This window comes from Paraburkholderia edwinii, assembly GCF_019428685.1.
Classification (GTDB): Bacteria; Pseudomonadota; Gammaproteobacteria; order Burkholderiales; family Burkholderiaceae; genus Paraburkholderia; species Paraburkholderia edwinii.
Genome location: NZ_CP080095.1, coordinates 3335062 through 3563844 on the forward strand (window position 1 = coordinate 3335062; position 228783 = coordinate 3563844).

Annotated in this window: 198 protein-coding genes, 3 tRNA genes, 1 other RNA gene, 3 pseudogenes and 1 riboswitch (2 of these 206 cut by a window edge); of the genes and pseudogenes, 88 read left to right on the forward strand and 117 right to left on the reverse strand. The window is 63.8% G+C overall.

The features are described from left to right. Window positions 1-232 carry the start of an isopenicillin N synthase family dioxygenase gene (locus tag KZJ38_RS14700; protein ID WP_246641481.1) on the reverse strand. 833 nt of this gene lie to the left of the window's left edge, so 232 of the gene's 1065 nt are visible here — the first part of the coding sequence; the start codon lies at window positions 230-232; its stop codon lies off the left edge, out of view. Beyond that, entirely contained in the window at window positions 214-1080 is an 867-nt protein-coding gene (locus KZJ38_RS14705; protein WP_219796701.1) for a sugar phosphate isomerase/epimerase family protein, read from the reverse strand. Before KZJ38_RS14705 ends, KZJ38_RS14700 begins: the two co-directional genes overlap by 19 nt. 82 nt (window positions 1081-1162) lie before the next feature. On the opposite strand from KZJ38_RS14705, the gene KZJ38_RS14710 reads away from it, so the two are divergent. Both KZJ38_RS14710 and KZJ38_RS14715 read left to right on the forward strand, forming a co-directional pair. Then, the gene (locus KZJ38_RS14710) at window positions 1163-1612 is read left to right on the forward strand and encodes a helix-turn-helix domain-containing protein (protein WP_246641482.1); all 450 of its coding nucleotides are present in this window, start codon (window positions 1163-1165) and stop codon (window positions 1610-1612) included. Between the two features lie 109 nt (window positions 1613-1721). Continuing rightward, window positions 1722-1853: riboswitch (guanidine-I (ykkC/yxkD leader) on the forward strand. 159 nt (window positions 1854-2012) lie between these two features. After that, window positions 2013-3041 carry an ABC transporter substrate-binding protein gene (locus KZJ38_RS14715; RefSeq protein WP_219796703.1) on the forward strand — a complete coding sequence of 343 codons (1029 nt, stop codon included), beginning with the start codon at window positions 2013-2015 and terminating at the stop codon, window positions 3039-3041. Window positions 3042-3118: 77 nt separating this feature from the next. Here the strand turns inward: KZJ38_RS14715 and KZJ38_RS14720 are convergent, their stop codons facing one another. From KZJ38_RS14720 to KZJ38_RS14820, 20 genes are all read right to left on the reverse strand, one after another. After that, window positions 3119-6226 carry a bifunctional diguanylate cyclase/phosphodiesterase gene (locus KZJ38_RS14720; protein ID WP_219796705.1) on the reverse strand — a complete coding sequence of 1036 codons (3108 nt, stop codon included), beginning with the start codon at window positions 6224-6226 and terminating at the stop codon, window positions 3119-3121. Next, window positions 6223-7008 carry a substrate-binding periplasmic protein gene (locus KZJ38_RS14725; RefSeq protein WP_219800351.1) on the reverse strand — a complete coding sequence of 262 codons (786 nt, stop codon included), beginning with the start codon at window positions 7006-7008 and terminating at the stop codon, window positions 6223-6225. The genes KZJ38_RS14720 and KZJ38_RS14725 overlap by 4 nt, the downstream gene beginning before the upstream one ends. Before the next feature lie 442 nt (window positions 7009-7450). Then, complete coding sequence (locus KZJ38_RS14730) at window positions 7451-8599, reverse strand: alpha/beta fold hydrolase (protein WP_219796707.1); 1149 nt, start codon at window positions 8597-8599, stop codon at window positions 7451-7453. 192 nt (window positions 8600-8791) lie between these two features. Next, a complete protein-coding gene (locus KZJ38_RS14735) occupies window positions 8792-10414 on the reverse strand; it encodes an AAA family ATPase (RefSeq protein WP_219796709.1) in 1623 nt (540 codons plus the stop codon). 108 nt (window positions 10415-10522) lie between these two features. Next, complete coding sequence (locus KZJ38_RS14740; RefSeq protein ID WP_219796711.1) at window positions 10523-11212, reverse strand: alpha/beta hydrolase; 690 nt, start codon at window positions 11210-11212, stop codon at window positions 10523-10525. A 270-nt stretch (window positions 11213-11482) separates the two neighbouring features. Then, window positions 11483-11559: transfer RNA gene (locus tag KZJ38_RS14745), tRNA-Pro, on the reverse strand. Between the two features lie 79 nt (window positions 11560-11638). Next, complete coding sequence (locus KZJ38_RS14750; protein ID WP_219796713.1) at window positions 11639-12037, reverse strand: MerR family transcriptional regulator; 399 nt, start codon at window positions 12035-12037, stop codon at window positions 11639-11641. A gap of 69 nt (window positions 12038-12106) precedes the next feature. After that, the gene (locus KZJ38_RS14755; RefSeq protein ID WP_219796715.1) at window positions 12107-12517 is read right to left on the reverse strand and encodes an integration host factor subunit alpha; all 411 of its coding nucleotides are present in this window, start codon (window positions 12515-12517) and stop codon (window positions 12107-12109) included. 105 nt (window positions 12518-12622) lie between these two features. Beyond that, a complete protein-coding gene (pheT, locus tag KZJ38_RS14760) occupies window positions 12623-15064 on the reverse strand; it encodes a phenylalanine--tRNA ligase subunit beta (protein ID WP_219796717.1) in 2442 nt (813 codons plus the stop codon). Window positions 15065-15245: 181 nt separating this feature from the next. Continuing rightward, the gene (gene pheS / locus KZJ38_RS14765) at window positions 15246-16259 is read right to left on the reverse strand and encodes a phenylalanine--tRNA ligase subunit alpha (RefSeq protein ID WP_219796719.1); all 1014 of its coding nucleotides are present in this window, start codon (window positions 16257-16259) and stop codon (window positions 15246-15248) included. Window positions 16260-16448: 189 nt separating this feature from the next. Beyond that, complete coding sequence (gene rplT, locus KZJ38_RS14770) at window positions 16449-16808, reverse strand: 50S ribosomal protein L20 (RefSeq protein ID WP_006052502.1); 360 nt, start codon at window positions 16806-16808, stop codon at window positions 16449-16451. A gap of 29 nt (window positions 16809-16837) precedes the next feature. Continuing rightward, window positions 16838-17035, reverse strand: coding sequence for a 50S ribosomal protein L35 (gene rpmI / locus KZJ38_RS14775; RefSeq protein ID WP_175114101.1), 198 nt, complete (start codon window positions 17033-17035; stop codon window positions 16838-16840). Between the two features lie 328 nt (window positions 17036-17363). Continuing rightward, on the reverse strand, window positions 17364-17888 hold the full coding sequence (infC, locus tag KZJ38_RS14780; RefSeq protein ID WP_219800352.1) for a translation initiation factor IF-3: 525 nt from the start codon (window positions 17886-17888) through the stop codon (window positions 17364-17366). Between the two features lie 49 nt (window positions 17889-17937). Further along, on the reverse strand, window positions 17938-19845 hold the full coding sequence (gene thrS, locus KZJ38_RS14785; protein ID WP_219796721.1) for a threonine--tRNA ligase: 1908 nt from the start codon (window positions 19843-19845) through the stop codon (window positions 17938-17940). 314 nt (window positions 19846-20159) lie between these two features. Then, window positions 20160-20236: transfer RNA gene (locus KZJ38_RS14790), tRNA-Val, on the reverse strand. Window positions 20237-20468: 232 nt separating this feature from the next. After that, window positions 20469-22829 (reverse strand): RelA/SpoT family protein, encoded by a 2361-nt coding sequence (locus KZJ38_RS36545; RefSeq protein ID WP_246641483.1) that lies wholly within the window; start codon window positions 22827-22829, stop codon window positions 20469-20471. 185 nt (window positions 22830-23014) lie between these two features. Further along, a complete protein-coding gene (locus KZJ38_RS14805; RefSeq protein ID WP_219796723.1) occupies window positions 23015-23368 on the reverse strand; it encodes a RidA family protein in 354 nt (117 codons plus the stop codon). 129 nt (window positions 23369-23497) lie between these two features. Then, the gene (locus tag KZJ38_RS14810; RefSeq protein WP_219796724.1) at window positions 23498-24469 is read right to left on the reverse strand and encodes an alpha/beta fold hydrolase; all 972 of its coding nucleotides are present in this window, start codon (window positions 24467-24469) and stop codon (window positions 23498-23500) included. Window positions 24470-24672: 203 nt separating this feature from the next. Further along, window positions 24673-25314, reverse strand: a complete 642-nt coding sequence (locus tag KZJ38_RS14815) for a CoA transferase subunit B (RefSeq protein WP_219796726.1) — start codon at window positions 25312-25314, stop codon at window positions 24673-24675. A gap of 2 nt (window positions 25315-25316) precedes the next feature. Then, complete coding sequence (locus tag KZJ38_RS14820) at window positions 25317-26021, reverse strand: CoA transferase subunit A (RefSeq protein ID WP_219796728.1); 705 nt, start codon at window positions 26019-26021, stop codon at window positions 25317-25319. A gap of 313 nt (window positions 26022-26334) precedes the next feature. Between KZJ38_RS14820 and KZJ38_RS14825 the strand changes: the two genes are divergently transcribed. Then, window positions 26335-26880, forward strand: coding sequence for a LuxR C-terminal-related transcriptional regulator (locus KZJ38_RS14825; RefSeq protein WP_219796730.1), 546 nt, complete (start codon window positions 26335-26337; stop codon window positions 26878-26880). Between the two features lie 141 nt (window positions 26881-27021). Here the strand turns inward: KZJ38_RS14825 and KZJ38_RS14830 are convergent, their stop codons facing one another. After that, window positions 27022-27456 (reverse strand): acyl-CoA thioesterase, encoded by a 435-nt coding sequence (locus KZJ38_RS14830; protein ID WP_219796732.1) that lies wholly within the window; start codon window positions 27454-27456, stop codon window positions 27022-27024. Between the two features lie 89 nt (window positions 27457-27545). Further along, window positions 27546-28325 carry an SDR family oxidoreductase gene (locus KZJ38_RS14835; RefSeq protein WP_219796734.1) on the reverse strand — a complete coding sequence of 260 codons (780 nt, stop codon included), beginning with the start codon at window positions 28323-28325 and terminating at the stop codon, window positions 27546-27548. A gap of 120 nt (window positions 28326-28445) precedes the next feature. Between KZJ38_RS14835 and KZJ38_RS14840 the strand changes: the two genes are divergently transcribed. Further along, window positions 28446-30119 (forward strand): electron transfer flavoprotein-ubiquinone oxidoreductase, encoded by a 1674-nt coding sequence (locus tag KZJ38_RS14840; RefSeq protein WP_219796736.1) that lies wholly within the window; start codon window positions 28446-28448, stop codon window positions 30117-30119. A gap of 120 nt (window positions 30120-30239) precedes the next feature. On the opposite strand, the gene KZJ38_RS14845 is transcribed toward KZJ38_RS14840, so the two are convergent. The 4 genes from KZJ38_RS14845 to KZJ38_RS14860 all read right to left on the reverse strand — a co-directional run bounded on the left by KZJ38_RS14845 (window position 30240) and on the right by KZJ38_RS14860 (window position 35906). Continuing rightward, a complete protein-coding gene (locus KZJ38_RS14845) occupies window positions 30240-31787 on the reverse strand; it encodes a tetratricopeptide repeat protein (protein WP_219796738.1) in 1548 nt (515 codons plus the stop codon). Between the two features lie 110 nt (window positions 31788-31897). Further along, window positions 31898-32998 (reverse strand): chorismate synthase, encoded by a 1101-nt coding sequence (gene aroC, locus KZJ38_RS14850; protein WP_219796740.1) that lies wholly within the window; start codon window positions 32996-32998, stop codon window positions 31898-31900. A gap of 84 nt (window positions 32999-33082) precedes the next feature. Continuing rightward, window positions 33083-35020: an MFS transporter gene (locus tag KZJ38_RS14855; protein WP_219796742.1), complete on the reverse strand. Its 1938-nt coding sequence runs from the start codon at window positions 35018-35020 to the stop codon at window positions 33083-33085. A gap of 433 nt (window positions 35021-35453) precedes the next feature. Continuing rightward, on the reverse strand, window positions 35454-35906 hold the full coding sequence (locus KZJ38_RS14860; RefSeq protein ID WP_219796743.1) for a CBS domain-containing protein: 453 nt from the start codon (window positions 35904-35906) through the stop codon (window positions 35454-35456). Between the two features lie 223 nt (window positions 35907-36129). On the opposite strand from KZJ38_RS14860, the gene KZJ38_RS14865 reads away from it, so the two are divergent. The 3 genes from KZJ38_RS14865 to KZJ38_RS14875 all read left to right on the forward strand — a co-directional run bounded on the left by KZJ38_RS14865 (window position 36130) and on the right by KZJ38_RS14875 (window position 38867). Continuing rightward, the gene (locus KZJ38_RS14865; protein ID WP_246641484.1) at window positions 36130-37581 is read left to right on the forward strand and encodes an O-acetylhomoserine aminocarboxypropyltransferase; all 1452 of its coding nucleotides are present in this window, start codon (window positions 36130-36132) and stop codon (window positions 37579-37581) included. Then, window positions 37578-38414 carry an alpha/beta fold hydrolase gene (locus tag KZJ38_RS14870; protein ID WP_219796745.1) on the forward strand — a complete coding sequence of 279 codons (837 nt, stop codon included), beginning with the start codon at window positions 37578-37580 and terminating at the stop codon, window positions 38412-38414. Before KZJ38_RS14865 ends, KZJ38_RS14870 begins: the two co-directional genes overlap by 4 nt. A gap of 126 nt (window positions 38415-38540) precedes the next feature. After that, window positions 38541-38867, forward strand: a complete 327-nt coding sequence (locus KZJ38_RS14875) for an Mpo1-like protein (protein ID WP_219796747.1) — start codon at window positions 38541-38543, stop codon at window positions 38865-38867. A 138-nt stretch (window positions 38868-39005) separates the two neighbouring features. Here KZJ38_RS14875 and KZJ38_RS14880 read toward each other — a convergent pair whose 3' ends face one another. Continuing rightward, window positions 39006-40364, reverse strand: coding sequence for a YihY family inner membrane protein (locus KZJ38_RS14880; RefSeq protein ID WP_219796749.1), 1359 nt, complete (start codon window positions 40362-40364; stop codon window positions 39006-39008). A gap of 109 nt (window positions 40365-40473) precedes the next feature. On the opposite strand from KZJ38_RS14880, the gene wrbA reads away from it, so the two are divergent. The 3 genes from wrbA (at window position 40474) to KZJ38_RS14895 (ending at window position 42468) form a co-directional block, all read left to right on the forward strand. Next, window positions 40474-41076, forward strand: coding sequence for an NAD(P)H:quinone oxidoreductase (gene wrbA, locus KZJ38_RS14885; RefSeq protein WP_219796750.1), 603 nt, complete (start codon window positions 40474-40476; stop codon window positions 41074-41076). A gap of 38 nt (window positions 41077-41114) precedes the next feature. Then, complete coding sequence (locus KZJ38_RS14890) at window positions 41115-41522, forward strand: DUF2069 domain-containing protein (RefSeq protein ID WP_219796752.1); 408 nt, start codon at window positions 41115-41117, stop codon at window positions 41520-41522. A gap of 124 nt (window positions 41523-41646) precedes the next feature. Then, window positions 41647-42468, forward strand: a complete 822-nt coding sequence (locus tag KZJ38_RS14895) for a metallophosphoesterase (protein WP_219796754.1) — start codon at window positions 41647-41649, stop codon at window positions 42466-42468. An 18-nt stretch (window positions 42469-42486) separates the two neighbouring features. Here the strand turns inward: KZJ38_RS14895 and KZJ38_RS14900 are convergent, their stop codons facing one another. Continuing rightward, a complete protein-coding gene (locus KZJ38_RS14900; RefSeq protein ID WP_219796755.1) occupies window positions 42487-42648 on the reverse strand; it encodes a hypothetical protein in 162 nt (53 codons plus the stop codon). A 234-nt stretch (window positions 42649-42882) separates the two neighbouring features. Next, entirely contained in the window at window positions 42883-43821 is a 939-nt protein-coding gene (locus KZJ38_RS14905) for a LysR family transcriptional regulator (protein ID WP_219796757.1), read from the reverse strand. 160 nt (window positions 43822-43981) lie between these two features. Between KZJ38_RS14905 and KZJ38_RS14910 the strand changes: the two genes are divergently transcribed. Genes KZJ38_RS14910 through KZJ38_RS14925 form a run of 4 tightly spaced genes read left to right on the forward strand, consistent with a single transcriptional unit; the run spans window position 43982 to window position 48862 of the window. Continuing rightward, on the forward strand, window positions 43982-45562 hold the full coding sequence (locus KZJ38_RS14910) for an efflux transporter outer membrane subunit (protein WP_219796759.1): 1581 nt from the start codon (window positions 43982-43984) through the stop codon (window positions 45560-45562). Between the two features lie 17 nt (window positions 45563-45579). Then, entirely contained in the window at window positions 45580-47787 is a 2208-nt protein-coding gene (locus KZJ38_RS14915) for an FUSC family protein (protein WP_219796761.1), read from the forward strand. Continuing rightward, window positions 47777-47977 carry a DUF1656 domain-containing protein gene (locus KZJ38_RS14920; RefSeq protein ID WP_219796764.1) on the forward strand — a complete coding sequence of 67 codons (201 nt, stop codon included), beginning with the start codon at window positions 47777-47779 and terminating at the stop codon, window positions 47975-47977. Before KZJ38_RS14915 ends, KZJ38_RS14920 begins: the two co-directional genes overlap by 11 nt. A 12-nt stretch (window positions 47978-47989) precedes the next feature. After that, the gene (locus KZJ38_RS14925; protein ID WP_219796766.1) at window positions 47990-48862 is read left to right on the forward strand and encodes an efflux RND transporter periplasmic adaptor subunit; all 873 of its coding nucleotides are present in this window, start codon (window positions 47990-47992) and stop codon (window positions 48860-48862) included. 72 nt (window positions 48863-48934) lie between these two features. On the opposite strand, the gene KZJ38_RS14930 is transcribed toward KZJ38_RS14925, so the two are convergent. The 3 genes from KZJ38_RS14930 to purT form a co-directional block, all read right to left on the reverse strand. After that, the gene (locus KZJ38_RS14930; protein WP_219796768.1) at window positions 48935-50404 is read right to left on the reverse strand and encodes a DEAD/DEAH box helicase; all 1470 of its coding nucleotides are present in this window, start codon (window positions 50402-50404) and stop codon (window positions 48935-48937) included. Window positions 50405-50996: 592 nt separating this feature from the next. Next, window positions 50997-51395, reverse strand: a complete 399-nt coding sequence (locus KZJ38_RS14935) for an MliC family protein (RefSeq protein WP_219796770.1) — start codon at window positions 51393-51395, stop codon at window positions 50997-50999. 91 nt (window positions 51396-51486) lie between these two features. After that, window positions 51487-52701, reverse strand: coding sequence for a formate-dependent phosphoribosylglycinamide formyltransferase (gene purT / locus KZJ38_RS14940; RefSeq protein WP_219796772.1), 1215 nt, complete (start codon window positions 52699-52701; stop codon window positions 51487-51489). A gap of 404 nt (window positions 52702-53105) precedes the next feature. On the opposite strand from purT, the gene KZJ38_RS14945 reads away from it, so the two are divergent. The 3 genes and pseudogenes from KZJ38_RS14945 (at window position 53106) to KZJ38_RS37145 (ending at window position 57821) form a co-directional block, all read left to right on the forward strand. Beyond that, window positions 53106-53612 carry an META domain-containing protein gene (locus tag KZJ38_RS14945; RefSeq protein WP_246641775.1) on the forward strand — a complete coding sequence of 169 codons (507 nt, stop codon included), beginning with the start codon at window positions 53106-53108 and terminating at the stop codon, window positions 53610-53612. Window positions 53613-53705: 93 nt separating this feature from the next. After that, window positions 53706-57558 (forward strand): annotated as a pseudogene (locus KZJ38_RS14950) (DNA translocase FtsK); the annotation flags it as partial. A 98-nt stretch (window positions 57559-57656) separates the two neighbouring features. Further along, window positions 57657-57821, forward strand: coding sequence for a DNA translocase FtsK (locus KZJ38_RS37145; protein ID WP_425518359.1), 165 nt, complete (start codon window positions 57657-57659; stop codon window positions 57819-57821). A 72-nt stretch (window positions 57822-57893) separates the two neighbouring features. On the opposite strand, the gene KZJ38_RS14955 is transcribed toward KZJ38_RS37145, so the two are convergent. Both KZJ38_RS14955 and KZJ38_RS14960 read right to left on the reverse strand, forming a co-directional pair. Continuing rightward, the gene (locus KZJ38_RS14955; protein ID WP_219796778.1) at window positions 57894-58463 is read right to left on the reverse strand and encodes an antimicrobial peptide resistance and lipid A acylation PagP; all 570 of its coding nucleotides are present in this window, start codon (window positions 58461-58463) and stop codon (window positions 57894-57896) included. A 107-nt stretch (window positions 58464-58570) separates the two neighbouring features. Next, window positions 58571-59728 (reverse strand): lactonase family protein, encoded by a 1158-nt coding sequence (locus KZJ38_RS14960; RefSeq protein WP_246641485.1) that lies wholly within the window; start codon window positions 59726-59728, stop codon window positions 58571-58573. A gap of 361 nt (window positions 59729-60089) precedes the next feature. Between KZJ38_RS14960 and KZJ38_RS14965 the strand changes: the two genes are divergently transcribed. Next, window positions 60090-60230 carry a DUF3096 domain-containing protein gene (locus KZJ38_RS14965; RefSeq protein ID WP_175113261.1) on the forward strand — a complete coding sequence of 47 codons (141 nt, stop codon included), beginning with the start codon at window positions 60090-60092 and terminating at the stop codon, window positions 60228-60230. A 232-nt stretch (window positions 60231-60462) separates the two neighbouring features. On the opposite strand, the gene KZJ38_RS14970 is transcribed toward KZJ38_RS14965, so the two are convergent. Beyond that, on the reverse strand, window positions 60463-60708 hold the full coding sequence (locus KZJ38_RS14970) for a hypothetical protein (protein ID WP_219796781.1): 246 nt from the start codon (window positions 60706-60708) through the stop codon (window positions 60463-60465). Window positions 60709-60993: 285 nt separating this feature from the next. On the opposite strand from KZJ38_RS14970, the gene KZJ38_RS14975 reads away from it, so the two are divergent. Continuing rightward, window positions 60994-62862: a glycoside hydrolase family 15 protein gene (locus KZJ38_RS14975; protein ID WP_219796783.1), complete on the forward strand. Its 1869-nt coding sequence runs from the start codon at window positions 60994-60996 to the stop codon at window positions 62860-62862. 194 nt (window positions 62863-63056) lie between these two features. Then, window positions 63057-64334 carry a polyhydroxyalkanoate depolymerase gene (locus KZJ38_RS14980; RefSeq protein ID WP_219796785.1) on the forward strand — a complete coding sequence of 426 codons (1278 nt, stop codon included), beginning with the start codon at window positions 63057-63059 and terminating at the stop codon, window positions 64332-64334. Window positions 64335-64448: 114 nt separating this feature from the next. On the opposite strand, the gene KZJ38_RS14985 is transcribed toward KZJ38_RS14980, so the two are convergent. Continuing rightward, entirely contained in the window at window positions 64449-65081 is a 633-nt protein-coding gene (locus KZJ38_RS14985) for a TetR/AcrR family transcriptional regulator (RefSeq protein ID WP_219796787.1), read from the reverse strand. Window positions 65082-65421: 340 nt separating this feature from the next. Between KZJ38_RS14985 and rsxB the strand changes: the two genes are divergently transcribed. From rsxB to KZJ38_RS15000, 3 genes are all read left to right on the forward strand, one after another. Beyond that, window positions 65422-66516 carry an electron transport complex subunit RsxB gene (rsxB, locus tag KZJ38_RS14990; RefSeq protein WP_425518360.1) on the forward strand — a complete coding sequence of 365 codons (1095 nt, stop codon included), beginning with the start codon at window positions 65422-65424 and terminating at the stop codon, window positions 66514-66516. 18 nt (window positions 66517-66534) lie between these two features. Continuing rightward, entirely contained in the window at window positions 66535-67179 is a 645-nt protein-coding gene (nth, locus tag KZJ38_RS14995) for an endonuclease III (RefSeq protein WP_219796791.1), read from the forward strand. A 328-nt stretch (window positions 67180-67507) separates the two neighbouring features. Further along, entirely contained in the window at window positions 67508-67942 is a 435-nt protein-coding gene (locus KZJ38_RS15000; RefSeq protein WP_219800353.1) for a DUF1841 family protein, read from the forward strand. Window positions 67943-68084: 142 nt separating this feature from the next. On the opposite strand, the gene KZJ38_RS15005 is transcribed toward KZJ38_RS15000, so the two are convergent. Both KZJ38_RS15005 and KZJ38_RS15010 read right to left on the reverse strand, forming a co-directional pair. Further along, entirely contained in the window at window positions 68085-68471 is a 387-nt protein-coding gene (locus KZJ38_RS15005) for a c-type cytochrome (RefSeq protein WP_219796793.1), read from the reverse strand. Between the two features lie 73 nt (window positions 68472-68544). After that, window positions 68545-68913: a c-type cytochrome gene (locus tag KZJ38_RS15010; protein ID WP_219796795.1), complete on the reverse strand. Its 369-nt coding sequence runs from the start codon at window positions 68911-68913 to the stop codon at window positions 68545-68547. A 552-nt stretch (window positions 68914-69465) separates the two neighbouring features. On the opposite strand from KZJ38_RS15010, the gene KZJ38_RS15015 reads away from it, so the two are divergent. From KZJ38_RS15015 to KZJ38_RS15035, 5 genes are all read left to right on the forward strand, one after another. Further along, on the forward strand, window positions 69466-70308 hold the full coding sequence (locus KZJ38_RS15015; protein ID WP_219796797.1) for an AAA family ATPase: 843 nt from the start codon (window positions 69466-69468) through the stop codon (window positions 70306-70308). Window positions 70309-70339: 31 nt separating this feature from the next. Next, window positions 70340-71515, forward strand: coding sequence for a vWA domain-containing protein (locus KZJ38_RS15020; protein ID WP_219796798.1), 1176 nt, complete (start codon window positions 70340-70342; stop codon window positions 71513-71515). A 149-nt stretch (window positions 71516-71664) separates the two neighbouring features. Next, window positions 71665-72888, forward strand: a complete 1224-nt coding sequence (locus KZJ38_RS15025; protein WP_219796800.1) for a benzoate/H(+) symporter BenE family transporter — start codon at window positions 71665-71667, stop codon at window positions 72886-72888. 457 nt (window positions 72889-73345) lie between these two features. Continuing rightward, window positions 73346-74299 carry a transaldolase gene (gene tal / locus KZJ38_RS15030; protein WP_219796802.1) on the forward strand — a complete coding sequence of 318 codons (954 nt, stop codon included), beginning with the start codon at window positions 73346-73348 and terminating at the stop codon, window positions 74297-74299. 329 nt (window positions 74300-74628) lie between these two features. Beyond that, complete coding sequence (locus KZJ38_RS15035; protein WP_219796803.1) at window positions 74629-75060, forward strand: VOC family protein; 432 nt, start codon at window positions 74629-74631, stop codon at window positions 75058-75060. Between the two features lie 115 nt (window positions 75061-75175). On the opposite strand, the gene KZJ38_RS15040 is transcribed toward KZJ38_RS15035, so the two are convergent. From KZJ38_RS15040 to KZJ38_RS15090, 11 genes are all read right to left on the reverse strand, one after another. Then, entirely contained in the window at window positions 75176-76339 is a 1164-nt protein-coding gene (locus KZJ38_RS15040) for an FUSC family protein (RefSeq protein ID WP_219796805.1), read from the reverse strand. Window positions 76340-76576: 237 nt separating this feature from the next. After that, window positions 76577-77929 carry a c-type cytochrome gene (locus KZJ38_RS15045; RefSeq protein WP_219796807.1) on the reverse strand — a complete coding sequence of 451 codons (1353 nt, stop codon included), beginning with the start codon at window positions 77927-77929 and terminating at the stop codon, window positions 76577-76579. Next, a complete protein-coding gene (locus tag KZJ38_RS15050; RefSeq protein WP_219796809.1) occupies window positions 77926-79695 on the reverse strand; it encodes a GMC family oxidoreductase in 1770 nt (589 codons plus the stop codon). The genes KZJ38_RS15045 and KZJ38_RS15050 overlap by 4 nt, the downstream gene beginning before the upstream one ends. Window positions 79696-79697: 2 nt before the next feature. Beyond that, window positions 79698-80447, reverse strand: coding sequence for a gluconate 2-dehydrogenase subunit 3 family protein (locus tag KZJ38_RS15055; RefSeq protein WP_219800354.1), 750 nt, complete (start codon window positions 80445-80447; stop codon window positions 79698-79700). A gap of 163 nt (window positions 80448-80610) precedes the next feature. Continuing rightward, window positions 80611-82410, reverse strand: a complete 1800-nt coding sequence (locus tag KZJ38_RS36900; RefSeq protein WP_219796811.1) for a methyl-accepting chemotaxis protein — start codon at window positions 82408-82410, stop codon at window positions 80611-80613. Between the two features lie 289 nt (window positions 82411-82699). Continuing rightward, window positions 82700-84250 carry a monocarboxylate uptake permease MctP gene (mctP, locus tag KZJ38_RS15065; protein WP_219796812.1) on the reverse strand — a complete coding sequence of 517 codons (1551 nt, stop codon included), beginning with the start codon at window positions 84248-84250 and terminating at the stop codon, window positions 82700-82702. Next, window positions 84247-84444: a DUF3311 domain-containing protein gene (locus tag KZJ38_RS15070; protein WP_219800355.1), complete on the reverse strand. Its 198-nt coding sequence runs from the start codon at window positions 84442-84444 to the stop codon at window positions 84247-84249. The genes mctP and KZJ38_RS15070 overlap by 4 nt, the downstream gene beginning before the upstream one ends. 516 nt (window positions 84445-84960) lie before the next feature. Next, window positions 84961-85878, reverse strand: a complete 918-nt coding sequence (locus KZJ38_RS15075; protein WP_219796814.1) for a class I SAM-dependent methyltransferase — start codon at window positions 85876-85878, stop codon at window positions 84961-84963. A gap of 30 nt (window positions 85879-85908) precedes the next feature. After that, entirely contained in the window at window positions 85909-86418 is a 510-nt protein-coding gene (locus tag KZJ38_RS15080) for a DNA-deoxyinosine glycosylase (protein ID WP_219796816.1), read from the reverse strand. 18 nt (window positions 86419-86436) lie between these two features. Next, a complete protein-coding gene (locus tag KZJ38_RS15085; RefSeq protein ID WP_219796818.1) occupies window positions 86437-87168 on the reverse strand; it encodes a chorismate--pyruvate lyase family protein in 732 nt (243 codons plus the stop codon). 56 nt (window positions 87169-87224) lie between these two features. After that, the gene (locus tag KZJ38_RS15090) at window positions 87225-89102 is read right to left on the reverse strand and encodes a glycosyltransferase family 9 protein (RefSeq protein WP_219796823.1); all 1878 of its coding nucleotides are present in this window, start codon (window positions 89100-89102) and stop codon (window positions 87225-87227) included. Window positions 89103-89315: 213 nt separating this feature from the next. On the opposite strand from KZJ38_RS15090, the gene KZJ38_RS15095 reads away from it, so the two are divergent. Next, complete coding sequence (locus KZJ38_RS15095) at window positions 89316-89582, forward strand: hypothetical protein (protein ID WP_219796825.1); 267 nt, start codon at window positions 89316-89318, stop codon at window positions 89580-89582. A 153-nt stretch (window positions 89583-89735) separates the two neighbouring features. On the opposite strand, the gene htpG is transcribed toward KZJ38_RS15095, so the two are convergent. Beyond that, a complete protein-coding gene (gene htpG, locus KZJ38_RS15100) occupies window positions 89736-91646 on the reverse strand; it encodes a molecular chaperone HtpG (protein ID WP_219796826.1) in 1911 nt (636 codons plus the stop codon). Window positions 91647-91940: 294 nt separating this feature from the next. Then, a complete protein-coding gene (locus KZJ38_RS15105; RefSeq protein WP_219796828.1) occupies window positions 91941-93395 on the reverse strand; it encodes an aminotransferase-like domain-containing protein in 1455 nt (484 codons plus the stop codon). Between the two features lie 335 nt (window positions 93396-93730). Here KZJ38_RS15105 and KZJ38_RS15110 point away from each other — a divergent pair, with 335 nt between their 5' ends. From KZJ38_RS15110 to KZJ38_RS15140, 7 genes are all read left to right on the forward strand, one after another. Further along, window positions 93731-94417 (forward strand): VOC family protein, encoded by a 687-nt coding sequence (locus KZJ38_RS15110; protein ID WP_219796830.1) that lies wholly within the window; start codon window positions 93731-93733, stop codon window positions 94415-94417. 16 nt (window positions 94418-94433) lie between these two features. After that, window positions 94434-95342, forward strand: a complete 909-nt coding sequence (locus KZJ38_RS15115; protein WP_219796832.1) for a DMT family transporter — start codon at window positions 94434-94436, stop codon at window positions 95340-95342. 144 nt (window positions 95343-95486) lie between these two features. Beyond that, on the forward strand, window positions 95487-96704 hold the full coding sequence (locus KZJ38_RS15120; protein ID WP_219796833.1) for an aminotransferase-like domain-containing protein: 1218 nt from the start codon (window positions 95487-95489) through the stop codon (window positions 96702-96704). A gap of 67 nt (window positions 96705-96771) precedes the next feature. Beyond that, complete coding sequence (locus tag KZJ38_RS15125; protein WP_219796835.1) at window positions 96772-97236, forward strand: RidA family protein; 465 nt, start codon at window positions 96772-96774, stop codon at window positions 97234-97236. A 121-nt stretch (window positions 97237-97357) separates the two neighbouring features. Beyond that, the gene (locus tag KZJ38_RS15130) at window positions 97358-98293 is read left to right on the forward strand and encodes a PhzF family phenazine biosynthesis protein (protein WP_219796837.1); all 936 of its coding nucleotides are present in this window, start codon (window positions 97358-97360) and stop codon (window positions 98291-98293) included. Between the two features lie 633 nt (window positions 98294-98926). After that, window positions 98927-101296, forward strand: coding sequence for a bifunctional diguanylate cyclase/phosphodiesterase (locus tag KZJ38_RS15135; RefSeq protein ID WP_219796839.1), 2370 nt, complete (start codon window positions 98927-98929; stop codon window positions 101294-101296). Window positions 101297-101512: 216 nt separating this feature from the next. Beyond that, window positions 101513-102850, forward strand: coding sequence for a hypothetical protein (locus tag KZJ38_RS15140; RefSeq protein ID WP_219796840.1), 1338 nt, complete (start codon window positions 101513-101515; stop codon window positions 102848-102850). Window positions 102851-102861: 11 nt separating this feature from the next. On the opposite strand, the gene KZJ38_RS15145 is transcribed toward KZJ38_RS15140, so the two are convergent. The 5 genes from KZJ38_RS15145 to KZJ38_RS15165 all read right to left on the reverse strand — a co-directional run bounded on the left by KZJ38_RS15145 (window position 102862) and on the right by KZJ38_RS15165 (window position 111076). Beyond that, window positions 102862-103320 (reverse strand): CopD family protein, encoded by a 459-nt coding sequence (locus tag KZJ38_RS15145; protein ID WP_219796842.1) that lies wholly within the window; start codon window positions 103318-103320, stop codon window positions 102862-102864. Window positions 103321-103684: 364 nt separating this feature from the next. After that, window positions 103685-106012 (reverse strand): DNA topoisomerase IV subunit A, encoded by a 2328-nt coding sequence (parC, locus tag KZJ38_RS15150; RefSeq protein ID WP_219796844.1) that lies wholly within the window; start codon window positions 106010-106012, stop codon window positions 103685-103687. Between the two features lie 75 nt (window positions 106013-106087). Then, window positions 106088-108079, reverse strand: coding sequence for a DNA topoisomerase IV subunit B (locus KZJ38_RS15155; protein ID WP_219796845.1), 1992 nt, complete (start codon window positions 108077-108079; stop codon window positions 106088-106090). A 339-nt stretch (window positions 108080-108418) separates the two neighbouring features. Continuing rightward, window positions 108419-110344: an ATP-binding cassette domain-containing protein gene (locus KZJ38_RS15160; protein WP_219796847.1), complete on the reverse strand. Its 1926-nt coding sequence runs from the start codon at window positions 110342-110344 to the stop codon at window positions 108419-108421. A 330-nt stretch (window positions 110345-110674) separates the two neighbouring features. Beyond that, on the reverse strand, window positions 110675-111076 hold the full coding sequence (locus tag KZJ38_RS15165; RefSeq protein ID WP_219796849.1) for a DUF4399 domain-containing protein: 402 nt from the start codon (window positions 111074-111076) through the stop codon (window positions 110675-110677). Between the two features lie 230 nt (window positions 111077-111306). On the opposite strand from KZJ38_RS15165, the gene KZJ38_RS15170 reads away from it, so the two are divergent. After that, window positions 111307-111504, forward strand: a complete 198-nt coding sequence (locus KZJ38_RS15170; protein WP_219800356.1) for a rubredoxin — start codon at window positions 111307-111309, stop codon at window positions 111502-111504. 143 nt (window positions 111505-111647) lie between these two features. Beyond that, a tRNA-Arg gene (locus tag KZJ38_RS15175) sits at window positions 111648-111722 on the forward strand. A gap of 16 nt (window positions 111723-111738) precedes the next feature. On the opposite strand, the gene KZJ38_RS15180 is transcribed toward KZJ38_RS15175, so the two are convergent. Both KZJ38_RS15180 and KZJ38_RS15185 read right to left on the reverse strand, forming a co-directional pair. Continuing rightward, entirely contained in the window at window positions 111739-112044 is a 306-nt protein-coding gene (locus KZJ38_RS15180) for a hypothetical protein (protein ID WP_219796850.1), read from the reverse strand. 449 nt (window positions 112045-112493) lie between these two features. Then, on the reverse strand, window positions 112494-112799 hold the full coding sequence (locus tag KZJ38_RS15185) for a DUF4148 domain-containing protein (RefSeq protein ID WP_219796852.1): 306 nt from the start codon (window positions 112797-112799) through the stop codon (window positions 112494-112496). Window positions 112800-112976: 177 nt separating this feature from the next. On the opposite strand from KZJ38_RS15185, the gene KZJ38_RS15190 reads away from it, so the two are divergent. Continuing rightward, window positions 112977-113237: a hypothetical protein gene (locus tag KZJ38_RS15190; protein ID WP_246641486.1), complete on the forward strand. Its 261-nt coding sequence runs from the start codon at window positions 112977-112979 to the stop codon at window positions 113235-113237. A 33-nt stretch (window positions 113238-113270) separates the two neighbouring features. On the opposite strand, the gene KZJ38_RS15195 is transcribed toward KZJ38_RS15190, so the two are convergent. From KZJ38_RS15195 to KZJ38_RS15205, 3 genes are all read right to left on the reverse strand, one after another. Next, window positions 113271-114041: a YoaK family protein gene (locus tag KZJ38_RS15195; protein WP_219796854.1), complete on the reverse strand. Its 771-nt coding sequence runs from the start codon at window positions 114039-114041 to the stop codon at window positions 113271-113273. Window positions 114042-114396: 355 nt separating this feature from the next. Then, window positions 114397-114729, reverse strand: coding sequence for a DUF4148 domain-containing protein (locus KZJ38_RS15200; RefSeq protein WP_219796856.1), 333 nt, complete (start codon window positions 114727-114729; stop codon window positions 114397-114399). Between the two features lie 282 nt (window positions 114730-115011). Then, complete coding sequence (locus KZJ38_RS15205) at window positions 115012-115182, reverse strand: hypothetical protein (protein WP_219796858.1); 171 nt, start codon at window positions 115180-115182, stop codon at window positions 115012-115014. A gap of 388 nt (window positions 115183-115570) precedes the next feature. Here KZJ38_RS15205 and KZJ38_RS15210 point away from each other — a divergent pair, with 388 nt between their 5' ends. The 5 genes and pseudogenes from KZJ38_RS15210 (at window position 115571) to KZJ38_RS15230 (ending at window position 120425) form a co-directional block, all read left to right on the forward strand. Further along, window positions 115571-115972 (forward strand): hypothetical protein, encoded by a 402-nt coding sequence (locus tag KZJ38_RS15210; RefSeq protein ID WP_219796860.1) that lies wholly within the window; start codon window positions 115571-115573, stop codon window positions 115970-115972. Window positions 115973-116130: 158 nt separating this feature from the next. Continuing rightward, a pseudogene (gene dcm / locus KZJ38_RS15215) lies at window positions 116131-117459 on the forward strand (DNA (cytosine-5-)-methyltransferase); the annotation flags it as partial. Between the two features lie 111 nt (window positions 117460-117570). Then, a complete protein-coding gene (locus KZJ38_RS15220; protein ID WP_219796863.1) occupies window positions 117571-118017 on the forward strand; it encodes a very short patch repair endonuclease in 447 nt (148 codons plus the stop codon). Window positions 118018-118252: 235 nt separating this feature from the next. Continuing rightward, window positions 118253-118753, forward strand: a complete 501-nt coding sequence (locus KZJ38_RS15225; RefSeq protein ID WP_219796864.1) for a YbhB/YbcL family Raf kinase inhibitor-like protein — start codon at window positions 118253-118255, stop codon at window positions 118751-118753. A gap of 226 nt (window positions 118754-118979) precedes the next feature. After that, a complete protein-coding gene (locus KZJ38_RS15230; RefSeq protein ID WP_219796866.1) occupies window positions 118980-120425 on the forward strand; it encodes an MFS transporter in 1446 nt (481 codons plus the stop codon). 261 nt (window positions 120426-120686) lie between these two features. On the opposite strand, the gene otsA is transcribed toward KZJ38_RS15230, so the two are convergent. The 6 genes from otsA to KZJ38_RS15260 all read right to left on the reverse strand — a co-directional run bounded on the left by otsA (window position 120687) and on the right by KZJ38_RS15260 (window position 125579). Then, complete coding sequence (gene otsA, locus KZJ38_RS15235) at window positions 120687-122108, reverse strand: alpha,alpha-trehalose-phosphate synthase (UDP-forming) (protein WP_219796868.1); 1422 nt, start codon at window positions 122106-122108, stop codon at window positions 120687-120689. 188 nt (window positions 122109-122296) lie between these two features. Next, window positions 122297-122509 (reverse strand): hypothetical protein, encoded by a 213-nt coding sequence (locus KZJ38_RS15240; protein WP_219796870.1) that lies wholly within the window; start codon window positions 122507-122509, stop codon window positions 122297-122299. A gap of 161 nt (window positions 122510-122670) precedes the next feature. After that, complete coding sequence (locus KZJ38_RS15245) at window positions 122671-122979, reverse strand: hypothetical protein (RefSeq protein WP_219800559.1); 309 nt, start codon at window positions 122977-122979, stop codon at window positions 122671-122673. Between the two features lie 165 nt (window positions 122980-123144). Further along, window positions 123145-124551 carry a sigma-54-dependent transcriptional regulator gene (locus KZJ38_RS15250; RefSeq protein ID WP_219796871.1) on the reverse strand — a complete coding sequence of 469 codons (1407 nt, stop codon included), beginning with the start codon at window positions 124549-124551 and terminating at the stop codon, window positions 123145-123147. Between the two features lie 384 nt (window positions 124552-124935). Beyond that, the gene (locus KZJ38_RS15255; protein ID WP_219796873.1) at window positions 124936-125196 is read right to left on the reverse strand and encodes a hypothetical protein; all 261 of its coding nucleotides are present in this window, start codon (window positions 125194-125196) and stop codon (window positions 124936-124938) included. 65 nt (window positions 125197-125261) lie between these two features. Further along, complete coding sequence (locus KZJ38_RS15260; RefSeq protein WP_219796875.1) at window positions 125262-125579, reverse strand: ElaB/YgaM/YqjD family protein; 318 nt, start codon at window positions 125577-125579, stop codon at window positions 125262-125264. 455 nt (window positions 125580-126034) lie between these two features. Between KZJ38_RS15260 and KZJ38_RS15265 the strand changes: the two genes are divergently transcribed. The 3 genes from KZJ38_RS15265 to KZJ38_RS15275 all read left to right on the forward strand — a co-directional run bounded on the left by KZJ38_RS15265 (window position 126035) and on the right by KZJ38_RS15275 (window position 128597). Further along, window positions 126035-127096 (forward strand): sigma-54 interaction domain-containing protein, encoded by a 1062-nt coding sequence (locus KZJ38_RS15265; RefSeq protein WP_219796877.1) that lies wholly within the window; start codon window positions 126035-126037, stop codon window positions 127094-127096. Between the two features lie 227 nt (window positions 127097-127323). After that, window positions 127324-127884 (forward strand): hypothetical protein, encoded by a 561-nt coding sequence (locus tag KZJ38_RS15270; RefSeq protein WP_219796878.1) that lies wholly within the window; start codon window positions 127324-127326, stop codon window positions 127882-127884. Window positions 127885-128051: 167 nt separating this feature from the next. Further along, window positions 128052-128597 carry a hypothetical protein gene (locus tag KZJ38_RS15275; protein WP_219800359.1) on the forward strand — a complete coding sequence of 182 codons (546 nt, stop codon included), beginning with the start codon at window positions 128052-128054 and terminating at the stop codon, window positions 128595-128597. A gap of 192 nt (window positions 128598-128789) precedes the next feature. Here KZJ38_RS15275 and KZJ38_RS15280 read toward each other — a convergent pair whose 3' ends face one another. The 3 genes from KZJ38_RS15280 to KZJ38_RS15290 are packed head-to-tail and all read right to left on the reverse strand — an operon-like array spanning window position 128790 to window position 132044. Further along, window positions 128790-130130, reverse strand: a complete 1341-nt coding sequence (locus KZJ38_RS15280) for an ABC transporter ATP-binding protein (protein ID WP_219796880.1) — start codon at window positions 130128-130130, stop codon at window positions 128790-128792. A 22-nt stretch (window positions 130131-130152) separates the two neighbouring features. After that, a complete protein-coding gene (locus KZJ38_RS15285) occupies window positions 130153-131907 on the reverse strand; it encodes an ABC transporter permease (protein WP_219796881.1) in 1755 nt (584 codons plus the stop codon). Further along, complete coding sequence (locus KZJ38_RS15290) at window positions 131907-132044, reverse strand: hypothetical protein (protein ID WP_219796883.1); 138 nt, start codon at window positions 132042-132044, stop codon at window positions 131907-131909. The genes KZJ38_RS15285 and KZJ38_RS15290 overlap by 1 nt, the downstream gene beginning before the upstream one ends. A 451-nt stretch (window positions 132045-132495) precedes the next feature. Between KZJ38_RS15290 and KZJ38_RS15295 the strand changes: the two genes are divergently transcribed. Beyond that, window positions 132496-134175, forward strand: coding sequence for a sensor domain-containing diguanylate cyclase (locus KZJ38_RS15295; protein ID WP_219796885.1), 1680 nt, complete (start codon window positions 132496-132498; stop codon window positions 134173-134175). 255 nt (window positions 134176-134430) lie between these two features. Continuing rightward, window positions 134431-134697 carry a double-stranded DNA-specific endonuclease gene (locus tag KZJ38_RS15300; protein ID WP_219796886.1) on the forward strand — a complete coding sequence of 89 codons (267 nt, stop codon included), beginning with the start codon at window positions 134431-134433 and terminating at the stop codon, window positions 134695-134697. Between the two features lie 68 nt (window positions 134698-134765). Here the strand turns inward: KZJ38_RS15300 and KZJ38_RS15305 are convergent, their stop codons facing one another. Both KZJ38_RS15305 and KZJ38_RS15310 read right to left on the reverse strand, forming a co-directional pair. Then, window positions 134766-136082, reverse strand: a complete 1317-nt coding sequence (locus KZJ38_RS15305; RefSeq protein WP_219796888.1) for an ATP-binding protein — start codon at window positions 136080-136082, stop codon at window positions 134766-134768. Then, on the reverse strand, window positions 136066-136791 hold the full coding sequence (locus KZJ38_RS15310) for a response regulator (RefSeq protein ID WP_075156578.1): 726 nt from the start codon (window positions 136789-136791) through the stop codon (window positions 136066-136068). Before KZJ38_RS15310 ends, KZJ38_RS15305 begins: the two co-directional genes overlap by 17 nt. 216 nt (window positions 136792-137007) lie before the next feature. Here KZJ38_RS15310 and KZJ38_RS15315 point away from each other — a divergent pair, with 216 nt between their 5' ends. From KZJ38_RS15315 to KZJ38_RS15340, 6 genes are all read left to right on the forward strand, one after another. Then, window positions 137008-137547 (forward strand): Spy/CpxP family protein refolding chaperone, encoded by a 540-nt coding sequence (locus KZJ38_RS15315; RefSeq protein WP_219796890.1) that lies wholly within the window; start codon window positions 137008-137010, stop codon window positions 137545-137547. Window positions 137548-138129: 582 nt separating this feature from the next. After that, window positions 138130-138351: a hypothetical protein gene (locus KZJ38_RS15320; RefSeq protein ID WP_219796892.1), complete on the forward strand. Its 222-nt coding sequence runs from the start codon at window positions 138130-138132 to the stop codon at window positions 138349-138351. Between the two features lie 207 nt (window positions 138352-138558). Next, window positions 138559-139248 (forward strand): ABC transporter permease, encoded by a 690-nt coding sequence (locus KZJ38_RS15325; protein WP_219796893.1) that lies wholly within the window; start codon window positions 138559-138561, stop codon window positions 139246-139248. Next, window positions 139245-139958: an ABC transporter permease gene (locus tag KZJ38_RS15330; protein ID WP_219796895.1), complete on the forward strand. Its 714-nt coding sequence runs from the start codon at window positions 139245-139247 to the stop codon at window positions 139956-139958. The genes KZJ38_RS15325 and KZJ38_RS15330 overlap by 4 nt, the downstream gene beginning before the upstream one ends. A gap of 49 nt (window positions 139959-140007) precedes the next feature. Continuing rightward, window positions 140008-140787, forward strand: a complete 780-nt coding sequence (locus tag KZJ38_RS15335) for an ABC transporter ATP-binding protein (RefSeq protein ID WP_281425778.1) — start codon at window positions 140008-140010, stop codon at window positions 140785-140787. A gap of 609 nt (window positions 140788-141396) precedes the next feature. After that, window positions 141397-142545, forward strand: a complete 1149-nt coding sequence (locus KZJ38_RS15340) for a porin (protein ID WP_219796897.1) — start codon at window positions 141397-141399, stop codon at window positions 142543-142545. 294 nt (window positions 142546-142839) lie between these two features. On the opposite strand, the gene glnK is transcribed toward KZJ38_RS15340, so the two are convergent. Both glnK and KZJ38_RS15350 read right to left on the reverse strand, forming a co-directional pair. Continuing rightward, a complete protein-coding gene (gene glnK, locus KZJ38_RS15345; protein WP_008342452.1) occupies window positions 142840-143178 on the reverse strand; it encodes a P-II family nitrogen regulator in 339 nt (112 codons plus the stop codon). Between the two features lie 164 nt (window positions 143179-143342). Then, a complete protein-coding gene (locus tag KZJ38_RS15350; protein WP_219796899.1) occupies window positions 143343-145031 on the reverse strand; it encodes an NAD+ synthase in 1689 nt (562 codons plus the stop codon). A 64-nt stretch (window positions 145032-145095) separates the two neighbouring features. Between KZJ38_RS15350 and KZJ38_RS15355 the strand changes: the two genes are divergently transcribed. Further along, window positions 145096-146274 (forward strand): GNAT family N-acetyltransferase, encoded by a 1179-nt coding sequence (locus KZJ38_RS15355; protein ID WP_219796901.1) that lies wholly within the window; start codon window positions 145096-145098, stop codon window positions 146272-146274. A gap of 9 nt (window positions 146275-146283) precedes the next feature. Then, window positions 146284-146637 carry a GIY-YIG nuclease family protein gene (locus tag KZJ38_RS15360; RefSeq protein WP_219796903.1) on the forward strand — a complete coding sequence of 118 codons (354 nt, stop codon included), beginning with the start codon at window positions 146284-146286 and terminating at the stop codon, window positions 146635-146637. Between the two features lie 75 nt (window positions 146638-146712). On the opposite strand, the gene ppa is transcribed toward KZJ38_RS15360, so the two are convergent. Continuing rightward, window positions 146713-147240, reverse strand: coding sequence for an inorganic diphosphatase (gene ppa / locus KZJ38_RS15365; RefSeq protein ID WP_219796905.1), 528 nt, complete (start codon window positions 147238-147240; stop codon window positions 146713-146715). 441 nt (window positions 147241-147681) lie between these two features. Here ppa and KZJ38_RS15370 point away from each other — a divergent pair, with 441 nt between their 5' ends. From KZJ38_RS15370 to KZJ38_RS15380, 3 genes are all read left to right on the forward strand, one after another. Continuing rightward, window positions 147682-149121: an aldehyde dehydrogenase family protein gene (locus KZJ38_RS15370; RefSeq protein WP_219796906.1), complete on the forward strand. Its 1440-nt coding sequence runs from the start codon at window positions 147682-147684 to the stop codon at window positions 149119-149121. A 144-nt stretch (window positions 149122-149265) separates the two neighbouring features. Further along, window positions 149266-150024 (forward strand): SDR family oxidoreductase, encoded by a 759-nt coding sequence (locus KZJ38_RS15375; RefSeq protein WP_219796908.1) that lies wholly within the window; start codon window positions 149266-149268, stop codon window positions 150022-150024. 101 nt (window positions 150025-150125) lie between these two features. Next, window positions 150126-151445 carry an MFS transporter gene (locus KZJ38_RS15380; RefSeq protein WP_219796910.1) on the forward strand — a complete coding sequence of 440 codons (1320 nt, stop codon included), beginning with the start codon at window positions 150126-150128 and terminating at the stop codon, window positions 151443-151445. Window positions 151446-151573: 128 nt separating this feature from the next. Here the strand turns inward: KZJ38_RS15380 and KZJ38_RS15385 are convergent, their stop codons facing one another. From KZJ38_RS15385 to hemC, 3 genes are read right to left on the reverse strand one after another with little or no spacing between them, the layout of a single operon-like run. Beyond that, window positions 151574-152764, reverse strand: a complete 1191-nt coding sequence (locus tag KZJ38_RS15385; RefSeq protein ID WP_219796911.1) for a heme biosynthesis protein HemY — start codon at window positions 152762-152764, stop codon at window positions 151574-151576. Between the two features lie 2 nt (window positions 152765-152766). Beyond that, entirely contained in the window at window positions 152767-154869 is a 2103-nt protein-coding gene (hemDX, locus tag KZJ38_RS15390) for a fused uroporphyrinogen-III synthase HemD/membrane protein HemX (RefSeq protein ID WP_219796913.1), read from the reverse strand. Continuing rightward, window positions 154869-155852, reverse strand: a complete 984-nt coding sequence (gene hemC, locus KZJ38_RS15395) for a hydroxymethylbilane synthase (protein ID WP_219796915.1) — start codon at window positions 155850-155852, stop codon at window positions 154869-154871. Before hemC ends, hemDX begins: the two co-directional genes overlap by 1 nt. Before the next feature lie 402 nt (window positions 155853-156254). Between hemC and ppc the strand changes: the two genes are divergently transcribed. Next, the gene (gene ppc, locus KZJ38_RS15400; protein ID WP_219796917.1) at window positions 156255-159566 is read left to right on the forward strand and encodes a phosphoenolpyruvate carboxylase; all 3312 of its coding nucleotides are present in this window, start codon (window positions 156255-156257) and stop codon (window positions 159564-159566) included. A gap of 68 nt (window positions 159567-159634) precedes the next feature. Here the strand turns inward: ppc and KZJ38_RS15405 are convergent, their stop codons facing one another. Next, entirely contained in the window at window positions 159635-160387 is a 753-nt protein-coding gene (locus tag KZJ38_RS15405; RefSeq protein ID WP_219796919.1) for a class I SAM-dependent methyltransferase, read from the reverse strand. A gap of 213 nt (window positions 160388-160600) precedes the next feature. On the opposite strand from KZJ38_RS15405, the gene KZJ38_RS15410 reads away from it, so the two are divergent. After that, a complete protein-coding gene (locus KZJ38_RS15410; protein WP_219796921.1) occupies window positions 160601-161437 on the forward strand; it encodes a helix-turn-helix transcriptional regulator in 837 nt (278 codons plus the stop codon). A 222-nt stretch (window positions 161438-161659) separates the two neighbouring features. Next, complete coding sequence (gene argH, locus KZJ38_RS15415) at window positions 161660-163066, forward strand: argininosuccinate lyase (protein ID WP_219796923.1); 1407 nt, start codon at window positions 161660-161662, stop codon at window positions 163064-163066. Window positions 163067-163111: 45 nt separating this feature from the next. On the opposite strand, the gene KZJ38_RS15420 is transcribed toward argH, so the two are convergent. The 5 genes from KZJ38_RS15420 to apbC form a co-directional block, all read right to left on the reverse strand. Beyond that, the gene (locus tag KZJ38_RS15420; RefSeq protein WP_425518361.1) at window positions 163112-163798 is read right to left on the reverse strand and encodes a lysozyme inhibitor LprI family protein; all 687 of its coding nucleotides are present in this window, start codon (window positions 163796-163798) and stop codon (window positions 163112-163114) included. 131 nt (window positions 163799-163929) lie between these two features. After that, window positions 163930-166218, reverse strand: coding sequence for an arginine/lysine/ornithine decarboxylase (locus tag KZJ38_RS15425; protein ID WP_219796926.1), 2289 nt, complete (start codon window positions 166216-166218; stop codon window positions 163930-163932). 90 nt (window positions 166219-166308) lie between these two features. Continuing rightward, on the reverse strand, window positions 166309-166878 hold the full coding sequence (dcd, locus tag KZJ38_RS15430) for a dCTP deaminase (RefSeq protein ID WP_219796928.1): 570 nt from the start codon (window positions 166876-166878) through the stop codon (window positions 166309-166311). 257 nt (window positions 166879-167135) lie between these two features. Next, window positions 167136-167681 (reverse strand): superoxide dismutase family protein, encoded by a 546-nt coding sequence (locus KZJ38_RS15435; RefSeq protein WP_219796930.1) that lies wholly within the window; start codon window positions 167679-167681, stop codon window positions 167136-167138. A gap of 200 nt (window positions 167682-167881) precedes the next feature. Continuing rightward, window positions 167882-168970, reverse strand: coding sequence for an iron-sulfur cluster carrier protein ApbC (gene apbC / locus KZJ38_RS15440; protein WP_219796932.1), 1089 nt, complete (start codon window positions 168968-168970; stop codon window positions 167882-167884). Window positions 168971-169320: 350 nt separating this feature from the next. Here apbC and KZJ38_RS15445 point away from each other — a divergent pair, with 350 nt between their 5' ends. Then, a complete protein-coding gene (locus tag KZJ38_RS15445; protein WP_219796934.1) occupies window positions 169321-169983 on the forward strand; it encodes a YiaD family glycine zipper/OmpA-like lipoprotein in 663 nt (220 codons plus the stop codon). A gap of 517 nt (window positions 169984-170500) precedes the next feature. On the opposite strand, the gene KZJ38_RS15450 is transcribed toward KZJ38_RS15445, so the two are convergent. After that, a complete protein-coding gene (locus KZJ38_RS15450) occupies window positions 170501-171277 on the reverse strand; it encodes a hypothetical protein (RefSeq protein ID WP_219796935.1) in 777 nt (258 codons plus the stop codon). Window positions 171278-171735: 458 nt separating this feature from the next. Between KZJ38_RS15450 and metG the strand changes: the two genes are divergently transcribed. Beyond that, the gene (gene metG / locus KZJ38_RS15455; protein WP_425518362.1) at window positions 171736-173928 is read left to right on the forward strand and encodes a methionine--tRNA ligase; all 2193 of its coding nucleotides are present in this window, start codon (window positions 171736-171738) and stop codon (window positions 173926-173928) included. 76 nt (window positions 173929-174004) lie between these two features. On the opposite strand, the gene KZJ38_RS15460 is transcribed toward metG, so the two are convergent. The 3 genes from KZJ38_RS15460 to KZJ38_RS15475 all read right to left on the reverse strand — a co-directional run bounded on the left by KZJ38_RS15460 (window position 174005) and on the right by KZJ38_RS15475 (window position 181979). Continuing rightward, window positions 174005-175036 carry a D-cysteine desulfhydrase family protein gene (locus KZJ38_RS15460; protein WP_219796939.1) on the reverse strand — a complete coding sequence of 344 codons (1032 nt, stop codon included), beginning with the start codon at window positions 175034-175036 and terminating at the stop codon, window positions 174005-174007. A 166-nt stretch (window positions 175037-175202) separates the two neighbouring features. After that, window positions 175203-180221: a translocation/assembly module TamB domain-containing protein gene (locus tag KZJ38_RS36560; protein WP_246641488.1), complete on the reverse strand. Its 5019-nt coding sequence runs from the start codon at window positions 180219-180221 to the stop codon at window positions 175203-175205. A 30-nt stretch (window positions 180222-180251) separates the two neighbouring features. After that, a complete protein-coding gene (locus tag KZJ38_RS15475) occupies window positions 180252-181979 on the reverse strand; it encodes an autotransporter assembly complex protein TamA (RefSeq protein WP_425518363.1) in 1728 nt (575 codons plus the stop codon). A 673-nt stretch (window positions 181980-182652) separates the two neighbouring features. On the opposite strand from KZJ38_RS15475, the gene KZJ38_RS15480 reads away from it, so the two are divergent. The 4 genes from KZJ38_RS15480 (at window position 182653) to panD (ending at window position 185286) form a co-directional block, all read left to right on the forward strand. Next, the gene (locus KZJ38_RS15480; protein ID WP_219796941.1) at window positions 182653-182838 is read left to right on the forward strand and encodes a DUF3460 family protein; all 186 of its coding nucleotides are present in this window, start codon (window positions 182653-182655) and stop codon (window positions 182836-182838) included. A 2-nt stretch (window positions 182839-182840) separates the two neighbouring features. Next, window positions 182841-183782: a segregation and condensation protein A gene (locus KZJ38_RS15485; RefSeq protein ID WP_425518253.1), complete on the forward strand. Its 942-nt coding sequence runs from the start codon at window positions 182841-182843 to the stop codon at window positions 183780-183782. A 237-nt stretch (window positions 183783-184019) separates the two neighbouring features. Further along, window positions 184020-184853, forward strand: coding sequence for a pantoate--beta-alanine ligase (gene panC / locus KZJ38_RS15490; RefSeq protein ID WP_219796943.1), 834 nt, complete (start codon window positions 184020-184022; stop codon window positions 184851-184853). Window positions 184854-184899: 46 nt separating this feature from the next. After that, a complete protein-coding gene (panD, locus tag KZJ38_RS15495) occupies window positions 184900-185286 on the forward strand; it encodes an aspartate 1-decarboxylase (protein WP_075156543.1) in 387 nt (128 codons plus the stop codon). Window positions 185287-185349: 63 nt separating this feature from the next. On the opposite strand, the gene KZJ38_RS15500 is transcribed toward panD, so the two are convergent. After that, the gene (locus KZJ38_RS15500; RefSeq protein WP_219796945.1) at window positions 185350-185985 is read right to left on the reverse strand and encodes a ParA family protein; all 636 of its coding nucleotides are present in this window, start codon (window positions 185983-185985) and stop codon (window positions 185350-185352) included. A gap of 188 nt (window positions 185986-186173) precedes the next feature. Here KZJ38_RS15500 and KZJ38_RS15505 point away from each other — a divergent pair, with 188 nt between their 5' ends. Continuing rightward, window positions 186174-186590 carry a PaaI family thioesterase gene (locus tag KZJ38_RS15505; protein WP_219796947.1) on the forward strand — a complete coding sequence of 139 codons (417 nt, stop codon included), beginning with the start codon at window positions 186174-186176 and terminating at the stop codon, window positions 186588-186590. Between the two features lie 5 nt (window positions 186591-186595). Here the strand turns inward: KZJ38_RS15505 and KZJ38_RS15510 are convergent, their stop codons facing one another. Both KZJ38_RS15510 and KZJ38_RS15515 read right to left on the reverse strand, forming a co-directional pair. After that, entirely contained in the window at window positions 186596-187048 is a 453-nt protein-coding gene (locus KZJ38_RS15510) for a DoxX family protein (protein ID WP_219796948.1), read from the reverse strand. 141 nt (window positions 187049-187189) lie between these two features. Next, complete coding sequence (locus KZJ38_RS15515; RefSeq protein ID WP_219796950.1) at window positions 187190-188797, reverse strand: cobyric acid synthase; 1608 nt, start codon at window positions 188795-188797, stop codon at window positions 187190-187192. Window positions 188798-188925: 128 nt separating this feature from the next. On the opposite strand from KZJ38_RS15515, the pseudogene cobU reads away from it, so the two are divergent. The 4 genes and pseudogenes from cobU to KZJ38_RS15535 all read left to right on the forward strand — a co-directional run. After that, window positions 188926-189465, forward strand: a pseudogene (gene cobU / locus KZJ38_RS15520) (bifunctional adenosylcobinamide kinase/adenosylcobinamide-phosphate guanylyltransferase); the annotation flags it as partial. A gap of 96 nt (window positions 189466-189561) precedes the next feature. Then, window positions 189562-190500: an adenosylcobinamide-phosphate synthase CbiB gene (gene cbiB, locus KZJ38_RS15525; RefSeq protein ID WP_219796953.1), complete on the forward strand. Its 939-nt coding sequence runs from the start codon at window positions 189562-189564 to the stop codon at window positions 190498-190500. A 145-nt stretch (window positions 190501-190645) separates the two neighbouring features. Beyond that, window positions 190646-191683, forward strand: a complete 1038-nt coding sequence (gene cobD / locus KZJ38_RS15530; protein WP_219796955.1) for a threonine-phosphate decarboxylase CobD — start codon at window positions 190646-190648, stop codon at window positions 191681-191683. Next, complete coding sequence (locus KZJ38_RS15535; protein ID WP_246641780.1) at window positions 191664-192665, forward strand: cobalamin-binding protein; 1002 nt, start codon at window positions 191664-191666, stop codon at window positions 192663-192665. The genes cobD and KZJ38_RS15535 overlap by 20 nt, the downstream gene beginning before the upstream one ends. A 100-nt stretch (window positions 192666-192765) precedes the next feature. Here KZJ38_RS15535 and cobC read toward each other — a convergent pair whose 3' ends face one another. The 6 genes from cobC to KZJ38_RS15565 all read right to left on the reverse strand — a co-directional run bounded on the left by cobC (window position 192766) and on the right by KZJ38_RS15565 (window position 197819). Then, window positions 192766-193356, reverse strand: coding sequence for an alpha-ribazole phosphatase (gene cobC / locus KZJ38_RS15540; protein ID WP_219796956.1), 591 nt, complete (start codon window positions 193354-193356; stop codon window positions 192766-192768). Beyond that, window positions 193341-194099 (reverse strand): adenosylcobinamide-GDP ribazoletransferase, encoded by a 759-nt coding sequence (locus tag KZJ38_RS15545; protein ID WP_219796958.1) that lies wholly within the window; start codon window positions 194097-194099, stop codon window positions 193341-193343. The genes cobC and KZJ38_RS15545 overlap by 16 nt, the downstream gene beginning before the upstream one ends. 204 nt (window positions 194100-194303) lie before the next feature. After that, window positions 194304-195356, reverse strand: a complete 1053-nt coding sequence (cobT, locus tag KZJ38_RS15550) for a nicotinate-nucleotide--dimethylbenzimidazole phosphoribosyltransferase (RefSeq protein ID WP_219796960.1) — start codon at window positions 195354-195356, stop codon at window positions 194304-194306. Window positions 195357-195376: 20 nt separating this feature from the next. Further along, window positions 195377-196354 carry an ABC transporter ATP-binding protein gene (locus KZJ38_RS15555; RefSeq protein WP_219800366.1) on the reverse strand — a complete coding sequence of 326 codons (978 nt, stop codon included), beginning with the start codon at window positions 196352-196354 and terminating at the stop codon, window positions 195377-195379. Next, entirely contained in the window at window positions 196354-197367 is a 1014-nt protein-coding gene (locus KZJ38_RS15560) for a FecCD family ABC transporter permease (RefSeq protein WP_219796961.1), read from the reverse strand. The genes KZJ38_RS15555 and KZJ38_RS15560 overlap by 1 nt, the downstream gene beginning before the upstream one ends. Window positions 197368-197414: 47 nt before the next feature. Continuing rightward, a complete protein-coding gene (locus KZJ38_RS15565; protein WP_219796963.1) occupies window positions 197415-197819 on the reverse strand; it encodes a hypothetical protein in 405 nt (134 codons plus the stop codon). A gap of 186 nt (window positions 197820-198005) precedes the next feature. Between KZJ38_RS15565 and KZJ38_RS15570 the strand changes: the two genes are divergently transcribed. The 5 genes from KZJ38_RS15570 (at window position 198006) to KZJ38_RS15590 (ending at window position 200388) form a co-directional block, all read left to right on the forward strand. Beyond that, window positions 198006-198368 (forward strand): ATPase, encoded by a 363-nt coding sequence (locus KZJ38_RS15570; protein WP_219796965.1) that lies wholly within the window; start codon window positions 198006-198008, stop codon window positions 198366-198368. After that, entirely contained in the window at window positions 198365-198679 is a 315-nt protein-coding gene (locus KZJ38_RS15575; protein ID WP_219796967.1) for a cell division protein ZapA, read from the forward strand. Before KZJ38_RS15570 ends, KZJ38_RS15575 begins: the two co-directional genes overlap by 4 nt. A 73-nt stretch (window positions 198680-198752) precedes the next feature. Beyond that, a non-coding RNA gene (gene ssrS, locus KZJ38_RS15580) (6S RNA) lies at window positions 198753-198934 on the forward strand. A gap of 96 nt (window positions 198935-199030) precedes the next feature. Next, window positions 199031-199501, forward strand: coding sequence for an EVE domain-containing protein (locus tag KZJ38_RS15585; RefSeq protein WP_219796969.1), 471 nt, complete (start codon window positions 199031-199033; stop codon window positions 199499-199501). 152 nt (window positions 199502-199653) lie between these two features. Next, window positions 199654-200388, forward strand: a complete 735-nt coding sequence (locus tag KZJ38_RS15590; protein WP_219796971.1) for an SIMPL domain-containing protein — start codon at window positions 199654-199656, stop codon at window positions 200386-200388. Window positions 200389-200579: 191 nt separating this feature from the next. Here the strand turns inward: KZJ38_RS15590 and lgt are convergent, their stop codons facing one another. Both lgt and KZJ38_RS15600 read right to left on the reverse strand, forming a co-directional pair. Then, on the reverse strand, window positions 200580-201485 hold the full coding sequence (gene lgt / locus KZJ38_RS15595) for a prolipoprotein diacylglyceryl transferase (protein WP_219800367.1): 906 nt from the start codon (window positions 201483-201485) through the stop codon (window positions 200580-200582). Between the two features lie 7 nt (window positions 201486-201492). Continuing rightward, complete coding sequence (locus KZJ38_RS15600) at window positions 201493-202620, reverse strand: LysR family transcriptional regulator (RefSeq protein ID WP_219796972.1); 1128 nt, start codon at window positions 202618-202620, stop codon at window positions 201493-201495. A 188-nt stretch (window positions 202621-202808) separates the two neighbouring features. On the opposite strand from KZJ38_RS15600, the gene ilvD reads away from it, so the two are divergent. Both ilvD and KZJ38_RS15610 read left to right on the forward strand, forming a co-directional pair. Further along, window positions 202809-204482 carry a dihydroxy-acid dehydratase gene (gene ilvD / locus KZJ38_RS15605; protein WP_219796974.1) on the forward strand — a complete coding sequence of 558 codons (1674 nt, stop codon included), beginning with the start codon at window positions 202809-202811 and terminating at the stop codon, window positions 204480-204482. 185 nt (window positions 204483-204667) lie between these two features. Beyond that, entirely contained in the window at window positions 204668-205006 is a 339-nt protein-coding gene (locus KZJ38_RS15610) for a c-type cytochrome (RefSeq protein ID WP_219796976.1), read from the forward strand. An 80-nt stretch (window positions 205007-205086) separates the two neighbouring features. Here KZJ38_RS15610 and KZJ38_RS15615 read toward each other — a convergent pair whose 3' ends face one another. From KZJ38_RS15615 to KZJ38_RS15625, 3 genes are all read right to left on the reverse strand, one after another. Continuing rightward, the gene (locus tag KZJ38_RS15615) at window positions 205087-205653 is read right to left on the reverse strand and encodes a DUF2486 family protein (RefSeq protein WP_219796978.1); all 567 of its coding nucleotides are present in this window, start codon (window positions 205651-205653) and stop codon (window positions 205087-205089) included. 211 nt (window positions 205654-205864) lie between these two features. Further along, window positions 205865-206281, reverse strand: coding sequence for a DNA polymerase III subunit chi (locus KZJ38_RS15620; protein WP_219796980.1), 417 nt, complete (start codon window positions 206279-206281; stop codon window positions 205865-205867). 10 nt (window positions 206282-206291) lie between these two features. Beyond that, window positions 206292-207803 carry a leucyl aminopeptidase gene (locus tag KZJ38_RS15625; protein WP_219796982.1) on the reverse strand — a complete coding sequence of 504 codons (1512 nt, stop codon included), beginning with the start codon at window positions 207801-207803 and terminating at the stop codon, window positions 206292-206294. A gap of 134 nt (window positions 207804-207937) precedes the next feature. Here KZJ38_RS15625 and lptF point away from each other — a divergent pair, with 134 nt between their 5' ends. The 4 genes from lptF (at window position 207938) to KZJ38_RS15645 (ending at window position 211991) form a co-directional block, all read left to right on the forward strand. Continuing rightward, window positions 207938-209062, forward strand: coding sequence for an LPS export ABC transporter permease LptF (lptF, locus tag KZJ38_RS15630; protein ID WP_219796984.1), 1125 nt, complete (start codon window positions 207938-207940; stop codon window positions 209060-209062). Between the two features lie 3 nt (window positions 209063-209065). Then, a complete protein-coding gene (lptG, locus tag KZJ38_RS15635; protein ID WP_219796986.1) occupies window positions 209066-210214 on the forward strand; it encodes an LPS export ABC transporter permease LptG in 1149 nt (382 codons plus the stop codon). A gap of 99 nt (window positions 210215-210313) precedes the next feature. Further along, window positions 210314-210709, forward strand: coding sequence for a sirohydrochlorin chelatase (locus KZJ38_RS15640; protein ID WP_246641489.1), 396 nt, complete (start codon window positions 210314-210316; stop codon window positions 210707-210709). Between the two features lie 190 nt (window positions 210710-210899). Then, on the forward strand, window positions 210900-211991 hold the full coding sequence (locus KZJ38_RS15645; RefSeq protein ID WP_246641490.1) for an AraC family transcriptional regulator: 1092 nt from the start codon (window positions 210900-210902) through the stop codon (window positions 211989-211991). Between the two features lie 77 nt (window positions 211992-212068). Here the strand turns inward: KZJ38_RS15645 and KZJ38_RS15650 are convergent, their stop codons facing one another. The 5 genes from KZJ38_RS15650 to KZJ38_RS15670 all read right to left on the reverse strand — a co-directional run bounded on the left by KZJ38_RS15650 (window position 212069) and on the right by KZJ38_RS15670 (window position 216898). Beyond that, window positions 212069-212857, reverse strand: coding sequence for an alpha/beta fold hydrolase (locus KZJ38_RS15650; RefSeq protein ID WP_219796988.1), 789 nt, complete (start codon window positions 212855-212857; stop codon window positions 212069-212071). A gap of 205 nt (window positions 212858-213062) precedes the next feature. Continuing rightward, complete coding sequence (locus KZJ38_RS15655; protein WP_246641491.1) at window positions 213063-214103, reverse strand: AraC family transcriptional regulator; 1041 nt, start codon at window positions 214101-214103, stop codon at window positions 213063-213065. A 278-nt stretch (window positions 214104-214381) separates the two neighbouring features. Beyond that, window positions 214382-214945 carry a carboxymuconolactone decarboxylase family protein gene (locus KZJ38_RS15660; RefSeq protein WP_219796990.1) on the reverse strand — a complete coding sequence of 188 codons (564 nt, stop codon included), beginning with the start codon at window positions 214943-214945 and terminating at the stop codon, window positions 214382-214384. 39 nt (window positions 214946-214984) lie between these two features. Continuing rightward, window positions 214985-215299 (reverse strand): DUF4148 domain-containing protein, encoded by a 315-nt coding sequence (locus KZJ38_RS15665; protein ID WP_425518364.1) that lies wholly within the window; start codon window positions 215297-215299, stop codon window positions 214985-214987. A 678-nt stretch (window positions 215300-215977) separates the two neighbouring features. Further along, window positions 215978-216898: an alpha/beta fold hydrolase gene (locus KZJ38_RS15670; RefSeq protein WP_219796993.1), complete on the reverse strand. Its 921-nt coding sequence runs from the start codon at window positions 216896-216898 to the stop codon at window positions 215978-215980. A gap of 627 nt (window positions 216899-217525) precedes the next feature. On the opposite strand from KZJ38_RS15670, the gene KZJ38_RS15675 reads away from it, so the two are divergent. Both KZJ38_RS15675 and KZJ38_RS15680 read left to right on the forward strand, forming a co-directional pair. After that, the gene (locus KZJ38_RS15675; protein WP_219796995.1) at window positions 217526-218521 is read left to right on the forward strand and encodes an aldo/keto reductase; all 996 of its coding nucleotides are present in this window, start codon (window positions 217526-217528) and stop codon (window positions 218519-218521) included. A gap of 481 nt (window positions 218522-219002) precedes the next feature. Beyond that, window positions 219003-219860, forward strand: a complete 858-nt coding sequence (locus KZJ38_RS15680) for an AraC family transcriptional regulator (protein ID WP_219796997.1) — start codon at window positions 219003-219005, stop codon at window positions 219858-219860. A 29-nt stretch (window positions 219861-219889) separates the two neighbouring features. On the opposite strand, the gene KZJ38_RS15685 is transcribed toward KZJ38_RS15680, so the two are convergent. Next, on the reverse strand, window positions 219890-221641 hold the full coding sequence (locus KZJ38_RS15685; RefSeq protein WP_219796999.1) for a flavin-containing monooxygenase: 1752 nt from the start codon (window positions 221639-221641) through the stop codon (window positions 219890-219892). Between the two features lie 139 nt (window positions 221642-221780). Next, the gene (locus KZJ38_RS15690) at window positions 221781-222740 is read right to left on the reverse strand and encodes an AraC family transcriptional regulator (RefSeq protein ID WP_219797001.1); all 960 of its coding nucleotides are present in this window, start codon (window positions 222738-222740) and stop codon (window positions 221781-221783) included. Between the two features lie 85 nt (window positions 222741-222825). On the opposite strand from KZJ38_RS15690, the gene KZJ38_RS15695 reads away from it, so the two are divergent. Then, entirely contained in the window at window positions 222826-223131 is a 306-nt protein-coding gene (locus tag KZJ38_RS15695) for a carboxymuconolactone decarboxylase family protein (protein ID WP_219797002.1), read from the forward strand. Window positions 223132-223257: 126 nt separating this feature from the next. Here KZJ38_RS15695 and cobA read toward each other — a convergent pair whose 3' ends face one another. From cobA to KZJ38_RS15725, 6 genes are all read right to left on the reverse strand, one after another. After that, complete coding sequence (gene cobA, locus KZJ38_RS15700; RefSeq protein WP_219797004.1) at window positions 223258-224052, reverse strand: uroporphyrinogen-III C-methyltransferase; 795 nt, start codon at window positions 224050-224052, stop codon at window positions 223258-223260. Between the two features lie 100 nt (window positions 224053-224152). Continuing rightward, window positions 224153-225466, reverse strand: coding sequence for a sulfate adenylyltransferase subunit 1 (locus KZJ38_RS15705; RefSeq protein WP_219797006.1), 1314 nt, complete (start codon window positions 225464-225466; stop codon window positions 224153-224155). Between the two features lie 21 nt (window positions 225467-225487). Further along, a complete protein-coding gene (cysD, locus tag KZJ38_RS15710) occupies window positions 225488-226450 on the reverse strand; it encodes a sulfate adenylyltransferase subunit CysD (protein ID WP_219797008.1) in 963 nt (320 codons plus the stop codon). A 115-nt stretch (window positions 226451-226565) separates the two neighbouring features. Continuing rightward, window positions 226566-227306 (reverse strand): phosphoadenylyl-sulfate reductase, encoded by a 741-nt coding sequence (locus KZJ38_RS15715; protein ID WP_219797010.1) that lies wholly within the window; start codon window positions 227304-227306, stop codon window positions 226566-226568. Further along, window positions 227303-227854, reverse strand: a complete 552-nt coding sequence (locus tag KZJ38_RS15720; protein ID WP_219797011.1) for a DUF934 domain-containing protein — start codon at window positions 227852-227854, stop codon at window positions 227303-227305. The genes KZJ38_RS15715 and KZJ38_RS15720 overlap by 4 nt, the downstream gene beginning before the upstream one ends. Before the next feature lie 24 nt (window positions 227855-227878). After that, a protein-coding gene (locus KZJ38_RS15725) for a nitrite/sulfite reductase (protein ID WP_219797013.1) crosses the window boundary here: on the reverse strand, window positions 227879-228783 show its 3' portion. 775 nt of this gene lie beyond the right edge of the window; 905 of the gene's 1680 nt are visible here — the last part of the coding sequence; its start codon lies off the right edge, out of view; the stop codon is at window positions 227879-227881.

The following is a 228783-nucleotide window of genomic DNA, read 5'->3' on the forward strand; positions in this document are numbered from 1 at the left end:
GCGCGGCGAAGAACCGCTGCGCGTGTTCGACCAACGCAGTCTGCAGGGTGTGGTCGACCCGATGGTTCGTGACATAGAAGAAGCCCGCATCGCGGGCCGCGCGATCGAGCGAGCGGGCCGTGGCCAGCCGCTCGTGCACATCCTCGCTGTACAAACCGCCAACGTCGACGATCGGCAAGGCGCCGAAACCCGTATGCGTGCGAATCATCGAAATCACCGTGTCGTCAGGCATGCGTTGTGTTGCGCGAGAAAGTCCGCGAAATGGCTTCGCTCCTCGCGGCCCATCCACGTATTGATTTCCCAGAGATCGGCCACCGGTGCGCCCGTAAACGGCAAGGTATGCAGATAGCCGTCGGGGCCGAACTCGGGCGTCATGGTCGTTTCAGCGTAGCCGTTGGCAAGTTGCGCGCTCCACAGCAGTTCCCAGATACGCCGGTGCGACGCGAGGCAGTCCGCGTACTCGGGCGCGGCCGGATGCGGCACCTGCGGACCTTGCGGATAACCGACGCGCCCGTGCACGTGGTGGGCATGCGGCGCGAGTTCGACAAGCGTGTCCCACTCGCTATCGAGCAGCCGTTCGCAGACGACCGCCCAATGACTGAAGTCGCAAGTCAGCTTCAGTTGCGGCACCGCGCGCACGACATCGCGCGTGATCCATGGATTGAAGAATGAGCGGCCACGGTGCGTTTCGAAGCTGCAGGGCACACCATGCTTTGCTTCGAGTTCGAGCGCGCGCGCGAAGAAATCGATTTGCACCGGCGCGGACCACGCATCGCAGCCGGCGATCACATTGCAAAAGCGCGGCCGTAATGGCTTTGCCCAGATCAGCTTCGCCTCGAGATCGCGCAAATGGTCGACGGGCGTCGCGCTGCGCTCGGGTACATAGCTGCCGGCGGTGGTGATCTCCGCGATAAAGTCGAGCCCTTCGTCGGCAATCGCGCGCGCAAAGCGATTGCGCTCAGCTTCGCCGGCCGGCACCTGCGCCTCGATACCGTCGAACTTCGCCGCTCTCACCAGGGCGCCCGCTTCGTGCGGGCCGCCGGTGAATCCCCAGAACGTCTTGAACAGCGCGAAACGCATCGTCGTCCTTTTTATGTGCAAAATTGCATGCAATACTACATGTTAAACACGACGCGTCAAAAAACATTTCCCGTGTTATCGCGTGCCTTGGCGGCACGCCCGTTTTGCGGGCCTGTTCGCACGTAAACTGTGCACGTCTCCTTGTGCTGGTGAATCGATGAAGAAAAAAATAGCCCGGGCCAAAGCGCAGGCCGTCGCTCGCGCCATCCTCGACATGGACTTCGAATGGTCCACGCAATTCGGCGAGCTGGGGCTCGCCGACCTGAATTACAGCGATCTCTTCTGCCAGATGTGGGCCGACCCGCAGGAGCAGTTCGCGAAAACCGCGCTTTACGATTTCATGCCTGGCGTAAGCCGCCGGACGGCAGTCCGTTATGTGCAGCAGCTGATCGATGCGGGCTGGCTAACCGAAACGAGCGCGGCGCATGATCGCCGCATCAAGCATGTGCGCCTGGCCTCGGCGATCGAGGAACGGCTCGAGCAGTTCCTTGCATTTGTCCATCAGCGCTTCTCTACGCTCGATCGATCGTAAGCGGCGCGTCGCGACATCGTTTCGGCGGCTGCCGCGAACGCGCACATGCAGGTACCGCCTGGCATGCTTCTGGCTTCGCGCAACACCCGAGAGGTGCGGCACCGTCGCATCTTAGGGATGCTAGGGTTCCGGTTCGTCATGCGAACGTCTGGTCCGAGAGCAGCCCGGTGCGCCGGTGAAGCGAACCCGCAGTCAATGCTTCGCAGGCCGCACTACACGGCGGGACAAAAGCCCGGGAGATCCGCGATGGCGACGATAACGGCCGCCGTCGTGCCTCTCCGTGGCCGGTCCCATGCAATGCAGGAAACCGGTCATGACGCCGGCACGCGCACCGAAGCTTGTGTGCGCCGCTTGCGCGATTCATTTCGATAACACTTCACCCGGTCTCCTGGAGCACACAATGAAAGCATTCGAATACGCACGCGCTCAACTTCTCGCGTCCCGTACGCTGCGGCGCGGCCTTGCCGGCGCGGCCGCCGCCTTCGCAGTCGGCCTGACGTCGGCGTCGGCGCAGGCAGCCGCGCCGCTGAAAATCGGTTACAGCGACTGGCCTGGCTGGGTGCTGTTCCAGGTCGCGATCGACAAGGGCTGGTTCAAGCAGGAAAACGTCGACGTCGATTTCGAGTGGTTCGATTACTCGGCGTCGCTCGATGCATTCGCGGCGGGCAAGCTTGACGGCGTCGGCGCGACGAACGGCGACGCGCTCGTCACCGGCGCAAGCGGTGCGAAGAACGTGATGATCCTGCTGACCGACTATTCGAGCGGCAACGACATGATCGTCGCGAAGCCGTCGACGAAAACGGTCGAGGCGTTGAAAGGCAAGAAGGTCGGCGTCGAGGTCGGGCTCGTCGATCACCTGCTGCTCGATACGGCGCTCGCGAAACACGGCATGAAAGAGTCGGACCTGACGCTCGTCAACGCGAAGACCAACGAATTGCCGCAAGTGCTCGCGTCATCGCAAGACATCGCGGCTGTCGGCGCATGGCAGCCGAATGCCGGCGAAGCGTTGAAACGCGTGCCGGGCGCGCGTCCGATCTTCACGTCGGCGGACGCGCCGGGGCTCATCTATGACGCGATCACCGTCAATCCGGCGAGCCTCGCGTCGCGCAAGGCGGACTGGGCCAAAGTGATCAAGGTCTGGTACCGCTGCGTGGCCTACGTGAACGACCCGAAGACGCAGGCGGATGCGGTGAAGATCATGTCGGCGCGCGTCGGCCTCGCGCCCGCGCAATACCTGCCCTTGCTGAAGGGCACGCATCTGCTCGATGCGGCGGCGGCGAAGAAGGCGTTCGTCAAGGGCGACGGCCTCGATTCGATCTACGGATCGAGCGCGAACGCGGACAAATTCAACGTGCGCAATGCGGTGTACAAGCAGCCGCAGGATGTGAATGCGTATATCGATCCGGCGCTGACGAACGCGGCGCAATGATGATTCACGCAGGCTGACGCGAACCGATATCCCACCGAAGCTGGGAAGCGGCTGCAGACCATCGCTGCCCTTCCCCATCAAGCCATCGGCTGCGCGTCGAAACTGCCCGCAAACGCCTCGAACCCTTCAACCGGCAACGGGCGGCAGAAGTAATAGCCCTGATACGCATGACACCCGGCGCCCGCGAGAAAATCGCGCTGCGCTTCGGTCTCGACGCCTTCGGCGATCACGCCAAGACCAAGGCTCTGCGCCAGCGCGACGATCGTCCGCGCGATCACCGCATCGTTCGAATCGACGAGGATGTCGCGCACAAACGAGCGGTCGATCTTCAACTGATCGAGCGGCAAGCGCTTCAGATACGACAGCGACGAATAGCCGATGCCGAAGTCGTCGAGCGAGAATACCACGCCTTCGGCCTTTAACGCCGCCATCTTCTCGATGATGTCCTGCACGTTGTCGACGAGCACGCTCTCGGTCAATTCGAGCTTGAGGCGGTGCGGATTCGCACCGGTGCGATCGAGCACGGCGAGCACCCGTTCGACGAAGCGCGGTTCGCGGAACTGCTGCGCGCTGACGTTCACTGCAATGGTCAGGTGCGCCATGCCGGGCTGCGTGGCCCATTGCGCGAGCTGCAGGCATGCGGTTTCGAGCACCTTGTCGCCGAGCGCGAGAATCAGCCCCGTCTCTTCGGCAAGCGGAATGAAGTCGGCCGGCGCGACGATGCCACGCTCCGGATGCTGCCAGCGCACGAGCGCTTCGGCGCCGGTCACGCGGTCGCCGTCGCTGACCTGCGCCTGGTAGTGGACGAGGAACTGGTCTTCGTCGATCGCGCGGCGCAACGCCGCCTCGAGCGCCGCGCGTTCGACCACCACCGTCTGCATCGCCGGGTCGAAGAAGCACATCGCGTTGCGGCCGCGCTCCTTGCACTTGTACATCGCGAGGTCGGCCTGCTTCAGCAGTTCGTCGATCGACGCCTCGTGCCCCTGGAACACGGTCGCGCCGATGCTCGCGCTGGTCCGGTAGTCGACGCCTTCGAGCTGATACGCCTCGCCGAGCACCGAAAGGATCAGTTCGGCAACCGCCTCGGTCTGGCTCGCGGCCTCGCCGCGCTCGGCGCTCAGGCTGCCGAGCACGACCACGAATTCATCGCCGCCGACGCGCGCCACCGTGTCGCCCTCGCGCGCGCAGCCCGACAGGCGCTCGGCGACCTGCTGCAGCAGCAGATCGCCCTTGTCGTGGCCGAGCGTGTCGTTCAGCGTCTTGAAGTTGTCGAGGTCGAGAAAGAGCAGCGCGCCGCACGTGCCGGTCTGCGCGCTGACCGCGATGGCCTGCCTCAGCCGGTCCCATAGCAGTCGGCGGTTCGGCAGCCGCGTGAGCGCGTCGAAGAACGCGAGCTCCTTGATCCGCTCTTCGGCGATCTTGCGTTCGGTGATGTCGTGATGCGTGCCGACATAATGCGTGACCGCGCCGTTGTCGCCGGTCACCGCGGTGATGGTCAGCCATTTCGGGTAGATGTCGCCGTTCTTGCGGCGATCCCAGATCTCGCCCTGCCAGCCGCCGTCGCGATGAATGGTGTCCCACATCTCGCGATAGAACGCCTTGTCGTGCCGTCCCGATTGCAGGATGCGCGGCGTGCGGCGCACGACTTCCTCGGCCGTGTAACCGGTGCATTCGGTAAAGGCCGAGTTCACGCGCAGGATCGTGCCGTCCGCGTCGGTCACCATCATGCCTTCGAGCGATTCGAATGCGACCGCGGCGATGCGCAGTTCTTCTTCGAAGCGCTTGCGCTCGGTGATGTCGCGGCCGCTCATGCGAAAGCCGGTGAGCAGGCCCTTCGCGTCGTAGATCGGCACCCACGACACCGACAGCCAGATCAGCGACCCATCCTTGCGGAGGCAACGAAATTCGAGGTCGCCGCCGCGCAACCCCTGGCGTCCTTTGAGCAGCTCCGGCGCGACGCGCGGCATGTCTTCCGGATGAATCAGCGTGCCGGCGAAGTCGTGCATCGCCATACATTCGTCGACGCTGTAGCCCGTGTATTCCTTGACCGACGGGTTGATCCAGCGCGGTTTGCCGTCCGGGCCCCACCACACTTCGAGGTTGACCGTGCAGTCGGCGATCGCGCGGAACTTCTCTTCGCTTTCGCGCAGTTCGCGCGTCATTGTCGAGGCAAGCCGCATCGCGCGGCTACGGCCCGTCACCATGATCCATGCGAGCAGCGCGAGCAGCACCGAGAGGCCGCCGCCCGTGCCCGCGATGAGCCATTCGGCGTTGCGGCCGAAGCGCTTCATGAAGCGGTCCTGCGCGGAAAGCGATAGCGTCCAGTCGTGCCCGTCGACGACCAGATACTCGTGCGCCGAGAGGTCCGAGGGCGCGTGTTGCGTCTGCTGATCCGACGAGCGGTACAGCAGCGTCGCGGCCGACGGTTCGACGCCGTCGTAAATCGCCAGCGACAGGCCGGGCGGCTCCTCGCCGTAAAGGCTCGCCACCACGTCATGCATGCGGAATGCCGCATAGACCCAACCGAGCAGATGCGCGCGGCGTTCGGCAACCGTGTCGAGCGGCTGGCCTTGCTGATACACGGGCAGATACATGACAAAGCCCGGCGCACTCTGCTTGCCGAAATCCGAGGCGAGCGTGACCTTGCCCGAGATCGTCGCGAGCCCGGAATCGCGTGCTTTTTCCATCGCGTCGCGGCGCACGGGGCTTGCCCATGAATCGAAGCCGATCACGGTGCGCTTGCTGTCGGTAAACGGCAGGCGCTCGATGATCGGCGCATAACTGTCGCGCCGGCCCTCGGGCATGACCGCGTAGTCGACGCCGGCGGCGCGGCGCATCATCGCCAGATGGCCGGACAGGTCGGCCTGCGGAACCCATTCAATGAGCCCGATCGCCTGCATCCCGGCCAGGTTCGCATCGGTATTGACCGCGCTCACATACTCGCGAAAGCGGTCGCGATCGAGCGTGTTGGTCGCCACGAAAAGACCCTGCACGCCGCGCAGCATCTGCTCATACGACGCCATGCGCTGTTCGATGCGGCTGACGGCGTCGCCGAGCGCGTACGTGAACTGCGAACGCAATTCGTGCTGCGAAGCATGGCGCTCGTGGTCCCACACCGTCCACGTCAGCATCAACGCGGAGCACAGGATGACGAGCGGAATCAGGATGAGGCGCGCCCGGTTCACGGCGGCGGCGTCTGGAAATCGACCATGGAGTCGGCCAGGTCGGGTTTGAAGTATTTGCGGAAAATCCGCCGCACGGTGCCGTCGGCGCGCATCGCGTCAACGAGCGCGCGCCATTTTTTGCGCTGCTCCGCCGACAGCGCCTTCTTCGACATGATGAGGCCGTGCGGCACAGCCGGATCGTTGAATTCGATGATGGTCGTCACGTCGCGAATTTTCTTCTCGTCGATCACCGGATAGTCGAACGGCTCGATAATCATGCCCTGGATGCGCTTCAGCAGCAGCGCCTGATACAGCGGATCGAGCCCACCCGCCAGGCTAACACGGTTTTCGGCGCTTAGCGTATCGACGAGATGGTTTGCCGAGTCGCTATAGCGAAAGCTGCGGATCACGCCGAGCTGGAAGCGGTCGTCGTGCTCGAAGTCGGACAGTGCATGAATGCCGGCGTCCTTGCGCACGAGCAGATAGTACTTGTCGCTGAAGTACCACGCGAACGATGCGTACTGATTGCGCTCGTCGTTGGTGATGCCGGACAGGCTGAAGTCGAGCGCGCCCGATTCGATCAGCTTCCAGATACGCGCGCGCGACATCAGGCTCACGCGGATCTCGCAGCCGCTGCGGCGCGCGAGTTCGTCAGCGAAATCCTTGTCGATGCCGGAATCGGTATCGAGCGAATAGAGCAGCCCGTGGTCGTGCAGTGCAAGCGTAAACGGACGCGTGCAGTCGGGGCCGCCGGCGGCGCGGGCGTCGCCGATGCAAAGCGCGAGAAGCAGACTGAGAAGCAGACTGAGAAGCGGGCTGCGAAGCGGGCTGAGAAGCGGGCTGAGAAGCGGGCTAGCTAGGACTTGCCGTATCACTGGGCCTCCGGCGCGGGAAATCGGTCAGATACCGCGATTGTGTGGACGCTTGATGACGGCTCTGCGGGCGGCCGCGCGGGCCGCTTTGCAGGCCGCTTTGCACGCATAAGCTGTCAGTCACTGCACATCTTCGACGGATCTAGAGTAGAGCCGGCTCGCGTGGTCGGTCTCCCGCGATTATGCGAAAAGTTGTTCGGACACACGAAACAGGCGGATGCACTTCGGTGCGCACTTGAAGGCCGCCGTCGATCCGTGGTTCATTCGCCGTTTCCTCGCGCCGTTTCGTGTTAACGGCAAGCGTTCGCAAATCCTGAAGAGCCGTTCCTCTAATTCACCGTGGACGGCGCGCGGTTGCGCCGTCCACGCGCGCTCAGCCGGGATGCTGTTGCGCGGCGGCGACCTTGGTCAGGAAGGCGCCGATTTCGCGATTCTGGAAATCGACCTCCGGTTGCGTGACGCCGGCCGCCGAAAAATGACCGGATGGCCAGCGCGGCTCGATCGACTCGAATTGCGCGCCATGCACATAGCGCGCGACTTCAAGTGCCTCCGGCTCCGGATTCAGCAGATCGCCGACGCCCGCCAGCACCAGCATGCGCGCGCGGATCGAGCGCAGCGCCTGATGATAGTCGCCGTTGAAGCCCGGCGTCGTGCCGAGATCGTGTGCGTCGTAGGCCCAAGTCTGGTAGATCCAGTTGCGCGCGTCGAAGTTTTTCCAGCTGCTGTCCTGCGTCTTGCGCAGCCACTGCGCGGCTTCGTTCTGCCCGGGGCCGTTATGTGCGGCGCCGTCGTCCGGCGTGGTGTTCTTCATCAGCTCGGGCGTGCGCGTGATCAGCGCGAGCGTGCCGGCCCACAGCCGCATCCCCTTCTCCGGCTCGGTTCCCTGCCGGTAATGGCCGTCGTCCCATGCCGGGTCGCTCATGATTTCCTGGCGCGTCAGCTCGAGCACCGTCTTCGTCCAGGGCGGCGTGCGGCCAAGCGGCACGATCGGCACCAGCGCATCCATCATGTCCGGATGGCTCACGCCCCATTGCAGCGTCTGCATACCGCCCATCGATGCGCCCACGACTGCGAACAGATGCGTCACGCCGAACTTGCCGGTCACGAGCCGGTACTGCGACTCGACCATGTCGCGGATCGCGAAGCGCGGAAACGCCATGCCGGGCTGCTTCACGCTATTCGACGGCGAGGTGCTGAGGCCGTTGCCGATCGCGTCGGTCGTGATGATGAAGTAGCGGTTCGTGTCGAGCGCTTTGCCCGGTCCGATCAGATAGTCGAGACGGTGGTGCGTGCCGCCGATCGCGGTCACCATCAGAATCGCGTTCGATTTGTCCGCGTTGAGCGTGCCGTAGGTTTCATATGAGATCGAGAAGTCGTCGATCGACTGCCCGCTTTCCAGCGGCAAATCGCCTTCCGCATAGCTGCCGGCCTGGCCGCCGGGCGGCTGCGGCATCTGTGCGTGCGCAGTGCCGGCAAGGCCGGCGATGATGGCGAATGCAAATAGCTGGCGGGTGAAGCGCATGCAAGTGTCTCCGTTCCTGTTTGGTGTTTGACATCGATGTCAGACAGTCGAAAGCCGTCGTGGCGACGGCCTCGCGGATTGTCCCATTCGATGCGATTGTCTGCAGGACGGCGGGCAATGCGTGGTGGTGCGGCGGTGCAGTGCAGTGCGGTTGGGGTGACGTGCGATATGTCTCGCGGGCGTTGCGCGTGCTTACGGATGTCCGCGGAACAGCGCGCACAGACGAAAGACGTCTTCGCTCATCGGCAGCTGTTTCGCCTTGCAGTAGCGTGTTGCGAGCTTCAGCAGTTCCTTGATGTCGCGGCCGCTTGCTTTCGGATATCGAACCGTCAGTTCTTCGATCAGCGCGTCGTCAAGCCCGGCGCCGAACTGCTCGGCCAGCAGTTTCCATAGTAGCCTGGCATCGGCTTTCGACGGTATTTCATAGTGGATCGTCGCGATGCAACGCGACAGGATCGCATCGTCGACATCGCCGATGCGGTTGGTCGTCATGAACATCAGGCCGTTGAAGTACTCGAGCGTGCGCAGGAACTCGGCGACGATCGCGTTGTGCTCGAGATCGTTGTCACGACGGCGGATATACACGTCGGCTTCGTCGAGCAACAGGATCGCATCCCAGCGCATCGCGCGGCGCAGCACGCCGGTCAGCGCCGCGCCGACCGATGCGGCCGTCGTGCCGAGCTGCCCCGAATGCACGCGGTACAGCGGCTTGCCGACCACCTCCGAATAGATTTCGGCCGTCAGCGTTTTGCCAAGACCCGGCGAGCCCTGACACAGAATGGTCGTGCCGCCCGACTTGCCCGCGACGAAATCCTGCACGAGCACGTTGAGGTCCGAGGTCAGGATATCGATCAGATCGCGATGGTCGCCGGGCAGCACAAGCTTGTCGCGCAGCTCGGGCTGATAGCGATAGACGCTCAGATGCTGCACGTGCGCCCAGATGTTCTTGTGCCATTCGAGGTGGAACAGGTGCACGTAGCAATGCAGCGGAATTCTGTCGAAGCCGCTTTCGATGCCGGCATTGCGCCAGAAGCTCGGGTCGCAGGTCATCTCGAAGCGGCGTTCGAGCGGCTCTTCATCGTTGACACACTTCGCCGTCACGCCATCGACGATTCGCGCGAGTTCGGGCGTCCCTTTCGCGTCCATCGTGAAGACCGCCTTGGTCACGAGAAACTGCTTGCCGAAGCGGCGCTGGTACTGCAGGAAACGCTGCGCGTGCTGCTCGTATTCGCGCTTGAACTCCGGGCATTCCTTGTAGAAGCCGAACTCGGCGAGCAGTTCGGGAATCGTGCGGTCGACGATGTCGCTGCGGTTCAGCATCAACGACGTCGTCATGCCGGAGCGGCGCTTGCTGTAGTCGGTTTGCTCCGAGTTGGCAGACTGCATCGTGTTCGCGACCATATCGACGACCACGTACGGGTTGCCCTGCTCCGGCTCGACGTAACGCATGCGATGCACGAGCCAGGGCAAGAGTATGCCGTCCTTGTTGCGGCGGTAGAGCCACCCGTCGATCGCGTCGCGCGACAGATACGCGATGAGGCCCGGCACCAGCTGATCGAGCGACGGAATCAGGCGCGCCTGCGGCGCGTTGTGGATGCCGTCGAGCGCGAGCATCTGGAACATCAGGCCGCGGTCGTCCTGCGTCTTGCTCAGCATGTACAGCGAATTCAGCGACTGCGCATCGAAGAGCTTGCTCGACACGATCATGTTGCCGTGACAGATACCGTGCGCTTCCAGTTGCTTCGCAAGCGGCGAGCTCGTTCCAATCATGCCGAGCAGCGGATGAATCAGCGATTCCGGTATTTCAAAGTCCATTCGTGTGTCTCCCGATCGCGAGCGTGTGTGCGGATGCGCGTGTTTCTGCACGCTCGGGATCGCTGGTTGTCATTGCGCTTGTTGCTTTGACTGTTGCTTTGACTGTTGCTACGCGTGTTGCTTCAGAAAGAACTCTACCGCGCGTTCGACGACCGGCGGCTGAATTGCATGCAGTCCGTTGAACTCGACGTATTCGACGTCGTAGCCCGCAGCCTTGAGCTTCGCCGCATTCGCGCGGCCGCTCGTGGCGATCGGCAACTGTTCGTCTTCGAGACCGTGCGCGATAAACACTTTGGGCGTCCCCTCCTGGATGAAGATCGAGAAGAAGCCGCCCGAAAACGCGATCACGTGACTCGCGATATCGCCGTTCGTGACGCCGATCGACAGCGCGTAGCTTGCGCCGTCCGAAAAACCCGCGAAGGCCAGATGGCGACGGTCAACCCGGTAACGCGAAGTGACCTCCGTCAGCGCCTGATGCAGACGCTCGAGGTCCGGGCCATTGCCGCCGATCACGAGGTCCCACGTCGGATAAGTCGAATGCGGGGCAAGCACGAGAAAACCATGTTGCTGCGCGTGGAGTTCGATGAAGGGCAGCACCTTCTCCGGAAAGCCGCCAGCGCCATGGAACATGACGAAGAGCGGCACGGGGTCGCTGATTTCGCTCAGGCTGTCGGGGACGAAGAGCACGGCGTCGCGGTCTTCGACGAGACCAAGGCGGTGGCGCCCCGGCGGCAATGGGCCTTTGAACGGCTCAGCGGGCGTGAACGACAAACGGCCGAGCAACGACGGATCGAGCATGGTGGACCTGAACAGGGACAGACCTGATATATGATATATCACGCATTGCGGAGATGGGGTGAAAAGCGGTGGGAGTTGGTGTTTACGCCAAGGCCTGATGTGCTTATAGAAGCGAAGTGGCTGGCGCTTGACATCGCTGTCCAAGATCGATGTTGGGTCGCGACGGGATCGCGTGCGCGAGGTTTCTGCGATGCGATAGAGTCGCGCACGCAGAAACAAAAGCACAAACAAAAACCCGCGTCAGTGATTCACTGACGCGGGTTCGATATCTGGTCGGGGCGAGAGGATTTGAACCTCCGACCACCTGCACCCCATGCAGGTACGCTACCAGGCTGCGCTACGCCCCGAAAGCTGGCAAGTATAACAGACACTCCGCGCGCTGAGCATCATTCCGGTACTTCATATCGACATCGTCAAACGCGATGCTCAATGTCCAAGCAGATCGATCACGTGCAGCAACTCCTTGCGCAACTGATCGACATCGACCGTCGCCATCGACTGCGTGACGACCGGCGCCTCAGCCTCTTCACGTTCCTCCGCTTCGCGTTGCGCGCCGCCATGCGAATCGAGGCGATTGCGCGCGCCGTTGATCGTGAAGCCCTGCTCGTACAGCAACTCGCGAATCCGGCGAATCAGCAGCACTTCATGATGCTGGTAGTACCGGCGATTGCCCCGCCGCTTGACCGGCCGCAACTGCGTGAACTCCTGCTCCCAGTAACGCAGCACATGCGGCTTCACGCCGCACAGTTCGCTCACTTCGCCAATCGTGAAATAGCGCTTGGCGGGAATCGGAGGCAAGACGACTTTTTCGATCGTCGCTGTCATCGTCAGTTAGCCGTCTTGGTGGGTTGCGCGGGAACGCGCGCGTCTCGATTATTATCGATCGCCTATCGATCAGCGCGTCAGACTGGCCTCGGCGCCGTTTTCAACGATCGCCTTCAGCTTCTGGCTTGCATGAAACGTGACGACGCGGCGCGCGGCAATGGGAATCGCCTCGCCGGTCTTCGGATTCCGGCCGGGACGCTGCGGCTTGTCGCGCAGCTGAAAATTGCCGAAGCCCGACAGCTTCACGCTGTCGCCGCCTTCGAGCGCGTCGCGGATCACTTCGAAGAACGCTTCGACCATGTCCTTCGCTTCGCGCTTGTTGAGCCCGACATTGTCGAACAGCAACTCGGCAAGTTCGGCCTTCGTCAGCGTCGGCGTTTCGCCCGACGCGCCGGCAGATGATGTCGGGATATCGCGAATCATGGCGCTACGTTGCGCCGTAAGAAGGGCTTCGAAATCACTCGAGTTCATTTCATTCATATCTATCAAATGGCGCGCAAACTGAAACGGAGAGTGCGGGAACAACCGGAGGAACAACCAAAGAAACAACCCGGGAGGCCACCGCAATAACCCCCTCCCTGCGGGTTATCCACGCAACCGTGCGCCATATGCTCGAGCCAGACGATCCACCAGGGTTTGAATGGCCAGATCGACCGTTTCGTCCTGAAGGGTTCCCCCAGTATCTTGCAAGGTCACACGGAACGCAAGGCTTTTCTCGTGGGCTGCCAGCCCACCGGAAGTACTTGATTTTGGACGAAATTCATCGAAAAGTGCAACCCTCTGAACGGTCTTGCAAGCGTCGTCGGAAAGGGCCGTTTGCATCGTGTCGAGCAGCGCCTGAACTTCGATTTTCTGGTCGACCACGACCGCGATATCGCGCCTCACGGGCGGAAATTTCGAGACTTCGGTCGGGCTCGGCAGCTCGCGCCGCATCAAGGCTTCGGCCTCGATCTCGAACAGCATCGGTGCATGCGGCAAGTCGTATTTCTGCATCCAGCGCGGATGCAGTTCGCCGATCCAGCCGACCGCGCGTCCGTCGAGCTCGATGCGCGCGCTGCGGCCCGGATGCAGCGCCGGGTGCTCCGCCTTCACGAAGCGCGCCACCGATGCGAGCGCCGGGCTCAGCAGCGCCTCGACGTCGCCTTTCATATCGAAGAAGTCGACCGCGCGCGTGGCCACGCCCCACTGCTCTTCGCACACCGGACCATAGGCAAGCGCGCCCAGCATCTTCGGTTGCGCGAAGCCTTCGACGGTCATCTCGCCCGCTGCAATCTTGGGGTCATGCAGAAACACGCGGCCCGCTTCGAACACGCGGATGCGATCCGCGCGACGGTTCAGGTTATGGCGCAGCACGTTGATGAGGCTGCCGAAGAGCGTGGTACGCATCACCGACAGCTGGCTCGCGATCGGATTGACGAGTCGCACCGGATTGCTGTTGCCCGCGAAATCCTGCTCCCACTCGGCGTCGACGAAGCTGAAGTTGATCGTCTCCGCATAATCGCGCGCGGCAAGCGCGTGGCGCAGCGCATGGATCGAGCGGCGCGTTTCGTTGGTCGCGCGCATTTCGCTCTTCGCAACCGGCGGACGCGCGGGAATCTTTTCGAAGCCGTAGATGCGCGCGACTTCCTCGATCAGGTCTTCTTCAATTTCGATATCGAAGCGATACGGCGGCGGCATCACCGAGAACGTATCGCCATCGCGCTGATAGTCGAGGCCGAGGCGGGTAAAGATATCCGCGATCTCGTCGGCGCCGATCGCGATGCCGATAATTCGCTGCGCACGCGCGACGCGCATCTTCACCGGCGCACGCGTCGGCACATTGACGGTCTGATCGTCGATCGGGCCGGCCTGTCCGCCGCAGATGTCGAGAATCAGCTGCGTGATGCGCTCGATGTGCTCGACTGTCGTCGAGTAGTCGACACCGCGCTCGAAACGATGGCCGGCGTCGGTCGAGAAGTTGTAGCGGCGCGAGCGGCCGCGAATGCTATCGGGCCACCAGAACGCCGCTTCAAGATAAATGTTCGTCGTATCGAGCGTGACCGACGTGCTGTCGCCGCCCATGATGCCCGCGAGACTTTCGATATGGCGATCGTCGGCAATCACGCCGACCGTTTCGTCCACTTCGACGGTGTTGCCGTTGAGCAGCTTCAGCGACTCGCCGCGCTTGCCCCAGCGCACGTCCATCGAACCGTGAATCTTGTCGAGATCGAACACGTGCGACGGACGGCCGAGTTCAAGCATCACGTAGTTCGAGATATCGACGAGCGCCGAAATGCTGCGCTGGCCCGAACGTTCGAGACGCTCGACCATCCATTGCGGCGACTTCGCGCGCGCGTTCACGCCGCGAATCACGCGGCCCGAGAAACGGCCGCACAGGTCGGGCGCGGAAATCTTCACGGGCAGCGTTTCGTTCAGCGCAACCGGCGCCGGCTTGATGTCGACCGGTTTGAGCGGCGCGCCGGTAATCGCAGCGGTCTCGCGCGCAATGCCGAATACCGACAGACAGTCCGCCTTGTTCGGCGTCAGTTTGACTTCGAAAATCGTATCGTCGAGCTTCAGCGTCTCTCGGATGTCCTGGCCGATCGGCGTATCTTCAGGCAGGATCAGAAGACCGCTGTGGTCTTCCGAAAGCTTCAGCTCGCGTGCCGAACACAGCATGCCCTGACTCTCGACGCCGCGCAGCTTCGACAGCTTGATCGCGAAAGGCGCGCCGCCCTCTTCGGCCGGCGGCAGTTGCGCGCCGACCAGCGCGACCGGCACCTTGATGCCCGGCGACACATTCGGCGCACCGCACACGATGTTCAGCGTCGCACCGGTGCCCGCGTCGACCTGGCAGACGTTGAGCTTATCCGCGTCCGGGTGCTTGACCACCTCGAGCACGCGGCCGACGACGATCTTCGATGTCGGCGGCGCGACCGGCCGCAGATCTTCGACTTCGAGACCTGCCATCGTCAGCGCGTGCGACAGCTGCGCGGTCGTCAGTTGCGGATCGACGAAGGTTCTGAGCCAGGATTCCGGAAATTGCATGGTTCTGTACGTTCTATACGGGTTGAGTCAACGTCCGGCGAGCGCGAGCGGGTGCTGCGACGATGCACCTCATGCGCTCGCACCGCGCGGCGACGACACGGCTTGCGACTTCGCTGCGCCGATTCGCGTCAGACTGTGCATCAGACTGCGCGTCGTTCGCGGCGAGCCGCACACGGCAACATCACGCGAACTGCCGCAAAAAGCGCAGATCGCCTTCAAAGAAGAGACGCAGATCCTGCACACCATAGCGCAGCATCGTCAGACGCTCGAGGCCGCTGCCGAAGGCGAAGCCGATGTAACGCTCCGGGTCGAGGCCCATGTTGCGCACGACGGTCGGATGAACCTGGCCCGAGCCTGAAATCTCAAGCCAGCGGCCCGCGTTCTTGCCGTGCTCGAACATCATGTCGATCTCGGCGGACGGCTCGGTGAACGGGAAGTACGACGGACGGAAGCGCACCTGAATATCGTCGCGCTCGAAGAATTTCTTGAGGAAGTCGCTGTAAACGCCCTTCAGATCCGCAAAGCTGATGTTCTCTTCGATCCACAGGCCTTCGACCTGGTTGAACATCGGCGAATGCGTTGCGTCGCTGTCGACGCGGTACGTGCGGCCCGGCACGATCACCTTGATGGGCGGCGTATGCGTGCGCGCGTAGCGGACCTGCATCGGGCTCGTATGCGTGCGCAGCAGCAGCGGACGGCCGTCGGCATCTTTGCCGTCGACGTAAAACGTGTCTTGCATCGAACGCGCCGGATGGTTTTCCGGGCTGTTCAGTGCGGTGAAGTTGAACCAGTCGGTTTCGATTTCCGGGCCGTCGGCGACGTCGAAGCCGATCGAGCCGAAGATCTGTTCGACGCGTTCCCAGGTTTGCATCACGGGATGCAGGCTGCCTGCCGCAAGACCGCGACCCGGCAAGGTCACGTCGATCGCCTCGGCAGCGAGACGCTGGTTCAGCAGCACATCGGCGAGCGCCTGGCGACGCGAGGTTAGGGCCGCTTCAACCTGCTGTTTCGCGACGTTGATGCGCGCGCCCTCAGTTTTGCGCGCTTCGGGATCGAGCTTGCCCAGCCCCTTCAGCAGTTCGGTGAGCGCGCCCGATTTGCCGAGAAAACGCGCCTTCTCGTTTTCAAGCGTGGTGACGTCGGTGGCGTGTTCGAAAGCGCTTTGCGCATCGGCAACGATTTGATCCAGGTCCATTGATCCCATCTTTTCAACGTCAGTGTTCAATTGAAGCAAAATCGGCTCGACCAACAAAAAAGGGGCTCGGTGAGGAGCCCCGTTTTTGTTGCAGCGTCACCGGAAACCGGGTGTTCGCTGCAACGAACCTTGCTTACCGGGCGCCTGCTTCTGACGCCGGTGGTGCACCGGACGGTGCACCCGGCACGATCAGGCTGCAACGGCGGCTTTCACCTGCTGAACGATCGCGGCAAAAGCAGCCTTGTCGAACACAGCCATGTCGGCCAGCACCTTGCGGTCGAGTTCGATCGAAGCCTTCTTCAGGCCGTTGATGAACACGCTGTACGTCATGTCGTGCTGACGCACCGCCGCGTTGATACGCGTGATCCACAATGCGCGGAACACACGCTTCTTGTTGCGGCGATCGCGGTACGCGTACTGGCCTGCACGCATCACCGCCTGCTTGGCGATGCGGTAGACGTTATTGCGACGGCCGCGATAACCCTTGGCCAGCTTGATGATCTTCTTGTGACGGGCCCGTGCGGTAACCCCACGTTTGACTCGAGGCATGTTTCGCTCCTATGAGTATCGGTTAAGGGTTACGCGAACGGCAGCATTGCGCGCACGGAGTCCATGTTGGTCTCATGAACAGACGTGGAACCGCGCAGATGACGCTTGTTCTTCGTGGTCTTCTTGGTCAGGATGTGGCGCTTGAAGGCTTGACCGCGCTTGACGGTCCCGCCCGGACGCACCTTGAAGCGCTTTGCAGCGCTCTTCTTCGTCTTCATCTTAGGCATGACGAACTACTCCATTATTTGATGGATATGGGTGTGCGGTTGGCCTTGACGGCCCTTCACCCGCCCTTCGAAACCCAGTCCACTTGGTATGCAGACGGCCGACGCTATGACGATGCGGCCACTGCTTTTCAGACAAAACGCCCGCATGACTGCAGTGCGGGCGCCGTTCCGAAACTTTGCCGGGCTTCGCCGCGTTCCTGCTACGACGAAGCACCGTTCGATTCCAACAGCTGCTGACCAGCCGCCCATTCCGCCGCGGCTTGACTGCGAGAGTTACCTGGGAACGCCGCACCCGGCGATCACAGCACGCATCGAACGACGCGTGAGCTTACTTCTTTTTCTTCGGGGCCAACACCATGATCATCTGGCGCCCTTCCATCTTCGGCATCTGCTCGACCTGACCGACTTCGTCAAGGTCGGTGCGCAGCCGCTCGAGCATGCGCATACCGATTTCCTGGTGAGCCATTTCGCGGCCACGGAAACGCAACGTGATTTTCGTCTTGTCGCCGTCTTCGAGGAAGCGAACGAGATTGCGGAGCTTGACGTTGTAATCGCCATCATCGGTACCCGGGCGGAATTTGACTTCCTTGACCTGGATGACCTTCTGCTTCAGCTTGGCTTCGTGTTGCTTCTTCGCTTCCTGGTACTTGAACTTGCCGTAGTCCATCAGCCGGCAAACCGGCGGAACGGCCTGCGGGGCAATTTCAACCAGATCTACGTCCTGCTGCTCCGACATACGGAACGCGTCAGCAAGTTTGACGATGCCAAGCGGTTCATTGTCGACTCCGACCAGGCGCACCTCAGGTGCAGAAATTTCACCGTTGATGCGATGCGACGACTTATCAGTAGCGATGTTACGTTTCCTCTAAAAATTGAAAAAAACGAGCCGCGCTGCCAGGTGGTTACTGGAACGTCTGGATTTCCTGACGCAGACGCTCGCTGAAGGCATCGACGGGCATGACACCCAGATCGACACCGCCACGGGCACGCACGGCTACCGTTTGTGCATCACGCTCCTTGTCGCCGACGACCAGCAGGTACGGGACCTTTTGCAGCGTGTGCTCGCGTATTTTATAGCTTATTTTCTCGTTGCGCAAATCGGCCTCGACTCTAACCCCTTGTTTTTGCAACGAATGGGCAAGATTTTTCGCATATTCGGACTGACTTTCTGCGATATTCATTACCACGACTTGCAAAGGCGCAAGCCACGCGGGCATCGCACCAGCATGGTGCTCGATCAGAATGCCGAGGAAACGCTCCATTGATCCGACGATTGCCCGGTGCAGCATGATGGGCCTCCGACGGCTGTTGTCTTCGGCAACGAATTCGGCGCCGAGCCGCTCCGGCAGCACCATATCGAGCTGCAGCGTGCCGCACTGCCACGACCGGCCCAGCGCGTCCTTGATGTGGTACTCGACCTTCGGGCCGTAAAACGCACCCTCGCCCGGCAGTTCTTCCCACTGCACGTTGCACGCGCGCAGCGCCTCGCGCAAACCTTCTTCCGCGCGGTCCCACGTTTCGTCCGTACCGGCGCGCGCATCCGGACGCAGCGACAGCTTGATCTCGACCTGATCGAAGCCGAAATCCTGATAGACGCTCATCGCGAGCGTGTTGAACGCGATCGATTCGCTGATGAACTGATCTTGCGTACAGAAAATATGCGCGTCGTCCTGGACGAAGCCGCGCACGCGCATCAACCCATGCAACGCGCCCGATGCCTCGTTCCGATGGCACGAACCGAATTCGGCGAAACGCAACGGCAGATCGCGGTACGAGCGCAGGCCGTGATTGAACACCTGCACATGGCCCGGACAGTTCATCGGCTTGATCGCGTAGTCGCGCTTTTCCGACTCCGTCGTGAACATGTTTTCGCGGTAGTTCTGCCAGTGGCCCGACGCTTCCCAGAGCGAGCGGTCCATGATCATCGGCGTCTTGATCTCGAGATAGCCGGCATCGTTCACGCGGCGGCGCATGTACTGCTCGACCTGCTGCCACAGCGTCCAGCCGCGCGGATGCCAGAACACCATACCCGGCGACTCGTCCTGCATGTGGAACAGGTCGAGCTGTTTGCCGAGCTTGCGGTGGTCGCGCTTTTCCGCTTCTTCCAGCATATGCAGGTACGCGTCCTGGTCTTCTTTCTTCGTCCAGGCCGTGCCGTAAATACGCTGCAACTGCTCGTTCTTCGCATCGCCGCGCCAGTAAGCGCCCGCGAGCTTCATGAGCTTGAAGACTTTCAGCTTGCCCGTGGACGGTACGTGCGGCCCGCGGCACAGATCCGTGAAGCCGCCGTGCGAGTAGAGCTTGATCTCTTCGCTTGCCGGAATCGATTCGATGATCTCGGCCTTGTATTTCTCGCCGATACTCTTGAAGTATTCGACCGCTTCATCGCGCGACACGACGCGACGCGACACCGGCTCGTCTTTCTTCGCGAGTTCCTGCATGCGCCGCTCGATCTTCTCGAGATCTTCGGGCGTAAACGGACGGCTATACGCGAAGTCGTAGTAGAAGCCGTTGTCGATGACCGGGCCAATCGTGACTTGCGCCTCGGGAAACAGATCCTTGACCGCGTACGCAAGCAAGTGCGCCGTCGAGTGACGGATGATGTCGAGGCCGTCCGCGTCTTTGTCCGTGACGATCGCGAGCGACGCATCGTGGTCGATCAACGCGGACGTATCGACGAGTTCGCCGTCGAGCTTGCCACCCAGCGCAGCCTTCGCCAGACCCGGACCGATCGACGCCGCGACTTCGGCGACCGTCACGGGGTGATCGTACTGTCGAACTGAACCATCTGGCAGACGTATCGAGACCATTGTTTTCTCCGTGATGCCGACCGGCCGGCGGCGGCAGCAACAACTCGTTTAAAAACGACCGTGACAAAAAACGGGATAAAAAAAATGCGGCCCCGCTTTCGAGGGGCCGCATTCACTTTCCAGCAAATCGCAAGGGCGATATGGCGAACAGGATCCTCGACTAGCGTCGCTCCGAAGTAGTTTCGGTAAACGTTCGCGGTGTCATAACCATGCTCGCTATATTGGCGCGAACTTGGTTCGCGCCGCTTGCAGATTGATGAAACAACGATGACTGCAAAACCCGCACTGCAGTTCACCGATGCTTCGATTTTCGTTGGTAGGCTCGATTGGACTCGAACCAACGACCCCCACCATGTCAAGGTGGTGCTCTAACCAGCTGAGCTACGAGCCTGAAGAAGACGAGATTATATGGAGCACTCAGAGTGTTGGCAAGTATTTTTATGCGTCGGCATCAAAAATTCAGGTCATTTTTGCGCGATCAAAGAATGCGCAGAGAACGCGTGGAAACTGCCCGCAAAATACGCAGAAACGCACGCGCTTCAGTTTGCACTTCAGCTCGCACTTCAGTTCGCGATTCACTTCGCGCTACACGCGCGCTTTGCCCCGCGCCACCACCCCGCCCCTCACCCCTTGCGCGCAGCGCGCACCACACCCGTCACTTCGCCAAGCAGCGTGCACGCGCGCTGAATCTGCGATGCGCTCGACACCTCGACCGTGAACAGCATGTAAGCCGCGTTACGGCGCGATTGCGTCTTCACGCCAATCACATTCATCTTCTCGCGCGCGAATACTTCGGAGATATCGCGCAGCAAGCCTTGCCGGTCGCTCGCTTCGATGGCGAGGTCGACCGGATAGACGGACTGCCCGCGCCCGCTCATCACATCGGCGGACCATGTAGTCTGCAGCACGCGTTCCGGCGCGCGCGTCGCCATCCGCACAAACGTCGGGCAGTCGCTGCGATGAACCGACATGCCTTTGCCGCGCGTGACGAAGCCGGCGATATCGTCGGGCGGCGCGGGCCGGCAGCAGCGCGCCAACTGCGTGAGCAACGCATCGACGCCGACCACGAGCACCCCCGTCGACGCACCGTGCGCGACGCTCGCGCCGCTGCTGCGCTTTTCGAACTGCTCGGGCGCTTCGACTTCCGGTTCGGCAGGCGGCGCATCGTGCAACGCCTGTTCGACCAGGCGCAGGCTGAACTCTTCCTTGGCGACCGCCGCATACAGTTCTTCGGGCGCCTTGAAGCCGAGCTTCGCCGCAAGCTGATCGAGATTGACCGACGTCTTGCCTTCGCGCTGCAACGTCTTTTCGACGAGCGCGCGTCCGTTCGCAACGTTTTCCTGCGAATCGACCGCGTTGAACCATGCGCGCACTTTCTGCCGCGCCCGGCTGCTGCGCAAGTAGCCAAGTTGCGGATTCAGCCAGTCGCGCGACGGTCCGCCCTCTTTCACCGCGACGATTTCGACAGTCTGTCCGTTTTGCAGCGAGGTGTTGAGCGGCACCATCGCGCCGTCGACGCGCGCGCCGCGGCAGCGATGCCCGAGGTCGCTATGCAGGTGATACGCGAAATCGAGCGGCGTCGAGCCGTGCGGCAACGGAATCACGCGTGCTTGCGGCGTGAGTGTGTAGATATGGTCGTCGTCGAACGTCGCATCGCGCAAATGACGCCACGGCTGACGCGCGGCGTCCGCTTCATCATGCGCGCCACGCTGGTGGTGATGCGCACCGCCGTGAGCGCCAACACCGTCAGCGTCATCGCTTTCGCCGTCACGCCCATCGTCATGCGCGCCGCTCGCGTCGCCGCCCTGCTCGCGCTCCGACACGTCCTCTTTCCAGGCCAGCAGCTGCCGCAGCCACGCGATCTTCTCGTCGTACGATCCGCTCGCGCTGAACTGTCCGCCGTAGCCGCGCGCGCCCGCTTCCTTGTAGCGCCAGTGCGCGGCCACGCCGTATTCGGCGAACTGATGCATTTCCTGCGTGCGGATCTGCACTTCGAACGCGCGGCCGTCGTCGCCGATCACGACCGTATGCAGCGACTTGTAGCCGTTCGGCTTCGGCCGCGAGATGTAGTCGTCGAACTCGCGCGGCACCGGTTGCCACAAGTTGTGCACGATGCCGAGCACGGTGTAGCAATCCTTGATGTCCGGCACGATCACTCGAAATGCGCGCACGTCGTAGAGCTCGGAGAAATCGAGATCCTTGCCGCGCATCTTGCGCCAGATGCTGTAGATGTGTTTCGGCCGGCCGCTGACCTCGGCGCGGATATGCGCGGCCGCGAGTTCGCGCTCGAGCCGCGCGATCGCGCCGGAAATATAGGTTTCGCGTTCGACGCGTTTCTCGTCGAGCAGCTTCGCGATGCGCTTGTAGGTGACCGGTTCCTCGAAGCGGAACGCGAGATCTTCGAGCTCCCACTTCAGTTGCCAGATGCCGAGGCGGTTCGCGAGCGGCGCGTAGACGTCAAGCGTCTCGCGCGCAACGTCCGCCGACGGCGCGAGTTTCGCGGCCGCGTAGTAGCGCAGCGATTGCAGCCGCGACGCGAGGCGGATCAGCACGACGCGGATGTCCTGCGCGAACGCGAGCAGCATCTTGCGCAGCGCTTCGACCTGCGCACGGCGCGCGGCCTGCGCTTCGCGGCCGCCGGTGTCGGGCTGCGCGCTCTGCGCGGCGGCGCGCAAGCTCACCGTGCCCAGACGCAGCAGCTTGCGCACATCGCCCACCAGTCGCGCGACTTCCTCGCCGAACTTCTCGGCAATCACGCGCCCCGGATCTTCGAGATGCGGCGTCAGACCGAACAGCGCCGCCGCCAGCACCGCCGGCGGATCGACGTTGAGCGTGCGCATGATCGCGACGGTGCCCGCCGCGTGATCGGCGAGCAACTCTCCCGTCGACAGCCGCACGTCGCCCGCATGCTCGCGCACGAACGCGAGCGCATCGTCGAACGATGGCAGGGAGGCGGGAGCGGAAGTCGAGGTTTCGGTATTCATGATGCGACGGCCCACGGCGTAGCGCAGGCGGGAAAAGCAAGCCGCGGAGGCAAATGCGCCAGCAAGCAGATTGGCGACTGCGGCGTTAGCAGGCTCAGGCTTGCAACTGCGCGGTCGGCAACGGCTCAATCCAACCGCGCCCAACCGCAACAACACCCGCCCCAGCGGCTATAAAACAACGAATATCAGCTACGCTGCGCAGCCACCACCACGATTTCAACGAGGCATTTCGGGTTCGCGAGTTTCGCTTCGACGGTCGCGCGCGGCGGCGTCGCGCCTTGCGCGACCCACTCGTCCCACACCGCGTTCATGCCGGCGAAATGCGCCATATCGGTGATGAAAATCTGCACCGACAGCAGATGCGACTTGTCGCTGTTCACTTCGGCAAGCAGACGGTCGACGTGACCGAGCACTTCGCGCGTCTGGCCGCCGATATCCTGATCGGTGTCTTCGGCGATCTGGCCGGCCAGATACACGGTGCCGTTATGCACGGCGATTTCCGAAAGGCGCTTGCCGACGTGATGACGAATGACTGCCATGAGAGTTCCTGATGGTTGAGTGGTGGTAATGGCCGCAATCGGCGCCGACAACCTGCGCAATACGAAACGCCACTGCAGACGCCAGGACGGACGCAACTGCGAGGCGCGCCCGCGCGGCACGACCCTCTATTATGACGCGTCGGCGGACTCGCCCGTGAAGAAGCGGCGCGCCAGTGCAATCTGGTCGGGCGTGAGAAACGCCGGCGCATGCCCCACGCCGTCGATTTCCACGCTCGATACGTTGTGCCCGACCTCGACCATCTTCGCGACCGTCTCGTGCGACAGCAGATCCGATTGCGCGCCGCGCACGACGAGCACGGGCCCTGCGATCGCCGCGAACGATTTCCATAGCGCCGCTTCGCCGGCTGCCGCTATTTCCGGCGTCATCGCCGCAAACGGCTGCGCGATACGCGGGTCGTAGCGGAATTGCCATGCACCGTCCCGTTCATGCAAAAGCGGGGTGTTGATCTCGCGCCATTCGTCGGCAGTGAGCGGCCCGAACGATTCAGCGAGCAGCGCCGCATGCTCGATGCCTTCCTGCAGTGTCGCGAAGCGCGGCGCTTTGCCCAGATAGGTGCCGATCCGCGTCAAGGCGTCCGGTTCGATATGCGGACCGACATCGTTGACAAGCAGTTTGTGGATCGGCGAATCTTTCAGACCCGCGAGCCCCATGCCGATCAGGCCGCCCATCGAGGTGCCGAACCAGTCGACCGTCTCCACTTCGAGACGCGCGATCAACGTGACCATATCGGCGACATATTGCGGCACCGCGTAAAAGTTCGGGTTCTCGAGCCATGACGACAGCCCGCGGCCAACCACATCCGGGCACACGACGCGATGCGTCGCCGCCATCGCGGCGGCAAAGCGGTCGAAGTCGCGGCCGCTGCGCGTGAGGCCGTGCACGCAGACGATCACACGCGGGTTATGCGGATCGCCCCATTCCGTGTACGCGACGCGATGCAAACCGGCCGGACTCAGACACTGCACGTAGCGCTGGCGCGGCGACGAGAGGCTGGACGCCGTACTGACGCTGGCGGTGCCAGGTGAGCTGGATAACGAGCTGGACAAAGCCGTGGACAGTTCGGCGCGCACGTCGGTCATCGCAATTCCCTCCTTTTCGGACGAAATAAAGTCGGAACGGTTCCGTCGATTGTAGCCGCTTCGTTTTGGACCGCCTTGTCGATGCACGACACACGCTCCCCTCTAAAAGCGACCTCCAAAAGCGGCGCCCAAAAACAAAACGGGCGTGACTTCCGCCACGCCCGTTTCCACGATCGGAATGCGACCGATCGATGCACGCGCGCTCAGCGCACCGCGCTCACATCAAGCGGCGCGCCGGTCTTCGCCTTGATCTCGTCGACGCTTACGCCCGGCGCCAGTTCGACCAGCTTCAGGCCCTTATCGGTCACGTCGATCACGCCGAGATCGGTGATGATCCGGTCCACCACGCCGACGCCCGTCAGCGGCAGCGTGCACGCTTCGAGAATCTTGTGCTGGTCGCCCTTCGCGACATGCTCCATCAGCACGATGACGCGCTTCACGCCCGCCACCAGATCCATCGCGCCGCCCATGCCCTTGATCATCTTGCCCGGGATCATCCAGTTCGCGAGATCGCCGGTCTTGCTGATCTGCATCGCGCCCAGAATGGCGAGATTGATGTGGCCGCCGCGAATCATCGCGAACGAATCCGCCGACGAGAAAATCGACGAGCCCGGCATGGTCGTTACCGTCTGCTTGCCGGCGTTGATCATGTCCGCGTCGACTTCGTCTTCGGTCGGAAACGGACCGATACCGAGCAGACCGTTTTCCGATTGCAGCCACACTTCGATACCGGCCGGCACGTGATTCGCGACCAGCGTCGGCAAGCCGATGCCGAGGTTCACGTAGAAGCCGTCCTGCAATTCCTTCGCCGCACGCGCGGCCATTTCGTCACGATTCCAGGCCATGGTTACTCTCCTTTCGCGCGGGTCACACGTTGTTCGATGCGTTTTTCCGGATGCGCATTGAGCACCAGACGCTGCACGAAAATGCCCGGCGTATGGATCGCGTCCGGATCGAGCTCGCCGACTTCGACGATCTCTTCCACTTCCGCGACCGTGACGCGTCCCGCCATCGCGCACATCGGATTGAAGTTGCGCGCGGTGCGGCGATAGATAAGGTTGCCCGACTTGTCCGCCTTCCACGCCTTGACGAGGCCGACGTCCGCGGTCAGCGAGTGTTCGAGCACGTAGTGGTTCTCGCCGAACTGACGCGTTTCCTTCCCTTCCGCGATCACGGTGCCGAAACCGGTATTCGTGAAGAACGCCGGGATACCCGCGCCGCCCGCGCGCAGTTTTTCGGCGAGCGTGCCTTGCGGCGTGAATTCGAGCTCAAGTTCGCCGGCCAGAAACTGGCGCTCGAACTCCTTGTTCTCGCCGACATACGACGAGATCATTTTCTTGATCTGGCGCGTTTCGAGCAGCAGGCCGAGACCGAAGCCGTCGACGCCCGCGTTGTTGCTGATGCACGTAATGCCCTTCACGCCCGAGTCGCGCAGCGACGCGATCAGTGCTTCAGGAATGCCGCACAGGCCGAAACCGCCGACGGCAAACGTCTGCCCGTCCTTGACGATGTCCTTGAGCGCTTCGGCGGCGCTCGGATAGACCTTGTTCATCAATATGTCCCTTCCTTGAATGGAAATCCAGAATCGGCCGATGCGTTTCGACATGCGGCAACACGCACCCGGCGATCCGATCGACGTGCATCGGGCAGCGCCCGAAACGTCATTCTAGTCACTGGCAGCAAGCGGTGTACAAACCGGCCGAACATCCGTGTGCGGCCGAAGCCGAATGGCCGGAAACGGCCAGGAACGGCCGGAACATCACACACCGCGCGCCGCTGCGACTTGCGTTGTCGTGCCGAAAGGGTACGACGCGCGGGCATTGCGGCACAATACGCAAAAATACATAAGTATTCGCACCGCATTCATGGCCGCCCTGGATTACCAAACCGCGTTCCACCTCGCGCCGATCGGCCTCGTGCTGTCGCGCGCACGGATTATCGAAGACTGCAATGACGAACTCGCGTCGATTTTCGGCTGTCAGCGCGAGGCGCTGATCGGCCAGTCGTTTCAGGTGCTGTACCCGTCAGCCGATGAATTCGAGCGGATCGGCGAGCGCATTCCGCCGATCATGACCGCGCAAGGCAGCTATGCCGACGACCGCATCATGAAGCGCGCCAATGGCGAGCTGTTCTGGTGTCATGTGACAGGCCGCTCGCTCAGGCGCGCCGATCCGCATGCGGCGGGCGTATGGACTTTCGAAGACCTGAGCGCGACGCGGCGGGTCGCTGTCGAACTGACGCCGCGCGAACGCGAGATCGCCGCGCAGCTCGTGACCGGCAAGACCAGTAAGCAGATCGGCAGGATTCTCGATATCAGCCCGCGCACCGTCGATGTGTACCGCGCGCGGCTGATGCGCAAGTACGATACGGGCAACGCGACCGAACTGCTGCAGCGGTTACTGGGGCATTAAACTGATGAGCGCCGATCAGCGCTAATTAGCGCAGCGCGCTGATCGATGCGGCGCGATTGTGCGAATGAACAGGAAAACAAGCGGGAAACAAGCAAGCGAGAAACAGGCGCGAAAAAAGCTTGAGGTGACCGCAATGACCTGTCAAGCCGCCGCCGGCACAAGCGGCGCATTCTCGATCGCCGCGCGCAGCTTGTCGGGCATCGGCACCGACTTCCCGGCCTTGTAGTTGACCCACACGCAGCGCGCGCCGCCGCGTGCATAGACGGTATGCGGATCGTCAGCGCGGGTGAGCACGAAGCCCGTATCGAAGCTGCTGCGTCCCGGCGTGCCCACCGACATCTTGCCGATCACATCGCCCGGATATTGCAGCTGTTTCAGAAATTCCATCGACGCATTGACGATAACCGGCCCTTCAACATCCGCGGCCCCCGTCGCCACGCCGACATGCTCGAGCCAGCTCATCCGCAGCTGCTCCATATAGCGAAAATAGACCGTGTTGTTCACATGGCCAAACGCGTCCATGTCGCCCCAACGGATCGGCAGCGACATTTCGAATACTGCGTGGTAATCGTTCATCGAAATCTTCCGGATAAAGCGGACGCAAACCGCGACGTTCCGATCATCGCGGTTGCATGAGGCGCATAGCGGCGCCGAAACGAAATGCCTTACGACAGGCCGAAACCGTCGTCCGCGGCGATGACCGCGCCGTTGATGAACTGCGATTCGTCGGCGGCCAGCATCAGCAGCAGACCGTCGAGATCTTCGGGCTTGCCGACGCGATGGCGCGGCAGCATCGCGATCAGCTTCTGGCCTTGCTCGGTCGACCAGTGATGATGGTTCATCTCGGTTTCGATATAGCCCGGGCAGATCGCGTTCACGTTGATGCCGTGCCGGCCCCACTCCTGCGCCATGGCTTTGGTCATATGCACGACCGCCGCCTTGCTCATCGCGTACAGGCCGATTTGCGGAATCACGCGCAGACCCGCCATCGACGCGATATTGATGATGCGATAAGGCGGCTTGCCGCCGCTGCCCGCGCCGCGCATGATCATCCGCTTGGCGACTTCCTGCGCGACGAAAAACGCGCCGCGCGTGTTCGTGTCGAACACATATTCGAAGTCAGCCGGCGTCACTTCCGCCAGACGCTGCGTGGTCGAGACGCCGGAATTATTGACGAGAATATCGATGGTGCCGGCTTCGGTTTCGGCATGCGCGACGGCGGCCTTGATGCTTTGATAGTCGGTGACGTCAAGCGAGACGACGTGCGCCGCGCCGCCGGACGCTTCGATTTCGGCGCGCAATTCCTTCAGGCGCTCGACGCGGCGGCTCGCCAGCACGACTTTCGCGCCGGCCTGCGACAACACTTGTGCGAACCGCTTGCCAAGCCCAGTGGACGCGCCGGTGATTAGCGCGACCTTGCCTTCCAGATTGATCGAACGGCCCATTGTGGTTTTCCTGAATAATAATACGATCGTGCTAATAAGAGTGCATTCGGTTGCAGCGTCGGAACCGTTCGCCCACAATACGATCCCGAAAAAAGTATTCTAACGGTAAGAGGAGTTTCAATGACCCCCGCAAGTCTCATCGAGCAATACGGTCCGCGCGAGTCGATGGAATACGACGTCGTGATCGTCGGCGGCGGGCCAGCCGGGCTTGCCGCGGCGATCCGTCTCAAGCAGCGCGCGCAGGAAAAAGGCGTGGAAATCGGCGTCTGCGTGCTCGAAAAGGGATCGGAGATCGGGGCTCATATCCTGTCGGGCGCGGTGATGGACCCGCGCGCCATCTCGGAGCTGATTCCGGACTGGAAGGAAAAAGGCGCGCCGCTTACCGTCGAAGTGACCGAAGACCGCTTCCTGTTCCTCTCCGAGACCAAAGCGACCTCGGTGCCGAACTGGGCGCTGCCGGACAACTTCAAGAATCATGGCAATTATGTGATCAGTCTGGCCAACGTCACGCGCTGGCTCGGACAACAGGCCGAGGCGCTCGGCGTCGAGATCTTCCCGGGTTTCCCGGCAGCCGAGGTGCTGTATGGCGACGAAGGCTCGGTCAAAGGCGTCGTGACCGGCAATATGGGCATCGGCAAGGACGGCGAGCCGACCGAAAATTTCCAGCTCGGCATGGAGCTGCACGCGAAATACACGCTCTTTTGCGAAGGCGCGCGCGGGCACCTCGGGCGGCAACTGCAGGACACATTCAGGCTGCGCGACGGCGCCGACCCGCAGGTCTACGGAATCGGCATCAAGGAACTGTGGGAAATCGATCCGGCGAAGCACAAGCCCGGCCTCGTGATCCACACGGCGGGCTGGCCGCTCGATACCGAAACGTACGGCGGCTCGTTCCTCTATCACATCGACAATAACCAGGTGATGGTCGGCTTTGTCGTCGGGCTCGGCTATACGAATCCGTATCTGTCGCCGTTCGAGGAGTTCCAGCGCTACAAGACGCATCCGTCGATTCGCGCGTTCCTCGAAGGCGGCAAGCGCGTGTCGTACGGTGCGCGCGCAATCACCGCGGGCGGACTGGTATCGCTGCCGAAGCTCGTGTTTCCGGGCGGCGCGCTGGTGGGCGACGATGCGGGCTTTCTGAACGCGTCGCGCATCAAGGGCAGCCATGCGGCGATCAAGTCCGGCATGATGGCCGCCGATGCCGCGTTCGATGCACTGCAGGCGGGACGTCAGGCTGACGAGCTGACCGCCTATCCGGACGCGTTCAAGCAATCGTGGCTGCACGGCGAACTGCATCGCGCGCGTAATTTCAAGCAGTGGATGAGCAAGGGGCTTTATCTCGGCACGTTGATGGTCGGCATCGAGCAGAAGGTGTTGGGCGGTAATGTACCGTGGACGCTGCATCATCAGCACTCGGACCACGAGACGCTGAAGCCCGCGTCCGAATGCAAGCCGATCGATTATCCGAAGCCCGATGGCAAGCTCACGTTCGACCGGCTCTCTTCGGTGTTTATCTCGAACACGAATCACGAGGAAAATCAGCCCGCACACCTGACGCTGAAAGATCCGTCAGTGCCGGTCAATGTCAACTTCAGGACGTATGCCGGACCCGAGGGCCGATACTGCCCCGCGGCAGTCTATGAGTTCGTGAAAAGCGACGACGGCAACGAGCGCCTCGTGATCAATGCGCAGAACTGCGTGCACTGCAAGACCTGCGATATCAAGGACCCGACGCAGAATATCGTGTGGGTCACGCCCGAAGGCGGTGGCGGGCCGAACTATCCGAACATGTGATGGGCGGCGGAGGCGTTGCTGCGGTGATGGACTATCCGTGTTGCGCGACAGCCGCCGCGGCTAACGCTTCGACGAGCAATGCACGCCGTTGCTGCGATGCTTCGCTGCAGCGGTGATGCGCTATCCGCGTGGCGCGGCCGCGGCAGCCAACGCTTCGACTCGCGCTTTAACCCGCTCGATCACCGGCGCCCAGGCGCCCACCGACGGCTGACGATAGAGCTCGATCGAGCCATACCACGGCGTGCCTTGCGTCTCATTGCCCCAGAACCACGCCGATACGTGATCGATCATCAGGCAAGTCGGCACGCCGAGCGCGCCGGCCAGATGCGCGGGGCCACTGTCGATCGTCACGACGAGGTCGAGATTCATCAGCAGCGCGGCGACGTCGTCGAAGCCCGCACCGAAACGCGCGGTGGGGTCGACAATATTCACACCGTGCGCGCGCCATTGCGCAACGGCCGCCTCGCGTCCCGGCGACAAAGCAAACCATGTGACTCCCGGCACGGCAAGCAGCGCTTCGAGCTGCTCGATGGGCACTGAACGACGCGCATCGCGCACGTGCGCAGGGTTGCCGTTCCAGACGATACCGACGCGGAGCTGGCGGTTTTGCTGGGCGTCTTGTTGACCGCCTTGTTGACTGCTGCTTGGTTGACCGCCGCCTGGCTGACCGTTCGTTGCAACCGCAACGACATACGCTTGCCATGCTTCGACACGCGCCGGATCGGCGCTCAGATACGGTTGCGACCAACCCGCTGCATCATGAACGCCGAGATACAGCGGCAAGCTCATCAAGCCGCAATGGAAATCGGGATGCGTATCGAGGCTCGTTTCGACCTTGACGTCCGCCGGCAGCATGCGCTCGAACAGCGCGCGCAGCGGTCCGTCGTGGCCGAAGATCACGCGGCCGCCTTCGTCGCGCGCGCGTTGCGCGAGACGCGGCAGAAAGCGCGCCGCCCAGAGGCAATCGCCATGCCCCTGCTCGCCATAGACGATCAGCGTCTTGCCCGCGAGCGGTTCGCCGCGCCAGTGCGGGCTGATCGCGGCAAGCGCCTGCTGCGCGTTGTCGATGCCATCGTCGAAAGCGAGACGCGCCTCGTAATACGGCCACGCCTGCGCGAAGCGGCCCGCGCGAATTTCAAGCTCCGCGAGATCGAATTGTGCATGCGGACTGTCCGGCGACAGTTCGAGCACCCGGTGCAACAGCGCTTCCGCTTCGGCAAAACGACCCTGCTCCTTGATACACAACGCGAGCTTGTGCAGCACCACAGGATTATTCGGCGCGACGCGTGCCGCTTCCAGCAGCAAGCGCTGCGCTTCGTTGAAATCGTCGCGTTGCTGCATGGCGGCCGCACGCCAGACCAGCGCGTTCGCATCGGCGGCGTCGCGTGCGAGCAGCAGTTCGGTGGCGGATTCGACGAGCGGCCAGTCGCGCACAATAAATGCCGTCTGCGCGATTTTCGGCAGCAACGTGGGGTCGCTTGATGCGTCGAGGCGCCATGCGCGCACCAATGCGCTTAACGCATCGCGCAAACGGTTGGGGTCGCGGCCTGCCTGCATGCAGAGCGCGTCGCCGTACGCGCGCCAGTCGGCGGCCACCGCGTTCGGCGCTGTCGCGCGCGCGTGAAGTTGCGCCAGAGCATCGGCGCTGGATGATGTGGAGGCTGTCATCGTTATGCTCCACGGACGGTAAAACTACGATTACCTTGTGTTCTCGATCCGATGGCCTTCCGACAGCGCGAGCCGCGACCCGGATCGCGACGTGATCGCGACTCTGCCCGCTACGGCGCCTTCGCCGCGATCTTCGGCGTCGCGACCACCACGTCACCGCATTGCGCGCGATTGCGCAGCGTGTGATCGATCAGCACCAGCGCGAGCATCGCCTCGGCGATCGGCGTTGCGCGAATGCCGACACACGGGTCGTGCCGACCGAACGTTTCGACGATAGCCGGTTCGCCGGACTTGTCGATCGAACGGCGCGGCGTGCGGATGCTCGAAGTCGGCTTGATCGCGATCGAGACCGTGATGTCCTGCCCCGTCGAAATACCGCCGAGCACGCCGCCCGCGTGATTGCCGACAAAACCTTCGGGCGTCAGTTCGTCGCCATGCACGGAGCCGCGCTGGGCCACGCTCGCGAAGCCCGCGCCGATCTCGACGCCCTTCACCGCGTTGATGCCCATCATCGCGTGCGCGATGTCGGCGTCGAGCCGGTCGAACAGCGGTTCACCGAGGCCCACCGGCACGCCCGACGCGACGACGTTGATGCGCGCGCCGATCGAATCGCCCTCCTTGCGCAGCGCGTCCATATACGCTTCGAGCTGCGGCACGAGATCGGCATTTGCCGCGAAGAACGGGTTCTCGCGCACATGCGCCCAATCGACGAACGGCACGTCGATCTCGCCGAGCGCGGACATATAGCCGCGAATCTCGATGCCCAGATGCTCGCGCAGCCACTTCTTCGCGACCGCGCCCGCCGCGACGGTCGGCGCGGTCAGACGTGCCGACGAGCGGCCGCCGCCGCGATGGTCGCGAATGCCGTACTTCTGCCAGTAGGTGTAGTCGGCGTGACCGGGGCGGAACGTTTCGGCGATGTTGCCGTAGTCCTTGCTGCGCTGATCGGTGTTGCGGATCAGGAGCGCGATCGGCGCGCCTGTGGTCTGCCCTTCGAAGACGCCGGACAGGATCTCGACCTTGTCTTCTTCCTGACGCTGCGTGACGTGGCGCGAGGTGCCGGGCTTGCGGCGATCGAGTTCGAACTGGATATCGGCTTCGACGAGCGCCGTGCCGGGCGGGCAGCCGTCGATGACACAACCGATGGCAGGGCCATGCGATTCGCCGAAGGTCGTGACGGTGAAGAGCGTACCGAACGTGTTGCCGGACATGAGCGTCGTCCAAAGTAATGCGGGGAAACCGATATTATGCCAGCCTCGGGTGCGGGCGGTCCCGCGCGGCGAGTCGGTGTCCGCTTACTTGCGCGCGCCGCGCAACTCCGCGACGATCTGCTGCAAGCCCTCGGGCGTGACATGCGCCGCGTCGAGCGGCTCGCCGACCGCGAGCGTGAGCCGGCTCATCACGCCCTTGTGCACAGGCCGCGGCCATTGCGAATCGCTGCCGCGCGAAAACACGCTGCCCCACAACCCGCGCAGTGCCATCGGCAACACCGGCGCCGGCGTGCGGCGCAAGATTTCTGTCACGCCATGGCGGAACGGATTGATCTCGCCGGTTTTCGTAAGCTTGCCCTCGGGGAAGATGCAGACGAGGTCGCCTTCCTTCAGCGCCTGCGCACAGGCGTCGTAAGCACGCTCCAGCACCGCGGCATCTTCGTGCGCGGGCGCGATCGGAATCGCCTTCGCGTGCCGGAACAGCCAGCCGACGAACGGCGTGCGAAAGATCCGGTGATCCATCACAAAGCGGATCGGCCGCGGGCTTTCGGCCATGATGACGATCGCATCGACATAGCTCACGTGGTTGCAGACCAGCACCGCGGCGCCCTCTTCCGGAATACGCTCCGCGTGCACGAGGCGGATCCGGTAAAACGTATGCACGAGCAGCCACGCGACAAAGCGCAGCAGAAACTCCGGCACGAGCGAATAGATATAGATCGCGACCACGACATTCAGCAGCGCGGTAATGAGGAAAAGCCCCGGAATGCCGACGCCCGCCGACGTCAACGCCACGGCCATCAGCGCCGAAACGATCATGAACAGCGAGTTCAGAATATTGTTCGCCGCGATGATGCGCGCGCGATGGCTCGGCACGCTGCGCGCCTGAATCAGCGCATAGAGCGGCACGCTGTAGAAGCCACCGAACATCGCGAGCAGAAACAGATCAGCAAGCACGCGCCAGTGCGAAGGGATCGCGAGAAACTCGGCGACGGATAACAGATGCGGCGCGCGCGGCAGCGCATGGCTCGCGAAAAACAGGTCGATCGCGAATACGCTCATGCCGATCGAACCGAGCGGCACAAGTCCGATCTCGATGCGCCGCTTCGAGAGCCGCTCGCACATCAGCGAACCGATACCGATGCCGACCGAGAACGTCGCGAGCAGCACGGTCACCACATCGGGGTTCGCGGACAGCACATCTTTCGCGAAACGGAAAAACGACGACAGAAACGTCGCGCCGACGAACCACAGCCAGGAAATGCCGAGCAGGCTCAGAAACACCGTGCGGTGCTCGCGCGCGAGTTTCAGATTGCGCCAGGTTTCGCTGACCGGATTCCAGTTGATCTCGAGGCACGGCTGCGCGGGCCGCGAAGCCGGCACGAAGCCCGACACGACACGGCCGATCAGCGCGATCGCGAGGCAGCCGCCAGCGAGAATCGCTTCGCTGTGCGCGGCAAGGCCCGCCGCCGCACCGCCGATAATCGTACCGAGCAGAATTGCGACGAAGGTGCCCATTTCGACCAGACCATTGCCGCCGACCAGTTCCTGCTTCTCCAGATGCTGCGGCAGATACGCATACTTGACCGGGCCGAACAGCGTCGAATGCACGCCCATCATGAACGTGCACAGATACAGCAGCGGCGCGCTATGCAGCCAGAAGCCCGCGCCGCCGACGATCATCACGCCGATTTCGAAGGTCTTCACGAAACGCGTGAGCATCGCCTTGTCGTACTTGTCGGCGATCTGGCCGGAGGTCGCGGAAAACAGCACGAACGGCAGGATAAAGATGGCGGAAATCAGAAACGCGGCCGTATCGGCATTGACGCCCGAAAAGCGCGCCGCCTGATAGGTGACGAGCGACGTGAAGCCGATCTTGAACACATTGTCGTTCATCGCGCCGAGGAACTGCGTCCAGAAGAACGGCGCGAAACGCCGCTCGCGCAGCAGACGAAACTGCGATTCGTGCGCGTGGCCTTCGCGGGCGGCACGGCGGGCGGCGGGTAGCGGTCGATCGCTCATCGGATGCAGAATGCGGAGTATCGGCAGATGCCGGAAGGCACAATGTAAGGTAGACAACGGGCCGCGAGTCTGCCAGCGGGTGATGACGCTGTGCGTGGCGTCGACACAGTTGGCAAACGCGCGGACAAACCTGCGAACAATCGCAGCGAATCGATGCAAGCCGCGACGCAACCGGCCCAACGCGGCGAGCGGACATAAAAAAGCGCACGCTTTCGCGCGCGCTCCGATGCAACGTCAGACGCCTCGTATCGGTTAAACCGCGGCGACCAATCCAGGCAACACTAACGAGGCAATATCAATGAGGCCGCATCGGGGATAACCCGTACCCTACACCAAACCACCGGTGCGGTAGCGTGAAACCGGCAGCGGGCAGATGGACGCCTTGACCGCCGGGACGCCGCGGGCCCCGCGATACTGACTGCGCTGGCTGCGCTTACTGCGCCGGTTCCCGCTCTTCCGGCCAGTCGCGAATATAGGCCTTCAACATGCGGTTCTCGAAGCCCTGCTCCTCCACAACCGCCTTCGCGACGTCGTAGAACGAGATCACGCCCATCAGCGCGCGGCTTTCCATGACCGGCAGATAGCGCACGTGATGCTCGAGCATCATGCGCCGCACCTCGTTGACGTCCGTTTCCGGGGTGCAGGTGAGCGGATGGTCGTCCATGATCTTGCGGATCGTCGTGGTGCCGACGCTGCCGCCATTGCGCGACACCGTAAGGATGATTTCGCGGAATGTCAGCATGCCGACCAGATCGCCATACTCCATTACGACGAGCGAACCGATATCGTGATCGGCCATGGTATCGATCGCGTCGTTGAGTGGAGTGTCGGGCGTCACCGTGAATAAGGTGTTGCCCTTTACCTTGAGAATGTCGCTGACTCGCATGATTCGTCTCCTGATGATGCGCGGATAGGCTTGGATGGCATTATTTTTGATGCTATCGGAAAGACCCCTAAAAGGAAAGCAGGGAGGAAACACAGCGCAAGCGCATTCCGCGCGCTGCATACGGTTGCCGCAAGCGGCACGCCCACGCCTCTCCGGCACCGCCGGGCGGGTGATACGATGGCCACACCCCCACCTCCGCGCGGCTTTACGCCCTGCCGTTCCGATGCCAGCCAACCGTTTCGATACGCTCGCGCTGCATGCCGGCGCGGCCCCGGATCCCACCACCGGCGCGCGTGCGACGCCGATCTATCAAACCACGTCGTTCACGTTCCGCGACACCGACCATGCGGCCGCGCTCTTCAACATGGAGCGCGCGGGCCATGTGTACTCGCGGATCTCGAATCCGACCGTCGCCGTATTCGAGGAACGCGTGGCCGCGCTCGAAAACGGCGCGGGCGCGATCGGCACCGCAAGCGGTCAGGCCGCCCTGCACCTTGCCATCGCAACGCTGATGGGCGCGGGCTCGCATATCGTTGCATCGAGCGCGCTGTATGGCGGGTCGCATAATCTGCTCAGCTATACGCTGCCGCGCTTCGGCATCGAGACGACCTTCGTCAGGCCCGGCGATCTCGACGGCTGGCGCGCGGCCGTGCGGCCGAATACGCGACTGCTGTTCGGCGAGACGCTCGGCAACCCGGGCCTCGACGTGCTCGATATCGCCGCGCTCGCGCAGATCGCGCATGCGCAGCGCGTGCCGCTGCTCGTCGATTCGACGTTCACAACGCCGTATCTGATCAAGCCATTCGAGCACGGCGCCGACTTCGTCTATCACTCGGCGACCAAATTCCTCGGCGGCCACGGCACGACGATCGGCGGCGTGCTCGTGGACGGCGGCACGTTCGATTTCGCCGCATCGGGCCGCTTTCCCGAGTTCACCGAGCCGTATGCGGGCTTTCACGGCATGGTGTTCGCCGAAGAAAGCACCGTCGCGCCGTTTTTGCTGCGGGCGCGCCGCGAGGGCCTGCGCGACTTCGGCGCGTGCCTGCATCCGCAGGCCGCCTGGCAATTGCTGCAGGGCATCGAAACCTTGCCGCTACGCATGGAGCGCCATGTTGCGAACACGCGCAAGGTGGTCGATTTTCTCGCCGCGCATCCGGCCGTCGAATCGGTCGCTTACCCTGAGTTGCCGTCGCATCCGGACCATGCGCTTGCGAAGCGCCTGCTGCCGCGTGGCGCGGGCGCGGTCTTCAGCTTCAATCTGCGCGGCGACCGCGAGGCTGGCCGCCGGTTTATCGAGGCGCTTGCACTCTTTTCGCATCTCGCGAACGTCGGCGATGCGCGCTCGCTCGTGATCCACCCCGCATCCACGACGCACTTCCGGATGGACGCAACCGCGCTCGCGGCGGCCGGCATCGCGGAAGGCACAGTGCGGCTGTCGATCGGCCTTGAAGACCCGGACGATCTGATCGACGATCTCAAGCGGGCATTGAAGGCCGTGCAAAAGGCTGCTGGGGCTGGTGCTGGTACCGCTGGTACTGCGGATGCTGCTGGCGCAGGTGGTCGCGCTGGTACTCGTGCTGGCGCCGGCACCAGCACAGAGGACCACCCACCGCACGCAGCAGCCACGCCCGCCTCGAACACGCGCGCCAATGCCGCGCGCAAGGAGTCCCCATGATCGTCGACGTGAGCGGCAAAGCGGCCTACGCGTACACGGGCGGCAAATCCTTCGACCCTGCGCTGCCGACGGCCGTCTTTATCCATGGCGCCGAACACGACCACAGCGTCTGGGCGCTGCAAACGCGCTACTTTGCGCATCACGGCTTTAGCGTGCTCGCGCCCGATCTGCCCGGACATTGCCGCAGCGCGGGCCCCGCGCTCGCCAGCATCGGTGAACTCGCCGACTGGCTCGCGGCGCTCCTCGACGCGACCGGCACCGCACGCGCTTTTGTGGCCGGCCATAGCATGGGCTCGCTCGTCGCGCTCGACTTCGCGGCCCGCTACCCGGAGCGCGCGACGCATCTCGCGCTCATCGCCACCGCGGTGCCGATGACCGTTTCCGATACGCTGCTCGACGCCGCACGCGAGCGCGAGACGGAAGCGATCGACATGGTCAACCAGTGGTCGCATTCGACGATCGCCGCGAAACCGTCGTGCCCCGCGCCGGGCTTCTGGCTGCACGGCATGAACCAGCGCCTGATGGAGCGCGTGGCGGCAACCGGCGAGCCGCGCCTCTTTCATACCGACTTCAGCACATGCAACGCCTATGCGGACGGCCTCGAACGTGCAGCGCACGTACGCTGCCCCGTGCGGTTGATCGCGGGCAAGCGCGACATGATGACGCCGCCGCGCACCACGCGCGCACTCGCCGATGCGTTCCGCCAATCGCAGGTGCCGTTCGACATCGTCACGCTCGATGCCGGTCACGCACTGATGACCGAACAGCCCGATGCGACGCTCGATGCGCTCTTTACGTTCGCCTCTAAGTTACCCGTCAGCGTACCCGGTTGAGCGGTTGCGCACCATTAGCCGAATGGCCAGGTTGCGCGTGCGAATGGAACGCAGGACAATAAATTCAGCCTGCAAACGATATAAGCCGTATGAGCGGGTACGAGCGGCAATGCACGGGAGCTGAAGATGGATCCGCATTCGACGCAAAATGAACCGCGCTTCGCGAGCTTCGCCGAGTTCTATCCGTACTACCTGGAAGAACATCGCAATCTCACGTCGCGGCGTCTGCACTTTCTCGGCTCGCTCGGCGTGATCGGCTGTGTCGCGATGGCGCTCGCGTCGGCGGACTGGATGTGGCTGCCGGTGGCAGTGATATGTGGTTACGGGTTTGCGTGGGTCGGGCATTTCTTCTTCGAGAAGAACCGCCCCGCCACCTTCCGCCATCCGATCTATAGCCTGATGGGCGACTGGGTGATGTTCAAGGACATTTGCACGGGGAAGATTTCGCTGTAGCTGTAGCTGTAGCTGTAGATGCGATCGCAGCCCCTGGCGCAACCCGCTCATGCAAGCAACGCATACCGGCCACCCATGCAAGCCGGAATCGCACGCCGAAATCGCAAGCCGAAATCGCAAGCCAAAGACCCAAGCCCCTCAAGCCACCCGATGCGGCATCGCCGCCGCCCCGCGTGCGCCTTCGTCGGCCCGCTGCGCGGAGCGCTCATCGGCACGCGCCGTGACCAGCGCGGCGAGCGTGACATCGAGCTTGTCGTTTTCGAGCGCGGCAAGCAGCGTCGCGCCGTGAACATGCGTCGAGTCGAGATTGGCCTGATACGCGAGTTCGCCGCGATCGACCACGAGCAGATCGTAGAGCTGCCGCACGGTGATCTGATTCGGGTTCGCAAGCAGCACGTAGTGCGGCTGCAAGCCGTTCTCGTCGAGCGGCACGATCCAGCCGATCGTTTCGAGCTGCTGCAGGAGGCGCACGGTCGTGTCCATGTCGCGGCGAAGTAACCGCGCGAGTTCGGCCACCGTGTACCCGCGCGAACCGGAGTCGCGCGCGGCGCTGAGCGTCGCAAGCAGTTCGAGCGCATAGAGCAGATCGCCGCCGGCAAAATAAGGCCGGTGAAACTGCCCGATGCGAATCGCGGGCAATGCGGACGCGATCATCGCCCCAACCAGGGTGATGAACCAGCTCAGGTACATCCATAGCAGGAACAGCGGCACCACCGCGAACGCGCCGTACACAGCCGTATAACTCGGTATGCGGCGAATGTAAAAACCGAAGCCGCGCTTCGCGAGCTCGAACGCGATTGCGGCGCATAGCCCGCCCACCGCCGCGTCGCGCCATTCAACGCGGCAGTTCGGCAGGTACATGTACATCAGCGTGAACGCGAGCACTGTCAGCGGCAACGCGGCGCCTGTCAGCGCCCATTCGATCATCGACGGTATGTGTTGTGTCGCCGTGTACGCCATCGATCGCGTGAACAGATACGACGAAATCGAAAGGCTCACACCGATCAGCAGCGGCCCGAGGGTCAGGATCGCCCAGTAGACGAGCACGCGCTGCGCGAACGGCCGCGCCTTGCGCACGCGCCAGATCACATTGAAGGCTGATTCGACCGTCATCATCGTCATCACCGAGGTGACGAGCAGGACGATCATGCCGATCGTCGTCAGGCCCTTTGCCTTCGACGCGAACTGGTTCAGGTATTTGAAGATCTGGTTGTTGAACTGCGCCGGCATCAGGTGATCGGCGAGAAAGCCCTGCAGCGAGCTCTGGAACGACGCAAAAATCGGGAAGGCCGTGAAAAGCGCGAAGGCGACGGTCGCAAGCGGCACGAGCGACAGCATCGTGGTGAACGTCAGGCTGCCGGCCACTTGCGGGATACGGTCTTCGCCGCTGCGCTGCGCGGCGAATTGCGCGAGACGTTTAATCGTATCGAAGTCGACACGTAAGCGAGACAACAGAGGCAACACGCGCGACAGCAAATCGGGCTCCTTCCACTTCATCGATTTCTCCGTAACGCCGTCCTGCCGAGGTATGACCCGAGCATGACGTGACCGCGTGGCATGCGCGCCGGACCCAGCCCCTATAATACCCGTTCACTAACAAGGGCCTATGAAAGATATCCTCGTGCTTTACTACAGCCGGCACGGTGCGACGCGCGAACTCGCGCTTGCGATCGCGCAAGGCGTCGATAGCGTTCCCGGCATGCAGGCGCGCGTGCGCACGGTTCCGCCGGTCTCGACCGTTTGCGAGGCAACCGCACCGGACATCCCCAGCGAAGGCCCGCCGTACGCCGAACTGCGCGACCTCGAAGAATGCGCGGGTCTTGCGCTCGGCTCGCCGACGCGCTTCGGCAATATGGCCGCGCCGCTCAAATACTTTCTCGACGGCACGACACCGCAGTGGTTATCGGGCGCGCTCGCCGGCAAGCCCGCCTGCGTGTTCACCTCGACCGGCAGTCTGCATGGCGGACAGGAAACCACGCTGCTCTCGATGATGCTGCCGCTGCTGCATCACGGCATGCTGATTCTCGGCATCCCTTACACCGAAAGCCTGCTGAACACGACGCAAACAGGCGGCTCGCCGTATGGCGCTTCCCACCATGCGCGCGCCGATTCGGCGGCCCACGGCATTTCCGCCGACGAGAAGGCGCTCGCGGTCGCGCTCGGCGCACGCATCGCGCGCACCGCGGCGGCGATGACCGAACGTCCGTAGGCTGGCTCGACAACGGGGCATAGCAAACTACCGTATCGATGAACACACAACACTCGTCTTCAACGCCGACCTCCGTGCCGCACGCATCGGCATGGGCCGCTTACGGCGCAACGGCATCACTCGTCTTGCTGATCGCGTTGTGCGTCGGTTGGGAATGGCGCATCGCGCCGTTGCGTCCCGGCGGCTCCGCGCTCGTGCTGAAGGCGGTGCCGCTGTTGCTCGCGCTGCCGGGTGTCTGGCGCCGCAGTCTCTATACGCTGCAGTGGGCGTCGATGCTCGTGTTGCTCTATCTGATGGAAGGCATCGTGCGCGGCATGAGCGACCGCGGTCCGAGCGCGGCGCTTGCGTGGCTCGAAGCGCTGCTCGCGGTGCTGTTTTTCGCGTGTGCGCTGGCCTACGTCGCGCCGTTCAAACGCGCGGCGCGGCGCGCGAAGAAGGCGGCGTAGCGCAAAATACCGCGCGCGAAGGTGCTACGCTACCTGCACCGCCCACGCCGCCAGTTCGCGGCATAAACGGAACACGCCGCCCGCGCGCGGCACACGGAAGCCAGGGAGCCAGGGAGCCGTATCGATGAAGATTCGTGTGCTGTCCGATCTGCACCTCGAGCACGACGAGCCCGACGTGATTCCGCACGCCGACGCCGACCTCGTTGTGCTCGCCGGCGACATCCACAATCACGCGCAAGGGTTGCGCTGGGCCGCGCAAACGTTCGATGGCGCAGTGCCGGTTGTCTATGTGCCGGGCAATCACGAGTACTACGACGGAGAGTTCGGCGCGCTCGAAGCGGCGATGCACGATGCCGCGCATTCGGTCGACAACGTGCACTTCCTGAATAATGCCGCGCTTGTCGACCCGCGCGGCCAATGGCGCGTGCTCGGCACGACCCTGTGGACCGACTTCGAGCTATACGGCGCAGAACCGGATACACGCGCGGCGTCGATCGCCGCTGCGCAGCGCACCATGCTCGACTATCGTGGGCTGATTCAGGTTGCGTGGGGCGATGCTGAAGGCGCCAGAGAAGAACCCGGCACGCCTCGCCCTTTCACCCCCGCCGATTCGCTCGCGCTCCATGCACGCTCACGCGCATGGCTCACCGATGCACTCGCGCAACCGTTCACGGGCAAAACGATCGTCGTCACGCATCATGCGCCGCATCGGCGCAGTCTCGCCGCGCGCTACGCAAGCGACCTCGTATCGGCAGGCTTCGTCAACGATTTGCGGGAGCTGGTGCGCGAGCCCGTCGCGCTATGGATTCACGGCCACACGCACACCGCCTTCGATTACGTCGAGCACGGCACACGCGTCGTCTGCAATCCGCGCGGTTACTATGATCGGCGCACGCTTCAGTTCGAAAACGCCGCGTTCAGCTGGACCCGAGTGATAGAGATTTGAATACCGCGAAAAGCGGTATCAGAGACTGCTCGCATCATCCCTGCGCGCCGGCTTCATCGTTCTGACCTTTACCGGCACGAGCCGGGGCTGCGGCCGCAAGCGTCGAAGCACGTCGCGCGACGCGGCAATCACGATCAGCCCAAAAATGACGGCGACACCGATCATCAGATGCGTATCCATATTTTCCTCTTCTTGCCATTTGTTGCGGATGGGTTGCGGACTGCGGCGTGCGCCGCGGGAGTCGGCAGCGGCATGGACTCCACGTTAGCAAAACAGGTCCGCGCGGGAAGTAAGGAAGTGTTGCGATGCAACGGCATCTGTAACGTCGTACGGAAGCGGCCAGCGGACCGAACCCCGGACCGAAACCACGCCATGCGCCGAATGCAAACGCACCCGACGCACTGAGCGCAGCAATCAGGTCCGCGCGAACTTGCGCAATTCGGCGTGATCGTTGGCCAGCGTCGCGGGCAAGCCGTCGCGCAGATACTCGACCCACGTGCGAATCTTTGCGTCGAGATACTGGCGCGACGCATACAGCGCGTACAACGTCATCTCCTGCGACGTGTACTCCGGCAGCACCCACACGAGCTCGCCGCTGCGCAGACCCGCAATGGCCGAGTAAATCGGCAGGAGCCCGATGCCCATGCCTTCGCGCACCGCCACCGACTGCGCTTCCGCCACGTTCACCTGAAACGTCGCCGGGCCGAGCGCCACCGTCTCCTGCCCGTTCGGACCGTCGAAGGTCCATTCATCGGTGGGGAAAATCGGCGTAAGCAGGCGCAGGCAAACGTGATGGCGCAAATCCGCCGGCGTTTGCGGCACGCCGTTGCGTTCGAGATACGCCGGCGACGCGCACGTGATGCTGAACGCGCTGCCAAGACGCTGCGAAACAAGGCCCGAATCGGGCAGATGCTGCGCGAGCACGAGCGCGACGTCGTAGCCTTCGTCGAGCAGATCGGGCATGCGCTGGGCCAGCGTCAGTTCGACGTGCACCTCCGGATACAGCTCCTGATACCCGCCTACCGCCGGCACGACGTAGTGCTGACCAAAACTCGTCATCGCGTGCACTTTCAGCTTGCCTGACGGGCGCGCGTGCGCATCGCTCGCTTCCGCCTCGGCCTGATCCACATACGCGAGAATCTGCTCGCAACGTTGCAGGTAGCGCTCGCCGGCCTCAGTGAGCGCGATACGGCGCGTGGTCCGGTTTAATAGACGCGTACGCAGATGTGCTTCGAGGTCCGAAACAGCGCGCGACGCATACGCGGTGGTGGTATTGAGATGCTGCGCGGCAGCGGTGAAGCTGCCCGCCTCGACGACGCGGGAAAAGACGCGCATGTTCTGAAGCGTATCCATGTCGATCCTTGACTACATTTGCAGGGCGGATTGTTGCACATACTGCAAGGGCGATTATCGCAAATCCGGTAAAGATGCGTTACACCTTTGCCCATTATTCAGTAATCAGCTGAAAAATATAATGGCGAGCAGCGTTTCATAGTCAATTAGGGAGAAATTCGTGCAATTTTCGGTGAGAAATGGGATCTCTGCGCTCGCCGTTCTTGCGATCTCGCTAATAATTGCCGGCTGCGCGTCTCCCGGAAACGTGGCGCCGCAAGCGCACAGCAACGACCCGATGTCGCTCGATGCGGGCGCGGCAATTCGCGCCGCCGATCTCGATGCGCAATGGCCCGCCGTCGACTGGTGGCGCACCTATCAGGATCCCCAGCTGAACAGTTGGGTAGAAGCGGCACTCGCGGGCAATCCGACGCTCGCGGTCGCGCAGGCGCGCGTGCGCAACGCGCAGGCACTCGCGGCAGTCAATGCGGCTGCGCTGGCGCCGCAGGTCAACGGCAGTCTGTCCATTCAAGGGCAGCATTGGCCCGATAACGCCTATTACGGCCCCGGCCCGCTTGCCGACCAGACCACATGGAATAACACCGGCGTGTTGAGCCTGTCGTACCACCTCGACCTATGGGGCCGCGATAAGAACGCCGCCGAAGCCGCGCTCGACCTCGCGCACGCAAGCGCGGCCGATGCGCGCGCCGCGCAGCTCGAAATCGAAGCGAACGTGGTGCGCACGTACATCGAGATGTCGCTGAACTACGAGCTGCTCGACATCGAAAAGAGCACGCTCGCGCAACAGCAGCAGGTCGCCGATCTTGCGAACCGGCGGCTCAAAGGCGGCCTCGGCACGCAGCTCGAAGTCTCGCAGGCCGAAACACCGCTGCCCGAGTCGGAACGGCGCATCGACGCGCTCGAAGAGAGCATCGCGCTCGGCCGCAATCAGCTTGCCGCGCTTGCCGGCAAAGGGCCGGGCGCGGGCGACACGATCACGCGGCCGCAACTCGCGTTAAACGGCCCCGCCGGACTGCCGTCGACGCTGCCCGCGGAGCTGATCGGCCATCGTCCCGATATCGTCGCCGCGCGCTGGACCGTTGCGGCGCAAGCGCGCGGCATCGACGTCGCGCACGCGGATTTTTATCCGAACATTAACCTGCTCGCGTCGGTCGGCGGCTTTGCCGCGATGGGGCCATTCTTCCAGTTCCTGCACGCGCAGAACGGCCAGTGGACCGCAGGGCCGGCCGCGTCGCTGCCGATTCTCGACGGCGGGCGCCTGCGCGCGCAGCTCGGCGCTGCATCGGCGGGCTACGATATCGCCGCGGGGCAGTACAACCAGGCGATCGTCGACGCGTTGAAGGAGATCTCCGACCAGGTCGTGCGGATCCGCTCGCTCGAAACGCAGGCGAAAGATGCACAACGCTCCGTCGATATCGCGACGAAAAACTATCGGCTTTCGCGCGAAGGTTACCGGCGCGGCCTGACCGATTACGTGAACGTGCTGATCGCGCAAACGCAGCAGCTGCGCGCGCAGGAAGGCGTGGCGCGCGTGCAGGCCGAGCGGCTGAACGCGCGCGCGACGCTGGTCGCGGCGCTCGGCGGTGGACTGGTGGAGCCGGCTGACGGTCCGTCGGAAGCTGAGACGTGGCCTGAGAGCGAACGCCGCAAGGCGGCTAAACGTGCGGGTACGAGTACGGGTCCAAGCGCAAATACAAGCGTAGGTGCCGCCGCGAACGCCACCGCTACCGCGCCGCACTGACCGCCAGGCAACCCGTCATGACCACTCCGTCAACCAGTCCGGGCGCCGCCTGGTCCCTCCCGTCGCTCTACGCCGCCTGCGCCGACTGGGCGCGCACCGACGGCCGCAACTGGATCTACATCCTGAAAGCGCTGACCGCGGCCTTTCTCGCGATCGGCATTGCGATGAAACTCGAGATGCCGCAGCCGCGCACCGCGATGACCACCGTCTTTATCGTGATGCAGCCGCAAAGCGGCGCGGTGTTCGCCAAGAGCTTCTACCGGATCTGCGGCACGCTGGTCGGCCTCGTCGTGATGCTTGCGCTGCTCGGGCTTTTTCCGCAGCAGCCCGAACTGTTCATTCTGTCGACGGCGCTGTGGGTCGGCATCTGCACGGCCGGCGCCGCGCGCAACCGCAATTTCCGCTCGTACGGCTTTGTGCTGGCTGGCTACACGGCCGCGCTGATCGGCATCCCCGCCTCGCAGCACCCGGACGGCGCGCTGCTGTCCGCGTTGACGCGGGTATCGGAAGTGCTGCTCGGCATCGTCTGCGCGGGCGCCGTCAGCGCCCTGCTGTTTCCCGAACACACGGGCGAACTGATGCGCACGACCGTGCGCGCGCGCTTCAGCTCGTTTGTCGATTACGTCGGCAACGTGCTGGGCGGCCGCATCGAACGCGCGCAGATCGAAGAGACGAATGCGCGTTTCATTGCGGACATTGTCGGCCTCGAAGCGATGCGCAGCATGGCCGTGTTCGAAAGCCCCGAGTCGCGCATGCGAGGCGGCCGCCTTGCCCGGCTCAATACCGAGTTCATGGCCGCGTCGACGCGTTTTCACGCGCTGCATCAGCTGATGAACCGTCTGCATATGCAGAGCGCGTGGGTCACGATCGACGCGCTCGAGCCGTATTTCCGCGAAATCGCGCCGCTGTTGCATTGCGCGTCCGGCGAGCCCGTGCGCACGGCGGCCGACGCGACGCATTCGGCCGAACAGCTCGAAGCGTACAAGGCCGAGTTGCCGAGTCGCATTCGCGCGACCCGCGCTGAACTGGCCGTGCATCCCGACGAGCCGTTGCTCGACTTCGACACCGCCTCCGAACTGCTCTACCGCTTCGTCGAAGATCTGCACGCGTACACGGCCACCTACGCATCGCTCGCGGTGCCCACGCACGCGCGCGAGCGCTGGATCGAGCACTACGAGCCGAAGACGAATCCGCTCACGGCCGGCATCTCGGGCGTGCGCGCGGTGATCGTGATGTGCGTGCTCGGCGCGTTCTGGATCGCGACCGCGTGGCCGAGCGGCACGACGCTCACACTCAACGCGGCGGCCACCTGCGCGCTCGCTTCGATGTCGCCGAATCCGCCGCGCATGGCCTGGCAGATGGCGGTCGGCACGACGCTGTCGTCGTTGATGGCGATGATCCTCACGTTCGGCATCTATCCGCATATCGACGGCTTTCCACTGCTATGCGCCGCGCTCACGCCGTTTCTCGCGTTCGGCGTATTCATGACGACACGGCCGAAGCTGGCCGGCTACGGCGTCGGCTACTGCATCTTCTTCTGCTTTCTCGCGGGTCCGGACAACCTCGAACTGTATGATCCGATGAGCTTTATGAACGACGCGCTCGCGCTCGTGCTGTCGATACTCGTCACCGCGGTCGCGTTCGCGGTGCTGCTGCCGCCGTCCACGCCGTGGCTACGCAATCGCCTGCTGATCGACCTGCGCCGCCAGGTGGTGGCCGGCTGCCGCGGCCCCGTGCGCGGGCTGCGCACGCGCTTCGAAAGCGGTGCGCGCGACCTGATGTTCCAGATCAACGCGCTCGCGGCCAACGAACCCGAAGTGAAGCGCATCACGCTGCGCTGGCTGTTCGCCGTGCTCGAAGTGGGCAACGCGATCACCGATTTGCGCCGCGAGATCGAGGATCTGCCGCGCGACCCGCGCTATGCGCGCGCCGCGCCGTGGCGCGTGAAGCTGCGCACGATGCGCGACGACGTCGGCCGCCTCTTCGAAACCCCGACCGCGAAGCGGCTCGATACCGCGCTCGCCGCCACCGACGCCGCGATCGACGCCGTTCAGCAGATGCTCGCGCAAGTTGAACCGGTACGCGAAGAACGCGACCGGATGCAGCGCATCCTGAGTCACGCGCACTTTGTCCGCAGCGCGCTGCTCGACCCTCAATCGCCGCTTGCCGAACTCAACGGCAACGGCGCCGGCCATCCGCCACCAGGAGCTCGCCATGCCTCGTGAGGTCGCAATTCTCGACGCGTACATGCCCGCCGTCATCGTGCTGTTCTTCGTCGGCGCGGCGCTGACATGGATGATCGACCGGGTGCTCGCGCAGATCGGCGTGTATAGCGTCGTCTGGCACCCGTCGCTGTTTCGCGCGAGCCTGCTGGTCTGCGTGTGCGGCGGCCTGGGTCTCGCCGTTTACCGTTGAAAGAGTCACATCATGACCATCCGTAACATCCTCGGGTTTATCGCGACTGCGGCGATTTTCGTCGTCGCGGTGCTGATCGGCCGCGCGCTGTGGGTTCACTACATGGACGAACCGTGGACGCGCGACGGCCGCGTGCGCGCCGAAGTGATCAATATCGCGCCCGATGTGTCGGGCGCCGTCGTCGAACTGCCGGTACGCGACAACCAGTTCGTCAAGAAAGGCGACCTGCTGATGCAGATCGACCCGTCGCACTATCAGATCGCGGTCGAGCAGGCGCAGGCGGCCGTCGCCGCGCGCAAGGCCGAGTTGCAGATGCGCCGCGACGACGCAAAACGGCGCGCCGATATGGACAGTCTCGTGGTGTCGAAGGAGTCGCGCGAAAACGCGACGCATACGGCCAATTCAGCCGAGGCGCAGTATCAGCAGGCCATCGCCGCGCTCGATGCGGCAAAGCTCAATCTCGAGCGCACGCGCGTGATCGCGCCCGTCGACGGCTATGTGACGAACCTCAACGTTTATCGCGGCGACTATGCGATCGCGGGGTCGGCGAAGCTTGCGATCGTCGATAGCCATTCGTTCTGGGTTTATGGCTACTTCGAGGAAACGAAGCTGCCGCACGTGCGCGTCGGCGATGCGGCGGAAATGCGGCTGATGAGCGGCGGCGTGCTGCGCGGCCATGTCGAAAGCATTTCGCGCGGTATTTACGACCGCGACAATCCCGAAAGCCGCGAACTGCTCGCCGACGTCAATCCGACCTTCAACTGGGTTCGGCTCGCGCAGCGCGTGCCGGTGCGCATCAAGATCGATTCGGTGCCCGACGGCGTGCTGCTGTCGGCGGGCACGACCTGTACGGTGGTGGTGACGCCGTCGACGTCGAAGAAATAGGCGCGGCGACGACTGCGGAACGGAGAAAGACGGGACGCCGGGCCATCGAGGCCCGGCTAGTCAGAGGGGAGATCAGGAAGACGAAGGAGTCTTGCGCGGCATGCCGAAGCCGCCAAGCAGCGCCGCGAGCGGCTGCTTCGACGCCGGCTTTTGCGGTGCGCCGTCGGTTTCGTCGCGCTTCGCCGATGCCGCGGACAGCGCGCTCGGCGACGGCTCGTACGGCTTCAGGAAGAAGTCGTCGATCGGCGGCTGACGGTGCGAATGCGAAGCGCCGCGCTCGAAACCTCCACCCGAACGGCGCCGGCTGTTGCCGCGGTCGTCGCGCTCGTCGCGGCTACGACGGCCGCCGCGATCGTCGTGATGGTGCCGTACCGGCGCATCGACAACGAGCCGTTGCACTTCGAGCGGCCGCTTGATCAGCTTCTCGATGTCCTGCAACTGCTTGCGCTCGTTCCCGCTGAACAGCGACAGCGCGTCGCCCGACGCACCCGCGCGGCCCGTGCGGCCGATCCGGTGCACGTAGTCTTCCGCGTTGAACGGCAAATCGAAGTTGATTACCGCGGGCAGTTCGGCGATATCGAGGCCGCGCGCCGCGACGTCGGTAGCGACGAGCGCTTCGATTTCGCCGCGCTTGAAGGCGTCGAGCGCCTGCATGCGCTCGCTTTGCGTACGATCGCCGTGAATCGCCGTGGCGACCACGCCGTCGCGCTCGAGCTGCCGCGCGAGCCGGCTTGCACCGATCTTGCTGTTGCAGAACACGATGACCTGCTTGAGGCTGCGCTCGCGGATCAACTGCACGACGGCGCCGGTCTTGTCGCCTTCCGCGACTTCATAAACGATTTGCGTGACGTTGGTAGCCGTCGAGTTGCTACGCGCGACTTCGATGGTCTGCGGGTCGCGCAGGTAAGTGGCCGCCAGCTTCTTGATCTCGCCCGAGAACGTCGCCGAGAAGAGCAGCGTCTGGCGCTCTTTCGGCAGCAGGTTCAGGATGCGCTGCAGGTCGGGCAGAAAACCCATATCGAGCATGCGGTCCGCCTCGTCGAGCACGAGGATCTGCACCTGGCCGAGATTCGCGGTTTTCTGCTGCACGTGATCGAGCAGACGCCCCGGCGTCGCAATCAGGATTTCGACGCCGCGCCGCAGTTCCGCCGATTGCGGGTTCATATCGACGCCACCGAATACGACCGCGCTGCGTAGCGGCGTGTGCTTCGCATACGCCTGCACGTTTGCGGCGACCTGGTCGGCGAGTTCGCGCGTCGGTGTCAGGATCAGCGCGCGCACCGGATGGCGCGCCGGCGACGCGCTCGTGCTTGCCGCCGGCAACAGGCGCTGGATGATCGGCAGCGAGAAGCTGGCGGTCTTGCCAGTGCCGGTCTGCGCGGCGCCCATCACGTCGCGGCCGGCCAGCACGACAGGAATCGCCTGCGCCTGGATCGGCGTCGGCGTCGTGTAGCCCTGCTCCGCGATGGCTTTCAGAATGTCGGCCGACAGGCCGAACTGGTCGAAGGTCGCGGTGCTAGGAGTGACAACTGTGTCGGACATGGTGGCTGCTATCGCTAAAAATGCGCCTGCGCGCTACGGCGCGTGGCCTGGGGTACTAACTGACCTGAACGGCGGCCGCCTGAGTGGTCACTACGGTGGCAACTACATGGCCACTGCGGACCACTGCGAACCGCTGCGCGAGCACGCGGCGAGCTTGCGCGCCGTTTGACTATCTGGTGAAGCGGCCGGCGCCGCCGAAAGCATCAGGATGAACGCTGAGCACGCGATGTGCCGCAAGCGCGCCGCATGATCGAACGCAAAGCGGGTAATCGGAGCGACATGGCGGCCGATATCCTGGCCGGGACCCGCGTTGGCGCCCCGGTTGGCACTCCGGCCGGTATCCCGGTTGATACCCCGCTGGTACCCCACTGGTGCACCGATACGCGCAAAACAAGGCAAATCGGCCCGCTTCAGGCGGCGCAAACACCCGCCGCAAAGGGCGCTATTGTAGCACTTCGACGCAAGCGGCTCCGATGGGCCTTTGACAGATGCCGCTTCGGCGGCTATCGCGTGCGCGACGGTCGATCAGCCAAAACCAGAAGACTGGCGCGCGCTTGCGACAATTACATGACAGGCGCGGCCAAAGCAGGCATTAGCGCACGATCGTCACGCAATCGGACACGATCGGCGGCGCATTCGGCCCTCCTTCCCTCGAGTCGTACAGGTCCGCGCGCGGACCTTTCGTCCACCACGTATAGCTGCCTGCCTGATATCGGACACCGGAGCCCGATATCGTATTCACGAACAGCATCTGCTTGCCGTCGACGGGCACGACCGCGAAGCTTTGACCGTTTGTCGCGCTCAGGTACGTGACGTTCAGAGTACGGCCTCTCGCGCACGTGTATTTCTGCGTGTGCGGTTTTTGTGTGCGCAGGTCGCCGAAGCGCGGCGCGCTTCCGCCGGCTGCCACCGCAGCGGCTGGCAGCGCCATCGAAAGCACGATTGAGACAGCGGCAAGCGCCGTCACTGCTGGAATGAACCGCTGATTCATCGAACACTCCGCGTTTTCAGACATCGCGCGGCAAGGCGGCGTTGAACGCTTGGGTCGCTTTGGCCGCCGCCGCACCGACTAACGATGCAAGTTACTTCGCCGAAACCGGCCGCACCGCCGCCGCGGCCTTTTTAGCCCGCGCGCGTGCCTCATCGACATCCACGCCCGTTGCGACCGCGACGCCCATGCGTCGCTTCACGAAACTCTCCGGCTTGCCGAACAGCCGCAGATCGGCGCCGGGCACCGCGAGCGCCTGCGCCACGCCTTCGAACGCAATGCCGGCTTCGTCGAGCCCGCCGTAAATCACCGCCGACGCGCCCGGTGCGCGCAGCGACGTATCGACGGGCAAGCCGAGAATCGCGCGCGCATGCAGTTCGAATTCCGAGAGCCGCTGCGAGGCGAGCGTGACGAGCCCCGTATCGTGCGGGCGCGGACTCACTTCCGAGAACCAGACGTCGTCGCCGCGCACGAACAGCTCGACACCGAACAGGCCGCGGCCGCCGAGCGCCTCGGTGACCTTGTGCGCGACTTCGCGCGTGCGTTCCAGCGCGCGCGGGCTCATCGGTTGCGGTTGCCACGATTCGACATAGTCGCCCGCCACCTGCACGTGGCCGACCGGATCGCAGAAATACGTGCGCGTCTCGCTGCTTGCCGGATCGAGCGCGCGCACGGTCAACTGCGTGATCTCGTATTCGAAGTCGATAAAGCCTTCGACGATCACACGCCCATGATTCACGCGGCCGCCGGCGAGCGCGTACTGCCACGCCGCGTCCACATCGGCGGCGCTCTTCACGACCGACTGCCCCTTGCCCGACGACGACATCACCGGTTTCACGACGCACGGATAGCCGACCTTCGCGATGCCCGCCTTCAGTTCGTCGAGCGAATCGGCAAACGCATACGGCGAGGTCGGCAGGCCAAGCTCTTCGGCCGCGAGGCGGCGGATGCCTTCGCGGTTCATGGTCAGCTGCGTGGCGCGCGCGGTGGGGATCACTTCGGCGACGCCGTCGGTTTCGATCGCCGCGAGCGCGTCGGTGGCGATCGCTTCGATCTCCGGCACGATCAGATGCGGCCGTTCCTTTTCGACGAGCGCGCGCAATGCGGCGGGATCGGTCATGTCAATCACGTGCGCGCGATGCGCGACCTGATGGCCCGGCGCATCCGCATAACGGTCGACCGCGATCACTTCGACGCCAAGACGCTGCAGCGCGATGATCACCTCCTTACCCAGTTCGCCCGCGCCGAGCAGCATGACGCGCGTGGCCGAAGGGGAAAGCGGTGTGCCGATACGTTGGCCGGTCTGCATGGGAACTCCGAACAGGTGCAATGGGTGGATCGAATGAGTGCGGCGATGTTAACATGCGCGGCCCCGATGTCCGCCCCGATGTCCGCCCTGATGTCGCCCTGATGTCGCCCTGATGTCGCCCCGATCTCCGCGCTGATCCACTGCTGCGCCTGGCGCCGGCGAGTGCATGCGCCGTCGCGCGGCCGCGTTGCGCATCGGCGCCGTCCATCCGCGATTCGCACTCGCTTGCCCGGTGCGTAGTGCGTTACCCTTACGCCTTTCCCAGTTTCGACAGGAACGACGCCATGGTCCTCATGTCCGCTGCGCGACGCGTTGCATCGTTGCTTGCTGCCGTGCCGCTTTCACTCGAGAACAGTGGTAAGCAGCACTTCGGCGCACGCGGCAGCGAGCACCGCGCGGCACGCATGCGCGGCGTCGGCGCATTGCTCGCGGCAGCGGCGCTGAGCGCAGCATGCTCGCTGCCGAAGCACACCGATGCGGACGCGCCACCGCCCGATCCGTTCAATCCGGCCGCCACACAACTGCTCGACGACACGAGCTGGCAATTGACGAGCTGGAAGCGCGCGGACGGCGCCACACGCGACGTGCCGCACGGCAGCGAAGGCGACAAAGGCGCCGGCGCGCCGCTCACGTTGACACTGTCGACCGCAAGCGGCCAACGCCGTGCAAGCGGTTTCTCGGGCTGCAACCGCTACACGGGCACGTACATGCTCAGGGACGGCAAACTCAGCTTCGGGCCGCTCGCGGGCACACGCATGGCCTGCGCGGGCGCCGGCGGCAAACTCGAAAGCGATTATCTCGACGCGCTCGCGCATATCGACAAGACCGGCGTGCAGATGCGGCCGCCGCAGGAACTTCAAGTGATTACCGCAACCGGCGACACGCTCGTGTTCGCGCGCAGCGAAAAATGACGACGCGCGATGACGATGCACAAATGAAGCGCTTCGTCAGTTTAAACTCGACGGGTTGCGCTGCGGCGCGTCCGTCATTCGTTGATGTCTAGCATGCATACGGCAGTTTTCGGCTGGTTCGGCGGGTCGACCGTCTGGTTGCTCCCTCTCTTCTGGCGCCTCGTGAAATCCGCGCTGCCGGGCGGCACCGGCCTGCGCGGTCCCGGCACGATCCGGCTGTGGCTCGGCTTTGTCTGCGTGATGGTGGCGAGTTGCACGCTGGAGGCGTCCCTCGTTGATATCGCCGGCATGGACGGCGCGGGTCATGCGCTCGCAAACGGATTTGGCCATTTGCTGGGACGCATCGGCACACTGCTTGTGATGTGCGTGCTGCTCGTGGTGAGCTTGCCGTGGCTGCTCGGCTTTCGCTGGTCGGGCGCGCTTGCGTGGGCCGATACGGCATTCGGCATCGGTCTGCCCGGCATGCGCGGCGCCACGCGGCGCAACCGGCGCGCCGATGACGATGCGGCGGCGGCCCATGCGGCGCGGCATGCCGGGACGCGCGGCAACGCTGGAATCGGCTCAGGCATTCATTCGGGGATCGGGTCGGGAATTCATTCGGGGATCGGGTCAGGCGTTGGCGTCGGCTCCGGCGTCGACCCGCGGATCAACCCGATTCCGCCGCGCTCGAATGGACGATATGCGCGGCCGACTGTCTGGAAGCCGCCCGCAACGACGCGTGGTAAAGGCGCGGCGGGTGCTGCCGGTGCTGCCAGTGCTGCGGGTGCTGCCGGTGCTGCCGGTGTCGCTGGTGCAGCGGGTGCAGCAACGAGTGCAGCCCCCTCAGCTCGCGGCAGCAGTGCTTTGTCCGGCAGCAGCGCCGCAGGGAGCGTGAACGCGCGGAGCGCGCAGTCCGGTGCTGGATGGGCGCCCGCGGAACCGACTGCGCCTGCCGGTTGGCTGCGCGGCGAGTCTGAAGACGCGCAGTCGCGCGATCGGACGCCATCGGCTGCTAGCGGGGCGGGATCTGCGTCGCCGCGCGGCGCGGTGGCGGGCGGCGTCGGCGTTGCGGCTGCGAAAGCCTCAGGTATGTCGGGGCCGCTTTCCGCTGGTGGCCATGCGACCGTGCAGTCTTTCGATGTGACACCTTCGCGCAACAACCCGGCGCAGCGGCCGGCCGCAACATCGCCGAGCCCGGCTGGAGCCGCGGGGTCGAGCGCATCGACGCCCACAGACGGCATGCCGATGCGGCCAGCCCCAACCACGCCGTCGTCGCCTGCAACCGCGCCCGCACCGCAGCCCGGTCGCGCGATCACGCCGGGTACCGCGACACCCGCGCGGCCGAACCCCGCCGCCGGTGCGTCGACACGGTCGCCGGCCATGGGCTTCAAACGTCCTGTGCCGACTGAACCGCGCGTCGAACCGGCGCCGAGCGTGCGCGAAACGCTACGCAGCATCGAAGAAAACACCGCGCGCTGGACGACGCTGGCCGGCGCAAGCCTCGCGCGGCGCAGTCAGGCGGAACCGGCGAAAGCGGCCGGCGCTGATAGCGCGGCGGCAAGCGACGCAGCGGCGACAAGTGCGGAGGCAAAGGACGCGTCCGCGGCAAGTGCGGCGGCAAGCGACGCGTCGGCGACAAGCGCGACGTCAGACGTTGCTTCGGCGAAGCCGGTCGGCATCGATGGCACGATGGACAGTAGCGTGCCCGCGACAAGCAAGCTGTCCGGCGTCACGCCGCAGCAACAGGTTGAGCCGGACCTTGCGCAAAGCCAGCCTGCCGAAAGCCGCGCGACAGCGCACGACGCAGCGGCAGAGAAACCGACGGACATCGCGCCTTCGGACCACAGCGGACACGAATCGCAAAGCTCGACACACAGCCCGCTTGTCGAATTGCCGACGTCGCAAGAGCCATCGATGTCCGCCGCACCGATGGACGATACGCAGCCGCGCGCCGCGCATGACCAATCGCCCACCGCCGACGAGCTAGCTCGCTCCGCAGGCACAACCGACGCGGCAGAAAACGACGCTGCATTGCAGATCGCCTCTGCGTTCACCGCATCGCCCGTCGCGAGCGACACACACGACACACACAAAACCGGCGACATCGGCAACGTCAGCAACGTCGACGACATCAGCGACACATCAAGGGTCTCCGGCGAATCATCTCCGTCCGGCATATCAAGCACATCAGGCGTATCAGGCGCATCAGGCCTATCCGGCGCAATCGACAGCACGTTGAACACCGGCGACGCGCCCTCCCCTGCGCTCCCGATCCCTGCCACCTCGCCGACCCTCGCCCCGTGGGATGAGATCGACGAAACCGTGACAGCATTGCGCACCGGTTCGTCGATGACCTCGCATACGCTATCGACCTCCGCCGCCGTTCCGCTCGATGCACAGACCGCGCGCCAGGGCGCGCCGCAACTGCACATCGTGAACCCGCATGCGATGCAAACACCCGCATCGTCGGTCGAGGAGACAGCATCAGCGTCAGCGCCACAACAGGACACCCCGGACACACCGGATGCGCCTGCAGCCGCATCGGCGCCCTCCAACGTCGTGCAATTCAGAAGCGCCCACGTGGAGCAATCGGCAACGCCCGCGCCGTCGGCCGCACCGGTTGAGCGCGACGACGCAGCACAGCCTGACATCGTTGCACCCGACGCCTCACCCGCACCCGAGCCCTCCCGCGCGCCACTACGCGGCCACGCCGCGACGAGCTTCGAGTTCCACGCGCCCGCGGCCTCGCATATCGAGTTGCCCGGCCTCGGCCTGCTCGCGCCGGCATCGACCGAAGTCGAACCGATCTCCGATGAAAAGCTCGCCGAAACGAGTCAGCTGATCGAGCAACGTCTGCAGGAGTTCAAGGTGCCGGTGACCGTCGTCGGCGCATCGGCCGGTCCCGTCATCACGCGTTTCGAAGTCGAGCCCGCGCTCGGCGTGCGCGGCAGTCAGATCGTCGGCCTGATGAAGGACCTGTCGCGCGGACTTGGCCTCACGTCGATCCGCGTGGTCGAGACGATTCCCGGCAAGACCTGCATGGGCCTCGAGCTGCCGAACGCGAAGCGCCAGATGATCGGCCTCTCCGAAATTCTCGAGGCGAACGTCTATCAGAACTCCGCCTCGAAGCTCACGCTCGCGATGGGCAAGGACATCACCGGGCACCCCGTCGTCACCGATCTCGCGAAGGCGCCGCATATGCTCGTTGCGGGCACAACCGGTTCGGGCAAGTCGGTCGCGATCAACGCGATGATCGTGTCGCTGCTCTACAAGGCGACGCCCGAAGACGTGCGGCTCATCATGATCGACCCGAAGATGCTCGAGCTGTCGGTCTACGAAGGCATTCCGCATCTGCTCGCGCCCGTCGTCACCGATATGAAGCTCGCCGCGAACGCGCTCAACTGGTGTGTCGGCGAGATGGAAAAGCGCTACCGGCTGATGTCGGCCGTCGGCGTGCGCAATCTGGCCGGCTTCAACCAGAAGATCCGCGACGCGCAGGCACATGAGAAAAAGATCGGCAATCCGTTCTCGCTGACGCCCGACGATCCCGAGCCGCTGTCGCCGCTGCCGCTGATCGTCGTCGTGATCGACGAGCTCGCGGACCTGATGATGGTGGCCGGCAAGAAGATCGAAGAGCTGATCGCGCGCCTCGCGCAGAAGGCGCGCGCCGCGGGCATCCACCTGATTCTCGCGACGCAGCGGCCGTCGGTCGACGTGATTACGGGCCTTATCAAGGCCAATATTCCGACGCGCGTCGCGTTCCAGGTGTCGTCGAAGATCGACTCGCGCACGATTCTCGATCAGATGGGCGCCGAGTCGCTGCTGGGCCAGGGCGACATGCTGTTCCTGCCGCCGGGCACCGGCTACCCGCAGCGCGTGCACGGCGCATTCGTCGCCGATGAAGAAGTGCATCGCGTCGTCGAGCATCTGAAGCAGTTCGGCGAGCCGCAGTACGAAGAAGGCATTCTCGACGGACCGGCCACCGATGGCGCGCCGCAAGACCTGTTCGGCGATGCGCCCGACGCCGAGGCCGACCCGCTCTACGACGAAGCGGTCGCCTTCGTCGTGCGCACACGGCGCGCCTCGATCTCCGCGGTGCAGCGGCAATTGCGCATCGGCTATAACCGAGCGGCGCGGCTCGTCGAGCAGATGGAAGCGGCAGGACTGGTGTCGTCGATGGGCGTCAACGGCAGCCGCGAAGTGCTGGCGCCGGGACCGGCACCGGAGTGAGTGCGGAGTGAGCATCGAAGCGCACGCAGGGCGGCAATCCAGCGCCGCCGGCCGCACGCGTCAACGCATCCGTCAAAACTCATAACGCGCCCAGAAGAAAGCAACGTCTCCTTCGTTGACCCCCGGAATACGCGGAATGAACGTCCCCATCAGCGAAGCGTTCCGGTAACGCAGCGATGCGATCGGCAAGGCGAGCGGCACCGGCAGATAGTGTGCGATATCGCTGCGCGCGGTAAAGCCGAGGAAATACCCGCCGCCAACCGACAATCCGCCGAGCACCGGCTTCGTGTACCACTGACGCGCCCAGCCGCCGATCGGCTCTGGATTCTCGTGTGAATCGAGGAAGATGAACGCGAACAGGATGTCGTCGTTGCCGTTCTCGTCGGTGAAATGCTTGCCGGCCCCGCCGCCCCACGAATACGAGTTCAGCGACTGGCGGCGCTCTTCGGTGTAGCCGTTGATGTGCCAGCCGTAGCCGGTCAGGTAGAGGTCCCACGTGCCTTCATGCGCTACGCGTGCGACGCGGGAACAGGCGCGCGCGATCCAGTCCGTCGAGTAGTCGCAATCGGCGTGCGCGGGCAACGGCGCGGTTTGCAGCGTCGTTGCCGTCACCAGCATGACCGTCACGAGCGTCGTTCTCATCGTGGCCCAGTGCGATTACTGCACAACGGCGAAGACGATTGCGGTTACAGCTTCTTGATGCGGCGTATGCTCCACTACTCATCGGCGACAAGCCCATCCGCCCGCGTTCAGGACGGCGATACCCACGCGAAGTCGACCGGCGAGCCGATCTCAAGGCGCGTCGGATTCGCTTCGAGCAGCCCGCTTTGCAGATCGCGCCGGAACACGAAGGCGGTATCGCTGTTCTGGTTGCCGACGATCAGCCAGTGTCCGCTCGGGTCGATCGAAAACTCGCGCGGCGCCTTGCCCAGGCTCGACTGGCGTCCGACTTCATGCAGATGCCCAGTCGCCGGATCGACCGCGTAGATCACGATCTCATTCGCATCGCCGCGATTGCTCGCGTAGAGGAAGCGGCCATCCGGCGACAGGTGAATCGCCGCCGCGCCGACCTCCCCTTTGAAGCCGGGCTTCGTCATCGGCACGCTCTGCACAAGCGCCAGGTTGCCGTCGCGATAGTCGAACACGTCGACCGTCGCCGCCAGTTCGCTCGTCAGATACGCATGCTTGCCGTCCGGCGCAAACACGAGATGCCGCGGCCCCGTGCCGGCCTTCATATCGACATAGCGACGCTCGGTCGGGCCGAGCAATCCGCGGCTGCCATCGGGCGTGTAGCGATACGAAAAGAGCTTGTCGGCACCGAGATCCTGCGCGAACAGATAGTGCCCGTCGGGCGAAAACACCGTCGAATGCACGTGCGCGTTGTCCTGCCGCCCCTTCACCGGCCCGTTGCCTTCATGGTGCACGGTCAGCACGGCCTTACCGACCTTGCCGTCGGCCTCGAGCGGAAACACCGCGAAGCTGCCGCCCGGATCGGCCGCCACCGAATAGTTGGCTGTGGTCAGGTATCGGCCATCGGGCGAGATGCTCAGATAGCACGGGTCGTTGCCCTCGGACGAGACCTTGTTCAGGAACGTTAATTGCCCGCTTTTCGCGTCGAACCTGAACGCGCTGATATCGCCGCGCGTCGTGGCCGGCCCGTTGTCGCCCGGCAATTCGTTGACCGCGTACACGAAGCGGCCGTCGCGGCTGGCGACGAGATACGACGGATTCACGGTCTGCGCGGACGATACGCGCGACGCCTGCCCGGTCTTCGTGTCGAAGCGATAGACGTAGATGCCCTCGCTCTTCGGCCCCGTGTAGGTGCCGACCAGCAGGTCGTAGACGCCGTCGGCGGGAGGCGTTGCGGTACCTTGTGCGGACGCGGACGTGGCAAGGATCGAGACCATGAGTGCAAGACCTTTTATGATCGAGGCTGTCGAAGTGGAAAACCGCAGTGGAAACCGGAGCGCAAACCGACGCCCGAATGGCCGTGACGCGGAGCGAGCCGCGGCGCGGTTGAAGCAATGCATAACGGTCTCCTCTGACATCGGTTCGTTCGGCTCTTGCGGTGTGGGCGGCGTCGGCGGTGGCGTGCGGTCTGCCGCACGCGCATGCGGATTGATTGCAGTTCGCTTGCCGGCTGGCCGGCGATACTGGCACATGCGCGCCGCAGGTGTAGCGAGTCGGTGTAGTTGGTTGTACGCGCAAGTATAGAAGCGTTACCGCCTTTCGAGGCTCAATCAGGCTAACTCAAACAACGGAGTCTTCATGAACGTCACTCTCAGTCTCGGACCGCTCGTCTCGTTGATCGCAGGCATTCTGATTCTGGTCATGCCACGCCTGCTCAACTACATCGTCGCGCTGTATCTGATCATCATCGGCGTGATCGGATTATTCGGCATGAAGTAGAAGTCAGGCCGCGCGCCTGGCCGACGGGCGGGCCGTTTTTGACGTTCACGCGGGCTCGCACGCTCGATCGCTCCGCTCGCGCACACGGCACGTAGCGGGTCCAACATAAATCGTTACGCGCAAAGCATCATCCCGCGCACCATTTCGTTGCGCGGGAGCGTTGCCTGAGGTGACGTGGAAAGGCCGAACGAAGCGGCCGGTCGAAGCGGTTACGCGCTTGCCCTCGATTCGCTCAACCGTTTGCCAGTTGGTCCAGACGCAAGCGGCCCTGCAGCGACAGACCACCGACGGCATAATGACCACCGGCTTCGCTATAACGTTTGAAACACGCACGCTCGATCAGAAACGAGGCAGCGGTTTCCATGCCGTTACGAGTCAGACCGAGCGAACGGCAATCGAGAGACAACAGCTTACCGTCAGGCAATTCGCTGGCGGCGGACAGAATGGTGATGCAATCGGTTTTCGACGGGTTCAGCATGGCTTTCGTCCTCGAAACTGCACCTTGGGCGCGAACCGGCGACGATGTAGGGAACAAGGCCGCCGCTCACATGACATATCCTGGGAAGTCTGATTGTAGGCATTGGAAATGAGGCCTGCCAATACTCAATTTCTCCTGCTTGCGTTAAATCAATATGAACAACGCCGCTCCGGTAAGATCGGCGTTTGATGTACGGGCGCATTCGCGCGATGCGCATATTTTACTCATCGCTTTATCCGATCGCTTGATCGAATTCAGCCGAATTTCACGCCGAATTTGACCTCTATGCCCGCACCCATTGAAGACTACGCACTCGTCGGCGACGGCCATACGGCCGCACTGATTTCCCGCGATGGTTCCGTCGACTGGCTTTGCTGGCCGCGCTTCGATTCCGGCGCGTGCTTCGCCGCGCTGCTCGGTACCGAAGACAACGGCCGCTGGCTGATCGCGCCATGCGGCGACAACCCGAAGTCCACGCGACGCCGCTATCGCGGCGAAACGCTGATCCTCGAGACCGACTACGAAACGCCGGACGGCGCCGTCACCGTCGTCGATTTCATGCCGCCCGGCAACGGCTGGTCGGAACTGATCCGCGTCGTGGTCGGCAAACGCGGCACCGTGAAGATGCAGATGGAACTCGTGCTGCGCTTCGACTACGGCTTCTCGATTCCGTGGGTGAGCCGCCTGATGCACGACAGCGGCATCAAGGCGATCGTCGGCCCTGATACCGTCGCGCTGCGCACGCCCGTCGAACTCAAAGGCGAGAACATGCGCACGGTCGCGGAGTTCACCGTGTCAGAAGGCGAGCGCGTGCCGTTCTCGCTCACCTACTCCGCATCGCATCTGCGCATTCCGCCGGCGCACGATCCGCTGACCGCGCTGGCGCGCACCGAAAATCACTGGCTCGAATGGTCGTCGCGCAGCACCGTCGAAGGCCGCTACGCGAAAGAGATCCAGCGCTCGCTCATTACGCTGAAGGCGCTCGCCTACGAGCCGACCGGCGGCATCGTCGCCGCGCCGACCACCTCGCTGCCGGAGCAACTGGGCGGCACACGTAACTGGGACTACCGCTACGTATGGCTCCGTGACGCGACCATCACCCTGCTCGCGATGATGCGCGGCGGCTACTACGACGAAGCGCGCGCGTGGCGCACGTGGCTAGGCCGCGTGATGGCGGGCGCGCCGGAGCAGGTGCAGATCATGTACGGCCTCGCCGGCGAGCGGCGCCTGCCCGAATTCGAAATCGAATGGCTGCCAGGCTATCAGGGCGCGAAACCGGTACGCATCGGCAATAACGCGGTCGGCCAGTTGCAGCTCGACGTCTACGGCGAAGTGATGAACGCATTGCACCTTGCGCGCGTCGGCGGCTTGCAGGCCGACGAGACCGCGTGGAACGTGCAGCGCGCGATGCTCGCCCACCTCGAGACGATCTGGGAAGAACCCGACGAAGGTATCTGGGAAACGCGCGGCGGACGCCAGCACTTCACCTTCTCGAAGGTCATGGCATGGGTCGCCTACGACCGCGCGATCAGGTCCGCCGAGTCATTCGACCTGCCGGCGCCGCTCGACCACTGGCGCGAGATGCGCGCGCGCATCCATGCGGACGTCTGCATGAAAAGCTGGAATCCCGAACTCAACGCCTTTACTCAAATCTATGGGGGCAGCGAACTTGATGCAAGCGTGCTATTGTTACCCCTGCTCGGTTTCCTGCCGCCGTCCGATCCGCGCATCGCGGGCACCGTCGACGCCATCGAGAAATATTTGATGCACGACGGATTCGTGATGCGCTATCGTACGACCCGCGTCGACGACGGCTTGCCGCCGGGCGAGGGTACATTCCTTGCGTGTTCATTCTGGTTCGTGGACAACCTTGCGCTGCAGGGGCGAGTCGAGGAAGCGCGCGAGATGTACGAGCGCCTGCTGTCGCTTTCCAACGACGTCGGTTTGCTGGCCGAGGAATACGATCCGACCGCCGGACGCCTCGTCGGTAATTTCCCGCAAGGGTTTTCTCATGTCGCGCTCGTGCATACGGGGCTCAATCTGATGAAGCACGAGCAGGAAATGGCGAAGGCCACCGGCCAGCCGCCGCATAACGGGGAAGGACCGGCGGGCGGCGCTTTGAACGCCGACGCACAACCGTCGCCCGTAGCATGATCAGATGATGCTTTTGATGACATTCCGTTTGTGGCCTGCCGCACCGTTGCTGCGTTGCACAACATCGCGCGCGCGGATATCATCGACGAGTCTGTCGGCCGACAATTTCGATTTCAACAACCCGTCCGGGCCGCCTCGACGCTACGCGTGCTTTCGCGCAGCCCCGCGCGCACCGCAATAACGCTGGAGCGACCATGCTCTATCAACTTCACGAATTCCAGCGGGCACTTTTAAGTCCGCTTACCGCCTGGGCTCAGGCCGCATCGAAGTCGTTCGCGAATCCGGCCAGTCCGCTCGCGTATGTGCCCGGCGCAACCCGGCTATCGGCTGGCTACGAACTGCTGTACCGGCTTGGCAAAGACTACGAAAAGCCCGAGTTCGATCTGCACCAGATCGTTAAAGACGGTCACAACATTCCGATCGTCGAGCAGACGATCATCGAAAAGTCGTTCTGCCGGCTGCTGCGTTTCAAGCGCTTCGCCGACGATAGCGACGCGGTCGCGCAACTGAAGGACGAGCCTGTCGTGCTGGTCTGCGCGCCGCTGTCGGGGCACCACGCCACGCTATTGCGCGACACGGTGCGCACGCTGCTGCAAGACCACAAGGTGTACATCACCGACTGGATTGATGCGCGCATGGTGCCGTTCGAAGACGGCCCGTTCGATCTCGACGACTACATCGCGTACATCCAGGAATTCATCCGCCATATCGGCGCGAAGAACCTGCACGTTATTTCGGTGTGCCAGCCGACCGTGCCGGTGCTCGCCGCAATCTCGCTGATGGCAAGCCGCGGCGAAGACACGCCGCGCACGATGACGATGATGGGCGGCCCGATCGACGCGCGCAAAAGCCCGACTTCGGTCAACTCGCTCGCCACGCAGCACTCGCTCAACTGGTTCGAGACGAACGTGATCTACAACGTGCCGTCGAATTATCCGGGCGTCGGGCGCCGCGTTTATCCGGGCTTCCTGCAGCATGCGGGCTTCGTTGCGATGAATCCGGAACGGCACGCGGCGTCGCATTGGGACTTCTACCAGAGCATGTTGCGCGGCGACGAAGAGGATGCCGAAGCACATCGCCGTTTCTATGACGAATACAACGCGGTGCTCGATATGGCCGCCGAGTACTATCTTCAGACGATCCAGGTTGTGTTCCAGGAGTTCCGGCTCGCGGAAGGCACGTGGGAAGTCGCGGGAGAACCGGTGCGTCCGCAGGACATCAAGCACACAGCACTCTTCACGATCGAAGGCGAGCTCGACGACATTTCAGGCAGCGGACAGACGCACGCCGCGCAGGAACTGTGCACGGGCATTGCGGCGAAGCATCGCCAGCACTTCACCGCGGAGAAATGCGGCCACTACGGCATTTTCTCGGGCCGCCGCTGGCGCACGATCATTTATCCGCAGATTCGCGACTTTATCCTCGAGCACAACAAGGCAAAGAAGCCCGAAGTCGAGCAGGTCGAGGCTTAACGAAGCGCAAGCAGCGCGGACGCAACAAAACGGCGGCACCTCTTCGAGGCGTCGCCGTTTTTCTTTGCATTGCGCTTTTGCTCGCCACGCCGTAAGCAAGGCGAGCAAACGCGATCAACGTCGCAGCAGATACGCGAGCAGAATTTCCGTGTTCATCTGAATGATCTCGCTGCGCTCCGCGGCCGCACTGAAGTCGCGCGCAAGCGTCGCTTCGAGCGTGAAGCGGTTCGACACGATGTAGTACCCCATGCCGGAGAGCGTCACGTAAAAGCGCAGCGGGTCGACGTTCGTGCGAAACAGCCCGGCACGCTGACCGCGCTCGAGAATGCCGCCGAGCGTCGCGACGATCGGTGAGATCATCTCGCGAATACGCGTGGACTTCCGCATATATCGCGCCTCGTGCAGATTCTCGTTGTTGATAAGCCGCAGCAGTTCCGGGTGATCGCGATAGTAGTCCCACACGAAGTGCGCGAGACGCGTGATCGCTTCGACCGGCGCGACGCCTGCGAGGTCGAGCGTGCGCTCGGCTTCGGTGAGCGCGCTGAACGCGTGTTCGAGTACTGCGGTAAACAGCTGCTCCTTGCTACCGAAGTAGTAATAGAGCATGCGTTCGTTGGTTTCCGCGCGGCGGGCAATCTGATCGACGCGTGCGCCGAACAACCCACCATTCGCGAACTCCTCGGCCGCCGCGAGCAGAATACGGCGACGGGTGCCTTCAGGATCTCTTTTGATTTTCGGCTGATTCATGGTGGCAGCGTGCTTCGTGAGCCGCGTATTCCGGATCACACCGCCAGCTTCATGGCCAGGCTTCCTGGTCGAAGCGGCATGGCGGCGTTGCGCGGGCTGGTTGGTGGGAAACACCGTCCTGCGGTCATTCGTAAAGCGCTTCGATTATGGCACATGGTTTGGTAATGGCAACTGGGGAAATCGGCGATAATGCGGATTCGGCCAAAGCCTTGTCGCACAAGCCGCGCGCGGCGGAAGCACCTCTCATATGGGCTTGCGTCGTAGTGAGTCGCACGGAAACAACGAACCAAACCACGCGCGACACGCATGCCCGCCGGCCACCGCAGCGGGGCATCGATGAATCGCAGCAGCAAGCCCCGACCACGTCACCGTGACTGATTCGAAAACACTCGCAGACCGCATCGAAGATCTGCTCCCGCAGACGCAATGCACGAAGTGCGGCTACAACGGTTGCCGCCCCTATGCGCAAGCCATCGCAGACGGTAGCGCGAACTACAACCAGTGCCCGCCCGGCGGCGCGCAAGGCATTGCGCGGCTCGCGGCGCTGCTCGGCAAACCGGTGATTCCGCTCAATCCGGATAACGGCGTCGAGCGGCCGCGGCCCGTCGCCTTTATCGACGAAAACCTGTGCATCGGCTGCACGCTGTGCATGCAGGCGTGTCCGGTCGATGCGATCGTCGGCGCGGCAAAACAGATGCATACGATGGTCGCCGAGCTCTGCACCGGGTGCGATCTATGCGTGCCGCCCTGCCCGGTCGATTGCATCGCGATGATTCCCGTGACCGGCGACGCGACCGGTTGGGACGCCTGGAGCCAGCAACAGGCTGACGCCGCGCGCGAGCGTTATAACCGGCGTCTCGAGCGGCTCGATCGCGAGCGCGAAGCGGCTGAAGCGCGCGCGGCGGCGCGGCGTTCGGCGGCGGGAAGTGCTGCTGTTGATGCGGGTGGTGGCGCTCGCGCTGGCGCGGGCGGCGATGCCGGCCCGGGCACCACGGGCACCACGGGTACTGTCGGCAGCACGGAGAACGCGACCGGCAACGCAGCCGGGGTTAATAAGGCAGGCGCGCCTGCCACCTCTCCCGCAGGCGCCACGTCGGAAGGTCCGGGCGCTGCATCTTCCGCCGCAAGCACCGATGCCGATGCAAAAAAACGCGCCATCATCGAAGCCGCACTCGAGCGTGCGCGAAAAAAGAAAGAGGAAATGCAGGCGAAGGGCCAGGGCCCGCAGAACACCGCGAACGTCAGCGCCGACGTGCAGGCGCAAATCGACGCGGCCGAAGCGCGTCGCCGGCGCCTCGGCATCGACGATGAACCCGGCACGCCGCGCAACGAAGATGCATCGCACGTCGAAGCACCGGGCAACGGCAACACCGGTAGCAACCACAGCGACGAAGGCACGAACCCCGCCCCCGATCACTCAAACCCGAAGCGCTAAACACGCCGACCATCCCGCATGAACGCGAATAAACGCCGCGCGATCTTCGAAACGCTGCAAAGCCTGAACCCGCATCCGACCACCGAGCTCGAATACACGACGCCGTTCGAACTGCTGATCGCCGTGATGCTGTCGGCGCAAGCGACGGACGTGTCCGTGAACAAGGCGATGCGCAAGATGTTCCCGGTCGCGAATACGCCGCAGAAAATCTTCAAGCTCGGCGAAGCGGGCGTCACCGACTACATCAAGACGATCGGCCTCTATCGGACCAAAGCGAAGAACGTGATCGCGGCGTGCAAGATCCTGATCGACCAGTATGGCGGCGAAGTGCCGGCCGAGCGCGAAGCGCTCGAAAGCCTGCCGGGGGTCGGCCGCAAAACGGCGAATGTCGTGCTGAACACCGCGTTCGGCCATCCGACGATCGCCGTCGATACGCACATCTTTCGGGTTGCGAATCGAACCGGTCTTGCGCCCGGCAAGGACGTGCGCGCGGTCGAGACCGCGCTCGAGAAATTCACGCCGCCAGAGTTCAGACACGATGCGCATCACTGGCTGATTCTGCATGGCCGCTATGTGTGCAAGGCGCGCCGGCCCGAGTGCTGGCACTGCGTGATCGAGCCGCTTTGCGAGTTCAAACCCAAGACCCCGCCGCCGGATCTATGAAGCAGGTTGTGAAGCAGGTTGTGAAGCAGGTTGTGAAGCAGGTTGTGAAGCAGGTTGTGAAGCAGGGCCGTAAAGCGGACCATAAAGCGCGGGCCGTGCACCGGTTGCTCACCAGTAGTGCAGCTTCGCGCAGCGCTTAGCGGGGGTTCGCGCGATCTTCACGCGCCAACGCGCTCAAGCGCCGCGGCGTAAAATAGGGCCCTGCGGGCGATACCGCGCGGCGACATCGAGATATTGCGTCGTCAGCCACCTCGCCCACGTCGTCAGGCGCCTCGCCAATGATCGCGCCTTGCCTTTGCCGACCCTGCTTCCGCTCTCACCACCGCCGATGTTCAATCCCAGCCGCGAAGAAGTCCGACGTTTTTTCACCGACACCTGGCGCAAGCAGCGCGCGGGCGAGATCCTCACACCGCTCGAATCGATCGCGGCGGACTGGATCGTCGAACACCCCGAATATCACGCCGAGCTAGGCGACGCTGAAGCCGCGAGCGCACAGGACTATTCGCCCGAGCGCGGCCAGACGAATCCGTTTCTGCATCTGTCGATGCATCTTGCGATCAGCGAGCAATTGTCGATCGATCAGCCGCCCGGCATTCGCGCGGCGCACGACCGTCTCGCCGCGCGGCTCGGCTCGACGCACGACGCGCAGCACGAAATCATGGAGTGTCTCGGCGAGACGATCTGGGAAGCGCAGCGCACGAATACGCCGCCCGATACGGACGCCTATTTGCAGCGGATCGAACGCCGCGCATCGCGCGACTGATGAACCGCAGCCGCGGCTAGCGCCGAAAAGCAAACACCCCGCCTTGGCGGGGTGTTTGCTTTTGATCGCGATGGACGTTGCTATAAAAGCCGCAGATTCGTCGATCACTGTGCGATCACTGCGCAATCACCGCGCGCAACGGTCACTTCTTCTCGACCAGATCGCCCTTCAGCGATTCGATGTAAGCAGCGATGTCCTTCATGTCGTTCAGCGACAGGCTCTGCACTTGCGCCTGCATGATCGGATTATTGCGGCCGAGGTGCGGATTGCCGGTGCCCATCTGATACTGGCGCATCGCCCAGTACAGATAGTCCGCGTGCTGCCCCGCAAGCCGCGGGTACTCCGGGCTCACCGGGTTGTTCAGTTTCGAGCCGTGGCAAGCCGCGCAGTTATGGGCTTCGACCAGGTTCTTGCCGTTGTCCGCGTCGGCCGCCAGCGCCGCTGTCGAAGCGACGGCGAAACCCGCGAATGCAAACGACGCGCATGCGATCTTGAACATCGTGTGGAGGGGGTGTGGGTGCTTCTTCATGAATTCTCCTGGCCCGCGTAGCGGAATGACCGGGCGACTGTGTCCAAACGGCTGCTAATGCAGGCGCGGCCGGTCATTTGTCGGGGTTGTTCTTCGAAGTGGCAGTCTGCGCCGCGTAGTAGGCCGCGATGTCCGCGATGTCCTGATCCGACAGCGACGTCGCGATGGCGCGCATCGTGTCGAAATGCCGGTCGCCCTTCTTGTAGGCGTGCAGCGCGTTGCGCAGATACTGTTCGTTCTGGCCGCCGAGAATCGGTACCCGGTACACCTCCGGGTAAGCCGTCCGGTAGTCGGGAATACCGTGGCAGCCGATGCACATCGCGACCTTGCCCTGGCCCGCTTTCGCGTTGCCGACGACATCCGCTGCGTGGGCGGTGGCCGCGAGGCCCGCAATGCCCGTCAGCGCTGCGATCACGACGTGTTTGCCGACGAATTTTTTCATAGCTCTTGTAACCTGGCTTGAGGGGAAATGGCGCTAAAAACAGGCGCTAAAAACGAAGGCACAAAAATGAAGACTGCGACGGGGGCACAACGCGACGACAGACAATCGACCCCCGATGTGTGCACGCGATGCAGTGCACAACGTGCAAGCCCCCGAATCATGGCCTCAAATCATGGCCTCAAAAAACGGGCGCTCAAAAAAGCGGCGACCCGCGCCGTCGTTTTTTTGTTAATCGCCACGCAGGCCAAAAAAATCGGTCCGATTGTACCAAGAGGCCGCGCCGGGCGTCCACCGGACGGGCATGGGCTGGGTTGGCCCGAATTCAGCCCAAATTCGCGGCCTGAAATGCACGGCCTGAAACTTGCAGCCCGCCAGATCCAGCTTGCAACGCGTGGCCCACCGCTTGCGTCCACCTTGCCGTCAGCCCCGGCACGCATCAGCCAACCACGCTGCCCCGCGCGTCCCGGCACCCGCGAGACGATAAGCCCGCCCCGCCAAAGCCGCCAGCCCATCTGACTTATACTGGGATTTTCCCCGAACGAGCGTCCTGCCATGCGTTTCGAAGGCTCATCGCAATACGTCGCCACCGACGACCTCAAGCTCGCGGTCAACGCCGCGATGACGTTGAAGCGCCCGCTTCTGATCAAGGGCGAGCCCGGCACCGGCAAGACGATGCTCGCCGAGGAAGTGGCCGCCGCGCTCGGCATGCCGCTTCTGCAGTGGCACATCAAATCGACAACGAAAGCGCAGCAGGGCCTCTACGAATACGACGCGGTGTCGCGTCTGCGCGATTCCCAGCTCGGCGACGAACGCGTGAAGGACATTCGCAATTACATTGTGAAAGGTGTGTTGTGGCAGGCGTTCGAGTCGGATCAGCAAACGGTGTTGCTAATCGACGAAATCGACAAGGCCGACATCGAGTTCCCGAACGACCTGCTGCGCGAACTCGACCGCATGGAGTTCTATGTGTATGAGACGCGCGAGCTCGTCAAGGCGAAGGAGCGGCCGCTCGTCATCATCACGTCGAATAACGAAAAAGAACTGCCCGATGCGTTCCTGCGCCGCTGCTTTTTCCATTACATCAAGTTCCCCGATCCGGCGACGATGCAGCAGATCATCGAGGTCCACTACCCGGGGATCAAGCAGGAACTGCTGCGCGCGGCACTCGAAAGCTTCTACGAACTGCGCAACGTGTCGGGCCTGAAGAAGAAGCCGTCGACGTCCGAACTGCTCGACTGGCTGAAGCTGTTGCTCGCCGAAGACATCCCGCCCGAAGCGCTGCGCTCGAGCGACCACAAGCAGATCGTGCCGCCGCTAGCCGGCGCGCTGCTGAAAAACGAGCAGGACGTCGCGCTCTTCGAACGCCTCGTGTTCATGAACCGCAACAACCGGTGAGCGCCCACGCGCCCGCCGCGGAGAACCCGGCATGCTGATCGACTTCTTCTACTCGCTGCGCGCCGCGAAACTGCCGGTCTCGGTGAAGGAGTATCTGACGCTGCTCGAGGCGCTGAAGGCGCAGGTCATCGAGCCGTCGCTCGACGAGTTCTACTACCTGTCGCGCATGACGCTCGTGAAGGACGAGCAGTATTTCGACAAGTTCGACCAGGCGTTCGGCGAGTACTTCAAGGGCATCGAACACACGGCGGCGCTCGCGCTCGACCTGCCCGACGACTGGCTCGCGAAGAAAATGAAACGCGATCTGACGCCCGAGGAAAAGGCGCAGATCGAAGCGCTCGGCGGCCTCGACAAGCTGATGCAGCGCCTGAAAGAAGTCTTCGACGAACAGAAGGGCCGTCACGAAGGCGGCGGCAAATGGATCGGTACGGGCGGCACGTCGCCGTTCGGCAACGGCGGCTACAACCCGGAAGGCATCCGCATCGGCGGCGACACGGCCGGCAACCGCAGCGCGGTCAAGGTATGGGACGCGCGCGCGTATCGCGACTACGACGACCAGGTCGAAATCGGCACGCGCAATATCAAGGTCGCACTGCGGCGCCTGCGCCGCTTCGCGCGAGAAGGCGCGGCGGAAGAGCTCGATTTGCCCGACACGATCCGCAGCACCGCGGCGAACGCCGGCTGGCTCGACCTCAAGATGGTGCCCGAGCGGCACAACAACGTGAAAGTGCTGATGCTGCTCGACGTCGGCGGCTCGATGGACGATCACATCAAGCGCACGGAAGAGCTGTTTTCGGCCGCCAAGGCCGAATTCAAGCACCTCGAGTTCTATTACTTCCACAACTGCGTGTACGACTTCCTGTGGAAGAACAATCGCCGCCGCCACACCGAGCGCACGCCGACGTGGGACGTGCTGCACAAGTTCTCCGCGGACTACAAGCTGATCTTCGTCGGCGATGCGACCATGAGTCCGTACGAGGTGTTGCAGCCGGGCGGCTCGGTCGAATACAACAACCAGGAAGCGGGCGCGATCTGGCTGCGGCGCCTCGCCGATCATTTCCCGCACTTCGCGTGGCTCAATCCGGAACCGGAGGGTCTCTGGGAGTACCGGCAGTCGGTGTCGGTGATTCGCGAAGTGCTGGGGCACCGGATGTATCCGCTGACGCTCGCGGGGCTCGAGGCGGCGATGCGGGTGCTGAGCAAGTAGGCACGGCCGGCCGCCCGAACTGCCCGCCCGGGGCTATCCCGAAGTCACAAACACCGCAAAATGCGGCAGAATGCCGCACTACTTTTGCGTGATTCCGTAGCAATCACGCAACAAAGCCACAACAAATAACACTACAGCCGGTGTTCCGCATGAGCTCACCCTCCTCTCCCGACCTGTCGCCGGGCAATCCCGCTCCGCTGAAACCGCTGAAACCGTTCGCCGATACCTCTCTATCGGCGCTCGTCGCCGGCTTCGTCGCGATGATGACCGGCTACACGAGTTCGCTCGTGCTGATGTTCCAGGCCGGCCAGGCCGCGCATCTGAGCGACGCGCAGATCTCATCGTGGATCTGGGCGCTGTCGATCGGCATGGGACTGTGCACGATCGGGCTCTCGCTGCGCTATCGCGCGCCGATCGTGATCGCATGGTCGACGCCCGGTGCGGCGCTGCTTGTCACGTCGCTGCCGCATGTCAGCTACGCGCAAGCGATCGGCGCATTTATCGCCTGCGCGCTGCTGCTGACCGCCGTCGGCCTGACCGGCTGGTTCGATGCCCTGATGAAAAAGATTCCCGCCGGCATTGCATCGGCGCTGCTCGCGGGCATTCTGTTCGAGATCGGCATCGAAATTTTCCGTGCTGCGCAATTTCAGACCGCGCTGGTGCTCGCGATGTTCTTCGCCTACCTCGTCATGAAACGCATCGCGCCGCGCTATGCGATCGTGACCACGCTCGTGGTCGGCACGCTGGTCGCGGGCGGCCTCGGTCTGCTCGACTTCAGCCACTTCCGCATCGCGCTCGCGCAGCCGGTGCTGACGATGCCAGCGTTTTCGCTGTCCGCGATCGTCAGCATCGGCATTCCGCTGTTCGTCGTCGCGATGGCGTCGCAGAACGTGCCGGGCATCGCGGTACTGCGCGCGGACGGCTATACGACGCCGTCGTCGCCGCTGATCGCCACCACCGGCCTCGCATCGCTCGTGCTCGCGCCGTTCGGCTCGCACGGCATCAATCTCGCGGCGATCACGGCCGCGATCTGCACGGGCCGCGAAGCACACGAAGACCGCACGAAGCGCTACACCGCGGCGCTCTGGTGCGGGCTCTTCTATCTGGTTGCCGGTGTGTTCGGCGCGACGATCGCTGCGCTCTTCGCCGCGTTGCCCAAGGCGCTCGTCGTCTCGGTGGCAGCGCTCGCGCTGTTCGGTTCGATCATGAGCGGGCTCACGAATGCGATGCAGGACGGCAAGCAGCGCGAGGCCGCGCTCGTCACCTTTATGGTGACGGCTTCGGGACTCACGCTGCTGTCGATCGGCTCGGCGTTCTGGGGACTGGTCGCGGGCGTGATCACGCAGGTCGTGCTGAACGCGCGCAAAGGGTAAAACCGCGTAAAGCGCGGGAAAAACCCGGCTGAAGCCCCGCCCCAATCCGGGATCACAACGTGGCACGCGCCATGCGGTCCAACGGTGAGATCCGAAGCCCGTTCCATGGCCGGTGAATCGCCAGCGAGCGGCTGCGTAATGGGCATTGAACGCCCGCTGCACGCGGCCCGCACGATCAGTCGAACCATTGTCAGCCGTTCCGCCATAAAATAAAGGAATCGGGCGGCGTTCCGTGTGAGGTTTGGCGTTCACGGCGTTGCATGGCATTGGCGTGGCGTTTGCGTGGCTTTGAACCTGGCGTTTGACGTCCATCCGGCGCTAACATCGAACACTGCCCCGCCCCGGGCAATGCGGGACCCTGCGGGATGACCGGCTGCCGCCGGCCAGTCGGAACCAACCGGCACCGGCAGCGTCATCATTTTCTGACCACGGCGCGCACGCGCCTAAAAGGCTCGATATGACTACTGCACTCGACCAGCTGAAGCAATTCACGAAGGTCGTCGCCGACACCGGCGACTTCCAGCAACTCGCCCAGTACAAACCGCAAGACGCGACCACCAATCCGTCGCTCGTACTGAAGGCCGTGCAGAAGGACGACTACAAGCCTCTGCTCGAAAAAACCGTGCGCGATCATTCGTCGAAGCCGGTCTCCGCGATCATCGACCATCTGCTGATCGCGTTCGGCACCGAGATCCTGAAGATCGTGCCGGGCCGCGTGTCGACTGAAGTCGACGCACGGCTGTCGTTCGACACGAAAGGCTCGATCGACAAGGCGCATGAAATCATCAAGCTGTACAAGGAAGCCGGCATCGACCGCTCCCGCGTGCTGATCAAGCTCGCGTCGACGTGGGAAGGCATCCGCGCGGCCGAAGTGCTGCAGAAGGAAGGCATCCACTGCAACATGACGCTGCTGTTCTCGCTCGCGCAGGCCGTCGCCGCCGCCGAAGCAGGCGCGCAGCTAATCTCGCCGTTCGTCGGCCGCATTTACGACTGGTACAAGAAAAACGCCGGCAGCAACTGGGACGAAGCGCGCGACGGCGGCGCGAACGACCCGGGCGTGCAATCGGTGCGCCGCATTTATGCGTACTACAAGAAGTTCGGTTACCCGACTGAAGTGATGGGCGCGAGCTTCCGCACGACGAGCCAGATTCTCGAACTGGCCGGCTGCGACCTGCTGACGATCAGCCCCGATCTGCTGCAGAAACTGCAGGACAGCAACGACAAGGTCGAGCGCAAGCTGTCGCCGGATGCGAGCAAGAATACGGAAATCGCGCGCGTGCCGGTGGACGAGCCGACGTTCCGTTTCCTCGTCAACGACGAAGCGATGGCCTCCGAAAAGCTGGCGGAAGGCATTCGCACGTTCGCTGCCGATGCGATCAAGCTTGAGAAGCTGATCGAAGCGCTGCGCTAGTCCGGGCGAACGGCAGCGCGGCAATAGCGGCGCCGCAAGCAGCCGTTTATCGAGCGAGCCGTCACGTCTGACGGTTGCGCGTGTCGTATCACGGCGCGTGCGGCATTCGAGCCGCACGCGCCGTTTTTGCTTGTGCGTCTCCCGCATCTCGTATTCCGCACGCGCCTATCGCATGCAGTGCCAACAAACTTTCACAGTGCGCACAAGCTCGCCGACTAGAATCGTTTGCACATGTGTTCCGCTTACGAGGCGTGCGACACATCGACCGCCATGGCAACCGCGATGGCAACCGGCACGGCAACTGACGTGTCCACTTCTGGGAGATAACGATGCTAGTCCAGCCCTACCTGTTCTTTAACGGCCGCTGCGAAGAAGCGCTCAATTTCTATCGTGAGAAGCTCGGCGCCGAGGTGCTGTTCCAGACGCATTTCAGGGACGCGCCGCCGGACTCCGGACACACGCCCGCACCCGGCACCGAGGACAAGATCATGCATTGCACATTCCGCATCGGCACGACGGAGCTGATGGGGTCCGACGGCAACTGCGAGCCGGGAGCGGATAAGCCGGGAGGCTTCAGCCTGTCGCTGACCGCCGACGACAAGGCATCGGGCGAGAAGCTTTTCAACGCGCTCGCCGACGGCGGCAATGTGATGATGCCGTGGCAGCCGACGTTCTGGACCGAGGGCTTTGGTATGCTCGTCGACCGCTTCGGCATCATGTGGATGGTGACGATTCCGCACGACAAGGGCTACAAGAGTTGATCAAAGCGGGCTGATCAAAGCGGGCTGATCAAAGCAGCCCGCGTTTCCCGCCTCACCGGATCTACACCAAGGGCGGCGCCGCGCGCCAAACCACGGCGCTCCGCCGCCTCAGCGCTCAATGCTGCTGCTGATGCTCGTGACGGTGCGTAATCCGCGTGCGGCGCTCGATATTCCAAGCCGGCTCGGTCTCGACGAGCAGCGCGCGCAGGCGCTCCACCTGCTCAGCGACGCGTTCGTTGAGCCAGCACGGCCCCTGCAACTCAGCGGCGGCGTTCGCGACCACGGCGGCCGGGTCCAGCAGCGCCGGCGGCAACGCATCGGGCATCCGGAAGTGCGGCACATTCGTAAAACGCAGCGCACGCGCCAGTTCGAGCAGCACCAAGCGCACCACCGTCGCGTCGCGTCCGCACTGGCCGGCAAAGCCGGCACGCATCGCCGGATCGCCGCGCGTCAGCACGCCGTTCGACATGATCTCGAGCGCGCTCAATAGCATGCGGTGCAGTTGCTGGATCTGATCGAGCCGCCCCGGTGCGACTTCGATTTCCTTCGCGACCCACGGCATGACCGCGCGCAGTTGCACGAGCCGTCGCGCCATACGCAGAAACACCGCGTTCTGTTCTTCAGCGGAAAGCCAGTCGCCATGCGCCATCCGCGTATAGATGCGCGCGCAATCGCGCAGATTGTCGGAGAGCAGGTAGCGCCACGTGTAGGTGGCGTGCAGCGGCAGAGCAAAAGAAAATGCCAGCGCGATGACCGTGCCGATCGCGACGTCAGCGGCACGCCAGAGCCCTTCCGACACCTGGTTGTCGCCGAAGCCGCCGACGATGCACATCGTGATCGCGGTCAGCAATGCCATATAGCCGTACGAACCAATTGCAAACGCGCCGCACACGCCGGCCACGACCGCCATCAGGATCGCGGTCACCGTAATCGAGCCGAACAGGCTGTGCTGGACGATCAGCGCGAGTCCGAGCCCGGCGCCGAGCAGCGTGCCGATGGTCCGTTCGAGCGCTTTGCGCCGGATATTACCGTGATGCTGCAAACCGCCGATCACGATCAGCACCGTGATCGATGCCCAGATGCCGTATGGCAGGTCCAGCGCGCGTATCAGCGCAATCGACACGAGCATCGCGGCGCCGACGCGAACGCCGTGCAGCACCTTTGCATTGCGGTAGCGGTAGTACGGCGACGTCACCGTGCGCAACAGCCGCGCCAAAGCCGAGCGGCGACGCACGATGCGCGCGCCGCCCGCGGCGTGTTCCGAATCGTCCAGAGCCATATCAGTCTCGCAGTCGTTTCGAGTCGAGGTTTCGCGTCAGGTCAGGGCGTGCTGATGCGCAGTATCGCGCACCTCATGCACGCGTGGGCCGCCCGGGCAAAGAAAATTGCCCGGCACGCGCGTGGGCGGCGCGGCCGGGCAACTTCGTTCCGATGCGGCGCGTGATGGATGCAACACGCATCGCGTCACCTCATCGGCCACCTCATCGGCCACCTCATCGGCCACCTCATCGACGACTCATTGACCACTCACCGTGCTGCTCTTGCGAATGCGCCGGACCTCGTCCGCATCGACCGCGGGCGCCCGATTGCCCCACGCGCCGCGGATGAACGTGACCACGTCCGCCACTTGCTGGTCATCGAGCCGCTGACCGAAAGCGGGCATCGTAAACACGGTCGGCGCGTGCCGCGTGCCCGGCATCGACGCGCCGTGCAGCACGAGGCTCACGAGCGACGTCGGGTCCTGCGCATTGACGGTCGCGCTCAGCGCAAGCCGGGGGAACACGCCGTCATAGCCTTTGCCGTCCGATCGATGGCAAGCCGCGCAGTTGTCGAGGAAGGTCCGTGCGCCGCGCAACTCGGTGTGTCCCGCGTGCAGCGCAAGCGCTGCCTCGTCGGAGTACGCCAGCGAGGCCTGCTGGCGCGCCGGTGCAAGCGACTGCAGATACATCGCGATCGAGTTCAGGTCCGCATCGGTCATGTACTGCGTACTGTCGAGCACGACATCGCGCATGCCGCCGAACGCGGCCGAATGCGCATTGCGACCGGCCTTGAGGAACATGACGATATCGTCGCGCGTCCAGTCGCCGAGGCCGTCCACACGGTCGTCGCGCAGACTGTTGGCGAACCACTGTTCGACCACGCCGCCTTGCAGGAAGGCCGGGCCGCCGTTGTCGGTCAGCGCCCTCTCCTGCAACAGCGCGCCACGCGACGTATGGCACGCGCCACAGTGGCCGACGCCTTCGACCAGATAGCGGCCGCGCTCGAGCGAGACCGTCTGGCTGTCGGCGGCCTGCGGACTCGCAGCGGCGGCCGCATCGGGCGCGAACGCGATGCGCCACAGCGCGAGCGGCCAGCGCATCGACAGCGGCCAGCGGATACCGTTCGGCGTGCGCGGCTGCTGAACCGGCGCCACGCCGTGCATGAAGTACGCGTACAGCGCCTTGACGTCGTCGGGCTGGATGCGCGCATACGACGGATACGGCATCGCCGGATACAGCGTATAGCCGGCCTTCGACTTGCCGTGCCGCAGTGCGTTGTCGAAGTCCGCATACGTGTAGCTGCCGATGCCGCTCTGCCCATCCGGCGTAATGTTCGTCGAGTAGACGGTGCCGATCGGTGTCGGCAGCGGCAGTCCGCCCGCGAACGGCTTGCCGCCCTTCGCGGTATGGCATGCGGCGCAGTCGGCGGCACGCGCGAGGTATTCGCCTCGCTTGACGAGCGCCGCATCATCGAAGCCGGCGCCATTCGACGATGCCGGCGATGTTGCCGATGCCGCCGATGTTGCATACGACACGCCACTCGCCGCAAGCAGCGCGAAGGCGGCGGCGATCGCCGCACAGGAACGAATTTTTGTGAGCGCGTTTCTCATACTTGCACCATCGGGCCGGGGTTCTTCAAATACTGTTCGCGGATCGCGCGCGCCGACCAGTAGCTGAGCGCGCCGACCAGCCCCGTCGGGTTGTAGCCGAAGTTCTGCGGAAACGCCGACGATCCCAGCACGAACACGTTGTGCACATCCCAGTTCTGCAGATAGCGGTTCACCACGCTCGTCTTCGGATCGGCACCCATCACCGCGCCGCCGGTGGTATGCGTGCTCTGATAGGCGCGCGTGTCGAAATGCCCCGACTTGCGCGCGTTCACGTCGACATGATCGGTCAGCACACGCGCAATGCGGGCGGCCTGGCCGACCGTGTACTCGGTCATCTTGTGCTCGTTGTCGTGCCAGTCGAACGTCACGCGCAACAGCGGCTGCCCGTACGCGTCCTTGTAGGTCGGATCGAGGCTCAGGTAGGTGTCGCGATACGACATCACCGAGCCTTGCGCGACGATCGTCATCATCCGCTGGTAGCTGTCCTGCACCGCGGCTTTCCAGCCGCTGCCCCACGGCTTCGTGCCCTTCGGCACCCCCGCCTGACCGATCGGGCGTCCGCCGGTGCGCATATGCCGCACGTTCGCGCCGCCGATAAAGCCGAGCGGGCCATGGTCGAAGTTATCGCCATTGAAGTCGTCGATCGCCTGCCCTGCCGCGCCCGCGCCGATAAACGGATTGAGCTGCGTGCCTTTGGCGAGGAACGCGTTGACGCCGCCGTTCATCTGATACGCGAAGTTGCGGCCGACCACGCCGTCGCCGGTCGCCGGGTCGTACGGCTGGCTGATGCCGGAGAGCAGCAGCAGCCGCACGTTGTGCATCTGGAACGCGCTGAGCACAACGATGTCGGCCGGCTGCTCGATCTCGCGCCCTTGCGCATCGATATACGTGACCCCGGTCGCGACCTTGCCGCTCGCATCGCGATTGACGCGCAGCACCTGGCAGCGCGTGCGCAACTCGAAGTTCTTCTTCTGGAACAGCACGGGATGAATCGTGGTCTGCGGCGACGACTTCGAATACATATAGCAGCCGAAGTCCTCGCAGAAGCCGCACAGGTTGCACGGACCGAGACGCACGCCATACGGATTCGTGTACGGCGTCGACACGTTCGCGGCCGGAATCGGGAACGGCTCGTAGCCCAGTTCGCGCACGGCACGCGAAAAGAGCTGCGCGCCGTAAATATCCTTCAGCGGCGGCGTCGGATATTCCTTGCTGCGCCATGCCTCAAAACGATTGCCGCCTGCCACGAGATTGCCGTTCAGATTGCCGGCCTTGCCCGAAATGCCGGCGACGTCCTCGAAGTGCGTGAAATACGGCTCGAGTTCGTCGTAGGTCACGCCGAAATCCTGAATCGTCATGCCGTCCGGAATAAACGACTTGCCGTAGCGCTGTTCGTAGTGGCTGCGCAGTTGCAGGTCCGATGCCTGCGGACGCCACGTCAGGCCGTTCCAATGAAAGCCCGCGCCGCCGACGCCGTTGCCGAACAGCATCGCGCCGTGCTGGCGGTACGGCACGGCGAGTCCGTCCGGCGAATGGCGGAACGTCAGCGTTTCCTTCGACAGATCCTGATACAGCTTGCCGCGCACCGCATACGCGAGTTCGTCTGCGATGTTCGGATATTTCGCGGTGTTCGCCGTGTCCTGCATTTCACCGCGCTCGAGCGCCAGCACGTTGAGCCCCGCATCGGCGAGTTCCATCGCCATGATGGCGCCGGTCCAGCCGAATCCGACCATCACCGCATCGACTTTGTCTTTTTTGATCGCCATCGTTATGCCTGCTCCCCGAGAATCGATACCGGGCCGAGCGGGTACTTCGCACCCGGCTGTTCGACCCAATCCGCGAAGTCCGCCCGGGCGCCCGGAAAACCGATCATCTTCCAGCCGGACATGCCCTTGTTGCCGCCGTACATCGGGTCGGCGAAATAGCCTTCCTTGGTGTTCTTCAGCAGCGTGCCGAAGAAGAGCTTCGGTGGCACGGCATCGAGATGCAGCTTGCCCGCCTCGAGCTGTTCGAGCACCTCGACGCGCGTCGCGCGCGGCAATTCGGCGAATGCCTTGCCGTGATCGCGCACGCATGCGGCATTGCACGCTTCGATGCCGTGCCGGTACACGTCGCGCGGCACCAGACCGAGCTGGTAGCCGAGTTCCGGCACCGCCTCCGGATGAAACGGCCCGTGCATGTACCAGAGCCGCCCATACGCATACGGCGTTTCCATCTGGCGGTCGATAAATTCGGGCACACCGGCTTCCAGCGCGCCGGCGCCGGTGTCGTCCGCGGGAATCAGTTCGTCGACGGCGGCGTGGATGAAGTCCCATTCGGCCGCGGTAAAAAAGGTCGGCGTGTATTTCGCGGCGGCGGTCGTGGTGCCAGGCACCGGCGCGGCTGCGCCGGCGTTGTCCGTGGCATGCGACGGCGTGCAGCCTTCTTGCGTCACGATCACGGGTGCGATCGCGGTGGCAGGAAGAATCGTGAATACCTGGCGCAGAAATTTTCTGCGCGGCTGGTCGTCGTTTTTCATCGGGTAGCGTGGATCGTCAAATGGCAGGGCAAACGCAACGGCTTGCGCCGGTGCGCTTGTTTTCATGGGAAACGATTCGGATCGAATCGCGGCGGTCAGACGCGCGCGCGGGGCGGCGACTTGCGGAATGCAGCGCGCGGCTGGGCACGCGCTGCGGGTACCGCTAGAAAGTGGTCCAGTCCTGATCGTCCCGTACGGGCACGTTCGCGGCGACCTCGGCCGCGGCCGCGGCGGGCGCGGACGCGATTCTGCTTTCAGCGGCGGGGGTGGAGACGGACAGAGCCGCGCGGCGCGCGGGCCGTACGGTGCGTGCCGAAGGCGATGCCGTTGCCGTTGCAGCCGATCCTGCCGGCGCACTGGCCTTGCCGCGCGACGGCGCCTCGGCAGCCGGGCGCGTCACGCGCTGCGCCGGGAGCGCCGCGGTCCTGTTCTGCTCGACCTTGAAGCTGACCACGGCGGCACGTAAATGGCTTGCCTGCTCTTCGAGCGAAGCGGCCGCCGCCGCGGCCTCCTCGACGAGCGCGGCGTTCTGCTGCGTGACATGGTCCATCTGCGTGACGGCCTGATTGACCTGTTCGATACCGCGGCTCTGCTCCTGCGACGCCGCCGCAATTTCGCCGACGATGTCGTGCACGCGCTCGATCGACTGGCTGATCTGTTCCATCGTGGTGCCCGCACGCGCCACGAGTTCGGTGCCCACGCGCACACGGTCGACCGACGTGCCGATCAGATCCTTGATCTCCTTCGCGGCCGAACTCGAACGTTGCGCAAGCGAACGCACCTCCGCGGCGACGACCGCGAAACCGCGCCCGTTCTCACCCGCTCGCGCGGCTTCGACGGCCGCGTTCAGCGCGAGAATATTGGTCTGGAATGCGATGCCTTCGATGATGCTGGTGATCTCGGCGATCTTGCCCGAGCTGTCGCCGATACCGTTCATCGTGTCGACGACCTGGCTCACGATCTCGTTGCCTTCCACGGTCACGTGCCGCGCGGTGGCGGCGAGCTGGCTCGCCTGCTGTGCGTTGTCGGCGTTGTGTTTGACCGTCGAAGTCAGCTCCTCCATGCTTGCCGCGGTTTCCTGCAGCGATGCGGCCTGCTCTTCGGTCCGCGCGGACAGGTCCACATTGCCCGCCGCCATCTGCCGCGTAGCGGTGGCAATCGCTTCGCTACCGGAGCGCACGTTGCGCACGGTCTGCAACAGGCGCTCCTGCATGTTCGCGATACCTTGCAGCAACTGGCCCATTTCATCGCGCGACTTCACATGTATCGAGCGCGTGAGATCGCCCTGCGCGATTTCGTCGAAATGCGACAGCGCGTCGGCGAGCGGATGCGAGATCGCGCGACGCAAGGTCAGGAAGCTGCCGGTCGCGGTCAACAGGCCGAGCGCCATCGCCACGATCGTGATGGCGCGGAACAGCGCAAACGTATGCTCTTGCGCGTCGAAATTTTCCTTGGCTGCGGCGTACTGATACGCGCGCAACTTCGCGCTAGCGTTGTGGTACGCGGCGTACAGATCGTTATTCGAGAGCGCCGCTTTCATGATCTGCGAACCGTCGCCGCCGAGTAGCGCATCGCCGAATGCGTCGAGCCCGGCGTCCATCGCGTTGCGCCGCTCCATCATGTCGCGCGCGAGCTGATCTTCCTCGGGCGAGCGCGGCAGCTTCATATAGCTGCTGAGTGCCGCGCGCGCCTCGGTGCGATAGTCGCGCGAATGGGTAATGATGCCGCGCAGGTCCGGGGCGGCCGGATTGAGCGCCGCGCGGAAGAGCGCCGAACGCTCGCGCTGCAGGCTGATCTCGGCATCGCCGATAGCGGTCGCGCTGGGCAGCTTGTCGCTATAGGTATCGCGATTCGCGTCGTTCGCGTTCGTCATTCCCGCAATGCCTAGTGCACCGATAACGAGCAACAGCACCGAAAGCAGCGCCATCGCCATAGCGAGACGCGATTTGATCGAGACATGCATGTGCTAAACCCTGTGGCCTTATATGAATTTCTGCAATGCATCCATTTACGGCGCATAAGGGTATTTCTTTAGCGAACACTTCAAACTGTGAGAAAAAATGGTTTAATGAAATTAAATCGAATGGTTAATGTTTGTTATTTGTTTGAATTTAGAAAGCATTGATGCCGGCGCGCGCACCGCGCGGTGGTATGCACGTCACTTCGACACCGCAAATAAAAAACCCGCAGCGCTAGCCGCGGGCTCCTTGTGCCAAGTTCAGACCGGTGGAGCGGAGGCTATCCGCGGTGCGTCAGCCTTCGACAGGATCCAGATAGTCTTCCGGCCGCGTGCGGTCTTCCGCGCCCTTCATGCCAATCGCGCGTACGAGTACGCTGACCACCACCGCGACAACGAGATTCACGACCAGCGACCACACGGCTGCATACCCCGGAATCGCGTAATTGCCGATATGGATCGTGTAGATCGAGCCCGCCAGCTTCAGCGACACCGCCATCCACGTGCCGGTTGCGATGCCCACCGCCCAGCCGAGCAACAGGCCGCGGTAGTCGAGCACGCGCGTGTAGAGGCCGAGCACGATCGCGGGCAGCGTCTGGATGATCCAGATGCCGCCGAGCAGCTGCAACTGGATCGCATAGGTAAGCGGCAAGCCGAGGATGAACGCAACGGCGCCAACCTTGACGATCAGCGAGACCAGCTTGGCGATATTGGTCTCCTGCTCGTGCGTCATCTTGCGATTGACGAATTCCTTGTGGATATTGCGCGTGTACAGATTCGCGGCCGCGATCGACATGATCGCCGCCGGCACGAGCGCGCCGATACCGATCGCCGCGAACGCGACGCCGACGAACCACGACGGGAAAAAGTGCAGGAAAAGCGCGGGCACGGCGAAGTTCGGGCCGAATGCCTTGAAGTACGGCGCGAACTCGGGCATGTCCTTCACGCCGGCCGCGAGCGCCATATAGCCGAGCAGCGCGAGCAGGCCCAGCACGAGCGAATACGCGGGCAGCATCGCCATATTGCGGCGGATCGTATTGCCCGACGACGACGACAGAATCGCGGTCACCGAGTGCGGGTACAGGAACAGCGCGAGCGCAGAGCCGACCGCGAGCGTTGCATACGCGCTGTAGCCATTGAGGCTCGACACGTCGGGCGCCTTCAGCAGCAGTTTCTCCGGCGGCACCGCGGCGAAAATATGACCGAAGCCGCCCAGCTGCGGCGGAATCCACACAATCGCGGCGGCGATCGTGATGTAGATCAGCACGTCCTTGACCACCGCGATCATCGCCGGCGCGCGCAGCCCCGACGTGTAGGTATAGGCCGCGAGAATCGCGAACGCGATGATCAGCGGCAGGTCGCCGACGAAGCCCGACGTATCGAAGCCGAGCGCGCCGATCACCACTTCGATGCCGACCAGCTGCAGCGCGATATACGGCATCGTCGCGACGATGCCGGTCACGGCGATGGCCAGCGCGAGCATACGGCTGCCGTAGCGCGCGCTGACGAAGTCGGCGGACGTCACATAGCCGTGACGCTTCGCGATGCTCCACAGCTTCGGAAACACGACGAACGCGAACGGATAGATGAGGATCGTATAAGGCAGTGCGAAGAAACCGGTCGCGCCGGCGCCGAACACGAGCGCCGGCACGGCGACGAACGTATAGGCCGTATACAGATCGCCGCCGAGCAGAAACCACGTGACGATCGTGCCGAAGCGGCGGCCGCCGAGACCCCACTCTTCGAGATGCGCGAGATCGCCGCGCCGCCAGTGCGCCGCGACGAAACCGAGAATCGTCACGCCGATAAAGAACAGGACGAAGACGAAAGTTGCGATCGCGTTCATCGTGCGCCTCCTTGCGGTTGCGCCTTCGATGATTTCGCCGATTTCGCTTTGGTCTTGAAGTAGACGAGCGCCGTGATCACCGCACTGATCAGCACCCAGAGCAACTGGTACCAGTAGAAGAACGGGAATTCGAACAGCTGCGGCTCGACCTTGTTATAGGACGGCACCCAGATCATGGCGATCCACGGCAACAAAAGAAGCCATAACCAGTGCTTGCTGGATCGATTGGCACCGGTGCCGGCCCGTGTGCCTGTACCGCTATTGGCGCTTCCTTTGACGTTCCCTGCGGCGTTTGCTTTGGCGTCGGCGTCGTGAGCCATGACGTCTCTCCCCTTGTCTATGCAGCGAGTCGACCGGGGTACAGCCTTCGCGCTGACTCCGGTCCTATGCGACGCGGTTGCTTTTGATTTGTGATGTGGCCCGTGTTCGACAGGCGATCGTTCCGGGAAGCTTTGCCGTACGCCCCCCGGAAGCTTCGAAAGAGTATAAGGGCGTTGAATGACCGGTCAAGCGGGGCGGACCCGAAGCAGGCGCCGCGCTGGCCGGTCATGTCGGCTGTTTGTCGTTGAACTTTGCGACGGCGCTTATGCGGCCACTTGTGCAGGCGCTCGTGCGGCCGCTCATTTAGTCGCTCATTTAGTCGCTCATTCAGCCGCTCATTTAGTCGCTCATTCAGCCGCTTAAGCAGCGGCTCGAATAACCGCTTGCGTTCAGATAGTGAACGCGTCGCCGTTCTGCCCCGTCGACGCTTGCAGGCCCTTCAGCCACTGACGCGCCGGCAAGCCGAGTTCTTTTTCGATCAGCTTCGCGCGCTGCTGCAGCAGCGCGAAAGGCACTTGCAACGGCGGACCCGAAAAGGCAATCGCAATGCGATTGCCGTCATGCACTTCGGGCAACGCGAAAACGCGGCCATCGAAAGCCTCGTTCAGGCGCTTCATGTTGCGCACGAAACTCGGATGATCGCCGAACAGGTTGATTGTCGCGACGCCCGCTTGCGTCAGACACGCGCGCGCCGCGCGATAGAACGCGACGCTGTCGAGCACAGGGCCACGCGCGGTCGCATCGTAGACGTCGATTTGCAGGGCGCCGATCGTGCCGTGATTCGCGCGGTCGTTAACGAAATCCCAGGCGTCGGCTTCGCGCACGGTCAGACGCGCGTCGTCGGGCGGCAAATCGAACATCGTGCGTGCAGCGACGACGACCGCGGGGTTCAGTTCGATTGCCTCGACTTTCGCGCGCTTGAGGAAGCGATGCGCGAACTTGGTCAATGCGGCCGAGCCGAGGCCGAGTTGCACGATACGCGGCGGCGTTTCGAGGAACAGCAGCCAGGCCATCATCTGCTGCGCGTATTCGAGTTCGAGGTGATCGGGCTTGCGCAGCCGCATCGCGCCTTGCACCCACTCGGTGCCGAAATGCAGATAGCGTACGCCGCCCTCTTCGGAGAACGTGACGGGTGCGAAGCGCGGCTTGCGCGGGGCTTCGATTTGCGACGCGTCGTCGAGACGGTCTTCGCTACGCGATGCGTGGCGGTTCTTGCGATGCAGTTTTTGCCGCGACGCGAGTGCGTCGTCGCCGTTGTGGCGGAAGGCGCGCGCTTCGGCGGAAGCGCGTTTGATCAGTTTCGTCATTGATGAAGAGTGCGCGCGAGGCGCTGGGATTTAAGGCGAAGCGAAGGATAGCATTGGCTGGATCTCCCGCCACAGAACGAGCTTCGCCGCGTACGAAAGCGATGCATGCGCGGGACTCGTCGACGGCAGTCTCAGTATCCGGTATCGATTCGCGAGGGCGCCCAGCGCCCGCTCGCCGATCTTCGCCGCCGTGCCGCCATTGAACGCGATCGCGACAAGCGCAGGCAGCGTATCGATAAGCGCGACGAGATCGTTGCTCGCGTGGTCGCGTATCTGACTGTCGAGGCTGCCGGTGCGCCGTGCCTGCGCGACAACATCCCACAGGCCGATCCGATGTTCGAGCAGCGTGTGCAAACGGGTGGTGTACTCCATCGCCGGCAGGTCTTCGCCGATGACTTCGCCGACGAGCGACCAGAAGCGGTTCTGCTTGTGCGCGTAGTACTGGTTATGGGCGAGCGATGCTTCGCCGGGCAGGCTGCCGAGAATCAACACTCTCGTGTTCTGGTCCACCACTGGCGGGAAACAACGCTTCAGCGTCATGACGTGGTTCGCTTCGCTTCAGCGCTTCGATACCGCAGACGTTTCGTTCGTGATGTGGCGATCTGCGTCACGCGGTGTATGCGTGGCGTGCGCCCCACCCTGATGCGAGCGCGCCGCGGTGTGCTCGAGCGAGCGCCCATGTTCGCGCGGAATCAGCCGACGCTGCGCGACTGGCACGCCCGAGCGTGCCGCAAGATGCGCCCACAGCGCGGGCAACATGCACTCCGTGACCATCAACGGCGCGCCATAACGTTCGAACACCGAGCGCCTTGCGACAAGCGCATGCGGACAGTGCTCCTTGTGCTCATCGATCTCGCGCGCGGCAAGCCGAAACAAGGGATGCCGCGCCGTCAAACGCCGGCTCACCAGCGGCGAGCGCGCGACACTGCTATCGCTGTACAGCAACTCGGCCAACGGACGCGTGCGCAAGCGCCGCATTGCCTGCCAGACGCCGGTGCTCGCCGCGACCGGCGCAATGCTATGCGCGGCAACGAACGGCACACCGTCGACCGACAGCACGACTTCGCGCACCCACACCGGTGCACGCGGCGCGACGCCAAGCGCGCGATGCTCGTCGTCCCACGGCAACGCCACGGCTTCGCGCGTCACGCGCACCACGACTGCGCCGAGCGCGCGCAGATGCGCCGTCAGCGAACCGCCGCGGGTCAGCCAGTCTTTCTGGTCGGGGGAAAAGCCGGGAAGCGGATCGACACGCCAGTGCGCGTCCGCGGGATCGAAACGGATAGGCATGCGCCGCATTATAGGGTGCGCCGCCGGCCGGCGCAGTGAGCGTCAACACGCGCGGGTCATGCGTCGGGCTGTGCACCGAGGCCCTCATTGCGCCCTTCATTCAGCCCCTCATTAAGCCCTTCCGCAAGCCGTTCCGCCACACGCTCGACGACAGGCGCCCATTCACCCGCGGACGGCTGCCTGAACAGCTCAACCGACCGATACCAGCGCTGCGACTCTCCGACACCCCAGCACCAATGCGACACATGATCGAGCATCGCCAGCACCGGTCGCCCGAGCGCACCGGCCAGATGCAGCGGCGCGCTGTCGATCGTCACGAGCACATCGAGTGCCGCGACATGCGCGGCGACGTCGTCGAAACCCTGCTGATAGCGCGCAGTCAGGTTACAGACGTTGAAACCGAGTTGCGCGAGCGTCTCGGTTTCGACTTCCTTGCCCGGCGTCAACGGATGAAACACCACGTGCTTCAACGCGCGCAGCGGCAACAACGCTTCGAGCGGAATTGAGCGCTGCGCGTCGCGCCGGTGCGTCGGACTGCCCGACCACACGAGCCCCGCATGCAATACCGGCCGGCTCGATGCGTAGTGTTGCGATTGTGTGAGCGCGTGTCCTTCCACCCGCACGAACTGACGCCAAACCGTGCTCAAGTCTTCGTCGGCTTGCAGATAGGCGGCGCCGCTCACCTGCTCCGGCTGCAAGCCGATCGCGAACGGCACGCTCATCATCGGCAGCGCATAGTGCGCGTCGCGGGGCAAGCCGTCTTCGATCGCAATGCAATGGTCGATGACTCTTGCAAAGAGCGGCTGCAACGGCCGCCGGCAGGCCAGTACCAGCCGCCCGCCTTCGTCGCGCAGGCGCGCGGCGAGCCACGGCAGAAAGCGCACCATCTGGATATCGTCGCCGTTGCCCTGCTCGCTGTGCACCACGAGCGTCTTGCCGTTCAGCGCTTCGCCGCGCCAGCGCGGATAGTGCCGCTCGATCACCCTGACGATATTGCGCGCGTCGCGATCCGTGCGCGTGAGGCGCGCCTCGTAGCGCGGCCATGCGGATGCCCAGTCGTCGCGCCGCAATTCGAGCTCCGCGAGGTCGACCGCCGCCTCCGCACACGACGCATCGAGCGCGAGCGCCGCATGCAACGTCGCTTCGCTGTCGCGATAGCGCGCCTGCTCCATCTGATACGTGCCGATCGCGGCAAGCACGGCCGCCTTGCCAGGCGCGGCCGTATCGACCGCGCGCATCGTCGCTTCCGCGGCCCACGCGTCGCCCAGTTGCCATTGCGCATGACTGAGTTGCCACGCGAGTTCGGCGTCGGCGGGATGGCGCGACAACGCACGACGCGCGACCTGCATCACCGCGTCCCAGTCGCGCATCTCGCGGAAGATCAGTGCGATATGCAATGCCAGCGCAGGGTGCACGTCCGGATCGAGCGCATAAGCGCGCATCAGCGCTTCACGACGCTCTTCGACGTCGCTTTCGCCACGTGCCGCCAGTAACTGCGCGAGCCACCACGGCGCGCGCGCATCGTTCGGCACGCGCTTTTGGTAAGCACGCAACAAGTGAATGGCCACCGGCGGCGCGCCGCATTCGTCGATCATCCAAGCGATCCATGCGATCGCGCGGTCCGGCGCGAACATTTCAATCGCCTGTTCGCACGCCGCGACAACCGCAGCCTGATTGCCGATTGCATCGGCGAATAGCGCAAGCCGCACAAAACGCTCGCCCGCATCGGCATCGCCATGCGCCATCGATGCGCTGTGATACGCGCTCTCGAATTGACCTGCGCTTGCGCATAGGTCCGCGTGAATCTGCGGCGATGCGCCGTCCGCCACGAGCGTGCTCGCGAACGCTTCGGCCGCATCGAAGCCCCGCTCGCGCAAGACCGCCCACACCGCCTGCACCGGACCGCCGGCGAGCACTGACACCGATTGCAACATCGCAAAACCCCTCACTTCGATTTACAACGCATGACACGTGCATTGCGCCGCATGTACCTGCATTGCACCTGCTCGCGAGCCGCATCGATCAATATTGGACGGCACACAGTTTCGTTGAAAATTTTTAGTTAGTAAACCATACTTAATCGGCGTTCATTCTGGCTATTTGAACGCACTCGCTTTAGATCAAGAATAATCTCAAAGGAGTATAAATTGCTTAAGAATTCCAAAGAAACGTCTGATAGGATCGCGCATCTCGCCGCAGTGGTACTCGCAAAACTCAATGCGTCGCCAATTGAAAAGGAACTCGCGGGCTCTGCACTTGCGCAGCATCACACGCTGAAGCACACGAGCACAGCGATTGGCAAAGTAGCGGGGAAGGTGCTAGCCGATCCGCATGCATGCGAGCACGCAAAAGAACTGGCGGGCTCAGTGCTCGCCCAGGTTCGCAATCAGCATGAGGGTGCGCCGCAGCGTTAAAGCCCGCGCTACTCGCGGTTGCACGGCGGCTGAGCGAAGGGAAACACGAGGTAAAAAAATGCGCTGCCTTTCATACAAAGCAGCGCATTTCACCTTCTCATCAACGGTTTTTAACAGCGCGGCGCAAGTCTTCGCACTTGCGCCGCCTGTGTATTACCCAGCGCGGGTAAGCAGCAGCGCGTTAGTGCGCTTCACGAAGCTCGCCGGATCTTCGAGCGAACCGCCTTCGGCCAGCAGCGCCTGGTCGAACAGCAAATGCGCCCAGTCGTCGAAGTTCGCGCTATCGGTGTGCAAGCCCTTCACGAGCGGATGGTCGGGGTTCACTTCGAGAATCGGCTGCATCGTCGGCGCCTTCTGACCCGCAGCCTTCAGCATGCGCTGCAGATAGCCGCTCATATCGCCCTCGTCGGCTACGAGGCACGACGGCGAATCGGTGAGACGGAACGTCAGACGCACGTCTTTCGCCTTGTCCTTCAGCGCTTCTTTCATGCGTTCGACAAGCGGCTTCAGTTCTTCGCCGACCTTCTCCTGCGCCTTCTTTTCCTCGTCATCGAGTTGACCGAGGTCGAGGTCGCCGCGCGCGACGCTGGCGAGCGGCTTGCCGTCGAACTCGTTGAGGAACGACAGCATCCATTCGTCGACGCGGTCCGTCAGCAACAGCACTTCGACGCCCTTCTTGCGGAACACTTCGAGATGCGGGCTGTTCTTCGCGGCCTGCCACGTATCGGCGGTCACGTAGTAGATCTTCGACTGCTCGGGCTTCATCCGCTCGATATAGGCGGCCAACGATACGGTCTGTTCGTCTGTATCGTTTTGCGTCGACGCGAAACGCAGCAGCTTCGCGATGCGATCCTTGTTCGTGAAGTCTTCGCCGATGCCTTCCTTCAGCGCCTGGCCGAACTCCTTCCAGAAGGTCGGGTACTTCTCCTTGTCGGCGTCGGTTTCGCCCGCGGTTTCTGCATTCGCCAACTCTTCGAGCATCGACAGCGCGCGCTTCGTCACGCCTTCGCGGATCGCCTTCACATCGCGGCTTTCCTGCAGCAGTTCGCGCGAGACGTTGAGCGGCAGATCGCTCGAATCGATCACGCCCTTCACGAAGCGCAGATAAGCGGGCAGCAGCTGCTCGGCGTCGTCCATGATGAACACGCGCTTCACGTACAGCTTCAGACCGCCGCGATGCTCGCGGTTCCACAGATCGAACGGCGCGTGCGCGGGCACGTAGAGCAGCTGCGTGTATTCGCTGCGGCCTTCCACGCGGTTATGCGTCCACGTCAGCGGATCCTGATGATCATGCGACAGATGCTGATAGAACTGCTTGTACTGTTCTTCGGTGATGTCGTTCTTCGCGCGCGTCCACAATGCGCTCGCCTGGTTGACGGTCTCGTCTTCGTCCTTCGTGACCATCTCGCTCTTTTCGGCGTCCCATTCCTCTTTCTGCATCAGGATCGGCAGCGCGACGTGGTCCGAGTACTTCTGGATGATCGACTTCAAGCGGTACGACGACAGCAGGTCGTCTTCATCGGCACGCAGGTGCAGCGTGATCGTCGTGCCGCGTTGCGCGCGCTCGATCGTGTCGACCGCGAAGTCGCCCTCGCCCGCGCTTTCCCAGCGCACGCCATCGGATGCCGGCAGGCCGGCGCGGCGCGTTTCGACGGTGATCTTGTCCGCGACGATAAAGCCCGAGTAAAAGCCCACGCCGAACTGGCCGATCAGCGCCGCATCTTTCTGCTGGTCGCCCGACAGCTTGCCGAAAAATTCCTTCGTGCCCGAGCGCGCGATCGTGCCGAGGTTCGCGATCGCTTCGTCGCGGCTCATGCCGATGCCGTTGTCGTCGATCGTTACCGTGCGCGCGTCCTTGTTGTACGAGATGCGAATGCGCAGGTTCGGATCGTTTTCGTACAGCGCATTGTTCTCGATGGCCTCGAAGCGCAGCTTGTCGGCCGCGTCGGACGCGTTCGAGATCAGCTCGCGCAGAAAGATTTCCTTGTTGCTGTACAGCGAATGGATCATCAGATGCAGAAGCTGTTTCACTTCTGCCTGAAAGCTCATGGTCTCTTGTGCCATGGTCGGACGTCCTCTCTATTGCGGGTTGATTCGGAATTCTGCGGGCGGCGATCCGCGGCCGGCCATCCGGCGGGCGGCGATCCGGGGGCTAGTGGCCACCCGGCGGCCGTCCCTCCGGCGGAGCCGGCCTGCCAGGGCCAGCGCTCCCGCGACGCACATCGCGTGCCTCACGCGGCCATGCGCGGCAGCACCGCGCAGCAGCGGCACGTACCAGCAAGCCGTGCATGATAAACGCTAAGCCGGCTTACGCCGATTGCCCGCCGAATTGGGGGCGCGGCGCACGATTTCAAGAGGTCAGGACGCGCGCCGGATCACGCTGTCCAGATATTCGCCAAGAAATGCGGGCAGCGCCGGGTCGCCGCAGTTCGCCACATTAAAGCGCATCCACGTAGTGGGCGACTGCTGCGGCGAAAAAAGACTGCCCGGCGTCAGCAGAAAACCCGCTTCGTGACCCGCTGCCGCGAGCGCGTCGGCGTCCACACCGGTATCGGTCCACACGAACATGCCCGCACCGGGCGTCAGGAAGTGCCGCATGCCGGTCTTCTCGAGCATCCGGCACGCCTTGTCGCGCACCGTATCGAGCCGCGCGCGCAGCCGCTCGACATGGCGCCGGTAGTGCCCTTCGGTCAGGATCTTGTACAGCACGCGCTCGTTGAGCTCGGGCGTCGTCATATTGACGAGCATCTTCTGATCCGCGACGGCCTGCGCGATCTCCGGCGCGCACGCAATAAACCCGACGCGCAGGTTCGCGGCGAGCGTCTTCGAAAAGCTGCCCATGTAGATCACGCGCTTGAGTTGATCGAGGCTCGCGAGGCGCGTCGCCGGATAGCCGGGTGGGCACAGATCGCCGTAGATATCGTCTTCGACGACGATGAAGTCATACTCTTCGGCAAGCCGCAGAATGCGGAACGCCTGCGCGGCCGTCAGCGACGTGCCGGTGGGATTCTGCAGCACCGAGTTGATCACGAGCATTTTCGGCCGCCACGTCTGCACGAGCGTTTCGAGCGCGTCGAGGTCCGGACCGTCCGGCGTGTACGGCATGCCGACCATGTGCGCGCCTTGTGAAGCGATGCGCCCGAACATCTGGAACCACGCCGGATCGCCGACGATCACCGCGTCGCCGGCTTGCAAATAAAGCCGCGACAGCAGATCGATGCCTTGCGTGATGCCAGACACGAGCACGATGCTTTCCGGCGATGCGCCGATTTCGAGTTCCTCGAGCCGCGTCTGCAGTTGCTGACGCAGCGGCAGAAAGCCTTGCGGCGTGCCGAAGCCGAGCAGTTGCGCACCGCTCTGGCGGCCCAGCGTGCGCAGCGCGCCGGAAATCAGCTCGCCGTCGAGCCAGCGCGACGGCAGATAGCCGAGCCCCGGTCCGCGTTCGGGCTGCGTCGACGTATGCAGCATGTTGCGCAGCAGCCAGACGACGTCGATCGTGCTCGGCGCGGGCGCGGCCTCGTTGGCCGTGCGGCGCTCGCCGGGCATCGGCGAGGCGAGGCGCTCGCGCACATAAAAGCCCGAGCCGCGCCGCGAATCCAGATAGCCCTGCGCGACCAGCCGCTCGTACGCCTCGACGACAGTGAAGCGCGACACGCCTTTATCGAGCGCAAGCTTGCGAATGGACGGCATGCGCATGCCGGGACGGAACACGCGTTCGTCGACGCGGCGGCGCGCCCATTGGACGAGCTGATCGACGAGCGTCAGCGCGGACGCGTCGTGCGGGGCGGGAATCTGTTCGAGCGGGACGGACATGGCTGACTCCAACTGTACCGAGGACTACCTGCGCGATTGTACCGTTACTGTGCAGGTCGCAGACGATACATTCGACTGACGTCGGGGTAAGCGGCCGGTAGACGCTGTTGTGCGCAGGCATGCTGTTCCGGCGGCAGGCGCTCTGGGGGCCAGCGCTCTGGTGGCCAGCGTTCCGGCCCCGGGCGCACGCGCCACCCATACCGGAACTGCGGGCGACGCAAGGCCCGGCCGCCACGCTACCGGGTATGCTTGAACCTTTTCACCGCAACCGCGCGCGAAGGTTCATGCGCCGCTGCCGTCCACCCGCCGCTATACAACTGTTCGTTCGATCCATCATGACCGTCCACACGCTTCGCCTCGATCATCTCGTCGTCTCGGCCCGCACGCTCGACGAAGGCTCGCAATATGTCGCCGACGCGCTCGGCGTCGCGCCGTCCGGCGGCGGCTCGCATCCGTTGATGCGCACGAGCAACCGGCTGCTGAATCTGTGGGGCGGCGTCTATCTCGAGGTGATCGCGATCGACCCGGATGCGCCCGAACCCGCTGACGGCACCGCTCGTCCGCGCCTTTTCGCGCTCGACGATCCCGCAGTCGCAGCGCGGCTCGAAAGTGGCCCGTACCTGTCGCACTGGGTCGCGCGCGTCGAACGTCCGAAAGATCTCGCACGCTGGCAAGCGCAATACCCCGAACGGATTCCGCCGATCGTGCCGATGACGCGCGGCGATTTCACATGGGGCCTGTCGGTACCGGACGACGGCGCATTCCCCAGCTGGCAGCACGCCGGCGACGGCATCGTGCCGACGCTGATCCAGTGGGACACCGCGCTGCATCCCACTGAACGCCTGCCCGAATCGGGCATCGCATTGAAAACACTGAGCGCCATGCATCCGCAAGCCGACCTGATCGCCGCTCACCTCGACTGGCTCGGCGCCGCGCCTCTGATCAGATTGACCGCCACCGACGGCGCGCCCGCGCTCGTCGCCGAGTTCGAAACACCGGGCGGTCTGCGCACACTCAAATAACGGAGAAGTTCAAGCTATGAATTCGCGCGAATCCCAAGGCATGCTGCTCGGTCTGATCGGCGTGATGGTGTTCAGCCTCACGCTGCCGATGACGCGTATCGTCGTCGCCGAATGGCACCCGCTGTTGAATGGCCTTGGCCGCGCACTCGTCGCCGCGGTACCCGCGGGCGCGTTGCTCATATGGCGTCGCGAACGCGTGCCGAACTGGGCGCAGATCAAAAGCCTGTTCGTCGTGTCGCTTGGCGTGGTGGTCGCCTTTCCGGTGTTTTCCGCGTGGTCGATGAAGTACGTGCCCGCCTCACATGGCGCGGTCGTCAACGGCTTGCAGCCGCTGTGCGTCGCGATCTACGCGGCGTGGCTGTCGCACGAGCGGCCCTCGAAGCTCTTCTGGCTGTGCGCGCTCGCGGGAAGCGCGATCGTCGTCGCATTCGCGTTTCACGCGGGCGGCGGCGCACCGCAGGCGGGCGACCTGCTGATGCTGGTCGCGGTCGGCATTGGCGCGCTCGGTTACGCGGAAGGCGCGCGCCTCGCGAAACAGATGGGCGGCTGGCAGGTGATCTGCTGGGCGCTCGTCGTGTCCGCGCCGTTTCTTGCGCTGCCGGTCGGCTGGCTCGCGTGGCAGCAGCATCTGATGCATCCGGGGCCGGTCGCGCTGAAAACGTGGCTCGCATTCGCCTACGTGGCGTTCTTTTCGCAGTTCCTCGGCTTTTTCGCGTGGTACGCGGGGCTCGCGATGGGCGGCATCGCGCGCGTCGGCCAGGTGCAGTTGCTGCAGATTTTCTTCACGATGGCGTTTTCAGCGCTGTTTTTTGGCGAAAGCGTCGCGCCTTCGACGTGGCTGTTCGCCGCCGCGGTTATCGCCACCGTGATGCTCGGCCGCCGCGCGACCGTGCAAACGGCGCCGCATGCGGTTCGCGCGAGTTAAGCGCAACGACTAAGCGCGACTGTTGAGCACCGCACACTCCGCTTTGCGCAAGATCCCGTTGCGCGATAACGTTGACCGGCGCAACGCGATTTCCGCCATCATTCAGGCAGTACACCGATTCACACGCAGACGAGGAGACTCAACGTGGACCAAAGCGATCTGACCAAGGTAAGCGCCCGCTCGTGGCAATTGTCCGAACGCGCACGCAAGCTCACGAGCTCCGCCATCCGCGAGATTCTCAAGGTCACCGAACGGCCCGAAGTCATTTCGTTCGCGGGCGGCTTGCCGGCGCCGTCGACGTTCCCCGCCGAGCGGATGCGCGCGGCGTCCGACCGGATTCTGCGCGACGCGCCCGCGGCCGCGCTTCAATACAGCGCGACCGAAGGTTATCTGCCGCTGCGCGAGTGGATCGCCGCGCGTCATTCGGGACCGGGCGCACACGGCAACGTGCGGATCCGTCCGACGCAGGTGCTGATCACCACGGGCTCGCAACAGGCGCTCGATCTGCTCGGCAAAGTGCTCGTGTGCCCGCAAAGCCCGGTACTCGTCGAAACGCCGACCTATCTCGGCGCCCTGCAATCGTTCTCGCTCTACGAGCCGCGCTACGTGCAGGTGCCGACCGACGACGCCGGCCTGATTCCTTCCGCGCTCACGCCGGACCTGACCGCCGGTGCGCGCCTGCTGTATGCGCAGCCGAATTTCCAGAACCCGACGGGCCGCCGCCTTGCTGTCGAGCGCCGGCGCGCGCTCGCCGCATTCGCGCAGCAGGCGCCGTTTCCGGTGATCGAAGACGACCCGTACGGCGCGCTCGACTACCGCGGCGAGCCTTTGCCGACGATGCTGTCGATGGCGCCCGATCATATCGTGCATCTCGGCTCGTTTTCGAAGGTGCTGGCGCCCGGCCTGCGTGTCGGCTACATCATCGCGCCTGAGGAATTGCACTTCAAACTCGTGCAGGCCAAGCAGGCCACCGATCTGCATACGCCCAGCTTCACGCAGCGCATCGTGCATGAAGTCGTGAAGGACGGCTTCCTCGATACGCACGTGCCGACCATCCGCGCGCTGTACCGCGATCAATGCGCGGCGATGCTCGCGGCGCTCGCGCGCTATATGCCCGAAGGCGTCACGTGGAACCAGCCCGAAGGCGGCATGTTCGTGTGGGTGCAAGTGCCGGCCGCGATCGATACGATGAAGCTGCTCGAAGAAGCGATCGCGCAGCATGTTGCGTTCGTGCCTGGCGCACCGTTCTTTGCGAATGAAGCACAGCACAATACGCTGCGCCTGTCGTTCGTGACCGTGCCGCCCGAGAAAATCGACGCCGGCATCGCGAAGCTCGCGGCACTCGTACGCGCGCGCATCTGATCGGCTCGCATCTGATCGGCGCAGCAGCGCTACCATTCAGGTTTCACATTCCCCGTAAGGACAGACCATGGCTCAAGCAAACGTGTACGACAAACTGAAGGAACTCGGCATCGAACTGCCGAATGCCGGCGCCCCGGCGGCCGCCTATGTGATGGCTGCGCAAAGCGGCAACACCGTCTATCTGTCGGGCCATATCGCGAAGAAAGACGGCAAGCCGTGGGTCGGCAAGCTCGGCGACAATATCACCACCGAAGAAGGCAAAGCGGCCGCCCGCTCGATCGCGATCGACCTGCTCGCGACGCTGCACGCGCACGTCGGCGACCTGAACCGCGTCACGCGCATCGTCAAGGTGATGAGCCTCGTCAACTCGACGCTGTCGTTTACCGAACAGCATCTCGTCACGAACGGCGCGTCGGAGTTCTTCGTCGACGTGTTTGGCGAGCGTGGCAAACATGCGCGCTCGGCATTCGGCGTCGCGCAGATTCCGCTCGGCGCGTGCGTTGAAATCGAACTGATCGCGGAAGTCGCCTAAGCATTTGCGATCGATGTCGTGAGTCTTACGCGAGGCGGCCATCCTGCCGGCCGCTCGCGACTCCATCCCGCCGCTGCTTGATCCCCCCGATCACCCCGATCACTCTCCATCAGGAAGCACGATGACCGCGCGCACTGTCCGCTTCAAGCAGGTCGATGTATTCACTTCGGTGCCGTTCAAAGGTAATCCGCTTGCCGTCGTATTCGACGCGGACGAGCTCGATAGCGAACAGATGCAGGCCATCGCGCGCTGGACGAATCTGTCCGAAACCACGTTTCTCTGCAAACCGACGGACCCAGCCGCCGACTATCGCGTGCGCATCTTCACGACGGGCTGCGAGTTGCCGTTCGCGGGCCATCCGACGCTCGGCACCGCGCATGCGCTGCTCGAAAGCGGCTATCGGCCGAAACAGGCGGGGCGGCTCGTTCAGCAATGCGGCGTCGGTCTCGTCGAACTCGTGGCGCTCGGCGCAGCCGAACCATCGGCGGCAGCGCAAGCGTCCACTGCATCGCATAGCGGCGGCGCCTGGGCATTTGCGGCGCCGCCCGCACGCATCACGCCGTTGCCCGATACGCAACACGCGGCGCTGTCGGCCGCCTTGCGCAGCGACGCAATCGACTTCAGCGCGGCGCCATGCGGCGTCAACAACGGCGCGCCGTGGCTCGTCGTGCGGCTCGCCTCGGCACGCGACTGCCTCGCGCTCGAACCCGATGCTCATGCGCTCGCCGAAATCGCGCACTCGGTCGGCGCGCACGGACTTGCAGCCTATGGCCCGCATCCTGATGGCGGCCCCGCGACGTTCGAAGTGCGCTGCCTGATGACGAGCGACGCATTCGGCGGTATCGGTGAAGACCCGGTGACCGGCAGCGCCAACGCCGCGCTCGCATGCTTGCTGACCACGCAACGGCGGCGCCCGGGCGAGCGTTTTACGGTCCGTCAGGGCACGGTGCTCGGCCGCGCCGGCGACGTCGCCGTTCACTATGACGATGCGGCCGGCAAGACGTGGATCGGCGGCGCATCGGTCACAATTGTCGACGGCACGTTCAGGCTCGGCTGACCTCACCGGCCACGCGGCCGACTCGCAACGAGTCGGCCGCAAACATTAAATTAAATTAAAGTACTGCCAATACAACGAATTGGCATAACTTCACGACGCGAAGCGCGTCGCTTCCTTTCCTTTCATGCAACATGCATCGCGCTTATTGCACCGTAAAGCGGACTAGTGGAAACGGCAGTGCCTATTTGCGCAATCCCCAGGCAAGCACGTCAAAACATGCGTCGAACGGTTACGCGCGCCCTTCCCCGACCTCGCTGAAACGACCGCCCCGCGCGGCTTTCCGGGCTGCGTACCGCACCATGAAGAAAGCATCGCAACGCCATTGAAAAGCGCGCGTATACCCGATGCGTGAACGCTTTCTTAATCCCCAGGCATTCAGTAATATCGAAACGTAACCGATGACCTCGGGCGCGGATCGACCGGATGGTTCCGCACGACGCCAGACCGCATTGCGCATCAATGTCGGTACTTCGCTTACCATGCAGCCTGGTTACATAGCGCAGTCGTCGATCGAAACACAATCACTGCCTGATGCAGTCGTACGCAGCGCAGTTCCAAGCCGCAGTTATAAGCCGCATTTACAAGCCGCATTTACAAGCCGCATTTACAAGCGATAGGGTCGCGGTCCACTCGATGAATCAGCTCCATCACTCCAGCGTACGTGAAGCCAGGCACCGGCTTGACCCGGCCGCCTCACGTCGCCGCGCGCTGCTCGCGATCCCGGCGCTCGGCGTGCTGGTGCTCGTGCTGCTGTGGACGGTCATCTTCGCGCGGCTGTCGGTGGAGAAGGAGTCCACCTATCGGGAAGCGATGGCGTCGGCCGGCATTCTGTCCGCGGCGCTCGAACAACATACGGTGAAGGCGATTCACCAGGTCGACCAGATCACGCGCTTCGTCAAATTCGAGCTCGAAAAATCGCCGGCCCGTTTCGACCTTGCGAGTACCGTCGAGAAAGGCGTCGTGCAAAGCGAGACGCTCGTGCAGGTGTCGCTGATCGACGAGCACGGCAAGCTGATCGCCAACACCGCCGAGACGAACCCGAAGCCGATCGATCTGTCGGACCGCGAACATTTCAAGGTGCACGAGCACGAGAACGACGACCAGCTTTACATCAGCAAGCCCGTGCTCGGCCGCGTGTCCGGCCACTGGACATTGCAGATGACGCGGCGTCTGAACCACCCCGATGGCTCGTTCGCCGGCGTGGTGGTGGTCTCCGAAGATCCGAGCTACTTCACCACCGACTTTTACAACAACGCCGCGATCGGCCGCGATGGCGTGATTGCGGTGATCTCCGACAACGGCACCGTGCTCGCGCGCCGCACCGGCAACGACGAACGCGCGTCGGGCGTGTTCACCGCAAGCGGCACATATCCCACTTCCGAGCACGTGTCGGGCACTTACGTCGATCCGATCGATAACGTCACGCGCGTCGTGTCGTACCGGCATATCGACGGCTATCCGTTGGGTGTGCTCGTTGGTCTGTCGCAGGCCGAAGAATTCGCCGACTACAACCACACGCGCAACGTCTATCTGCTGATGGCGAGCTTTATCTCGCTCGCGATGCTCGGCTTCTTCGCGGTCGCCACCGGCCTGATCGGCAAGCTGCTCGGCCGCGAGCGCGAGATGACGCATCTCGTCGAATACGATCTGCTGACCGGTTTGCGTAACCGCTATTCGACGCTGCAGATTCTTCATCACGAAGTTGCGCAGACAACGAATGTCGGGCGGCTCGCCATCCTGTTTATCGATCTCGACAACTTCAAGACCGTCAACGACACGCTCGGCCACAACGCCGGCGACATCGTTTTGCAAATGACAGCGGCGCGCCTTGCCGATGCCGTGGCCGACGCGGGCACCTTATCGCGCATCGGCGGCGACGAGTTCGTGGTGATCGTCAAAGGCGACGATGTCGAACAGCGCGCGGTCGCGGCCGCCGAAGCGGCATCGGCAGTCTTCGCGAAGCCATTCGAAGTGCGCGGCAGTACCTTCGTGCTGCATGCGAGCATCGGCATCGCGCTCTACTCGATTGCGAACGAGAGCGAAATCGACCTGCTGAAGAAGGCCGATCTGGCGATGTACAGCGCGAAGGACGCAGGCAAGAACTGCTACCAGTTCTATTCGCCGCAGCTCTCGCACCGCGCCGACCACCTGATGAAGTGGGAGCAGCAGCTGCGCATCGCGCTCGCCGACGGTCAGCTGTTCCTCGCGTACCAGCCGAAGATCGATCTGGCGCGCCGCTGCATCACGGGCTTCGAAGCGCTCGTGCGCTGGAACCATCCGCAGCATGGTCTGATTCCGGCGAACGAGTTCATCCCGGTGGCCGAGTCGACGGGCCTGATCGTGCCGATCGGCGACTTCGTCATTCAAACGGCGTGCCGCCAGCTCGCGCAATGGCAGGCGCAAGGCTATGAATCGCTGTCGCTCGCGGTCAACATCTCAGCCGTGCAATTCTGGCGCGGCGATCTGTTCGAAACGATCGCGCGCGCGATCGAAGACAGCGGCATACCCGCGCGCCGCCTCGAACTCGAGATCACCGAAACCGCGATGATGGAATTCCCGGACCTCGTCTCCGAGAAGATCTTCGCGTTGAAGCGGCTGGGCGTGCGCATCGCGCTCGATGATTTCGGCACCGGCTATTCGTCGCTGTCGTATCTGAACCGCTTCTCGGTCGACACGCTGAAGGTGGACCGCTCGTTTGTCCAGGCGATTCCGGGCGACCGAAGTGTGTGCGTGATGGTGACCGCGATCGTTAATCTGGCACGCTCGCTCGGGCTGACCGTCGTCGTCGAAGGCACCGAGACCGAGGAGCAGATCGCGTGGCTCGCGGCGCTCGGGCAAATCGAAGCGCAAGGCTTCCTGTTCTCGCGGCCAGTGCCGAGCGAGGGCATTCCGGCGCTGCTCGAGAAGTTCGGCGTGTGCGGCATGCGCACGCGGCAACCATCGCGCGAGCGCAGCGACGACGATACAAGCGACACACCGAGCACGAGCGGGCAGCCGGTCTGAGAGTGTGTTGCCAACCGGTCTCCAACGCCCTGTCAGCGGCTTTCATATCGCGCTTGTCGCTCATCTTTGAATTGCCCCATGCTCCATGCGGTGTAGCCGTGCACGAATGCATTGCCGGTTTGCACGATTGACCGGCTATTGCTATTAGTCGGACGGGAATAGGTTGCGCGCCCGAACGTTCTAAGAAGGACACGCCTGAACGCTCGAGGGCCGCTCATGACCGATTCGCTTACCCGCCATCATGCGTCGATCCGACCCGGCAAAACGCTGCGCACGCTCGGCGTATTCGAAGAGTACTTCTGGCTGCTGCAGCAACGCGTGCCGCGCACGACCGTCGTCGCCGCGGAAGTCGAAGGACGCACGACGGTCGAGCAATGGTCGGCGGCGCTCGCCGCCGTGCAGGCGCACCACACCCTTCTGTCTTCGCGCATTCGTCAGCGGCCCGGCTTTCGTCCGTGCTTCGAGCTGATGCCCGACGCCCCGCTCGCGCTGCAAGTCGTGCCGAGCGAATCGGGCACGCGTCTTTTCGAGCTGGTATCGACGGAATTGGCCACGCGTTTCGGTCCCGACGATGCGTTGCTGCGCACCTCGATTCTTTACGGCCGCGACCGCACGACGCTGGTGCTGGGCGGCCATCATGCGGCACTGGACGGCGCATCGCTGATTCTGCTGGTTCGTGATCTGATGCGCGCACTGGCCGGTGAGGCGCTCGGCAGTCCGCATGCGATGCCGCCGTCGCACGATGAACTGCTCGGGATGTCGACGAGCGAGCAGTCCGCGGCGCTTGCGTTACCATCGCGTGCGCCGGATTCGGCGGGTTTGCTGGATTGGTCGCGCATTGGAATGGACGGTCGTGCGCATGACGACTCGCGCTCCGCCTCCGAAGCGCCGCTCGCGGCTGGCGACGAGCAGCCGCTACTTCAGCAGATCTGGCTCGAACCGTCAGTCACCTCACTCGTGACGCGGCGCGCCCGCGAAGAACAGGCGTCCGTGCATGCCGCGCTGTGCGCGGCCGTGATGCTCGCGGGACGCGCCCTGTCGCGCGCGTGGCGCGACCATACGATCCGCTGCGCGAGTTCGCTCGATACGCGCGCGTTGCTTGGCGCAAGCGAGCACCTCGGGCTCTTTCCGACGCAGCGCAGCGCGGAGCTGGAACCGTCCGCGACGCTCTCGTTCTGGGATCTTGCGCGCGCCATCAAGCAGAGTCTCGCGATCCGGCGCACCGCGGTCGAGGCCGCGGGCGGCTTTTCGACGCCCGTGCTCGAGATGATCGCGGCCGGCGCCAGCCCGGACCGGCTCGTGATCGGCAGCCGCCAGCGCGCGCCGACGCTGCGTATCGACAACTATGGGCGGCTCGCCATTCCAACGCAGTACGGCTATGGGCGCCTGCGCATCAAGTGGGTGACGCCGGCTGCGGTACACGGCGCGCCGCAGACGCAGCACATTTCGGTTGCGACCGTCGACGGGCTGCTTTGCATGACCAACGTCAGCGCCGAGCCGGTGCCGGCGCTGCTGGGCACCGCAAAGCGGTTGCTGCTCGCGCAGTTAGGCTAAGCCACGCCGCTTCAAAACCCGCGCGACATCACCGCGAAGCCGATCGTCACGACGCCCAGCACGAGATTCACGACGACGAGCCGCCGCACGGTCGCGACCGCATTTGCGCCATCCGGCCACTTTTGCGCCTGCACCGCGCGGCGGATGCGCGGAAACACGGCGAAGCGGATATGGCCGAAGATCAGCATCATCACGATGCCGAGCCCTGCCATTGCATGCAGCTGCCACATCGCGTGCGCGCCGCCGTACTGCGACAGCAGAAAGCCGCCCGACACGAGAATGACGAGCACCGACACGCCGACCCAGTTGAAAAACCGTCCGAATACGGACTCCCACAGCGGCAGCCGCAACTGCGGCGATAGGTCGCCCAAGGCCGGACGCAGGCAGAAATGAGCGAACACCATGCCGCCGATCCAGACGGCAACCCCCAGCAGGTGGAGAAAGAGCGCGATTTCGATCGCTTTGGTCATTCGTTTTCCTCTGTCGTATCGGTGTGGTATCGACGCGGTGTATCGATGGGGGCCGCGGCCGGATTGCGCATTCGACCACCCACGCGCCGCGCAGTTCAGTTCATCGCGCGCGGCATGTGGCGATGCGCTGCCGATGCACTGCCGATGTTCTGCCGCAGTGCTGCTATTGCTATCTGCGATGCGTCGCGTCGCAAGCGATGCTGAGCCCGTTTGGGTTTTACTGGCTCATTAACGTACGAGCCTTTTTATCGGACGACATGAGCCACTAAAAAATTCGCGGCGTGCCACGCATTCCGGAGAATGCAGGGCACGCCGCGTGTTCCGGCTGCTTGCGAGAAGAGTTCTAAGGCATGCTCGCGTCCAGTCAGCCCTGCCCTTCCTCCAGCGCCGGCCGCAACGCCGCAACCTTGAGCTTCGTATCGGGTTTGTGGCCCTTGCGCGCGCGTTTGCCGACATGCCCGGCCAGCGCCTTGCCGGCCAGCGTTTCCTCGCCCGGCTTGCCGCCGCGGCCCGTGCCCATCAGCACGACGCCGGCCTTGCCGATCGCCAGCGCCTGCGCGAGCGTTTCGTTCGCGTCGAGCCCCATCAGCGTGACGCCACGGCCGCCGCCCGAGAGCGTCTTCATCTCGTCGAGACCGAACACGAGCATGCGCCCCGTGCTCGACAGACACGCGACCTGGGTTGCATCCGGCACCATCGGCATCGGCACGAGCGGCGCCGCGCCTTCGTCGATCGTCATAAACGACTTGCCGGCCTTCACGCGGCTCACCATGTCGCCGAGCTTCGCGATAAAGCCGAAGCCGTTGCTCGACGCGAGCAGCAGCGCCTGGTCTGCCGTCGCCGCGTAGTAGTGCATGAGGTGCGTGCCCGATTCGAGCTCGATCATCGTCGTGACCGGCACGCCGTCGCCGCGACCGCCCGGCAACTGGCTGACCGCGACCGAGTAGACGCGGCCGTTGCTGCCCCACGCGATCAGCGTATCGGGCGTGCGGCACTGGAACGCGGCATAGAGGCTGTCGCCGGCCTTGAACGTGAAGCCGGCCGGATCGAGTCCGTGGCCTTTCAGCGCGCGCACCCAGCCCTTCTGCGAGACGACCACCGTGACCGGCTCGTCGACCACGCGCGCTTCGAAGGTCGCGCGCTTGTCCTGCTGGATCAGCGTGCGGCGCTCGTCGCCGTACTGCTTCGCGTCGCCTTCGATTTCCTTGACGATGAGACGCTTCATCGCGCTCTCGCTGCCGAGCAGCTCTTCGAGCTTCGCTTTCTCGTCGCGCAGTTCTTCGAGCTCCTTCTCGATCTTGATCTTTTCGAGCCGCGCCAATTGGCGCAGCCGGATGTCGAGGATGTCGTCGGCCTGGCGCTCGGACAGATCGAACGCCGAGATCAGCGCCGCCTTCGGTTCGTCCGACTCGCGGATGATGCGGATCACCTCGTCCAGATTCAGGAAGACGATCATCCGGCCTTCGAGAATATGGATGCGATCGTCGACCTTCGTCAGCCGGTACTGCGTGCGGCGCGTGACCGTCGCGAAGCGGAAGCCGACCCACTCGCTAAGGATTTCGCCGATGCCCTTCTGGCGCGGCCGGCCGTCGGCGCCGACCATCACGAGATTGAGCGGCGCGTTCGATTCGAGGCTCGTATGCGCGAGCAGCGTGTTGACGAACTCGGTCTGCTCGATGCGGCTCGACTTCGGCTCGAACACGAGGCGCACCGGCGCGTCCTTGCCCGATTCGTCGCGCACGGCGTCGAGCAGCGCGAGCAGCGTCTGCTTCGTCTGCAACTGCTCGGGCGTCAGCGACTTCTTGCCGAGCTTGATCTTCGGGTTCGTCTGCTCCTCGATTTCCTCGAGCACCTTCTGGCACGACGTGTTCGGCGGCAATTCGTTGATCACGAGCTGCCACTGGCCGCGCGCGAGCTCTTCGATCTTCCAGCGCGCGCGTACCTTCAGGCTGCCGCGGCCCGCTTCGTACGCGGCCGCGATTTCGGCTTCGCTCGAAATGATCTGGCCGCCGCCTGGAAAGTCCGGCCCCGGCAGATGCTGCATCAGCTCCGCGTGCGTGATCTTCGGATGACGGATCATCGCGACCGCGGCTGCGGCGACTTCGCGCAGGTTATGCGACGGAATCTCGGTCGCAAGACCGACCGCGATGCCCGAGGCGCCGTTGAGCAGCACGAACGGCAGACGCGCGGGCAGCAGCTTCGGCTCTTCGAACGAGCCGTCGTAGTTCGGCATGAAGTCGACCGTGCCCTGGTCGATTTCATCGAGCAGCAGTTTCGCGATCGGCGTCAGGCGCGCTTCGGTGTAGCGCATCGCCGCGGCGCCGTCGCCATCGCGCGAGCCGAAGTTGCCCTGGCCGTCGATCAGCGGATAGCGCATCGAGAAGTCCTGCGCGAGACGCACGAGTGCGTCGTACGCGGACTGGTCGCCGTGCGGGTGATACTTGCCGAGCACGTCGCCGACCACGCGCGCCGATTTCACGGGCTTCGCATTGTCGGCGAGGCCCATTTCGCTCATCGCGTACAGGATGCGGCGCTGCACGGGCTTCTGCCCGTCGCAGACGTCCGGCAGCGCGCGGCCCTTGACGACGCTGACCGCGTATTCGAGATACGCCTTCTCGGCGTAATGGCCGAGCGTCAGCGAGTCGCCGGGCGGCGGCGCCTCTTCGAAAAGATCGGGAGTGTTGTCTTCCATCTACGTTCCGTGTCCGTGTTGCGGCTGGTGCTGCAGGCTTTCGCTGCAGGCTTTCGCTTCAGCCCGCGTTTCAGCTTAGATATCCGCTTCGACCTCGTTGCCCTTCTCTTCGAGCCAGCTGCGCCGCGACGCCGCTTCGCCCTTGCCCATCAGCATCGTCATGCGCGCAACGGTCTTTTCGAAGTCGAGTTCGCCGAGCGCGATCGGCGACAGGCGCCGCGTGTCCGGGTTCATCGTGGTGTCCCACAGCTGCTCGGCGCTCATTTCGCCCAGGCCCTTGAAGCGGCTGATGGTCCATGCGGTTTCGCGCACGCCGTCCTTGCGCAGCTTGTCGAGAATCGCTTCGAGTTCGCCTTCATCGAGTGCATAGAGCTTCTGCGCGGGCTTCTTGCCGCGCGCGGGCGCATCGACGCGAAACAGCGGCGGCCGCGCGACGAACACGTTGCCGCGCTCGATCAGCTGCGGGAAGTGCTTGAAGAACAACGTGAGCAGCAGCACCTGGATATGCGCGCCGTCGACGTCCGCATCCGACAGGATGCAGATCTTGCCGTAGCGCAGGTTCGACAGGTCGACGGTGTCGTCGGGGTTATGCGGGTCGACGCCGATCGCCACCGAGATGTCGTGTACCTCGTTATTCGCGAACAGCCGGTCACGCTCGGTTTCCCAAGTGTTGAGCACCTTGCCGCGCAAAGGCAGGATCGCCTGGAATTCCTTGTCGCGGCCCATCTTCGCGGAGCCGCCGGCCGAATCGCCCTCGACGAGGAACAGTTCGTTGCGATCGATTTCGGTCGATTCGCAATCGGTGAGCTTGCCGGGCAGCACCGCCACACCCGAGCTCTTGCGCTTTTCGACCTTCTGGCCCGCGCGCGTGCGCGCCTGCGCCTGCTTGATCACGAGATCGGCAAGCTTTCTGCCGTGCTCGACGTGCTGGTTCAGCCACAGTTCGAGCGCCGGACGCGCGAACGACGACACGAGCTTCACCGCGTCGCGGCTATTGAGGCGTTCCTTGATCTGGCCTTGGAACTGCGGATCGAGCACTTTCGCCGACAGCACGAACGAGACGCGCGCGAACACGTCTTCGGCGAGCAGCTTCACACCCTTCGGCTGCAGGCTGTGCAACTCGACGAAGCTCTTCACCGCCTGAAAAAGGCCTTCGCGCAGGCCCGCCTCGTGCGTACCGCCGGCCGGCGTCGGAATCAGGTTCACGTACGACTCGCGCGTGAGCGGCCCTTCCTCGCTCCACGCGACGACCCACGCGGCGCCTTCGCCCTCGGCAAAGGTTTCCTCATTCGAGCGCGAGCTTTCCGCATAGCGCTCGCCTTCGAACAGCGGGATCAGCAGGTCGCTGCCGGCCATGCCTTCGAGCAGATAGCCGCGCAGACCGTCTTCGTACTTCCAGCTTTGCCGCTCGCCGGTCTTTTCGTTGACGAGCACGACTTCGACGCCCGGCAGCAGCACTGCTTTCGAGCGCAGCAGCCGTTGCAGTTCGCCGACCGGCAGGTTCGGCGAATCGAAATACTTGGCGTTCGGCGCGACCGTCACGCGCGTGCCGGTTTTCTTTTCGCCGCGCTCGGCCGCGCGCACCTTGAGCGGCTTGACGACGTCGCCGTTCGAAAAGCCGAGGTCGGCGACCTTGCCGTCGCGCCAGACGGTAACGTCCAGACGCGTGGACAGCGCGTTCGTGACCGACACGCCGACGCCGTGCAGACCGCCCGAGAACGTATAGGCGCCGCCCGCGGCCTTGTCGAACTTGCCGCCCGCGTGCAGGCGCGTGAAGACGATCTCGACGACGGGCACGCCTTCGTCGGGATGCAGACCGAACGGAATGCCGCGGCCGTCGTCATCGACGGACACCGACTGGTCGGCGTGCAGCGTGACCGTAATCTGTTTGCCGAAGCCACCGAGCGCCTCATCGGACGCGTTATCGATGACTTCCTGGATGATGTGCAGCGGATTCTCGGTGCGCGTGTACATGCCGGGCCGCTGCTTGACCGGCTCGAGTCCCTTCAGCACCTTGATCGACGCTTCGCTATACCCAGCGTTTGCGTTTGACTTCTTCGTAGACATGGCTTGCTCGGGTCCGTCGGTTCATCGTTGTCCACAAGTCCTGTGGACATCTGCGTGGACAATGCGTTGAATTTTCAAAAAAAGCGAAACGAAACAACGGAATGGAACGTTTGCACGATGCACGGGCAGTTTGACTGCCCGCGCGGCTGTGTGCCTGCACCGCGCGCAAACGCCCGTGGGATGGCGTCTGCGGCGCGCGCTAGCCAGCAGCGGATTCGCGGGTATTGTACTGATTTCGATGCGCGCGGCAATTTGGATCGGGCAGGATTGGCCGTTTGGGGGAGCCTGCCCGCGTGATGTTGGTGTTTTTTGCTCCCCGGCGTTTTCGATTTCCGGCTTTTACTTCCCCTTGCTCTCCAGCTCATCCCACCGCTCGATCGCCACCAGCAATTCCTCGTCGATTTCCGCGTAACGCTGTGTGAGGCGCGTGCCTTCCTGCGCGTCCTTCGCGAAGATCGAGCCGTCTTCGAGTTGCGCAGCGATGGTTTTCTGCTCGCCTTCAAGCGCTGCGATCCGTTCCGGCAGCGCCTCGAGTTCGCGCTGCTCCTTGTACGACAGTTTCACCGACCGTTGAGCATTGCGGCCCGCCGCGCTTTCCTTCGGCGCCGTCTCCTTCACCGCTTCCTTCGGCGTGTCGCGCTGCGCGAGCTGTTCGGAGCGGTCGCGCTGCGTCTGCCAGTCGGTGAAGCCGCCGACGTACTCGCGCCACTTGCCCTCGCCCTCCGACGCGATCACCGAGGTCACGACGTTGTCCAGAAACGCACGATCGTGGCTCACGAGCAGCACGGTGCCGTCGTAGTCGGTCAGCAGTTCTTCGAGCAGTTCGAGCGTCGGAATGTCGAGATCGTTGGTCGGTTCGTCGAGCACCAGCACATTCGCCGGACGCGCGAACAGCCGCGCGAGCAGCAGCCGGTTGCGTTCGCCGCCTGACAGCGACTTCACCGGCGAGCGCGCACGTTCCGGCGCGAACAGGAAATCGCCGAGATAGCTCATCACGTGCTTCTTCGCGCCGTTGATCTCGACCCAGTCGCTGCCGGGGCTGATCGTGTCGGCGAGGCTCTTTTCCTGATCGAGTTGCGCGCGCATCTGATCGAAATACGCAACCTGCAGGTTCGTGCCGACCCGCACACGCCCTTCGTCAGGCTGCAATTCGCCGAGAATCAGCTTGAGCAGCGTCGTCTTGCCCGCGCCGTTCGGACCCACGAGGCCGATCTTGTCGCCGCGCATCAGCGTGGCCGAAAAGCGATCGACCACGGTGCGCCCGCCGAAGCGCTTCGTCACGTCGGTCAGTTCCGCGACGATCTTGCCGGACTTCTCGCCCTGCGCGACGTCGAGCTTCACGTTGCCCTGCACGTTACGGCGATCGGCACGCTCGTTGCGCATCTGCACGAGCCGCGCAATGCGCCCGACGCTGCGCGTGCGGCGCGCTTCGACGCCCTTGCGAATCCACACTTCTTCCTGAGCAAGCAGCTTGTCGAACTTGTCGTTTTCGATGCGCTCGACTTCGAGCTGCTGCGCCTTGCGCGTCTGATACGCCGAGAAGTTGCCCGGGTAGGACAGCAGCCAACCGCGGTCGAGCTCGACAATGCGCGTCGCGATGCGGTCGAGAAACGCGCGATCGTGCGTGATGAAAAGCAGACCCGCGCGTTGCGAAAGCAACAGATCTTCGAGCCAGCGGATGCCGTCGAAGTCAAGGTGATTGGTTGGCTCGTCGAGCAGCAGCACGTCGGGCTGCAGCACGAGCGCGCGTGCCAGCGCGACGCGTTTTTGCATGCCGCCCGACAGCGCGTCGACTTGTGCGTCGCCATCGAGGCCGATCTGCGCAAGGGTGGTCGAAACGCGCGTGCGCCAGTTCCATGCATCGGTGGCATCGAGCGACGATTGCAGCGTGTTCATGCGCGAGAGCAAGGTATCGTGCGCCGCGCCTTCGGGTGTCTCGGCCAGCGCGTGCGCGACGCGGTCGTATTCGTCGAGCAGTTCGCGCGCATGCGCGAGGCCGCCCGCGACCGTGTCGAACACCGACGTGCCCGCTTCGAACTCGGGCTCCTGCGGCACATAGACGGTGACGAGATTCTGTTGACGCGTCACGAGCCCGTCGTCGGGCTTCGCGAGGTCCGCGACGATCTTCAGCAGCGACGACTTGCCCGCGCCATTGCGGCCAATCAGGCCGACGCGCTCGCCGGCTTCGAGCGAAAAGTCCGCGTGATCGAGCAACGCGACGTGGCCGAACGCGAGTTGCGCCCCGGTGATGGTGTAAAGCGACATGGAAGGATGATCAGGCAGCGATGAGGCGAAACGCTTATTGTACCGGGCGGCTTGCGGGGTGACGCGGGACTGACTGAGGAGCGGGTTGCGCGACTCGCTGCGGGACTGGCTGAGGAGCGGGTTGCGCGACTCGATGCGGGACTGATGGCGAGGGCTGACTGCGAAGCGGATCGCGCCACTCGCTGTGGGAAGGGTGTCCTGCGATGTCGTGGGTTGCGATGCCGTGCCTGGCCATACCGTGGTTTGTGGCGGAAGGCAGCGCCGGGTGTCGGCGCCTTGCCTTCCGCGTTATTTCATCTGCTTTGCTTCACCTGCTTTGCTTGACCCGCGTTACTTCACATGCACGGTAATCGTCTGGCTCCACTCGGGGCCATACGAGCGATGCGCGCCATCGCCGAATTGCAGCGTCAGCGTGTGATCACCGGGCGGCAGCGTGATCTCGGTTTCGGTCTGCCCTTTGCCGAAATGAATCGATTTGTCGTTGGCGGGAATCACGGTGCCCTTGGGCACTGGCTGCCCGTCGATCAGCAGATGATGATGACCGGTACCCTCCGTCATCGTGCCGGCGGGCGCGATTTTCATACCCTCGACGGCAAACTTCACGTGCACGGGGTTCGACACGGTCGCGCCGTCCTTGGGTTCGATGAACGACACGCCATTGGCCCGCGCAACACCCGATGCAACCAGCAGACCGACGCACAGCGCGAAACCCAGCAATCTGTTCTTAAACATCGTCTTCTCCTTGAGATAACGGCCCGTGACAGGACACGCTGGCGCGCAAAGGCCGCGCGCTCAAGCATACTCCGCCGATTTCGCGCACCACCCGGCGACGCGTCCGGGACTGCGACGCTTTGCCAAAAGGCGCTCAAGCGATTTCCGGTAAAATTGTGGATCGCAGCGCGTTGTCCGTCGAGGAAAGGAACAACGTGCGAATCGAGCGTTTTGAACGCGGGTTTGATCGGATGGGTGAGTGCGTCGTGAGTGAAGTTGTCGAATATAAAAGCTGGGTTTGCCTGATTTGCGGCTGGATCTACAACGAGGAAGAAGGGCTGCCGGAAGACGGCATCGCGGCAGGTACGCGCTTCGCCGAGATTCCCGATGACTGGCGCTGCCCGTTGTGCGATGTGAGCAAGTCGGAGTTTGCGGTTGTCGAGTTCTGAGCGGCGCGCGGGTTGTAGTGGCTGTAGTTTGTGCGCGTTGTAGTGGCGCGTCATTCGTCGATCTGGGTGGCTTTGTTATACTCTGCCCCCTGCCGTTTGCGTTGTTTGGTGCGCTGTATAGACTTTCGGCAGTCCTGGGTCCTCTCCCTGTAGTTCAATGGATAGAACAAGTGCCTCCTAAGCGCTAGATACAGGTTCGATTCCTGTCGGGGGGACCAGTTAGCGTCGCCAGTCTCACGGACTTTCTTGCGGTGACCTTCGATTGCATGCCCGAGGGTCAAGCCCGTACGCGTGCGGGCCCCAATGCGACGCCGCCGCGTTCGCGACCATCAGAATCGCGAGCTTGCCCACGTCGACGGTCGGCTGGCCACCGTCGAATTTGATCGGCGCCGCGGTCCATTCCTTGCAATCGGCATCAGCGGCATTCCGCGTCGGGGTAGCCGTCATGCTGTAGTTCAGGTTGTCCTTGATGACGTCCGCGCGCGCCGCAGACGATACGGACAAGATCAGCAATACGAAAGCGAGAGTTTGCGTTCTCATCGCGGCGTCCCCTGTACGCGTTGGTCGATGACCTGAGCCCGGTTAAACAGACGGCTCAGATACTACTCGCATCTTTAATGCTTGTGCTGCGCGCCGATTATCGTGTCATGGACCACGCTCCAGATGCGAAAAAGCCCGCGCCGTCTAAACGGTGCGGGCTTCATCGCGTTCGCGTCGCGGGTGCTTCACTCACCCGAATACGAACTTCGCTGCAATTCCCCCTACTGCCTTACTACGCTTTACAGCTTTACAGCCTTACCACCTGTCAAACTACCCTTCACTGCTCTGCTACTTCTTTACCGCCCTACTACCTCTCACTGCATTACTGCGTTACTACCCTTCACTGCTTCACTGCATTACTACCCTTCACTGCTTCACTGCATTACTACCCTTCACTACTTCACTGCCCTACTACCTCTTCACTACCCTTCACTACTCACTCCAACTGCTTACGAGTGATCGTACGGCGAACCCAGAAACTGGTTGTACACAGGGCCACGCACGCCCGATTGAGCCGTACCTGCCGTCGCAGGACCATAACCCGTCGTGTCCGTCGTCACGCGCGCCTCAGCTCGCTGAACGGCGGCCGGATAATGCGCGTCGCTCGAATCGAACGGGCTGTAGCCCGTCTTTTGCAGTTGCACGAGTTCGGCGCGAACCTGAGCGCGCGTCACCGGTTGGTTCGATTGAGCAAACGAGAGAGCCGGCACAGCGAGAACGGCAGCAACGGCGACAGCTTTGATCAGCGATTTCATGTTCATTACCTCCAAAATTGGTTTCGATTTTCGGCGGCCTCTAAGTAAGCGCCGTTTGAAATCAGTCTAGGCGTTCGATAGCCTAGGGGAAACCCTGATCTGAGGAAATCATTATTTCGGCTCGCGTGACAATCGTGTCCAGATTGCGCATTTCTGCCATGCGCGCGCACCGGGAAATTGCCGCTAAAGTTCCGGCGGCCGGCTGCCGACAACCTGGGCATGGAATCCGAAAAACACCTCCCGCTCAAGCGAGGCACGTCCCGGTACGACGAGGCGATCGCGCTCGAAAACTCTGTCAGAGCGATTCGTCGCGCGCGCGGTAAGCACAATCCGGAAGACTTTGCCGAAGGCACGCCCGAATGGCATGCCGTCATCGAAAGCTTTTTGATCGATTTGTTGTGGGCTTCCGGTAACGACCTGCACGACGAAGGCGAGTAATTCGCTCGCGCCGCTGTCGCGGCATCGCTCGCGCTAGAAACGCATCTTGCGCGCGCCGCTGCGCATATCGTCGATAAGGGGCACGACCGCGAGCGCGAGCAGGACGACAGCGAGCGGCAACGTCGACACGAACCCCAAGTGTCTGAAGCCGGCCGCCCCGGCCAATCCGCCGGCCAGAAACGATGCGAGCAGCGAGCCCAGCAAAGCGAGCTTGCGGCGGTCCGCACGCACTACGCCCTCCCCATCCGCGTCCGCCTCAGGGCGCCAGCCATTCCAGTAAAACAGCTTGCCCAGTTCGATACCGATGTCGGTGACGAGCCCCGTCATATGCGTCGTGCGGATTTCGGCGCGCGAGATTTTCGTGATCATCGCGTTCTGCAGACCCATCACGAAGCACAGCAGGCAGACGGTGACCGGCAGGAAAAACAGCCGATGATGCTCGAGATTCGAGCCAAGCAAACCGAAGCACAGCAGTAGCGCGGCCTCGATCGCAAGCGGCGTCGCGTAGACGCTGCGCAGCCGGCGCCGTCTGCCCCAGTTGATCAGCACCGCCGACATCGCCGCGCCGATCATAAACGCCGCGAGCGAACTCAAGCCCGCGGCGACGAGCGCAAGATCGCCAAGTGCAAGGTTATCGGCCAGCGACGAAACGACGCCCGACATGTGCGACGTGTACTGCCCGACCGCGAGAAATCCGCCAGCATTGGCCGCCCCCGCGACGAACGCGAGCGAGCGCCCGAGGCGCCGATTAGCGGCATCGGTTCGTTCCGGTGCGGTAAAGCCGCGCAGATAGTTGATGGGCATGCTGACGGGCCGGGAGATGCAGCGAGGAAACCGGTCTGAGGAAACCGAAACAGGAGCCGGAGCCGTGGCCGGAGCGTCAACCGACTTGAAGCGCGCCCCGCCGCGCCCGCGATAGGCGCACGAAATCGTAGCACGTGATGTTAGACACGCCTGGCACGCAAAGAAAAGCGGACGAAAAAATGCCCAGCGGTGCGGCTGGGCGAAATCGCCGGTTGGAGCCGGCGATGGAGGTTCTATCGACTAATTCGACACAACGGAGCGGCTCAACGTAAGCAGCCACTCCGTCGTACGTCTCGCGGAATCGGACGCCTTCGCTTCGGGACCATCAGCGTGCGTCGTCCGATCGGCGGTCGGCTCAGTGATGCTGGTAGATGTAGATCGGCGGCGAGTAGCTGCTCATCGTGCCTTCGGTGCGCGTCATGCCCGATTCGGACGTGCCGTTGGTCGAGGAACCGTAGCCGCTGTTGTCCGCCGCTTTATTCGCCGCGCTCACACGCGATTCGGCTTGCTGGATCGCCGCCGGATAGTGCGCATCGCTCGAATCGAACGGGTTGTAGCCGGCCTTCTCCAGTTGCACCAGTTCGCCGCGCACTTCGGCGCGCGTCACAGGTTGGTTCGATTGGGCAAACGAGAGGGCGGGAACAGCAAGGACAGCGGCAAGCGCCACAGCTTTGATGAGCGATTTCATGACTACACCTCCAAAATTGGTTTCGATTTAAGTTGCGCGTCTTTGCGTGCAACCGTTGAAAACAGTCTAGGAGGGAGGGAGTTTAGGGTAAACGCCTAAATCCCCAATTCATTATTTCGCGGGACGGGACAAATCGAAGGAATTAAAAAGCGGACGCGGAAATGCGGGAGTTGAACGAGCAAACCAGACGCGCGAAGCGAACGCTTGCGCGCGGTCACGCGGCGGCGGACATCGTTCGACAAGCAAGCGCCAGTGCCTGCCCGCCGCGTGTGCATGAAAGCATCAATGACGATGACGCCAGTCTCCGTGGTAAGTATCGAGCCAGCGTAGCCGACGCGCGCGCGGCCCGCGATGCAACGACTTGTGATGTTGATGCGCGGCGATCCACAGCGCGGCACAAACGATCACCATCACCGATGGCCCCAACAGATAGGCCAGTGTCGACTCGCTCATCGCATCCTCCATCCCAACGACATCCATCCACCCATTCTAGGCAATGCGCGCCGATGTTTCGAAGCATGAAACATCTTCGTTTCCGGACCTGCCGCGCGCAGCGCTGGCACCGTGTTTTACGCGACGCCGACGGCTTGTGTGCGCAGGCCCACTTTGCCGGACAGGTCGCTTATGCCAGACGTAATCCAACGTCTTATCATTGGCTCACCGCCTCGTTATGTCCGCCCGACTGCCATGCCCTATCCCTACAACATCGCGCTCGCCGCTGGTCTCATGCTGATCGTGTTGTCGTGCAGTCTCGCGCTCGTGCTGACCTGACACGCGACGATCGCGATTTTTTTCGCGACCCGCACTCAAGTTTCGCCGGTCCGCGTCGTTAACACGACGCATGGACCGTCACCCGCACACTCCGTCCGGCTTCTCGATGTCGATGCTCATCGACGAGGACATCGCTCACATCGGCCGCGTCATGCCTGCCTCGATGCATGGGGACTTCGGCGGCGCGATTCTGCCGGCGGCGTACTGGCGCAAGCGTCTTTTCGCGCTGCTCGGGCGCGATCATCTGAGCAAACCGCAGCTTTGCGCGATCGACACCCTGTTGCTGCAACTCGAGCATCTCGATTCGTCCGAGCTCGAGCCGCTGCCTTTCTTCAGCAATCCGGCCAAGAATCCGGCGCACAACGCGGCGCACGACGTGGCGAACACCCCCGCGGCCGATACAACGCCGACGGCCGCCCATCCGTCGGTTCGCCGCGCGACCCGTGCCGGCCGCCCACGCCGCGCGCACTGATCGTGTGCGTCCCGCTGATTCCGCAGACTTTTCGCTAGCACATTCGTTGTCGCCCCTGCACGCGATTGCACGACCGTTGTCGCGCGCACGCGCCACCGGCGAAATAGGCGTGCGCGATACGTCATAATGTCCGCAAAAATACCCAGCAAGGACATCCTGTGACCCAGGCCTCACCGCTTGACCTGTTGAAACAGGCGCGCATCCGCTTCACACAACGAGAAATCGCCGCGCACGTCGGCAAGGACATCAAGACGGTGCGTCGCTGGGAAAAGGGCGAGACGCCCTGCCCCGCGCGCATGGCGCCGACACTTCAGGCATTGCTGCAAGCGCCGGCAACGGGCGCAGGACTTCAACGGCATGCGCGCGACGCCGCGCCGGGTTTTCGCTTTATCGACCTGTTCGCCGGCATCGGCGGCATCCGCATGGGCTTCGAGGCGCACGGTGGCGCCTGCGTGTTCACGAGCGAATGGAACACGTTTTCGCAGAAGACCTACCGAGAGAACTTCGAGCACTTCAGTGAAAGCATCGCGGCCGCAACCGGCAACGCAGCGGCAGTGATGGCAGCCTCGGCCTCAACATCAACGTCAGCATCGGCGAAGGCCAACCAAACGCTGATCGGCGACATCGTGTCCTTCCCGGAACACGCGGTGCCCGAGCACGACGTGCTGCTCGCGGGCTTCCCATGCCAGCCGTTCTCGATCGCGGGCGTCAGCAAGAAAAACGCGCTCGGCCGTCCGCACGGTTTCGAATGCACGACCCAGGGCACGCTCTTTTTCGACGTCGCGCGCATCATCGCGGCGCGCCGCCCCGCCGCGTTCCTGCTCGAAAACGTGAAGAACCTGTTGTCGCACGACAAGGGCCGCACATTCGACGTGATCCTGCAGACGCTGCGCGACGAACTCGGCTACGAAGTGCACTATCGCGTGATCGACGGCCAGCATTTCACGCCGCAGCATCGCGAGCGGATCATTATCGTCGGCTTCCGGAACGCCACGTCGTTCTCGTGGGACGATTTGCGCCTGCCGGAAGCCGGCCCGCGGCTCGCCTCGATCCTGCACCGCACCGACGGCAGCGAGCCCGTGCTGCCGTGGGACGGCGAACGCTTCTTCGACCCTCGCGCGCGCGCCGTGCAGCCGAAGTACACGTTGAGCCCGAAGCTCTGGGCCTACCTGCAGAACTACGCGGAGAAACATCGCGCGGCGGGCAATGGTTTCGGCTTCGGCCTCGCGTTCGGCAACAGCGTCACGCGCACCTTGTCCGCGCGCTATCACAAGGACGGCTCTGAAATCCTCGTGCATCAGGGCGAAGGGCTGCGGCCGCGCCGGCTCACGCCGCGCGAATGCGCGCGCCTGATGGGCTTTCCCGACACGTTCCGCATTCCGGTCAGCGACACGCAGGCCTACCGCCAGTTCGGCAATAGCGTCGTGATGCCGGTGATGCGCGAAGTCGCGCGGATCATGCTGCCGCATGTGCACGCGGCGTTGTCCGGCGCTTCAGGAGCCTCGTTAGACGCCGCTCCGGATACATCGAGCCTGCTCGAAAACGCCGTGCCGCTCGCCCCGCCGCCACGCTCGCCGATTCACGCGCAGGTCGCGTAAATGGTCGATATCGTCGATGCGGCGACGCGCAGCCGGATGATGTCCGGCATACGCGGCCGCAACACGAAACCCGAGCTTCTGATCCGCAGCCTGCTGCACCGCCGCGGCTTTCGCTTTCGCCTCGACGTGCGCAACCTGCCGGGCCGCCCCGACATCGTTTTGCCGCGCTACCACGCGGTCGTATTCGTGCATGGATGTTTCTGGCACGGCCACGATTGTCATCTGTTCAAATGGCCGCAAACGCGCGTCGACTTCTGGCGCGAAAAGATCGGCCGCAACCGCAGCAACGACGCGAAAGTCACCGCCGCGCTGCGCGAACGCGGCTGGCGCGTCGCGACGGTCTGGGAATGCGCATTGCGGGGCGCCAATCGGGATCTCGACGGCGTGTTGCAGCGCCTCGTCGACTGGCTGCAAAGCGACGCGCCCACGCTCGACGAACGCGCATAACCGAAGCGTGAGTCCCCATCGCAGGCTTACACCATGCATCTTTGCGCCGGCCATGTCCGCCTTTGGAAGCGCGCATGACAAGCGCCCTGGAAGGGCTCCAAATGCGCTGCCTTAAGCACATCCATGCAATCCAGGCCTCAAAGCGTGTAAGCGCGCGGTGCTAAACTTGACTGGCTAAGCCGGGGCTTGCCCGTAAAGCCCGTCCCTCTCAGAACTCACATGAAAGAGGCATACGATGGCTGATTTCCGAATCTGGTCGGACGACTTTCCCGCGAACGGTTTTCTGCCGAGAGCGGCCGAGTACCACGACAAATCGTTCGGCGTCGACGGCGAAAACATCTCGCCCGCCTTGCAGTGGGACGCGCCGCCCGAAGACGCGCAAAGCCTCGCGCTGACCGTCTACGATGCCGATGCGCATACGGGCAGCGGCTTCTGGCACTGGGTGATCGTCAATATTCCGGTCGATGCGCGCAGCCTGCCACGCAACGCGGGCAAAGCGGACGGCTCGCTGCTGCCGCACGGCGCGGTGCAATTGCGCAACGACTATGGCACGCAGGGCTATGGCGGCGCAGCGCCGCCCCGCGGCGAGAAGACGCATCGCTTCATCTTCAGGCTGCATGCACTGAAGGCGCCGCTACCGCTCGCGCCGGAGACGACGAACGCGGTCGCGCGCCTGCTGATTCATCAAAACGAGCTCGACTCGACGACGTATACGGGGCTGTATGAACTGAAGTAGCCGGAGCGGGTTCTTTGCGAAAAACGCGCAAAAAAAGCGCGACAACGCGCGCGAAGATTCAGACGCAGATGCACGCAGATCTCGCAAAGGGCATCAGGTAGTAAAGACGCCGGCGTATTCACCTGCAGGGCCGACTCGCAAGCCGGCCCTAGCATTCGACCAACAACGATTTGATCGGCCGCGAGGCCGTCAAGCAAAAACAACTATCGCCAGACCACCACCGCCGATGCGCGCACAACCTTCCCGCAACCCTTCGTCCCCTGCTTCCCCCCATCCCGCCGCTCGCGGTCCGGCCGCCGCGCAAGACAACGAACAGGGCCTGCCTTTACCGCAGCGCTACTGGGCGATCCTCGTCGTCGCATTCGGCATTTCGGTCTCCGTGATCGACAGCGCCATCGCGAACGTCGCGCTGCCGACCATCGCGCGCTACATGCATGCGAGCGCCGCCAATTCGATCTGGGTCGTCAATGCGTATCAGCTCGCTGTCACGATCTCGCTGCTGCCGCTGTCGTCGCTCGGCGACCGGATCGGCTACCGGCGCGTCTATCTGAGCGGGCTCGTGCTGTTCACGATCGCGTCGCTAGGCTGCGCGCTCGCCGGCTCGCTGCCGGCGCTCGCGCTCGCGCGCGTGATCCAGGGCTTCGGCGCGGCGGGCATCATGAGCGTGAACACGGCGCTGGTGCGGATGATCTATCCGCCCGCCTCGCTGGGCCGCGGCATTTCGATCAATGCGATGGTCGTTGCGGTGTCGTCGGCGGTCGGGCCGACCGTCGCGGCAGGCATTCTGTCGGTCGCGTCGTGGCAGTGGCTGTTCGCGATCAACGTGCCGATCGGCATCGCCGCGTTCGTGATCGGCATCAAGGCGCTGCCCGGCAACGTGCGTCACGACTCGCCCTACGACTACGTGAGCGCCGTCATGAACGCGTTCGTGTTCGGTCTTCTGATATTCGCTGTCGACGGACTCGGGCACGGGCAATCCTATGCGTACGTTGCGATCGAACTGATCGGCGCGCTCGTGATCGGCTACTTCTTCGTACGGCGCCAGTTAACGCAGCCCGCGCCGCTTTTGCCCGTCGATCTGATGCGCAATCCTATTTTCGCGCTGTCGATCGGCACGTCGGTCTGCTCGTTCACCGCGCAAATGCTGGCGTTCGTCTCGCTGCCGTTCCTGATGCAGAACGCACTCGGTCTGTCGCAAGTGCAGACGGGCCTCCTGATGACGCCGTGGCCGCTCGTCATGATCGTCGCCGCGCCGGTCTCGGGTGTGCTGTCCGACCGGATGTCGGCAGGACTGCTCGGCGGCATCGGGCTCGCGGTGCTGACCGTCGGTCTGGTGCTGCTCGCGACCACCATCGGCACGCACCCGCAGCCGTCCGATATCGCGTGGCGCATGGCGTTATGCGGCGTCGGCTTCGGCATTTTCCAGGCGCCGAACAACCGCACGATCCTGTCGTCCGCGCCGCGCTCGCGCAGCGGCGGCGCGAGCGGCATGCTCGGCACCGCGCGCCTGACCGGCCAGACCTTGGGTGCCGCACTCGTCGCGCTGATTTTCGGCGTCGTGCAACATCATGGGCCGGTCGTCGCGCTGTATGTCGCGGCGTGCTTTGCGGCGGTCGCAGCGGTCGTCAGTTCTCTGCGCCTGACGCAAACGGGGACGGCGGCTTCCGCGTAGCACAGGCGCGCGGTGTGCCCTTTCGCTCACCGCCATCGCGCCGCTCACGAATCGATCGAATCGCGCGCAAACCTTGCAACGCCGTGTGGGTCGCAAAAGCCCCGCATCGAATTGTGCGAAACCCGCACGCGAAATCCGCAGATAACCCGCGCAATAAAAAACGGCAGCCGAAGCTGCCGTCCATCCCCGCGCATCGAGCCCGATGCGCGAATCAGATTTCATGTCTACGCGTCGACGTGACAGCCGCCACGTCAAAATCCATCAAACCGTCACGTCAGCGCGCTTTACCGCTTTTTCGGTCACCGACGAAGCAGTCGCGACATGGCGCAAGTCCGCGAGGAACGTATCGCGCCACACCGACAGATTGTTCTCGCGCAGCGGCGCCATCATGTCCGCGTGGCGCGCCTGCCGTTCGGCGAGCGGCATCGACAACGCGCGCTCGAGCGCCTCGGCCATCTGCGACAGATCGAACGGATTGACAACGAGCGCGCCCGGCAACTGCTCGGCGGCGCCTGCGAATTGCGACAGCACGAGCACGCCCGGATCGGCCGGATCCTGCGACGCCACATATTCCTTTGCGACGAGATTCATACCGTCGCGCAGCGGCGTCACATAGCCGACCTGCGAGTGGCGAAATAGCGCCATCAGCAGATTGCGTTCGTACTTGCGGTTCAGGTACTGGATCGGCGTCCAGTCGAGCTGCGCGAAACGGCCGTTGATGCGGCCCGCCTCGCCTTCGAGGTTCTGACGAATGCGCTGATAGGTCTGCACGTCCGAGCGTGTCGGCGGCGCGATCTGTACGAGCGACACGCGGCCGTGCCAGCCGGGCGCGTTGAGCAGCAAGCGCTCGAATGCCTGGAAGCGCTCGACGAGTCCCTTCGAATAGTCGAGCCGGTCGACGCTCATGATCAGCTTGCGGTTGCGCATCGCGTCGCGCAGGCTCTTGACCGCCTTGCGGTCGCCGAACTGCTCGGACGCTTTCGCGATCGCATCCGGATAGATGCCGATCGGGTACGCGGCCACCTTCAGGAAGCGGTTATACGCGTGGACGATGCCGTCCTCGCTCGCGCTGCCGTGACGGCCACGCTCGATATAGTCGACGAACGACTGCCGGTCCGCCTCGGTCTGAAAACCCACCACGTCGTAGCTGCACATGTCCCGCACGAGCTCTTCGTGCGGCGGGATCGTCAGCAGCACCTGCGGGACCGGAAACGGAATATGCAGGAAGAAGCCTATCGGGTTCTTCACGCCGATCTCGCGCAGGCAGCGCGCGAACGGCAGCAGGTGATAGTCGTGCACCCAGATGATGTCGTCAGGCCGAAGCATCTCCTTCAACTGCTTCGCCAGCGACGCATTCACGCGCAGATAGCCCGCGTATTCCTGCCGGTCGTATCGCGACAGGTCGTTGCGGTAGTGGAAGGTCGGCCACAGCGTCGCGTTCGAAAAACCGCGGTAGTACTGGTCGTAGTCGCGCTTCGAGAGCGCCACGGTCGCGTAGGTGACATTGCCCTGCTTCTCGATCACAGGCTGCGATGGCTCGCCCGCAATCTCCCCGCTCCAGCCGAACCAGACACCGCCCGTTTCCTTCAGCGCATCCAGCACGCCGATCGCAAGACCACCCGCTGCGGGACGGCCTTCCTGCGTCGGCGCGACGCGGTTCGACACTACGATCAATCTGCTCATACAGCTCCCCCTCATTCAGTTGACGTTCCGTGCGACGATGCGCCGAAATAGTGCACGCAAAAGTTATGCCGCATTGCGGCAAACCGGAACAGGAAAATGTATGCAAATGTGACAAACGAGCGAAAACAACCTGCGCGCGTCACGCGCGCGCGGGCTTTCCCTCCGCCGGAAAAGCGACCGGGGAGCGCTCAGGCGTCCTGCTCGGAACCGAGATCGCGCTGGTAATCGAGTCCTTCCTTGCGCGTGCCGCCCTGGTTGTGATCCCCGTCCGGTGGCGCATCGGGCGCGACGCGGTTTTGCGCGGCCGGGTCCGGTGCATCGGGCGAGCTGGCTGGAACACTGCCGGGGCGCGGTTCGCGCTTCGAGTGGCGCGCGGAGCGCCGCAATGCAGGGTGTCTCATGATCGATGCCTCCAGGGGAAGGCCGCCACCGAGCGGTGGCATCACCACAGTCTAGAACCCGGCAACGTAAATTGCCGGTAAAAAGTTCGCTGGTTTTGTAACGAGTACATCAAGTCGCGCGGCTGCAACAATGCGATATGGCGCGAAGCCGATAAGTCGGATCAATCCGGCCGCGCCGGCGGTGCTCGGGGGATGGGACGGTGGGTTATGGCGCGCACGCTGCGCTGAGCCAGCATGCGCACGCTTTGCGGCGCGTAATTCGGTGGCGGGTCGCCGATTGGCAGCGGAGGCGGTTCGCCAGGCAGGCGATCGGGATCAGGCGGCGCGTCGTCGTCCTCGTCAGGGTCGTCGGGGCCGGGCGGCTCGGTCGGCTCCGGGCGGTGCAGCCAGTCCGTCGCGCGCCACCCGCGCTGCGCGTGCAACGCCGATGCATTCGATAAAGCGACGGTGTCGCGGTCCGGGTCCGACATGGGGCCTCCTTCGTTAGCGTCCTCATTTGCGTCTTCGAGGACATTGCAAAGGCTGTGCCGTTTAAGTCTTTGTGCCCGGTTCCGGTTTTCTGCGTGCATCTGCGGATACCTTCGATCTTCGGTATCCGCAGCGGCCTATCTACGCCAATGCCTGCGTGCGAAGCCTTACGCGTCGGCCTTGCCGAATGCCTGCGGCTCTTCGGTGCCGTCGCCATCGTCGCCGCGGCCCGAGTCGTTGCCGTATTCGACGAGGCGGTTATACAGCGTCTTCAGGCTGATGCCGAGAATCTCCGCCGCGCGCGTCTTCACGCCACCGCATTGCTCGAGCGTCGCGAGAATCAGCTGACGGTCCGCTTCGGCGAGCGAGGTGCCGAACGGAATCGTGATCGCCGTGCCGGCCGTCGACTTCGACAGCGTGATCTGCAGCGGCACCGTGGCCGTGCTGTCGGAGTCGGTACCCGACATGATGTGCGCGCGCTGCACGTAGTTCTTCAGTTCGCGCACGTTGCCGGGCCACGGATACGACAGCAGCATTTCCTTAACCGCTGGCGGAAAGTGCTTGCGCGTGGTGTGCTGATCGTTGAGCTCGTCGAGGAACGATTGCGCGAGCAGTTCGACATCCTTGCCGCGCTCGCGCAGCGGCGGCAGGCTGATCGGAAACACATTGAGCCGGTGATACAGGTCGAGACGCAGCTTGCCCTCGAGCACGGCCTGCTCCGGATCGCGATTGGTCGCGGCGATGAGCCGCACGTCGGTCTCGATTTCCTTGGTCGTGCCGACGCGCATGAACATGCCGGTCTCGAGTACGCGCAGCAGTTTCACCTGCAGTTCGATCGGCATTTCAGTGATTTCGTCGAGGAACAGCGTGCCGCCGTTCGCGCGCTCGAAATAACCTTTGTGCTGACGATCGGCGCCGGTAAACGAGCCGCGCTCGTGGCCGAACATTTCCGACTCGATCAGGTTCGGCGAGATCGCGCCGCAATTCACGGCGAGAAACGCGTGCTTGCGGCGCAAGCTCAACTGATGCAGCGTCTGCGCGGCGACTTCCTTGCCAGTGCCCGATTCGCCGACCAGCATCACCGACGCAGCCGTCGGCGCGACGCGGCTGATCTGGTCGTAGACCTGCTGCATCACGGCCGAATTGCCGAGCATCAGACCGAAGCGGCCCATGCGGCGCAATTCGCCGCGCAGCGTGCCGATTTCGGCCTTGAGATCGCCGGCGCGCGGCAGGCGATTCAGAATCGCCTTCACGCGCTGCATATTGATCGGCTTGACCAGATAGTCGGCGGCGCCCATCTTCAGCGCGCTCACGGCGGACTCGACGGTCGCGTGACCCGTGATCACGATGAACTCGACGCCGGAACGCGGATCGAGATCCTCGAACAGATCGACGCCCGTGCCGTCCGGCAGCTTCAGGTCAGTGAATACGACATCCGGCATCTGCCGGACGAGCTGAATGCGGGCCTCGCGCAAGTCGCCGGCAGTCGCGGTGGTCAGGCCGTCTTCGGCGATGATCGCGGCTAGCGCTTCGCGGGTACCCGGATCGTCATCGACAATCAGTGCGTGTGGCATCGCGTTTTCCGAAACCTAAAAGTACGGGTGGTGGATAGCTCGAACGCGAACGGTTACGAGCCTACGTCAATGCTAGTTTTGAAACGGCCGCTCCGGGCGGCCGCATATGAAAAATTTACCAACTACGCGCAATCTCGCAACAATTGCCGCCCAAAAGGGAGGCAAAACGGCTCATTGTTGTTCATTTACTTATTATACGGCGATATCCCAATAAAACGATACCGGCCGGTCGGGTTTTACCGGCTGCACGGCAAGCGCCGGTGGAGAAAGCGCGCAAAGCGGCGCCCGTAACGGCACACAGCGCTTGCCGGCACATGGCGGTCGCCCGCCGGCAGCCAAGCCGGTGACCCTGCCACGACGAACCTCGCTAACCAGCAGAGCCAGTCAGCTACGCGGGAACCGCCACGCGCCGCCGGACGCGCTGTGATCGGCGCCGTTGCCGACACGCGGATGCGTGCCGCCAGGCAGCGTCGCCGGCTGCAGCGCGTCCCGATCGGCCGGGACCGAGCCGCCCTCGCCTTCCCAGCGCGTCAGATCGCGCACGGTCGCCGCTTGCATAGCGCGGCGGTTCTGCGCCCAGCGCCACGCGAGCATGCCGCCGATGGCGAACAGCGCACCGAAGATGCCGATTCTGGGTCGAGCCATGTTGACCTCCTTTGCTTGTGAGTACCGTGGGCAATGAATGGACCATCAACCAAACCGGTGCCGCGTCAGCGCGCCACCAGCAAACCGAGCACGAAGCCGGCCCCCGCGGCGATGCCAAGCGCCTGCCACGGGTTCTGCCGCACATATCGCTCCGTCTGCAGCGTCGCGCTGCGATAGCCGCGCTGCGCAGCGATCTGCGCATCGGCGAGGGCCGCTCGCAACGTATCGACATGCGCACGCAAACGTTCGCGCAATGCGTCCACGCCTTCGCCAGGCAATTGGGCCACGAGGCGCAGCATCTCCTCCGAATCCGTCAACAACACGTTCAGGTCCTCGACGATCTTCTGCTTGCCGAGCGCGACCTGTTCGGTGGTGGCTGTCATCGCGTTTCTCCTGTCTCTCATGTTTTGCCGATCCTTGCGTCGATTCTTGTGTCGATAGATTCTTGTGTCGATAGATTCTTGTGTCGATAAAGGGCACGCTTGCAACGGGCATACCCGACAATCGTGTCGATTGGCGCCCGCATGGCGAAGTTCCTGGCGAACATCGCGTCAATGTTGCCGACTGCCGTGTTTGCAAACGTGCGCCGCGAACTTTTTTCCGCCTACCGCAGGCATGCGCGACGAATGCAAGCGCCTTGCCGGGTACGGCATGCCAGTGGTTAAATTGGCTTTTGCGAGATAGCGGATCAGATCCGGCGCACAAAGCGCGCCACGTGCACCCAGCGCATGTCACGCGTAGGGCGCACGCGCAGTTCACGGCGACGCGTCTGGATCAACCTGCTCTCTCACGGCCCGCGCCATCACATCCTCGAACATTTGCACAGGACACCCTGGTTATGGCGTCAACCGATCTGGACTCGCCCGCCGCCGACACGGCCGGCGGTAGCGCAACGTCACAGGCGAAGCAACGCGGCGTGGAAATCGTCGCGGGACTGAAGTCGTACGGCACGCTGTACGGCTCGTCCCCCGTCATGCTCGATCTCTACGAGCAGATCGAACGCGTGGCCGCGACCGACGCGACCGCGCTGATCATCGGCGAATCGGGCACCGGCAAGGAGCTGATCGCCCGCATGATTCACGAACACAGCGCGCGCAAGAGCGGCGCATTTGTCGCCGTCAATTGCGGTGCGATTCCGGACGAGCTGATCGAAGCGGAACTGTTCGGCCACGAGAAAGGCAGTTTCACGGGCGCGGTGCAAGGCCGCATCGGCTACTTCGAACATGCGAACGGCGGCACGCTGTTTCTCGACGAAGTGACCGAGATGTCGCCCGTGCGTCAGGTGAAGCTGCTACGCGCGCTTGAAACCGGCACGTTCTTTCGCGTCGGCGGCTCGGAGCTGATTCGCGGCGACGTGCGGGTGATCGCCGCAACCAACCGCGACCCGGCTGTCGCCGTCAAGGAAAACGGACTGCGCGAAGACCTGATGTACCGGCTCGCGGTTTTTCCGCTGCGCGCACCGCCGTTGCGCGAACGCGAAGGCGACCGCGAACTGCTCGCGCAACACTTTCTCGCCGCGTTGAATCAGCAGGAAGGCACGAACAAGGTATTCAGCAAGCGCTCGATGGAGACGCTGCGCACCTGGTCGTGGCCCGGCAATGTGCGCGAGCTGAAAAACGCCGTGTACCGCGCATTCATTCTCGCGGAGAAGTCGGTCGAGCTGCCGCATCCGCATCTGATGTCGCGCGTGAAGAAGCCCGTCACGCTCGGCGACTCGATGAGCGTGTGGATCGGCACGCCGCTCGCCGACGCTCAAAAGCAGATCATTCTCGGCACGCTCAAGTACTGCGGCGGCGACAAGCGGCGCGCGGCGAAGGCGCTCGGCGTCAGTCTGAAGACGCTGTACAACCGCTTAAGCATGTACGGCGACGAAGAAGACGGAAGCCCGGAAGAAAACTAGCCGTCGAACGCGCGCGGCAAGCGGGCTAAACAGAGCGCGCACGTCACCGCGTCAAACAGAAACGCCCCACGCGCGCATCAGCTTTTGCAATTACTTGCATTTTTTCTATGCCAATTACAAAAGGCATCCTGCACAATCCTTTTGCAAACAAGTCATGAGGTCTGACCCGTAGCGGCCGCGCCCCCCTTCCACGCGGCGTGACGGGGAAGCAGGAGCAAAAAGAAGCAATGCAAACCACCATGTTCGGCACCTTACCGGTGCCGCGCCCGGGCGCGCTGCTGGCCGCGCTCGTTATCGCCGCCTTCGCCACGACACTGAGCGGCTGCTCGTCCCTCTACTCCGAAAGCGCAACCGCCGGCGCCGGTATCGCCGGCGCAGCAGTCGCCGGGTCCATCACCAACAATGCGGCCGTCGCCACCGGCATCGGCCTTGGCGCCGTCGCCGCGGCGCGCGCGGGCGTGCAATATTCGGAGCGCGTGATTCATCGCAATACACAGGATGGCATCGCTCAGGTGGCCGGGCCGCTCGATGTCGGCGGCGTCGCGCCGTGGAGCGTTACGCATTCGGTGCCGCTCGAAGAAGACGAACACGGGCGGGTGACCGTGAGCCGCGTGATCAGCAGCGGTCCGCTCGATTGCAAGGAAATCGTTTTTTCGGTCGACAAGGTGGCGACGCAGGATAAGCCCGCGTCGAGCGCGTTCTACGTCGCCTCGATCTGCCGTGACGGCGCGGCGTGGCGGTGGGCGTCGGCTGAACCCGCTACCGAGCGTTGGGGCGCACTGCAATGAGCGCCGTCGAAGGCATGCTGAAAGGCATCGGTGCGACGCTTGAAGCGCGCATGGCGAGATGTATGACAGGTACGGCGGTAACCCCGGCAGCGGGAGACGCGGCACGCGATGGTGCGCAGCACGGCCACCTCGTTGCTTCGTCCGCCACCCAGCGCACGGCAATGAGGATGACGATGACGCCGCTCGCGTGGCGGCCCATGCTACGCGCCGCGCTTGTGATCGCACTCTGCGCAAGCGCCGGCACGCTGATAAGCGGCTGCAGCTCCGCGTCACTCGGCGCGGCGGGCGGCGCGGCAGCGGGCACCGCAACCGGCATCGTCACTGCGAACCCGGCGATCGGCATCGGCGTCGGCATCGCGGTGCAGGCTGTCACCACCGAGTCCATCAATCGCTATTACCGCGTAATGCATGGCGATCAGCAGAACGTGATCGCAGCGCTCGTCGGCACGATGAAGGTCGGCGACACACGGCCGTGGAACGTCAAGCACACGCTGCCGATCGAGAACGGCCACGGTCAGATTCGCGTGACACGCGCCTTCTCGTCGGCGCTCGCGGATTGCAAGGAGTTTGCATTCTCGGTCGCCGACGGCGACGAAGCGACGTCGCCCGAGCACTGGTACACCGCCGCGGCGTGCCAGATGCAGCAGGACAAGCGCTGGTGGAAATGGGCGTCGGCGGAGCCCGCAGTGGATCGGTGGGGGAATTTGCAGTAGCGATGGCGGTGCGTGTCGGCGCGTATGTCGCCCGCGTGTGTCCGGGTGTCGGCGCGTAGGGCTACTGCAATCGCGTAGCCGCACCCGGTACCAAAACAAACGGCTGCTCGTGAACTGAGCAGCCGTTTGTTTTTGCGCAGCCGTTTGTTTTTGCGCAGCCGTTTGTTTTTTCGCTTAAGTCAGCCGCGCCGATCAGGACTCGACGTCTTCGAGACTGAAAATTTCCGATTGATCGTTATACGAAAAAATCTCGCCGTAGCGCCCCCAGTTGATCACCGCGTCGAGCGTTTCTTCAGCGGCGCTATCAGAGAGGAAGTCTTCGAGTTCCTGCTCGAAGCGCACGCGCGGCGCGCGATGTCCCGGCCGTTCGTTGAGCACCTTCTTGATCCGCGCCGCGAGCGGCACATGCTTGAGCAGGTGATCGGCGAACATCAGCTTGCGCTCCTGCGTGCCGAACTCGGCGAACACGCGCGCCGGCGGTGTCAGGAAAATGTCGCCTTCGCGCACATCGGCAAAGCCCAGGTTCTGCAGCACTTCGGCGATCGGGAACAGATCGTCCACCTCGAGATGCAGCGAGCGCGCGATTTCCGGCATGTCCGCGCGGCCGTGGTACGGCGCGGCAGCGAGCGTTTCGATCAAACCCGCCATCAGGTTCGTCGACACATGCGGCAGCCAGCTGTGCAGCTCAAGCCCCTTGCGCGTGGTCTCGCCGGTCTGGCGCGCGGTCATCTTCGCGTAGATCTCGTCCACCAGCTTGCGGAACGCCGGGTCGAGACGGTTACGCGGATGCTTGAACGGCACCTTGATCTCGGCAATCACGCGCCCCGGGTTCGACGACAGCACCAGAATGCGGTCGCACATGAACACCGCCTCCTCGATGTTGTGCGTGACGATCAACACCGACTTGATCGGCATGCGGCCCTGCGTCCACAAATCCAGAAGATCGGTACGCAGCGTCTCGGCGGTCAGCACGTCGAGCGCGGAGAACGGCTCGTCCATCAGCAGCAGCGTCGGGTCGACCACGAGTGCACGCGCGAAACCCACGCGCTGACGCATGCCGCCCGACAGCTCGCGCGGATACGCGTTCTCGAAGCCGTCGAGACCGATCAGGTCGATCGCCGCCAGTGCGCGTTCGCGCCGCTCGCGTGCCGGGACGCCCTGCGCTTCGAGCCCTGCTTCCACGTTCTGCAGCACCGTCAGCCACGGGAACAGCGCGAAGGTCTGAAACACCATCGCGACGCCTTCGGCCGGCCCTTCGAGCGGCTTGCCCATATACGTCACTTCGCCGTCGGTTGGCTCGATGAGCCCCGCGATGATGCGCAGCAGCGTCGACTTGCCCGAGCCCGAGCGGCCGAGCAGGCCAACGATCTCGCCTTCGCGCAGCGACAGGTTCGCGTCGTCGAGCACGAGCAATTCGCCCTGCGTCTTGTTGAAACCGCGGCAGACGTCCTTGACGCGCAGAATCTCGTCGCCGAGCCGCGGCGGCATCGGCGGAGTCTGGATCGGCGTGGCGGCGGCTTTAGGGTTTTGCATCGTGTTTTGCCTTCAGTTGCAATCAATCGAGCCGCAGTCGCGATTCGGCGTGCGCATACAGCGGACGCCACAACAGCCGATTGAACAGGGTCACGAACAGGGACATCACCGCGATGCCCAGGATGATCTTCGGATAGTCGCCAGCTTCGGTGTTCTGCGCAATGTAGGCGCCAAGGCCGTGCGCCGCGACGCGCGTGTGGCCCCACTGCACGAACTCGGCGACGATGCTGGCGTTCCACGCGCCGCCCGACGCGGTGATCGCGCCGGTGATGTAGTACGGGAACACACCCGGCAGCATCGCCTGGCGCCACCACTGCCAGCCGCGAATGCGGAAGTTCTTCGCCGCTTCGCGGTAGTCGTTCGGATACGCGCTCGCGCCCGCAATCACGTTGAACAGGATATACCACTGCGTGCCGAGCACGATCAGCGGCGACAGCCAGATATCGGGGTTCAGATGCCAGCGCACGATCGCGATCACGAACACCGGAAACAGCAGGTTCGCCGGGAACGCGGCGAGGAATTGCGCGAGCGGCTGGATCTTTTCAGCGAGCGCCGGACGCAGCCCGATCAGCACGCCAAGCGGCACCCAGATCACCGACGCGATCGCGATCAGCACGATCACGCGCAGCAGCGTGATCAGCCCGAGCATCAGCACATGACCGATTTCGTCGAGCGTCACACCGGTGCGCACATAGCCGATCACGCGATACAGCACGTACACCGTGACGAGCAGCACGAGCACCGACCAGACGAGGTCGCCGACTCGTCGCGTCGCGCCGCTTTGCACGGCCGGAAAACGCACCGGTCCGACCGTCGACAACCGGATCCGAATGCGCGCCGCGCGCGCGAAACACCAGCCGAGCGGCACGAGCAGTTGATGGATCAGGCGCGTGCGGCGAATCAGGTCGAGCAGCCACGACTCGGGCGCGTCGCCCGAACTGGTGTTTTCCATGCGGAACTTGTCGGCCCACGCGACGAGCGGCCGGAACAGCAGCTGGTCGTAGAGCAGGATGACGATGGTCATCGTCAGGATCACCCAGCCGATCGCATGCAGGTTCTGCTCGGAAATCGCCTGAGCGAGATACGCGCCGATGCCCGGCAAGGTGATCGTATGGTTGCCGACCGTAATCGCTTCCGACGCGACGACAAAGAACCAGCCGCCCGACATCGACATCATCATGTTCCAGATGAGGCCCGGCATCGAAAACGGCACCTCGAGCTTCCAGAAGCGCTGCCACGACGTGAGATGAAAGCCGCGCGACACTTCATCCAGATCGCGCGGCACCGTGCGCAGCGACTGGTAGAAGCTGAACGTCATGTTCCACGCCTGGCTCGTGAAGATCGCGAAGATCGCCGCGAGCTCGGCGCCGAGCACGCGCGATGGCACGAGCGCGAGAAAGAAGGTCACCGTAAACGAGATGTAGCCGAGCACCGGCACCGACTGCAGGATGTCGAGAATCGGCACCAGCACCTGCCCCGCGCGCCGGCTCTTCGCGGCGAGTGTGCCGTACACGAGCGTGAACGTGAGCGACGCGGCCATCGCCGCGAGCATGCGCAAGGTCGTGCGCATCGCATACTCGGGCAGGTTCGACGGGTCGAGCGAGATCGCCTGCGTCTGCAGCGTCGAGATCGGCGCCAGCGTCTCGTGAAAGCCGATCGCGGCCATCGCGATCGCGCAGATGATCAGCGGGAACGCGACGAAGTCCCAGCGGTTCGGCAGCACGCGCCATGCCGAAGCGTTGGCAGTGCGATTGAGGTTGAAGCTGAAGAGATCCATCAGGCCCCCTTGCCGCTATCGGCGCGGATTGCGGTTTGGGTCATGCCTCGGGTCATGTCCGGCTGCATGCAGTCGAGCGCGGCGCGGCGGCGCGTGAATCGGTCCGGAAAGCTGAAATCAAGCATGTCAAAACGCATCTGCGCGGTGGTCGTTGGCGACAGGCGCGGCCCCGGACTGGCGAGGGCTCGCGAGCTTTCCCTATTTTGGACGGCACGACAGTACTACAACCAGCATGACAGGCACAACCACCGGCATCGCCTCGCCCTTGCACGGCGCGCGGCGGCTCGCGAAACCGTCGCGCGCAAGCCACAGCAACGGGCCGCCACCCCGGGCACACCCTATTCAGAAACTGAGGCTGCAAGCCGATAAGGATCATGCAAGGCGAAGTGCAAGTCCCGCGCCGATAAATAACGGACTGGCACGCCGCCGCGCGGCGGTTAAAATCTGAAAGCGGCCCGGTGGCACACTGCCCCGCGGATCTGGCCGGATCCGGCGAGCCGCACGGCATACGACGAGGGAAAGCGGCCCGGTGCCGGCGCGTTGCAGAATGACCTTGCCGATGAAAAACTCAGACGGATCAGAGGGTCGATGAAACGGACAACCTTGCGCCAGGCGATCGGACCGGCCAGTTTCGTACTGGTCGCGCTCGTTTGCTGGTTCCTGTCCGGCCTCGTCGCGGACCGCATGGTCCAGCAGGAGCTCGACGCCGCGTTGCGCCAGCAGCGCCAGATGTCGTCATCGATCGTCTACAACATGGCGGAAGTGATCGCGAGCGACCTCGCGATGTCCCGCGCGATTCCCGCGACCATGGCCGAACTCGGCGTGATCCAGCAGGCCTTGTCGCATGCGGGCAATTTCACGGCGCCCGGCATCGACGCCGAACCCGCGCATCGCAACGAACTGCTTGCCACGCAAGAACTTGCCGCAGTCAATAATTTCCTGCATGACGCGCAAGGCTTCTCGGGGCTCGACATCATCTGGCTCGTCAATGCGAACGGCCTGTGCGTCGCGGCAAGCAATGCACAAAGTCCGCAATCGTTCATCGGACTCGACATGCGTTCGCGCAGCTACCTGACCAACGCGCTGCTCGGCGCGTTCGGCGAGGCGTATGGCGTCGGGCGCATGAGCGGCGAGCCCGGCATCTTCATCTCGGCGCCGGTCTACGACGACGGGCTGCTGGTCGGCGCGATCGTCGCGAAGGTCGGCATCGCGCGCTTGCGCCACTGGGTCGCGCACGCGGGCACCTTCGTCACCGACGACAACGGCGTGATCATCATGGCGCATAACTCGACGCTCGAAGGCGAAGCGATGCCGAACTCGCGCGTCACGCAGATGACGGCGGCCGAGCGCATGAGCACCTACCATCGCGAAGTGTTTCCGGCCGTGCAGATCCAGCCGGTCGCGCGCCAGGTGCGGCGCGACGCGCCGTGGGTGCCCGACGATGTCGCCGCGCAACTCTTCGATATGCCGGGCCAGACGATCCCGACGCTCTACCAGTCGCGCAGCGGGCTGAACTCGGGGCTCTCCGCGCATCTGATCGATCCGCTTGGCGGTTGGAGCGAGCTGCTGCGCAATCACAAGCGCGACCACATGCTCGTGTTTCTGACGCTGGCGGGCACCGTATCACTCGCGTGGGTGATCACCGTGTCGTATCTGCGCGAGCGCCGCCACCATCGCGCGACGCGCGATCTCGCCGAACAGCTGCAGGCGGCCAACACACTGCTGTCCGCCGAAGCGCGCCACGATGCGTTGACGGGCGCGCTGTCGCGCCGCTATTTCCTCGACCTGCTGCGCCACGAGATCGATCGCGCGCATGCGACCGGCGAACCGCTATGCATGGCGATTGCCGATCTCGATCACTTCAAGCAGATCAACGACCGCTTCGGTCATGCAACCGGCGATCGCGCGCTCGAGCATTTCGTCGACACCTGCCGCAACGCGTTGCGCGGCAGCGATGCGATCGGCCGTCTGGGCGGCGAGGAGTTCGGCATTCTGTTGCCGTCCACCGCGTTGGGCGCCGGGCTCGATGTGGTCGAGAGGCTGCGCATCGGGCTGAAGGCCACGCCGTGCGCGAAGCTGCCGGCCACCGCGGGATTGAGCGTGAGCATCGGCATTACCGAACTGTCGCAGGAAGATGTGCCGGAGCGCATCGTGAGCCGCGCCGACCTCGCGCTCTATGCGGCAAAGTCCGGCGGACGCGATCGCAGCGCAGCGGTGCCGCCCGACGATACGGCGCCGCCCGCGCGGACGCCGGCGACCGCGCTTTAAGCCGCGGACCACCCGTTCCTTCTATTGCAATGCCATAGACGCGCCACCGGGCGCTTCCACGCGCCAATGTGGGCTAACCGCTGTCGGCCCCGGAACGACGCGGTATCATCGGCCCAAGGCTTACATCCGAAGATAGCGACCAGGCCCGACAACTGCTGTTGCGGTTGCCGATGGTCCGCTTGCTATCGAATGTTGGGCCGGTTGCTCTCGCCTGTTGATACCGAATAGTTACCGCCGTTTATCCGGGAGGCTCGCATGAAGGGAAATCTGGTGATCGTCTGTCGCGATCAGGATGCTGACGCGTTCGACCATCTACTCGCCGAATACGGCGCATTTCAGACGCGGCTGTCGTCGACCGCGTGGTATCTGAAGCTCGATGCGTCGCCGGAAACCCTGCAGGAGGAAATTCTCGCGCGCCTCGGCAAATACACGACGCACTACATCTTCGAAGCGGAAACGGTGACGTGGAACACCGTCGATAGCGAAGCCGCCGCCGCACTCAATACGCTCTTCACCGAATAGCACGCGATGCGTTAGCGGCCGCCGGCGCATCGGCCGCTGCAGCCGCTGCGGCAATCCAACACCCTGCACTACCAGACGCTTTCCGACGCCGATGTCGCGCGCGACACCGCTTCGAGCGGGAACGTCATCATCACGCGCAAGCCGCGTCCGTCGTGATTGCCGATTTCCCATGTGCCGCCCGCGCGCCGCACGAGCCGCTCGACGATCGCCAGCCCAAGGCCGCTATGGCCGTTGCCGCCGCGCGCCGGATCGAGCCGCACGAACGGCCGCGCCGCGTTGATGAGGTCCTGCGCGGCAATGCCGCTGCCATTGTCGCTGATCGATAGCGAATAGCCGTTGGCCGCGCGCGAGGTCGCGACGACCACCGGCGGCGCGCCATAAGCATGCGCGTTATCGAGCAGATTCGACAGGATGCGATCGAGCGTCGCAGCGGGCAGCTTAAAGCCCGGCCCCGCACCCAGATCGGTCTGCACGGTGCTCGCACCCGGCGACACCGCGCGGTAGCTGCGCACGACGCGCTCGCATTGCGCGTCCACTTCGACGGGCTCGCTGCGGTCGGCGCCATCGTGTGCGAACACGAGAAACTGATCGACGATATGCGTCATCGAATCGACGTCGCGCACCACGCCGTCGCGCATCTTCGGCTCTTCCATCATCTCGGCGCGCAGCCGCAAGCGGGCGAGCGGCGTCTTCAGATCGTGCGCGACGCCGGCCAGCATGACCGCGCGATCGTTCTCAGTGCGCGCGACTTCCTGCACCATCTGATTGAAACCATGCGTGAGCTGCCGCAACTCGCGCGGCCCGCGTTCACGCACCGGCGGCACCGGCAGGCCGCGGCCGAAACGGCCGACCGCCTGGGCCAGCGAACGCAGCGGCTGCTGCAATTGCCATGCGGCGAACAGCGCGGCCATCACGCCGGCCGAGAAAATGATGGTGAGCCACAGCACCATCCGGTCGAGCGACCGCGGCGGCCGCAACGGCTGCACGGGGACGACGATCCAGCTGCGATCGGTTGCGGACTTTACCCACAACGTGGGCGGCTTGCCCGGCATGCCGATGCGCACCTGCGTCGAATCGGGCATGCGGTCGCGCACATCCTCGACGAAGCGGTCGAGCGGCACCGGCAACTGCTTGTTGTCCGGCGGCACATCCGCGCTTGACGGATCGACGAGGCGCACGCGCGACGGCAGCGGCTGGTCCGGCGTGCGCGCGACGTGCTGACGCACGGCGTCGACGAGGAACGCGGCTTCTTCGACGGCATAGCGCGTTTGCAGATTGCTGCGCTCGAGCCGGATCAGCGCGTACCACGCGAAATGCGATATCAGCAGCACCCCGACGACGAGTAGCGCGAGCCGGCCGAACAGCGAATCAATGGGACGCCGCATGTTGCTCGCCGTCCGGCACGAAAACGTAACCGCGGCCGCGCACCGTCTGGATGAAACGGGGCACCGACGGGTCCGTCTCGAGGATACGGCGCAGGCGCCACACCTGCACGTCGATGCCGCGGTCGGTGCCGTCGTATTCGGGACCGTGCAGCAGTTCGAGCAGGCGTTCGCGCGTGAGCGTACGCATTGGATGATTGACGAAGATCTTCAGGAGCGCGAACTCGCTGCCGGACAGCGTGAGCGGCTTGCCTTCGAGGCTGAGCGTGCGCGACTGGAAGTCGAGCGTGAAGCGGCCGAACGAAAACGGCTCGCGCTGTTCGGGCGCGGCCGCCGACGGCATCGTGCGCCGCCGCCTTAACACCGCCTGCACGCGCGCGAGCAGTTCGCGCGGATTGAACGGCTTGCCGAGATAGTCGTCCGCGCCGAGTTCGAGACCGACGATGCGGTCCACGTCGTCCGCGCGGGCAGTGAGCATGATGACGGGAATGTCGTCGCCCGACGCGCGCAGCTTGCGCAGCGCCGTGAGCCCGTCGACGCCCGGCATCATCAGGTCGAGCACGATCAGATCGGGACGCTCGCGCTCGAGGCGGCGTTCGAGCGAGCCGGCGTCGTGAAGCACCGAGACCTCGATGCCCTGGCGCGCCAGATAGTCACGCAGGAGATCGCGCAGTTCGACGTCGTCATCGACGACAAGAATTTGAGTAGCCATGGGTCGAAGTTTAACGCGCACCCGGAGCCAGGCCGCTGTTACTGGCCCCGAAAAGGGTTACGGGAAGTTACGGCGAAAGGCGCAAGTAATGTCGCGTAACAGCGCGAATCGTCTGCGTAACACGGCGTGAGCGCGGCGCCTCTACGCTGTGCATTACCGAATGCGGGCCCGACACGTCGTGACGGCCGCTCGTCGGATGTACATGGGAGCACTTTAATGTCCAAGAACACTTCTCGCTTTCTCGCTATCGCGGCTGCGTCGCTTTCGATCGGCATCGGCGCGGCCTATGCCGCCCAGCCTGCGGGCACGGGCGGCATGGGTCACGGCGGCCAGGGCGGCTGGCACAACCACTTCATGCAGGAGATCAACAAGCTGCATGGTCAACTGAACCTGAACGCGGATCAGGAAAAGCTGTGGCAAAGCGCGCTCGACACGATGAAACAGAATCGTGAAGCGATGCGCGCGAACCACAAGCAGATGCGCGATCAGTTCAAGTCGATGCAGCAGCAGCCGATCCTCGATCTGAATGCCATGCACAGCGCGCATCAGAAAATCGAGCAGCAGGACGCGCAACTGCGCGAGCAGACCTCGGCCGCCTGGCTCAACTTCTACAACAGCCTGAACGACCAGCAGAAGACCACTGTCAGCACCGCGCTCAAGCAGCACTTCGCGAAGATGGAGCAGCGCCACGAGAAGATGCGCGAGCGCTGGCAGCATCATCACGGCGACGCGGCTGCATCGGCGCCGAAGTCCTGAGGCGTTAAAAGCCTTAAAATCCTTAAAAGCCTTAAAACCTCAAGGCGAAACAGCGGCGAAATAGCAGTCGTTGTGCCGCGGCGGCAACCGCCGCAGCGGCATCGAAAACGCGCCACGGCATGGCTTTGCCGTGGCGCGTTTTTTTGCTGGCGGCATCGTCCGCGCAAGGTCTTTGCACGTTCTTCCCGCTCCTTTGCGCGCACCTCCGCTTGTTGCGCCCTCATTGCATACTCATGCACGCTTATTGCACCCGGCAAAACGCCTGTTTGTCCTTAAGCGTTTGACCGGCTAGCGCGCCGCGCCGCTTCGGGTAAAATACCGCCCTTTTGCGCGACCCTCAGGGCTGAACTGTTCTGCGCGCGTTCCCCGCAACGCGTACAAACACGGTGGATACACCACAGAGGCGCGCCATTTTTGACAGCCTAGAATAGCGTCGCCGACGCCTGCCTGCGTGAAGCACCCTCGCGCCGCGAATCCACCGTTCGCGCGCAAAGAACGCCGGAGCGGTCGGCACGGGCAATCACGAACAAGCACGAACAAGCACGGACAGGCCAATCCTCGACGATCGGCGACAGGAGAAACATGAAGAAGCTCGCATTGTGCGTGGCGCTTTCCGCCCTCGCGACGCTCGCGATGGCAAACGAACACAGCACGCTCGGCGAAGACGTCGCGGTGAGCCCGCACAAAAACGGCGCCGCGCTGAAAACGATGGTCGACCACGCGGTATCGGCCTCCGGCAAGGAAGACGCGTCAGCTCGCCCGGCCCGGCACTATTTCGACTCCGATCTGCCGCCGACCCGATAACCGAAGAACCCCGCAAAAAGAGCCGGCGCGTGTCGGCTACCGCACATTCGCTCGGGGCTGGCCCGAATGGGCCACACAAAGGGCTTGGTAATACAGTCGGGAAAGTACCTGAATGAGCGCCTGAACAAGCGCATGAGCAGGCGCCTGAACGGGCGTCCGACCGGAATCCCGACCCAACGCCAGATCAACCGCCCTTAAGGACACACTATGCTTCTGCAAGGTTACGGCCCGCTGATCCTCTCGGGCACGTTCCAGACCGTCAAGCTAGCCGTGCTGTCGCTCGTGCTGGCATTCGTGCTCGGGCTGCTCGGCGCGGCCGCGAAACTATCGAAAAACCGGCTTTCGCACGGCATCGGCACCGTCTACACGACGCTGATTCGCGGCGTGCCCGACCTCGTGCTGATGCTGCTGCTGTTCTACAGCATCCAGATCTGGCTCAACAACCTGACCGACGCGCTCGGCTGGGACCAGATCGACATCGATCCGTTCGTCGCCGGCGTCGCGGTGCTCGGCTTCATCTACGGCGCGTACTTCACCGAAACCTTCCGCGGCGCATTTCTGTCGGTGCCGCGCGGCCAGCTCGAAGCCGGCGCCGCGTACGGCATGACCGGCTGGCAGGTGTTCACGCGTGTGATGTTCCCGCAGATGATGCGCTTCGCATTGCCCGGCATCGGTAACAACTGGCAGGTCATGGTCAAGGCGACGGCGCTTGTCTCGATTATCGGCCTCGCGGACGTCGTGAAGGCCTCGCAGGACGCCGGCAAGGGCACGCTGCGGTTCTTCTTCTTCACGCTGCTGGCGGGCGCGATCTATCTGCTGATCACCACCGTCTCGAACTTCGTGCTGATCTACCTCGAAAAGCGCTACTCCACCGGCGTGCGAAAGGCGGAACTATGATCGAGCTGATTCAGGAGTACTGGCGCAACTATCTGTACACCGACGGCTACCGTTTCACCGGTGTCGCGATCACGTTGTGGCTGCTCGTCGTGTCGATCGGCCTCGGCTTTTGCCTCTCGGTACCGCTCGCGGTGGCGCGCGTATCGAAGAAAAAGTGGCTCTCGAGCGCGGTGTGGCTCTATACGTATGTGTTTCGCGGCACGCCGTTGTACGTGCAACTGCTGCTCTGCTACACGGGCCTCTACAGCCTCGAAGTGATCCGCTCACATGAGCTGACCAACGCGTTCTTCCGCGACGGCATGCACTGCACGCTGCTCGCGTTCACGCTGAACACCTGCGCGTACACCACCGAAATTTTCGCCGGCGCGATCAAGGCGACGCCGTACGGCGAAATCGAAGCGGCGCGCGCCTACGGGATGTCGCAGTTCACGCTCTATCGCCGCGTGATCCTGCCGTCGGCCTTGCGCCGCGCGCTGCCGTACTACAGCAACGAAGTGATCCTGATGCTGCACGCGACCACCGTTGCCTTCACCGCCACCGTGCCCGACATCCTGAAGATCGCACGCGACGTGAATTCGGCGACATACCGTTCGTTCGATGCGTTCGGTATCGCCGCCCTGCTCTATCTATGCATCTCGTTCGCGCTCGTGTGGATGTTCCGCCGCGCCGAGCGCCGCTGGCTCGCCTATCTGCGCCCGCAGGGCAAATAAGGCAAAACAAAGGCAAAGCAAAGGCGTACAGCCGGCCCCAAGGATTCCAATGAACACCCTGTCTCCCATGCTTTTCGTCGACAACCTGCATAAGAAGTACGGCGATAACGAAGTGCTCAAGGGCGTGTCGCTGAAGGCGAAACGCGGCGACGTGATCAGCGTGATCGGCTCGTCCGGTTCGGGCAAGAGCACGATGCTCCGCTGCATCAACTTTCTCGAACAGCCGAACGCGGGCCGCATTTTCGTCGACGGCGAAGAGGTCCGCACCGCGAAGGATAAGGCGGGCGCACTGAAGGTCGCCGACCACAAGCAGTTGCAGCGCATGCGCACGCGCCTTTCCATGGTCTTCCAGCATTTCAATCTGTGGACCCATATGACGGTGCTCGAAAACATCATCGAAGCGCCGCTGCACGTGCTCGGCCTGTCGCGCAAGGAAGCCGAAGAGCGCGCGCGCACGTATCTCGAGAAAGTCGGCCTCGCGCCGCGCGTCGAGAAGCAATACCCGTCGCACCTGTCGGGCGGCCAGCAGCAGCGCGTCGCGATCGCCCGCGCGCTGACAATGCACCCGGACGTGATGCTGTTCGACGAACCGACTTCGGCGCTCGACCCTGAACTCGTCGGCGAAGTGTTGAAAGTCATGCAGACGCTTGCCGAGGAAGGCCGCACGATGATCGTCGTAACGCATGAAATGGCCTTTGCACGCAATGTGTCGAATCACGTGATGTTCCTGCATCAAGGACGCGTCGAAGAAGAAGGCCACCCTTCCGAAGTATTTGGGAATACGAAGAGCGACCGTCTTAAACAGTTTCTCGCGGGAAGCCTCAAATAAATCCGAATTGCATGTAGTCGGGCATGTAGTCGATGTAGTATTACAAGGCGCTTACGCGCCTTTTTTATTGCCCGAAAGCCCCGCCAGCAGGGCATCACAAAGCTTCGTCATCCCAACATATGCACGCTCCATGCGCTGCAGCCGCTTACTCCCGACGATTTTCAACGTCAATAGTGGCAATCCTTGACCTTACCTGTCTGAAACCGTGATTGCCTTTTCCGATAAGGATTTAAGCGCTTTTTTGGGCTCAATTCGGTGTCCTCCCGTCACACTCGTATTGCAATTTGGAGACATCTCTACCGCGCGCTTCGAATTTGTTCGCCACGTCCGGGTATTTTTGCTAAATTAGTAACGAAAGTAGCAAAACAAAGTTGATTAAAAGTAGTTTCACTTCAAAAACGCACAGGACATAACACCCAGGAGACACCGGTCGGCGAGGATCGGAAGCGACGTTCAGACAGCCGGAACAAGGCTGCGCGTCAGGAGACACCGATCTCTTCCCCAATTCAGCCGTGTCTCACTGCATAAAGGTTTCCTGTCCGGCGCTGCTGGCGTCCGGATACCACTCGCAGTACTGGTTTTACTTTTTGACAGGGTATGGAGGAGAAGATGAAGAAAGCTTTGCTCGCCGCATCGCTGCTGTCCATCGGCGTTGCTGCGCATGCACAGAGCAGCGTGACGCTGTACGGGCGTCTGGACGCTGGTCTCGAAGCCATGTGGGGCGTGCCGACCAACGCGAACGCCGCCGGCGTGGCCACCAACAGCTCGCACCGCTTCAAGGCGGAAAGCGGTGACTGGGGTACCAGCCTGTGGGGTTTGAAGGGTGCTGAAGACCTCGGCGCCGGCTACAAGGCGGTGTTCCAGTTGGAAGGCTCCTTCAACACGATGACGGGCCAGGGCCCTGGCGGTGGCGGTCTCTTCAATCGCTGGGCAACCGTCGGTGTCGCAAGCAACCAGTTCGGTACCCTGCTCCTCGGTCGCGAACTCTTCATCTCCAACGGCGTGTGGGACTTCGATCCGTTCGGTCAGTCGAACTGGTCGTCGGCGTCGCTGGTGCGTGGCCGCAACTGGCCGCAATCGAGCAACAACATTTCGTACCAGTCGCCGAAGATCGCCGGCTTTGACTTCTACGGTCAATACGCGCTGTCGAACGCGACGAACTGGAACGGTAATGGCACGACGCCGCAAGGCCGTGAAGGTGGCGCTCAGGTTACCTACACGTCGTCGATCTTCCAGGTTCGCGGTATCTATGACGAAATCCGCAACCCGGCCAACGGTTCGCTCGGCGGCGGTTCCAGCGCGATCAACGCTGGCAACGTGGGCCAAGGCGTGTTCGCGTTCTCGCGTGAATACACGGCAGCTGTGAACGTGTTCCTCGGTCAGTTCAAGATCCAGGGCGCGTATCAGGCGATCCGCACGTCGGGTATCACGGGTGCAGCGTCAGGCACGCCGACGACGCTCGATCACGAGTGGGGCGGTGTGACGTGGCAAGCCACGCCGGCAGCCGCGCTGATCGCAGCCGTGTACCACGTGAACGCCAACAACGGCGGCGGCAACGCAACGCTGTACACGATCGGCGGTTCGTACAACCTGTCGAAGCGCACGCTGCTGGACATCCAGATCGCGACGACGCAAAACAGCAAGGCAGCGAACTTCGGCCTGAACGCGAACAACTCGGGTACCGCAGTGGCAACCGACAACCCGCTCCTTGGCCACAGCCAGTCGGGCGTGTACGCAGGTATCCAGCACTCGTTCTAATCGAACGTTGCGACTACAACAGATTTAGCTAGAGAACAGTTTTCACGCTGCTGCGAGAGGCGCGTATCGGTGCGATGTCCGAAAGGGTATCGCACCGTTTTTTCTTTGGATTTCCGCTGGATAGCGCCCCGGACAACGGCCTCGATAGCAACTCAGATGGGACAGCGGCTCAGGGTGCCGCCTATGCAAAGACGGGTGCACGCATTGCACGTGCACCTGATTTGGGCACAAGGCCGATGCGCTTGCGCCACTACCGCTTGACCGTGTTAAAGCCGCTTAAGCTGCTTTAACCGCTTATACCGCCGCTTCGTTCTCTTCGCCGGTACGGATACGGATCACGCGCTCGACATCCGCGACAAAGATCTTGCCGTCGCCGATCTTCCCGGTGCGCGCCGCGCCAATGATCGCATCGATAACCTGATCGGTCTGATCGTTCGCGACCACCACTTCGATCTTCACCTTCGGCAAGAAGTCGACCACATATTCGGCGCCGCGATAGAGCTCGGTATGCCCTTTCTGGCGCCCGAAACCCTTTACTTCCGTGACGGTGAGCCCCGTCAGGCCTACTTCCGCGAGCGCCTCACGCACTTCGTCGAGTTTGAACGGTTTGATGATTGCGGTGATGCGTTTCATAGCGAGCCTCGTGTGGGTTCGAAGATAACAGGATGCTGGTTTGTTTTTTGATTCTACGCCGCGCCGGACACATTGCCAGCGCGGCAGCGCGCACTCCAGCTGGCGCGAGCAAACTCATGCAAGCCTAAGCAAGCTCACGTGAGCTCATGCAAGCTTGCCCAGGCTCACGCGAGCGGCTCCGTATAGCGCGACGTGATCGGGTACCGCCAGTCGCGGCCGAACGCGCGATGCGTAACCCGAATGCCGATCGGCGCCTGGCGCCGCTTGTATTCGTTGATCTTGATCAAACGCGTGACGCGCTTTACGTCTTCCGCCGCAAAGCCCGCGGCGACGATTTCCGCGAGCGACCGGTCTTCTTCCATGAACATGCGCATGATCGCATCGAGCGTGTCGTACGGCGGCAGGCTGTCCTGATCGGTCTGGTTATCGCGCAATTCGGCCGAAGGCGCGCGCGTCAGAATGCGCTCGGGGATGATGTCCCGCTTTGGGTAGGCGGTTGCGGCGTTGCGGTAGTGGCACAGACGGTAGACCAGCGTTTTCGCGATGTCCTTGATCACCGCGAAGCCGCCCGCCATATCGCCGTACAGCGTGCAATAGCCCACCGCCATCTCGCTCTTGTTGCCAGTGGTCAGCACGAGCGAACCGAACTTGTTCGACAGCGCCATCAGCAGCGTGCCGCGAATGCGCGCCTGGATGTTCTCCTCGGTTGCATCTTCGGCGCGTCCCGCGAATTCGCCGGCCAGCGATGCGCGGAATGCCTCGAACATCGGCGCGATCGCGATTTCGTCGTAGCGCACGCCGACGCGCCGCGCCATATCGGCTGCGTCCGTGGTCGAAATATCGGCCGTGTAGCGCGACGGCATCATCACCGCGCGCACGCGCTCGGGCCCCAGCGCATCGCATGCGACGGCCAGCACGAGCGCCGAATCCACGCCGCCCGACAGGCCGATGATCGCGCCCGGAAAGCCGTTCTTGTTGATGTAGTCGCGCACGCCGAGCACGAGCGCCGCATAGACCTGCGCCTCGATCGACGTCTCCGGCGCAATCGTGGCCGTGACAGGCTTGGCGCCGTCGAACTCGACGATCGCATGGCCTTCCGTGAACTGCGGCATCTTCGCGACGACCTCGCCGCGCGCATCGAGCACGAACGAGCCGCCGTCGAACACGAGTTCATCCTGCCCGCCGACCATATTCACGTAGACCATCGGCAGCCCGGTCTCGCGAATCCGCGCGCGCAGGATATCGATGCGCATCGCTTCCTTGTTCATGTGATACGGCGAGCCGTTCGGCACGAGCAGTACCTGCGCGCCGGCCGCCTTCGCAAGCTGCGCCGCCGACGCATGCCAGACGTCTTCGCAGATCACGACACCGTACTTCACGCCGTCGAGCTCGAACACGAACGGCTGCGGATCGGACGCAAAATAGCGCTTCTCGTCGAACACTTCCGTGTTCGGCAGATCCTGCTTCAGGTAGGTGCCGACCACCGCGCCGTCGACGATCAACGATGCGGCGTTATACGTATCCACCGGTGGCAGCCCACGCTCGATCGGCGCGTTTGCATTACCATGACCGTTTGCCACGTCGCGGTGCGGATGACCGACCACCACGTGAAGCCCGGCGAAAGGTTTGAGCGCAAGCGCAAGATCGGCGAGCGCCGCAGCGCTGGCCGCATAGAACGCGGGCCGCAGCAGCAGGTCTTCGGGCGGATAGCCGGACAACGCGAGTTCGGGCGCGATCAGCAGCTTCGCACCATCGCTGTGCGCGGCGCGGGCCGCGGCCACGATCTTCGCGACGTTGCCGGCGAAGTCGCCGACGGTGACATTGAGTTGGGCTAGAGCGATGCGAGTCGTCATTTGATAAACACACGGCGCGCCGCGCATGCGGCGAGTCAGATCGGATCGGGAACGGTCAGGCAGATTGAATCAGGAACGTTTTGATTATCTCACGGGCATTCTGGCGTCGCCGTCCGAAGTGGACGCCGCCGAATGGAATGCGCTGCTCGCGAGCCAGGCTCAGCCGACGCCGTTCTTGCGTCACGCGTTTCTGAGTGCGCTGCACGCCACGCATTGCGCCGTGCCGGATACCGGCTGGGCGCCGCAATTCGTCACGCTGACCGACCCGCGCACGGGCCGGCTCGCCGCGGCAGCGCCGGTCTATATGAAGGGCCACTCGTACGGCGAGTACGTGTTCGACTGGGCATGGGCCGACGCCTACAAGCGCAACGGCCTCGCGTACTACCCCAAGCTGCTGTGCGCGGTACCGTTCACGCCGGTGCAGGGCACGCGCCTGATGGCCACCGATGCACGCGCGCTGCGGCACCTCGCGGCCACGCTCGTGGCGTTCGCCGAACAGGCCGATGTGTCGTCGCTGCACGTGCTGTTTCCAACCGATACCGAAGCACAGGCGCTGACCGACCTCGGCATGATGCAACGCGAAGGCGTGCAGTTTCACTGGCTCAACAACGGCTATCGCGACTTCGACGAATTCCTCTCGACGCTCGAGCAGAAGAAACGCAAGAACATCCGAGCGGAGCGGCGCAAGGTGCGCGAAGCGGGCGTGACGTTCCGGCGCCGCGTCGGCCGGGACATTTCGGACGCGGACTGGCGCTTCTTCAGCAAGTGCTATCGGCAGACGTACCGCGAACACTTTTCGAGCCCTTATCTGAACCTCGACTTCTTCCGCATGATCGGCGAAACGATGCCGGAGAATCTGATGATGGTGATTGCCGAAGCGGACGGCAAGCCGATCGCGAGTTCGCTCGTCGTGTTCCAGCGCGACGATACGAAAGACGGCACGGGCGGCACGCTCTACGGCCGCTACTGGGGCGCGGTCGAACATGTGCCCTGCCTGCACTTCGAGACCGCGTACTATCAGCCGCTCGAGTTCTGCATCGAGCAAAAATTCGCGGTATTCGAAGGCGGCGCGCAGGGCGAGCACAAGATGGCGCGCGGCTTTATGCCGACTGTCACGCGCTCGACACATTGGCTCGCGCATCCCGCGTTTTCCGATGCGGTTGCGCAATTTCTCGATAACGAGACCAATCACATCCACGCGTATGTCGACGAACTGCGCGAGCACAATCCCTTCAAAAGCTGAAGCAACGCGATGACGCGCACGACGCCGTGGTTCCTCTATCTGATCGAATGCGACGACGGCAGCGTCTACACGGGCATTGCGATCGACGTCGCCGCGCGCTTCGACAAGCACTGCAACGGCACGGGCGCGCGCTATACGCGTTCGCGCAAACCCGTGCGCTTACTGGCGTCGTTCGAGCTGGCGGATCGCGCTAGCGCGTTGCGCGCCGAATACTGGGTGAAACGCCTGCCGCCCAAAGGCAAGCACGCGCTGGCGGCGGGCGCGCGCACGCTCGAATCGGTGATGCCCGCGCGCATCGAAGTCGCCGCCGACGACGACGGCGAAGCCGACCCCAGCACCAACGCCAACACCAGCGCCGCATAAAAAAACCGCGCGGCCCGGTACAGGCACGCGCGGCTTCTCGACCGGACCGGAAACGGTCAGGCAGACACTTTTACTTCACTTCTTGTAGTTCGCCACGCCGTCGGTAATTTCCTTGTGCGCGGCGTCGATGCCCGCCCACCCTTCGACCTTCACCCACTTGCCCTTCTCGAGCGCCTTGTAGTTCTCGAAGAAGTGCTTGATCTGATCTTTCAGGAAACCGGGCACGTCGTCGATCGACTTCATATGCGCGGTCATGGGGCAGATCTTGTCTTGCGCGACGGCGACGAGCTTCGCATCGACGCCCGACTCGTCGGTCATCTGCAGCATGCCGAGCGCGCGGCAGCGCACCACGGAGCCGGCCAGCAGCGGATACGGCGTGACGACGAGCACGTCGACCGGGTCGCCGTCGCCCGACAGCGTCTGCGGAATGAAGCCGTAGTTCGCCGGATAGCGCATGCCGGTGCCGATAAAGCGGTCGACGACGAGCAGACCCAGATCCTTGTCGGCCTCGTACTTCACCGGATCGCTTTGCGCGGGGATTTCGATGATGACGTTGAAGTCTTGCGGCAGATCCTTGCCGGGAGGGACAGTGTTGAAGCTCATGGCGCTCTCTGATGACGATGGAATGAGGAGATTGGCGGGACGCGTACGGCAATCACAACCAGCAACTACAAACAGCAACCACGCACAACGCCGGCGGCTGCCGGCCCGTATCGCCGCGGGAATGCGCCATTATAGCCAATCGGCCGGTGCCGCCCGCGCGCATTCGGCGCGATAATCGACGTATCGTCTGGCCGCGGCGCGGGCTTTTTGCGTGTTCGTGCGTTTGCAGCGCGTTTGCATCGTGTTTGTACTGCTATTGCGCTTGAACCGCACTTGTATCGCGCTTGTATCGCGCTTGTATCGCATTCGTACGGCATTCACACCGCATTCGCCCCGCTCTGCGCATCCCGCACCGGCCAGTCGCTTCGAGCGCCCCGCACGGGACATGTTTTCAGGAACGTCGCCGGGCCTCCAATCATCCCTTTCGAACAAGGAGCATGCATGGAAGAAGCGAAACACTTCATCGGCAACGAATGGACCGCGGCGGCGGGCGGCGACTCGATCGCCGTGATCGACCCGTCCGACGGCCAGCCGTTTGCGCGTCTCGCGCGCGGCAACGCAGCCGATATCGACGTGGCTGTCACGGCCGCGCGGCGCGCCTTCGACGGCGCATGGGGCGCGCTGAGCGCCGCCGAGCGCGGGCGCCTGCTCTATCGGCTCGCGATGCTGGTCGGCACCTGCCACGAGGAGCTCGCGCAGCTCGAAGCGCGCGACACCGGCAAGCCGTTGCGCCAGGCGCGCGCGGACGCGGCGGCGCTCGCCCGCTACTTCGAGTTCTATGCGGGTGCCGCCGACAAGCTGCACGGCGAGACGCTGCCGTATCAGGCCGGCTACACGGTGTTCACGATCCGCGAGCCGCACGGCGTGACCGGCCATATCGTGCCGTGGAACTACCCGATGCAGATCTTCGGCCGCAGCGCGGGCGCGGCGCTCGCCGCGGGCAACGCTTGCGTCGTGAAGCCCGCGGAAGACGCGTGCCTGTCGGTGCTGCGCGTCGCCGAACTCGCCGCCGAGGCGGGCCTGCCGGCCGGCGCGCTCAATATCGTGACCGGCTACGGCCATGAAGCGGGGGCGGCGCTCGCGAAACATCCGGGCGTCGACCATATCTCGTTCACCGGGTCGCCGGAAACCGGCAAGCTCGTCACGCAGATGGCCGCCGAGAACCATGTGCCGGTCACGCTCGAGCTCGGCGGCAAATCGCCGCAAATCGTGTTCGCCGACGCGGACTTCGACGCCGCGCTGCCGGTGCTCGTGTCCGCGATCGTGCAGAACGCCGGGCAGACGTGCTCGGCGGGCAGCCGCGTGCTGATCGAGCGGTCAGCCTACGAGCCGTTGGTCGACCGGCTCGCGACTGCATTCAACGCGCTGCGCGTCGGGCCGTCGCATGCGGATCTCGACTGCGGGCCGTTGATCAGCGCGAAGCAGCAACAGCGCGTGTGGGACTTTCTGTCCGACGCGCAGCACGACAGCATTGCGATGGCCGCGCAAGGCCATGTGATCGCCGAAGCGCCGGAAAGCGGCTTCTATCAGGCGCCGACGCTGTTGCGCGATGTGCCGCCGCAGCATCGGCTCGCGCGCGAGGAGGTGTTCGGTCCGGTGCTCGCGGCGCTGCCGTTCGCCGATGAAGACGAAGCGCTGGCGCTTGCGAACGGCACGCCGTACGGGCTCGTCGCCGGCATCTGGACGCGCGACGGCGCGCGGCAATTGCGCGTTGCGCGGCGCGTGCGCTCGGGGCAGGTGTTTATCAACAACTATGGCGCGGGCGGCGGCGTCGAGTTGCCGTTCGGCGGCGTCAAGCATTCGGGGCATGGCCGGGAGAAAGGCTTCGAGGCGCTTTACGGATTCACGGTGCTGAAGACCGTGGCGATACGGCACGGCTGAGGTACGGCTGAGGTACGGCCGGGCACGAGCAGCACAGTGCAGCGGGCGCGTGCGCCCGCGCGAAACACGCGCGAAACACGCGCGAAACACGCGCAAAACACAAGCAGCACGCTGTGAAGCACAACCAACAACATTGGAGACATCATGCGACTGACAGGCAAAACCGCCCTCGTCACGGGCGGCGGCTCGGGCTTCGGCGAAGGCATTGCAAAGACGTATGCGCGTGAAGGCGCGAACGTCGTCGTCAACGATATCAACGGCGCCGCGGCCGAGCGCGTCGCAAGCGAAATCGCGCTCGCGGGTGGCAAGGCGATCGCGGTCACGGGCGACATCACGCGCGCCGAGGACTGGCAGCAGTTGCGCCGCGCCGCGCTCGAAGACTTCGGCAGCGTCGAGATCGTCGTGAACAACGCGGGCACCACGCATCGCAACAAGCCCGTGCTCGACGTCAGCGAAGCCGAGTTCGACCGCGTCTACGCGGTCAACGTCAAAGGCATCTACTGGAGCGTGCGCGAGTTCGTGCCGTATTTCCGCGAACGCGGCGGCGGCGTGTTCGTCAATATCGCGTCGACCGCGGGCGTACGACCGCGGCCCGGGCTCGTCTGGTACAACGGCAGCAAGGGCGCGGTGATCGTCGCGAGCAAGTCGCTGGCGGTCGAACTCGGGGCGGACCGCATCCGCGTGAATTGCGTGAACCCGGTGATCGGCGAAACCGCGCTGTTGCCCGAATTCATGGGCATGGAAGACACGCCGGAAAACCGCCGCAAGTTTCTCGCGACGATTCCGCTTGGCCGCTTTTCGACACCGCAGGACATTGCCAACGCGTGCGTGTTTCTGGCCTCGGACGACGCTGCGTTCGTCACCGGCGTGTGTCTCGAAGTGGACGGCGGGCGCTGCGTGTAGACGCGGGTTTTCCCCGAACTTTCAAACGCCTTAAAGCGCCCGAAGCGGGACTAGAATCGCCATCGGCGGCACTTCCTTTCGGAAAGAACGAGGAGACACCGATGGCCAGTCCAGCGAATCCGCTTCATCCGTCCGGCGCGGGGATGCCGCCCTCCACTTTCGAAGAAGCGACCTACCGCAAGGTGGCGTGGCGTCTCACGCCGCTCCTGATGCTCTGCTATGTGGTCGCCTACCTCGACCGCGTGAACGTCGGCTTCGCAAAGCTGCAGATGCAGGCCGATCTCAGTCTGAGCGACGCCGTTTATGGCTTCGGCGCGGGCATCTTCTTTCTCGGCTATTTCATCTTCGAAATTCCGAGCAACATGATTCTTCACCGCGTCGGCGCGCGCGTCTGGATCGCGCGGATCATGGTGTCCTGGGGCATCATCTCGGCGCTCACGATGTTCGTCACCACGCCGACCATGTTTTACGTGATGCGCTTTCTGCTCGGCCTCGCCGAAGCAGGCTTTTTCCCCGGCATCATTCTCTATCTGACCTACTGGTATCCCGCGCACCGGCGCGGCCGGATGACGACGTGGTTCATGACCGCGATCGCGTTATCGGGCGTGGTCGGCGGCCCGATCTCGGGCTTTATCCTGAAGGCGTGCGACGGACTGAACGGCTGGCACGGCTGGCAGTGGCTGTTCCTGCTCGAAGGGCTGCCGTCGATCGTCGTCGGTATCGTCGTGTTTATCGTGCTCGACGACCGCATCGGCAAAGCGCAATGGCTGACCGCCGAAGAACGTCAACTGCTCGAACGCAATATCGCCGCTGAAGACGCGACCAAAGAAGACCCGTCGATCGGCACCGTGCTCGCGAGTCCGCGTGTCTGGCTGATGAGCGCCATCTATTTTTCGTTCGTGATGGGCCTCTATGGCGTGAGCTTCTGGCTGCCGACGATCATCAAGGCGACCGGCGTCAGCGACGCATTCACCATCGGTCTGCTGTCGGCCATTCCGTTCGCCGCGGCGGTCGTCGCGATGGTGCTCGTGTCGCGCAGCGCGGACCGCACGCGCGAGCGGCGCTGGCACGTCGCGATTCCGGCGTTCGCGGGCGCGCTCGGGCTCGTGCTGTCGGTGCTCTGGGCCCACAGCACGCTGCTCGCGATGATCTCGCTGACGCTTGCGACGATGGGCATTCTAACCACGCTACCGCTGTTCTGGAGTCTGCCGACCGCATTTCTGGCCGGCGCCGGCGCGGCGGCCGGTATCGCGATGATCAACTCGATCGGCAATCTCGCCGGCTTTCTCGGCCCCTATGCGGTGGGCTGGCTCAAAGAGGCGACCGCCTCGAATGCGACGGGCATGTATCTGCTTGCGGCGTTCATGGTGCTCGGCGGACTGCTGGCGGTGGGTGTGCCGAAGCGGCTGGTGAACCGATAACAAAAACCCGGTGACCGTAGCGACGGACCACCGGGTTTTGTTCGCTCAACTCAGAACATACAAGCAGCGATACTCGCAAGCAGCAATGCAGGCGGCAAGCGCGCCGCGCCGTCCCGCTCAGGTTACATTCAGGTCACGTTCATCGCCAGCGCACTCTCGCGATAGTGCTCGCTGGCCTTCGCCGAATCGCCAAGCTGTTCATGCAGTCGCGCAAGCGCGCGATGCGAACGGATCTTCAAGGTCTCGTTGTCGGCCATCTTCAGCGCCGACTCCAGGAACGACTGCGCCTTGCCCCATAGTTGCTGATGCAGACACAACCGGCCCAGCGTGAACAGCAGATCGGCATCGTCGGGGCGTTCCTTCTGCCATCCTTCGGCCTTCTGAATGAGCGGCAGCGCGTCGCCGCCCGCGGTGTCCGGATAGCGGCGCAATAGCCGCGCGTCCCAGTTCTGCGCGAGCGCTTCCTCGACGATCTTGCGCGCGTCCTGCGGACGGTTCAGCGCGACCAGCAGTTCGGCGGCGAGATCGGCGAGGCGCGGCGAATGCCGTTCCGTAGGCGACAGCGAGTTCCACAGCTCGAGCAGCGCATCGCCGTTGTGACGACGGTCGCGCAGCAGATTCTCGGCCGCAAGCTGCCGCAGCCGCACGGCAACAGCCGGGTGAATCGCCTCGCGCTTCTCGAGCGTCTTCACGAGCTTCAGCACTTCGCCCCAGTTCTTCAGCTGCTGCTGCGCGCGCAGCGCGATCTGCTGCGCGTGAATGCGCCGCCCGCCCTGCGACTGCATTTCGAGCAGCGCGGCCAGCGCACCGTCCGCATCGCGGCCATCGGCGCGCATATCGGCGGTCGCCATCAGACGCGCGTCCTGCCAGTCGGGCGAATCGATCTTCGCGAGCCATTCGTCGCGGCGCGCGTACTCGTGCATGCGATGTGCGGCATTGGCGGCGATCAGGCCGGCCGCGCCGCGGTTCGCGTCATGCGCGAGCGAATCGCGCGCCGCCTTCTCCGCGCGCGAAAAACGCCCCGCATACAGATTGCCGATCGCATCGCGCAGCGCCGTATGCGCCTTCGCGATGCGCGTGCGCGCGCGATACGCGGCTACGCGCTGCGGCATGCGCCAGATATTGCGGACGATGCGCGTCGCCGCATACAGCACGATAAACACGACCACCAATGCGACGACGAACAGATTCAGCGAGATATCGACGCGGTACGGCGGATAGACGATCAGCACCTGCCCCGTATCGAAACGCCCCGCCAGCGCGAGCACGACCGCGATCACGAACAGGAAAGCGAGCCACAGGAGTCCTCGAAGCGCCATCGTCAACTCCGGCTACGGTATTGATGAACGGCTTGCAGGCTCGTGTCGAGATTCGGCACCTGGACTGCGCCTGCCGCATCGTCGACGTCCTTCACGAGGCCGCGCACGGTCTGCGTGTTCTTCGACGACGCATCGAAGTAATGCGCGAGCGTCGCGTCGGCCGCTTGCAGGTCCGAACGCAGCGTCGTCTCGTTGCGCGCGAGCAGTGCGAGGCGCGCGGACAGCAGGCGCAGCTTCAGGTTCTCGCGCAGGAAGTAGCCCTGGTCCGGCGCGACCATCAGCGCGTCGGCATTGTCGATGCGGCGCACCTGCACGAGGCTCGCCAGTTGCTGACCGATGCCGGACACGAAGCCCTGCCACCACACTTTCCAGCGCGGCTCGCCGGTCGCCGCGGCGATCTTGCCGGTGTCGCCAGGCGCGGACGCGTGCGGCGTCGCATGCGCGATCGGCGCTTCGCCGGCGAGCGGCAGGCTGTCGACCATTTCGATCGCGTTATCGAGCTTGATCGCCAGGCCCGTCAGATCGGTGGACGGCGCGGCCTTCAGCTTGTCGATGTCCTGACCGATCGCCTTGCGCACCGCGAGCGCCTGCGGGTTGTCCGATGCGGCGAGGCGCGTATCGGCGCTTTGCAGCGCGAACAGCGCGAGCTGCGTATTGCCCGTTAGCTGCAGCTGCTCGCTCGCGCTCGACAGCATCTGGCCGACTTCGGCCATGGTCCAGTCGTCGCGATTGCGCGCGAGATCGGCGTATTGCTGCTGCAGCGCCTGCTGAGCGTTCTGCGCATCGGCGAGCTTGCCTTCGAGCTGCGACATCTGCGTATCGACGCCGCGCACCGTGGCGAGCGCCTGCTCGGTCTTCACGCGCAGTTCGGAGGTTTGTGCATCGTTGACCTGCTGGCGCTTCGTCAACTCCTGATCGAGGCGGATCAGCTTGCGGTTCAGCGTGATGCCGCCCGCGGCCGCCGCCAGCACCACGACGATGATGACGAACCACAGCAGCCCGGTGCCGCGGCCACGGCGCGGCGGTTGCGCCTCGTACGGTGTAAACGGCTGGTTCGGCGGCAGAGGCCTCGCGGCCGCCGGCGGCGAGGAAGGGTTCGTGGATGCGGTCGAATCAGTCATGCGTGCTTGAGCCGGGTTGGTCTGAACCGGTTGAACTTCGGGAAGCGCGACGGCGGACAGCAACGCGCGGGCGATACGTTCGTCGCCTGCGCCCGACACCGTAATGCTATCAAAACCCAATGCCCGCGCGGTTTCGGCAATGCGCGGATGGGGCGCGACGAACGGCGCGCGCTTCAGTTGAACGATTTCGTCGGCGGTCAGATGATCGCGCGCGAGCTCGCCCAGGTTGCGCACGCCTTCGGAACTCGTGACGAGCCATACATGCGGCTCACCTGCGAGCAAGGCGTGAATGCGTTCCCATGTGCGTACCGACGGCTCCGGCACGATGCGCCGGTACGCCGCCACGGCCTCGACTTCAGCGCCCGCTTCGCGCAGGCGGTCCGCGAGCCATTCGCGACCGCCGTCGCCGCGCACGATCAGTACTCGCTTGCCCTCGAATGCGTTCGCGCCGAGCGTCGCTTCGAGCGCGGCGTAGAGGCCTTCGGAATCGAAGCGGCCGCCGTCGATGTCGCGGCCGTTGCCGTTGACGTTGCCGTCGGCGCCGGTCTGGCTGCTTTCGTTGTTGCTTTTGCCACCGTCGTGGCTGTTGCTTTTGCCACCGCTTTGGCCGCTTTCATCGGCGCCGTGCGCACCATGCGCGGCCGGGCTGATCACCTGATACGCGGGCGCTTCGACGCCGTGCCGCGCGAGCGCCGCGACGCTGCCCGGCCCGACGACACCGATCGGCAACGCGTGCGGCCAGATCGCGTTGAAGCGTGCGAATGCGCAGTCGATCGCGTTCGGCGAGACAAACACGACGAGCGCGTAATTCGCGAGCGCGGCAAACGCCGCGTCGAGCGGTCCGGCGTCCGCGACAGGCGCGATATCGATCAACGGGAAATCGACCGTTTCGACGCCTTCGGCGGCGAGCCGCGCGGCCAATGCATCGGACTGGCCCGCGGGCCGCGTGAGGACGACGGTTAGACGCCTCGTCGCGCGTTCCATCACGTATCGGACGCGGAACTGTCCGCGCTGCTGAGCGCGCGCACGATCTCGAGCGCGCCCTGGCTCTCGAGTTCGCTCGCGACTTCGCGGCCGAGTTCGATCGCGCGCTCGACAGTCGCGGCAGGTGACGAGCCGTGCGCGTGCAGCACGCGCTGGCCGTCCGGCGTCGCGACGAGCGCGCGCAGGTGCAACGCGCCGTCATGCCACGTCGCATACGCGGCGAGCGGCACCTGGCAGCTGCCGCCGAGCGCGCGCGACACCATGCGCTCCGCTTCGACCGCGGCCGCCGTGTGTTCGTGATGCAGTGGCGCAAGCCACGCCGCGAGCTCGGCGCGGTCGGCACGGATCTCGATGCCGAGCGCGCCCTGACCCGCCGCGGGCAGACTGTCGAGCGGATCGAGCAGCCCACGGATGCGATCCGCGAGGCCGAGGCGCTTCAGGCCCGCTGCCGCGAGAATAATCGCCGCATAGTCGCCGCGGTCGAGCTTCGCAAGACGCGTATCGAGGTTGCCGCGTAACGGCTTGACGATCAGTTCGGGAAAGCGCGCGCGCAGATTGGCCTCGCGCCGCAGGCTCGAGGTGCCGACCACGCTGCCCGGCGGCAGCGCCGACAGCGCGTCGTAGTCGTTCGATACGAATGCGTCGCGCGCGTCCTCGCGCTCGAGGATCGTGCTCAACGCGAAGCCCGGCGGCAATTCCATCGGCACATCTTTAAGCGAATGCACGGCGAGATCGGCGCGGCCGTCGGCCAGCGCGTTTTCGAGCTCCTTGACGAACAGCCCCTTGCCGCCGACCTTCGAGAGCGTGCGATCGAGAATCTGATCGCCGCGTGTAGTGAGCCCGAGAATTTTGACGTCGCAGGATGGATATAATTTGTGCAGCGCACACCGCACATGCTCGGCCTGCCACATCGCCAGGCGGCTTTCACGCGAGGCGATCACGAGCGTGCTGGGTGGAGTCGCTGAGAGCGTCTCGGGATTCATTGCTGAGTCAAAAGTGAATAGCGGGATCGATAAAAAACAATGTTAGCACGCGCTTAAGCGCCGGCCCGCGGTTCTGCCGCGGTCTATTGTCCGGCCGCACAGCCTTGCCCGACAACGCAGACAAGAAAGGAGACAGCGCGCCGCGCATCGCGCAAGGCACGCGTAGCGATCAGGATGAAACAATGGAATCGAGCAATACACGTGCACGGTCGTTCGCGCGTCCCTACGCGGCCTGCGCGATGATGCAATGCGTTGCCGCCGCAGTGAGCGGATGTGGCAACGGATGTGGCAACATCAGGCAGAACCCCGGGCAGCCCCCCATGCAGTACCCGCAGTGGCAGTTCCTCTCTCTCTAGACCGTTATTTAGACCTTTAGACCCTGGCTTTCCGAGGAAACCCATCGTGACGTCTTCCGGATCGGCGCGCGCCGCGCGCCGCAATACTGCATCGCCTGAAAGCGGCATCGAACCCGCCGCTCGCGCCCAGGCGCAATCAACCGCGGCGACTGACGCGGCCCCGGCCGGCAGCAATGCGAATAACAAGGGCAGCGCCAACGGCGCGAACGCCGGCCGCACACAACGCATCACCCAGGCGGCACGCGTCGAGAAAGCGGACAAGGCCGTCAAACCGGTCAAGCCGGTCAAGCCGCCGAAGCTCGCGCAGACCGCGAAGCTGCCCAAGGCCCCCAAGGTCGTCAAAGCAGCCAAAGCCGCCGCCGCGAATAAAAACGTTGCGGACAGCAAGGCGCACAAAGGCAAGCCCGCCAAAGCGGGTGCCAACGGCGCCGCTGGCGCGGCGGCTACCACGCTTGCCGATAAAAGCCGCGCGAAGCCGCGTGCGGTGGCCCGCGCCAACACGCTCGACGGCGCCGCCGCCCTGCTCGCCGCGGCCGCGCCGAAAGACGGCCGCACGCGCGAAGACAAGGACCAGCCGCTTTTCGAAGACATCCGCTATCTGGGCCGCCTGCTCGGCGATGTGGTGCGCGAGCAGGAAGGCGATGCGGTGTTCGACGTCGTCGAGACGATCCGCCAGACGGCGGTGCGCTTTCGGCGCGAGGACGACAGCGTCGCCGCGCAGACGCTCGACAAGAAGCTGCGCGCGCTGAACCCCGCGCAGACCGTCAGCGTCGTGCGCGCATTCAGCTTTTTCTCGCACCTCGCGAATATCGCGGAAGACCGCCATCACAACCGGCGCCGCCGGATTCACGAGCTGGCCGGCTCGTCCGCGCAGCCCGGTACGGTCGCGCATGCGCTCGAGCGGCTCGACAAGGCCGGCGCGGCGCCGACGCCGGTCGTGCAGCAATTCTTCGACGACGCGCTGATCGTGCCGGTACTGACCGCGCACCCGACCGAGGTGCAGCGTAAAAGCATTCTCGATGCGCAACACGACGTCGCGCGCCTGCTTGCCGAACGCGACCAGCCGCTGACCGCGCGCGAGCGTGCGCAAAACGACGCTTTGCTGCGCGCGCGCGTGACGTCGCTGTGGCAAACGCGGATGTTGCGCGACTCGCGCCTGACCGTCGCCGATGAAATCGAGAACGCGCTGTCGTATTACCGCGCGACGTTTCTCGCCGAGATTCCCGCGCTCTATGCGGACATCGAGGCGGCGCTTGCCGAACATGGTCTCGCCTCGCGTCTGCCGCCGTTCTTCCAGATGGGCAGCTGGATCGGCGGCGACCGCGACGGCAATCCGAATGTGACCGCCGAGACGCTCGAACTCGCGATCTCGCGCCAGGCAACCGTGATCTTCGAGCACTACCTCGAAGAAATTCACCAGCTCGGCGCCGAACTCGCCGTGTCGTACCTGCTCGCCGGCAGCAGCGATGCGCTGAAGGCCTTGGCCGATGCATCGCCGGACCGCTCGCCGCATCGCGTCGACGAGCCGTACCGTCGCGCGCTGATCGGCGTCTACGCGCGCATGGCGGCCACCGCGCGCGAGCGGCTTGGCGAAGGCGTCGTCGCGATGCGGCAGGCAAGCCGCGATGCGAAACCGTACGCCGACGCCGACGAATTCGTGCGCGATCTCGACGTGCTGACCGAATCGCTTGCGCAGCATCACGGCGAATCGCTCGCGACGCCGCGGCTCTCGCCGCTCGTGCGGGCGGCCGAAGTGTTCGGCTTCCATCTCGCGTCGATCGACCTGCGCCAAAGCTCCGATGTGCACGAAGCGGTGATCGCGGAACTGCTGCAGCGCGCGGGCGTGGTCGACAACTACGCTGCGCTGCCTGAAGCTGAAAAGCTCGAAGTCCTGCTTGCCGAGCTTGCGCAGCCGCGTCTGTTGCGCTCGCCGTACATCGAGTATTCGGATCTCGTCAAAAGCGAGCTCGGCGTGCTCGAGGAAGCACGCGTGATCCGCCAGAAATTCGGCCTCCGCGCCGTGCGCAACTACATCATTTCGCACACCGAGACGGTCAGCGATCTCGTCGAAGTGATGTTGCTGCAGAAGGAAACCGGCCTGCTGCAGGGTCTGTTCGGCGCCGCGCATGCACCGGCGCGCGCGGGCGTGATGGTCATTCCGCTGTTCGAAACGATCCCCGACTTGCGCAACGCGCCGCACATCATGCGCGACCTGATGGCGCTGCCCGGTATCGAAGCGATCATTGAGCATCAGGGCAACGAGCAGGAAGTCATGCTCGGCTACTCGGACAGCAACAAGGACGGCGGCTTCCTGACGTCGAACTGGGAGCTGTATCGCGCGGAACTCGCGCTCGTGTCGCTTTTCAACGAACGCGGCGTCACGCTGCGGCTTTTCCACGGTCGCGGCGGCACAGTCGGCCGCGGCGGCGGCCCGACCTATCAGGCGATTCTGTCGCAGCCGCCTGGCACCGTCGACGGGCAGATCCGCCTGACCGAACAGGGCGAAGTGATCGCGAGCAAGTTCGGCAATCCGGCGATCGGCCGGCGCAATCTCGAAACCGTGATTGCGGCGACGCTCGAAGCGTCGCTCGCGCCGCACGGCAATGCGCCGGCGCAGCTGCCCGCGCAACTGTCCGTCTTCGAGGAAACGATGCAAAGCCTCTCCGACGCAGCGATGCAGGCGTACCGCGCGCTTGTCTACGAAACGCCGGGCTTTGTCGAGTACTTCTTCGCGTCGACGCCGATCACCGAGATCGCCGAGCTCAATATCGGCAGCCGGCCCGCCTCGCGCAAGCTGCAGGACCCGAAGAACCGCAAGATCGAAGATCTGCGCGCGATTCCATGGGGTTTTTCGTGGGGCCAATGCCGTCTGCTGCTGACGGGCTGGTACGGCTTCGGCAGCGCGGTCGGCGGCTGGCTCGACGCGTCGTCCAACGACAGCGAACGCTCGCGCCGCGTGCAGCTGCTGCGCCAGATGCACAAGACGTGGCCGTTCTTTTCGAACCTGCTGTCGAATATGGACATGGTGCTCGCGAAGACCGACCTCGCGGTCGCCTCGCGCTACGCGCAGCTCGTTGCAGACAAGAAGCTGCGCAAGCTCGTGTTCGAGCGCATCGTCGCGGAGTGGGAGCGCACGTCGGACGTGCTGTCGGAAATCACGGGCAAGAAGGACCGGCTCGCCGATAATCCGCTGCTCGCGCGCTCGATCAAGAACCGCTTCCCGTATCTCGATCCGCTGAACCATCTGCAGGTCGAGTTGCTGAAGCGCCATCGCGCGGGCGACAAGAACACGCGCTTGCGGCGCGGGATTCATCTAACGATTAACGGGATTGCCGCCGGTTTGCGCAATACCGGTTAAGCACGGTTTCTGCGGTTAGTCGTTGCAAGGGCACGCGGTGGCGTCGATGCACCGCGTGCCCTACTTCGTTAATGCGCTTCGATCATCAGCGTATCGAGTTCGAAAGATCCATCCGCCTGCACCGCGAAGTAGTCCCTGACTTCTTCCGGCGCACTCTCCCACAGCGAGCGGATCGCGCTCACGCGCAGCGCCGGCGTGCGCATGCGCGTGACCCATGCGTCGAAGTCGATCGGCAGCCGCCAGCGCTCTTTTACCTTCGCGGTAAAACCGGCCTGCTCGAAAAACGCAAGCCACTCGTCGGCGCGGTAATCGCGGATATGCGAGCCGTCGCGCAATAACTCGACCGCCTGCAAGTGCGAATCGATAAGCGGATGATCGGCGCCCGCGATATCGATAAAAAGCGCGCGGCCGCCCGGCTTCAGCACGCGGCGCGCTTCGGCGAGCGCCAGCGGCACGTCGTGCCAGTGATGCGCGCTGAAGCGGCTCACCACCCAGTCGAACGAGGCGTCGTCGAAGGGCAGGCTTTCCGCGGCGCCCTGCTTTGTGCGGATATTGCCCAGACCGCGATCGATTGCGGCCGTGTCGACGGTGGCGAGCATCGGGCGTGCAAGATCGTAGGCAACCACCGATTCCGCGTGCGGCGCCACCGCAAAGCTCGCGTGCCCCGCGCCGCAGCCCATGTCGAGTACCGAGCCTTTCGGCGCCTTCGCGACGAGCTTCGCGAGCGTCTGCAGATCCTTGCCCGTCGCGTGGACGGTGCTCGTCAGATAGTTAGCGGCGGTCGAGCCGAATGCGTCGGCGACCTGGTCTCGATGTCTCATGGTTGGCTCCTTGGCCCGCGGTTTTTGCGTCGCGGTTGTTGTATGACCCGTTTGTAAGGCGTGCGTAAATTGCCGGACGATTACGTGCAAACCGCCGTCGATCGCGACGTGCGGCCTGCTTATGCATGGCCTGAATCGCTACAATAGAGCGCCGCTTGTACCGGTACAAGGCAAGCAGCTATTCTGGTATCCACACCACCTGCCTCCCCCGCCATGACTTCGCCGTCCGACGACCCGACATACGAACCTGAGCACGACACGCCGCCTCCGCTCGACTCGACGCCCGCCCGCGCGCTCGGCGACTTTATCCGCGCGCATCGTGAACGGCTGTCACCGCTCGCGGTCGGCTTGCCGCCCGGGCCGCGGCGCCGCACGCCCGGGCTGCGCCGCGAGGAAGTCGCACAACTGTGCGGCGTGAGTCCGACCTGGTACACGTGGATCGAGCAAGGCCGCCCGGTATCGGCATCGGCCGATGCGCTCGCGCGCATCGCGGTGGCCCTGCAGTTGTCGCGCGCCGAACGCGCGTATCTGTTCGAGCTCGCCGCGCAGCGCGACCCGGCCGAGCCGGAGACCGCCGGCACCGATGCGCCCGCGATGCTGCTCAAGACCGTGCAGCTCGTGCAATCGCCTGCCTACGTGCTCGACCGTCAATGGAACGCGATCGCATGGAACGCGCCGGCGGCGGACCTGTTCGTCGGCTGGCTCGACGGCGACCACGACCGCAACCTGCTGCGCTATACGTTCCTGTCGTCGGTCGGACACGCGCTGATCGTCGACTGGGAGTCGCGCGCGCAGCGCCTTGCCGCCGAGTTTCGCGCAGACTCGATCCGCCATCTGAACGATGCGCCGACGCGTGCGCTGATCGACGCGCTTGTCGGCGAAAGCGATGCGTTCGCGCACTTCTGGGCGTCGCAGGATGTCGGCGAGCGCGAAGGCGGCCGCCGCGAGTTCGAGCATCCGCGCGACGGGCGCGTCGCCTACGATCAGATCACGTTCAAGCCCGCGCATCGCGAAGACCTGAAGCTTGTCGTGCTCGTACGCGAAGGCTAACGGCCCGGCGGGACACGACGCGCCGACGCGGCTCGCCACGCATAGGGTCGTTGCCGCGCGAGGCAGAATTCTGCTCGCCGAATGCTAAAATCTGCTTTTTCGCCAACGAGCGCGGCGCGACTCTGCTCCACGGGCAGACCGCAAGCAGAATGATCGGGCGCCCACGCGCCCCGCTGTCCGCGCCCTTCCACCCGCATTGATCGCCATTCGCGTCCTCATATCATGACGTCCCAACTGCACAAAAAAGGCGAAGCCTGGTCGGCTCGCTTCTCCGAGCCGATGTCGGAACTCGTCAAGCGCTACACGTCGTCGGTTTTCTTCGACAAGCGTCTCGCGTTCGTCGATATCGAAGGGTCGCTCGCGCACGCATCGATGCTCGCCGCGCAGAACATCATCTCCGCTGACGACCGCGCGTCCATCGAGCGCGGCATGGCGCAGATCAAGGGCGAAATCGAGCGCGGCGAATTCGAATGGCAGCTCGATCTCGAAGACGTGCATCTGAATATCGAGGCGCGCCTCACCGCGCTGATCGGCGATGCGGGCAAGCGTCTGCATACGGGCCGTTCGCGCAACGACCAGGTCGCCACGGACATTCGCCTGTGGCTGCGCGGCGAAATCGACCGCATCGGCGGCCTGCTGAAGGATCTGCGCGGCGCCCTGATCGACCTCGCGGAACAGAACGCGGAGACGATCATGCCGGGCTTCACGCACCTGCAGGTCGCGCAGCCGGTCACGTTCGGGCACCACCTGCTTGCCTACGTCGAAATGTTTTCGCGCGACACCGAGCGCATGCTCGATGCACGCAAGCGCGTCAATCGCCTGCCGCTCGGCGCGGCGGCGCTCGCCGGCACGAGCTATCCGATCGACCGTCACGCGGTGGCAAAAACGCTCGGCTTCGACGGCATCTGCGCGAACTCGCTCGACGCCGTGTCGGACCGCGACTTCGCAATCGAATTCACGGCGGCCGCGGCGCTCGTCATGACGCACGTGTCGCGTTTCTCCGAAGAGCTCGTGCTGTGGATGAGCCCGCGCGTCGGCTTTATCGATCTCGCGGACCGCTTTTGCACGGGCTCGTCGATCATGCCGCAGAAGAAAAATCCCGACGTGCCCGAACTCGCGCGCGGCAAGACCGGCCGCGTGAACGGCCATCTGATGGCGCTGCTCACGCTGATGAAAGGCCAGCCGCTCGCGTACAACAAGGACAATCAGGAAGACAAGGAACCGCTGTTCGACACCGTCGACACGGTAGCGGACACGCTGCGCATCTTCGCGGAAATGGTGGCCGGCATCGCGGTGAAGCCGCAGGCCATGCGCGCCGCCGCGCTGCAGGGCTTCTCGACGGCCACCGACCTCGCCGATTACCTCGTGAAGCGCGGTCTGCCGTTCCGTGACGCGCACGAAGCGGTCGCGCATGCGGTGCGGATCTGTGTCGACCGCAACTGCGATCTCGCCGACCTCACGCTCGATGAAATGAAGCGCGAATTGCCGAACGTCGCGCATCTGATCGGCGACGATGTGTTCGAGTATCTGACGCTCGAGGGTTCGGTGGCGAGCCGCAATCATCCGGGCGGCACGGCGCCGGATCAGGTGCGCGCCGGGGTGCAGGCTGCGCGCGCGGCGTTGAAATAAGAGAGACTGCAGCGATGCCGCGTATTGATCGCGCGGCATCACGCGCTAGTCGTTCCCCGCCGTCTCGGCGAGCTTTTTCAGCGTCGCTACGCGCGCGCCGATCACGTCGATGCGTTGACGCGCATCGCCGAGCGGCGCGGTTGCGTCGCGATACGCAGCCCACGCCTGCTGCGCGCGCCACAACACCGGCCAGGTGCGCTGCGGCATCTTGTTCACGAGGCGCCGGTAGTACTGGTTGACGTCGGCGCTCGCATGCACGCACTGCGCGTCGGCCAGACACGAGCGCAGCGGCGGCGGCGCATCGACTGCGTCCGTCTTCGCCACGACGGCGCGTAGCGCCAGCGCGCGATCGCGCACCGGCTGCAAACGCAGATCGCCTTCCGAAAGCTGATAGCGCGAGCCGTGCGTGGTCGCCGTGACGGCCGCGAGCATCTGAATTTCCGCTTCGCGCCACGCCTTCCAGCGGTCTTCGCTCGCCTGCCAGCGCTTGCGCTGCGCGGCCGGTACTTTCGTCAGCACCTTCTGGAACGACTGGTCGATCGACGCTTGCCAAGCGAGCCGCGCCGTATCCATGCATTGCAATTGCCCGGCCGTCGACGACATGTCGGCGCGCGCGAGGCACGTGCGCATGGCCGCATCGATCGGATCGGCCGCGGCCACTTCGGCGCGCACGGCCGACGGCCATGCCACCACGCCGACGCATACCGCCGCTGCCACCACTGCCGCCGATATCGCGGCCACGCCTACCCGCGCCGACAGGGCAACCCGCGCGCGAACAACCGCGGGCGTCGCTACAGGCAACCGCCGTAATCCCATCCAACCCATCCAATCTGTCAAACCCTTCACCATCCGCCTGGCCGCCGTCAGTTTCCGTTGCGCACGCAATCGACAAAATACTCGACGCGGCCGTTGATCACTTCGCCGACGAGCCCGTGGATATCGGTGTGGAAACCCGGGAAACGCTCGTTGAACTCACGCGCGAACTGCAGATAGCTGACGATCGTGCGGTTAAAGCGCTCGCCCGGAATCAGCAGCGGAATACCGGGCGGATACGGTGTCAGCAGGATCGACGTGACGCGGCCTTCGAGTTCGTCGATCGGCACCCGGTCGATCTCGCGGTGCGCGAGCTTCGCGAACGCGTCGGACGGCTTCATCGCCGGCTCCATGTTCGACAGGTACATCTCGGTGGTCAGACGCGCGATGTCGTTCGCGCGATAGACGCTGTGAATCTGCTCGCAGAGGTCGCGCAGACCGATGCGCTCATACGCCGGATGCTGCGCGACGAACTCGGGCAGCACGCGCCACAGCGGCTGGTTGTTGTCGTAGTCGTCCTTGAACTGCTGCAGTTCGGTGACCATCGAGTTCCAGCGGCCCTTCGTAATGCCGATCGTGAACATGATGAAGAACGAGTACAGCCCCGTCTTCTCGACGATGATGCCATGCTCCGCCAGATACTTCGTGACGATCGCGGCCGGAATGCCGGTTTCGCCGAACTCGCCGTCCACCGTCAGCCCCGGCGTGATGATCGTGGCCTTGATCGGATCGAGCATGTTGAAGTTTTCGGCGAGCGCGCCGAAGCCATGCCAATGATCGTTCGGACGCAGCATCCAGTCTTCGCGCGAGCCGATGCCTTCTTCGGCGAGTTCGTCCGGGCCCCAGACCTTGAAGAACCAGTCGGCGCCGAACTCGTCGTCGACCTTGCGCATCGCGCGGCGGAAGTCGAGCGCCTCGGCAATCGATTCCTCGACGAGCGCCGGACCGCCCGGCGGCTCCATCATCGCCGCCGCGACGTCGCACGACGCAATGATGGCGTACTGCGGGCTCGTCGACGTATGCATCAGATACGCCTCGTTGAAGCGATGGCGGTCGAACGTGCTGTTCTCCGAGTCCTGCACGAGAATCTGCGATGCCTGCGAGATCCCGGCGAGCAGCTTGTGCGTGGAGTGCGTCGCGAACACGAGCGCGCCCGTGCGCGGCCGGCCCGCGCCAATCGCGTGCATGTCCTGATAGAACGCGTGGAACTCGGCGTGCGGCAGCCAGGCTTCGTCGAAATGCAGCGTGTCGAGCAGATCGCCCAACAGGTCTTTGATCATTTCGACGTTGTAGATCACACCGTCGTACGTGCTTTGCGTGATGGTCAGGATGCGCGGCTTGAGGTTCGGGTTCTTCGCCAGCGCCTCGCGTGCGAACGGATTCGCTTCGATCTTCTTGCGGATGTTTTCCGGCTTGAACTCATCGCGCGGAATCGGCCCGATGATGCCGAAATGATTGCGCGTCGGCGTGAGGAACACCGGAATTGCATGCGTCATCGTGATCGCGTGCAGGATCGACTTGTGGCAGTTACGGTCCACCAGCACGATGTCGCCCGGCGCGACCGTCGCGTGCCAGACAATCTTGTTCGACGTCGACGTGCCGTTGGTCACGAAGAACAGATGGTCGGCGCTGAAGATGCGCGCCGCGTTGCGCTCCGATGCCGCAACCGGGCCCGTGTGGTCGAGCAGCTGACCGAGTTCGTCGACGGCATTGCAGACGTCCGCGCGCAGCATGTTCTCGCCGAAGAACTGGTGGAACATCTGGCCGAGCGGGTTCTTCAGGAACGCGACGCCGCCCGAGTGGCCGGGGCAGTGCCACGAATACGAACCTTCTTCGGCGTACTGCACGAGTTCCTTGAAGAACGGCGGCGCGAGCGAATCGAGATACACCTTCGCTTCGCGAATGATGTGGCGCGCAACGAATTCCGGCGTGTCCTCGAACATATGGATGAAGCCATGCAGTTCGCGCAGGATGTCGTTCGGCAGGTGGCGCGAGGTGCGCGTCTCGCCGTACAGGAAGATCGGGATATCCGCGTTGCGGCGCCGCACCGCGGCGACGAATGCGCGCAGGTCGATGATGGCGGGCGCGAGTTCGGGCGCGTCGCTGTCGGTCGCGTTTTCGACGTACGGCAACAGCTCGTCGTCGTCGATCGACAGGATGAAGCACGAGGCGCGGCTCGACTGCTGCGCGAACGAAGTCAGATCGCCATAGCTCGTCAGCCCGAGTACTTCCGCGCCTTCTTTCTCGATCGCTTCGGCAAGCGCCCGGATGCCGGAACCCGAGATGTTCTCGGAGCGGAAATCTTCGTCGATGATGACGACGGGAAAACGAAACTTCATGGGGCGATTCTCCAAAAAGAACGACCGCTGCTAGTCAATGTTGTCAGCAGCGGTCCCCGTATTGCGGTAAGTCAGAGCGCTATAAAAGCGTCACGTTTTCGGCAACGTCACGCCGTGCTGACCTTGGTATTTGCCGCCGCGATCCGCGTACGACACGTCACAAATTTCGTCGCTTTCGAAAAACAACACCTGCGCGACACCTTCGTTCGCGTAGATTTTCGCAGGCAAAGGTGTCGTATTTGAGAACTCCAGCGTGACATGCCCTTCCCACTCCGGCTCGAATGGCGTCACGTTGACGATGATGCCGCAGCGCGCATACGTGGATTTGCCCAGACACACGGTCAGCACGCTGCGCGGAATGCGGAAGTACTCGACCGTGCGCGCCAGCGCGAACGAATTCGGCGGGATGATGCAGACATCGCCCTTGAAATCGACAAACGACTTCTCGTCGAAGTTCTTCGGATCGACGATCGTCGAGTTGATGTTCGTAAAAATCTTGAATTCGTCTGCGCAGCGAATATCGTAGCCGTAGCTCGACGTGCCGTAGCTGACGATCTTGCGGCCGTCCTCGGACGTCCGGACCTGCGACGGCTCGAACGGCTCGATCATCTTGTGCTCGGCGGCCATGCGCCGGATCCACTTGTCGGACTTGATGCTCATAAGGTGAACGCTGCTGACGTGACGGTGTTGACGGGTAAGACTCGGGACAAACTCGGGGCAACCTCGGGGTAAGACTCGGCGTGTAGCTCGGGGTAAAACTCGGGGTAAAGCCCGGCGTGAAACGCGGGATAAACGCCGCGCCGTGCCGGTTCCGAACGCTCCGCGGGTGCCGGATACCGGATCGCACAAGCCAGGATCCGCGGCTACGGTCGGACGAAAGGCGCTTATTTTACGCGAAGGGAGCGTGGATGCCGCGCTTACTGCGTGCGGATCAATCCGCACGCGATCGCGGACCCTGGGCCGCGTTGCGGATAAGCGTAGGGATCGGTCGGATCGTGATGCAGCAGCACCGAGCGCTGCAGCACCGAGCGCACGCCGTCGAGCGACACGTCCGGCGCGACGATAAAGCCCGTCGCGACGCCTGTGCTGTCCGCGTGGATGTTACCGAGGTCGCCCTCGAGGCGCGCGCCGTTTTTCAGACGGTCGGCGGCCGGCGCGAAGACGGCGCCCGCGCTCGAGCCGTCGGCCGCGTTGCAGTCGCCGCGCTCATGCACCTGCAAGGCGTGGTCGCTGCCCGGCGGCAGGCCGATCAGGTTGTACGTGACCTGAACCCCGTCCGAGCGCTCGATGAACGTGACTGTGCCGCGCGCCTGATTGCCCAGTGTAGGCAGCAGTTGCGCGACAGCCCGCTTCTCCTGCGGCTTCAGGAAGGACGTGCAGCCGGCGAGCAGCACGCCGCTGGCAGCCAGGACGATGAGCGCTATGAAGGCTTGCATCGCACGGCCGTCGATTCGTTTTGTCATGCGATCCTCTTGTCGAGCGCCGGCCGCCCCTGCGGCCGCCTTGCCAGACCTGATGAAGTCGACATGATACCGCGAGCGGCCTTGCAAAACGCCTTGTGGGGCGTCCGAACCGCGTCCAGGCCGCGTCTTGACCCGTTCATGCGCGGCATGCGATGCGCGTGCCGCGCATGAACGGAAAACACCTGCATGCCCGATCAGGCTCAGGTGTTCTGCACGACGATCGTCGGAAACTTCGACGACATGTCGCGCGCACGCTCGGCGATATGGATCGCGACCTTACGCGCGATGCTGCGATAGATCTCGGCGACGCGGCCATCGGGCTCGGCGACCACAGGCGGCTTGCCGGAGTCGGACTGCTCGCGAATCGCGATATCGAGCGGCAGGCTGCCGAGCACCTCGACACCGTACTCCTGGCCCATGCGTTCGCCACCGCCCGCGCCGAAGATGTGCTCTTCATGGCCGCAGTTCGAACAGATATGCACGGCCATGTTTTCGACGATGCCGAGAATCGGAATGCCCACTTTCTCGAACATCTTGAGGCCCTTCTTCGCGTCGAGCAGCGCGATGTCCTGCGGCGTCGTGACGATCACCGCGCCGGTCACCGGCACGCGCTGCGACAGCGTGAGCTGGATGTCGCCGGTGCCCGGCGGCATGTCGACGATCAGGTAATCGAGTTCGTGCCAGGTCGTCTGACGCAGCAGCTGTTCGAGCGCCGAGGTGGCCATCGGACCGCGCCACACCATCGGGTTGTCCTGCTCGATCAGAAAGCCGATCGAATTGGCCTGCATGCCATAGCCGGTCAGCGGATGCATCGACTGGCCGTCGGGCGACTCGGGGCGGCCCGTGATGCCGAGCATCATCGGTAGCGAAGGACCGTAGATGTCGGCGTCGAGAATGCCGACCGAAGCGCCTTCGCTTGCGAGCGCGAGCGCGAGATTGACCGCGGTCGTGCTCTTGCCGACACCGCCCTTGCCCGACGCAACGGCGACGATGTTCTTCACGTTCGGCAGCAGCTTGACGCCGCGTTGCACCGTGTGCGCGGCGATCTCCTGCGACACTTGCACCTGGGTTTGCGCGACGCCCGGCACCGCGGCGAGCGCGCCTGCAACGAGCGCGCGAATCGCGTCGAACTGACGTTTGGCCGGATAGCCGAGCACCACGTCGACGCTGACCGTGGCACCATCGACCTTGATGTTCTTGAGGTTCTTCGCGGCGGCGAACGGCCGACCCGTGTTGGGGTCGGTGATGGCCGCGAGAGCGGCATCCACCTGGGCCCGATCGATACTCATTGAGACTCCGTGGGAACGCTGGGCGCGCGGCGGAATCGAAATTTCGCCAGCGGCCGGAATTGAAAGAAATTGTTATCCAGGATTGCGTAAAACCAGTCTCGCAGGCACGCTTGCCGCGCGACCAGCAAAAGGGCCGAATCGCTGGTGCTTCAATCGTCATTGTAGTGGCTGGTGTCGGCACATGCCGGAAGACCCTTTTTTGTTGTCGGTCCGGACATGAGTAGGCGCGATACGGCTTCGAACCGTGGGCGACCCAGGCCGGGCTTTGGCCTGGCGTAATAAGCCCGCCGCCGCCGCGTGCCAGCCATCTCTCGTAGCCGGCTTGTTTGACTCAAAGAAAGGACCTGAAAATGAATGCAAAAATCATGACCCGCCTCTCGGTGATCGCCATCGCGGGTGCGCTTGTTACCGGCTGTGCCACGCAGCAAGGCACCAACACGGCAGTCGGCACCGGCGTCGGCGCGGGCACGGGCGCTGCGCTCGGTGCGATCTTCGGCGGCGGCAAGGGCGCGGCGATCGGCGCCGGTGTCGGCGCGGCGGTCGGCGGCATCACCGGCTACAACTGGGACAAGATTCACAACAAGCTCTCCGGCGCGACGAAGGGCACGGGCACGCAGATCACCGAGCAGCCGGATGGCTCGCTCAAGCTGAACATCCCGAGCTCGGTCACGTTCGACACGAACAGCTACGCGATCAAGCCGTCGTTCCAGCCCGTGCTCGCACAGGTTGCGCAAACGCTGAACCAGAACCCGGAAGTGATCGCGCAGGTGGTCGGCCATACGGATAGCACAGGCCAGGCGGCGTACAACCAGACGCTGTCGGTTAACCGCGCGGAAAGCGTGACCAACTACCTCGCCTCGCAAGGCGTCGCGCCGCAACGTCTGTCGGCAACCGGCATGGGCGCAAGCCAGCCGATCGCGGACAACAACACGGAAGCGGGCCGCGCGGCCAATCGCCGCGTCGAGATCTATCTGCGCGCGACGGCGCAGCCGGGTCAGGCGCGTCCGCAGTAACGATGGAGAGCGGACGGCGGGAGTTGCAAACCGGTTGAAAAACCGGTTGAAGAAATACGGCTGCAAACCGACGCTTCCGAAACGTCGCGGAAACCTCGGCCGCAGCCGTTTTCCGCCGCCCGAAAAAAGCGGGACTGAAGGGTTCGTCTAAGGCGAACGAAAATTTTTCGAACTCTTCGGCGCGCCCGCTGTCTTTATTAACGGTACGTGTGCGGTTTGTCCGCCGCGTCACCATTCTCCTCTTGTCGTTGTTGCTCCGGGGCCCATTAGCCCCGGTTTTTTTTGGTACGTACGGATCGCTGAAAGCCTTTGCCAGAGCCGCGCCGCGGCCTGTCCGAAGCGCCAAAGGCAGAACGCCTCCGACCGTTTTCACCCAACAACGACACCGCGTCAGCCACGCATCGCCAGCCCTCAGCCTCCGCCTCGCCTCCGTGTATCCGCCCAATTATCGGGACGGACGCACCACGAACACGTTCTGGAAAATGAAAGCCAGCTGTCGCGAAACTGCTTCGCGAAATTACTTCGCGAGCCGCCTGAGGTTCGCACGCGCGCGCGCCTGGCTCAGCCGCTTCAGGACGCTGTTCTCGTGCGGGTCGCCATAGTGGAATAGCGCCGTGCTACGGATGCTGGTCGGCAGGCAAGCCTCGTTCGCATGCAGCGAGCGCATTCCCCAGAAGAAATAGATATTGCCCGGCTCGAGCGGCACGGGCCTCGCACCGAGCCGGCGCTGCACGCGCGGCGAGCGCCAGAACCGGCAGGCGGTCGGGCTTTCGACGATCGCCTTCTCGAGAATATTCAGCATGACCGGTCCGCGCACGTTGCGCATGTTCGGGTACATCACCAGGTCGCCGCGCGGCTCGTTCGGCCGGTTCGGAATCAGCACCGGAACCAGCGCTGTGACCACATACGAGTCGTAGTGAAAGAGGTTGGCGTGGCGCAGTCCGTGCGTGCCGGCGAGCACGCGCAGCACGGGCAGGATCTGCTTGCTCAGCGGTTCATCGTGCATCGCGCGGTGATAAAGACCTTCGAGCACCATCTGGAAACCGCGCGCGCTGAAGATCGCGTTGAGCGGGCTGTGAGCGATCCAGTCCTGGCCGCGCAGGCCGAAGTACTGTCCGCCATGGTTGGCGAGTTCGGTCGTAATGAACTCGCGCATCGGTGCGAGTACCGAATCGGGCACGACATTGCGCAGGACGCCGAAGCCCTGCTGATTGATCGACGCGAACAGGTTCTCCACGTCCGTCATGTCGACGGACGCAAGCAGCTCGTGATCGAGCGCCGCATTTACCATCATTCTTCACTCCTCCGTTCACGTCACGCGACGCTCCCGCTGCGCGCGTGACGCGGCGACCGTATCAACGCATTGATGCCGGCTCGCTTATGGGTGACTTCGACTGACCGAATCTCATCGGAAGCGCGGATCGCATCGGAAACGCGAATCGCACTCAAAGCGCGAATCGCATACGAAGCGGATTGCATACGAACAGTAAGATCGGGTAACGGGCCGCACTGTGCGCTCGCCAACGCAGCCGTGGGAACAAACCGTTGGCGCGCGGAATAACGAGGTCTTGCGCACGTTGTTGAGCAACCCTTTCCGACCGCAACACGCGGCGAGCCTGCGTTCAGGGACACGCTGGTAAAATCGGCCCAATCAAGCTGGTTCCGTCTCCCTTCGGCAGAACCCCACCTCCCCGCAGGCCAGAAAACTCCCGTATATCAGCCCGTATGTCAGTCTCTACCGATATCAACGCCGTGGACCTCAACGCCACCGACCTCGCCGCCGGTCTCCAACCCGCGGGCACACCGCCGGCACGCCGCCAGATCCTGGTCACGTCCGCGCTGCCCTATGCGAACGGCCAGATCCATATCGGCCATCTCGTCGAATACATCCAGACGGACATCTGGGTCCGCGCGCTGCGCATGCATGGGCACGAGCTCTACTACGTCGGCGCCGACGACACGCACGGCACGCCGATCATGCTGAAGGCCGAGCAGGAAGGCATCACGCCGAAGCAGCTGATCGAGCGCGTGTGGAGCGAGCACACGCGCGACTTCAACAACTTCGGTATTTCGTTCGATCACTACTACACGACCGATTCCGAAGAAAACCGCGTGCTGTCGGAGTCGATCTATCTGGCGCTGCGCGACGCGGGGCTGATCGACGCGCGTGAAATCGAGCAGGCGTACGACCCGGTCAAGGAGATGTTCCTGCCGGACCGCTTCATCAAGGGCGAGTGCCCGAAGTGCGGCTCGAAGGATCAGTACGGCGATAGTTGCGAGGTATGCGGCTCGACCTACTCGCCGACCGATCTGATCAATCCGTATTCGGTCGTCTCGGGCGCGACGCCGGTGCGCAGGAAGTCGACGCACTACTTCTTCCGCCTGTCGGACCCGCGCTGCGAGGAATTCCTGCGCGGCTGGGTCGGCGGTCTCGCCCAGCCCGAAGCGACCAACAAGATGCGCGAATGGCTCGGCGCGGCCGGCGACGCGAAGCTCGCCGACTGGGACATCTCGCGCGACGCGCCGTATTTCGGCTTCGAAATTCCCGACGCGCCGGGCAAGTACTTCTACGTGTGGCTCGATGCGCCGGTCGGTTATTACGCGAGCTTCAAGAACCTGTGCGACAAGCGCGGCATCGACTTCGACGCGTGGATCCGCAAGGGCTCGAGCGCCGAGCAGTATCACTTTATCGGCAAGGATATTCTGTACTTCCACACGCTGTTCTGGCCGGCGATGCTCGAGTTCTCCGGCCATCGCACGCCGACCAACGTGTTCGCGCACGGCTTTCTGACCGTCGACGGCGCGAAGATGTCGAAGTCGCGCGGCACCTTCATCACCGCGAACAGCTATATCGAAGCGGGCATGAACCCCGAGTGGCTGCGTTACTACTTCGCGGCGAAGCTGAACGGCACGATGGAAGACATCGACCTGAACCTCGAAGATTTTCAGGCACGCGTCAATAGCGACCTCGTCGGCAAGTACGTGAATATCGCGAGCCGCGCGGCGGGCTTTCTGCTCAAGCGTTTCGACGGCCGCGTGCAGGACAGCGCGATGCATCATCCGCTGCTCGGCACGCTGCGCGCCGCGCTGCCGCAGATCGCCGCGCATTACGAAGCACGCGATTACGGCCGCGCGCTGCGCCAGACGATGGAACTCGCCGATGCGGTGAACGGCTACGTCGATACCGCGAAGCCATGGGATCAGGCGAAAGATCCGTCCAACGCAGTCGCCTTGCACGAGACGTGCAGCGTCAGCCTCGAGGCGTTCCGTTTGCTATCGCTTGCGCTGAAACCGGTGCTGCCGAATGTCGCGCAAGCGGCTGAGGCGTTTCTCGGCATCGAGCCGCTCGTGTGGGCCGATGCGCAACGGCCGCTGTCGTCGGAGCGCCCGATCAAGGCATACAAGCATCTGATGACGCGCGTCGATCCGAAGCAGGTCGATGCGCTGCTCGAAGCGAACCGCGCGTCGCTGCAGGCGACGACCGCGGCGCCCGCAGCGGCAGGCGCGACTAACGCAACGGCTGCGCCGGCCAGCAGCAAAGCCGCCAAGACCGCGAAAGCCGCCAAAAACGGCGTCGACGCGAATGGCAAAGAAGAGGAATCGTCGATCATCTCGATCGACGACTTCGCGAAGATCGATCTGCGCATCGCGAAGATCGTCGACTGCAAGGCCGTCGAAGGTTCGGACAAGCTGCTGCAGCTCACACTCGACGTCGGCGAAGAAAAAACACGCAACGTGTTTTCAGGCATCAAGTCCGCTTATCAGCCGGAGCAACTGGTCGGCAAGCTCACGGTGATGGTCGCGAACCTCGCGCCGCGCAAGATGAAGTTCGGGCTTTCGGAAGGGATGGTGCTCGCGGCATCGGCGGCCGATGAGAAAGCGGAGCCGGGCATCTACGTGCTCGAGCCCGACAGCGGCGCGAAACCGGGCATGCGGGTGAAGTAACGAAGTCATCGGCGCCCCGTGCACGCGTACGGGGCGCCGGGTGCGTGCCGGGGTCGCACGCGCACGATTACCCCGGCTAGCGGAAAACCGACTGGTACACGTAAAGCCCGGGTATCCCGCCCGTCATGACGAATAGCACGCTGTCACCCGGCGCGTAATGTCCCTGCCGTATCGCCGCCAGCAGGCCGGCAAATGCCTTGCCCGAATACACCGGATCGAGCAGCAAACCTTCGTGCGCCGCAAGCAGCCGCACGGCTTCGATCATCGGATCGGTCGGCAGCCCGTAACCGGGACCGCGAAATGCGCCGTCGACGTCAATCGCCTCTTCACCGGGCACGCGGGAATCGCCGAGCAGCTTCAGCGTGTCGCACAAGAGTTGCAAGGTCTTTTGCCGGGTTGGCTCCGGATCGGCCAGCACCGAATACGAGCGCACCATCGCCGCGCCGCGATCGAGCATCGTGAAGCCCGCGGCAAGTCCCGCATGCGTGCCGCTGCTGCCGTTCGCGACCACGACCTCGCGAAACTGCTCGCCCAGCGCCTCCTCCTGCCCGATGATTTCGAGCGCGCAGCGCACATAACCGAGCGCGCCTATCGCGGTCGAGCCACCGGAAGGCATCAAATAGACTTTGCGGCCCGCCGCGCGCAACGTCTCGGCACGCTGCTGGGCGAGCGCGAACGGATCCGTACCGGCCGCCGAGATGCTCACCTGCGCGCCGAACAGACGGTCCAGCAGCACATTGCCGTTGTCGTCGTAGCCGTCCTCGGCGCGCGGCACCGCACGGCTCAGCATTAGTTCGCAGGCGAGGCCGAGCTTCGCTGCCGCCGCCGCGGTCAGCCGCGCATGGTTCGATTGCACGCCGCCGACGGTGATGATCGTGTCTGCCCCTTCGGCGCGCGCCGCGCCCAGATGAAATTCGAGTTTCCTCAGCTTGTTGCCGCCGCCCCCGCCCAGCTCCATATGATCGTCACGTTTGACAAAGATCTTGACGCCGCGGCACGCGTCGCCGAGCGCGCGCTCGAGGCGCTCGAGCCGCTGGATCGGCGTAGGGGCGGTAAAAAGCGCAATGTCCGGAAACTTCGCGAGCGCGGTCTGAATCGATGCAGTCATGTCAAATCCCGAATGAGCAGGGTGAACGCCTGGTGCGGCTGCCGTCGCGTGCCACGCGTCTCTGCGATGCGCCGTTCGCATCGCTCACGACCGCCATTGTGCTTCGATTGGACACCTGCGCAAGACTCGAACCTGACCGGCCCCGCACCGCATCCCGCGCTCACGGTCACCACCACGGCCACCGGTCGAAACGCCGCGTATAAAGCAGATCCATCCCCTGGAACGTGCCGCCGTACGCGGCCACCGACCAGTAGCGCGTGAGGTTCAGCGTCGCCTTGATCGCGTTGCTCGCCGACTGCAGCCCCTGCTCGTAACCGATCACGAGGCGCTCGTTGATCGCCTTCGACACCATCACCACCTGCGGGTCGGTCAGCCCCACCTCGCTGCGACCGATCGAAAATTCGTCGAGGCCGAAGGTCTGTGCGATCCGCTTGCCGCTCGCGCTGCCGAGCAGCGCGAGCGCGGTCGTCATCGTGCTCTGCTGGCCGAGGTTGTTGCCCTGGTCGGTGCCGTGGCCGAACAGCAGCCACGACAGCTTTTCGTTGTCGGGCACGTTCGGCTCGGAGACAAGCTTCGCGACCGGCGACTGGATCGTGCCCGTCACCTGCACGCCCGCCTCGACTTCCTGATTGCGGCGCATCGCAAGAATATTGATGCCCGGGTTCGCGACCGGCCCGTTGAACGTGAAGAAGCCGTTCTCGATCGCGAGCTTGCGGCCGAACGCCGTATAGCTCGACCCCTCGGTCACGCGCACGTTGCCGATCGCGCGCAGCGGCATGTTCGGCGCGGACAGCGCGGTAATCGTGCCGCGCAGCCCGACATCGGCGCCCTGGCCGCGGAAGCGGAAGTCGTTGCCGAGATTGATGTCGATATTCGCGCGCGGCGCGAAGGTGCCGACCGGCTTGTTCGAATTGCCGACCTCGGGCGCTTTGCCGCCGATCACCGAGCCGTCCGGCCGCACGATCACGACGTCGTCGCCGAGGCTTGGCGCGCCCTGCTCGGGCATGTCGAACAGCGCATGCTCGACATTGAACTTGCCGTTGATCGCAAGCCCGCCCTGCTGACCCGCATTCGCGACGCTCGCGCTGCCCGACAGCACCAGTTGCCGTTCCGGCGACGCGAACAGTTCGAGATGATCGGCGACGATGCTGGCGGTCAGATCGGGCTCCGCGTTATCGAGCCGCACGCGGCCCGTCGCGCGGAGCGTGCCGTCGCCGCCGTGAAACTCGACCTGCTGGAAGTCGACGAGATTCTCCGACAGCGCGATGCGCACGACGCCGTTCTTCAATTGCACGCCGAGGTCGACCGCGGTCGCGGACAAACCATCGCCGACCAGCGAGCCCGACAGATTCGGCTTCGCCACCGTGCCGCCGAGCGCGAGACGCAGCGCGAGATGGCCGTCGAGCAGATAGCTCGGGCCAAGCAGGCCGCCTGTGGTTCTCAGCGACGGCACGTTCGCGTCGATCTTGCCGGTCAGCGGCGCGTTTTCGTCGAGCGTGAGTGCGCCGTCGCGCATCGCGAGCGCCGTGTGCGCCTCGGCATCGATCACGCCGACGCGGCTCGCCTGAGCGTGCGCGGTCATATTCACGCGGTTGCCGGCGGCGAAGTCGACGCGCGTCGAGATATCGGTGACGCCGAGCGACGCGAAGCCGCGCCCGACTTCGACCGTCACGTCGCCGCTGCGGCGTTTCAGCTGGATATGGCCGCTCGAGGTATCGCCGAGCGCGAAGTCCCAGTCGCCGTCGAAGACGAGATCGGTTTTCGTCAGCGGCGCGGCGCCGGTGAATTCCTGGCGCAGCTGCTGCAGGCGCGTGACCGAGATGCCGGTGAGCGTGCCGGCCGAACGCACGCGCCCGTGGTCGTAAGCGAGCGACTTCAGGTCGAGCACCGCGCCTTCGAGCGTGATGCGCGTCGCGCCGAGCGTGAGACGCTGCGGGCCGGTGCTGACCGTCAGCGGCGACTCCATGTTCAGCGCCGGCGTGCCGCGGTTTTGCAGCCGCGTGACCGTGCCGTCCCAATGCGTGCCGTCGCGCGCGTCGGTCAGGCGCCCGTTGGCCGCGAGCGTCAGATCGAGCGGCCGGTCGCGCAAGGAGCCGGACGCCGCTGCCTCGAACGTGTGGTTCGCGCGCGTGCCGTTCAGGCGTGCGGTCAGCGTCTTCAGTTCGATGCCGGCGGTGCTCAGATTGCGCGCGTCGGTGGTGAACACCATCGCGCCGTTCGCGCCGTCGCGCAGCTCTGCGTGACCTTCCGCGTGGCCAAGGCGATTCGAGCCGAACACGACGCTGTCGGCCTTGTAGTTGAGCGTCACGTTCGGATGCGCGAAGGTGCCGGTGACGTCTCCGTCGGCATCGACGAGGCCCGCGACGCCGAAGCCGAGCCGGTCGAGTTCCGGTGCATCGACGCGAAAGCGCAGCCGGTCGCCGCGTCCGCCGAAGCTGCCCTGCAGGTCGACCTGGTTGCCGGCCACCGACAGGTTCGCGTGGCTCGGCAGGATGCGCGAGCCGGCCAGCTGGATCGTGCCGCCGCCGGTCATCGGCAGGTTGTCGTACATGCTGTCGCCGAGCTTGAATTCGGCCTTGGTGGTGAAGGTCGGCGCGAGCAGGCCGGTGGCGATGATGGTGCCGTTGATGCGGGCTTCGATTTTGCGGCCGGGGGGCCGTTTGGCGGGTGTAGCGGGTTGGGTCGGCGCGGGGGCGTTAGCCGTTGCGGGGGCGCTGGCGGGTGTCGCGGCACTCACGGGCCCGGCGGGACTGACGGATGCTGCGGCACTGGCGGGCTGGGCGGCTTGAGCCAACCTGGTGGCACTCGTGGGCGCAGTGGCTTGAGCGGGCTTGGCGGCTTGAGTGGCTTGCGCCGATTGGGCGGATTGGGCACGTGTAGCGCCACTCCCGGGTGCAGCGGATGGAGCGGCCGCGACGCCACTCGCGAGTGCGCCGGGTTGAGCCGCTGTGATGCCTTTGTCTTTATCGCGCGTAGGGGCGTCGGTCGACGTTGCCGCGGAATTCGGATCGCGCCCCGACGTGTCGCCCGCACCGCGTTTGGCGCCGGCCGCGGCCGATCTGGCCACCGTTCCAGCCGCCGCTTTAGCCGCCGTTCTAGCGGCCGGTTTAGCCGTCGGCTTCGGCGTCATGAGCGACGTCAGCGATAGCGGATCGAAGTCGGTCAGCGCCGCCTTCAGGTTGTAGGTCGAACTCGCGTCGTTCTTGATCGCGCCGGACAGGTCGATGCGCCCTTTGCCCGACGTCAGCCGCACGTCGTTGAAGCTCGTGCGCGCGGGGTCGAGCGTGACCTTGCCTTGCACGCGCAGCGCCGCCTGCGGATCGGCGAGATCGAGCTGGACCGTGCGGATATCGTCGTTCAGACGAATTGCGATCGGACCGGCGAACTGCGTCGGCCGCACGCTCGCGACGAGCGCGTTCAGATCGAGTTTCGCGACCTTCAGATCGAAACGGCCGCGCTTGCCGGCAAGCGAGCCGTCGCCAGTGACCGTCGCATTCTTCACGAGCCGCACGTTCAGGTTCGAGATGTGCTGCGCTTGCGCGTCGAGTCGCACATCGGCGCGCGCATCGATCAGCGGCAGCAGATGCGCGTCGATCGAACCGGGTTTTGCGTTGACGATCGACACCGAGCCGGTGACAGCGAAGCTGCGAGGGCGTGCCGCGGGGTTGGCGGGCGCGGGGGCGCTTGCTGCGTTCGCGGAGCTTGCTGTGTTCGCAGAACTCGCTGGCGTGATCGCGCCGCTCGCGGTTGATGCGCCTGCGGCAATCGCCGTTCCGCCCGCGCTCGCCGCGCGCTCGGACTGCACGCCATCGCCGTTCGCCGCAGCACTGCTAGCCGCCCCACCATGCGCCTTCCGACGCGCGCCGCCGGCCCCGCTCGCCGACTTCGCCGGCTTCGCCGCACTCGCGGCCCGCGCGCCGCTCGCCGTCTCCATGCCACCGACAGCCGCTCCACTCGCCGCCACCCCACTCGCCCCTTCCGCCGCATCCGGCGCCTTCTCCCCCGCCGGCCGCAAGTCCGCGCGCACCGCCAGATCCGCCGCCGGCGCACCCGGCGAGAACGCCTGCGGGTTCACGTGATCGAAGGTCAGCGTCGCGCGCTGCAGCGGCACGTCGGCGAACGGCGTCGCCTCGACGCGCGCATGACCGTCGAGCTTCATCCCGCTTGCATCGAGCTCGGCGACGAGCGTCTCGAGCGTGCCCGACACATGCCCCTGCACCTGTACCGCTTCGTCGTTGACCTTGCCCGCATAGGTGGCCTCGCCGGTCAGCGGAAACGGCCGCACGCCATCGAGCTTCGCCCGCGCGGTGACCGCGCCGAACGGCGTATCGAGGCGCTCGACCGCCGCCTCGTGATGCCGCCCGTCGCTGCGGCCATGGAACAGCAGTCCCGAATATTCGCTCGTCGATGCGCCGTCGTGCAGCAGCAGCTTGTCGACGCTCAGGTCGCGCACTTCGAGCTGCATCGGCAGCTGCAGGTCTTCGGGCAAAGCGAGCGGCTGAGACGGCTCGTTCGACGGCGCAATACGCGCGTCGATCGTGCCGACATGCAGATAGTCGACGGCAAACTTCCACGGCCGGTCCGACAGCGCCCACTTGCCCGACGCATGGTCGACACGAATCTCGGTGCCGCTGCCGTCGAGGCTGCGCCATTGCACATGGGAGAGGCGTAAGCCAGTCGCCAGCGTGCCGCCCTCGAGCGTGCCCGCGAGCCGGCCGCCCAGCAGCTTCACCGCGGCCTGCCATGCGTAAGCCGTGCCGCGCTCCGTGACGACGACGCCGTACAGCGCGCCGGCCAGCAGCGCGATGATCAGCGCCGGGATGAGCGTCGCCCACAGGAGCGCGCGCCACAGCCGCCGGCGGCGCCTCGGCGGCGGTGGCGTATCCGCGCCGCCCGGCCCGTCGCCGGAGCCACCGGAGCCACCAGCACCACCGGACTCGCCGGCGCCGCCGTAACTGCCCGTCCCACCCGCAGAGGCGCCGTCGGAACCACCGGCCGAACCGTAACCGCCCGGCCCACCCGAGAGAACAGCACCGGAACCACCGGCCCCGCGGAAACCGCCGTACGCCTGCGCACCGCCGCCGCCCGCAGCACCCGCACCACCCGCACCACCCGACCCGCCGCGCGACACATCGTCGCCCGGGCGATCCGATAGCAGGAGGTTAGCGATACGGTCCGTGGTCATGCGTCGAATGCAGTCAGATTCAAAGGTTGATCAGAACGCAATGCCGAGCGTCAGATACGGACGCACGTCGTGATTGCGAATGCCATAAGCGAGGTCGACGTTCACCGGCCCGACAGGGCTGCGCCAGCGCGCGCCGAAGCCAACGCCGGGGAAGAACTCCTTCTCGTGCCAGTTATCGGTCGCGGTGCCGATGTCGAAGAACACGGCCGCGCCCCAATCGTGGTTGAACCAGTGCTGATATTCGGAGCTGCCCGTCATCAGGTACTTGGTTGGCAGCACCGAGTCGCCGACGTTATTACCGATGCTCTGAAAGGCATATCCGCGCACCGAGTTCGAGCCGCCCGCGCGGAACAGCAGCGAGGCCGGCACGCCGCTCGACGGCCCGCTGGTAAACACGCCGCCGACCTCCGCGCGAAACAGCACGAGATCGCGCTGGCCGACCGGGATGTATTGCTGGCCGCGCGCATAGCCGCGGATAAACGTCTGATCGGCGAGCACGCCTTTCACCGCGAAGCCCGCCTCCGCGTGAATCAGGTTGCCCGAGCGCGGGAACAGCGGATCGTCGGTATTGCGGCGTGTCCACGACCATGCGGGCAGCAGCGCGCGCGCCGTGGTCGGCGGGGCCGCGTTCTGGTCCAGACGGTCCTGGTAGAACAGGAGCGAGTAGTTGTAGTCGATGTACTGCGACGTGCGCGCGCGCTGCACGCCTGCGCGCAGGCTGTAGATGCGCGTGTCGGACACGTCGGTCGTGGTGTACGACGCAAGCGCGCTGTTGGTCCAGCCGCGCTTGCCCGGCTGCATCGACAGCTGGACCTGCCCGTACTGCTGGATCTGGTCGAGCCGCCCCGACACCGTGAACGGCCACGCGGCGCCGAAGGTGTCGAGATACGTGTACGAACCCTGCACGTGTGCGCCCGTGTCGGTCGCATAGCCGACGCCGCCGCGCACGCTGTTGTACGGGTATTCGCTGACTTTTACGTGCATGGGGGTGTCGAGCGGCTTCGCCGGATCGTTATCGACGTCGATCGCGACGCTCGCGTAGTACGGCGTGTTCTGCAGCTGGCGCTGCAGTTCGGTGACGCGCTGGACGTCGTAGATCTCGCCCGGCGAAATCGGATTCACATTGTCGACGATGCTTTCCGGATAACGACGCGTACCCGATACGTCGAGCTTGCCGAGCGTGAAGGTCGGACCGCTGTCGAAAGTCACGGAGAGTTTCGCGTCATGTTTCTGCGGATCGATGCGCGCTTCCGATTGATAGATTTTCGCGCCCAGGTAGCGGCGCGCCTGCAGCGCCTTCAAGGCCGCGTTCTTCGCGCCGTCCCAGCCCGATTGCGTGAACGGGTCGCCGTCATGCAGCGTGAAGGCAAAGCGCGTTGCGTTTTCCTGCGCGGGATCCTCGGTTTCGACCGGACCGCGGAACGACAGCGTGATGGACGAGATTGTCGTGAGCGGGCCGGGGTCGACATGAACGACCACCGTGCGCCGGCCGTCGACTGTCCGCACGTCCGTGCGCACGACCGGCGAGAAGTAGCCTTGCGTCGCGGCAAGGTCGCGCACCTGCTGCGGCGCGGCCGTGACGAGAAAATCGAACTGCTCGCTGCTGATGTCGTCGTGCTTCGCAAAGCGCGCCAGATCGAGGTGCTCTTCGAGCAGCTTGCGCAGCGAGCGCGGTGTGGCATCGACGTCGACGTCGTACGACGCGCGTTTTTTCGCCGCGTGCGCGGCGGGAGCGCCGGCCGCCGCCAGAAATAGCACGGCGGCGATCGCGAGAACGAGCCATGCGCGCGAAGGCCGCGCGGCGGGCCGCGGCCACGAGGCGCGGCGCCGCGTCAGACCGGCGGTGCGCTGCACAAGCCGCTGCACGAGCCGCTGACTGAGCCGCTGACTGAGCCGCGATTGCGACGGTTCGATTGACCACCCCGCCAAACACGACCTCCGGCAATTGTTGATATCGACAGTTTCTGGCTTCGGCCAGTCCACGGGGGGACTGAAGCTTGGTATTTGACCACATCGGCGCGGCCGCGCATCCCGAATTCAGGGCGCGTGCGGCAAACGATCGATCGCGCGCGACGGTGTTTATGCGCCGCACGTTTTTGCGCCGATTTCTGCCGCCGTCTTCGCCCCTGACTGGCGCCGCTCTCGCGAGTTCGCCATCCGGCAACCGGCGCCCGCCTTGGACGGCTTCCGCCCGCCGATGTTCCGCAGCGGTTTCGTCAATGTTCCGCCGATGTGTCGTCGATCGTCCGTCGATGTTCCGTAAAATTCAGCGCCAGTATTTCCGCAGATGAGTCGCCGGCTGCGTACGCACCGAACCCTCGCGCACGTGTTTCTCGTCAGAATCGCTTACGGCCTGCGCGCTTGCGCTAAAATTACGTCCGACCCGAGCGGCCGCCCGCGCGGCGCCCTTTTCTTCAATGGATTTCGAGCCATGTATCAGTCGGACATCACGCAATTCCTGAATCAGCTGAAAGAGCAGAAGCCGCAACTCGAAGACGAACAGCGCCGTGGCCGCGCGCTGCTGTGGGACAAGCAGCCGATCGACCTCGACGAGCGCTCGGAGCAGCAGGCGGCACGCGTGAAGCAAACGTCGTACGTCTACTACCAGAACTTCTGAACGTGTCTTCTGCCGACGAGGCTCACGGCGCGCCGTTGCCTACGCAGGCAACGGCACAACCGGCAGCGGCGCATGCCCATGCCGCTGCCCTGCATGGTCCCGTCGCGCCGGGCAATGCCGCACTGACCGCGCCCGCGAACGATTCGACGCCCGACACCGTCGACGGCATCGCCTTCGCGCGCCTGTATGGCGAACCGCTCTTCAAGCTTCCGCAGGATCTCTACATCCCGCCCGACGCGCTCGAAGTCTTTCTGGAGACTTTCGAAGGCCCGCTCGACCTGCTGCTGTATCTGATCCGCAAGCAGAACTTCAACGTGCTCGACATTCCGATGGCCGACGTGACCGCGCAGTATCTCGGCTACGTCGAACAGCTGCGCAAGACGAATCTCGAGCTTGCCTCGGAATATCTGCTGATGGCCGCGATGCTGATCGAAATCAAATCGCGGATGCTGCTGCCGGTGAAGAAAGCCGACACCGGCGAAGAAGCGGAAGACCCGCGTGCGGAACTGGTGCGGCGCCTGCTCGAATACGAGCAGATGAAACTCGCCGCGCAACGGCTTGACCACTTGCCGCAGCTGGGCCGCGACTTCCTGCGCGCCGAGGTGTACATCGAGCAGAGCATCACGCCGCGCTTTCCGGACGTCAACACCGACGACCTGCGTGCTGCGTGGGCCGACGTGATCAAGCGCGCGAAGCTCGTCCAGCATCACCGGATTTCGCGCGAAGAACTGTCGGTGCGCGAACATATGAGCGTGATCCTGCGCAAGCTGCAGAATTCGCGGTTCATGGAGTTTTCGGAGCTGTTCGACGTGTCGCGCGGCGTGCCGGTCGTCGTCGTGAACTTTATCGCGATGCTCGAGCTGTCTCGCGAGTCGCTGATCGAAATCACGCAGGCCGAACCGTTCGCGCCGATTTACGTGCGGCTCGCGTACCTGCCCGCCTGATTCCTGTGTTGCGCCGCGCTTTATCTTTCACCGCGCCTTGTCTTTCACCGCGCCTCGCTACCTTGTCCGCGCGTGCCTCCAGTGGGTGCGCGGCGCCCGCAAATCCTCTACAATCCGGCGCTTCAAGCCCTGCCGCCTGTCGTTCAAAACCGGCGCAGGCACAGCCGATGCGCGCTGCCGGACACTGCGGCCAGGCACTGCGCACCGCGCGCCCCGCGTGAGGACACATATCCGACCATGAAAGTCATCAGCTCGATCCAGGAATTGCGCGACCAGTTGCGCGGCCAGAACCGCACCGCGTTCGTGCCGACCATGGGCAATCTGCACGAAGGTCACCTGTCGCTGATGCGGCTGGCACGCCAGCATGGCGACCCGGTCGTGGCGAGCATCTTTGTGAACCGTCTGCAGTTCGGACCAAACGAGGACTTCGACAAGTACCCGCGCACGTTGCAGGACGATATCGAGAAGCTGCAGAAGGAAAACGTCTACGTGCTGTTCGCGCCGACGGAAAAAGACATGTACCCGCAGCCGCAGGAATATCGTGTGCATCCGCCGCACGATCTCGGCGACATTCTCGAAGGCGAGTTCCGGCCGGGCTTTTTCACGGGCGTCTGCACGGTCGTGATGAAGCTGATGTCGTGCGTGCAGCCGCGCGTCGCCGTGTTCGGCAAGAAGGATTACCAGCAGTTGATGATCGTGCGCGCGATGACCGAGCAGTTCGCGCTGCCGACCGATATCATCGCCGCGGAAACCGTGCGCGACGCCGACGGCCTCGCGCTTAGTTCGCGCAACCGCTATCTGCAACCGGCCGAGCGCGCCGAGGCGCCGCGCCTTGCCGCCACGCTCAACGGCATTCGCGATTCGATCCACGCGGGCCGGCGCGACTTCGAAGCGCTCGAGCGCGAAGCGATGGCCTCGCTTGCCGCGCGCGGCTGGAAGCCCGATTACATCGCGATTCGCAAGCGCGCCAACCTGCTGGCGCCGGCCGCGCATGAAGGCGAAGCGCCGCTCGTGGTACTCGCGGCCGTGAAGATCGGCGCGACGCGCCTGATCGATAATCTCGAAATCTGACGCGCGCCGCCGTTCGAGGCCGCGCTCGCGCAACAAGGGAATCGCCATGCAACGCCATATGCTGAAATCGAAGATTCATCGCGCCGCGGTCACGCACTGCGAACTGCACTACGAAGGTTCGTGCGCGATCGACGAGAACCTGCTCGAAGCCGCGAATATCGTCGAAAACGAGCGTATCGACATCTGGAATATCAACAACGGCGAGCGCTTTTCGACCTATGCGATCAAGGGCGAGCGCGGCAGCGGGATGATTTCGCTAAACGGTTCCGCGGCGCGCCGCGCGCAACTCGGCGATCTCGTGATCATCGCGGCGTTCGCGATGATCGACGAGGCGGAATTGCAGGCGGGCTGGAAGCCGGATCTGGTGTTCGTCGACGAGCAGAACAGGATCAAGGGCAACCGCGATCACGTGCCGACGCAAAGCTGGACCTGAAGCGCATCTCAAACCGGGCGGGCGCTCCATGCTGAAGGCCACGCCCCGGGAGCCGCCGCCGGCTCAGGCCTTGCCGTTGCCGTTGGTCCACTTGAGGATCGGTTCCCACTGGTCCAGATCCTTCTCGACGCGGCTCTTCGCGACGTCCCACAACGTGAGCCCGTGTGCCGCAAGCTGCACATAGTTCTGCGTATCGCGCAGATAGCCGAGCACCGGCAGATTCAACCCTTCGACGAATCGATGCAGCTGATCGGCGGACTTGGTCCGCGCATCGACGCGCATCCCCACCACGCCCACTTCGATCGAACCTTTCCGTACGGCCTTTTCTTTTGCGAGGCGCTCAAGAAATTCCTGCGTCGCGAGAATATCGAAGATCGACGGCTGCAGCGGCACGATGACCTTGTCGGCGAGGCTCAGCGCGACATTGAGCCGGTTGCCGTGCAGGCCGGCCGGCGTATCGATGACGGCACGCTCGAGGCCCTTCGGTGGCTTCACGGGCAAATCGGGATCGACTTGCCACGTCTCGATCGCCGGCAGGCCGCTTGGGCGCAGGTCGAGCCACGCGTGCGCGGACTGCTGCCGGTCGAGATCGGCGAGCGCGACCCACTCGCCCTCGGCCGCAAAGTAACCCGCCAGGTTGGTGGAAAGCGTGCTCTTGCCGACGCCACCCTTAGGATTCGCCACCACGATTACCGTCATGAATACTCCCGGGAAGAAGGCCCAATCATTATCGAATTATCTCAAATGGCCCCGCCGGCGTGGCGCGGGCGCCGCAACGGGCGCCCGCCAGGCCGGCACAGGCGTTGATAATATCGGCAAATCCGCCAGGCTCGAAAGCCCCGGCGGCCGATTTGGACAAACCCCTTCCCTTTTTGCGGGAGGTCACGATGAAGCTCAGATCTGACCGCGACCTCGCCTGGATGCGCGGACTGCAGGCCGGCACGCTGCCGGAGCTGATCGGCTTTGAGGCGACCGGCGTCGAAGAAGGCCGACTCAGCGCGGAATTGACGGTGCGCCCTCAGCTGCTTGCGCCGAACGGCTTTCTGCATGCGGCAACGGTGATCGGCCTGGCCGACACGGCATGCGGGCTTGCCTGCCTTGCGCATCTGCCGATCGACGCGCGGAGCTTCACGACGATCGAGCTGAAGAGCAACTTCCTCGGCACGGCGACCGAGGGGACCATCCGCACCGTCGCGCAGTCTGTCCATCTGGGGCGTACGACCCAGGTGTGGGACGCGACCGTCCATGGGCCCGAAGGCAAGACGATCGCACTGTTCCGGTGTACGCAGATGGTGTTGTACTGAGCCAATCAGGCGCCGGCGTGCCCCGCCACCTGCGGCGCGCGTGCGTTGCCGAGCGCAAAAAGGCCATTGCCGAGCAGCGACTGCACAACGAGCGCCACAGCCCAGAACGCCGGGTACTCCCATCCTCCGTTCGGCGACGCGAAGCCCCAGCCGTTATGGAAGTGCACCGACAGCGCGCCGAGCATGAACGGCAGCAACACGAGCGCGACCCAGCGCACCTGCACGCCGAGCAGCAGCGCGATGCCGCCGAACAGTTCGACAAACGTCGTCACGTAGGCGAGCCAGCCCGGAAAGCCGACCGAGACGAAAAACTGCGCGGCGCCCGGCAGCGTGAACACGAAAATCTTCTGCAGACTGTGTGCGAGGTAGAGCACGCCTAGCGTAAGGCGCAGCAGCAAAGCGGCGAGGTCAGGGTGCGCGGGGTGGGCGGTGCGTGCGGCGACGGTTGGACGGTTCATGACGGTTCCTTTTCCGAAGTGGACGATGGACGACGCATCGCGCGTCATCGCTGGGAACCGACTTTATTCGAACCAATAGAAGCGAAAAATGGCGTCAGGCGCTTAGATTATTTCCGATCAGGAATGAATCGCGGTTCACCGTCAACCGATCGCGCCGAACAGCCGATCCAGATCGAGATGGGCCGCGAGCGTATCCGCAAGCCGGTCGAGCGACGCTTCGCGCAGCGCCGGGTAGTCGAGCGGCGGCGCGTCGGCAAGGCCCGCCCAGCCGAGCAGCGCCGCGCACGCCGCCGGCGTGTCGAACAGGCCATGCACGTAAGTCGCGAAAATCTGCCCGTCCGCGGACAGCGCGCCATCGGGCCGTTCGCCGCGCTCTGCGCTGTCGCCATGGCTGCGGCCATCGCGGCCATCGCTGCTATCGCCGCGGCCATCGCCGCCGTCGGCAGCCGCGAGCCGCACGGCGGGCGACGCCAACGCCGGCCCTTGCGTCTCGCCCATATGGATTTCGTAGCCCGCCAAGGCCGGCGCGCCCGGCAGCGCGAGCCGGCCAGTCACGTTTTTCAGGGTCTTCTCACGCGTGAGCGTCGTCGAGAAATCGAGCCAGCCGAGGCCCGCCACGCTGCCCGGTGGCCCTTCGACGCCATGCGGGTCCGCCACCTCGCGCCCGAGCATCTGCATGCCGCCGCATACGCCGATCACGCGGCCGCCGTAGCGCAGATGCCGCTTCAACACCGCATCCCACCCCTGCGCGCGCAGAAACGCGAGATCTCCCTGCACGTTCTTCGAGCCGGGCAGGATGATCAGATCCGCGGCGGGCGGCTGCGCGCCGGCTCTGACATAGTGGAAATCGACGCGCGGGTGCGCACGCAGTGCATCGAAATCAGTGTGGTTGCTGATATGCGGCAGCGCCGGCACGACAACGCGCAGCACGTCGCCCTGCGCCGCACCGCCCGCGCTCGCGTCGCCACCCGCGGCACCTACGGCGCCCGCGCGCAGTTCACGCGGCAACATATCTTCCGCGTCGAGCGTGAGCCCATGCAGATACGGCACGACACCGAGCACCGGCTTGCCGGTACGCGCCTCGAGCCAGTCGAGCCCCGGCTTCAGCAAGCCCGGATCGCCGCGAAAGCGGTTGATGATGAAGCCGCGTACGCGCGCCTGCTCGCTCGCGGACAGGCACGCGAGCGTGCCGGTCAGATGCGCGAACACGCCGCCGCGATCGATATCGGCGACAAGCACGACCGGGCAATCGACGGCTTCCGCGAACCCCATGTTCGCGATATCGCGTTCGCGCAGATTGACCTCGGCCGGACTGCCCGCGCCTTCGACGAAGATCGTGTCGTACGCAGCCTGCAAGCGCCGGTAGGACTCAAGCACCGCTTCAAACGCGACCGGCTTGTAGTCGTGGTACGCGCGCGCATCGAGATTCATGCGCGCCTTGCCGTGGATGATGACCTGCGCGCCGCGATCGCTCGTCGGCTTCAGCAGCACCGGGTTCAGGTCCGTGTGCGCATCGATGCCGGCCGCGACCGCCTGCAGCGCCTGCGCGCGGCCAATCTCGCCGCCGTCGACCGTCACCGCGCTATTGAGCGCCATGTTCTGCGGCTTGAACGGCGCGACGCGCACGCCCGCGCGCCGCGCGAGCCGGCACAGGCCGGCGACCAGCGTGCTCTTGCCCGCATCGGAGGTGGTGCCCTGGATCATCAGCGTGCCGCGCGGCGGCTTTTTGATGGGCTGATCGGACTGCATGGGCTGATCGGACGAAGCAGATGAAGTGGTCGACAAGGTCACAAGGCAGTGTCTGCGACGGCCGGGCGTCGCGTACTGTAGACAAGGCGAAGGCCGCATTATCCCATCGCGCCGGTACAATCACGCGCATGATTTCACCCGACGTTACTTTTATCGTCGGCGGCGCGCGCTCGGGCAAGAGCGCGCACGCCGAGCGGCTGGCGAGCGACAGCGCGCGCCCCGTCACCTATATCGCAACCGCGCGCGTCGCCGACGACGAATTCGCCGAGCGCGTCGAACTGCACCGCGTGCGGCGGCCCGCGCACTGGCGCATTGTCGAAGCGCCGCTCGACCTGCCGGGCGCGATCGCCGCCGCCGATGCGCCCGGTCATTGCCTGCTCGTCGACTGTCTGACGCTGTGGCTCGTCAATCTTCTGTGCCCGGCCGATGGTGATGCACCTGCTGCCGACTATCAACAGCGCATCGATGCGCTCGATGCGGCATTGGCGGCTGCGCAGGCGAAGGTGATCGTCGTCAGCAACGAGATCGGGCTGGGCGTCGTGCCGCTGGGCGCGGCGACGCGTCTTTATGTCGATGAACTCGGCCGCCTTAACCAGCGCATCGCGGCGCGCGCCGCGAATGTCACGATGATGGTCGCGGGTTTGCCTTTGGCGCTGAAGACCGCCGCGCCCGATACGTCGGGTTTGGACTCGGCCGCGCGGAAAACTGCGGCCGACGCCGCGGCGCCGAACGACGCGTCACAGCACGCAAAGGGCCATTGAACGATGCTGTCGATGCCTCTGATCGCCGCCTGCGCGACTGCCGGGATGATCGTCGACCGCTGGTTCGGCGAGCCGCGCCGCCATCATCCGCTCGAAGCATTCGGCCGCCTCGCGATGCGGCTCGAAACGCACTACAACACGGGGCGCCGCGGCCGCCCCGTGGGGCTCATCGCGTGGCTGCTGGCCGTCATGCCGCCCGTCGCGATCTCGTGGCTGCTGGTTGAAATTCTGCCGGTGGCGCTCGCCTGCGTCGTACACGTCGCGCTGTTGTGGTTTGCGCTTGGCGCGCGCAGCCTGCGCGAGCATATTGAGCCGATCGCGCGGGCGCTCGGGCGGCACGATCTCGACGAGGCACGCGAACTGACGTCGCGGATCGTGTCGCGGGAAACCGCGCATGCGGACGAAGCGGCGCTATCGCGCGCAGCCGTCGAATCGGCACTCGAAAACGGCAACGATGCCGTATTCGGCGCGCTGTTCTGGTTCGTGCTGTTCGGCGGCCCCGGCGCGCTCGCGTTTCGTCTCGCGAACACGCTCGATGCGATGTGGGGTTATCGCACGCCGCGTTTCCTGCGCTTCGGCTGGGCCGCCGCGCGTATCGATGACGTGCTCAACTGGGCGCCCGCGCGTCTGACCGCGGCGAGCTACGCGCTGCTCGGCGATACGCGCACCGCGTGGCGCTGCTGGCGCGAGCAGGCGCCGCGCTGGGACAGCCCGAACGCGGGTCCGGTGATGGCGTCAGGCGCGGGCAGCCTCAATGTGCTGATCGGCGGGCCGGCCGTCTATAACGGCGAAATCGAGCGACGCCCGACGCTGGGCGCGGGCCAGGCAGCGAGCGCCAGCCATGTGAACGCCGCGCTCGCACTGGTCGAGCGCACGGAAATTTTGTGGCTCGCTGTGCTGATCGTGCTCGCGCTGCTAAGCGTGCCGTTTATTCAGGCGTGACCGACATGACAGACACCTCCGCTGTTCCGATCGCGAACGACGGTAATCTGCACGTGGCGGCGTGTCCATTTGCCGATTGCGCTCGCTCGCGAAGTCCGCGTGTGTGTTTCAGGCGTAGCGTTACGCTCACGCGATAACCGATTCCATGACCGACACCTCCGCTCCCCTGATCACCCACGGCGGCAACCTGCACGAAGCCGCGCGTCTCTATCGCATTCCATACGGCGAGTGGCTCGATCTGTCGACGGGCATCAATCCGCACGGCTATCCGGTGCCGCCGGTTCCGCCCGACGCGTGGCGCCGCCTGCCCGATGACGGCGACGGCTTTGCCGCTCTGGCCGCGCGCTACTACGGCGCGCCCGATGCGTCGCACGTGCTGCCCGTGGCGGGCAGCCAGGCTGCGATTCGCGCGCTGCCCGCGTTACTGCCACGTGCGATCGCCGGCATCGCGCCGCTCACCTACAGCGAGTACGCACCCGCGTTCGCGCGTGCCGGGCACGAAGTCGTGTCACTCGACACTGCCTGCGCGACGCCACCGGAAGCGATCACGCATGCGGTGATCGTGAACCCCAACAATCCGACCGCCGCTTACGCGAGCGCGCAAACGCTGCTCGACTGGCACGCGCATCTGTCGGCACGCGACGGCACCTTGCTAGTCGACGAAGCATTCGCCGACGCGATGCCGGCGCCGTCCGCATCGCTCGCCTCGTTCACCGCGCGGCCGGGGCTCGTCGTGCTGCGCTCGCCGGGCAAGTTCTTCGGCTTGGCCGGCGTGCGCGCGGGATTCGTGCTCGCCGCGCCGGCGCTGCTCGAACCGCTGCGCGAGACGCTCGGCGCATGGACCGTAAGCGGACCCGCGCGTCACGCGGTATCGGCTGCATTTGCGGATACGGCATGGCAACGCGACATGCACACGCGCCTCGCCGCGGAAGGCGAACGACTCGCAACACTGTTGCGCGCGCAACGTTTTAATGTGCAGGCGACGCCGCTCTTCACATGGACCGCCGATGCACGCGCGCAAGCATTGCATCGCGCGCTCGCGCAACGCGGCATCTGGACGCGTTTTTTCTCGCAGCAGCGCAGTGTGCGCGTCGGCCTGCCCGCATCCGAAAACGAGTGGATGCGGCTTGAACATGCGCTAACGGAAAGTGTGCGTGAGATCGATGCGCATGCTGCGCGATAAAGCCATGCATGTGCGGCCACGCCGGTTTGCATTCGCGTTCGCGAAAATTCTTCCACGCGCTACGTGGTTAGGGCGGTTAGCGCGCTTCGCCTGCGCAAGCTCGATCGCGCTCACAGTCTCGTACACATCGATCGCGACCGCGGCGCCCATCACCGTCACCGACGACACCGGCGCCACCGTGACGCTCGACGCGCCCGCACAACGCGTCATCAGCCTCGCGCCGCACACCACCGAACTGCTTTACGCCGCTGGCGGCGGAGCGAAGATCGTCGGCGCGGTCAGCTACAGCGATTACCCGCCCGAAGCGAAGCAGCTGCCGCGCGTCGGCGACAACAAGGCGCTCGATCTCGAGCGCATCGTCTCGTTACGGCCGGATCTGATCGTCGTGTGGCGGCACGGCAATGCACAGCGGCAGCTCGAACAGCTGCGCGAACTGCACGTGCCGCTCTTTTTCAGCGAGCCGCGCCATCTCGACGACATCGCGGCCACGCTGACGAAGTTCGGCGAACTGCTCGGCACATCGTCGATTGCGAACAAAGCCGCGAGCGATTATCAGCAAAACATCGCGCGATTGCGCACGCGCTATGCAGGCAAGCCGCCGGTCGGCGTGTTCTACGAAGTATGGGATCGCCCGTTGATGACATTGAACGGCACGCATCTGATCAGCGACGTGATCGCGCTATGCGGTGGACGCAATGTGTTCGCGCAGCTCGAACCGCTCGTGCCGACGGTATCGACCGAAGCCGTGCTCGCCGCGAATCCCGAAGCGATCGTGACCGCGGCCCCGGGTGCGACCGCAGCGAACGAAGCTTTGCCGCAACTCGACAGCTGGCGCCAATGGCCCGCGATTACCGCGGTCGCGCGCCACAACCTGTTTGCCATCGACGGCGATCTGATCAACCGTCCCACGCCGCGTCTTGCGCAAGGCGCGGCACAACTGTGCGCAGACCTCGACCTTGCGCGCTCCCGCAGGCCGGAATAGCAGCATCGATCAGTTCGCGGACAAGCGAGCACGCACGGCGACATGCGCGCCCTGTGTCGACTGACGCGACGCAGCGGCCGTCAATCACCGCCGGCGGCACTCACGCATTCCAGCGCACGATCGCCCACTTCATCGTCGTGTCGTTACGCCTCAACCAGACGACCGCGCCCGCTTCGAGCGCCCATTGCAGACACACGTCGACCGTCAGCCCCAACGTCAGCGCCGCGATCACGCGCATCACGCCCGCATGCGTGACCACATAGGCGGGGCTCAGCTCGCGCGTCTGCTCGAACACGTCGAACCAGGTGCGCACACGCGCCACAAATTGCGCGACGCTCTCGCCGCCGTGCACACGCGCGCCTTCGAAATCGGCCGCCCATGCATCGATCAGCGCGCGATCGATATCGTCCCAGCGCTGCAATTCCCAGGTGCCGAAGTCCATTTCCTTCAGGCTGTCGTCGCTGCTCGCAGTACAGCCGAAGTTGTTCGCGAGCGCGCCGGCAACGGTCGCGCAGCGCGTCAGCGGACTCGTCAGCACGACGCGCGGCGCAGGCACCTGCAAGGTCGCGAGGCGTACCGCGAGCGCTTCGGCCGATGTCTCGGGGCCAGCCGCAAGCGGCACGTCACTGTTGCCGTAACAGATACCCGCATCGACATTCACAGCCGGGTGACGAATCAGGACCACATCCATGCGACCCCCGTCAGATAAATAGCCAGTTCGAAGACCTGCTGCGCGAATCCGAGGCAATCGCCGGTATAGCCGCCGATGCGCCGCACGAAATAGCGGCCGAGCCCGATACGCAGAATCAACAGCACCGCTGCGATCAAGCAACCTCCACGCCAGTCGGGCCAGAAAAGCCATGGCACGCCCAATATCAGTGCGCACGCGAACGCGCCGTGCGTCATCCGCTGCGCGACCGGCCTTGCCTTACCTTCAGCGCGCACGTAGTCGAGCGTGACGAGATAGCTGATCGCGCACGCACGGCTTGCCGCATGGGCGGCGACCATCAGCCACGCCGCGCGCAATGGCGGCAATACCGCAAGCGTCTGCCATTTGAGCGCGAGTGAAATCACCAGTGCGATCGCGCCGAAAGCGCCGATCCGCGAGTCTTGCATGATGCGTAATACATCTTCGCGCGAATAGGCACCACCGAACGCATCGATGCAATCCGCAAGACCGTCCTCGTGAAACGCACCGGTAACGAAAAGCGTCGCGGCCATCGACAGCAAAACTGCAATGCCGGGCGGAAAAAAACGCAACGCCGCGAGATAAACGAGCGCGCCAATCGCACCGACGATCACGCCGACGAGCGGAAAGTAGCGCGCCGCGCCATTCAGATAGTGGGGCTCGTAGCCGACCCAGCGCGGCACGGGCACGCGCGTGAAGTAACCGAGCGCGGTGAAGAAATAGCGTAGTTCAGCGAGCGGATTCATCGTCGCGCACCTTCGTACAATTCGGCACGCGTGCGCGTGTGCACGCTGCGCGAGCGCTTATACGTACATTCATGCGTCCCGTTGTGCGTACGTTCATGCATACATTTATGCGTACGTTCGTGCGTCCACTCGGGCGCGCGCTCATGCAACCGCTCACGCGACCGTTCGTGCAATCGTCTCCGCAAGCGCCCAACGGTTGACGGATCACACATCGCGATTCGCCACACCCGCCGATTCGAAACTCGCCATCTCGTTGATAAACGCGACGGCCGCACGCAGCAGCGGCACGGCAAGCGCCGCGCCGGTCCCTTCGCCGAGGCGCAGATCAAGCGCGAGCAACGGCTGTGCGCCCAGATGTTCGAGCATGCGCCGATGTCCCGTTTCGTTCGATGCATGCGCGAACACGCAGTATTCGCGCACGGCCGGCGCCAACGCGAGCGCGACGAGCAGCGCGGCGCTCGCGATAAAACCGTCGACGAGTATCGTCATGCGCGCCTGCGCCGCCGCGACATAAGCGCCCGCCATCATTGCGATCTCAAAACCGCCGAAGGTCGCGAGCACATCGAGCGGTTCGGTCGCGTTCGTATGACGTTCGAGCGCCGCCGCGAGCACGTCGCGCTTTTTTGCGAGGCCCGCGTCGTCGAGCCCCGTGCCGCGCCCGACGCACATGTCGATCGGCAACGCGCACAGACGGCTCATCAGGCACGCGGCGGCCGAGGTGTTCGCGATCCCCATTTCACCGAAGCCGATCACGTTCGTGCCGAGCGACGCGTGATGCCGCACGCGCGCCGCGCCCGCTTGCATCGCGGCAAGCGCTTCGTCGCGCGTCATCGCCGGCTCGTGCGCGAAGTTGCGCGTGCCGCGTCCGACCGGAATATCGACGAGTTGCGCCGCGGACGGAAGCGGCGTCGCCACGCCCGCGTTCACGACTTCGAGCGTCACGCCCGCGACGCCGCTCAGCGCATTGATTGCCGCGCCGCCCGCAAGAAAATTCAGCACCATCTGCGCAGTCACTTCCTGCGGATACGGGCTCACGCCCGCGGCCGCAATGCCGTGGTCCGCGGCGAACACGATCATCACCGGACGTTCGATGCGCGGACGCGTCGTGCGCTGGATCAGACCCATTTGCAGCGCGAGTGCTTCGAGCTCGCCAAGGCTGCCGGGCGGCTTCGTCTTCGTATCGATGATGTGCTGCAGTTCGGCACGCATCGTTTGATCGAGCGGTTCGACGGCCGGCAAGGAATACGCGTGTGTCATGGGTGGAATCGAGTGAGTCGTCAATAGGAATTCGGTGTGTTGCGGTCGCGCGATGACGGCGATGAGGGCGAGTGAGCACGGGCTCCAGTGTAGGGCCGCAACGCGGGAACCAGCGCTTCGTGGTCGCCGTCGCGAATCAGCGTGAGCGGATAGCCAAACGCGCGGCTTGCGAGTTCCGGCGTCAGCACGTCGCGCGCGGGGCCAGCGTCAATTCTGCCGCGGCCGTCGAGCAGCAATGCATGCGTCGCGAAGCGCCGCGCGAGATTGAGATCGTGGCATGAAAACAGGATCGTGCGTGGCGGCGCGCCGTTATCGTGACGCTTCTTGCGGCCGCGCTCGGTGTGCTTCTCGCTGCGCGTCTCGGTGTGCTTCTCGGTGTGCTTCTCCGCGTCCGTCTCGCCGCGCTCTGCTTGCGTCCATGCCGCGAGCGCTTCGAGACAGTCGATCTGATGATGCAGATCGAGATGCGCAAGCGGCTCGTCGAGCAGCAGCAGCGGCGCATCCTGACACAGCACGGCGGCAAGCGCCACGCGCTGGCGCTCGCCCCCCGAAAGCGACAGCACGTCGCGCCGCGCGAAGTCGGCGAGACCGAGCCGCGCGAGCGCCGCCTGCGCGGCTGCGCGATCGTCGGCGCGTTCCCAGCCCCAGCCTGTCAGATGCGGAAAACGGTTCAGCAGCACGACGTCGAGCACGCTCGCGCTAAATGCGTCGTGCACGCTTTGCGGCATCAGCGCGCGGCGTTGCGCGAGACGCGCGGGCGACCAGTCGGCCACATGCGCGCCATCGAGCTCCACGTGTCCCGCAGTGGGGCGCGCAAGGCCCGCGAGCGTCGCGATCAGCGTCGTCTTGCCCGCGCCGTTCGGCCCGGCGATGCACCAGATCTCGCCCGGATAGAACGTATGTGTGAAGTCCTCGACAAGCGTGCGTGCGCCCGCCCGCAAGGTCAGGCGTTGCGCACTGAGTGTGGCGACCGATGCTTCGTTCGAAAGCGACTCCATCATCGCCGCCTGTGCAACAGCATCCACAGGAACACGGGAACGCCCGCAAGCGCCGTCATCACGCCGACCGGCAATTGCGCCGGCGCGATCACCGTGCGTGCGACGAGGTCCGCGCCCATTACCGCCGCGCCGCCGCCGAGCGCGGCCGCGGGCAGCAGCATCCGCTGGTCGTTGCCGAACGCGAGCCGCAGCATATGCGGCACGACGAGTCCGACGAAGCCGATCGTGCCGCCGGTCGTCACAGCTGCCGCGGTCGCAAGCGACGCGACGAGGTACACGCGCAGGCGCAGCCGCACGACCGGCACGCCGAGCGCGCGCGCCGCCGCATCGCCGCGCAACAGCACATTCAGTTGCGGCGCGACCGGCACGATGACGGCCATCGCGAGCACGGCGGCCGCGAGCGCGGCCCACGGCAGCGTGACGCCGTTCAGGTCACCGGTCAGCCAGAACAGCATGCCGCGCAGACGGCTTTCGGGCGCGACGGTCAACAGCAGCGTGATGACCGCGCCCCAGCCGGCAGCGATCACGGCGCCCGTCAGCAGCAGTCGCGGCGAGGTGTCCTGCGGTTCGCCGCGCCATAGCTCGCCGCGCGCAAGCCCGAGCACGAAGAGGATCGACGCGAAGGCGCCCGCGCAGGCGCTCGCATCGACGACCCACCACGCGCAGCCGGCCATCATCGCGAACAGCGCGAAGGTCGCGGCGCCGCCCGATACGCCGAGCACATACGGCTCGGCGAGCGGATTGCGCAGCAGCACCTGCAGCAGCGCGCCCGCGAGCGCGAGCAATGCGCCGCATGCGAAGCCGGCCAGCGCGCGCGGCAGCCGCAGCGCGCGGACGATTTCGCCGGCAAGGTCGGCCGGCCCGCCAGACGCGGACGTATGCGAAGGCACGAGCGCGGCTAGCACGCGCGCAGGCGAGATCGAGACGCTGCCGAGCGCAAGCGAAGCGACGAGGATAACGAGCGCGAGCGCCGCGAGCATGGCCCAGATCGCGGCGGCACGGCGCGCGGTCATTGCGTGCGCAACCTTCTGCGCTGAGCGGTTTGTTTGAGCGAGATCAGTCACGGTGGGCCGATGCGCTGGCGAGGGTGAGACGGGAGGGCGAGTTCATCGTCATTGTCGAACGGGTTCTGCATAGGGGTGCTCGCAAGCGGATCGAGCTGCGAGCCAACCTGCTGCGATTCACCGGCACGGCTTGCAGTCGCCTTCCACCCGCGTGGCCCCTGGCGCTGCCCGTAGCCGAGATAGTAACGGTTTGCGCCGCGCGAGCCGGAATATCGCGACGACGCGCGTGCGTACGACATGCATACGCGCTTGCGAAGCGCATGCGATAAATCGGCAGGACGAATGGATTCGGCGCGCATCGTCTCGCGATCTGTGGCTCGCCTCGCGCCGCCCAGGTCGACAGGCGGGCACGCGGCGACCCGCGCGGCACGCGCCGTGCGCAGTCCAATCCTCAGTCCCATAGAACATTGCTTCACGCAAAAAACGCGTATACGTTGAGTGTTTTATGCATCGCGAGCGCCGCATCGACGACTCGCCATGCGAGCAAAACCCGCAGGAAGCGCTGCTGTTACGTCTCGAAACGAGACAAATGCCCGAACGTCGTGCATTCCGCGCTAAAATGCGGGGTCTCTAGAGGACGCAGCCCCATGCTCACCGAACTCGAAACCCTGTCAAAGAACATCGGCCGCCTGATTCAGATCAGCCAGCGGCATCAGGAAGCACGCGTCTCACTCGAAGCGCAGCTCGCAGCGGCTCACGCCGAATGCGACGCCACGCGCGCCGAGCTCGAACAGCTTCGCGAAGAACGCAATGCGTTGCAAGCCGAACGCGATACGCTGTCGGCCAAGATCGACGACGCGCAGGTGCGCCTTAACGCGATCCTCGAAAAACTGCCGCGTGCGCGTGCTCATGCCGAGCCCGATAACCAGCTCGACCTGCTCAACCCCGAGCATCACGATGAGCACGCAACCGAGCACAGCGATGTGACCCGCCACGGAGAAAACGCATGAGCACAAAGCAGATCGAAGTGTCGATTCTCGGCCAGGTGTATCGTCTTGCCTGTTCGCCGGAAACCGAGGCCGAACTGCTTGAAGCGGTCGCACGCGTCGACGCCGAAATGTCGAAGATTCGCGCGAACAGCAATGTGCGCGGTCAGGACCGTATCGCGGTTATGGCGGCGCTTTCGCTGGCATCGGAACTGCTTCAGTTGCAAACCAGTGTTCGCCACGGAGAATCTTTTCCCGCCGAGGAAATCCGGCGTACAATGGCGCAGATGAATGAGCAGCTCGATACAGTCATCGAGCAGTACAGTGCTCATTAAGGTGCTGACTACCGTGCGCGTTGCAGTGTGCATTGCAGTGATCACCAAGCATCTTTAAGCTTCACCGGTTTAAGCTTCCCTGCCTGGTTCGCCAAGGTCATATATTCCTTGAACCAATGCCATGTGCACGGTTGCGGAAATTTGTAGCACGGGCGTGCGCGTCACTCTGTCTGATGTACCCGAAGTGCTGCTAACTGCGACCAATTCTGAACCTCCGGTTCAGGATGCCGGCCTAGCGGCTATGGCGGGGACCTATCTCAAACGGCATCGGACAATCGTCCGGTGCCGTTTTTCATTGGTGGCTCGCTTTTTGAGTCAGTCGCTGGATTGCTCATTGGACTCATACGACACATGCGCTACTGGCTGATGAAGTCCGAACCGGACGAAGCAAGCATCGACGATCTCGCCAACGCGGCGAAGCGCACCTTGCCGTGGACCGGCGTGCGCAATTATCAGGCGCGCAACTTCATGCGCGACATCATGCAGATCGGCGACGGCGTGCTGTTCTATCACTCGAGCTGCCCCGAGCCCGGCATCGCGGGACTCGCGGAGGTTTCGTCGACGCCCTACCCCGACCCCACGCAGTTCGATCCGAAGAGCCCGTACTACGACGCGAAGTCGTCGCAGGAAACGCCGCGCTGGATGCTCGTCGATGTCGTGTTCAAGAAAAAACTTGAGCTGATTCCGTTAGCCGCGTTGCGCGAACATGAAGCGCTCGCCGACATGCGCGTGCTTGCCAGGGGCAATCGATTGTCCATTACGCCGGTCACCGACGCGGAGTGGAAATTCATCACGAAGCAGCTCGCAAAGCCCGCAGTGTGATCGGTTCGGGAACCAGATCAGCAAGGTTACCGCCTAACGGGATCGCAAGGGTCTTGCAAGCTCGCATGCGCATGCATTGAATCGCATCGCCGCATCGGCATGCACGTGCGCGTTCGTGCTTGCGCCCTCGCCTAACCAAGGAGTCGAAATCAATGACCACAAAAACCAGGCTCGCATGGGCCGTTGCCGGACGCTGTGCGGTCCCTCTCTTTATTGCGCTGCAAACCGGCGCGGTGCACGCGCAAACCATCGCGCCTTATCAGCCATCGGGCGTGCTGTCGCTCAATGCGCAGGCGAGCGCCGAAGTGCCGCAAGACGTCGTCGATATCACGCTGTTCTACGAGCAGGAAGCCAGCGACCCGTCGACCTTGACCACGACGCTGAACCAGCGCGCGGACGCCGCCTTGCAGAAGGCGAAGGGCGTGTCGGGCGTCACCGCGCGTACCGGCTCGTTCTCGATCTTCCCGTCCACCGATCGCGACGGCCGCATCTCCGCATGGCGCGGACGCACCGAGGTCGTTCTCGAATCGCACGATTTCGCCGCCGCGTCGAAGCTCGCCGGACAGATGGCGCCCGCGATGCAGGTCGGCAATGTGCAGTTCTCGTTGTCGCCCGAAGCGCAGCGCGCCGCCGAGCAGAAGCTGACCGGCGAGGCGATCGAGTCATTCCGCAAGCAGGCTTCGTCGTCGGCCCAGGCGTTCGGCTATAGCGGCTATACGATTCGCGAAGTCAATGTCGGACATGGCGGCCCGATCCCGCCGCGGCCCGTCATGATGATGAGCGCGCGCGGGATGTCCGCCGATGCGAAGATGGCGGCGCCGGTGCCGCTCGAAGGCGGCACGTCGACCGTGTCGGTCAATGTATCGGGGTCGGTCCAGATGAAGTGACCGGTGAACGCGTCGTGACGCTTGCCTGACGTTTAAACCTCACACACGTCACGAAGCGTCCCGTAGAAGCTGAAACGCCACGGCATGCCGTGGCGTTATTTCATGATGGCGCTGCGACGCTCGAGCTGCGAGCGTGACGAGCCGCATGCGCGACCGCAATCAGCGCCACGCGCTCGCCCGTGCGGGCAACCTCAACTCGCATTCACCGCTTGCTGTGCCTGCCGGCCGGCGCGTCGATACGACCACACGAGCATCGCGATGCCGGCAATGATCATCGGCAGCGACAGCCACTGCCCCATCGACAATCCAAACGCGAGCAAGCCGAGGAAGTCGTCCGGCTCGCGCGCGAACTCGACGATAAAGCGCGCGAGCCCATAGCCGATCAGAAACACGGCCGACACCGCGCCCACCGGCCGCGCCTTGCGCGAAAACAGAATCAGCACGAAAAACAGCGCGACGCCTTCGAGCGCGATTTCATAAAGCTCGGACGGATGCCGCGGCAACAGATGGTATTGCGCGAACACCTCGTTCAGATGCCATTGCGCGGCTTGCGCCGGATGCGATGTGAGCCACGCGGCGTCGTCGGGTGCGGCGCCCGGGAACAACATCGCCCACGGCGACTTCGGATCGGTCACGCGCCCCCACAATTCGCCGTTGATAAAGTTGCCGAGGCGCCCGGCCGCAAGACCGGTCGGCACCAGCGGCGCGACGAAATCCGTGACCTGCAGCCAGGTGCGGTTGCGCTGCCAGCCGAAGATCGTCATCGCGATCACGACGCCGAGAAAGCCGCCGTGAAACGACATCCCGCCTTCCCACACCTTGAAGATCTCGAGCGGATGCGCGAAGTAGAAGCTCGCCTTGTAGAACAGCACATAGCCGAGCCGGCCGCCGAGAATCGTGCCGAGCACGCCGTAGAACAGCATGTCGTCGATGTCTTTCGCGGTCCAGCCTTGTGCGGCGACATGCGGCAGGCGCAGCCGCAAGCGGCCGATCACGATCGCCGCGATAAACGCGACAAGATACATGAGCCCGTACCAGCGCACGGCGAGCGGACCGAGATGAATGGCGACGGGATCGAAATTCGGGTGAATGAGCATCGTGTGATTATCGGAGTTCAGTTCTGACAGATTCGGATTGCGAGCCGAAGTTTCGGAGATGCCGGGCATGCGCGCGCGCGATCTCGATAAAGCCGGCAAGCACCGGGCTGACCGCCTGCGTGCGCCATACGAGCCCCGTTTCGATGGCGGGCACCGCTTCAGTCAACGGCCGGTAGACGACACCGGTGCGCCGCAGATTACGCAACGATTGCGGCACCAGTGCGACGCCCATGCCCGCGGACACGAGGCTGACGATCGTCTGCATCTGGATCGCCTCCTGGCCGATACGCGGCGTGAGACCGGCGACGCCGTAGCAATCCATAATGATGTCATAAAAGCTCGGCGCCAAACGCCGCGGGAAGATGACAAGCGGCGCGTCGGCGGCATCGCGCAGGCTGATTGGCGTGTCGCGCCATTCGGGGACGGCTGTGGTGTCGATGGCCTGCTCGCCGGGTTCGGGTGCGTCGCCTTCGCTGCCTGGCTCACTGGCTGCCTCACTACCTGCCTCACTGGCCTCACTGCCAGCCTCACTGCGCGCTTCACTACCCGCCTCACTGCCCGCCTCGATCCCCGCTTCAATCCGCACGGCCCGCTGCGCGGACATCGCGATCACGAGCGGCTCGCGCGCAATCGACAGCCACGACAACTGCGTCGCGTAACGCGGCGGCAGCGGCCCGATGACAAGGCCCGCGTCGATATGGCCCGCGACGAGCTCCTCGAACTGCACGTCGCTCGTCGCCTCGGCCAGTTGCAGCCGCACGCGCGGATGACGCACCCCGAAATCGCGCAGCAGCGGCGGCAGCAAACCGTAATCCGCCGTGGATACAAACGACAGCGACAGCCCGCCCGATTCGCCGCGCGCCAGACTTTGCGCAAGCGGCCGCAGCGCCTCGGCGCTCGCGAGCAGCCGCCGTACCTCGGGCAGCAGATCGGCGCCGACCGGCGTCAGTTCGACCGAGCGCTTGGTGCGCGCGAACAGCTCGACGCCGAGCGTTTCCTCGAGCGCGCGGATCGCCTGCGACAGCGGCGGCTGCGTCATCGACAGGCGCACCGCCGCGCGGCCGAAATGCTTCTCTTCGGCGACAGCGACGAAATAGCGCAGCTGGCGCAAATCGGGAATGGCCGGGACGGACATGGGCACCTTAATTAATATATTTTACGACCTAATAAGCCATCAATAATATATTGGACATTCTTTCGTGGAAACTGCATTCTTGCGCGACGCGCCCGGCCTACACTGCATTGACGCCCGATTCACCTGCCTTCACCTGTGACCGCGCACCTGCCGGCGCGCCGCACACAACAAACCGGATGGAGCTCCCCATGTCGTACAACCGTCGTTCGAAGAACATCACGCAAGGCGTCGCCCGCTCGCCGAACCGTTCGATGTATTACGCCATCGGCTACAAGAAGGATGACTTCGACAAGCCGATGATCGGCGTCGCCAATGGCCACTCGACGATCACGCCGTGCAACGCCGGCCTGCAGCGTCTGGCGGACGCGGCCGTCGCCGCGGTCAAGGGCGCCGACGCGAACCCGCAGATTTTCGGCACGCCGACCATTTCCGACGGTATGTCGATGGGCACCGAAGGCATGAAGTACTCGCTCGTCTCGCGTGAGGTGATCGCGGACTGTATCGAGACCTGCGTGCAAGGTCAGTGGATGGACGGCGTCGTGGTGGTCGGCGGCTGCGACAAGAACATGCCGGGCGGCATGATCGGCCTCGCGCGTTCGAACGTGCCGGGCATTTACGTGTACGGCGGCACGATCAAGCCGGGCAACTGGAAGGGCCAGGCGCTGACGATCGTCTCGTCGTTCGAGGCCGTCGGCGAATTCACCGCGGGCCGCATGTCCGAGGAAGATTTCGAAGGCATCGAACAGAACTCGTGCCCGACCACCGGCTCGTGCGGCGGCATGTACACGGCCAACACGATGAGTTCGTCGTTCGAGGCGCTCGGCATGTCGCTGATGTACTCGTCGACGATGGCGAACCCGGACCAGGAAAAGGTCGACTCGGCCGCCGAATCGGCGCGCGTGCTCGTCGAAGCGGTCAAGAAGGACATCAAGCCGCGCGACATCATCACGAAGAAGTCGATCGAGAACGCGGTGTCGTTGATCATGGCGACCGGCGGTTCGACCAACGCGGTGCTGCACTATCTCGCGATCGCGCACGCGGCCGAAGTGGAATGGACCATCGAAGACTTCGAGCGGATCCGCCAGCGCGTGCCGGTTATTTGCGATCTGAAGCCGTCGGGCAAGTATGTCGCGACCGATCTGCATCAGGCCGGCGGCATCCCGCAAGTGCTGAAGATCCTGCTCGACGCGGGCCTGCTGCACGGCGACTGCATCACCATTACGGGCCGCACGCTCGCTGAAGAGCTGAAGGACGTGCCGTCGAAGCCGCGCGCCGACCAGGACGTGATTTTCCCCGTCGACAAGGCGCTCTACAAGCAAGGTCACCTGGCGATCCTGAAGGGCAACCTCGCGGAACACGGCGCGGTCGCGAAGATCACGGGCCTGAAGAATCCCGTCATCACGGGCCCGGCGCGCGTGTTCGACGATGAGCAAAGCGCGATGGACGCGATTCTCGCCGACAAGATCAAGGCCGGCGACGTGGTCGTGCTGCGCTACCTCGGCCCGCAAGGCGGTCCGGGCATGCCCGAAATGCTCGCGCCTACTTCGGCGATTATCGGCAAGGGTCTCGGTGAATCGGTCGGGCTCATCACCGACGGCCGCTTCTCCGGCGGCACGTGGGGCATGGTGGTCGGCCACGTCGCGCCGGAAGCGTTCGTCGGCGGCGCGATCGCGCTCGTGCAGGAAGGCGACTCGATCACGATCGACGCGCACAAGCTGCTGCTGCAGCTGAACATCGACGACGCCGAACTGCAGCGCCGCCGTGCCGCATGGAAGCAGCCGAAGCCGCGTTACACGCGCGGCGTGCTCGCGAAGTTCGCGGCGCTCGTCCAGCCGGCGAACAAGGGCGCGGTGACGGGCTAAACCCAGGGCTGAACCCGAGGCTCAGCACGTAGCCTGCACAATCCGCCTGAAGTGAAGACTAAGGGGCACACCGGAGAGATTCCGGGTGCCCCTTTCCTTTTATAATGCGGCCACCCGGTACGAGCAAAACGATACGCACATGTGCGCGCGCAACAGGCCGCGCACCGTCACCGGCGGAGACCAGCATGAAATCGAAGTCGTATGCGGCAATGGGGTTGGCAGGCGCACTGGCTTTCGTATTGATGCGACCTGCCGCGGCGCTCGCGGAAGCGCCCGCGGGCCTCGTGCTCGCGCAGCAGGAAAACTGCCTGAGCTGCCATGCGGTCAAGCGGCGCGTTCTCGGGCCTTCACTCGACGATATCGCCGAACGCTATTCGACGCGCAGCGATGCGCGCCAGTACCTCGCGCGCAAGATTCTCGAAGGCAGCGCCGGCGTCTGGGGCACCGTGCCGATGCCGGCCAATACGCAGGTCACGCCCGACGAAGCGGCGCAGCTGGCGAGCTGGATCCTGACGCTCAAGTAGTTCGAGCGAGGGTCGCTGCGCAGTGCAGACGCTTGCGCGTGGGATACGTGGGCGCGCGCTGACCGCTTACGGCTTACCGCTTACGCTTCGCCGCGCTGCTTCAACTCTTCGCGAATCGCCTCGCGAATCCAGACTGACACTTCCGTTTCCAGCAGCATCGCCACTTCGCGCGTGACCTGGCCAACGAGCCACGTGTTGTGCTCCTGTATCGCGTCGCGGCAGCGCGCTTCGATCAGCGTGCGCCCTTCTCCGGTCAGGAAGCTTGCGAAGCGGCCGCGCAGCCGTTCGGCGAGCAGGTTCGCGTCGTAGTCCGGTGTCGCAGGCGCGGTGGGCGCGGGCGCGGTTGCCGGCGCGGTTACCTCCGGAGTTGTCTGATCCGATGCTGCGGACTTCGTGTGACTCTGCCGTTTTGCATGCGCGTGAGTCTGCCGTTTAGCATGCGCGTGAGACTTCGCGGCAGCCGGTTCCGTCGCGGCATGCGGCGGCGCATCGCGCTCCGCGGCCGGCGGCGGGACTGACGCGGGCTCGTCCGGCAATATGTCGACGAGCTCAGGCACATCACGCCCCTGCGCGGGGTCACCCTGCACAATCACTTCGCTGAGGATGGGGATGTCATCGGGAGAGGATGACTCGTTCGAATGGGACATGGGTGCACTCCGTCAATAAGTCGGACGAACCGATGAGCCAGAACCAGGCCTGGCGGGATGAAGACCACAACTGGCCTGTTATTCAGGACTAGGGATCGGCATGCAAGTTCCGCCCGTCTCGCGAGGACGCAACTTGCGGACCCGCTGCTTGCCGATTGCCCACTGACCGCTAATCGCCGACCGCTAATCGCCGACCGGTACCGGCCGCCGGCTAGCCGCCCTGCTTGTAGTTATTCAGCGCATAGCCGCGATCGCGGTAGAACCGGTAGCGTTCGCGCCCCGCCGCGAGTTCGTCGGGTGCATTGCCGACCACTTCGAGCAGCCGCTCGAAGCGCGCGAACTGCGCGGGCACCGCGGCACCGAGATTCAGCAGGATCTGGTGATGCGGCACGTCGTCGAGATTCGCGGCCAGCACGACCGGCGTATCGGCCGTCATCGCCGCGCCTGCCATGCAGTGCGGCACGAAATCGAGCGGCGAGAAGGTCCACAGCTGCTCGTCGAACGCCCGCAAGCGCGGCGGCTCGGCCAGCACGACGAGCGGCTGGCCGGCCTGATACGCCTTGCGCACAAGGCGGCACGCGTACAGCAGCGAATCGCCGACGTTCGAATGGAAATCGATGCGCGTCATGCCTGCGGTGTTATTGTGCAGCGCGATCGATCAGGAACTGCGAGAGCAGCGGCACCGGACGGCCCGTCGCGCCCTTCGCCGCGCCGCTCTTCCACGCGGTGCCGGCGATATCGAGGTGCGCCCACGGATACGCTTCGGTGAAGCGCGCGAGGAAGCACGCGGCCGTCACGCTGCCGGCCGGACGCCCGCCGATATTCGCGACATCGGCGAAATTCGACTTCAGCAGGTCCTGATACTCGTCGTCGAGCGGCATGCGCCATGCGGGGTCCGCCGCTTCCTTCGCCGCGTCGAGCAATTCGCCGGCAAGCGCGTCGTCGCGCGCGAAGAGGCCCGTGTTGTGATGGCCGAGCGCGATGATGCACGCGCCCGTCAGCGTCGCGATATCGATCACGGCGGCCGGCTTGAAACGCTCCGCGTAGGTCAGCGCATCGGCGAGAATCAGGCGCCCTTCTGCGTCCGTATTCAGGATCTCGATGGTCGTGCCCGACATGCTCGTGACGACGTCGCCCGGCTTCGTCGCCGTGCCCGACGGCATGTTCTCGCAGGTCGGGATAATGCCGACCACGTTCAGCTTCAGGCCCATTTCCGCGACCGCGCGCAGCGTGCCGAGCACCGAGCCCGCGCCGCACATGTCGTACTTCATCTCGTCCATCGCGTCGCCGGGCTTCAGCGAAATGCCGCCGGTGTCGAACGTGATGCCCTTGCCGACCAGCACGACCGGCGCGGCCTTCGCCGGGCCGCCGTGGTACTGCAGCACGATGAAGTGCGGCGGCTCGACCGAGCCTTTCGCGACCGACAGCAGTGAGCCCATCTTCAGCGCTTCCATCTGCTTCTGGCCCAGCACTTCGACCTTCAGTTTCCAGTCCTTCGCAAGCTTCTTCGCGGTGTTCGCCAGATAGGTCGGCGTGCAGACGTTGCCCGGCAGATTGCCGAGGTCGCGCGTCAGGTCCATGCCGTTCGCGAGCGCCGCGCCCTGCTTCGCGGCGAGCTTCGCGAGCTTCTCGTCGACCGGGTCGACCGTGAAGACGATGCGCTTCAACGCGCGCGCCGTGGTATCGGGCTTGCTCTTCATCTGCGTGAAGCGGTAGGTCAGTTCGCGCAAGGCGAGGATGGCCGCGCGCACCGCCCAGTCCGACGTGCGCTCCTTGATCGGCGCCTGGGCCAGCGTGAACGTGACCTGCACGATCTTCGTGCCGAGAATCGCACGCCATGCGGCGCGCAGCGCGTCGCCGTAGGCCTTCTGCGTGAACGCATCCTGTTTGCCGAGGCCGACCAGCAGCACGCGCGATGCGCCGATGCCGGACACTTCATGCAGGAACAGCGTGCTGCCGTTCTTGCCGTCCATATCGCCCGCCTTGATGATGCGGGTCAAGAGGCCCTTGGTGGCCGTGTCGATTTCCAGCGCCGCACCGGACAAGGTTTGCGACTCGAACACGCCGATCACGATGCAATCTGATTTTCCCGTCAGGAACCCTTGGGTCGAGCCTTTGCTCCAATCACAGGCTTTTATGCTAAAGTCCATCGCGCTTGTCCTCGGATAAAATCTGGGCTTAGGATGAAAGCCGCAATTATCCGCTATTTTTCCTGTGGCCGTCGCTTTGGAGGCAGGTACAACGCATACGGTGCCCCGGCAAGCGCGCCCTCCCATCTTCAACCATGATCTTTGAACGCTCCCTCCAGCGCGAACTCGCTTATACGGCTGGTGCCGTGTTCATGGTTCTGCTGACGCTCGTGCTGACGACGATGATGATCCGCATCGTCGGCTTCGCCGCGTCCGGCGAAATCGATCCGCGCGACGTGCTCGTGCTGATCGGCCTGACGGTGATCGGCTACCTCGCGATCATGCTGGTCGCAACATTGTTCGTGTCCATTCTGTTCGTGCTGACGCGCTGGTACCGCGACTCGGAAATGGTCGTGTGGCTATCGTCGGGCGTGAGTCTCACGCAGTTCATCAAGCCGGTCGGCGTGTTCGCCACGCCGATCATCATCCTGATCGCGTTCTTCGTGTTCGTCGGCTGGCCGTGGTCGAACCAGCAGAACAAGCTGATCCGCGCGCGCTTCCAGCAGCGCGACGAGGTGTCGCTGCTGGCGCCCGGGCAGTTCCGCGAATCGACAGTCAGCCACCGCGTGTTCTTCATCGAGAAGATGTCGCCGGACCAGTCGCACGTCGAGAACGTGTTCGTCACCAGCACCGAGAACGGCAAGGTCAACGTGGTCGTGTCGAAGTTCGGCCATACCGAAACGCAAAAGAACGGTGACCGTTTCGTCGTGCTCGAAAACGGCCGGCGCTACGACGGCGAGCCGGGCCACCCCGATTTCCGCATCATGGAATTCGAGCGCTACGGCATCAAGATCCAGAGCCAGCCTGTGGTCGCCACCCCGACCGCAACCGGTACGCCGACGCTCGACCTGCTGCGCAACCCGACGCGCGACAATCTCGCTGAATTCGCATGGCGCGCCGGGCTGCCGCTGATCGGCATCAACCTGATGCTGCTCGCGATTCCACTCGCGTACCAGAACCCGCGCCGCAGCCGCACGATCAACCTCGTGATGGCGGTGCTGATCTACCTGACCTATTCGAACGTGCTGAACGTCGTGCAGTCGTGGATCCAGCAGGGCAAGATGTCGTTCCCGGTGGGGCTGGTCGGTTTGCATGTCGTGGTCGCCGCCATCATCGTGTTTATCTTCTGGCTGCGCGTGCGTAACCGCCCGCTGTTTTCACGCGCGATGTTCGGCCGGCGCTCCGATGTCGCGCGCTCGTCGCAGTCGCAAGGAGCCTGACCGATGCGGATCTATGAGCGGTATTTCGCGCGTCAGGTTTATCTGTCGTTCGTCTTTATTCTGTTTGCGTTCTCAGGGCTGTTTTTCTTTTTCGACCTGATCAACGAACTCAATTCGGTCGGCCGCGGCAACTACAACTTCAGCTATGCGGTGCTGCGCGTGGCGCTGCAAACGCCGTCGCGTTTCTACGAAATCATTCCGGTCGCGGCGCTGATCAGTTCGATCTATGTATTCGCGCAAATGGCCGCGAACTCCGAGTACACAATCTTCCGCGTGTCCGGGCTCGCAACGAACCAGGCGTTGCGCTCGCTGCTGAAAATCGGCATCCCGCTCGTGCTGCTGACGTATCTGATCGGCGAAGTCGTCGGGCCTTATACGGACCAGTTGTCCGAGCGCGTACGGCTTGAGGCGCTGGGCTCGTCGGTGTCGAGCAATTTTCAGTCGGGCGTCTGGGTAAAGGACACGCTGACCGCGCGCGCCGACGGCGAGCAGGTCACGCGCTTCGTGAATGTCGGCGAATTGAAGCCCGACGCGACAATCAGCAATGTGCGCATCTACGAATTCGACTCGAAGTTCCGGCTCTCGAATGTGCGGATTGCGAAGTCGGGCGTCTATCAGCCGCCCGGCCACTGGAAACTGACCGACGTCACCGATACCGAACTGATCGACGTCGTGCCTCCGGGCGTCACGCCGACCGACGCGCTGAACCCCGTCTATCGCGCGAAACAGATCACGCTGCCCGAGTATTCGCTGCGCTCGGAACTGACGCCGAATATTCTGTCGGTGCTGCTCGTGTCGCCGGACCGGATGTCGATGTTCAATCTGTTCCGCTATATCCAGCACTTGACCGAGAACCATCAGGACACGCAGCGCTATGAAATCGCGCTGTGGCGCAAGCTGCTGTATCCGTTTGCGGTGTTCGTCATGCTGGTGCTGTCGCTGCCGTTCGCGTATCTGCATACGCGCGCGGGCGTGGTCGGCGTGAAGGTGTTCGGCGGGATCATGCTCGGCATGAGCTTCCAGCTGTTCAATACGCTGTTCTCGCACATCGGCAATCTGAACACGTGGCCCGCGCCGTTGACGGCGGCGACGCCGGGGCTCGTTTATCTGGTGCTGGGGCTGGTTGGGCTGAAGTGGGTTGACCGGCATTAGTCTGCGCGGGGCTGGAGCCGACTGTTGGCTCGCGATGGCGGCGCGCGTGCCCGGCGTTCCCTGGGTGCCTTGCGTGCTTTCGTCCCGATCGGGAGAGATATGATGGCAACTACCGATGCAGCGAATTCCGGCATCGTTCTCTTTGCGCACGGCGCGCGCGATGCGCGCTGGGCGGAGCCGTTCGAGCGGCTTGCGGATACATTGCGCAGCCTGCGCGGTGGTCCGCGCGGTGGTCCAGTCTCACTGGCGTTTCTCGAACTGATGTCGCCGGATCTGCCGACTGCCGTCGCAGCGCAAGTGGCAAGTGGCTGTCGCGCCGTGACGGTCGTGCCCGTGTTCTTCGGGCAAGGCGGACATATCCGCCAGGACTTGCCGGTGATCGTCGATCAATGCCGGGCAGCGCATCCGGACATCGAGATTCGTTGCGCGACACCGGTCGGCGAAGACGAGGCCGTGATCGCAGCGATCGCGCAGTATTGCTTGCGGCAGGTCTAGCTCACGCCTCACGCGATACACCCCACACCACGCACCTCACGCCACACGCCGACGGCAAGCGCCGCCATCGCGCGAAGCCAATACCCCCGTCGTTCCCCTCTCGCTGCACACGCAGATACCGACCGCCGGCGCGCCCGACGCAATGGCGGCGCCCAGTTCGCATGATCCATCGTAGTATGTGCGGCAAGCTATGTTGCAGCCAGGCGGCCAGCGGACTTCGCCGGAAATTGTCTTCAGTCCGAACAATTTAAAAGTCTTTTCGAAATATCGGATTCCCCCGAGGATTGAAATTACACGAGGTGAAACCATGCTCTCCGAGGCCCCGGATGTCTTGTCCCAGGTGCTCAAACTGATTCGCCTGCGAGGCGATCATGTGTTCCACGGTGAGTTGAGTACCAGCGCCGAAGTGACGTTCTCGCCGGGACCCGCGATTTTCTTGCATTTACGCACAGGAGAACTGGCGGTCTCGCAACGGGACGGCGGCGAAGCTGTGCTGTTGCGCCCGGGCGACTTCGTTCTTCTGCCGCACGCAGACGGACACACGATTCGAGCCAGCTCAGACGGACAAGCACGCCAATGCTTCGAAGCAGATGTCTCGTCCGCCTCACAAGGGAACGCTCAAACTTTCAGATGGGCAGCCGAGGATGGTGTTGCAGGATCTTTTCTCGCCGGCGCGTTCTATTTTGATGGCGCGCCGTTGCGGTCATTGCTAACAGGTCTTCCCGGCCTGATACACCTGACATGCGATAAGTCGATGGAGCCGGCGTGGCTCGGCGCAATCTCCCATTTCCTCGACATCGAGTCACGTGCCCCAAGCCCTGGCGCGTCACTGATGATCTCGCGTCTCATCGATCTTCTCGTGATACGCACGCTGCGCATGTGGGTCAGCAAGCAAGGCGACCGCACAGACTGGTTGTCCGGATTGACCGATGAACGCATTGGACGCGTGTTGAACGCCATGCACCAGGCACCCAACGAGACGTGGACGGTAAAGTCGCTCGCCGATATTGCGATGATGTCGCGCTCTACGTTTTCGGAACGCTTCACAGCGGTGGTCGGGCTGCCGCCATTACGCTATCTGGCACGCTGGCGACTGACGGTCGCCGCTGACCTCTTGCGCGCGGGAACGCTTAAAGTGATCGACGTCGCCTACAGCGCCGGGTACGGCTCGGAAGCGGCCTTTAGTCGCGCCTTCAAGGCGCAGTTCGGGTATCCGCCAAGCGACGCACATCGAATCTCACGCGGCAGCATTTTTCGCGCTCGAAGTTCGGATTTGCTTTGACCTGAGGTGCGGGGCGATCGCCGGACCCGATCGCGAGGCGACCGGGTCGCCTCGCTGATTCATGAAGCCCGGTTTCCTTATTTCGCAGCAGCCTCGATGTCGTTTGCGAGACCGTCCGGATCAGTCAGGAAAGGCGTGTGTCCCGTCTGCAGCGTGTATTGAGCGCGCACCGGCGTGCTGGCAACCATTTTGGCCTGAAAAGACGGGCTGATAACCTGGTCGAACGCGGTGTGGATGTACACCTTATCGACCTTGCCGAAGCGCCCGGCAGTCAGATGCACGGGGGTCGTCAGCGGAACGAGCGGCTCATTCAGGATCAGGTCCGGAATCGCTTTTCGCAAGGCATCAGGGGCGCCGTTTGCAAACAGGTCGGCGCGTGCCGAATATTCGATGCTCGCAATGCCCTTTTCCTTGTCGATTTGCAGATGCGGTCCAATCTTCGCGTCGGCGTCCTGCTGGGCCATCGACACGAGCGAGTCGCCGTCATGCGGGAGGTAGGCGGCAACGAAAACGAGAGTCTTGATCCTGGCCGGTGCCTTTTCCGCTGCATCCGCGATCACGATGCCCCCAAAGCTATGTCCCACGACGACCGCCGGGTGATGGAGCTTCGTCAATGCCTTGACCACGGTATCGCGGTAAAGGTCGAGGCTAACCTTGTCCGGCGCGGCCGGCGCCCCCGGGCGTCCAGGCAGGTCGATGGTCACGACCTGATAGCCGTCGGAATTCAGTTTGGCAGCCACGTGACCCCATACCTGCGCGTCCTCGAAGGCGCCGTGGACGAGAACGATGGGCGGCTTCCCCGCGGCCTGTGCGTGGGCACTAAAAGCGAGAGCAGGGGCGATAAGCGCAGCGAGGAGACGTTTCATCTGGATCGATTCCTTTGGTTTTGAGAGGCGTCAATGCGAATGCCACAGGTATGGCAGCGGGCCACTCTAAGGAAGATGCCGAAAATGAGCCATATCGCAGCGTCTCGTTTTCATGATCGATCGTACGAGCATAGATATCGCCGGTTTCGCCGGGAATGAGCCGGTTTGCATCCGAGCAGGCATGTGCGTCGAGCATGTGCGTCGATCAGTTACTCGCGATCCGGCGCGAGTCGCGCGGCGGGTATCCGAACTGCGCTTTAAACGCACGGCTAAAGGCGGCCTCCGATCCGTATCCCGCGGCTTGGGCGACTTCCGTCACTTTGAGTTTTCCCGCACGCAGCCAATCGGCCGCCAACGTCAAGCGCCATCGCGTCACATAGCGCAGTGGCGACACACCGACCGTCGCCGTGAACCGATCCGAGAAATTCGATCGGGACATCGCTGCAATCTCTGCCAATGACTCCACCGTCCACGCCTGCTCCGGCTTCAGGTGAATCGCATTCAACGCCCGCCCAATCCGCTTGTCTCTCAACCCTAGCAGCCCATCCAACCGGTTGCCGTCCCCATTGATCCACGTGCGTAAAGTTCGAATGACAAGCAGATCTATCAAAAGCGCCATCAGGATCGAAGAGCCCGGACCGACATTGGTCGCTTCATCGATCAAGACCTGAGAGAAGGAATCCAGCCATTGCGGGACTTGACTCTCATTGCACTTCACATGGATAAGCCCAGGAAGCCCGGTTATCAACGACCCCAATGGACCCACGTCAAAACAGAATGCGCCCGCGAGAAAACGTCCGACGATGTCGGAGTTGATGGCCCATCGCGCACTCTGTGTTTGATGCCCGGCCCGCGCTGATAAATTAGCCTTGAACGATCGCCGCACTTCGCCGCTGCGCCCGTCTCGCATCCTGTAGCCGTCCGCCTGAAGGGAGAAAACGAAGTCGCCTGGCTGCAGTATCAGCGGTTCGCCATCACGCGGTAGAAAGACCACTTCGCCGTCGCGCAGGTGCAAAAAGCTCGCCCGGCCTGGCGGAAAGACCGCTTCGGTGAAAGCGCCCAACTCGCCTTCAATGACGACATGGCCTCGTAGCCTAACCAGCTTAAGGACTTGCGATAAAGCATCGCCCAGCTCTTCCTGCGCGTCGTTGTATTCGACTTTAGCTAAAGCAGATCGACCTGCTACTTTCCTTCCGGATCCATTCGCTTTCTTCGAATCTTTCACAATGACATTTTCTGATAGCAATCGCTGTCCCTCAGGCTAATAGCTAGCGCCGGGCCCAGCGAAAGCAACCGGGGGTAACGGACCTCTGAAGCGTTCAGTTGGCCACTTTAGTGAATGCATCATGCACTGGCCATATCACAGCGTCCGGTATCCATGATCGATCGTCCGGCGGTCGCGCGCCTGTTGGTCCCTCGCGAGTCGTCAAAGACCGGTCCAGACTGTTTGTGCGGTGGACTTCGCGCCCATTCATCCGCACGCTTCAAATCGGATCGATCCGCATCGACATCGGATATCGATGCTTAACCCAAAGAGGTATCCCTGTGATGCGCGCGCACAACAGGGAAATCAATTTCCGTGTCCGCGGCGATGTTGAGGTAATTCGTGAATATGCTCAGGGCTACCCGCAGTATCAACTCGACGATTTGCGCATCGCTATAGCCGGCCCTCCTGATCGATCGGATATCGGCTGCCGATACGTGACCGAAGGAAAGCGCAACGTGTGCTGCGAACCCCACAGCGACGTCATCCTTCGCGTCATTCGAAGAACCATTACGATTTGCGGCAATTTCCGCTTCGCCAAGATTTGCCTGGTTCTTTGCCAGATAGGTATGCGCAGACAGGCAGTAGTCGCAACCATTGATCTCGGCAATCGCGAGTGCGATGCGCTCGCCCGTCTGCGGCGACAGCGCTCCCCTCGAAAGCGCTCGAGACAGGCTCAAGTAGCCTTCAAGCGCCGACGGGCTATTCGATATCAAACGAAACAGGTTCGGGACGGTGCCAAGCTTCTTCTCGACAGCCGCCAGAAGCGGCTGCGAGGCCATGGGCGCGTCAGCGATTGTGGCGGGTACGGTTATACGAGACATGCACATCTCCTTTTATCATCGAATCCATCATCAGCCACCTCACCCGCCAAAATAGGGATTGCAGTAGCTCACTGGACCGACGCACGGCCGTGGCTTTTCAACGCGACTGCCGCTCAGGCTTGACCCGGACTCGCCAGAGCCCTCACCGCTATGTGCATGCTGCGCCTTCATTTGCGCGACTTGTCGTTGATATATCGGACTGACGTCGGGATAAGAGGCATCGGTTACGAATCGCGACCCATCGTTTTCTGCCTGAATGAGTTCCTGTCGAACGTCCTCTCGCGTCTTCGTCTGCGCGTAGGCGTTCGAGAGATCCGTCGCCATAGCAAGGGCGACGACCGACAGGGTCAGCATGGTGAGCTTCTTCATTTGAACTCCGTGGGGATTGAATTTTGACAAACGCGCTGTTGGAATAGTTAATTCGGCATCCCAATTCATCAATCTCGATTACCACGTCTCTACCCAGGATGTCTTTCCAGCCGCGCAAAACAAGCAGTGGAACATCATGCTCAGTGCGAAAACACCGCATGCGCGGTCTTTATTCCGCCTGCCTTATTGTTTGTTCTTTTATGTGCGTTGGCCGGTAGCCTGCAAATTACACGTGTTCCAAAACGAATTGGAATCCTTATCAGATCCTTAGACCGGACCACTTGAGCTAGTAAGGATTTTAGGAACAAGTCTGTGGAAAACGGACGCGAGCATACCCGCCGGCGCGAAGCGCCGGTGCGAAGGTATGCTGGATACGAAGGCGTACCTCGGCCGCTCCCATTGCACTGGAAGCGGTTGGCTGCGTTAGCCGATGAGGAGGTTTCGGCTGCGGACGTCGGTGATTTGTGCGGCGGTGTGATTGCCGCTTTCTATGTCGCTGAGTATGTTGCTCAATCTACCCTGTCGCCTCAACCGTTCGCTGAGTCGTATCGCAGGCGCAAACTCGACCCTCGCGCCATTCGCTTTCGCTATCTGACCTGTTTGGCGCGAGGAATCATCCCATTGCTATGCGATCAACCACCTTCTCTTTAGTCGCTCAGCAATCTATGCATTCAGGAAGCTCAGGGCATTGCGGACAAAAATTTCCGGGTACTGGAACATCACGCCATGACCAGAGTCCGGGTAAAGAATAAGCTGTGCATTCTTCATGGCCTTGTACATCGTGTAGGCGTTATCGACCGGCAGCATGGTATCGGTGCTGCCGCTGACAACCAGCGTCGGATGGTCGATGGACCGAAGTATCGTATGCGCCGGATCGACTACGGCACACCAGCTGATCAGCGCCTTCGCCTGCGATCCATTGACAGCCGAACCGCTTTCGACGTCGCGATCTTCAGTGCGCTCCCGTGCCCGCTGCAGGAAAGCAAGCCCCGCCGATTGGCTGTTAGCCGAGGACGTAAAAAACAGGGGGAGTCGCGGGTCCGGCGCGTTCGTGTCGGCGAATGCCGCCTGAAGGACCGCCATCAGATGTTGTTCTCCGCCTTGCGGCGCGGTCCCAACCAGAATCAGTTTGCGCACGAGGTCGCCACGCACGCTGGCAATCTGTTGTGCGACGCAGCCGCCCAGCGAAAAACCCAGTAGATCGACTTGATGCAGGCCCAATGACGTCATGAAGGTAATCGCATCGCGCGCCATCGCCTCCACGCTGTCTGGCGTTTGCCCAGTCGAACGTCCAACTCCTGCGTTGTCGAACACGATGACAGGACGTTCATCGGCGAGTGCATTCACGACCGGGGGATCCCAGGCATCGATGTTGCCGGAGAAGTGCTGCAGCAACACGAGCGGAATGCCGTTTTTCGGGCCCAGCCGGCGCCAGGCGAACTGAATGCCGCCGCCGTCGACGTAAAGCGTCGGGGCTGTCTGAAGTGTCACGCCTTCCTTCCCGGACCGGAGATCGGCCTTGGCAATATCCGCACTCATTTGACCTTCCTTGCTATCAGTCGATAAAACTGCCTTGTTGTTCATCTGAACTTCCATGAACCGACGATGCAAAGATAAGCGCGTGTGAGCCTTATCACCATCTCCTACTCTCCGGAATGCATGATCAATCGTCCAGATCTCATGCTCGATGTCCGGTCCTGGTCGCACGCTAAGGCGCTAGCGCGCGCAACATGAATACCACCTTTCAAGCGGCTTCTTCGAACGGATGCGCGCCTTTGTCATCGTATCGACACCCGCGGCGTGTCCACCTTGTCTGACGTCAATGCGCCTTCTCGACGGGAGCCAGTCAAACACGGGGGCGTCACAGCGAACGTACTCTCGCGTCTATCGCGATGATGAACAGAAATCGACGCGGTGGAATAAACCCGACCAGTCGTCCGTTTGCATGTCCTCGATGATGAAGCACCTGTGGTCGCATCAAGGTTTTGACATGGACGCTGCAGCAAGGACAGCCTTTACATCTTCCGTTCTACTGCCTCAATTGTCGTTTGCCGGAATTCAAATATTCGACAGGATATCGGAAGGATATGAACAGGCTTGCCGGATCTGGAACGGCGCCCTAAAGCACGATAAAGCATAAGCCAGCCATCACCAGGCGGTCTGACGGTCATGATCCGCATGCCGCCACTCACTATCGTAGGAATGCATAATATGAAGACACGTACTCTCGGCAATCCCGGGCTGGTTGTTTCAGAGCTAGGGTTGGGCTGCATGGGAATGACCAGCGCCTACGGAATGCCCGGCGATCATTCGGAGATGGTTGCGCTGATACGGAACGCGGTAGACCGCGGCGTGACGCTCTTCGATACCGCTGAGGTTTATGGTCCGTTTATCAATGAGGAGTTGCTTGGCGAAGCACTCGCTCCCGTACGCGATAAAGTGGTCATTGCAACCAAGTTTGGTTATGCGTTGGAATCGGCGGCGAATGGCTCATGGCCGACGGCATTGAACAGTCGCCCCGATAACATCAAGTCCGTCGCCGACGCAGCCCTCAAGCGTCTTCGAACCGACCGGATCGATCTGTTTTTTCAGCATCGTGTGGACCCGGCCGTGCCAATCGAAGACGTTGCTGGAGCGGTGGCTGACCTTGTGAAAGCCGGCAAGGTCTTACACTTCGGACTCTCGGAGGCGAGTGGCAAAACGATCCGCCGCGCGCATGCCGTTTTTCCGGTTACTGCCGTGCAAACCGAGTATTCGATGTGGACGCGCGATCCGGAGGCCGACGTGATTCCCACCGTGGAGGCGCTAGGCATTGGCTTCATTGCATACAGTCCGCTGGGGCGGGGTTTTCTGACCGGAAGCGTAAAAAGCGACACCCACTTTGAGGCAAACGATTACCGCGCGTATCTGCCGCGCTTTTCTGAAGAAACACGCAGCGAGAACCTTGCGCTCGTCGAGGCACTCAAGGAGATTGGCGCGCGCAAAAAGGCAACGGTCGCTCAGGTTGCCCTCGCGTGGTTGCTTGCTCGCAAACCGTGGATCGTTCCCATTCCTGGCACGCGTCGAAGCTCACGCCTCGACGAAAACCTTGAGGCAACCAAGGTGACATTCTCGCCTGAGGACCTCGCTCAACTGGACGACGTGCTCGCCTCGATACCGATCGTCGGATCGCGTTATGGTGAAACCGATTTTGCAATGGTTGACTGATTGCTGAGATCAGACTGAGACATTGAAAAAAGACGAGGTTCTGCGCAGTTTTCTTGTCCTCAGTAAATCAATGCGCCGCAAGCAATGACCCCGTTCTCGTGCTGCACAGCACGCCGAGCGCGGCATTGCTGCGGCCATCGCTACCGCGCGTCCATAAGCAAGTGATGCCGCACAACCGAATCGCCGCTCATTGTCTGGATTCCCGATCATAAATTTCGGGCTCGCGGTTATTGGAGGTCTTCAATTGAGCCATTACCATTTTTCACGTTCTCTCTCTCCCTCACACGTGACGGTCGGTGATGCCTCTTTTGCAAGAAATACCGCTTTACACCTCGATTTCGAGGATACCCGCAGCGACTAGCGATACGCCTGCCTTGATGCCGGCAACCATGAGACGCTCGCTTAGCGCGACTATGCTTCTGGCTCGTCAAACTTATCGCCGATTTTTGGCGACGTCATTGAAGATAACCGTCGGTGCGACATGAATTTTGCACCGCAGGAAATGAGGACCGAAGCTGTTCCAAGGACGGAAGGTTGGTCACTTGGTGACCTGCATGTCACCACGCTTGATGCGGTTGAACTGTCAGATTGCCATGCACCAACGCTTCCCGGCCAGTTGTTGAGGCTCTTTTTTGTCAAATCCGGTTCCGTGACGTTCAAGTCCATCCTCGGGCCGCAACGGCTAGACGCAGGAAGCTTATTTATTGCTCCCCCGCTGGCTGGCTGGAAACAACAGAATTCTTATCATCAAGCGGAGCTAGTGATGGTATCCATCCCGAGGCGCTTATTACTCGAGCGTGGCTTCCCCACTAAATCGTTCGAACTCTTGACGGCGAACATGTCGAACCCGGACGCACGGGCCGTTGGCGATCTGATGTTATCGATTGTTGAACAGAGCGGATACACGAGCCTCGCACTGCGAGCCAGGCAAGGTCGGCATCTTCTGGATTTGCTCAGCATGGTGCTCGGGAATCCGCTCGCGGTGGTCAGTTCCAGAAACCGCGAGGTGGCGCTATCGCGCGCGAAAGAGTACGTCGCACAGCATCTGGAAGACCTCAATCTGAACGCGTCACGTGTCGCATCGGCTATTGGTGTTTCGCCCGGCCACCTGAATCGCCTTTTTAAGGCCACTTCCACATCGCTGATGCGTTATGTCCGGTCATGCCGACTGGACCGCGCTGCCGATCTCCTTAGGAGTCGCGGCGAATCAAATGTGTCGATCGGTCAGATTGCCTACAGTTGCGGATTTGCGAGCCACGCCCATTTCAGTCGCGCATTTAAAGAGCAATTCGGCTTTTCTCCTAGAGACTATGTCTCACGTGAGAGCAGAGATATCTAGCGCGCACTTCGCGTCATGCAGGCGCGGCGCTACGGTCGATAAACGTCTAGCGGCAGATTCTCGAACCGCGCCTTTAGCTGCAACGCGAGAAACCTCGAGTAAAAGCGCCCCATCTGGAAGTTACCGGCGTGAATCCAGAGCCCCGGCTGGCGCGTCGGTTTCGACAAGTTGCGCAGTTCGCCCTCCCACGGGCCCGAGTCTCCCTCGAGTCCCGAGCCATATCCCATGACCGGCCCCACGGAGTTCGCGACTTCGCGCGACACAAGCCTGGCGATGTGTTCGTCCATCGGCCTGTAACCGGTCGCATACACTATGTAGTCCGCATCGAGCCGCGACCCATCGCTCAGAACGATGCCGTCACGCTCGATGCGCGTCGCTTCGACGCCGGATTTCAGCTTGATGCTGCCGTTCGCAATCAATTCCGACGCGCCGGTATCAATGTAGAAGCCGCCTCCTTTGCGCAAGGCCTTCCCGACCAGGCCCGTGCCGTCCGGACCGGCGTCGACCTTGAATCCCGCCGCGGCAAGCCGTTGATAGAACGCGCTGTCTTCCTGAGCGAACTTTTCCATCATCGGACGGAACACCACCGGCAACATCCGCATCGGCAGTGCCGCCCGCTGCAGGTCTGCGCGACCCACGTCGAGTCCACGCGCCAAGGCCTCTTCCGAATAGAGCGGGCGCAACATCTCGAGCACACGTTGCTGGCGGATCACGTGCGTCGACGAGCGCTGGATCATCGTCACATCCGCGCCATGGTCGAACAGGTCTTCGCAGATATCGTGCGCCGAATTGTTCGAACCGAACACGACCACCTTGCGGCCGCGGAAGCGGCTGCCGCCCGGGTGCGCGCTCGAATGGCGCTGTTCGCCGGCAAACGTGCTGGCGCCGGGAATCGCCGGAATAAACGGATCGCCATTCAAGCCGGTTGCAAGCACGAGATGCGCGGGCCGCAGCACTGTTTCGTGTCCATCCTGCACGACGCGCACCTGCCACTGTCCGCTCGTCGCATCGTATTGCGCGCCCGCGCATGCCGTGTTGTGCCGGATGTCCAGTTCCATGATTCGCGCGTACGACTCGAGCCAGTCGCCGACCCTGTCCTTTGGCGGGAATACCGGCCAATGGTCCGGATAATCCAGATAAGGCAGCGCGTTCCACCACACCGGATCGTGCAGATGCAGCGACGCATAGCGCGATCGCCAGCTGTCGCCGGTACGCGCATGGCTATCGATAATCAGCGTCGGGACGCGCAGCAGCTTGAGCCTTGCCGCCAGTCCCAGGCCGCAATGGCCGCCGCCTACAATCAATACATAAGGCTGCGACGCACTCTCCGATTCGGTGGCTTGCGCTGCCGCCTTGCCGGCGCCTCGCTGTACGCGACCTGACACGCGACGTTGACGGGTCGGCTCCTCGAAGCCCTTCAGTTCCCGCAGCGCGGTGAGCAACGTCAAACAGCGGCCTTCGGCATCGAGCCGCACGTAGCCGTCGCAACGTCCAAGCGCGGTTTCAAACGAAACGAAGCCATCGGTCGCATCGGGCCGCACAGGTTCCGCGACGGTCCACGCGGACGGTCGAATCGACGCAAGGGTTGCATCGAGCATCGCGCGAATCGCGTCGCGCCCCTCCATCGTGCGGATGTCCCACGTGAACGCGACCAGATCGCGCCAGAAGCAGAGGTCGCCGAACAGCGCGACGACATCATCCGTTCTGTTGGAGGCGATCGCCCGCGAAAATGCGTCGAGCCACGACGCGAGCGTCGCACGCCCGGAAAATTGCTGGGTCATTCGGTCGAATCTCCGTCTAAGCATCTATGCGTCTACGTCAGTTCATCAGGCCTGCCGCGATCACGCCGCGCGCCCGGCACGCAATCGAAAGAACGTGCAATAAAAGCGTCTATTCCGCGCGTCAGGCAAGCGTGGCCGCTTATTTGACGAACCGGTTAGCCGACCTCGACTGGAGCCTGAACCGTGTCGGGTCGACGTGATACATGTGCTGGAACGCCACCGAGAAATTGCTCCGGCTCGACAGTCCGACCGCGCGCGCCACCTCAGGAACCGGCAAGGTTGTGGTCGCAAGCAATTCCGCCGCCTTGCGCAAGCGCACGATTTTCAGCATCGCCATCGGCGACTGATCGAATGCTTTCGCAAACTGCGCGGCAAACGCCGATCGGCTCATGCTTGCAACCTGCGCCAGCCGCTCGACCGATAGCGGGCTCGCATAGCGCTCGAACATGGTCTCGAGTGCCGCGGCGAGCCGCGTATCGGCGAGGCCCGCGGCCCACGGAAAATGGACACCGCCGTCACTGATATGGCGCCGGAGCGCCATCACCAGACACTGTTTGAGCAGCGCTTCGACGAGCACACGCGAACCGGGCCCGGGGCGCGCCGATTCCGCGAGCAGCAGCACGAACTGATCGCGCAACCCCGCGGATGCATCGAAACGGGTGACCAGCGGACGGCCCAACGCCTTGAACGGATCGGCCGCGAAGCGGCCATCGACGTTCAGTTCTCCGCAAGCGGTAACAACGCCCTGCGCGCCGTCGCCCACCGTGACCGTCGGCGCCGTCTCGCGCGCGAGACCGTCCCCGACGCGCGTGCGGTCCACCACGCGCGCCGCCGTCCGGCTCGCCGCGTCGATCCTGTAAGCGACACCCGCCGGCAACAGCACGAAACTGTGCGCATCGAGCGGCAACGATTCGACATCGTCCATCACAAGCGTCGCGCTGCCGGAGAGACAATAGTGCAGGCTGACCGTGCTGCACGCTTCGAAGCTCACGCCCCAGCCTTTACGCACATCGCATAGCGAGAAGTTCGCGACGCCGAGATCGACCGCGGCAAGCAGATGGTCGAGCACATGCTCGCCCGATGAAGTCAATTCGAACATTGGACGATTTGGAACCATAACGAGACCACTTCGAACCGGACCATCACTATCATGATGTGCACCATCCCTACTTTAGGAGACTCTGATGTTCGACATGAAGAATCTTACCCGACTCAAGAAGCTGGACGAAAAAGCACCGGACGTGATGAAAACGTTCTGGGCATTCGACAAGGCCGCATTCGCGCCCGGCGCACTCAGTGAGCAGACCAAGCAGATCATCGCAGTGGCGGTCGCGTTGACGACACAATGCCCGTACTGCATCGAACTGCATACGAGCGCGGCGCGCAAGGCGGGGGCAACGGACGAGCAACTGACGGAGGCGGCAATGGTCGCCGCGGCAATGCGAGCCGGCGCCGCAGTGACGCACTCGACGCATCTGTTCAAGGACTAAACGCGCGCCGCGCGCAAGCGCACACGCGTGATGATTGACCGCAATAAAAAAGGCGCGATTGCTCGCGCCTTTCTGCATGCTTCATCGAACCGGACCGCTACACGGGCCGCTCGAAGCGAAAGCGGCTTACGCCACTCTGCGAATCCCGTTCTGCTCGCGCTGTGCCTGCGCTTTAGCGGCAGCCTCTTCCTCGTCGACCGTAGCCGCCGCGCGCTGACGCTCGGCAAACGCATCGCCGATCATCAGCAGGCTCGGCTGCGCCGCATCGAGCCATTGCTGCGCGTCGCCGGCCGCGAGGCCTTCGAGCGTCAGCGTCAGCGTCCGCTCGCGCGGCGTGCTGCACGCTTCGACAATCGCCACCGGCGTTGCCGGCGCACGTCCCGCGTCGATCAGCTGTTGCGCGATTTCGGGCGCGCTATCGCGGCCCATATAGAACACCAGCGAGTCCGCATTGACCTGCTCGCGAATCGCTTCGGTATCGGCTGCGCGGCTGTGCGTCGCCAGCGCCACGCTGCGCGACACGCCACGCAGCGTCAGCGAGCGCTGCAGCGCGGCGGCGCTCGCGAGCGCCGCGGTGATGCCCGGCACCACCTCGTAGTCGATGCCAGCCGCTTCGAGCGCGCGCATTTCTTCGTCGGCGCGGCCGAACAGCATCGGATCGCCGCCCTTCAGACGCACGACCACCTCATGCTCGCGCGCCGCGTCGACGATCTGCTTATTGATAAAGTGCTGCGCGGTCGAGCGCTGACCACAGCGCTTGCCGACCGCGATCTTGCGCGCATGCGGCGCATGCTCGAGCATTGCCGGCTCGATCAGCGCATCGTGCAGCACGACATCGGCGATGCCCAACAAGCGTGCGCCGCGCACCGTAATGAGGTCCGCCGCGCCAGGCCCTGCACCGATCAGATACACCTTACCCATTTGCTCCCGCTCCGTTCGTCGCACTTACGTGAAATGCGCGTGCAATCCACTCGCTAACCCTGCACCGCTCGCGCTATTTCACGTTGTAGGCGCGAGCCCCTCAAGCAGAAAATGCACGAATCATGCCCGCGGCGACCGTATGATGCGTCGCCTCGTCGATCAGCACGAAGGCGCCCGTGCCCGGATTCGTATCATACTCGTCGGCGACCAGCGGCTTTTGCAGCGTCAGCGACACGCGGCCGATGTCGTTCATCGCCAGCTCCTGCCGGTCGGTGGCATGCGACAGCGTATGCACGTCGAGCACCTGTTTGATCGCGCCGACGCGCGCAAACACCGTGTTGGTGGTCTGCTTGAGCAGATACTTGCGTTGCGTCGACAGCGGCGCGTCGTCGAACCAGCACAGGTCGGCTTCGAGCTTCTTCGCCGGCTGCGGCTGGTCGCCCGCGAACACGAACGTATCGCCGCGCGACACGTCGACATCCTGGTCGAGACGGATCGTTACCGTCTGGCCCGCGAACGCGCGGTCGACTTGCCCGGTGCCGCCCGGCACCGGCGCGATAATCTCGGCAACCGTCGCTTCGCGATTGGCCGGCAGTACGACAATCGCGTCGCCCACCTTCACTTCGCCCGACTCGATGCGGCCCATATAACCACGGAAGTCGTCGGCCTGGCTGCCGTCCTGGCGCGCCACCCACTGCACCGGAAAACGCAGCGCCGCGTGATCGGCAGTTTCGACCGGCAGCGCTTCGAGCACGTCGAGCAACGGTTCGCCCGCATACCACGGCATGCGCTCGCTCGCGCTCACGATGTTGTCGCCCTTCAGCGCCGACACCGGCACGAAACGCACATTCGTCAGACCGAGCTGACGCGCCAGTTCGACATACGCGTCGCGAATCTCGTTGAAGCGCGTTTCGCTGAACTCGACAAGATCCATCTTGTTGATCGCGACGATCACATGCTGCAAGCCGAGCAGCTTCACGATCGCGCTATGACGCTTCGTTTGCGGCAGCAGTTGCGCGACGCCGTTTTCGAGCGTGACGCGCGTCGCGTCGACGAGAATGATCGCCGCATGCGCGGTCGATGCGCCGGTCACCATATTGCGCGTGTACTGCTCGTGCCCCGGCGTATCGGCGATGATGAACTTGCGCTTCGCGGTGGCGAAATAGCGATACGCCACGTCGATCGTAATGCCCTGCTCGCGTTCGGCTTCGAGGCCGTCGGTCAGCAGCGACAGATCGATTTCGTCGCCGACCGTGCGCTTGTTCTTCGCGCGCGACAGCGCCGACAGCTGGTCGGACAACACTGCCTTGCTGTCGTACAGCAGGCGGCCGATCAGCGTGCTCTTGCCGTCGTCGACACTGCCCGCCGTGATGAAACGCAGCACGCCGAGGTCTTGCGGTTGATGAATGCTCATGACTGTCTTACCTCGTGTGCCTCAGAAATAACCTTGTTTCTTGCGCTGTTCCATCGCCGCTTCGGACGTCTGATCGTCCATGCGCGTGGCGCCGCGTTCCGTGATCTCGGTCACCGCCGTCTCGGCGATGATCTTTTCGACCGTGTCCGCATCGCTTGCGACCGGGCACGTGCAGCTGATGTCGCCGACCGTACGGAAGCGCACGAGCGCTTCCTCGCTGGTCTCGCCTTCGCGCATCGGCGTGAGCGGCGTCACCGGCACGAGCAGGCCATTGCGGCGCACGATCTCGCGGGTATGCGCGTAGTAGATCGACGGCAGTTCGAGTTGCTCACGCGCGATGTACTGCCACACGTCGAGCTCGGTCCAGTTCGAGATCGGGAACACGCGCAGATGCTCGCCTGCATGCAGACGCGCGTTATACAGGCTCCACAGTTCGGGGCGCTGCGCCTTCGGATCCCATTGGCCGAACTCGTCGCGGAACGAGAAGATCCGCTCTTTCGCACGCGCCTTTTCTTCGTCGCGGCGCGCGCCGCCGATCATCGCGGTGTAGCCGTATTGCTCAATCGTTTCGAGCAGCGTGACTGCTTGCACCGCGTTGCGCGAATCGGTTTCGCGACGCAGACGCACCGTGCCGCGCTTGATCGAATCTTCGACATGACCGACCACGAGCTCAGCGCCGATTTCCTTCGCACGGCGATCGCGGAAATCGATCACTTCCTCGTAGTTGTGGCCCGTGTCGATATGCACGAGCGGGAACGGCAGCTTCGTCTGACGGTTCGCGCCGAGGCCGAAGGCCTTCAGCGCGAGATGCAGCACCACCACCGAGTCCTTGCCACCCGAGAACAGCAGCGCAGGCTTGCTGCATTCGGCGACGAGCTCGCGCAGGATATGGATCGACTCGGCCTCGAGCCAGTCGAGATGGTCCATCCGGTTGCCCGTGTTCGTAAGCGGTGCGGTCACAGTCGGTTCGAGCGTCGTGCTCATGGTTCGGGTCCTTCTTTGATTCATTCGGGCGAGCAGCGTTGCCGCTCGCGATATCGAAAAGGCTTTTGATGCATTTGGGATGGCGTCAGACGCCCGGGGCGCTATGCGGCTCGCGTCACGCTGAGGCGCTTTCGGGGCTCACCGCGATCGGAATGGTCGTGATGTGCAGCCCGCATTCCTTAGTATCGCGCGATTCCCACCACCACCGCCCTGCCCGGCTGTCTTCGCCCGGCCGGACGGCGCGCGTACAGGGCTCGCAGCCGATACTCGGGTAGCCGCGCGCGTGCAGCGGATTGACCGGCACGTCGAATGCCTTGAGGTACGCCCAGACGTCAGCTTCCGTCCAGTCGGCCAGCGGGTTGAACTTGGCAATATTGCGGGCGGCGTCGTGCTCTTCCTCGTGCAGCTCCGCGCGCGTCACCGACTGCTCGCGGCGCTGGCCCGTTACCCACGCGCTCACGTCTGCCAAGGCACGGTTCAGCGGCTCGACCTTGCGGATTTCGCAGCAGCGCTTGCGCAGGTCGATGCTTTCGTAGAACGCGTTCAGGCCGTGTCCAGCGACATATTCGTCGACGGCGGCCGCCTGCGGGTGGTACTGCTCAATCTCGTAGCCGTAGCGCTCGCGCACGCGGTCGAACATGCCGAGCGTTTCCGCATGCAGCCTGCCCGTATTCAGACTGAATATGCCGATCTTCACGCCGCGCGAAAGAATCGCGTGCGTCAGCAGCATGTCTTCCGCGGCGAGGCTGCTCGCGAACTTCACGTTCGCGTGGCGCGCCGCGATCGAATCGAGCAGCGCATCGAGCCGCTCGATCTTCGCGGCCAGCTCCGGCGCGACGTTCTGCACTTCGCTCATGCCGGAACCTTTTGCGCGCCAGCAGCCTGAGCCGCCTCACGGCGGCGGAACAGCGGCCGCGGTTCGTCGAACGCGCCCTGGTACTGCACCGTGAACTCGGTGAACGCCTTCAGCGCGTCGTTGATGTCCTTGTCGGCACGCACCGCATAGGCGTCGAAGCCGCAGCGCTCGTAAAAGCGCAGCTGATCGCGCAGCACGTCGCCGATCGCGCGAATCTCGCCCTTGTAGCCGTAACGCTCGCGCAGCAAACGCGCGATGCTGTAGCCGCGGCCATCGCGGAACACCGGGAAATCGACCGCAATCAGCGCAACCTTGTCGAGATCGCCAACGATGTCCGCCGGTTCGCTGTCGCCCGCGAGCCAGACGCCGATTTCGGCGGCGCTACGCGTCGCCGTCAGCGCGCCGCGCGCGCTTTGCCACAACGCGAGCGGCACGATGATCTTGCCGGCCGGCAACGCATCCACCGCGGGCAGCGTGCCGTCTTCGGCCGCGCGCACCACCGTCCAGTCATCGCTCACAACTTTGCGGTCTTTGATAATCGAAGCCATCTGCACAATTCCTTACTGAGCCGGTTACGCGTGAGCGGGTTGGCGCGATGCGTACACGCGCTCCTTGAACGGCGCGATGCCGATACGGTTGTATGTGTCGATGAAACGCTCGCCATCAAGACGCTGCTCGACAAATGTATCGATCACCTTCGCCACGACGTCCGGCATTTCCTCAGCCGAGAACGACGGGCCGATCACGCGGCCCAGATGCGCGCCGGTCGCACCGGTGCCCTGCTCGCCGCCGAGCGACACCTGGTACCACTCGGAACCGTCCTTGTCGACGCCGAGCACGCCGATATTGCCGACGTGATGGTGGCCGCAGGAGTTCATGCAACCGGAAATATTCAGCGACAGTTCGCCGAGGTCGTAGACGAAATCCATATCGTCGAAGCGCTGCTGGATCGCCTGTGCGATCGGGATCGACTTCGCATTCGCGAGCGAGCAGAAGTCGCCGCCCGGGCACGCGATGATGTCGGTCAGCAGGCCGATATTCGGCGTTGCGAAACCGAGCGTCTTCGCCTGTTCCCACAGCGCGTACAGATCGCGCTTCTTCACGTTCGCGAGAATCAGGTTCTGCTCGTGCGACACGCGGATTTCACCAAGCGAATACTGGTCGGCGAGATCGGCGACCGCGTCCATCTGCGCGTCGGTTGCGTCGCCGGGGGCCACGCCGTGCGGCTTCAGCGAGAGCGTGACGGCCGAGTAGCCCGTCACCCGATGCGGACGCACGCTGCGCTCGACCCAGCGCGCGAATGCGCGGCTTTCGAGCAGATGCTTTTCGAAGCTCGGATCCGTATCCGGCAGCTTGTCGTATTGCGGCGGCGCGAAATGCTGCGCCACGCGGTCCAGTTCGGCTTGCGTCAGCGTCGACGGGCCGTCCTTCAGGTGCTGCCACTCTTCCTCGACCTGCTGCGCGAATTTCTCCGGCG

Excerpts from the sequence above, each read along its gene's own strand:
- otsA (WP_219796868.1), bottom strand. The coding sequence starts at position 122,108 with ATGAGCAGATTGATCGTAGTGTCGAACCGCGTCGCGCCGACGCAGGAA.
- KZJ38_RS15320 (WP_219796892.1), top strand. The coding sequence starts at position 138,130 with ATGAAGAAGCTCGCATTGTGCGTGGCGCTTTCCGCCCTCGCGACGCTC.
- KZJ38_RS15315 (WP_219796890.1), top strand. The coding sequence starts at position 137,008 with ATGTCCAAGAACACTTCTCGCTTTCTCGCTATCGCGGCTGCGTCGCTT.
- KZJ38_RS15335 (WP_281425778.1), top strand. The coding sequence starts at position 140,008 with ATGAACACCCTGTCTCCCATGCTTTTCGTCGACAACCTGCATAAGAAG.
- KZJ38_RS15010 (WP_219796795.1), bottom strand. The coding sequence starts at position 68,913 with ATGAAAAAATTCGTCGGCAAACACGTCGTGATCGCAGCGCTGACGGGC.
- KZJ38_RS15265 (WP_219796877.1), top strand. The coding sequence starts at position 126,035 with ATGGCGTCAACCGATCTGGACTCGCCCGCCGCCGACACGGCCGGCGGT.
- KZJ38_RS14845 (WP_219796738.1), bottom strand. The coding sequence starts at position 31,787 with ATGACAGCCTCCACATCATCCAGCGCCGATGCTCTGGCGCAACTTCAC.
- KZJ38_RS15575 (WP_219796967.1), top strand. The coding sequence starts at position 198,365 with ATGAGCACAAAGCAGATCGAAGTGTCGATTCTCGGCCAGGTGTATCGT.
- KZJ38_RS15300 (WP_219796886.1), top strand. The coding sequence starts at position 134,431 with ATGAAGGGAAATCTGGTGATCGTCTGTCGCGATCAGGATGCTGACGCG.
- cbiB (WP_219796953.1), top strand. The coding sequence starts at position 189,562 with ATGCTGTCGATGCCTCTGATCGCCGCCTGCGCGACTGCCGGGATGATC.
- apbC (WP_219796932.1), bottom strand. The coding sequence starts at position 168,970 with ATGAGTATCGATCGGGCCCAGGTGGATGCCGCTCTCGCGGCCATCACC.
- KZJ38_RS15310 (WP_075156578.1), bottom strand. The coding sequence starts at position 136,791 with ATGGCTACTCAAATTCTTGTCGTCGATGACGACGTCGAACTGCGCGAT.
- KZJ38_RS15675 (WP_219796995.1), top strand. The coding sequence starts at position 217,526 with ATGAAGACACGTACTCTCGGCAATCCCGGGCTGGTTGTTTCAGAGCTA.
- KZJ38_RS15690 (WP_219797001.1), bottom strand. The coding sequence starts at position 222,740 with ATGTTCGAATTGACTTCATCGGGCGAGCATGTGCTCGACCATCTGCTT.
- panC (WP_219796943.1), top strand. The coding sequence starts at position 184,020 with ATGAAAGTCATCAGCTCGATCCAGGAATTGCGCGACCAGTTGCGCGGC.
- KZJ38_RS15145 (WP_219796842.1), bottom strand. The coding sequence starts at position 103,320 with ATGACCAAAGCGATCGAAATCGCGCTCTTTCTCCACCTGCTGGGGGTT.
- cobA (WP_219797004.1), bottom strand. The coding sequence starts at position 224,052 with ATGGGTAAGGTGTATCTGATCGGTGCAGGGCCTGGCGCGGCGGACCTC.
- KZJ38_RS15130 (WP_219796837.1), top strand. The coding sequence starts at position 97,358 with ATGACCGCGCGCACTGTCCGCTTCAAGCAGGTCGATGTATTCACTTCG.
- wrbA (WP_219796750.1), top strand. The coding sequence starts at position 40,474 with ATGAAAGATATCCTCGTGCTTTACTACAGCCGGCACGGTGCGACGCGC.
- lgt (WP_219800367.1), bottom strand. The coding sequence starts at position 201,485 with ATGCTCATTCACCCGAATTTCGATCCCGTCGCCATTCATCTCGGTCCG.
- KZJ38_RS15255 (WP_219796873.1), bottom strand. The coding sequence starts at position 125,196 with ATGGCTCGACCCAGAATCGGCATCTTCGGTGCGCTGTTCGCCATCGGC.
- KZJ38_RS15090 (WP_219796823.1), bottom strand. The coding sequence starts at position 89,102 with ATGTTGCAATCGGTGTCAGTGCTCGCCGGCGGTCCGGTGCAGGCGGTG.
- cysD (WP_219797008.1), bottom strand. The coding sequence starts at position 226,450 with ATGAGCACGACGCTCGAACCGACTGTGACCGCACCGCTTACGAACACG.
- KZJ38_RS15590 (WP_219796971.1), top strand. The coding sequence starts at position 199,654 with ATGACCACAAAAACCAGGCTCGCATGGGCCGTTGCCGGACGCTGTGCG.
- KZJ38_RS15445 (WP_219796934.1), top strand. The coding sequence starts at position 169,321 with ATGAATGCAAAAATCATGACCCGCCTCTCGGTGATCGCCATCGCGGGT.
- KZJ38_RS15230 (WP_219796866.1), top strand. The coding sequence starts at position 118,980 with ATGCGCGCACAACCTTCCCGCAACCCTTCGTCCCCTGCTTCCCCCCAT.
- KZJ38_RS15135 (WP_219796839.1), top strand. The coding sequence starts at position 98,927 with ATGAATCAGCTCCATCACTCCAGCGTACGTGAAGCCAGGCACCGGCTT.
- KZJ38_RS14930 (WP_219796768.1), bottom strand. The coding sequence starts at position 50,404 with ATGTCCGACACAGTTGTCACTCCTAGCACCGCGACCTTCGACCAGTTC.
- htpG (WP_219796826.1), bottom strand. The coding sequence starts at position 91,646 with ATGGCACAAGAGACCATGAGCTTTCAGGCAGAAGTGAAACAGCTTCTG.
- KZJ38_RS15720 (WP_219797011.1), bottom strand. The coding sequence starts at position 227,854 with ATGGCTTCGATTATCAAAGACCGCAAAGTTGTGAGCGATGACTGGACG.
- KZJ38_RS15405 (WP_219796919.1), bottom strand. The coding sequence starts at position 160,387 with ATGAGACATCGAGACCAGGTCGCCGACGCATTCGGCTCGACCGCCGCT.
- KZJ38_RS15555 (WP_219800366.1), bottom strand. The coding sequence starts at position 196,354 with ATGGAGTCGCTTTCGAACGAAGCATCGGTCGCCACACTCAGTGCGCAA.
- KZJ38_RS15125 (WP_219796835.1), top strand. The coding sequence starts at position 96,772 with ATGGCTCAAGCAAACGTGTACGACAAACTGAAGGAACTCGGCATCGAA.
- parC (WP_219796844.1), bottom strand. The coding sequence starts at position 106,012 with ATGGAAGACAACACTCCCGATCTTTTCGAAGAGGCGCCGCCGCCCGGC.
- KZJ38_RS15035 (WP_219796803.1), top strand. The coding sequence starts at position 74,629 with ATGCTAGTCCAGCCCTACCTGTTCTTTAACGGCCGCTGCGAAGAAGCG.
- thrS (WP_219796721.1), bottom strand. The coding sequence starts at position 19,845 with ATGGTCTCGATACGTCTGCCAGATGGTTCAGTTCGACAGTACGATCAC.
- KZJ38_RS15015 (WP_219796797.1), top strand. The coding sequence starts at position 69,466 with ATGCGTTTCGAAGGCTCATCGCAATACGTCGCCACCGACGACCTCAAG.
- KZJ38_RS14880 (WP_219796749.1), bottom strand. The coding sequence starts at position 40,364 with ATGAAGTGGAAGGAGCCCGATTTGCTGTCGCGCGTGTTGCCTCTGTTG.
- KZJ38_RS15220 (WP_219796863.1), top strand. The coding sequence starts at position 117,571 with ATGGTCGATATCGTCGATGCGGCGACGCGCAGCCGGATGATGTCCGGC.
- KZJ38_RS15585 (WP_219796969.1), top strand. The coding sequence starts at position 199,031 with ATGCGCTACTGGCTGATGAAGTCCGAACCGGACGAAGCAAGCATCGAC.
- KZJ38_RS15020 (WP_219796798.1), top strand. The coding sequence starts at position 70,340 with ATGCTGATCGACTTCTTCTACTCGCTGCGCGCCGCGAAACTGCCGGTC.
- aroC (WP_219796740.1), bottom strand. The coding sequence starts at position 32,998 with ATGTCCGGCAACACGTTCGGTACGCTCTTCACCGTCACGACCTTCGGC.
- KZJ38_RS14805 (WP_219796723.1), bottom strand. The coding sequence starts at position 23,368 with ATGGCAGTCATTCGTCATCACGTCGGCAAGCGCCTTTCGGAAATCGCC.
- pheS (WP_219796719.1), bottom strand. The coding sequence starts at position 16,259 with ATGGACCTGGATCAAATCGTTGCCGATGCGCAAAGCGCTTTCGAACAC.
- hemC (WP_219796915.1), bottom strand. The coding sequence starts at position 155,852 with ATGAATCCCGAGACGCTCTCAGCGACTCCACCCAGCACGCTCGTGATC.
- KZJ38_RS14810 (WP_219796724.1), bottom strand. The coding sequence starts at position 24,469 with ATGACCGACGTGCGCGCCGAACTGTCCACGGCTTTGTCCAGCTCGTTA.
- argH (WP_219796923.1), top strand. The coding sequence starts at position 161,660 with ATGACGTCCCAACTGCACAAAAAAGGCGAAGCCTGGTCGGCTCGCTTC.
- KZJ38_RS14925 (WP_219796766.1), top strand. The coding sequence starts at position 47,990 with ATGACCATCCGTAACATCCTCGGGTTTATCGCGACTGCGGCGATTTTC.
- KZJ38_RS15410 (WP_219796921.1), top strand. The coding sequence starts at position 160,601 with ATGACTTCGCCGTCCGACGACCCGACATACGAACCTGAGCACGACACG.
- KZJ38_RS14905 (WP_219796757.1), bottom strand. The coding sequence starts at position 43,821 with ATGGATACGCTTCAGAACATGCGCGTCTTTTCCCGCGTCGTCGAGGCG.
- KZJ38_RS15260 (WP_219796875.1), bottom strand. The coding sequence starts at position 125,579 with ATGACAGCCACCACCGAACAGGTCGCGCTCGGCAAGCAGAAGATCGTC.
- KZJ38_RS15685 (WP_219796999.1), bottom strand. The coding sequence starts at position 221,641 with ATGACCCAGCAATTTTCCGGGCGTGCGACGCTCGCGTCGTGGCTCGAC.
- KZJ38_RS15005 (WP_219796793.1), bottom strand. The coding sequence starts at position 68,471 with ATGAAGAAGCACCCACACCCCCTCCACACGATGTTCAAGATCGCATGC.
- mctP (WP_219796812.1), bottom strand. The coding sequence starts at position 84,250 with ATGAACGCGATCGCAACTTTCGTCTTCGTCCTGTTCTTTATCGGCGTG.
- KZJ38_RS15375 (WP_219796908.1), top strand. The coding sequence starts at position 149,266 with ATGCGACTGACAGGCAAAACCGCCCTCGTCACGGGCGGCGGCTCGGGC.
- KZJ38_RS14750 (WP_219796713.1), bottom strand. The coding sequence starts at position 12,037 with ATGACAGCGACGATCGAAAAAGTCGTCTTGCCTCCGATTCCCGCCAAG.
- KZJ38_RS14970 (WP_219796781.1), bottom strand. The coding sequence starts at position 60,708 with ATGCTGAACCCGTCGAAAACCGATTGCATCACCATTCTGTCCGCCGCC.
- purT (WP_219796772.1), bottom strand. The coding sequence starts at position 52,701 with ATGCAGACCGGCCAACGTATCGGCACACCGCTTTCCCCTTCGGCCACG.
- KZJ38_RS15560 (WP_219796961.1), bottom strand. The coding sequence starts at position 197,367 with ATGACCGCGCGCCGTGCCGCCGCGATCTGGGCCATGCTCGCGGCGCTC.
- KZJ38_RS15165 (WP_219796849.1), bottom strand. The coding sequence starts at position 111,076 with ATGTTTAAGAACAGATTGCTGGGTTTCGCGCTGTGCGTCGGTCTGCTG.
- hemDX (WP_219796913.1), bottom strand. The coding sequence starts at position 154,869 with ATGGAACGCGCGACGAGGCGTCTAACCGTCGTCCTCACGCGGCCCGCG.
- KZJ38_RS15075 (WP_219796814.1), bottom strand. The coding sequence starts at position 85,878 with ATGACGAAACTGATCAAACGCGCTTCCGCCGAAGCGCGCGCCTTCCGC.
- KZJ38_RS15105 (WP_219796828.1), bottom strand. The coding sequence starts at position 93,395 with ATGTCCGTCCCGCTCGAACAGATTCCCGCCCCGCACGACGCGTCCGCG.
- KZJ38_RS14705 (WP_219796701.1), bottom strand. The coding sequence starts at position 1,080 with ATGCGTTTCGCGCTGTTCAAGACGTTCTGGGGATTCACCGGCGGCCCG.
- KZJ38_RS15670 (WP_219796993.1), bottom strand. The coding sequence starts at position 216,898 with ATGAACAACAAGGCAGTTTTATCGACTGATAGCAAGGAAGGTCAAATG.
- KZJ38_RS15515 (WP_219796950.1), bottom strand. The coding sequence starts at position 188,797 with ATGCAGTCCGATCAGCCCATCAAAAAGCCGCCGCGCGGCACGCTGATG.
- KZJ38_RS15085 (WP_219796818.1), bottom strand. The coding sequence starts at position 87,168 with ATGCCTATCCGTTTCGATCCCGCGGACGCGCACTGGCGTGTCGATCCG.
- KZJ38_RS15360 (WP_219796903.1), top strand. The coding sequence starts at position 146,284 with ATGACGCGCACGACGCCGTGGTTCCTCTATCTGATCGAATGCGACGAC.
- KZJ38_RS14960 (WP_246641485.1), bottom strand. The coding sequence starts at position 59,728 with ATGGTCTCGATCCTTGCCACGTCCGCGTCCGCACAAGGTACCGCAACG.
- KZJ38_RS14865 (WP_246641484.1), top strand. The coding sequence starts at position 36,130 with ATGCCAGCCAACCGTTTCGATACGCTCGCGCTGCATGCCGGCGCGGCC.
- KZJ38_RS14985 (WP_219796787.1), bottom strand. The coding sequence starts at position 65,081 with ATGAATCAGCCGAAAATCAAAAGAGATCCTGAAGGCACCCGTCGCCGT.
- KZJ38_RS15080 (WP_219796816.1), bottom strand. The coding sequence starts at position 86,418 with ATGACGCTGAAGCGTTGTTTCCCGCCAGTGGTGGACCAGAACACGAGA.
- KZJ38_RS15200 (WP_219796856.1), bottom strand. The coding sequence starts at position 114,729 with ATGAAATCGCTCATCAAAGCTGTGGCGCTTGCCGCTGTCCTTGCTGTT.
- KZJ38_RS14825 (WP_219796730.1), top strand. The coding sequence starts at position 26,335 with ATGGCCGCCCTGGATTACCAAACCGCGTTCCACCTCGCGCCGATCGGC.
- KZJ38_RS14895 (WP_219796754.1), top strand. The coding sequence starts at position 41,647 with ATGAAGATTCGTGTGCTGTCCGATCTGCACCTCGAGCACGACGAGCCC.
- KZJ38_RS14730 (WP_219796707.1), bottom strand. The coding sequence starts at position 8,599 with ATGCGCTTCACCCGCCAGCTATTTGCATTCGCCATCATCGCCGGCCTT.
- KZJ38_RS15480 (WP_219796941.1), top strand. The coding sequence starts at position 182,653 with ATGTATCAGTCGGACATCACGCAATTCCTGAATCAGCTGAAAGAGCAG.
- KZJ38_RS15210 (WP_219796860.1), top strand. The coding sequence starts at position 115,571 with ATGGACCGTCACCCGCACACTCCGTCCGGCTTCTCGATGTCGATGCTC.
- KZJ38_RS14840 (WP_219796736.1), top strand. The coding sequence starts at position 28,446 with ATGACCCCCGCAAGTCTCATCGAGCAATACGGTCCGCGCGAGTCGATG.
- KZJ38_RS15225 (WP_219796864.1), top strand. The coding sequence starts at position 118,253 with ATGGCTGATTTCCGAATCTGGTCGGACGACTTTCCCGCGAACGGTTTT.
- KZJ38_RS14715 (WP_219796703.1), top strand. The coding sequence starts at position 2,013 with ATGAAAGCATTCGAATACGCACGCGCTCAACTTCTCGCGTCCCGTACG.
- KZJ38_RS15055 (WP_219800354.1), bottom strand. The coding sequence starts at position 80,447 with ATGAAAAACGACGACCAGCCGCGCAGAAAATTTCTGCGCCAGGTATTC.
- KZJ38_RS15665 (WP_425518364.1), bottom strand. The coding sequence starts at position 215,299 with ATGCTGACCCTGTCGGTCGTCGCCCTTGCTATGGCGACGGATCTCTCG.
- KZJ38_RS15645 (WP_246641490.1), top strand. The coding sequence starts at position 210,900 with ATGTTGCAGCCAGGCGGCCAGCGGACTTCGCCGGAAATTGTCTTCAGT.
- tal (WP_219796802.1), top strand. The coding sequence starts at position 73,346 with ATGACTACTGCACTCGACCAGCTGAAGCAATTCACGAAGGTCGTCGCC.
- rpmI (WP_175114101.1), bottom strand. The coding sequence starts at position 17,035 with ATGCCTAAGATGAAGACGAAGAAGAGCGCTGCAAAGCGCTTCAAGGTG.
- KZJ38_RS15450 (WP_219796935.1), bottom strand. The coding sequence starts at position 171,277 with ATGATGGTAAATGCGGCGCTCGATCACGAGCTGCTTGCGTCCGTCGAC.
- KZJ38_RS14915 (WP_219796761.1), top strand. The coding sequence starts at position 45,580 with ATGACCACTCCGTCAACCAGTCCGGGCGCCGCCTGGTCCCTCCCGTCG.
- KZJ38_RS15170 (WP_219800356.1), top strand. The coding sequence starts at position 111,307 with ATGGGTGAGTGCGTCGTGAGTGAAGTTGTCGAATATAAAAGCTGGGTT.
- KZJ38_RS15160 (WP_219796847.1), bottom strand. The coding sequence starts at position 110,344 with ATGTCGCTTTACACCATCACCGGGGCGCAACTCGCGTTCGGCCACGTC.
- KZJ38_RS14815 (WP_219796726.1), bottom strand. The coding sequence starts at position 25,314 with ATGGCCTGGAATCGTGACGAAATGGCCGCGCGTGCGGCGAAGGAATTG.
- KZJ38_RS15250 (WP_219796871.1), bottom strand. The coding sequence starts at position 124,551 with ATGCCACACGCACTGATTGTCGATGACGATCCGGGTACCCGCGAAGCG.
- KZJ38_RS15570 (WP_219796965.1), top strand. The coding sequence starts at position 198,006 with ATGCTCACCGAACTCGAAACCCTGTCAAAGAACATCGGCCGCCTGATT.
- KZJ38_RS14830 (WP_219796732.1), bottom strand. The coding sequence starts at position 27,456 with ATGAACGATTACCACGCAGTATTCGAAATGTCGCTGCCGATCCGTTGG.
- KZJ38_RS14980 (WP_219796785.1), top strand. The coding sequence starts at position 63,057 with ATGCTCTATCAACTTCACGAATTCCAGCGGGCACTTTTAAGTCCGCTT.
- KZJ38_RS15270 (WP_219796878.1), top strand. The coding sequence starts at position 127,324 with ATGCAAACCACCATGTTCGGCACCTTACCGGTGCCGCGCCCGGGCGCG.
- KZJ38_RS14875 (WP_219796747.1), top strand. The coding sequence starts at position 38,541 with ATGGATCCGCATTCGACGCAAAATGAACCGCGCTTCGCGAGCTTCGCC.
- KZJ38_RS14900 (WP_219796755.1), bottom strand. The coding sequence starts at position 42,648 with ATGGATACGCATCTGATGATCGGTGTCGCCGTCATTTTTGGGCTGATC.
- ilvD (WP_219796974.1), top strand. The coding sequence starts at position 202,809 with ATGTCGTACAACCGTCGTTCGAAGAACATCACGCAAGGCGTCGCCCGC.
- KZJ38_RS15600 (WP_219796972.1), bottom strand. The coding sequence starts at position 202,620 with ATGTCCGTCCCGGCCATTCCCGATTTGCGCCAGCTGCGCTATTTCGTC.
- KZJ38_RS14820 (WP_219796728.1), bottom strand. The coding sequence starts at position 26,021 with ATGAACAAGGTCTATCCGAGCGCCGCCGAAGCGCTCAAGGACATCGTC.
- KZJ38_RS36900 (WP_219796811.1), bottom strand. The coding sequence starts at position 82,410 with ATGCATGTCTCGATCAAATCGCGTCTCGCTATGGCGATGGCGCTGCTT.
- KZJ38_RS15285 (WP_219796881.1), bottom strand. The coding sequence starts at position 131,907 with ATGGATCTCTTCAGCTTCAACCTCAATCGCACTGCCAACGCTTCGGCA.
- KZJ38_RS15185 (WP_219796852.1), bottom strand. The coding sequence starts at position 112,799 with ATGAAATCGCTGATCAAAGCTGTCGCCGTTGCTGCCGTTCTCGCTGTG.
- KZJ38_RS15650 (WP_219796988.1), bottom strand. The coding sequence starts at position 212,857 with ATGAAACGTCTCCTCGCTGCGCTTATCGCCCCTGCTCTCGCTTTTAGT.
- KZJ38_RS15325 (WP_219796893.1), top strand. The coding sequence starts at position 138,559 with ATGCTTCTGCAAGGTTACGGCCCGCTGATCCTCTCGGGCACGTTCCAG.
- KZJ38_RS15615 (WP_219796978.1), bottom strand. The coding sequence starts at position 205,653 with ATGTCCCATTCGAACGAGTCATCCTCTCCCGATGACATCCCCATCCTC.
- KZJ38_RS15385 (WP_219796911.1), bottom strand. The coding sequence starts at position 152,764 with ATGGCGCTTCGAGGACTCCTGTGGCTCGCTTTCCTGTTCGTGATCGCG.
- KZJ38_RS14855 (WP_219796742.1), bottom strand. The coding sequence starts at position 35,020 with ATGAGCGATCGACCGCTACCCGCCGCCCGCCGTGCCGCCCGCGAAGGC.
- dcd (WP_219796928.1), bottom strand. The coding sequence starts at position 166,878 with ATGAGCATCAAGTCCGACAAGTGGATCCGGCGCATGGCCGCCGAGCAC.
- KZJ38_RS15565 (WP_219796963.1), bottom strand. The coding sequence starts at position 197,819 with ATGGGACTGAGGATTGGACTGCGCACGGCGCGTGCCGCGCGGGTCGCC.
- rplT (WP_006052502.1), bottom strand. The coding sequence starts at position 16,808 with ATGCCTCGAGTCAAACGTGGGGTTACCGCACGGGCCCGTCACAAGAAG.
- KZJ38_RS15050 (WP_219796809.1), bottom strand. The coding sequence starts at position 79,695 with ATGGCGATCAAAAAAGACAAAGTCGATGCGGTGATGGTCGGATTCGGC.
- KZJ38_RS15340 (WP_219796897.1), top strand. The coding sequence starts at position 141,397 with ATGAAGAAAGCTTTGCTCGCCGCATCGCTGCTGTCCATCGGCGTTGCT.
- KZJ38_RS15155 (WP_219796845.1), bottom strand. The coding sequence starts at position 108,079 with ATGTCTACGAAGAAGTCAAACGCAAACGCTGGGTATAGCGAAGCGTCG.
- KZJ38_RS14735 (WP_219796709.1), bottom strand. The coding sequence starts at position 10,414 with ATGGACTTTGAAATACCGGAATCGCTGATTCATCCGCTGCTCGGCATG.
- KZJ38_RS15460 (WP_219796939.1), bottom strand. The coding sequence starts at position 175,036 with ATGACTGCATCGATTCAGACCGCGCTCGCGAAGTTTCCGGACATTGCG.
- KZJ38_RS15025 (WP_219796800.1), top strand. The coding sequence starts at position 71,665 with ATGAGCTCACCCTCCTCTCCCGACCTGTCGCCGGGCAATCCCGCTCCG.
- nth (WP_219796791.1), top strand. The coding sequence starts at position 66,535 with ATGAACGCGAATAAACGCCGCGCGATCTTCGAAACGCTGCAAAGCCTG.
- KZJ38_RS15625 (WP_219796982.1), bottom strand. The coding sequence starts at position 207,803 with ATGGACTTTAGCATAAAAGCCTGTGATTGGAGCAAAGGCTCGACCCAA.
- KZJ38_RS14965 (WP_175113261.1), top strand. The coding sequence starts at position 60,090 with ATGAACGTCACTCTCAGTCTCGGACCGCTCGTCTCGTTGATCGCAGGC.
- KZJ38_RS36560 (WP_246641488.1), bottom strand. The coding sequence starts at position 180,221 with ATGACCACGGACCGTATCGCTAACCTCCTGCTATCGGATCGCCCGGGC.
- cobC (WP_219796956.1), bottom strand. The coding sequence starts at position 193,356 with ATGGATGTGGTCCTGATTCGTCACCCGGCTGTGAATGTCGATGCGGGT.
- ppa (WP_219796905.1), bottom strand. The coding sequence starts at position 147,240 with ATGAGCTTCAACACTGTCCCTCCCGGCAAGGATCTGCCGCAAGACTTC.
- KZJ38_RS15180 (WP_219796850.1), bottom strand. The coding sequence starts at position 112,044 with ATGAGAACGCAAACTCTCGCTTTCGTATTGCTGATCTTGTCCGTATCG.
- KZJ38_RS15435 (WP_219796930.1), bottom strand. The coding sequence starts at position 167,681 with ATGACAAAACGAATCGACGGCCGTGCGATGCAAGCCTTCATAGCGCTC.
- KZJ38_RS36545 (WP_246641483.1), bottom strand. The coding sequence starts at position 22,829 with ATGAATACCGAAACCTCGACTTCCGCTCCCGCCTCCCTGCCATCGTTC.
- KZJ38_RS15640 (WP_246641489.1), top strand. The coding sequence starts at position 210,314 with ATGATGGCAACTACCGATGCAGCGAATTCCGGCATCGTTCTCTTTGCG.
- KZJ38_RS14890 (WP_219796752.1), top strand. The coding sequence starts at position 41,115 with ATGAACACACAACACTCGTCTTCAACGCCGACCTCCGTGCCGCACGCA.
- KZJ38_RS15350 (WP_219796899.1), bottom strand. The coding sequence starts at position 145,031 with ATGACGACTCGCATCGCTCTAGCCCAACTCAATGTCACCGTCGGCGAC.
- KZJ38_RS15115 (WP_219796832.1), top strand. The coding sequence starts at position 94,434 with ATGAATTCGCGCGAATCCCAAGGCATGCTGCTCGGTCTGATCGGCGTG.
- lptF (WP_219796984.1), top strand. The coding sequence starts at position 207,938 with ATGATCTTTGAACGCTCCCTCCAGCGCGAACTCGCTTATACGGCTGGT.
- KZJ38_RS15290 (WP_219796883.1), bottom strand. The coding sequence starts at position 132,044 with ATGCGTTTTGACATGCTTGATTTCAGCTTTCCGGACCGATTCACGCGC.
- cobD (WP_219796955.1), top strand. The coding sequence starts at position 190,646 with ATGACCGACACCTCCGCTCCCCTGATCACCCACGGCGGCAACCTGCAC.
- KZJ38_RS15505 (WP_219796947.1), top strand. The coding sequence starts at position 186,174 with ATGAAGCTCAGATCTGACCGCGACCTCGCCTGGATGCGCGGACTGCAG.
- KZJ38_RS15240 (WP_219796870.1), bottom strand. The coding sequence starts at position 122,509 with ATGAGACACCCTGCATTGCGGCGCTCCGCGCGCCACTCGAAGCGCGAA.
- glnK (WP_008342452.1), bottom strand. The coding sequence starts at position 143,178 with ATGAAACGCATCACCGCAATCATCAAACCGTTCAAACTCGACGAAGTG.
- KZJ38_RS15425 (WP_219796926.1), bottom strand. The coding sequence starts at position 166,218 with ATGAAGTTTCGTTTTCCCGTCGTCATCATCGACGAAGATTTCCGCTCC.
- KZJ38_RS15045 (WP_219796807.1), bottom strand. The coding sequence starts at position 77,929 with ATGAGAAACGCGCTCACAAAAATTCGTTCCTGTGCGGCGATCGCCGCC.
- KZJ38_RS15275 (WP_219800359.1), top strand. The coding sequence starts at position 128,052 with ATGACGATGACGCCGCTCGCGTGGCGGCCCATGCTACGCGCCGCGCTT.
- cobT (WP_219796960.1), bottom strand. The coding sequence starts at position 195,356 with ATGACACACGCGTATTCCTTGCCGGCCGTCGAACCGCTCGATCAAACG.
- KZJ38_RS14935 (WP_219796770.1), bottom strand. The coding sequence starts at position 51,395 with ATGAATCAGCGGTTCATTCCAGCAGTGACGGCGCTTGCCGCTGTCTCA.
- KZJ38_RS15705 (WP_219797006.1), bottom strand. The coding sequence starts at position 225,466 with ATGAGCATTCATCAACCGCAAGACCTCGGCGTGCTGCGTTTCATCACG.
- KZJ38_RS15245 (WP_219800559.1), bottom strand. The coding sequence starts at position 122,979 with ATGTCGGACCCGGACCGCGACACCGTCGCTTTATCGAATGCATCGGCG.
- KZJ38_RS15620 (WP_219796980.1), bottom strand. The coding sequence starts at position 206,281 with ATGACGCGCATCGATTTCCATTCGAACGTCGGCGATTCGCTGCTGTAC.
- KZJ38_RS15380 (WP_219796910.1), top strand. The coding sequence starts at position 150,126 with ATGGCCAGTCCAGCGAATCCGCTTCATCCGTCCGGCGCGGGGATGCCG.
- KZJ38_RS15000 (WP_219800353.1), top strand. The coding sequence starts at position 67,508 with ATGTTCAATCCCAGCCGCGAAGAAGTCCGACGTTTTTTCACCGACACC.
- KZJ38_RS14870 (WP_219796745.1), top strand. The coding sequence starts at position 37,578 with ATGATCGTCGACGTGAGCGGCAAAGCGGCCTACGCGTACACGGGCGGC.
- KZJ38_RS15510 (WP_219796948.1), bottom strand. The coding sequence starts at position 187,048 with ATGAACCGTCCAACCGTCGCCGCACGCACCGCCCACCCCGCGCACCCT.
- KZJ38_RS14945 (WP_246641775.1), top strand. The coding sequence starts at position 53,106 with ATGCGCGGCGTCGGCGCATTGCTCGCGGCAGCGGCGCTGAGCGCAGCA.
- panD (WP_075156543.1), top strand. The coding sequence starts at position 184,900 with ATGCAACGCCATATGCTGAAATCGAAGATTCATCGCGCCGCGGTCACG.
- lptG (WP_219796986.1), top strand. The coding sequence starts at position 209,066 with ATGCGGATCTATGAGCGGTATTTCGCGCGTCAGGTTTATCTGTCGTTC.
- KZJ38_RS14955 (WP_219796778.1), bottom strand. The coding sequence starts at position 58,463 with ATGAGAACGACGCTCGTGACGGTCATGCTGGTGACGGCAACGACGCTG.
- KZJ38_RS15040 (WP_219796805.1), bottom strand. The coding sequence starts at position 76,339 with ATGGCTCTGGACGATTCGGAACACGCCGCGGGCGGCGCGCGCATCGTG.
- KZJ38_RS15610 (WP_219796976.1), top strand. The coding sequence starts at position 204,668 with ATGAAATCGAAGTCGTATGCGGCAATGGGGTTGGCAGGCGCACTGGCT.
- KZJ38_RS15330 (WP_219796895.1), top strand. The coding sequence starts at position 139,245 with ATGATCGAGCTGATTCAGGAGTACTGGCGCAACTATCTGTACACCGAC.
- KZJ38_RS15680 (WP_219796997.1), top strand. The coding sequence starts at position 219,003 with ATGAATTTTGCACCGCAGGAAATGAGGACCGAAGCTGTTCCAAGGACG.
- KZJ38_RS15500 (WP_219796945.1), bottom strand. The coding sequence starts at position 185,985 with ATGACGGTAATCGTGGTGGCGAATCCTAAGGGTGGCGTCGGCAAGAGC.
- KZJ38_RS14740 (WP_219796711.1), bottom strand. The coding sequence starts at position 11,212 with ATGCTCGATCCGTCGTTGCTCGGCCGTTTGTCGTTCACGCCCGCTGAG.
- KZJ38_RS15195 (WP_219796854.1), bottom strand. The coding sequence starts at position 114,041 with ATGCCCATCAACTATCTGCGCGGCTTTACCGCACCGGAACGAACCGAT.
- KZJ38_RS14860 (WP_219796743.1), bottom strand. The coding sequence starts at position 35,906 with ATGCGAGTCAGCGACATTCTCAAGGTAAAGGGCAACACCTTATTCACG.
- KZJ38_RS14975 (WP_219796783.1), top strand. The coding sequence starts at position 60,994 with ATGCCCGCACCCATTGAAGACTACGCACTCGTCGGCGACGGCCATACG.
- KZJ38_RS15695 (WP_219797002.1), top strand. The coding sequence starts at position 222,826 with ATGTTCGACATGAAGAATCTTACCCGACTCAAGAAGCTGGACGAAAAA.
- KZJ38_RS15295 (WP_219796885.1), top strand. The coding sequence starts at position 132,496 with ATGAAACGGACAACCTTGCGCCAGGCGATCGGACCGGCCAGTTTCGTA.
- KZJ38_RS15205 (WP_219796858.1), bottom strand. The coding sequence starts at position 115,182 with ATGAGCGAGTCGACACTGGCCTATCTGTTGGGGCCATCGGTGATGGTG.
- KZJ38_RS15545 (WP_219796958.1), bottom strand. The coding sequence starts at position 194,099 with ATGAATCCGCTCGCTGAACTACGCTATTTCTTCACCGCGCTCGGTTAC.
- KZJ38_RS15110 (WP_219796830.1), top strand. The coding sequence starts at position 93,731 with ATGACCGTCCACACGCTTCGCCTCGATCATCTCGTCGTCTCGGCCCGC.
- KZJ38_RS15535 (WP_246641780.1), top strand. The coding sequence starts at position 191,664 with ATGCGCATGCTGCGCGATAAAGCCATGCATGTGCGGCCACGCCGGTTT.
- KZJ38_RS15660 (WP_219796990.1), bottom strand. The coding sequence starts at position 214,945 with ATGTCTCGTATAACCGTACCCGCCACAATCGCTGACGCGCCCATGGCC.
- KZJ38_RS15305 (WP_219796888.1), bottom strand. The coding sequence starts at position 136,082 with ATGCGGCGTCCCATTGATTCGCTGTTCGGCCGGCTCGCGCTACTCGTC.
- KZJ38_RS15140 (WP_219796840.1), top strand. The coding sequence starts at position 101,513 with ATGACCGATTCGCTTACCCGCCATCATGCGTCGATCCGACCCGGCAAA.
- KZJ38_RS14835 (WP_219796734.1), bottom strand. The coding sequence starts at position 28,325 with ATGGGCCGTTCGATCAATCTGGAAGGCAAGGTCGCGCTAATCACCGGC.
- KZJ38_RS14920 (WP_219796764.1), top strand. The coding sequence starts at position 47,777 with ATGCCTCGTGAGGTCGCAATTCTCGACGCGTACATGCCCGCCGTCATC.
- KZJ38_RS15370 (WP_219796906.1), top strand. The coding sequence starts at position 147,682 with ATGGAAGAAGCGAAACACTTCATCGGCAACGAATGGACCGCGGCGGCG.
- KZJ38_RS14755 (WP_219796715.1), bottom strand. The coding sequence starts at position 12,517 with ATGAATGAAATGAACTCGAGTGATTTCGAAGCCCTTCTTACGGCGCAA.
- KZJ38_RS15280 (WP_219796880.1), bottom strand. The coding sequence starts at position 130,130 with ATGCAAAACCCTAAAGCCGCCGCCACGCCGATCCAGACTCCGCCGATG.
- KZJ38_RS15715 (WP_219797010.1), bottom strand. The coding sequence starts at position 227,306 with ATGAGCGAAGTGCAGAACGTCGCGCCGGAGCTGGCCGCGAAGATCGAG.
- pheT (WP_219796717.1), bottom strand. The coding sequence starts at position 15,064 with ATGCAATTTCCGGAATCCTGGCTCAGAACCTTCGTCGATCCGCAACTG.